Here is a 225301-nt window from a genome sequence, read left to right as displayed (position 1 = left end):
TCCTTGATGCTGCAGTCTTGGCTCGACCCGTCCGACCCGGATCACCATTCACTGGTCATGCATCGCATGGCGGTCGGCTGGCCGGAGGGGGCCGTCAATCTGGTCAACAGTTTCGGCCCCGTCGTGTGGAGCCACTCGCTCTATGCGCCCGATTACCGGCAGGACGGGGAGGCGAGCTCCTATCTGCTGTCTCCGGAGCGCCATGCCGGTTGCCGTCACTTCACGCAGCCGAGCGCCCATGTGCTGGGCGCGCCCTCCGGCGCGCCGTTCTGGGACGTGGTGCATGCTGAATTTCCCGAGGCCATCGGCCATGCGCTTGCCGAGCTGCGCCGTGCCATCGAAACGCCGGGCAGCGTGCGCTGGCAGTCGGACGCCTATCTCGCCGATCTCGGCAAGGCCTGGCTGGCCGTGCTGCGCCAGGCCGGCCCCCCGCATGAACGCGCCATGCCGGTGCCGCCGCCGCCCTATCCCGATCCTGTAGAATTCGCAAGGACATTCACCGATGCCGACTGAACCGTTCGCAGAACGAACCCGCAGCGCATATGCAGCCCTCGATGAGGCATTTGTGAAAGCCGGACTCGACGGGCACGCGCATTTCCTCAACTGGGGCTACGAGCCCGTTCCCGGCCTTGCCGACAATGCCTTACCCGGCCTCGTGCGGCCCGGTTCCAACGAGACCAGCGAGCGGTTGGTCGCCGAGCTCGTGGGCCCCGTCTCGCTCGACAATCTGAGGATGGCGGACATCGGCTGTGGTCGCGGCGGCGCGCTGGACGTCGTCCTGCGCCGGTTTCACCCGCTATCGGCAACGGGTCTGGATCTCAGTGCCGACAACATCGCCGGGGCTCGCCGTCTGCTTGCCGGGCGGCGGGTGCGCCTGCAGGTGGCCGATGCCTGCGCCGTGCCGCTTGCCGATGCGAGCCAGGACATTGTCCTCAACCTGGAATCCTCCGGTGCCTATCCGGACATGGGCGCCTTCCTGCGACATGTCCGCCGCGTTCTGGTGCCCGGAGGACTTTTTCTGCATGGCGATCTCTGGCCTGCGGAGCTCGTCGATCCGCTCCTCGAGACGATGGCGGAGATGGGCTTCGCCCTGGAGAGCCTGCGCGACGTGACGCGGCAGGTCTGCCGCGCACGCGACCGGATGCCCGCCGGGTTGATGGCGCGCCTTGCCGGCAGCAGGGGAGCAGCAGAGGTCCAGGATTATTTCGCAGCTCCCGGATCGGCCATGTACGACTGCCTCGATCGCGGCTCCATCTCCTATCTGCTCTGCCGCTGGCGGCGCGGCGAGGATCGGGTCGGAAGCGCGGATACCGCTGTGCTCCAGGAACGCGCGGCTCGGATCGAGGAACTGCTGGATGAGGCGCGCATATCGCTCGCCGAGCGCTCCGAGTGGTTTCCCTTCGGCGGGCCGAGACGTGGCGCCGACGTCAACATCCTGGCCTTTCCGCATGCGGTGGCCGGTGCCTCGGCCTTCAAGGACTGGCAGGCCCAGTTTCCGCGCGACTGGCAGGTGTCGCCGGTTCAGCTTCCCGGCCGCGAGGGACGGATTGCCGAGCCGCCCTTCACCACGCTGTCGGCGGCCGTCGAGGCGCTGATGCCGAAGGTGAGGCCCTATCGCGATACGCCGCTTGTCCTCGTGGGCTGGAGCCTTGGCAGCAAGATCGCCTTCGAGCTGGCGCGCAGGCTGGAACACGACGACATCTGCCAGCCGTTGCTGGTGGTGGCGGGTGTATGTCCCGGCCCGCACCAGCCCTTGCCGGATCTCCGCAGCTTCTTCGGGGAGGACGGCATGGAAACGCGGCTGCGGCTGCTTGGTGGCACACCGGAAAACATCCTGTCGAGCGGCGAGATGCTGTCGGCGCTGCAGACGACGATGGAAGGCGATACGGCCATGGCCGCCAGCTATCGCAGCGAGGCGACGATCCGCGCGCCGATGCTGGCGCTTTCCGCCACCCGCGACGATCTGGTTTCGCAGGAGGCAGTGGAAAGCTGGCGGCCGCGCACCGCTGGAGGCTTCATCCATCGTCGGCTTGAGGGCGGCCACTTCATGGCGCGAGACGATGCGGCCGCCGTCGCGGATGCGGTGCGTGAGGCGGTAGCCGCGCGTCTCAACCAAGACCTTCGGCCGGTGGAGGTCGCATGATGAACGCTCCCCATCGTATAGCTCCGGCGTGGTTTCCCTTCGGCCTGCCGGACGGGCGAGGAAGAGCGGTGCTCTTTGCCTTCCACCATGCCGGTGGAGCCGCGGCCTTCTTTCATGGCTGGCGGGATCATCCGCTGCTTGCCGATGTCGACGTCTGCCCGGTCGAGTTGCCCGGTCGCGGCCGCCGTTTCGCGGAAGCCGCGATCATTGGCGTCGACGGGTTGCTGGCAGGTCTCGTACCCGCCTTGTGCAGTGCCGTTCCGGCCGGGCGCCCCGTGATCCTTTTCGGGCACAGCCTCGGCGCCCTCATCGCCTTCGAGGCGGGGCTGGCGCTGCAGGCGCGGGGCCTGCCTCCATCGGCTCTCATTGCCTCGGCCCGCCGGGCGCCGCAGTTGCCGACGCCGCGTCCGTGGCGCCACTCGATGTCCGACATGATGCTGGTCAGCGAGTTGCACCGGCTGGGTGGCACCAGCGACGAAGTGCTGGAAAGCGAGGAACTTCTGGAGCTTTTCCTGCCGGCGATCCGGGCGGACTTCGCACTGACCGAAACCTATGCACTGCGGGCGGGCTCGCGGATCGGCTGCCCCGTTCTGGCCCTGCGCGGTGAGGGTGATCCGGAAGTGTCGGCGGCCGATGTCGATGCCTGGGAAGAGGTCTGCGGATCTCGGTTTGCACGAGCGGATCTGCCGGGCGATCACTTCTATCTCTCCGAACCATCGGTGCTTGCAGACGTCCTAACGCGGCTGCGCCGCCATGCGGGATTGGCGTGACATGCGGGCAACGGTTCGCAGGAGGGGACATGAAAGGCCCCGATCAGGGCTGAAGTGGGCACGATCCGGGTGGCAGACCTTTCGAGGGGTGATTAAGGCCGGAATGTGATCGGGGTAAGCATTTCATGACATCGCATTCGGGCGCGTCACGCGCTTTCACCTTCAGGGTCCTCAGCCTGTTCATTGGGCTCTACGCGGCGCAGGCCATCACCGGCAGCCTCGTGCAGACAGGTCTCCCGACCGTGCTGCGGGAGGAGGGGATGGGGCTCGACAGCATCGGCCTGCTATCGCTTTTGTTCCTGCCCTGGGCTTTGAAGTTCCTGTGGGCGCCGCTGGTCGACGGTGTCTGTGTCGTCCGCTTCGGCCGCCGCCGCTCCTGGCTGTTGCTGTGCCAGTCTCTGATCGTCGGAAGTTTCCTCGTCCTGTCGCAGGTATCCCCGGCCGATCATTTCGAACTGATGCTCTGCATGTTGCTGGCGGTCGCCGTCTTCGCCGCGACCCAGGACATCGCCACCGACGCGCTGGCCGTGGAGGTGGTCGAGGAAAACCGCCGGGCCACCGTCAGCAGCGCAGGTGTCTTCGGCGGATATGTCGGGTTCCTGCTTGGCGTCGGGGCGTGGTTGCCCGTCTATGCCGCCTTCGGCTGGCAAGCTTCGATGCTGTTCATGGCAGGCGTCGTCGCAGTGCTGACGATCCCGGCCGTCGCCGCGCGCGGGATTGAGCATAGTGCGCCCGCGCCCGTTGCGGCGGGGCTGTTGCGCCCGAGCCTTTCGACGTCGTTCCGCAGATCCGAGTATCGCCGCGGCCTCGGCTTCATGCTGGTCTACCAGTCGGGCCTGCGTCTCGGCATTGCGCTGATCGGACCGTTTCTCGTCGATACCGGGCTGACGCTCGCCGACATCGGCTGGCTCAAGGGGGCGGGCGGAGCAACCGCTGGGCTTGCCGCTGCGCTGGCGATGATGGCCGTCCTGCGGCGTCCCTCTGGGCGTGCCCTGATGCTCGCCGCCCTCGCCAACGCGATCCTGTTCCTTGTGCTTGCCGCCGTCTGGGCCGACCTGCTCTCCCGCGATCTCGTGGTGCCGCTGATCCTGGCCCAGTCCGCGGCTGCGGCCACGTCGATGATCGCACTCTACGCGGTGATGATCGGCTGGTGCTCGCCGCGTCAGGCCGGCACCGACTTCGCCCTTTTGCAGAGCGCCGATGCGGTGTTGGCCATCGCCTTCGGCATTGCCGCCGGCTTCATCGGGCAGGCGTTCGGACATGCCGCCGTCTTTGCCCTTGCCGCTCTTCTGCTCGTCGCCGGCGCCGCTCTCGCCCGCCGCCTCTCGATTGCTTCGGAACTGCCTCTGTCTGTCGATGGGGCGTTGGAAATACAAGGAAATAGACAATGAGAAGCCATGCTCTGCTGGGTGTTTCCCTCGTCGCGATGACCGCCGTGCTGCGACCTTTCCCTTCGCATGCGCAGGACGTGGAAGCGTCCGAGGAGCCGATCGTGCTTCCGCGCATTGTCGTCTCGGCCACAAAACGCCTGCAGGATGCGTTCGAGGCGATCGGCGAGGTCGCGACCGTTGAGGCGGACGAGCTGGAAGAGCGCGGCTTTTCCACAATCGACAGCATCGACCGGGTGTTCCCGGACGTGCTGATCCGCCAGCGCTCAAGCCGCGCCTATTCCGGCATCACCGTGCGCGGCCAGTCGTCGGTCGACTTCTACAACCCGACCACACAGCTCTATGTTGACGGTCTGCCCCAGGATCAGGCGCTGTTCAGCCAGCTTCTGCCGCAGACGCTGGAGCGGGTCGAACTGCTGTACGGTCCGCAAGGAACACTCTACGGCCGCAACGCCATCGGCGGCGTGATCAACGTCGTCACCCGCAAGCCGGAGAACGAGTATTTCCTCAGTCCCGTCCTCGACGTGAACAGCCTCGGCGTTCTCGGCGGCGTGGCCTTTGGCGGTGCGCTGGTCGAGGATGTCCTTTACGGCGATGCGTGGTTCAGCGCCGAGCGTGAGGACGGCGAGATGCGCGACATGGTCACCAATGAGCGCACTGGCGACAGCGAGACGCTGGCTGGCCAGGCCCGCCTGCGCTACGCGCCTGTCGGCAGCCCTCTCGACGTCATGTTCTCCTATGGTCGGAACCAGCGCGAGTCCGATGAGGAGCGCTTCGTCATGCAGTCGATGCTGGACAGCCGCATCTCCCTGCCCGTGCCCTCGCACTACGACCTGACGATCGACAGCTATGGTCTGACCGCCTCCTACGATCTCGGCCCGGCGACGATCACATCGCTGACCGGGTACCAGGACCGCTCGCTGCTGCGCACCATCTTCGGCTCCTACACGCCCGAATGGCAGAAGACGTTTAACCAGGAACTGCGCATCGCCTCCAATCCGCAGGAGGGGGCGATGTTCGACTATGTTGGTGGTCTCTATTTCCAGGATCTGGATTTCCGGCGCGAAGTTCCGGCCGCAACCCTGACCTCGCATCAGGAAATCCGCTCCTACGCAGCCTTTGGCGAAGTCACCTGGCATGCGACGGAGCGGATCGATCTGACCGGTGGTCTGCGGTTCGACTACGAGGAGGTCGACGCCGCGACGGCCCTTGCCGGCGTGCGCCAGACGAACAGTGCCGATTTCTCCGCGCTCTCACCCAAGGTGGGCGCCAGCTACAAGGTCACCGACGATGTGCTCGTCTATGCGCTGTTCAGCACCGGCTTCAAGGCCGGTGGCTTCACACGCGCGGTTACCCCGACCAATATCGGCTTCTCCTACCAGCCTCAGCACAGCTACAACTATGAGGCTGGCATCAAGGCGAGCCTGTTCGACAACACGCTGGAAATCGGCTCTTCCGTTTATTTCACGAAGACGGATGACTACCAACTTTCGGTCGGACCGGTGACCGGCCAGTACCTGCAGAACGTCGGCGAGGTTGAGAGCAAGGGTATCAGCCTGATAGCCCGCTGGCAGCCGGTCGACCCCCTCATGCTTTCCGGCGGCATCGCTTTCAACGACAGCTATTTCAGCAGCTATAACAATCCCGCCAATCCCGGCGTCGACCTGACCGGAAACAAGGTTCCCTACGCTCCGGATGTCACGGCCAACCTGACCGCGGCCTATACATTCGGCTTGCCGGGCGAATTCGGCGATCTGATCGCGCGCGCCGGCGTCACCTATGTCGGCAAGACCTGGTTCGACGAGGCCAACACGGTGGGGCAGGGCGCCTATGCGCTGTTCGACGCGGGCCTGTCGTGGAAGCATGGCGAGCATGTCGTTGCGGACCTCTACGTCGACAACATCACCGACGAGACCTACGCGGTCTACGGCTTCGACTCCGCCGGCGCCGGCTTCGGCAATGTCTACCAGCTCGGCCAGGGGCGCAAGATCGGCGGCCGCCTCAAGATCACGTTCTGAGGCGGACGGCATGCGGATTCTGATCTCAGGAGCCGGCCCGGCCGGCCTGGCGCTGGCCAACTGTCTGCTCGATGTGGGTCTGACGCCGGTGATGGTGGAGAGGGCGCCGGCCCTGCGCGCCGCTGGCTACGCGGTCGGTCTGCATCTCGGCGGCTGGGAGGTCGCCGAGCGGCTCGGCCTGATCGGCGCATTGAAGGCGCGGGCGATCTCGATCCAGCGGGCCGATTATCGCGACGCGCAGGGTCGCAGGTTGTTCTCCTACAACTATCGGCACCTGGCGGCGGCCTGCGGCGACCGCATGCTGGTGATCATGCGCGATGCGTTACAGGAGGTTCTGGTCGAGCGGTTGGCTGGACGGGCGCCGATCCGGTACGGGACGACCATCACCGCCCTTGCCGATGAGGGCGAGGCGGTGGAGGTCGAACTCTCGGATGGGGCACGCGAGCGCTTCGATCTGGTGGTCGCGGCCGATGGTTATCGCAGCGGCGTGCGGGAGCTGCATTTCGGCCCGCATTCGGCGTTTCTGAAACCACTCGGCTATCGCAGCGCCGCCTGGCGCATGCCATCCTCGCGGGAGATGGACTGCGACTATGCAGCCTTCATGGATATCGACCTGCAGGCGGGCCTTTACCGGGTCGGCGACGGCACGATCTCGACCCTGTTCTGCTGGCGGGACGACGATACGTCCCGAGTGCCGCCGGAAATGCGTCTGGCGCAGATCGCAGGCCGTTTTTCGGACTGGCCGACGCTGATAGCGGACACGTTCCGCCACGGTGTCGACTGGACGAACGGCTTTTTCGACACGATCTGCCAGGTGAACGCACCGGAATGGTCGCGCGGCCGGGTGGTGCTTGTCGGCGACGCCGCGCATTGCATGACGTTCCTGTCGGGGCAGGGCACGTCCACTGCCGTCGTGGGCGCCCATGTGTTGGCGAGTGAGTTGGCTTCGCGCCCGTTGAAGGACGCTCTTGCAGCCTATGAGGCGCGGTTGCGGCCGAAAGTAAGCCGGTTGATGAAGCAGTCGGAACAGATCGGCGGGCACTATGTTCCGCGCAGCCGCCTGGGCCTTGCCGTCCAGTCCTGGATCATCCCGGCCCTCATGCGCCCTCCATTGGTGCGTCTGATGGCCCGCAAGATGGAGGCATCCTCGCTCTCGATTGCGTGAGGACCTGCCCGAACGTGTTCGGCTGCCAGCAACGCCTTGCGACCTTCGGCAAGAGTGGAATCGATCCACTACATGCTGGTAGCGCGACCTGCGCGCTGCCAGCGTAGCTATCTCTCCCCTGATGCCTTGGTGGAGCATGTCCGCCTTGACCTCCTTGAAGGTGCTTGGTTTGACCAGTCCGCCTGGCTGGCGATGACGCGTCAGCACCCAACGCAAGGACTTGAGGTCGTGATGCGAGAAGGGGTTGAGCTATCCGGCCGCCAGGTTCGCGGTTTGCGGGCTGGTGGGCGCCACATGCATGCCGAGCCGTTCAAGCAGGTCGCGGTCCCTCCATGCAGCCGGATTGCCGGTGGTCAGCAGCTGGTCTCCGACGAAGATGGAATTTGCCCCGGCAAGGAAGCAGAGCGCCTGCAATTCATCACTCATTTCCGTGCGACCGGCTGACAGGCGCACAACCGAGGCAGGCATCAGGATTCGAGCCAGAGCCACGAGGCGGACGAGCGCGAAAGGGTCGACCGGCCTCGCGGTTTTCTGCACAGGCACGCCGTCGATTTCGTTCCACAGGTTGACCGGTACGCTGTCCGGATGCGCAGGCAGGGTGGCGAGCGTCACCAGCATCGCGATCCGGTCCTCTTCCGTCTCGCCCATGCCGACGATACCGCCACAACAGACCCTGATGCCGCCCTTGCGGACATGATCGACGGTCTCCAGCCGGTCTTCCATCGTCCGCGTGGAGGCGATCTTCCGGTAGTGATCCGGTGAGGTATCGATATTGTGGTTGTAGAAATCGAGCCCGGCTTCCTTCAGTCGCGCCACCTGGGCGGGCTTCAGCATGCCGAGCGTCATGCAGGTTTCGAGTCCGAGCTCCGAAACGCCCTGAACCATGTCGCAGAGCTTGTCCATGTCGCGGTCCTTGGGGCTGCGCCACGCCGCCCCCATGCAAAAGCGCTGCGCGCCCGCGTTCCTGGCCCGCCGGGCGACCGCCAGAACCGCGTCGGTTTCCATCAGCTTCGTCGCTTTCACCCCGGTTTCGTGGTGGGCCGATTGCGAGCAGTAGCCGCAATCCTCGGGGCAACCGCCGGTCTTGATGCTGAGCAGGCTCGCCGTCTCGATCGCGGCCGGATCGAAATGGGCCCGGTGCAGGGTTTGAGCGCGGTGGATCAGGTCCGGAAAGGGCAGTGCATGGATCGCCCGTGCCTCTTCCATGGTCCAGTCGGTTCTGATCTTCGCGCCAGTCATGCCGCGTGGCCCTTCATGCGGCCGAGGCCGGTGATCAGAGCGACTGCCAGCGCGATCTTGATCAGGTCGCCGAGGATGAACGGGGCGAAGCCGGCGGCAATCAGGCCGGAGGCCGGCACGAACAGCGTAAGCCATGCCAGACCGAAGGCATAGACCACGGCAAGGCCGGTCAGCATCGCCAGCACCAGCCCCGCAGGGCCGCGACCGTGGGCCAGCCGTCCGATCACGAGGGTCGATAGCAGGTAGCCCAGCAGATAGCCGCCGGTCGGTCCAACCATGTAGGCGAGCCCGATCCCGCGCTCCGGCGAGCCGGAAAACACCGGCAGGCCCATTGCTCCGGCGCCGAGATAGGTGGCCATGGCCGCAAAGCCGAGCCGGGGGCCAAGTACTGCCGCCAGGAAAACCACGGCAAGCGTATGCAGCGTCATCGGTACGGGCCAGAACGGGATCTGCACCTTGGCGCCGATCGCGATCAGAGCCGCGCCGCAAAGTGTGATGAGAACGCCGCGCCAGAGTGATGGCGAGCGAGTCAAAGAGGGGGCGAACATTGCCATGAGGCCATTCTCCGATGATAGATTTCAATTCTATCTATCATTCAGGAGCTGGCTTTGAGCGATCAATATGGATTATAGATAATCATCCAGAAATTTCGTAAGTCTCTCTAAGGTCGACATTTTTTGATGCCGGTTTGCGTTTGCCGATCCAGCCGACGTGGCGTGCCAGCGTCGCGCAGGCAAACTCCGTCTGGCCTTTCCGGAGGGCGTCCAGAATGGCGCGGTGATCGTGGTCGGTGCGTGTTTCCCAATCGCTGCGCCATGCCGCGAACAGGAAGCGTGCGCTGGCTGCCTGAAGGTCATCGATCGTGCGCAGCAGCCGCGGCATGTGGCAGGGTGCGAGGATCAGATTGTGAAATTTGCGGTTCGCGGCTTCCCAGTCACGGACGTTGCCGGCGCGATCTCCATGCCGGGTAACTTCTTCTGCTTTTGCTAGAATTTCCCGCGTCAGGTTCGGTGCGGCGTGGCGCAGGGCAAGTGATTCGAGGCTTGCCCGCATCTCCGCAACTTCGTGCAGTTCGGCGACGTCGAACTCGGTCACGCGGAACCCGCGCCAGGGTTCGTTCTCCGCCAGCCCCTGCTTTTGCAGGGTACGGAAAGCCTCGCGCACCGGTACGTGACTGGTTCCGAACTCCGTCGCGATATGGTCCTGCCGCAACCGCACGCCGGGCTGTATCTCTCCCGATATGATCCGGTCCGCCAGAATGCGCGCGATCCGGTCGGAGATGGGGGAATCTGCTGCTTTCACCATGAATTATAGATAATCGATGTGGCGCATGACGTCGACTTCAATAGCGCTCCTGCGCTCCGCGGAAGGGTAGTACTCGCTGGAGGCGCTCGAAATTTCCGGTGGCAGGTGCTGGCGCGGAACACTGGCCCGGACGAACCGAGGTCCGTGGAAAGGGGGGCACCTCAATGGTTGAGTGGCCGGCGTTTCCATCAGGCGCGGCAAGATGCCGTTGGCGAGGCAGTCTCGGCCCGCGTCCGGGGGAGCGTTGCCTGTATTTCGGTGACCTGCCGGATGTGCAGGCGAAAGAAGCCTGTCACCCCGTCTCCCGGATCCGGTAGGTGCAGCGACGCCCGCCCTTCACGATATGCTCCATGCGCTCGACACGGGTGCCCGCGCCAAGAATATTCTCGAAAATCGCCTTCTCCGCACGGCAAAAGCCCTGACAGAAGGTCGCGGCGGCACAGATCGGGCAATGGTTCTCGATCAGCAGCATACCGCCTTCCTGGTCTTCTTCCGCCGCTGCCATGTAGCCTTCCGCGGAGCGCAGCTCCGCGAGCTTGATCACGCGTTCCCGCAGGCTTCCGCATCCTGCCATGGCCACTTCGTACTGGGCTTGCGTACTCGCTTCGCGCGCTCCGATCACGGTGTCGAGCGCTTCCTGCCCCAGCACGTCGCGGACGCTCCTCAGAAGGTCCACGGTGAGTGCGGCGTGGCTGTCGGGAAAGCGCGCCTGCCCCTTCTCGGTCAGGTGCCAGTAGGTCGCGGGCCGCCCGCGTCCGGCCGATCGCCGCTCCTCGTCAACAAGGCCATCCTCGGACAGCTTCACGAGCTGTTGCCTCGCGGCTTCACCCGTTATGCCGAGTTTCTGGCCGGTCTGGGCCGAGGTCAGGGCGCCCTGCATCTTCAATGTCATGAGGATGCGGTCGGCGGGAGCGCGCGGGGACCATCCATAAATTTCCAAGTTGTCGCTTGACATATTTTCACAAGTGTTTTTCAAAGGTCTGACTTGATTTAATAGCCGATCGCGCTCTCGCGCGCAAGCTTCGGCCCTGACAAGGAGACAGATCATGGCCTTTGAACTGCCCGCCCTGAACTATTCCCATGATGCCCTGGCGGCTCTTGGCATGAGCCAGGAGACGCTGGAACTGCATCATGACAAGCACCATCAGGCCTATGTCACCGCGCTGAACGGTTTCGTGGAGAAGACGCCGGACCTGCAGGGCAAGACCCTGGAGGAGATCGTGACCGGAACGTATGGCGATGCCGACCGCGCGGGGATCTTCAATCAGGCCGGCCAGCACTGGAACCACATCCATTTCTGGAATGCCCTGTCGCCTGAGGGCGGTCGCATTCCCGGAGCGCTCGAAGCCCGCCTGATCGCTGACTTCGGTTCGGTCGAGGCGTTCAAGACGGCGTTCAAGACGGCGGCGACCAGTCAGTTCGGTTCGGGATGGGCCTGGCTGATCCAGACCGCTGACGGCAAGCTTGCCGTGACCAAGACACCGAACGGGGTGAACCCGCTGGCGACCGGCGAGGGCACGGCGCTGCTCGGCCTCGACGTCTGGGAGCACAGCTACTACGTCGATTTCCGCAACCGGCGCCCGGACTATGTGACCAATTTTCTCGACCGGCTGGCGAACTACGAATTCGCCGAGGCGAATCTCGTCTGATTGAGGCTTTCGGATCCCGCCACGTCGCAGCCTTCTGCCGTGGCGGGACCGTTTTTCTACATCCCGCCAGGCCCCCTTCATGACCTATGTCGTTACCGAGAACTGCATCGCCTGCAAATACATGGACTGTGTCGAGGTCTGCCCCGTGGAGTGCTTCTACGAGGGCGAGAACACGCTGGTAATTCATCCGGACGAGTGTATCGACTGCGGCGTCTGCGAACCCGAATGTCCTGCCGACGCGATCCGTCCGGACACGGAGCCGGACATGGAGCGCTGGGTCGAGTTCAACCGGAAATATGCCGATCTCTGGCCCGTTGCCACGGAGCGCGGTGAGCCGCCCGCCAATGCGGACGAGATGGACGGCGTCCCGAACAAGTTGCAGACGCTGTTCTCACCCAGACCCGGGGGCGGCTCATGACGGTCGATGATCGGCATTCGGCCATGGCGGGCATCCTGACGCTCGCCGAGACCTCGGACGGCAAGCCTCTGCAGCAGAACTTTCGGGATGCCATGGCGTCGCTCGCCGCGACAGCCTGTCTTGTGGCGGCCGGACGTGGCACCGATCGCCTCGGTCGCACGGTGACAGCCGCCTTTTCCTTGAGCGTGGATCCGCCCGCGCTCCTTGTTTCCATTGCTGCCGGTTCGGCACTCGCGCACCGAATCCAGGAAACGGGCGGTTTCTCCTTCGCGATGCTGTCAGAAACACAGCGCGACATCTGCGACGCCTTTGCCGGCAAGGAGGTTGCCGCCCGCCGGTTCGACCATGGCTCATGGTGCGAATGGCCTTCGGGGCAGCCCCGCCTTTCAGGCGCCGTTGCGGTCATGGATTGCGTGGTGCTTGGAGAAATGGAAGTGGCTGGACACATCCTTTTCGCCGGCGGTCCGCGGGAGATCGATCTTGGCGAGGGGCTCCAGCCGCTCGTCTGGCATTCCCGCCGATATCATGCGGTCTGCCCGCTGTGAGATCGGGCGCGCGCTTTGATCAGGCGGAGCCCGGGCGGAGCAAGTCGGGGCAATCAAGACAGCACATCGGAAGATCGCCCGGCCCCTGCCGGAATGGTGCCAAACCGTAAGGACAAGACATGAAGAAACTCCCCTGGCGCGACATCTATGCCTGGCTTCTGGCCGCCTTCTTCGTTCTGGGGGGAGGCATGAACTTGCTGGCATCCCCGGAAATCCTCGCCGACTACCGGCGTTGGGGCTACCCGGACTGGTTTCACTATGTGACCGGCGTCATGGAATGGACGGCGGCGGTGCTGATCGCGATACCGGCGACCCGCCTCGCGGGCAGCGTATTCGCCTGCGCGATCATGGCCGCCGCAGCCGGAACCGTCGCGTTGAATGGAGAATTCTCCCACGCCATCCCGCCGCTGACCGTTCTGGCTCTGCTTGGCGTGAACGTATGGCTGACCTGGAGCAAGGGCGCAGCTCCGGGTGGGGAGCGGAATTCCTTGTAATTTTCCGATGCGGTCATTCCGGCGGGCGTTCGGGCGCGCGGCTTTTTCAAAGCATTTTCTTGACATATTCTCCAAAATATTTTTCAAAGCGATAACTTTGAAAAATGCCGGGCCGTCAAACCCTCCCATGCGGCCCGGCAAGGAGACCCATCATGTCGTTCATTCGCGCGCTGCTTGACAGTGCCACGCAGTACGCCCGTCACCGGGCGGTGTTCCATCCGTTTGAGAGGCCTGCGAGGGTGGCTTTTGCCGCCCTGGTCGTGGTCTCCTCCCTCCTCCCCGTTGCCGCCATCGCTCAGGGATATCCGCCGAGTTCTGTCGGTGTGGTCGTCGTCGAGCCGCAGGCCGTCGCCATTACCTCTGAACTTCCGGGCCGGATCAGCGCCACGCGGGTCGCCGAAGTCCGGCCTCGCGTCGGCGGCATCATCGAAACCCGTGTTTTCGAGCAGGGCAGTCTCGTGTCCGAGGGAGACGTCCTGTTTCGCCTCGACCGTGCCACCTATGAGGTCGCGCTCGAGGCGGCCCGGGCCGCGGTGGCTCGCGCCGAAGCGGTTCTGACGGACTCGCGCCAGATAGAACAGCGGACCGTTTCCCTGAGCCAGCGAAAGGTCGCCAGTCAGGCTGCGCTTGACTCGGCGGTTGCCGCCCGGCTCCAGGCCGAGGCAAGCCTTGCCGAGGCACGCGCCCGGTTGCGCGCGGCCGAGGTCAATCTCGGCTACACCGAAATCAAGGCGCCGATCTCCGGCCGCACGGGGCGGGCCCTGACCACCGAGGGCGCGCTTGTGTCCGCGCAAGGGGAGATCCTGACCACCATCCAGCAGCTCGACACCGTTTATGCGGATATGCAGCAACCGGTCTCGGAACTTCTTCGGTTGCGCCGTGCACTCGCGGCCGGCGACTTGAAGGAGATCGAGCCGGGGACCGCCGAGGTTGAGCTCTATGTCGATGACGGCACGCTCTATCCCCACCCGGGGCGGCTTCTGTTCGCCGAAGTCACGGTCGAGAGATCGAGCGGCCAGGTCACGCTTCGGGCCGAGTTCCCGAACCCTGACGGCACCCTGCTGCCCGGCATGTATGTGCGCGTTTCCGTCGAGCAGGCCCGGCGCGAGGATGCGATCCTCGTTCCGGCGCAGTCGGTTCGTCGCGATGCGTCCGGCACGGCGCAGGTCTTCGTCGTCGGAGACGGTTCGGCGGTTGAAGTGCGTACGGTGACGCTTGGAAGGTCCGTCGGCAATCATGTAATCGTCGAAAGCGGTCTGCAGGCGGACGACCTGGTCATCGTCGACGGTTTTCAGAAAATCGGGCCCGGTGCCCCCGTCGCACCGGTCTGCTGGACAGACCCCGCCGCCGGGGAGAATGCCACCTCGCCCGACGCCTGTACCCGGCGTCTTGGCCGGTTGGCCTCCATCGCTGCAAAGTGAGGCCCGGTCATGGCAAGGTTCTTTATCGACAACCCGGTTCTCGCCTGGGTCATCGCCATTTTCATCACCATCGCCGGGGTGTTGTCGCTGCCGTCTCTGCCGGTCGCGCAATACCCGGACGTCGCGCCGCCTCAGGTGACGATCTCGACCCGCTTTGCCGGGTCATCGCCTGAAGATCTCTACTTGCAGGTCACGCAGCCGATCGAAGAAGAGCTGAACGGCATCCCCGGGCTGCTCTATTTCGAATCCACGTCGGACACGACCGGGTCGGTTACCATCACCGTGACCTTCGCCTCGGGCACCGCGATCGCGCAGGCCGTCGTGGAGACCCAGAACCGCTTGCGCCGTGTCGAGGCATCGTTGCCGCCGCAGGTGCGGCAGGAAGGGCTGCTCGTCGAGGAAGCCGGCACGAGCTATCTTCTGTTTGTTTCGCTGAACGCCGACCCCGAAGTCGGCATGGACACGATCGCGCTCGCCGATTTCGCCACGCGAAGCGTGCTGAATGAGATCCGCCGGGTTCCCGGAGTCGGCAAGGCACAGCTTTTCTCGGCTGAGCGGGCCATGCGGATCTGGATAGATCCGGCCAAGCTGGTGGGTCTCGATCTTTCGGTGACGGACATCACGGCCGCCATCTCCGAGCAGAACGCCCAGGTCGCGGCCGGCTCGGTGGGTGTCGATCCCGCGCCGGAGGGGCAGCAGGTACAGGCCACGCTGCTCGTAACCGGACAGTTGCGCACGCCCGAGGAGTTCGGGCAGATCGTGCTTCGTGCCCGGGACGACGGCGCGCTCGTACGGTTGTCCGACGTTGCGCGGATCGAGGTGGACGCGGAGTTCTATTCGTTCAAGTCCTACCTCAACGGACAGGATGCCGCGCAGATCGGCATCCAGCTTTCGCCGACCGGCAACGCCCTCGACACCGCACAGGGCATCCGCGATCTCCTGGAAGAGCTCCAGCCATCCTTCCCGAAGGGCGTGCACTACGCCATTCCGTACGACACCACGCCATTTGTTTCGGCGTCGATCGAAAAGGTTCTGCACACCCTGCTCGAGGCGGTGGCGCTGGTCTTCGTCGTGATGCTGATCTTCCTGCAGAGCTTCCGCTACACCGTGATTCCGATGCTGGTGGTGCCCATCGCGCTGGCTGGAACGCTTGCGGTGATGCTCGCGGCGGGCTTCTCGATCAACGTGCTGACCATGTTCGCGATGATCCTTGCGATCGGCATCCTGGTGGATGACGCCATTGTCGTCGTCGAGAATGTCGAACGGATCATGTCGGAAGAGGGGGTGTCGCCGCGCGAGGCCTCGAAAAAGGCCATGGGCCAGATTTCGGGCGCCATCGTCGGCATCACGCTGGCGCTGATGGCGGTCTTCGTGCCGCTGGCCTTCTTTCCCGGGTCGGTCGGGATCATCTACCAGCAGTTTTCGCTGACCATGGTGGTCTCGATCTTCTTTTCGGCGTTTCTGGCGCTTTCGCTCACGCCGGCCCTGTGCGCGACCTTCCTGAAGCCGATTCCAAAGGGGCACGCACATGCCAAGAAGGGTCCCGCCGGCTGGTTCAACCGCAACTTCGATCGTGCTTCGAAGGGATACTCGGGTCTGGTCGGTGGGCTGACACGCCGCGCCGGGCGGATGATGGTGATCTATCTGGCGCTGGTGGCCGGTCTTGGCTGGTTCTATGTCCGGATCCCCTCGGCCTTCCTCCCGCAGGAGGACCAGGGCTATCTGATTGCCAGCCTGCAATCGCCGCCCGAAGCGACCTCGTTCCGGATGCGGGAAGTCACCAAGGCGGCGGAAGGATTCGCCCTCGCGAGCGAGGGCGTCCAGGACGTGGTCACGGTGCAGGGCTTCTCTTTCTCTGGTCAGGGGCCGAACTCGGCGATCAGCTTCGTGACCCTGAAGGACTGGGCGGAGCGCGAGCGTCCCGATCTCAGTGCCGGCGCATTGGCCGGAAAGCTGTCGGGCATGCTGTTCTCCATTCGTGACAGCTTCGCCTTCGCGATATCACCGCCGCCCATTCCAGGGCTGGGAAACGGCTCCGGCTTTTCCTTCCGGCTTCAGGACCGCGCCAATCAGGGCAACGCGGCGCTTCAGGCGGCGGCCGGGCAGATCATGGCCGGCGGCGCGGAAAGCCCGATCCTCGGCCAAATGTATATCGAGGGCCTGCAGCCCGGTCCGCAGCTCAACCTTCGGGTGGACCGGGAAAAGGCCAATGCGTTTGGTGTGACGTTCGGGGAGATCAACCGCACGATCTCCGTCGCACTCGGGTCGGGTTACATGAATGACTTCCCGAATGCGGGCCGGATGCAGAGTGCCATTGTCCAGGCCGAAGGCTATGCCCGGGCGAACATCGATGAGGTGATGAAACTGAACGTGCGCAACGTTCAGGGAGGCATGGTGCCGCTTTCTTCCTTCGCCACGGCGGAGTGGGGGTTCGGTCCCGCACAGATCGTCGGCTACAACGGGTATCCGTCGATCCGTATCAACGGCGAGGCCGCCGCGGGGTATTCCTCGGGCGAGGCCCTGGCCGAGATGGAGCGTCTTGCCGCGGGCTTGCCGCAGGGCTTTGCCTTCGAGTGGACCGGACAGTCGCTGCAGGAAGTCGAGAGCGGCAGTCAGGCACCGATCCTGATCGGCCTGTCGGTTCTCTTCGTCTTCCTGTGCCTGGCCGGGCTCTACGGCAGCTGGTCGATACCCTTGTCGGTCATGCTGATCGTCCCTATGGGCGCCATCGGCACGGTTGCCGCCGTGACCCTGACCGGGTTGCAGAACGATGTGTTCTTCACCGTCGGTCTCATCACGATCGTCGGCCTCTCGGCAAAGAACGCCATCCTGATCGTCGAGGTGGCGAAGGAGCTGATAGCCGAGGGCAGGGATCTCATCGAGGCGACGTCCGAGGCCTGCCGCCTGCGGTTCCGGCCGATCCTGATGACCTCGCTGGCCTTCACCATGGGCGTGTTGCCGATGGCCGTTGCCAAGGGACCGTCGGCTGCCAGTCAGAATGCCATCGGCATCAACGTGGTGGGCGGGATGATCTCCGCGACGGTGCTCGGCCTGCTGTTCGCGCCTGTGTTCTTCGTGTTCGTGATGAAGCTGACGGGGACGCACAGGCGGTTGCAGGGACACGCGACCGGTGACGAGGGGACGGCCTCGGCCACGCAGCCCGCCGAATAGGTCCCGCCGCTCAAACCGAGCAGGATGCCCGCCCGGACGCCACTCGACCTGTCGGCGCCCGGGCCAGGGCCATCGGTCGCGACCGGTCTTCCGGCCGGAAGACGATCCGGGAGTGTTCGGGGCAGATGAAACACGTCAGGCGCTTCCGGTCCCGGAAGCGCCTGACGTCATGTTCGAGGTCCTGTTTTGGCGTCGCCGCTAGTTCATGAAGCGCGGCAGCCAGAGAACGATCTCGGGCCAGACCGTGATCAGGGCGAGCATTCCCATCAGCAGCAGGAAGAACGGGAAGGTCGCTTTCGCCACCGTCAGGATGTTCGCGCCTGTCACGCTTTGCATCACGAACAGGTTGAACCCAACGGGAGGCGTTATCTGTGCCGCTTCGATGAGGACCGTGATGAAGATGCCGAACCACACCAGGTCGACGCCCGCCGACTGCACCATCGGCAGCATCACCGAGGAGGTGAGAACGATGATCGAGATGCCTTCCAGGAAGCAGCCGAGCACGAGAATCAGCACGGCCAGGACGGCGAGCAGCGCGTAGGGCGACAGGTTCAGCGTGTCGACCCAGGTCGCGAGCTGTCTCGGCAGGTCGACGAAGGCGACGGCGATCGACAGGCAGGCCGCGCAGGCGATGATGAAGGAGATCATGCAGGAGGTGCGAACCGCCGCCATGACGCCGTCCATGAAGCTCTCGAAGGTTAGCGATCTGCTCATCGCAGAGAGACCGAGCGCGCCGAGAACGCCGACGACGGCTGCTTCCGTCGGAGTGGCGTAGCCGCCGTAGATCGAACCGATCACCAGCGCGATCAGGGCGACGGTCGGGCCAAGGCTGCGAATGGCGGCGATGCGCTCCCGCCAGGAGATCCGCCCTTCCCGATTTGGCATGGAGCCCTTGTTGAGCAGGCTCCAGATCGCCGTGTAGCCCATGAACAGCGTCACGAGAAGAAGGCCCGGCACCACGCCCGCGATGAACAGCCGTCCGATGGATTGCTCGGCCGTCACCCCGTAGACGATCATGATGATCGAGGGGGGGATCAGCAGTCCGAGCGTTCCCGAGCCCGCGAGCGTGCCGATGGTCATCTTGACCGGATAGTCGCGCTTGCCGAGTTCGGGCACCGTCATCCGGCCGATGGTGGCGCAGGTGACCGCCGACGACCCGGTGATGGCCGCCAGAACGCCACACCCCAGGATGTTGACATGGAGCAGTCCTCCGGGAAGGCGCCCGACCAGGGGCGACAGTCCGCGGAACATGTCGGACGAGAGGTTCGAGCGGAACAGGATTTCACCCATCCACACGAACAGGGGCAGTGATGTCAGGGCCCAGCCCCAGCTGTTGTCCCAGAGCGTCGAGGCGATCAGGGAGCCGGTCGGTGCCGAGGTGAAGATGCCCATCATCAGCATGCCGACGGCGAGCAGTGTGACGGAGACCCACACGCCGACGGCGAGAAATCCGAAGATCAGGACGATCAGGACGATCGCGGAGATGAATGTCATGTCCATGGTGCGTCCTCAGTCCGCGTGGGTGTCTTCGGGATGCTCGTCGGCGGCGTAGCTGGGGACGCCGCCGAGGAGGATCGTGACGAGATCGTCGAGAATGGCGACGGCGAAGAGGGTCACGCCGATCGAGACGCCAAGCTGGGGAATCCAGAAGGGCATGGCGAGAAGGCCGGGGCTGACGTCGTGATACTCGTAGGACTGCAGCGTCAGCTCGATGACGTGCCATGCCAGAAAGCTGATCGTCGCGCCGCCGATGAGGCAGTTGAGGATCTCGAAGACCCGCTTCGGGCCCCTGGGGAGCAGCCGGACCAGCAGTGTGATCCTGACGTGGCTGCCTTTTCGGAACGTGTGGGCCAGGCCGAAAAAGGTGGAGGCGGCCAGGCAAAGCCCGGCCGCCTCCGTGGAATCGACCGTGACCGACATCCACCGGGCGACGACCTGAACGATGATCGTGACGCCGATGCCGACCAGGAACAGGGCCGCGGCATAGCCGGATGCCGAATAAAGACCGTCCAACACGCGTCGGATCATGGTCGGTTCCTCCGGGTTTGGTGGTTGCGGCTTACTTCAGCGATGCCTGGTAGGCCTCGTAGACGGCCTTTTCCTCGTCGCTGGCGCGGGTCATCCAGTCCGCGACCATCGCCTTGCCGATCTCGTCGATCCGGTCGAGGATGTCCTGCGGCGCCTGGTTGATGGTCATGCCGTGCTCCTTGAGCACCTGCTCGCGCTCGTCGCTGGCTGCCTTGGCCATTTCCCAGCCACGGGCCGTCGCCTTTTCGCCTTCCTCGATCACGATCTGGCGAACGTTCTCGGGAAGCGCGCGCAGGGCGCGCTGGTTGACGATGATGGCGTTCTTGTTGTGCATCGTGCCGGTGTAGGTGAAGACGTCGAGATAGTCCCAGACCTGCACGTCGGTGCCCGACTGCGCGCTGGTCCAAAGCGCATCGATCATGCCCGTGGCGAAGGCCTGCGGCACTTCGGCGAACGGCAGGATGATCGCGATCGCGCCCAGTTCCTTGCCCATGATCTGGGTCTGCTGGGAGTAGATGCGCAGGCGCACGTCCTTGATGTCGTCGAGCGAGGTGATCGGCTCCTTGGTGAAGAAGCCCTGGCCGGGCCACGCCACATAGGTGAGCACCTGCATGCCGTACCGGCCGAACCACTTGTCGTAGAAGGGTTTCTGGGCCTCCATCAGCTTCCAGGATTTTTCGAAGGTCGGCACCACGCCCGGGATGTTGTCGAGGTTGAACATCTCCTGCTCGTTGCCGTAGACGCCCATGCGGATCTCACCGATCGGCACCTGTCCGGACTGCACCGCCCGCTTGATGTTGTCGAGCTTGATCAGGCTGTCGTTGGAACGCAGATCGATCTTCAGTTCGCCATTGGTCCGCTCTTCCACGGCCTCGATGAACTTGCGGATGTTCTGGGTGAAGAAGCTGCTCTCCGGATAGCCCGAGGCCATCGTCCACTCGGTGGCGGCGAACGCTGAACCGGCAGACGCGACCGTGGCCGTCGCCAGGGCGCACACGCGAAGTAGAGACTTCAGGGACATTCTCGTTCTCCATCTGTTGGGGTGACTGGCGCCATGGAGCAGGTCGTGCCCAGCGCACGGGCAATTGGCTTGCCTCTCGCTTTACGTCTGTAGACTGTCATATGTTGTCATATGTGTCAAAACCGTAAAGCCCGGTTTCTCGAAAACTTGCATTTTTTATCGAGGGTGGCCGGAGAAAGGGCCTGCGCCGGCGGGAGCGCTGAGGAAAGAGAAAAGAGAAGTCAAATCATTGAAATAATAAACGACTGCCTCGCCAGGCATGCTGGCGAGGCAGTTGCATGCTGCCGACGCGCCTCATCCGGCGGCGCGGGGGGCTTGCGGTCAGGCCGCCGACTGGCGGTAGCGCATGAGACTGCCGGACAGGTGCCTGCGCATGGCATCGCGCGCGGCGGCCGCATCCTGCTTTTCAATGGCCTCGAGAATGGCGCCGTGCTCTTCCTGCAGCTTGTCGTTATAGGCGCCGGACTGAACCTTGGCGCCGATGGCGTTGATGCGCAGGCGGGGGATGATCTGCGGCCCGAGGAAGGTCAGGAACTTCTCGAAATAGGGATTGTTCGTCGCCCGCGCGATGGCGAGGTGGAAGTCGAAATCCATCGGCCCGCTCTGGCCGTTGCCCTCCGCCCGGATCCGTTCCAGCGCTTCCCTGATCTGGTCGAGCTGCGCGTCGCTGCGCCGTTCCGCGGCCATGGCGGCCGCCTCGAGTTCAACGCTCAGACGCAGCTCCAGGATCTGCAGGATGTCCTGAACGGCATCGTCGGGAATGGGCGAGATCTCGAAGGGGAGCAGTCGCGGTGCGTCATCGACGAAGACGCCGATGCCCTGCCGCGACTTCAGGACACCGTCGGCCCGCAGGGACGCGACCGCCTCTCGGACCACGGTCCGGCTCACGCCGAACTCCGCGCACAGGTCGCTTTCGGAGGGAATGCGCTGGCCCGGAAGATAGACCTTGTCGTCGATCTTCTGCAGCAATTGCTTCTTGAGCTGCGATGAAAGGCTTTCCCGTCTCCCGAGCATTCTTGTTCCTTCTGGCGTCTCTGACCACATGTTGGGCATCATATAACAGACCACATGGTCATACCAGCGATTGCAGGCTGTTCGCGGGCGTTTGCTCAGGTTTTGACGAGCAGGATCGCCTCGACCTCGACCGTCATGTCGTGGGGAAGGGATCCGACGCCGACAGCGCTGCGCGCGTGTCGACCGGCCTCTCCAAGCACATGCAGGAACAGCTCCGAACAGCCGTCGATCACCTTGGGATGCTCGCGGTAGCCCGGCACCGCATTCACCATGCCGAGCAGTTTCACCACGGCCTGCACGCGACCGAGATCGCCGAGTTCGGCATGGGCGGCGGCGAGAAGCTGCAGGCCGGCGGAGCGGGCGTGGACATGCGCCTTCTCGCTCGTGACCGTTTCGCCCACGCGACCCGAGGCGACCGTGCCGTCCGCATGGGCACCACCGCGCCCGGACAGGAAGAGAAGGTTGCCGGCAAGGCGCCCGGGAACATAAGCCCCCGCGGCCTTGCGGACGGGCGGGAGCTCGAGCCCGAGCTCCCGGAGTCTGTCGTAAGGGGTCATCGGCCGTCCTCCAGGGTGGTGACCGCGTCCGCGATGCGGCTGCAGGCCGAGGCAAGCAGCAGTCGGGCTGCCGCGAAGGACAGGCGGAAGCAGGGGGACAGCCCGAAGGCGGCTCCGGGAACGGTCGCGACGCCCGCTGCCTCCAGCAGGTATTCGGCCACCTCCGCGTCGTTTGACAGGACCGTGCCCTTGCCGGTGCGCTTGCCGATGAGGCCCTTGCATTCGACGAAGGCGTAGAACGCGCCCTCGGGCTTGCGCAGCCGCAGCCCCTCGACCCCCGAGAGCCCCTCGAGCACCAGGTCGCGGCGCGCGGTGTACTCCTTGCCGGCGGTCGCAATGAAGTCCTGCGGGCCGGTCAGTGCGGCAACGGCGGCCGCCTGGGAGATCGAGCAGGGGTTCGATGTGCTCTGCGACTGGATCTTGGCCATGACCTTGATGAGGTCCGCCGGCCCGGCCGCGTAGCCGATCCGCCAACCGGTCATCGCATATGCCTTCGACACCCCGTTGACGATCACGGTGCGCTCGCGCAGATGCGGGCACGCCGTAAGGAACGACGGAGCCTCGGCGCCGTCGTGCCGGATGTGTTCGTAGATCTCGTCGGAGAGGATCAGGACCCTGGGATACCTGACCAGCACCTCGCCCAGAGCCTCCAGTTCGGCCCGTGTATAGGCCGCGCCGGAGGGGTTGCCGGGCGAGTTGAGGAACAGCCAGCGGGTTGCCGGGCTGAGCGACGTCTCGAGTTTCTCGGGCGTCAGCTTGAACCCGTCCTCGATCGGGCATTCCACCACGCTGGGCATGGCGCCCAGGAGAAGTGCCATGTCCGTGTAGGATACCCAGTAGGGGGCGGGAACGAGGATCTCGTCGCCGGGTTCGAGCGTTGCCATCAGGGCGTTGAAGATGACCTGCTTGGCGCCGTTGCCGGCCGAGATTTCCTGACGGGTGAATGTCAGGCCGTTCTCGCGCTCGAACTTCCCGATGATCGCGTCCTTGAGCTCCGGGGTGCCGTCGGCTGCGGTGTAGTGGGTCTGGCCCGCCCGCATCGCCGCTGCCGCCGCATCCAGAACATGTGGCGGCGTGTCGAAGTCCGGCTCACCGACGCTGAGGTCGATGATGTCGGCGCCTCCGGCACGCAGCTCGCGTGCGCGGACCGAAACGGCCATGGCCGGGGAGAGCTTGATGCGCCTTGCGCGTTCGGCTTCATAGTTCATGGCATGACCTTTCCAGAGCCTGTCCGTGCCGTCCGGGTCATTTGTCCGCCACGTATTCGAAGGCGACGTCGCGCCTGGCCGCGTCCGGGGCACGCCTTTCCGGTGCGCCGAAGCCGCCACCGCCGGGCAGGCTCAGGACAAGGCGACGCTCGGCCGGGACATGCTGGCGTCCCTTCGAGGCCAGCCGTGTTCCGTCATCCAGCGTGACCGAGCCCGGCGCGCCGTCATGACCGCCGTCGCGGCCGCGTGCGGGGTGGTCGATGCGGTCGAACATGGCGTTGAAGTGGAACTCGTGTCCCTCGGCCGCGCTGATCTCGACGACCTGTCCCAGGCCGCCGCGATACTGGCCCGCGCCGCCGGAACCGTCGCGCAGTTCCTTGCGCCAGAAGATGACCGGACCGACGTGTTCCGTCGCCTCGATCGACATGGAGTGCACACCGCTGGGGAACGCGGTCGCGCTGAGGCCGTCGAGGCTTGCCCGCGCGCCGGCGCCGCCGCTGTTGAAGAGCAGGACCTCGGCCCGCCGGCCGCCGTCGGCCGGCGCCTTGTCGCCCTGCAGGGGGCGAACGCTGACATGCAGGTTCCACAGCGCTCCCGATCCTTCCGCCGGCACGCGGCCCGGCAGCATCTTGTGCACCGCGCCGAGCACCGCGTCGGGGATGAAGTGGCCGAGCACATGGCGCACGGCCACCGGAGCCGGGCGCTGGGCATTGAGGATGCAGCCCTTTGGCGCCTCGAAGAGGAACGGGGCAAGCGAGCCGTGGTTGTTGGGGATGTCGGGGGCCAGAGCGCACTTCAGCCCGTAGCAGGCATAGGCCTTGGAATAGATCATCGGGACGTTGATCCCCAGCGGGCTGGGGCCGGACGTGCCGTCGAAGTCGGCGAGGATGTGATCGTCGCGGACGTCGATGCGAACCGCGATGTCGACCGGGCTGCCGTATCCGTCGACACGCATCACGTTGTCGTAGGATCCCTTGGGCAAGGCCGCGATGCGTTCCAGCGTCGCCTTGTAGCTGCGGTCGAACACGAACTCGCCGAGCGCTTCCAGATCGCTCAGGTCGAACTCGTCCATCATGTCCATGAGGCGGCGATGGCCTGTTTCGTTGCAGGCGGCGAGGGAGAAGATGTCGCCGACGACCTGGTCCGCCTCGCGCACGTTGTTGCGCAGGATGTTGACCAGGTCGCGGTTGACGTGGCCGCGCTCCACGAACTTCATGATCGGGATGAAGATGCCTTCCTCGTAGACCTCGTTGGCGTCGGGCCCGAAGCCCCGGCCGCCCACGTCCACCACATGGGCCGTGCAGGCGAAGAAGCCGACAAGCGAGCCGTTGCGGAACGAGGGGGTCACCATCGTGATGTCGAGAAGGTGGCCGGTGCCCTTCCACGGGTCGTTGGTGATGTAGACGTCGCCTTCGAAGATGTTCTCGCGGCCGATGTCATTGACGAAATGGCCGACCGCCTCGGCCATCGCGTTCACGTGGCCGGGGGTGCCGGTGACCGCCTGGGCGATCATCTTGCCGCCCCGGTTGAAGACGCCGGCGGAAAGGTCGCCCGATTCACGGACACTGGTGCTGAAGGCCGTCCGGATGAGGGTGACGGCCTGTTCCTCGACCACCGAGATGAGGCGGTTCCACATGACCTGCATGCGGACGTCGGAGAGCGAATTCGCGGTCATTGCTCTTGTTCCCTTCACGCTTTCGACCGGACGAGCAGACATCCGTCCGCCTGGAAGATCGCTTCCTGTCCATCGGTGATGATCGTCGTGGTTTCGTTTTCGGTGATGACGGCCGGGCCGGGGACGCAGTCGCCCGCCTTGAGGTCGGCGCGTGCCACCACGTTCGAGGTGACGAAGCCCGCGGCCTTTGCCTCGAACATCTGCCGGGTGACGGCGGGCTCGAGCCTGCGCTCGGCCTCGACCCGCTCGACGCGCGGCGCCGGATAGGCCTCGGAGCTTGCACGCAGCGACCAGCTCACGATCTCGATGTCCAGCTTGTCGATCAGGCGGCCGAAGAGCTGCTCGTAAACCTCCTCGAAGCCCTTGCGGAAGACGTCGACCTCGCTGCCGGCGTAGTCGCGGACCTCCACGGTGACCGGAACCTCCCAGCCCTGGCCGGAGTAGCGCATGTAGGCGGTGCACTCGAGGGTGGGGACCGCGTCGGGCGCGCCGGAGCGCACGAAGGAGGTCGCCTCGTCGGCGAGTTCCTTCAGGACCGAATTCACCTTGCCGGCGTCGAAGGCGCTCAGGCGCAGGAAGGCGCTGCGCACGGACTCGAAGCCGAAGGGTGCGCGCAGGAAGCCGATGGCCGAGCCGACACCGGCTCCGGGGGGGACGAGCAGCTCGTCGATGCCGAGTTTTTCGCAGAGCCGGCCGGCGTGCAGCGGCGCGGCGCCGCCGAAGGCGATCATCGTGTAGTCGGCGAGCTCCATGCCGTTCTCGACCGCGTGCATGCGGGCGGCGTTGCTCATGTTCTCGTCGACCACTTCGCAAAGCCCGAAGGCCGCCGTGGCGCCGTCGAGGTCGAGGGGGCGCGCGAGGTCGTTCTCGATCGCGCCCGTCGCCGCCTCGACGTCGAGGGTCATCGAACCGCCGGCAAACCCGTCCGCCGCGAGCTTTCCAAGCAGCAGGTCGGCGTCGGTGACCGTCGGGTTGCTGCCGCCGCGTCCGTAACATGCGGGGCCGGGCTCGGAGCCGGCGCTGTGCGGGCCGACGCGGATCTGGCGCATGGCGTCCACGGTGGCGATGGAGCCACCGCCCGCGCCGATCTCGACCATCTCGATGACCGGGATGGAGATCGGCATCCCGCTTCCCTTCTTGAAGCGGTAGGTGCGCGCCACCTCGAAGGTCTTGGCGGTCTTGGGCACCTGGTTGTCGATCAGGCAGATCTTCGCGGTAGTGCCGCCCATGTCGTAGGACAGAACCCGCTCGATCCCGTGCTGCTTGGCGATGTGGGCGGCGAAGATGGCGCCGCCGGCCGGGCCGGACTCGAGCAGGCGAACGGGAAACTCGATGGCGCTCTCGACGCTGATGATGCCGCCGCCCGAGTGGATCATGAAGACCGGGCAGGTGGTTCCCGCCTCCTTGAGACTGTCCGTGAGGCGACGCAGGTAGGACGCCATGAGCGGCTTCACATAGGCGTTGGCGCAGACCGTGTTGAAGCGCTGGAACTCGCGCATCTGCGGCGAGACCTCACAGGAGATGGAGACGAAAAGGTCGGGCTTGCGGGCCAGCAGCGCATCGCGGACGCGCCGCTCGTGCGCACCGTTGACGTAGGAGTGGATCAGGCCGATCGCGATGCTCTCGAAGCCGGCCCCGATGATCCGGTCGACCAGGGCGTCGAGCTCCTTGTCGTCGATCTCCTTGAGGATCTCGCCATGAGCGTCGATGCGCTCGTCGAGGACGAAACGCTCGTCGCGCGGAACCAGCGGGGCCGGGAGCACGATGTCGAGGTCGTACTGCTCGAACCGGTTCTCGGTCCGCATCTCGATGACGTCCCTGAAGCCCTTCGTCGTGATGAGGGCCGTGCGGGCGCCGCGCCGCTCGATCAGCGCGTTGGTGGCAAGCGTGGTGCCGTGAATGAGCGTGTCGATTTCGGAGAGCGCCACGCCGGCGCGGTCGGCGACGAGCCGGACACCGTCCACGATACCCTGTTCGGGCGCCGTGTAGTTGGTGAGCACCTTCGCGGAATGCATGGTCTCGCCAACTTCCATAGCAACGTCGGTGAAGGTTCCGCCGATGTCGGCCCCCACCCTGATCTGCTTGCCGTCCTTCGTCATGTTCGCCGGATCTCCCGCTTGCCTACGCCATCGCCGGTCCCGTTCGGGACCGGCCACTATGTCAGTTGTATGACAACATACTAGAGAGGAATGTCAAGAAGTATGATGTCCGATTCCTTCCCGGATCAGTTCGCCGCCCGCGCGTCCTGCGGAAGCAGGTCCTCGGGCATGTTCTGATAGCAGACGGGCCGCAGGAAACGCCTGATGGCCAGTGAGCCGACGCTGGTCGCGCCGAAGTTCGTGGAGGCCGGATAGGGGCCGCCATGGACCATCGCGTCGCAGACTTCCACCCCGGTCGGATAGCCGTTGACCAGCAGGCGCCCGGCCTTGCGCTCCAGGACCGGGACCAGGTCCTTCGCCTGCTCATGATCGCCCGCGTCGAGTTGCAGCGTGCAGGTCAGCTGGCCGCGCAGCCCTTCCGCCACAGCTTTCATCTCGTCCCGGGACGAGACCGTGACGACCAGTCCGAGCGGGCCGAACACCTCTTCCGCGAGATGCGGGTCGGCCAGGAACCGTCCGGCTTCCGTCCTGAGCAGGGCCGGGGCGGCCTCGCGGGCCTCGTTTGCGTCGGCGCGGCAGACAACCTTGCCGCCGGCGGCGGAGAGGTCGTCCACGCCCTTCCTGAAGGACGCGGCAATGTCCGCCGTCAGCATGGCCTGCGGTGCCACCTGCGACAGGGCTTCGGCGGCTTCGGCGATGAATGTCTCCGCGGCCGCGCCTTCCTGAAGCACGAGGACGCCGGGATTGGTGCAGAACTGCCCGACACCCATCACGAGCGATGCCGCCCAGTCATGGGCGATGGCGCTTCCGCGTGCGTGTTGCGCATTCTCGAGCACGAAAACGGGATTGACCGAACCGAGCTCGCCGAAGAAGGGGATGGGGGTCTCGCGCGCGGCGCAAAGGTCGAACAGCGCGCGCCCGCCGCGCAGACTTCCGGTGAAGCCGATCGCCTGCACGAGCGGGTGGGTGACGAGCGCCTCGCCGGCGGCGCGGTCCGAGCTCTGGATGAAGCTGAAGACACCGTCCGGCAGGCCGCATGCGGCGCGGGCCTCGTTGATGGCCTCGGCCACCAGTTCTCCGGTCGCGGGATGGGCCGGGTGTCCTTTCACGACAACCGGGCAACCGGCGGCCAGGGCCGAGGCGGTGTCGCCGCCGGCCACGGAAAAGGCGAGCGGGAAGTTCGACGCGCCGAAGACACCGACGGGGCCGAGCGGACGCATGCAAAGTCTGAGTTCGGGGCGCGGCGGCGTCCGCTCCGGAAGGGCCTCGTCCCGGCGCAGGTCGAGATAGGCACCGTCCCTGATGTGGGCCGCGAACATGCGCAGCTGTCCGGTCGTGCGGCCGCGCTCGCCCTCGACCCGGGCCTGCGGCAGGCCGGTCTCGCTCATGACAGTGGGCGTCAGATCGCCGGCGCGTGCCTCGATCGCGTCCGCGATGGCTTCCAGAAAGGCGGCGCGCTGCTCGCGGCTGGACTGCCCGTAGCTTGCAAAGGCGGCTTCGGCGGCGCGCACGGCACTGTCGACCTCGTCCGCGCCCCCGTTGCAGAAGGAGTGGGCCGGTCCGGTCACGGGCCTGCTGTCGAATTGCTGGCTGCTGGCGGTTCGGCGGCCTGCGACAAGATGCTGGCCATGCGGACGATACGTCATTTCAGGCGCTCCCTCGGAGTGGGTTGGATCGCGATATGGGCAAACCCAACATAAAATAAGACATCATACAACTGTTGACTTTCATGTGACGGCGAGTAGAACCTGATTGAACAGACAATTCAATGAGGAGCGCATCCATGGACCCGATCGAACTCAAGGAAAGGCTCGCATCGAGCCTTCTGTCATTCCCTGTCACGCATTTTGGGGCCGAGGGCGGTTTCAACGCCGAGAGCTACCGCAGGCATGTCGAATGGCTGTCGGGTTTCGACGCGGCCGGCCTCTTCGCGGCGGGCGGAACGGGCGAGTTCTTCTCGCTCGCGCCGAGTGAGATCCCGGCCGTTGTTCGCGCTGCCAAGGAAGCCGCCGGCAACACGCCGATCGTCGCCGGTTGCGGTTATGGCACCGCCCTTGCCGTCTCGATCGCGAAGGAGGCCGAGGCCGCCGGCGCGGACGGGCTTCTGCTGTTGCCGCAGTATCTGGTCGACGCCTCCCAGGAGGGGCTTTATGCGCATGCCAAGGCCGTCTGCGACGCCGTTTCGATCGGCGTCATGATCTACAACCGCGACAATGCGGTCTACAAGGCGGACACGGTCGCACGCCTGTGCGAGGCCTGTCCGAACCTGATCGGCTTCAAGGACGGAAGCGGCGAGATGGGACTGGTGCGCGAGGTGACCGCGACCATGGGCGATCGCCTCACCTATCTCGGCGGCATGCCGACGGCGGAGCTCTTCGCCGAGGCCTATCTCGCGGCCGGTTTCACGACCTATTCCTCCGCCGTCTTCAACTTCGTTCCCGGCATGGCCGTCGAGTTCTACAAGGCCCTGCGCGCCGGCGACACGGCCACCTGCGAAACGCTCCTGAAGGGCTTCTTCTTTCCCTTCATGAAGCTGCGTGAGCGCGCTCCGGGCTATGCCGTGTCGCTGATCAAGGCCGGTGTGCGCCTCAAGGGCTTCGATGCCGGTGGCGTCCGCACGCCGCTGACCGATCCCACGGCCGAGGAAGAGCGCATGCTGGGGGAACTGATCTCCTTTGCCGAGGCACGTGCAAGCTGATCCTCCCCCTCAGATCGGCATGCCGAAGGCTCGCGGGATACCGAACGCCCGCGAGCCTTTTTTCTTGCCCGTCGGCCGTCCCGCCGCCACGGGCGCCTTCGGCAAGCCGCATCACGGAATGAGCGTGGCGGCCTGCCTGCTTTCCCTCATCATCAGCAGTGCGCCGGCGAGAAAGCCCACCGCCCCGAGGCAGAGCAGCACGTTCGCGGATGTCGCGATCCAGGCGGGCTCCGGTCCGCGCGGTATGTAGGCCAGAATGCCGGCGCCCATGAAGAAGATGCAGCCGAGCAGGTTCGCCGTCACGATCTGCCAGTCGAGGTCGGCCGGCTTCCAGGACCACCAGCCGTGGCCCGCTTCCATGAAGGCCAGATAGCCTGACACGAGAAAAAGCACCGAGCCGACGAGGCCGGGAAGCCAGATCGTCAGATCGGCGAGATACCATTGTGCCGGCGGATCGATCGCGTCGAACGTGTTGAAGTTGAACATCACCGTTCCGGCGAACTGGGTGATCGTGCTGAGCCAGCCGACGTCGGACGGTTTCCAGCCGATGAGGCGAAGGCGCGTTCGTGTTTCGGGAGGCCCGCCGGTCATCTCGCCGGCATTGGCCGCCTGCAGGTTCTGCATGAAGCCGGCCGTGGTGAAGAAGATCGAGCCGGCGAAGAAGACGAGGGCGATTTCCCGGGTCGTCAGGGGGCTGTCCACGATGGACAGCAGGCTTGCGACAATGAAGTGCAGCGAGCCCACGGCGAACAGAAGGCCGTTCCACCAGTTGTAGGCGGGCCGGTGCCAGAAGGGGATGCCCTTCTGGCGCGCGGAGCGCTGCAGGCCCTTGCGATGCTGTCGCGCCCGCAGCACGATCCTGTGCCCGTCGCGCAGGAGGCAGCGCATCGTGATGAAGGGCCTTGGGCCTCTGGTGTGCATTCTCGTATCCGTGTTCCCGCCGAAGGCGGATGTCGCCCGCCTTCGGGGTCGTTTGTCACCGTGGACGGCGTGGTCAGTGGTGGAAACCCGAGGCGTCGTCCTCGCCGAGCGGTGTCTTGCGCGGGTGGGCATCCACATGGGCCAGCGCGGAGCGGATATCCTCCAGCAGCATTGCGCAAAGGTCCCGGCTGACGCCGTTGCGCACGAGAATGCGCTGGACCGCCTGGTCCTCGCAATGCGTCGGCAGGGTGTAGGCGGGCACCTGCCAGCCGCGCACACGCAGCCGATCGGCGAGGTCGAACAGGGTGAACCCGGTCTCGAGCCCCTCCTTCAGCTTCCATGATACGGCCGGAATGCCCCGGCTCCGGTCTCCGTCGAAGACGATCTCGAAGGGGCCCATGGCTGCGAGTTCACGCGCAAGATACGCGGCGCTGTCGTAGCAGGCTCCGTGGACCTTGGCGTAGCCCTCCCGGCCGAGACGCAGGAAGTTGTAGTACTGGCAGACGATCTGCCCGCCCGGGCGGGAGAAGTTGAGGGCGATGTCCTTCATGTCGCCGCCCAGATAGTTCACCCAGAAAACCATCTCCTCGGGCAGGTCGCTCTCCTCGCGCCACATGACCCAGCCCACGCCGAGCGGGGCGAGGCCGAACTTGTGTCCCGACGCATTGATCGAGCGCACGCGCGGCAGCCGGAAGTCCCATTCCAGTTCGGGCGCGCAGAAGGGGGCGAGAAATCCGCCGCTGGCGCCATCCACGTGGATGGGAATGTCGAGGCCGGTCTCGCGTTCCAGCGCGTCGAGTGCGTCGCTGACCGCCTTCACCGGCTCGAACTCGCCGGTAAAGGTCACGCCGAGTGTCGGCACCACGCCGATCGTGTTCTCGTCGCACAGCTTCAGCACCTCCTCGGGCGTCATCAGCAGGCGGCCGTTCTCCATGGGGATCTCGCGGTGCTCCACGTCCCAGTACCGGGTGAACTTGTGCCAGCACACCTGCACGGGGCCGGTGACGAGGTTGGGCTTGTCGGTCGGCTTGCCCTGCGCCTTGCGCCGTGCCTCCCAGCGCCGCTTCATGGCCAGGCCGCCAAGCATGGCCGCTTCGCTCGAGCCGGTGGTCGAACAGCCGGTCGCCGGGCCCTCCGGCGCGTTCCAGAGATCGGCGAGCATCCGTACGCAGCGTGCCTCGATCTCGGCGGTCTGCGGATATTCGTCCTTGTCGATCATGTTCTTGTCGATGCAGGCATCCATCAGGTCGTGGATTTCCGGCTCTTCCCAGGTCTGGCAGAAGGTGGCCAGGTTCTGGCGGGAATTTCCGTCCAGCATCAGTTCGTCGCGCACCGCCATGTAGATCCGGCGCGGGTTCTCCTCGCGGCCTGGGAAATGCGACTTCGGCAGCGCGCTCGCCAATTCCCTCGCACCGTAGATCTCGTCATCGGGCTTGTCGGTCTTGCGGCTCATCGGAAGGCTCCGTTTTAAGTGCGGAAAGAGGATTTGCTCTGTGGTGCCTCAGGCCGGGCGGGCCTGCCTGAGAGCATCTGTCGCGTCGCCCGAAAGGGTGTCGAGGCGCTCCAGCGGCAGGACCAGCGGCGTGGTCGTGTCCGCGAGGTCGCGGAGATCGAAGCTGGTGTAGTTGAGGCTTCGGTAGGTGCGCAGGTGAAAGCGCCTGCGATCGAGATCCGAAAGGTTGGTCCAGCAGGTGTATTCAGTCGCCGGGCCGTCGCCCGCTCTGTCGGAAAGTCCCGCGACCTCCAGATGACCGGCGCCGGCACCGGCGGGTGTCACCGAGGCCCCGCGTGGTCGGTCGAAGGTGTTCATCACGTGGGAAAGCGTGAGCACCGCCATGTCCGGCGTCGCCGCCTTCTCGGTGAACTGGGCGTAGTAGGCCGCGCGCACGAAGCGGCCGACCGAAGTGCTTGAGGACGGCAGGCCGGCCGTGGCGATACCGGAGTCCGGCTGAACGGCCTTGTAGCCGCCGAAGGTCGCGCTGGAGGCGTCCACATTGGTGAGGAAGGTGTAGTTGTTCAGGTTGGTGAGATGCCAGGGGAAGTCGGGGCCATTGGTCATCACCCCGACCGGGTTGTCATGGAGCGACATCCTGCCGTTGTTGAACTCGATCACGAGCGAGGCGCCGCCCGCGTCGTGCGCCACATAGTGGAAGGGGGACTCGACCCCGCCGAGCAGGGCGAGCGCCTCGAGCAGCACGGGCTGCTCCTGGAGCGCGGCCTTCACCTCCGCAACGCTTGCGAACAGGCCGAGCGTCCAGGATCCGAGATCGGAGGCGGAGAGCACGGCCTGCGTCGCCGCGATCGCCTGCCGGGGGCCTCCGGCTGCCGGATAGGACAGCAGGCTGAAGGTCAGGCCCTGGTCGTTCAGTCCCTCGACGACCTTGAAGTCCGACAGCCCGAGCGGTGCGTCGGGTGTCGGCATGCGTCCCGGCATGGTCACGGCCAGGAAGGCGTGCCGGCTGGTGTAGTCCAGCGTCGCGTGGCCCTCGGCTCTCGAGGAGAAGGTCTGGCCCGCCGGACAATAGGCGAGCTGGTACGGCAGGTCGGACGTCAGCTCCAGTGTCCGGCCGAAGTAGGCCCTGTCCGCGGCATCGCGGTAGACGAGTGAAGTGCACATGCGCTCGGGGTCCCTTGCAGGCTGCGTTCGTTGGATGACGGATCGTCGCTGGTGGCGTCTCTCGTCAGGGGTTGAGGCCGAAGTACTCCGTCGCGATTTCCCGGACGGTCCCGTCCTCGCGCGCGCCGACGATCTCGATGGTCATGGGCTTGCGGATCGGGCTTCCCGGCGGCAGGCCGAACCCGTATTTGTCGGGGTTGAAGATCGCCCCGACCACCTGCAGCGGCATGTCGGGGTTCACGTGTGCGTGGTATTCGAGCACGGGCTTGTCGCCGATGACGGCCTGGACATCTCCCTCCACCAGGGCCCGGGCGGATTGGTTGATGTTCGGATAGGCGATGACGGTGAGACCGGCTGCTTGCGCGTAGTCTTCCGCCGTGCTGCCCTCCGTGACGCCGATCGTGAGGCCGGGCAGGTCGGCGACGCTGCGGATTTGCCCCTTGAAGGCCAGTGTCGTCATCACGCTCGTGACCGAGGAGGTGACGAAGGCCACGACCACGACGCCGAAGACCAGCCACAGGCCCTGCCAGACGCGGCCCATCCAGCCGAACAGGTTCTTCCTGCTGGGCGGTTTGCCGGACATCGCGATGGTCATCACCAGGTAGAAGCTCTCGGCGAGGCCGTCGCGCCAGCGTTTCGGGAAGTTCTTGTCGAAACGCCGGTCGAAGATCGTGAAGCCGATGGATGCCACGATGATGATGAGCGCGAGCCAGCCGTAGGCCGCTATGAAACCGGAATCATAGAGCCCCTCGATCAGGTTCCAGAAGCTGGTGCCGCCGTTCTCGTTGACCATGATCCGAAGTCCGGAGTCGAACCAGGGCTGGGTGAATTCGATCCGGGTCGCGCGGGCCTCGGTGATCGTCAGGTTGGTCACGGCGACATCGATCTGCGACGCGGCGGCGGCATCGATCATCTGGCGGACCGTGTCGAACTCCTTGTAGGAATAGGTGAGATTGAGTTCGCCGGCGATGAACTCCCACAGCCGGATCGCCATGCCCGTATACCCTTCCTCCTGCTTGATCACGAAGGGAGGGCTTTCATGGACACCGATGACCAGCCCTGTGGCCTCGGTCTGCTCCCGCGCCTCCTGGGCGAGGAGCGGCGTTCCGGCGATTGAGAGGAAAAGGGCGAGGACGAGTGTCGCGAGGGTGCGCGACCGGTTTGAGATCTGATCCATCTGAGGGTCCCTTCCGGCTCGGGTCAGAAGCGATAGGTCAGGCCGAGCACGGGGCCGCCCAGTTCAGTGTCGAACACGTGGCCGCCCTTCCTGTAGTCGGTCTTGAGATACTTGTAGCCGGCGGACACCGAGAGGCTGTCGCTCAGCGTGTAATTGGCGGTGGCAAGGGCGGAGAACGTCGAGCGCGCTCCCGCGCCGAACCCGCCCGCGTCGGCCTGTGCCTGCAGTGACAGCTTGTCGCCGAGGCGCAGGAACGCGCGGGCGCCGATCACGGGATCCACCCAGCCGAAGTTCTCGCCATAGGATCCGCTGGCCGGACCGGCCTGGATGTCGAATGTGTTGGAGATCCACCAGATGCGCGCGCCGCCGAGAACGTCGAGGGTAAAGCGATCCTGGCTGACGACACGGTAACCGGCCTGCAGGGTCGAGGTGAACTGGCGGGTGTCGGTGGAGGCATCGACGAAGCCGACGAAGGGCACGCCGCTCACCCGCTTGCTGTCCGTCGTCGACACATACATCAGGTCGCCGGAAAACACGTAGCGGCCGCGTCTCGCCCAGATATTGACGAACCCGCCGAAATCGAGATCGCCGAGAACGTCGCCGAAACTCTTCTCGACATGGATGGGCGGCAGGCGCCGCACCGGGGCGACCTCGCCCGAAAGCCCGGTTGCCCAGAGATAGGGAGTGACCTGGATGGCCCAGTCGCGTGTCTGTCCGGCCTGCGCGGTACCGGTCTCCCCGGCCAGCGCCGCCGGTGCCCATGCCAGCGCGGATGCAAGCGCCAGGGCGGCCATGAAACGCGCCACGGTCAGCCCTCCAGCGTGTTCTTGTGGATCCGTCCGTCCTTGACGATAAGCTTCATGTGCGTTTCCGGATCCGCGATCAGGTCGATGGTTTCAAGCGGGTTTCCGTCGAGGACGACGATGTCCGCCAGTGCGCCGGCCTCGATGACGCCAAGCGGCCCCTCATAGGGGCTGCGCGGGCCGGACAGGCCAAGAAGCTCCGCGTTGCCGCCGGTCAGAAGTCGCAGGACCCTGGCATTGTCGTACCAGCGCGCGAACTTGGCGAGCTGCCGTCCCTGGGTGGCGGTCGCCCTGGGATTGAACAGGATGTCCGTTCCAAGCGCCAGATTGACCTTGTGCTTTTCGGCCAGTTCGAGAGCCCTGACCGTGCCTTGCGCGATCAGCTTCTGCTGCTCGATCTGCGTCGGGTTCGTGTAGACGTTGGCGTCCTCATCGGCGAGGAACGGCTGGATCGACCACCATGCGCCCGCATCCGCCATCATGCGCACGGTCTCCTCGTCGGCGAGCTGTCCGTGTTCGATGGACCGCACGCCGCATTTCAGGGCGCGCTGTATGCCCTGCGATGTGTAGACGTGGGCGCAGACATAGGTATGCCAGTCCCGGGCAGCCTCCACCGCCGCACGCGTTTCCTCTTCCGAAAACTGGAGGCTGTCGACAGGGTCATGACTGGAGGCGACGCCGCCGCCCGACATGATCTTGATCTGGCTCGCGCCCAGCATGAGCTGCTCCCGCACCCGGCGGCGCACTTCCGGCACGCCGTCCGCGATTGCCGAGATGCCTGCCTCCTCCGCGTGGCTCAGGTTGGTCTGCGGCGAGCGGGGCACTTCGTAGCGCTGGCGGAAGTCGCCATGCCCGGAGGTCTGCGACACCATGGCGCCGGAGGGGTAGATACGGGGGCCGGGAGTGCGTGCCTCGTCGATGGCGCGCTTGAGCGAGAAGGCGGGGCCACCCACGTCACGCACGGTCGTGAACCCGCGCAGCACGGTACGCTCGGCTTCCTGTGCCGCCACGAGGTGCACATAGGGAACGTCGGCGGTCAGCGCCGCGACTTGCGAAATGCCGGCAAGAAGCGCGTGCCAGTGCGCGTCGATCAGGCCCGGCATCAAAGTGCCGCCCTTGCAATCGATGATAGCGGCATCGCTGACGGCCTCCCCGGCGCGGGGCAGCGCGACGATCCGGTTGGCCTCCAGCAGCACGTCCCGGCCTTCGATCAGCTTCGGCGAATGCCCGTCGAAGATCCTGACGTTGCGCAGCAGAAGCCTGTCAGCGGCCGGCTGCGCGAAAAGCGGCGAGGTGCCGGCGAGAACGGGAGCGGCGAGGGTGGCCGCGATCCCGCGCAACACCGAGCGCCGCGACATGCCCGCCTCGACGCGTGCGAGGGCCTGCATGGCCTGGGGTGTGTGACAGGCGCAGCCGAACCCGTGCGCCAGACCCTGATATTTCTTTCCAAGGCGAAAGACCATGATGCGCGCACTCCGCTCGGTGATCGACCGGATGGTCCTGCCAGGACAATCCGCTCCGACGAATCCCTTTGCGCACAGGGTATTGGCCCAATCCTTGAGTGACCAGACCTAACTCGCTTTCTGGTTGATGCGCGTGCGGGACAGGTGGGCGGGGTCAGTCGGCCCTTCCGCGAAGCCCGCCGGTTGCCGGTGTGTTGCGGGAGGCGAACTGCATCAGCCGGCGGAACTTGGGGCACTCCAGGTGATCGTCCTTGGGACAGTCGGCGACGTGACGCAGGGCGTCGCGCAGGCGGGTCAGGCCCCGGATCTGTTCGTCGAGCGCATCGGCGCGCAGATGCAGTTCGGCGCGCGGAACCCTGGGTGACCCGTCTCCGGCGAACATCGCCTTGATGTCGGCAAGCGAGAAGCCGGCGAGCTTGCCGAGAGAGATCAGGGCGAGCTGGGTCACGGCAGGCGCGTCGAACTGGCGTCGCAGGCCGTGCCGCGCCACCGAGCGGATGAGACCGATTTCCTCGTAGTAGCGCAGCGTCGAGGCGGGCAGGCCGCTGAGTTGTGACAGTGCGCCGATGTCGATGAGTTTCATGCTTGACCTCAAGTCGACTTGAAGTGGCAGATGTAGCGCCACTTCACTTCGATCACAAGGGTGGCACTCATGAGCGACACGACATCGGACCGGCCTTCCGTCCCCGTTCTTGCGGCACTTGCCGCGGCGACGCTCACCGCGTCGATGGGCATCAGCATCGCATCGGTTCTTCTTCCCGCGCTCACGCGCGGCTTCTCGGCCACGATCACCGGCGTTCAGTGGGTCGTGCTGGCCTATCTGCTGGCGGTGACGGTCACCATCGTGAGCGCGGGGCGGCTGGGGGACCTCTTCGGCCATCGCCGGGTCCTGATCGCCGGTCTTCTGGCGTTCATCGCGGCATCGGGCGTGTGCGCCATGGCTCCGAGCCTCGAGGTGCTCGTCGCGGGCCGTGCCGTGCAGGGTGCTGGCGGCGCCATCCTCATCGCCCTTCCCATGTCGATCGCGCGCGACCGGGTCGCGACGGAGCGGCTCGGCATGGCGATGGGCGTGCTCGGTACGATGTCGGCGACAGGAACGGCGCTGGGCCCCTCGCTCGGCGGAGCGATGCTCGCCTGGGCAGACTGGCGGGCGGCCTTCTGGCTTCTTGCCGGTTTCGCGCTTTTTACCCTTGTGTTGGCCGTTGCCTTCCTTGGGCGCGGCGCATCGCGCCGGCGCGCCTCGGCGCGCGATCTGGATGCTCCGGGAACCGTGCTGCTCGTCATTGCGCTGGCCGCCTATGCGCTTGCGGCCGAAGGCGGGGCGCCGGAGGTGCCGTTCGGCACGGGCACGCTCGTCGTGGGGGCCATGGTCGCCTTCGTCCTGTTCGTGCTGGTCGAGAGCCGCTCCGCCGCGCCGCTGGTGCCGATGCGGCTTCTGCGTGACCGCCGCACCGGCGCGGGTTTCGCGATGAACCTCCTGGTGGGAACGGTGATGATGTCCACGCTGGTCGTCGCGCCCTTCTATCTGGCGTTCTCGCTCGGACTGGACGAGGCGATGATCGGCCTTGTCATGTCCGTGGGGCCGGTCGTCGCCGCGCTTTCCGGCATTCCGGCGGGGCGTCTGACCGACCGGCTGGGCAGTGCGCGCGTCATGGTTCTCGGGCTGGTGCAGGCCATGGCCGGCCTGCTCTGCCTGGCGTTCCTGCCGAGGGTCTTCGGCGTACCGGGCTACATCGTCGCGCTGATCGTGCTGACCCCGGCCTTTCAGCTTTTCCTTGCGGCCAACAACACCGCCGTGCTCCTGGACGCCCCTGTCGAGCAGCGCGGACGTCTTTCCGGCCTGCTGGGCGTGTCGCGGAACCTCGGGTTGATGACCGGCGCCTCGGCCATGCCGGGCGTGTTCGTCGCGGTGCTGGGAACGGGAAACGCGGCCGAAGCCTCCACGGCGGAGGTGGCCCACGCCTTTTCCATGACCTTCGCCCTGGCCGCCGGACTGGCGCTGGTCACGCTTGCACTGGCTCTCTTCAGCCATGCGGGGCGGCTCTCCCGTGCCTCTTGAGAGCGTGCGGGGCGGTCCCGCTCCGGTCGGGCGACATGCGGGAGGCTGTTGAGAAGTCCACTACATGTTGACACCAGGGCGGTGCGGGTGCCTACATCGTGTTGTCTTGGTGTCCGCGATTCGTCGCGGCTGAAAAGGGAAGCCGGTGGGAAACCGGCACTGCCCCCGCAACTGTGAGCGGCAAGCCAAGGTCCGATGAGCCACTGGCGCGCAAGCGCCGGGAAGGTGGACCGAGGTGCTCGAGCCGCAAGTCAGGAGACCTGCCAGGACCTTGAGAGCGAACCCGGTCGGTGGGCCCGGAGGCGTCGTACGGTCGCGGTGTGTCCGCGCGCGTTCGCGTCCCCTTGTGCATCGGCCACGTCTTGGCAGAGATCCGGGGACACCTGATGAGCATCACCGTCTATTCCAAACCCGCCTGTGTTCAGTGCACCGCCACGACCCGCGCGCTTGCCGCGAAGGGGCTTTCCTACGAACTCGTCGACCTGACGCTCGACGAGGCGGCCATGGAGCGCGTGACCGGGCTCGGCTACCGCCAGGTGCCGGTCGTGATGGCCGGTGACGACCACTGGGCGGGCTTTCGTCCCGACAAGATCGCCGCGCTGCGCTGAGGCGGGACATGGGCGGGCTGGTCTTCTTTTCCTCGCGCTCCGGCAACACGGCGCGTTTCGTGGAAAGGCTCGGGATCGACGCGGAGCGGATCCCGATTGCCTCGTCCGCCCCCGTGCCCGCGCCGGCGCGGCCCTTCGTGCTGGTCACGCCCACCTTTGCCGATGGCACGGGGCGCGGTGCAGTGCCCAGGCAGGTGATCCGCTTCCTCAACAACCCCGACACGCGCGGCAGGCTTCGTGGCGTCATCGCCTCGGGCAACCGCAACTTCGGAGCGCTCTTCGCCCTGGCCGGTGACGTGATCGCGGAGAAATGCGGCGTGCCGCTGCTCTACCGCTTCGAGCTTGCCGGAACGACGAGCGATATCGCACGTGTCAGTGAAGGACTGGACAGGTTTTGGAAAACGCAACTCTCGAGCGCGACGTGAGCGAAGCGCCTCCGGCGCAGGCCGTTCCCACGGAATGGCAGGGGCTGGACTATCACGCCCTCAACGCCATGCTGAACCTCTATGACGATGCCGGGCGGATCCGTTTCGATGCCGACCGCATGGCCGCGCGCCAGTATTTTCTCCAGCACGTGAACCAGAACACGGTCTTCTTCCATTCGCTGGAGGAAAAGCTGCGGTACCTGGTGGAGGAGGGCTACTACGAGGCCGCCGTGCTTGATCTGTACGACCGGGCCTTCATCCTGGGGCTGTGGGAGGCGGCCTACAAGGTGAAATTCCGTTTCCCCACCTTCCTCGGCGCCTTCAAGTACTACACCAGCTACACCCTCAAGACGCGTGACGGGAAGCGCTACCTGGAGCGCTTCGAGGACCGGGTCGTCATGGTGGCGCTCACCCTCGCGCGCGGCGACGAGGCATTCGCGTCGCGGCTGATGCACGAGATCCTCGCCGGGCGCTTCCAGCCCGCGACGCCCACCTTCCTCAACGCGGGCAAGGCACAGCGCGGCGAGTTGATCTCCTGTTTCCTGCTGCGCATCGAGGACAACATGGAGTCCATCGGGCGCGCCATCAATTCCGCGCTCCAGCTCAGCAAGCGCGGCGGCGGCGTGGCCCTGATGCTCACCAACATTCGCGAGCACGGCGCGGCGATCAAGGGCATCGAGAACCAGTCCTCCGGCGTCATCCCGGTGATGAAGCTTCTGGAGGACAGCTTCTCCTACGCCAACCAGCTCGGCGCGCGTCAGGGCGCGGGCGCGGTCTACCTGCACGCCCATCATCCCGACATCCTGCGCTTTCTCGACACCAAGCGGGAGAACGCGGACGAGAAGATCCGCATCAAGACGCTCTCGCTCGGCGTCGTCATCCCCGACATTACCTTCGAGCTGGCGAAGAAGAACGAGGACATGTACCTGTTTTCGCCGCACGACGTGGAGCGTGTCTACGGGGTGCCGTTCTCGGAAATTTCCGTCTCCGAGAAGTATCACGAGATGGTCGACAACCCGAGGATCCGCAAGAAGAAGATCAACGCGCGGCAGTTCTTCCAGACACTGGCCGAGATCCAGTTCGAGAGCGGCTATCCCTACATCATGTTCGAGGACACGGTGAACCGCGCCAACCCGGTCGCGGGCCGTATCACCATGTCGAACCTGTGCTCGGAGATCCTGCAGGTGAACGAGGCGTCGAGGTTCAACGACGACCTCTCCTACGCTCACCTGGGCACCGACATCTCGTGCAATCTCGGCTCGCTGAACATCGCCAGGGCCATGGACGGCGGCGATCTCGGCGCCACGGTCGACACGGCGGTACGGGCGCTTAACGCCGTGTCGGAGATGTCGGCGATCGACTCCGTTCCCTCGATCCGGCGCGGCAACGACGAGAGCCATGCCATCGGTCTCGGGCAGATGAACCTGCACGGGTTCCTGGCCCGCGAGCACATCCACTACGGATCGCGCGAGGGGATCGACTTCACCAGCGTCTATTTCGCTGCCGTGCTCTACCACTGCCTGCGGGCCTCGAACGTGCTGGCCCGCGAGCGCGGGCGCAGTTTCGTCGGCTTCGAGCGGTCGAAATACGCCGACGGAACCTTCTTCGACACATATCTGGAGCGGGACTGGCTGCCCGAAACCGACACGGTGAAGGAGCTTTTCGGGCGTTTCGGCATCGAGGTGCCGGTCCGCGAGGACTGGGCGGCCCTGAAGCAGGCGGTGATGGCCGACGGGCTCTACAACCGCAATCTCCAGGCGGTGCCGCCGACCGGGTCGATCAGCTACATCAACAATGCCACGTCCTCGATCCATCCGATCACCTCGAAGATCGAGATCCGCAAGGAAGGCAAGATCGGCCGCGTCTACTATCCCGCGCCCTACATGACGAACGACAATCTCGAGTACTACCGGGATGCCTACGAGATCGGCGCCGAGGCGATCATCGACACCTACGCCGCCGCCACCCGGCATGTGGACCAGGGCCTGTCCCTGACGCTGTTCTTCAAGGACACGGCCACGACGCGAGACATCAACCGGGCCCAGATCCACGCCTGGAAGGCCGGCATCAAGACCATCTACTACATTCGCCTGCGCCAGATGGCCCTCGAGGGGACCGAGGTGCAGGGGTGCGTTTCCTGCTCGCTGTGAGGCTTTGATGAACGACATGTCCGTGTTGCGCCAATCTCCCGTGCGTGATGTGCCGCGCGCCATCAACTGGAACCGGCTGCAGGACGAGAAGGATCTGGAGATCTGGAACCGTCTGACCGTGAATTTCTGGCTGCCGGAAAAGGTGCCGCTGTCGAACGACATCCAGTCGTGGTCGCAGCTCACCGACGAGGAACGCCAGCTCACCATCCGCGTCTTCACCGGCCTGACCCTTCTGGACACGATTCAGAACGCGGTCGGTGCGCCGGCGCTGATGGGCGACGCGGTGACGCCGCACGAGGAGGCGGTGCTCAGCAATGTCGCCTTCATGGAGGCGGTGCACGCGCGCAGCTACTCCTCGATCTTCTCCACCCTGTGTTCCACCCGGGAGGTGGACGAGGCGTTCCGCTGGTCGGAGGAGAATGCCCATCTGCAGCAGAAGTCGCGGCTGATCCTCGACGAGTACGATGCGGGCGCGTCGCCGCTGCGCAGGAAGGTCGCCAGCGTGTTCCTGGAATCCTTCCTCTTCTATTCCGGCTTCTATCTGCCCATGCACTGGTCGAGCCGGGCGCGGCTCACCAATACGGCGGACCTTATCCGGCTCATCATCCGCGACGAGGCCGTGCACGGCTACTACATCGGCTACAAGTTCCAGCGCGCGATGGAGCGCGCGGGCGAGGCGGAACGGCAGGAGATCAAGGACTTCGCCTTCGCGCTTCTGTTCGACCTGTACGGGATCGAGAGCCGTTACACCGAAAGTCTCTACGATCCGCTGGGGTTGAGCGAGGACGTGAAGCAGTTCCTGCACTACAACGCCAACAAGGCGCTTCAGAACCTCGGCTTCGAGCAGCTTTTTCCCGACGAGGTCTGCCGGGTGAATCCCGCGATCATGGCGGCGCTTTCGCCCAACGCGGACGAGAACCACGACTTCTTTTCCGGTTCGGGCTCGTCCTATGTGATCGGCAAGGCCGTGGCGACGCGGGACGAGGACTGGGACTTCTGAGGCGTGCCCGTCCGCAGTCCCGCGCCGACCCGGTTCAGGCTTCCACCTCGACCTGTCCGATGGGGTGGGAGCAGCAGGCGAGCACGTAGCCCGCTTCCACGTCCTCGTCGGTGATGCCGCCGTTGTGGACCATGTGCACCTGGCCGGAAATTTTGCGGATCTTGCAGGTTCCGCAGACGCCGAAGGTGCAGCCCGAGGGAATGTTGAGCCCGGCGTTGCGGGCGGTGGCGAGAATGGTGTCGGTCTCGGCACAGGGCTGCGTCACCCCCGACAGCGCGAAGGCGACCTCCGCCATCGCGGCCGCGTCCGGAACGACGTCGCCCTCGACCGGGTCCTCCGCCGCCTCCGGCACCGGCGCATGGAAGCTCTCCTGATGGTAGCGGGACATGTCGAAGCCGAGGCCCGTCAATGCCTCGCGCACCGCCTGCATGAAGGGTTCGGGGCCGCAGCAGAACACCTCGCGCTCCAGGTAGTCCTGTGCCATCAGGCCCAGCATGAGCTGGTTGAACGTGCCCTGGTACCCTGTCCAGGGCAGGAAGCGGTCGGTCTCCTCGACGACGAATTTCAGGTCGATCTCGGGGAAGCGGCTCGCCATGTGCTCCAGGCGCTGGCGGAAGATGATCTCCGAGGGACGCCTGGCGCAGTTGACGAAGACGACGTCGGCGGGGCGCCCGAGGTCGAACATCCACGTGGTCATCGACATCATCGGCGTGATGCCGGAGCCCGCGGAGATGAACAGGTACTTGTCCGCCGGATGGAGCTGGCTGGAGAAGGAGCCGGCCGGCGCGCTTGCCCGGATCCTGACGCCCGGACGCAGATTGTCCAGCATCCATCGGGTGCCGAGGCTTCCCTCCTGCGCCTTGACCGTGACCGAGATCGACATCGGTCGCGAGGGCGAGGAGGAGATGGTGTAGGTGCGGTAGAGCGGACCGCCCGGCACCGGCAGCTCCAGTGTCAGGAACTGGCCCGGCACATAGGAGAACACCGCCCCCGAGGGGGACTGGAAGCAGAAGCTTGCAACGTTCGGCGCCTCGGGAATGACCGAGACGCACTCGAGCTCCTCGCTTCCGTCCCACACGACGACCGGATGCGAGATCTGCGGGTGGGGCATTCTCATTCGGCGGCCTCCCGGAGCGGGGCGAGACGGCTTGCAAGGGTGGCGCAGTACCAGTCCACGAACTGGTCGACACCGCTTTCCTGGACCGGCGAATAGGGGCCGGGAGCGTAGGCGGGCGAATTGATGCCGACCTGGTTGTCCTCGACCACGCGACGGTCCTCGTCGTTGGTCGCCTCCCAGACCTCGGTGAGCGTCTTCAGGTCGTAGTCCACTCCCTCGACGGCGTCCTTGTTGACGAGCCAGGTCGTCTGGACCTCGGTCTGCTGCGGGCCGATCGGCGTCACGCGGAAGGTGATCGAGTGATCGGGCAGGAAGTGGTTCCAGGTCGTGGGATAATGGAACTTCAGCAGCGCCCCCGCATCGGGCAGCGGCACCCGGCCGAGCGGCCGCCCGACGGCCGCGTTGCCGGTCATCGTGTAGCTTCTCGCGCCGGTCTTAAGCGGCATGCGGGCGAGGCGGTACTGGCCGCTGTCGGCGAGATGGAAGCGCGAGGGAAGTCCGGCCGCCTCGCAGCGCGAGACATGCGCCTGCAGGTGAGGCGGCGTCTCGCCGTTCTCCATGCCCGTCACGGCCGGGTCGTCGGGAAAGCTGCGGCAAAGGGCGGGGTGGTTTCCCCCGCAATGGTAGCACTCGCGGTTGTTCTCCCACACGAGCTTCCAGTTGCCGTTCTCGATGATCGTGGACTGGTGCGCGATGCGCGCGTTGCCCAGGTCATGCGGAGCCAGATAGGGGCCGGCCTGCGTGGCGAAAGTGTCGAAGTCCGGCGCCTCGTCGGCCAGGCAGATGTAGACGAGGCCCGCCAGTTCCCGACAGTGCACCGGCTTCAGCCCGTGGGCCGAGGCATCGAAGTCCGGACCCATGTCTCGGGCCCAGAGAAGCCGACCGTCGAGCTCGTAGGTCCACTGGTGGTAGGGACAGACCAGCTTGGGCACATGCCCGGAGGCAGCCTTGCAGATGACCGAGCCGCGATGTCGGCAGGTGTTGTGGAACGCACGGATCGCGCCGTCGGATCCGCGCACGATCACCAGCGGAAACGCCCCGACGCGGTGGGTGACATAGCTGCCGGGCTTGGGCAGCGCGCAGGCCGGCGTGGCGTAGAGCCAGTCGCGGTAGAAGATGTGCTCGAGGTCCAGCGCGAGGATGGCGGGATCCGCGTAGAAGGCCTGTTCAAGCGAGTGATGCGGCACCCGCCGGGCCAGAAGGTCGTATGCCTTGGCGTCTGCGTTCATCATGCAGGTCTCACCTTGCCGGAATGCGCCGGCGATAACATGAAGCGGATGCGCGGGAGGGGATCGGCGCGGTGCCCGGGAGCGGCACGGCACGAGATCGCCCCCACCGCCACCCGCGGCTTGACGTCATGTCGGGCTGGTTTCCGGACTTGGAACATCTGGCTTTCGCCGCTTCCCCGACGCCTTCCCGGAGGCTCCTCCCCGGTGGCCTGTGTCGCGGTCTTGTCCGTTCCTTACCGTTGCGGGGGCAGTGCCGGTTTCTCACCGGCTTCCCAATTCTCGACCGCCTGCATGTGCCCGCGGCCGCACCTGACATGTCGCGACAGAATAGCTTCGCCATGGCCCTTCGATGCCTTGGATGCGACAATCGCTTGTTCGAAACGGACCTCCCGGCGGCGCGTGCGACATTCTCGCGCGGCTCCGGCATGCCGGTGGCGAAGGCGCTTGACCTTCCCGGAAGGGGAAGCCCCACCCTGGGCGCGATGAACTGGCGTGGGGCCGCTCCGTCGCGGACCGGATCACGGGATGGCGCAATGACGATGAAGGCTGTCGGATGGAGTGTCGCGGTCGTGGCGGTGATCGTCGCCGGCTGGCTGATGCTCCGCCCCGGGGCGCCGGGGGCGACCGCGCCAAAGGCCGGGTTGCACGTTCCCCGGCTTTCGGGCGCCGCCCTTGAGGGGAAACGGCTTTTCGCCGCGAACTGTGCATCGTGTCACGGGGAAAACGCTGGCGGAACGGACATCGGACCCTCGCTCGTTCAGCGGATTTACGCGCCCGCCCATCATGCCGATCTCGCCTTCCGGCTTGCGGTTCGCAACGGGGTGCGCGCCCATCACTGGACGTTCGGGAACATGCCCCCGGTCGAGGGCGTCGGCACGCGGGACGTCGACAGGATCACGGCCTATGTGCGCAGCATCCAGCGCGCCAACGGCATCGAGTGACACGATCGGCGGATCTGCCCGCCGTGTCGCGATCCCCGGCCCCTTCCGGGGCAGGCAGAAGGAGAAAACGCCATGATGCAAGACATGTACGGTTCGCACGGCTGGGGCTTCGGCGGCTGGCCCATGCTCCTAGGCCTTGTCCTGGTCGTCCTGATCGTGCTCGCGCTCATAAAATACCTGAGGAGCTGACCGGGCCGGATCTCAGGTGGCGGATGGCGTCGCGATCCTGGCCGGTCGGGGAGCGCCGCTGCGCAGGGCGCGGGCGAAGGCGCAGATATCCGGTGCCGCGAGAGGGGGCGACACGCCCGGCCCCTCCGCAAGGGCGCAAGCTGCGTCGCGGGCCATGTCCAGGTCGGCATCGGTTGCCACACCTTCGATCAGCGTTCTGGCGCCCAGTGTCTCGGCCATGTTCGCAAGTGCCGCCACGTCGGCGCGACAGTCGCTTGGCACGCTCTCGCACAGGAGCGTCTTGTTGATCGTGAGCACTTGCGGGCGCAGCCGTGCGAGCAGCGTCAGCACCGCGTTCCCCTTGCCGAAGGTGCTGAGTGCGAGGCGCACGCCATGTTCCGAAAGGCGCGAGAGCGTCGCGATGACGTCCTCGCTCTGGGACAGGGCGGCTTCGTCCGCGACCTCGATTTCCAGCGCTTCCGGCGGGAGGCCGGAGCGGGTCAGCAGGCGGTCGATCTCCTCCACCAGCGTTGCATCCCGCAGCGAACAGGCTGACAGGCCGACCACCACATACGTCTGCTCGGGGATCGACGCACGCCAGCGGGCCACCGTTTCGCAGGCCGTCGCCAGAAGGAAGCTGTCGAACGCGCGCGCCTGACCGTGTTCACGCGCGCCGGCCATGAAGTCCTCGGCCGCAAGTGTCGCGGACAGGCCCGGATGTGCCCAGCGAAGGTGTGCCCGCGCACCGACCAGTGCCCTTCGGTTGATGCAGATGCGCGGTTCATAGGTGACGAAGAGTTCCTGGCGCGGCAGGGCGGCGGGCAGTCCCGAGGTGATTTCCTGAAGGAGCCGCTGCCGGTCCAGCATCTCCTCGCGAAAGAAGACATGCGCGCCGCGCTGGCGTGCCTTGGCTTCATACAGGGCGGCATCGGCGCAGGTCAGGGCCTCGTCGATGGTGGCGCCGTCGTCGGGCCAGACCGCGACGCCGCAACTCATCGCGATGGGCAACCGTGCGTCCGAGGGGCCGTTGACCTGCGAGGGTGTGTTTGCGCGCGTGGAAAGCCGTTCGTCGATTTCGCGGAGCGACAGGTCGCTCAGCGGCACGGCGACCACGAACTCGTCGCCGCCCCAGCGGGCGATCAGTCCCGCGTCGGGAAAGTCGGCAAGCAGGCTCCGCGCCGCCGCCTTGAGCATCGCATCGCCCGTCGCGTGGCCGAACTGGTCGTTGACCGCCTTGAAATGGTCGATGTCGAAGACCAGGAGCGCGTGGCGTCGTCGGGCGTTCTCGTCCCGTGCCTCGCGTTCCGTCGCCCAGTCGGTGAAGCCGCGTCGGTTCGTGAGGCCGGTCAGACTGTCGCGGGCACTGGCCGCGCGCAGGTCGTCCATCATCCGGCGGTTGCGGAAGAACAGCGACAGGGACAGGATGCTGAGAATGAGCATCAGCGTGATGCTCGTGATGATCTCGGTCCAGGCGCCGGTCGCGCGCCGGGCATGCTCCCTCAGAACCGAGTCGATGCGCGCCTCCACCTCCCGGGTGTAGTCGCCGGTCAGGCGCAGCACCTTGCTGCTGATGTCGTTCAGTTCGGAAAGCGAGCGGTCGTTGAGCGGGGGGCCGGCGCGCGCGAGGGCGTCGAGGCCTGCCATCAGTTCGACCGAGAGGCGTTTGAGCTCGGTGCTGTCATCGGCGAAGGGGCCCTGGCTCAGGCCCGAGAGCATCTGCAGCCGGACATAGAAATGATCCGCCGCGTCGGCCAGCATCGTGTGGGCCGCCGGTGTGAACGGATTGATCTGCAGTGTGGCCAGCAGCGTGTCGAGCGAGGCAAGCTCGGCGTAGGTGTAGCGCATGTGGCGGATCACGTGCTGGCCCGCGTCCGGCTCGGGCTCGCGCAGCGTCGAGATGCCGCGCGCCGCGATCAGGCACGCGAGCACGCCCGCGGCCAGCAACAGAAGGCTCAGCGTACGGGGCGTACGCGGAAGAAGAGGCCGGAGAAGGAGCAGGGCACGCCTCATGGCCTTACCATTCGATCTCCGCGATCATCCAGACGCTGCGATCCACATAGGTGCGATTGGCAAGCTCGGGGTAGAGGGTGGCGGGATAGAGAATGCGCGCCGGCCCCCGCTGGCGCACGGTGAGCCTGTGCCCGCTGCAGCGCGTGGCAACGAGAATGGGCCAGGTTTTCCAGTCCTTGCGCGGAATGTCCGCCGCATAGCCGTCGGATGCGCGAACCGTGATCCGGTCGGTCTTCGTCGCGCCGATGGCGTCGACGACGTCGCTCAGAAGCGCGCCCTGACAGGTCGCGACCGGCTCGTCGGGAGACACGCGGCCGGTCAGTTCGGATTGCGGCAGGGTTTCGATGGCGGCGATGGAAATCGTGCGGACCCGTCCGGCATTGCGCAACTGGATGGCGTGATTGCCGCTGCCGTTTGCGAGCGAGGATTGCGCGAGGGTCGGTCCAGTCGATCCGGAGACAATGCCAGCGGCGATCAGGCATATCGAAAGAGAAAGCCTCAGGAGACCGGTTCGCGGCATGGTTGTTCTCCCGTCAAGGAAACGACCTTTGGGGTGGTTTCTTGTTGATGTCTTGTGGCGACGTGACCGCGTGCCAATACCACCTTCATCAATCGGCGCTCCGGATGAAGATCCCATTAATTCAGTGAAAGATGCAAGAAGCGGGACATCACGGATGCCGCAGCGTCAGGGCTATGTGGCACGCCCGGGCGCGCCCGCGGCCGATCTGAAGGCCCGTGCAGGCGTTTCGCCCGGGCCGGCAAACTGGCTATGGTGTGGCGAAACGGGAGGATGATTCATGTTGCCTGAAGGAATGGATGGCGCCCGGCTGGTCGGCCGCGTCTGGCGCCCGGATCTTGGTGCGCCCTCGGTGGTGATCCTGCGCGGCGAGACCGTCATCGACGTGACCGGGTCGCTTGTCAGCGTCTCGGATTTTCTCGAGGACGAAAATCCGGCCGCGCGCTTCGACGCGCTTCAGGGCGAGGAGATCGGCAGCGTTCACGACCTGGTGCTCGACCCCGAGCGGATGGGGTATGACACGGACCGTCCCTGCCTGCTGGCTCCGATCGATTTCCAGGCGGTGAAGGCCTGCGGGGTCACCTTCGCGCGCAGCATGGTGGAGCGGGTGATCGACGAGCGCACGGCCGGTGACCCGGAGCGCGCCGACGCGATCCGGACCCGCATCGGCGACCTCATCGGCGGCAGCCTTGCGAATATCGAGGCGGGGTCCGCGCATGCGGCGGAGGTCAAGGCCGCGCTGCAGGCGGAAGGGCTGTGGTCGCAGTATCTCGAGGTGGGCATCGGCCCGGACGCGGAAGTCTTCACCAAGGCGCCGGTGCTCTCGTCCGTGGGGCACGGCGCCGAGGTCGGGCTGAACCCGATCTCGGCCTGGAACAATCCCGAGCCGGAAGTGGTGCTCGCCGTCGACAGTCGCGGCAACATCCGGGGCGCGACGCTCGGCAACGACGTCAATCTTCGCGATGTGGAGGGGCGCTCGGCGCTGCTGCTCGGCAAGGCCAAGGACAACAACGCCTCGTGTTCCATCGGTCCCTTCATCCGCCTTTTCGACGAGCGGTTCACCCTTGCGGACATCGAGACGGCGACCATCACGCTGAAGGTGCGCGGGCGGGACGGCTTCGTTCTGGAAGGGCATTCCGACATGTCCGAGATCAGCCGCGCGCCGGCGGAACTCGTACGCCAGACCCTGAACGCCAATCACCAGTATCCGGACGGCTTCGTGCTGTTCCTCGGCACCATGTTCGCCCCGCGCGAGGACCGTGCCGACCCCGGCTCCGGCTTCACCCACAAGCCGGGGGACGTGGTGGAGATCGCCACGCCTTTGCTGGGCTCGCTGGCGAACACGGTCACCACGTCGGACAAGGCGCGTCCGTGGACCTACGGCTTGCGCCGCGCCATGCGGGATCTGGCAGCGCGCGGATTGCTGTAAGGGGATCGCGGACTATCGCTTCCGTCCGTAGGCGGCCATGAACACGTCCACCGCGGACGCGATGTTCGCCTCGATCTCCTCTTGCGGAACGGTGGTGCCGGGCATGAAGAGTGCCCGGCGCAGAATGCCCGATCCGCACAGGTCGATGAAGTGGGACGCCGCCGCCAGCGGATCCTTGCAGGCCAGGTCGCCCTGGGCGACGCGCTGCTCGAACACCCTGGCAAGGCGCTCGCGCCCGCGCCGCGGGCCCGCCTCGTAGAGCAGGGCGCCGAATTCGGGAAAGGTCTCCGTCGCGCCGATCACCATGCGCAGGGTCGAAAGGCGCTCGGGGCGCAGCATCTTCTTCAGGAACCGGCGCCCGATGGCGGAAAGCTGCTCGCGCACGTCGCCTTCGGTGTTCTCGCACTCCAGCAGCGTCTCGGCCTGATCGAGACGCTCTTCCAGGATCAGCGCGCGAAAGAGCGCGGCCTTGTTCTCGAAATAGACATAGAGCGTGCCCTTGGAGACCCCGGCGGTTTTCGCGACCTGGTCCATGGAGGCACCGTCGTAGCCGCGCGCGCGAAACACCGAGCGAGCGCCTTCCAGGATCTGGCGCCGCTTGGCCGTGTCTTGCGTGGGGCGGGAATCGCCTGCCGTATCCGGCAGCTCCCCGACCTTCGCTTCGCTCATTCTCGTCCACTCCGCTTGCCTGTTCGAGGGAGGCGCCCGAAGCCGGTGCCCGGACGCCCTTCGTGCGATCTTCGCGGTCTTAATGCGGGCATCTTGCGGGCAAAGGCAATGCCCGCGCCGGCCTGCTGTTATGTTCCGCCGCGTTTTCCGGCCGCCATGGCTCTTGCGTGACGCCCCTGTCCTCCCCTATATAGGGATTGACTGAACGGTTCGGTCAATATGGAAAGATGCGGATGCCTCCCCTTCCCGGAGCGTCGTGTCGGATCGCCGTTCGGCCAGCATGGATTTCACACCGCGTTTCCCCGCGAGCGGCTCCGGTGGCGGACTTTCCGCCCCGGAGCAGGCACCGGCGGCGACGTGACGGGTTCGGGCGCATTGCGGTCCGGGCTGTCCGCCCGCGCATGGCACGGGTGGCAGGACGAGGTACCTTGAACGTGACGACAACAAAGATGAAGGCCGGTGCCACGCCGGCACGGGCGGATGCCGCTTCCCTCGGGGGCGATCGTGACACCGACGGCGTCGTGACCGCGCTGCATCCCTCCGCGCGCAGTGAAAGCCCGCTGACGGAGAGCGACCGCAAGCCGTCCCAGGCACCGCGCGCTCCGGCGCCCGAGGGCACCGAAGACGTTTCGGGCAAGACCGGAGGGGGCGACGGCGGCAATGGTGGTGGCGCCCCGGCAGGGCCTGTAAAGAAAAACGGCAAGGCGAAGCGGGTGCTTCTCGCGGTCGTCCTGCTCGGGCTCGTGGCGGGCGGCTATGAGGGCTATCACTGGTGGACCCATGGCCGGTTCGTCGAGAGCACGGACGATGCCTATGTGGACGCCGACATCACGGTGATCCTGTCCAAGGTGTCCGGCTATGTCGCCTCGCTCGAGACGGGCGACAACGTCGAGGTGAAGGCCGGCGACGTGCTTTTCACCATCGATGACGGCGACTATCGTCTCGCCGTGCAGTCGGCACGCGACAGTGTCGCCTCCGCGAAGGCGGCGGTGGAGCGCATCGGCGAGCAGATCGTGGCCGGGCAGGCGTCCGTTCGCGAGGCGGAGGCGGGAGTCGCGGCCGCGAAGGCGCAGCGCGAGGACGCGACCCTCAGCCGTGACCGTCTGGCGAAGCTGACCACCAACAAGGTGGTGAGCCAGTCGCAGCTCGACACCGCCCGCACCGAGCTTCTCGCCGCCCAGGCGAACGTGGACAAGGCCGCCGCCTCCGTCGATCTCGCGAAGGCCAATGTCGCGGTTCTGCAGGCGCAGAAGAAGGAGGCGGAACAGAGCGTGCGCGCCGCCGAAACCGCACTGCAGAAGGCGGAGCGCGATCTCGCCTTCACCAAGGTCCGCGCCCCGGTTTCGGGCATGGTCGGCAACCGTGCCGCGCAGGTCGGGTCCTTCGTGCAGGCGGGCAGCCGCATGGCCGCCGTCGTGCCGCTGACCTCCGCCTATCTGGAGGCCAACTTCAAGGAAACCCAGCTCGGGCGTATCTCGACCGGTGCGCGGGTGAGTTTCACCGTCGACGCCTATCCGGACGTGACCATGCACGGCCGCGTGGAAAGCATTTCGCCCGCCACCGGCGCGGTCTTCTCCCTGCTTCCGCCGGAAAACGCCACCGGCAACTTCACCAAGGTCGTGCAGCGCGTGCCGGTGAAGATCGCCGTGGACAAGGATGATGCCGCCGCGCACCCGCTTCGCGCGGGCATGTCCGTGGTGGTCGAGGTCGACACCCGCACGGGCGGGACCGGCACGGACGCCGCACACAACTGAGGACGCCTCCCATGGCGAGCGCAGACAGCACCGCGGGCCCGGCCGCCGAGCCGGGCCTTGACGGTCGCAAGCTGTTCACCTTCCTGTGCATGGTGTTCGGCATGTTCATGGCGATCCTGGACATCCAGATCGTCTCCGCCTCCCTGCCCGAGATCCAGGCGGGGCTTGGCGCCTCGCGCGATGACGTGGCCTGGGTCCAGACGGCCTATCTGATCGCCGAGGTGATCATGATTCCGCTGTCGGGCTATCTCTCGCGCATGTTGTCGACGCGCTGGATGTTCGCCATGTCGGCGGCCGGCTTCACCCTGATGAGCCTGATGTGCGCCACGGCCACGACCATCAACGAGATGATCGTCTGGCGCGCGCTGCAGGGGTTCATCGGCGGCGGCATGATCCCCACCGTCTTCGCCTCAGCCTACATCATCTTCCCGCGCGAGAAGTTTTCCATCGTTTCGCCGATGATCGGCCTCGTGGCGACGCTCGCCCCCACCATCGGGCCGACGCTGGGCGGCTACCTGACCGAGTTCGGCTCCTGGCACTGGCTGTTCCTGATCAACGTGGTGCCGGGCATTCTGGTCACCATCGCGGCCGTTACCCTGATCGACTTCGACGAGCCGGACTGGTCGCTGTTCGATCATTTCGACTGGGTCGGCTTCGCCGCCATGGCCATCTTCCTGGGGTCGCTGGAGTTCGTCCTGGAGGAGGGACAGAAGGACGACTGGTTCCAGAGCGAGGAGATCGTGCTCTTCACCGCGCTGACCCTTGGCGGAGCGGCGGTGTTCTTCTGGCGGGCCTTCACCGCGCGCGAACCGGTGGTGGACCTGCGCGCCTTCTCCGACAAGAACTTCACTATGGGCTGCATCTTCAGCTTCACCATGGGCATCGGCCTCTACGGGCTGACCTATCTCTATCCGATCTACCTGAGTTCGGTGCGCGGCTACAATTCGCTGCAGATCGGCGAGACCATGTTCGTCACGGGCGCGGCCATGTTCCTGACGGCGCCGGTCGCCGGCCGGCTGATGAGCCTGCTCGATCCGCGCGTGATGATGGGCATCGGCTTCGGCGGCTTCGCGCTGGGCACCTGGATGGTGACCGGCCTGACGCACGACTGGGATTTCTGGGAGCTGTTCGTGCCGCAGATCCTGCGCGGCTGTTCCCTGATGATCTGCATGGTGCCGATCAACAACATCGCGCTGGGCATGTTGCCGCCCTCGATGATCAAGAACGCCTCGGGCCTGTTTAACCTGACGCGGAACCTGGGCGGTGCCGTCGGCCTGGCCATCATCGGCACGCTGCTGACCAACCGGCAGGATTTCCACTATGCCCGGCTCGGCGAAAGCCTCAATTGGTCGCGCCCCATCGTCAACGAGACGCTCGAGATGATGACCCGCGCCTATTCCGAGCTTGGCGACGCGGCAAGCCTGGCCGGACTGAAGGCCCTGTCGAACATGACCACCCGCGAGGCCTTCGTGATGGCCTTCGCCGACGTGTTCTTCCTGCTGACGTTCCTTTTCGTCGCGCTTCTGGCCGCGCTTTTCCTGGTGGACAAGCCAAAGCCCGGCGGCGGTGGCGGTGGCGGGCACTGAGCCCGCCCCGTAACCGCCCCTGACGTCAGTCGCCGCCGACGTTTTCCGCGATGCGCCGCGCGCAGTCGCATGACGCCTCCGCCGCGCGGTCGATGTCGAGATCCTGCAGGGCCACGACGCCGACACAGGCCTCCAGATGCAGGTCCGCGCCCTGTGGCGCGCGGATCGGCGCGGCGACACCCACCGCGCCCGCCTGAAGTTCGCCGCGGGTGACCGCGTAGCCGTCCCGCCGCACGGTCTTCAGCGCGTCCGTGTCCTCGTCCTGTTCCTGTCTCAGCGCGGCGATCGCCAGCCCGGCGGCCCCGCGTGACAGCGGATGGCGGCTGCCGACCCGGTAGGACACGCCGAGCAGCATCCCTTCGGGCTCCGCGACCTGAACGGCCACGCATTCGGACCCGTGTCCGACACAGAAGAAGGCGGTCGCCCCGGTGCGTTCGGCAAGGTCCTGCAGGTGCGGGCGGACCCTGGCGCGCAATTGCGGCTCGACGCGCGAGGCAAGCGCGACGATGCCGCCCCCGAGCGATATCCTGCCGGCACGGGAGCGCGACACGAGCAGGTGCTCCTCCAGCGTCGACACCAGGCGATAGGCGATTGCCCGATGGACGCCGAGCGCCTCGGAGATTTCGGCAATCGTCAGCCCTTCTTCCTTCTCGGCGACGATTTCCAGAACGCGCAACCCGCGCGAGAGGGTCTGCAGGCTCATGCGCGCAGGTCCCCCGTGCCGCCGGTCGCGTCCGTTTCGTGCCTTCCGGTCATTTGGTGCCTGTCCTCCCGCGTGTTCCCGTCAGACCCTGGCGCACCGTCGGCTCGTCAGAGTTGACAGGGCATCTCCGTCTCGGTAGTTTTTCATATATAGAACACACTGTGCGATATTAGTAAATTACCAAAAGGAGGCCGGAGCGCGCCGGTCGATTTCCGCAAGGGCTGCGGACGTGGCGCGACAATTGGGCCATCGGGTGGAAACAGCGCGCCGCCGTCGTTTTGCGACAGGGCGCGGAGGGAGATGGGAGGACGCTCATGACGTCCAGCATGGCGGCGCCGGATGCGGCGACGGCCCGAGTCCGTATGGACGAGGCGCTGATGGAAGAGGCCCTGGCACAGGGCTGTCCGGTGGCGCGCGCGGCGCGTGCGGGCGGATGCCCGATGGGCGATCTTGCCGCCCGGACCTCCGGGTTCGACCCCTTCGGCGAGGACTACCAGCTCGATCCGGCCGAGGCGCTGCGCTTTTCCCGCGAGCAGGCGCCGGTTTTCTACGCGCCGAAGCTCGGCTACTGGGTCGTCAGCCGCTACGAGGACATCAAGGCGGTCTTCCGCGACAACATCACCTTCTCGCCGTCGGTTGCGCTTGAGAAGATCACGCCGGTCTCCGACGAGGCGATCGCGGTTCTCAAGCGCTACGACTATGCCATGAACCGCACGCTGGTGAACGAGGACGAGCCGCAGCACACGGAGCGCCGTCGCGCGCTCATGTCCCACTTCGAGCCGGAGGCGCTCGCCCATCACGAGGCGATGGTGCGCCGGCTGACGCGCGAGTATGTCGACCGGTTCATCGCGCGGGGCGAGGCGGATTTGGTCGAGGAGATGCTCTGGGAGCTGCCGCTCACGGTGGCGCTGCACTTCCTCGGCGTTCCGGAAGAGGACATGGACCGGCTGCGCGACTTCTCCGTCGCCCATACGGTCAATACCTGGGGACGACCGACCCGCGAGGAGCAGGTGGCGGTCGCCGAGGGTGTCGGCCAGTTCTGGGCCTACGCGGGCAAGGTGCTGGAGCGCATGCGCGCCAACCCGGACGCCGACGGCTGGATGCCCTATGCGATCCGCCGGCAGAAGGACCTGCCGGACGTCGTCACCGACAGCTATCTCCACTCCATGATGATGGCGATCATCGTCGCCGCCCACGAGACGACGGCCCATGCCTCGGCGAACATGTTCCGTCGCCTGCTGGAAAACCGCCATCTGTGGGAGGAGATCTGCGCCGACCCGTCGCTGATCCCCAACGCGGTCGAGGAGTGCCTGCGCCATTCCGGTTCCGTCGTGGCATGGCGGCGCATCACCACCGCGCCGACGGAGATCGGCGGTGTCGAGGTGCCGGAGGGCGCGCGCCTGCTGGTGGTCACGGCCTCGGCCAACCACGACCCGGCCCATTTCGAGAACCCGGACGACATCGATCTCTACCGCCACAACACCGCCGACCACCTGACCTTCGGCTATGGCAGCCACCAGTGCATGGGCAAGAACCTCGCGCGCATGGAGATGCGCATCTTCCTCGAGGAGTTCACCCGCCGCCTGCCGCACATGAAGCTGGCGAAGCAGGAGTTCACCTTCCTGGCGAACACCTCCTTCCGCGGTCCCGAGCATCTTCTGGTCACCTGGGATCCGGCGCTCAACCCGGAGGCGCGGGACGAGGCGGCGCTGGAGCCGCGCGCGGAGTTCCCCGTCGGGGCGCCCAACGTCAAGGATCTCGCCCGCACCCTGCGGCTTGCGGACAGGCGCGAGATCGCCAGGGGCATCGTCGCCCTGCGGCTCGAGGATCCTCATGGCCGGCCGCTGCCCGAGTGGAGCGCCGGCGCCCATGTCGATCTCCTGTTCGAGGATTTCGAGAACAGCTATTCCCTGTGCGGCGACCCGTCGGACAGGAGCTGTCTCGAGGTCGCGGTGCTGCGCGAGGACGAGGGGCGCGGCGGTTCGGTCGCGATCCATGAGCGGCTTTCCGCCGGCGACACGGTTCGCGTTCGGGGCCCCAAGACCCATTTCCGTCTCGACGAGGGCGCGCCGCGCTACGTTCTGATCGCCGGCGGCATCGGCATCACGCCGATCCTGGCCATGGCCGACCGGCTGAAGCGGCTCGGCAAGCCCTACGAACTGCACTACGCCGGGCGCTCGCGCGCGACCATGGCCTTCCTGGACCGCATCGGGGCGGACCACGGCGAGGCCCTGCGGCTCTATCCCGGCGACGAGGGCGGGAGGCTGGACCTCGCGGCGCTGCGCGAGGTGGTTGCCGTTTCGCCCGCCGGGGTCTATGCCTGCGGTCCGGAGCGGCTGCTCGCCGCGCTGGACGTGATTGCCGAAGGCTGGCCCGAGGGCACGCTCAAGGTCGAGCACTTCCATGCCGGTTCCGCCGCGCCCGATCCGGAGCGCGACCGGCCTTTCGAGGTCGATCTCGCCGATTCCGGCTTCTCGGTCACGGTTCCGTCCGACCGCACGCTTCTGCAGGCGCTGCGCGAGGCCGGCATCGATGTCCCCAGCGACTGCGAGGAGGGGCTTTGCGGCACCTGCGAGGTCGCGGTCATGTCGGGAGAGGTCGATCATCGCGACAAGGTTCTGAGCAAGGCCGAGCGCGAGGAAGGAAAACGCATGATGGCATGCTGCTCGCGTGCCACGGGGAGGATCGGGCTGGCGCTTTGAGCCGGTTCGCAAGTCGCGCCGCCGTGCTGACCGGTGGCGCCAAGGAGGGAGTGAAACGCACATGACGACGAAATCCGTTCTCGCCGGGGTGGCGCTGGCCGCGCTCACGGCCACCGCGGCGCTGCCGGCCTCGGCGCAGGAAATCACGCTGAAGCTCAGCCATTTCCTGCCGCCGGTCCATGGCATCCACACAGACTTCATCGAGCCCTGGGCGAAGGACGTCGAGGCCTGCACCGATGGCCAGGTCAAGATCCAGGTCTTCCCGGGCGGCACGCAGCTTGGCAACGTCGCCAAGCAGCAGGAGCAGGTGCTCGCCGGCGTGGTCGACATCGCCCACGGCCTCACGGGCCTGCCGCGCGGCCGGTTTCCGCGCACCTCGATCATCGACATCCCGTTCCTGACCGGTGATGCGGGCGTGGCCAGCCAGACGCTCTGGGCCATGTTCCCCGACCACCTGTCGCAGGAGTACAAGGGCCTCAAGGTGCTTGCGCTTCATGCCCACAACGGCGGCCTGATCCACACGTCGGAGAAGAAGGTCACCTCCATGGAGGACATGCAGGGCCTGCGCATCCGCACGCCGAGCCCGGCCGTGTCCGCCATGCTCGAGGAGCTTGGCGCCATTCCGCAGGGCATGCCTCCCGGGCAGGTCTACGAGGGCCTGCAGAAGGGCGTGATCGACGGCACCGTGTTCCCGTGGGATCCGGTCAACTCGTTCAAGCTCTCCGAGGTGCTGAACTACGATCTCGACGCCGGCGTCTACACGGTCTCGTTCTTCTTCGTGATGAACCAGAACAAGTACGACAGCCTGCCCGAGAACGTGCGCGCCTGCATCGACAAGTATTCCGGCGACGGCCTCGTGGCCAAGTTCGGCGACTGGTGGGATGCCTGGGACGCGCCGGGCAAGGCGGCCGCCGAGGCCAAGGGCAACGAGATCACGGTTCTCTCCGACGAGGAGCGCGCGCGCTGGCGCGAGGCGCTGCAGCCCATGATCGCCTCCTATCTCGAGACGCTGAAGAGCGAGGGCGTCGAGGATCCGGAAGGCCTCTACAAGACGGCACAGGACTATGTCGCCCAGTTCTCCAAGTAAGAACGGGCCGGAAACGGACGAGCGGGCCGGGGGCGCGAAAGCGGCCCCGGCTCGCGGCCGTCTCGGGCTTGCCGCCGAGTGGCTCTTCCGCGCCTGCGCCATGTTCGGCATGGCCTGCCTGTTCGGCGCCGGGGGCGTCACCGTCGTCGATATCGTGCTGCGTGCCTTCGGCAGCGCCATCTTCGGTGCCGTCGACATCGTCCAGCTCCTGATCATGGCGACCGCCTTCTCGGCGATCCCCTACGCCTTCTTCCGTGACGGTCACGTGAGCGTCGACATCCTCACCCAGTCCTTCCCGCCCGCCGTCCAGGCGGTCATGCGGGCGGTGACCGCGCTCGCCTCGGCCGTGGTGATGGTGCTGATCCTCTACTACGGCTGGGAAGCGGCCAAGCTGCAGATGATGTTCGGCGACAAGTCGCAGAACATCGGCATTCCCATGGTCTGGTACTGGCTCGCGCTGGTGATCGGCTCCGGCCTGTCCGTGCTCGCCTGCCTCGTCACCGCCCTGACCGCCCTTCTTTCCCTTCGCGCAAGTCCGGGGGCAAATTCCTGATGTCCGCACCGATCGTGGGCCTTCTCGGCTTTGCCGCGACGCTCGTCCTCATCCTGCTGCGCGTTCCCGTCGCGATCGCCATGGCGATCACCGGCATCGCCGGTTTCTGGGTGCTCAACGGCTGGATGGGCGTCGGCTTCATCTTGGGGTCCGGCCCCTTCGAGGCCGTGTTCCCCTATTCGCTGTCGGTCGTACCGCTGTTCATCCTCATGGGTGTCTTCGCGGCGCAGGCGGGGCTGTCGCGCTCGCTCTACGACGCGGTGAACGCTTTCACCGGTCATTTCCGTGGCGGCCTCGCCATGGCCACCGTCGGTGCCTGTGCGCTCTTCGGCGCCGTGTGCGGCTCGTCGCTGGCCACCAGCGCCACCATGTGCCAGGTCGCGCTGCCCGAAATGCGCCGCCACGGCTACGACGACCGGCTCGCCACCGCCTCCATCGCCGCAGGCGGCACGCTGGGCGTGCTCATTCCCCCCTCGGTGATCCTGGTGCTCTATGGTCTGCTGACCGAAACCTCGATCGGCCAGCTCTTCGTCGCGGCGCTGCTGCCCGGCCTGCTGGCGACCTTGCTCTACATGGGCGCGGTCTGGGTGCAGGTCCGCCGCCGTCCGGAGCTCGGACCGGCAAGCGAGCGTCACACCTGGGGCGAGCGCATCGTGGTTCTCGGCCGCGTGTGGAAGGTGCTGCTGCTGTTCCTCGTGGTGATCGGCGGCATGTACCAGGGGTGGTTCTCGCCCACGGAAGCGGCGGCCGTCGGCGCGCTGGGCGCGTTCTTCATCGCGCTCCTGTCCGGCCGTCTCACCCGGTCCGTCTTCATGGACAGCATCAGCCAGACTGCGCAGACCAGCGGCATGATCTTCATGATCCTGATCGGCGCGAGCCTGTTCAACTACTTCATCGAGACGTCGAACCTGCCGACCTTCCTGGTCTCGACCATCAACGATGCCGGGCTCGCACCCTACACGGTGCTGTTCCTCGTCATCCTGTTCTACATCGGGCTGGGGTGCGTCATGGACGCGCTCTCCATGGTGCTGCTGACCATTCCCTTCATCTTTCCGATGGTCGCGGCGCTCGATTTCAATCCGGTGTGGTTCGGCATCATCGTCGTGACTGTGGCCGAGATCGGCCTCATCACGCCGCCGGTGGGGATGAACCTCTTCGTCATCCAGGCGGCGGCGAGCGACGTGCGCCAGGCCACGATCTTCAAGGGCATAGGTCCCTTCCTCGTCGCCGATGTGGTGCGCGTGTCGATCCTCGTCGCGATTCCCGCGATCTCGCTCTGGCTTCCGAGCCTGATGTACTGATCGGGGCGGAGGGCGCGGCGACAGGGCCGCACCCTCCGCAATCCTGACGGGAATTGGATTGAAATTACGCAACGTATAGTATCCCCCGCGAGGGGGGCCCGATCCCCCGTCCCGAGCGGGGGAGGCGGACGTGAGCGGGATTGTCGGCTGGATCGATTTCGACCGTGAACTCGCCGCGCGTGGCGGTCTCCTGCGTGCCATGACCGAGTGTCTTGCCGCGCGCGGTCCGGACGGTGGCGGTATCTGGCTGTCCGCCCATGCCGCGTTCGGCCTGCGCCGGCTCGACCATGGCGGGCCGGGTGCCACGGGCCTGCGCCCCCTCGTGCTCCAGGTTCCCGCCGGCGAGGTCGCCTGTCTCATGGCCGGCGGTTTCGACAATCGCGACGAGCTCGCCGCCGACCTCGAAAGCCGGGGCGCCGCGCTTCCCGGTCACCCATGGCCGCCTCACGACGACACGGCGCTCGCCCTTGCCGCGTTTCTCGCCTTCGGCGCCGAGGCGGCGGAACGTCTCGACGGCGCCTTCGCGCTTGCGGTCTGGGACGGGCCGTCGCGCACGCTGCATCTGGCGCGGGACCGCTTTGGCGTGCGCCCGCTGTACTATCACGCCCATGAGGGCGGGCTTGTCTTCGCCTCCAAGCCGGCTGCCATCCTGGCCAACCCGCTGTTTCGGCCGCGCCTCGATCCTGACCGGTTGCCGGTGGCGCTGCAGCCGCGTCTGGCGTTGCCCGGCGAGACGCCGCTCACCGGCCTTTTCGAGGTGCCGCCGGCCCATGTGGTGTCGCTGTCGCCCCGGGGGCTGACGCGGCGGCGCTACTGGCGGCTTGAAAGCCGGCCGCACCGGCATGGTTTTGCCGACACCGCCGCCCATGTCCGCCACCTGCTCGAGCGTGCCGTTGCATGCCAGGCGCCGGGTGACCAGCCGCTTGCCGCGATGCTCTCGGGCGGAATCGATTCGACCTCCGTCGCCGCGCTTGCGGCGGCGCGCCGTGACGAGGGCATGTCGCCGCTCGCCACCTTCTGCCTGCGTTTCGCCGACGACGACCGGCATTTCGCGGGCTCCGAACTGCGGCCCGACATCGACGCGCCCTTCGCCGAACTGGCCGCCCGGCACATGGGCAGCGACCATGCGACCCTCACGCTTGGACCGGACGATCTCGCAGCCGCGCTGCCGCTCACCCGCGCCGCCCGCGACCTTCCCGCCTGGGGCCAGTTCGACGCATCCATGGCGTGTCTTTTCGCGCGGATGCGCCGTCATGCGCGGATCGGGCTTTCGGGGGAGGCGGCCGACGAGATCTTCGGCGGCTATCCGCATTTCTTCAAGGACGAGGTGCTGGCGCGGCCGGGCTTTCCCTGGGCCGGGGACGGGGTGCGGCTCGCCGACTATCTGGCGCCGGACCTGCTGGCGCGTTGCGATCCGCGCGGGCAGGAGGCGGAGCGCTGCGCGGTGCTCCTGCGAGAGGTTCCCCGGCTGGAGAGCGACACGCCGCGCGAGGCGCGCCTGCGCGAGGTGCTCTGGCTCGGCATGGCCGGCCCGCTGTCCGTGATCATCGACCGCAAGGACCGCATGTCCACGGCGCAGGGGATCGAACTGCGGATGCCGTTCCTCGACCACCATCTGGTCGAGTACGTGTGGAACGTTCCCTGGGAGATGAAGACGCAAGGTGGCGTCAAGGGGCTGCTCAAGGCGGCGATGGCGGATGTCCTGCCGCCGGAAACCTTGTCGCGGCGCAAGAGCGCCTACCCGCACGTACAGCATCCCGACTACGATGCGGCCCTCATCGCCGCCGCCCGCCGGCTTGCCGCCGACGAGACCTCTCCCGTCGCGGCGCTGTTCGACCGGCCCCGCCTTGGGGCGCTGGTGGAGGAGATCGCGGCCGGCAGCGACGCACGGCTTGCCGGCACCATGCTGCCCGGCGGCGCGAGCTTGCCGCACATGCTGATTCAACTTGTGGAACTCGACGAATGGGTGAAAACCTGCGGCGTGGAAGTTGGGACCGCGTGAGGCGCCCGCCACCGCGTCGGGAGGATCAGGCATGACAGGTTCGCGGCTCCCCGCGGTGTCCCCCGGTGGCGACATGGCGCTCCCGCCGGGGCTTGTCCTGCGTGCTGCCGGTGCCGGTGACGCCGAAGTGCTTGCCGCGCTCGTGCGTGACGCCTTTTCCGATCACGTCGGCCTCGTTGAGCCGCCGCCCTCGGCGGTCGGGGAAACCGGTGCGCGCATCGAGGCGCATCTGGCCTCCGGCGGACAGGCGCTGATGATCGTTGCTCGCGACGACCCGGCGACGCCGCTTGCCGCCTGTCTCTTTCATGGCATCGAAAACGGATTGCATATCGCCCGGCTGGCCGTGTCGCGCACGGCAAGGCGCCGGGGGCTGGCGCTTGCCCTGCTCGGCGCCGTCGAGGCGCGCGCGCGAAAAGAGGGGCTTGGCCGGCTCGTGCTGCAGACGCGTCTCGCCCTTGTCTCCAACCGGGCGCTGTTTGCCCGCGCGGGCTACCGCGAGGCGTCGTTCCACGCCCATCCGGGGTTTGACGCGCCGACCTTCGTCGAGCTGGAAAAGTCACTTGGGGCGCCTCGCTGAGGCGAGTGGCCAGGGCCAGGGGCAGGGCGCGCGGGCCGGTCAGGAAGGGGACTTCGGCTTGCGCCGGGCGATGATCTCGGCGATGCGCTGCGTGTCCTCCGCCTGCAGGTGCCGCCCTGAGTCCAGAAGCTCGCTTGTGTATTCCTCGTAGGTGAGCCCGAGACGCTCCGCTTTCCTGATGCGGAACAGCGCGACGTCGCGCGAGACCGGGGCGAAGGCCTTCTTGCGAGCCGTGCGCCAGGCCACATAGGTGCGGATCGGTCCGGTGCCCCAGGCGGGCACATGCGGCTCCTCGTCCAGCGGCGGTCCGCCGTTGTGCCCGATCTCGGCCACCGCCGGCGGCGGGACGGCCCGCCTGGCGCGGGGGCGAATGACACGTCGGCGCGGGGGCGGTTCGCTCAAGGCTGTCTGATCCCGTCAGATCGGCGGTTGCTTGGGTAGAGGCGCGACTGTCTTCTTCCAGGAGAACGCGCATTGCAAGGAATGCGAGGGATTATATTTGCCAGCTGACTCCGAAACAACCATTCCGTGTGGTTTTCCGTCCGTCCGTGACCGTCGGGACTTGAAACGGGGGAGCTGGCGGCCGAGCCTCCAACCACCTTGGAGGTGTGTATATTAGTAATATATATCAATTAGATAGAATATATTATGGGCGCGCGGGCCTTGCGGCGATCTCGGGCGCACCCTGAGAATGACGTAGGGTAAGTATTTTCTTGACTCTCTATATTTTGCGTTGCAGTGTTGAGTTATACACGCATTGAGGGTTGCTGAGGTCTGGAGGCCGGGCATCGTGCGGACGCAGGTCCGCGCGGGCCGTCGACGACGGCTGGTCATGTGAGGGGCGTGGGCCGGGGAGGGACGGATGGTCGAGCTTGTTCCGCTTGCCGAGCGCATCGGCACGGAGGTCCGGGGCATCGATGTGACCCGCCCCATCCCCGACGCGGTTTTCGAGCGCATCTACAAGGCGTGGCTCGACAGCACGATCCTGCTGATCCGGGAGCAGGAAATGACCCCGGACCAGCATGTGGACTTCACGCGCCGCTTCGGCGAGGTGGTGAGCTACACCCGTCGGGAATTTGCCGAGGGCGGCCGGCCCGAGATTCTGGTCCTGTCCAACCGGACGGAGGAAGGGCGCCCGGTCGGTTCCCCGGTCAGCGGCCGGGTCTGGCACACCGACGGGCACTACCTTCCCGCTCCCCCGGCCGGCTCCATGCTTCATGCCATCGAGGTGCCGCCGGAGGGCGGCGACACGCTGTTCGCCAACATGTTCGCCGCCTGGGAGGCTCTCCCCGCTCGGGTGAAGGAGCGGATCGAGGGGCGCGAGGTGGTGATCTCACGCGTTCGCTCGCGGCCCTACAACTATCCCGACCGCCCGCCGCCCACCGAGGCGCAGCGCGCCGAATGGCGGGACCAGCCCCAGCCCATGGTGCTTGCCCATCCGGAAACCGGGCGCAAGGCGCTCTACGTGGGCGGCAGCGTGCCCTGGCACGTGGTGGGCATGGATGAGGCGGAAAGCGCGCCGCTGGTCACCTTCCTGCAGGAGTTTTCGGTGCTGCCGCGCTTCACCTACCGCCATCGCTGGCGGGCCGGCGACATCATCCTGTGGGACAACCGCAGCGCCATGCACCGCGCGACCCCCTATGACATGGACCGGTATCACCGGCACATGCATCGCACCACGCTCGCCGCGCGCCACTAGCGCCCGCCCGCGTGACACGGTCAGGAGATGCCATGACCCGTGACGGCAGCAGCATCGCACCGGAGACCGAGGGGCCGGCGGGCTCTGTGGATGTGCTCGTGGTCGGTGGCGGCGCGGCGGGGCTTCTGCTCGCCCTCCGGTTGAGCGAGGACGCGGACCGCCGGGTCGTGGTGCTCGAGGCCGGGCGCCGACGCCGCTCTCCGCTGCTCACGATTCCGGCCGGCGAGACGCTGCTGCTCGGCAACCCCGACTACGACTGGCGGTTCGCGACCGAACCCGACGCGACCCTTGACGGTCGCTCGCTGTCGATCCCGCGCGGACGCCTCGTGGGCGGCTCGGCGGCGATCAACGGCATGATCTTCGTGCGCGGCCAGCGCGACGACTTCGACCGCTGGGCGGCCATGGGCTGCGAGGGCTGGTCCTGGGAGGATGTGCTGCCGTATTTCCGGGCGCTGGAGGACTGGCAGGGCGCGGCGGATGGCGATGGCGCGCAGGCAACGCGCGGCGCTGGCGGGCCGATCCGCGTCGAGCTTCCCCGTGATCACGAGCCGCTGGCCGGACTGTTCCTGGAGGCCGCGCGCCAGGCCGGCTATCCGCTCGATCCCGACTACAACTCCGGCACGCCGGACGGCTTCGCCCTCTCGCAGGTCTCGGCGCGCGCGGGCCGGCGGTCGAGCGTCGCCGGCGAAACCCTGAGGCGGCTGCGTGCCCGCGAGAATGTCGAGATCGTCGAGAGGGCCACGGCCACGGGTCTGGTGCTTCGGGGACGCCGATGCCTGGGCGTCTCCTGGCGGCGCGACGGGGCGGAGACGACGACGCTCGCCCGCGAGACCGTGCTGGCCGCCGGCACCATCGGCTCGCCGCATCTCCTGCAGCTCTCGGGCATCGGCGAGCCGGAGGCCCTGGCGCGGGCCGGGATCGTCTGCCGGCACGCGCTATCAGGTGTCGGCGCGGGGTTTCGCGATCATCTGGCCGCGCGGTTGCGCTGGCGTGTCAGGCTGCCGGCCGGCGTGCGTGCGCTGACTTTCAACGAGCGCACGCGCGGTGTCTCCTTCCTGAGCGAGATCGCCCGCTACATGCTGGTCCGCCGGGGCGTTCTCGCCTCCCCGATCGCCACATGCGTCGGTTTCGCGCGCTCCGACCCGCGCGAGCCCGTCCCGGACCTCCAGTTCCATTTCGCGCCGGCGAGCTATCCCGTTTCCGCCGCGCCGACACGCCGGCTCGATCCCCTGCCCGGCATGACCATCGGCGTCTACCCGATGCGCCCGGAGGCGGAAGGCCGCGTGCACGCGGTCTCATCCGATCCACTCGCGCCGCCTGCCATCGAGACCGCATTCCTCGCCCCCGAAGCGGACCGGCGGAGGCTCATTGCCGGCATGCGCATCGCGCGGCGCATCGTCGCCCAGCCGGCTTTCGATCCCGTGCGCGGCGAGGAACTGGTTCCCGGTTCCGTGCATGAGGACGACGCGGCCCTGCTCGATCACCTGCGCGCGGGAGCGGACACCTCCTATCATCCGGTCGGCACCTGCCGGATGGGCACGGGCGCGGATGCCGTCGTCGATCCCGCGCTGCGGGTCCACGGGCTCGAGGGCCTGCGGGTTGCGGATGCCTCGATCATGCCGACCCATGTCTCCGGCAACACCCAGGCGGCGACGATGATGATCGCGGAAAAGGCTGCCGCCCTCCTGCGGGCGGGGGAGTGCGGGGCGGACGAACGGGAGACCGTCCAGGAGCTGCGTGTCTGCCCGGGCGACCCTCGGGCGCGGGACGTCGCCGCGCTGCTGTCCGCCTCGGAGGAGCATGCCCACGCGCTTTATCCGGCGGATGGCGTCCACCTTCTCGATCGGGCGGAGCTGACGCGCTCCGGCGTTGCCTTTCTCGTGGTCCGGCGTGGCGCGGGGAAGGCGCTCGGCTGCGCCGCCCTGGTGGAGGAGGGCGATGGCCACGGCGAGATCAAGCGCATGTTCGTGGCACCTTCCGCCCGGCGGACGGGGGTGGCACGCGCGCTTCTCGCTGCGCTCGAAAGCGAGGCCCGTCGCAGGGAACTTCACGTCCTGCGCCTTGAAACCGGGCCGGCCCAGCCGGAAGCGCTGGCGCTCTATAGGGCTGCCGGCTTCCGCGATCGCGGGCCCTTCGGCAGCTACCGCGCCCACCCGGCGAGCCTGTTTCTGGAAAAACGGCTCGCGCATCCGGACACCACTCATCCCCTTGTCCCTCATCACGGAGCCCGGATCATGTCCGACCGTTTCGATCATGACGCCAATCTCGCGCGCGCCGGATCCTGGCGCGCCCACCGAAGCCCTTTCTGGCCTCCGGCGGAGGGCTACCGGCTCGCCTGCCTGGACATCGGCGCGGCCGGGCCGGATCTCGGCGGGGAGGCGGCGGCCCTGTTCGAACGCCTGCGCGCCTTGATCGAGGCGGAATGGCAGGCGGAAAAGGCGGTCCGCCCGGACACACGCACGGCCTTCCACGCGCCCGGCCCCATCGCCGACACGCTTGCTGCCCTTGCCGATCTTCTGCCGCGTGAGGAGGACCGGCTCGCCGCCCGCCTGCGCGCCGCCGCCATTCGCGATGGCTACACGGACGAGACGCTGGAAAAGCTCGCGGCCACCGACGAGGAGGTGACGCTGGTCGCGGGGCGCATCTCCACCTGGTACGGCAAGGAAACCGGTGGCCTCGCCACGGCCTTCGCCTGCCGGCGCGACGCGGGGCTTCTCGCCACGGTGGAGGCGGCGTGCGACCGGCTCGGCGATGTCGCGGCACGCCTGCGGGACCTGCATGCCCACCTGCGTCTCGGCGCGCTGCCGGCCTTCGTTCCCGCCGATCTCTTCTTCATGGCCGGGGAGGGCAATCGCCACCCCAAGCATGTCGCCTACTTCCTGCCCGAGGACGAGGGCGTCAAGCATTCGCCCTTCAAGAAGACCTGCTACTTCGCCAACACCCATCGCGGGCTCGTGGGTGCGCTCGGACTGCCGCTCGCCCGCGAGATCCTGGATCTCGGCCGCCCCCTGCCCGTGGATGTTGCCGGCTTCGGCGTGTTGCCGGTGCTCGGCGTCCATGCCCATGAGGCGGGGCATTTCGTCCATCGCGAAGGGGCCGGCTTCAAGGCGCTGAACGCCGCCGACCGCTGGGCTTCCGTCACGCTGCAGGAGGTTGCCGCCGACACCTTCGCCCTCGTCGCGCTTGCCGATGTCCTGGCGCCGGCCGCCGGTCATCCGGCGGAGGAGGCCGTCGCCTACCATCTCGTCGAATGCCTGCGCTACGTGGATCGCGGCCTCGGCCTCTTCCCCGACGGCGACGGCATGTATCTGCAGCTTTCCTATCTCGTCTCGCTCGGAGCGCTGGAACTCGTTCCAGGTGGCGAGGGGACGCCGCCGCGCCTTTGCGGCGATCCCGAGGTGGTTCTTGCCGGCTTCCGCTCGCTTGCGCGTGTGCTGGCCGACACGTTGCTCGCCGGCGACGTGGAGCGCTCCCTCGCCCTGTACCGCGATTTCGGTCCGGCCGGCCAGGCACGGCATCTCGCCCCGCTCGTCGCCCATCTGTCCACGCGACCCGGCGCGTCGCTCGAGTACCTGCAGGAGCCCGCCGGCGCGGTGTCGTCCGCCGTTGCGCTTGCAAGCTAGCCGATCCCTGGAACCCAAGGAGAGTGATGATGGCCCAGATTCTCGGAAAACCGCATCCGGCCGCCGGTCCCGCCGGAGGCCTGTCGGGCCTCGCCGGGCTCGACCGGGTCCATGCCTACTACTGCGATCCGCGCCAGACCGGCGGCAAGGACACCCGCACCATCTACGAGATCTGGGAGGCGGGCGAGGCGTTCGACGATTCCGTCACCCCTTCCACCTACTGCCCGGACTACCGGGCCCATGTGGTGCTCAAGATCCTTTCGCTCACCGCGAAGGGCGCGCGGATCTTCTCCATCGGCTGCGGCAATGCCTTCGTCGAGGCGGATCTCGTGCGCGAAGGGCGCTACGTGCAGGCGATCGACTGCAATCCCGAAGCGGTGGACCTTGCGGCGCGCAAGGACGTGGAGGCCTTCGTCTCCGATTTCCATTCGCTTCCCGATGGCTATCTCGCCGCCTTCGACGTGATCTATGCCGACGGGCTGCTCGGCCATCTCTACCGGGAAGGGACGGGTCTTTCCGCCTTCTACGACACGCTGGCCCGCCTCGCCCCGAAGCCCGGTGCCTTCCTGGTCTTCTCCAATGACGCCCCGCTGGCGCGCGGACTGCGGGTCGAGCCGCACAAGCGGGTGGAGGACTTCTGGATGCTGTCGCGGGAGGAACTGCGCGAGGGCGTTGCCGCCGACGGCTACCTTCCGGTGGAGGACTATCACTTTCCCTATGTCCGTCCGGTGAGCGGCCTGCGCAACCGCACGCTCTGCATCGCCTGCGTGCCCGGAGGCGGTGTGCGGCGGGCGGCGGGCTGATGCCCGCCTCGCCAGCCTTCCTGGAGCGCCTGGCACGTGTCGTGCCGGACCTTGCGCGCGGTTACGGCACGCCGTTCCATGTCTATGACGCCGCCGGCATCCTCGCCTCGCACCGGGCCATCGTCTCCGCCTTCGGGGACTGGCCCGCGCGGCAGCATTTCGCGGTCAAGGCGCTGCCCAATCCGGCGGTGCTGAAGCTGCTTGCGGAGGCGGGCAGCGGGCTCGACTGCTCCTCGCCCGCGGAGCTGCTGCTGGCCGACGCGGCAGGCGTTACGGGGCGGGACATCGTCTTCACCTCCAACAACACGACACGGGCCGAATACGAGATGGCGCTGGCGCGCGGTTGTCTCGTCACCTTCGACGATGTCGCCCACATGGACCGCGCGCAAAGGCTGCCCGGGACGGTGGCCTTCCGGGTCGCGCCGCACACGGGCGGTGCTTCCTCGGCGCTCATGGGAGCGGCCGGCGCGTCGAAGTTCGGCGTTCCGCGCGAGCGTCTGGCGGAGGCCTATGCGCGGGCCCGGGCGCGCGGCGCCCGCTCTTTCGGCATCCACGGCATGACCTGCGCCAATGAACTCGACCTCGCCCGCGCGCTTCAGGCGGCCCGCGACCTCGTCGCGACCGCGCTTGAGGTGGAACGGGAGGCGGGTATCACCTTCGACTACGTCAACGTCGGCGGCGGGCTTGGCATTCCCTACAGGCCCGGCGAGGTGCCCTTCGACCTTGCCGGCTGGGCGGCCGGACTGGTCGGCCTGCTGCGTGAGGCGTTCGGGGGGCGCCAGGTGCGGCTGGTGACGGAACTCGGCCGCATCGTGACGGGCCCGCACGGCGTTCTGGTGACCACGGTCGTCAACCGGCTCGACAAGGGGCGGGCCATCGTCGGGCTGGATGCCTCCATGTCGGCGCTCATGCGCCCGGGCTTTTATGAAAGCGCCTGGCATCACGTGACGCTGCCGTTTGCCGGGAAGGAGCGGCCGCGCGTCCTCGCCGACGTCGTGGGCTCGCTGTGCGAGAATGTCGACCGTTTCGCCGTGGCGCGCGAGATGCCGGACCCGCGCGAGGGCGAGATCGTCTATATCCACGATACCGGAGCCCACGGGGCCGCCATGGGCTTCACCTACAACGGTCGCCTGCGCCCGGCCGAACTCCTGCTCATGCCCGACGACGGCGTGCTGGAAATCCGTCGCGCGGAGACCTTTTCCGACTATGTGGCGACCGTGGTCGAAGGGGGCCGCCCGCTCGAGTTCACGCGCCACGCGGCCGAGTGACAAGGGAACATATGGCAGAACTTCAGAATCCGAAGTCTCTTTACGTCATATGCTTGGGAATCTTGAAAATCCGGGCGTGATTTGCTATATAAAATCCATAAGGATACCGGATCGACTGAAAGGGTCCTGCCGCTGCTGTCAGCAGTCCAACCGGGATGGTGGATAAGGCGAAAGCCGAAGAGATGTCGAGATTGCCAAGGGACCGCTCGAAAGGGCTGTCCCTTTGGTTTTTCTGCGGCCTGCTTTTCGCGGTCCGCGCCGGAAAACTCTAGCGGAATTTCAGTCTGGTGCCTTTGAGCGCGGCGTCGATTGCCGCGGCTGCCTTGACTCTCATGCCCTTGCTCGGTTGCGGAGCGTGATACGCACTTTCGACCCGCATGACGAGGCTGTGCCGCGCTCCGTCGATCTTTCCACGGTCTTTCCGAAGGGTGAAAAAGGCGGTGTAGGCTCGTCCCTCCACGATGGTTGTGGCGTTGTAGAGACCATAGTTCCGGTCGGATGGCGTCCAGTAGAGGTGATGACTTGCAAGCCCGGAAAGAAAGTCCGGAAGATGCCGTGAGTTGGCGAACCGCCCGATGTCGAACACGCGAGGGGCATTGCCATCCATGATCAGCATGACGTCACCAGGGTCGCTGGTCGGATCGTGCCGTCTGCTCCAGCAATGGGACGAGTAGATAATCTTGATGCCGATCGTATCACCACGAGGCAGTTTGAGCCTGATCACGTGCGGAACGAGATGAGGAACAGAGACTTTCTGGTCATCGATGCGGTCAATGGCAATGGAGAAACCGTCCGGCGTCTTTAGCGAGCCGTCGGCCTCAAGTATGAAACGTTGCACTTTCAAAACCGATTTGGCTGCCGGGCCGCTGCTGCCAACGGGCCGCAGGTTGTACAATCCAGCCATCTAACCACAGGTCGCCGGCGACTGGGAACCATCCGGCGCCCCCGGTCCCTTGCCGTCCTTCACGCGACCGCTTGACGGGGAATCCCTTCGCTCCTATCGTTCCGCCCATTCGTTGGGGTGCCCTACCGGCTGAGAGGCGCGTTCGCGCCAACCCACTGAACCTGATCCGGGTCGTGCCGGCGTAGGGAACGAATGACCGCACCGGAGCGCAAGTCCGGTGCAGGCCCCGCGAGAGGCGGCCAGGCCATCCGCTTTCCCTCACATCGCCCCATGCGCCCGGATCCCTGACCACAGGGGCGGATCTTCGTGATCGCCCGACAGAACCGGGATCCGACATGCGCGCGAAGCCGCATCACGGCGAAACCTCCCTCCGCTCCGGCGCCGCCGCGCCGGCGATCGCCCTGACGATCGCCGGCTCCGACAGCTCCGGCGGAGCCGGCACACAGGCCGATCTCAAGACGTTTTCCGCGCTCGGCGTCTATGGCGCCAGCGTGATCGTGGCCCTCACGGCGCAGAACACGCGCGCCGTCACCGCCATTCACGACGTGCCGCTGGATGTCGTGGAGGCGCAGACCGCAGCCGTTCTCGACGATCTGGACGTGGGCGCGATCAAGATCGGCATGTTGTCCTCGCCGGACATCGTGCACACCGTCGCAAAGGCGCTTGAGGGATACGACGGGCCGGTCGTGCTCGATCCGGTGATCGTGTCGAAGTCCGGCGCCAAGCTCCTGCGGGACGAGGCCATCGACGCGCTCGTCTCGACGCTTCTCCCCCGTGCGACGCTGATCACGCCGAACCTTCCCGAGGCCGGTGCGCTGCTTGGCGAACCGGCGGCCCGCGACGACGAGGAAGCCCGCGCGCAGGGCGAGCGCCTCGCCCGTCTCGGTCCGGCAGTTCTCATGAAGGGCGGTCACGCGGAGGGGGCGCTCTGCACGGATCTCCTCGTCCTGCCCGGCGGCGGTCTGTCACGCTTTACCGCCCCGCGCATCGACACGCCCAACACGCATGGCACCGGCTGCTCGCTGTCCTCCGCCATTGCCGCCGGCCTTGCGAAGGGGCTGGAGATGGAGGACGCCGTTCGCGCCGCACATGACTGGCTGCAGGGCGCGATCAGGGCGTCCGACCGGCTCAAGGTCGGCTCGGGTCACGGTCCCGTGCACCATTTCCATCAGCTCTGGTCGGACCAGGAACCCCGGAACGAGGTGACGTCATGACCCGGCAAACTATTGAAACCGTTTCGGTGGTGGGCGGCGGCGTCGTCGGGCTTTGCGTCGCCGTCGCGGCGGTTGAACGCGGACTGAAGGTGACGCTTTTCGAGCGTGCGGAGGAGCCTGGCCCGGCGTCCTGTTCCTGGTGGGCCGGGGGGATGCTCGCCCCCTGGTGCGAGGGCGAAAGCGCGGAAGAACCGGTGGTTCGCCTCGGCGCGCAGGCGCTTTCCTGGTGGGGGGAGCGTGTCGAGGGCGTCGAGTTCAACGGCTCGCTCGTCGTGGCGCAGGCCCGCGACACCGGCGAGCTGCGGCGCTTCGCGCGCCTGACCAGTGATTTCGAGACGATCCAGGCCGAACGGATCGACGAACTGGAGCCCGATCTTGCGGGGCGTTTCCGCGAAGCTCTCTATTTTGCCGGCGAAGGACATCTGTCTCCCCGCCGCGCGCTTGTGTCCCTGGTTGCGCGCCTGAAGGCGCTTGGCGCCGATCTGCGCTTCGGCCAGGAGATGCGCCCCGAGGATGCGCCGGGCGATGCGGTTGTCGACTGTCGCGGGCTCGGCGCCAGGGACGCGCTTCAGGGGCTGCGCGGGGTCAAGGGCGAGATGCTGATGCTCCGTTGCGCGGACGTATCCCTTTCGCGCCCCGTGCGCCTGCTTCATCCCCGCATTCCGCTTTACGTGGTGCCGCGCGGCGAGGGGGTCTTCATGGTCGGGGCGACCATGATCGAGAGCGATGAACGCAACCGTATCTCCGCGCGGGCGATGATGGAGCTTCTCGGCTCCGCCTATCAGCTTCACCCGGCCTTCGCGGAGGCGGAAATCCTCGAGATCGGCGTCGATGTGCGCCCGGCCTTTGCCGACAACCTGCCCCGTCTCGTTCCCGATGGCCGCGTGTTGCGCGCCAACGGCACCTATCGCCACGGCTTCCTGCTGGCGCCCGCGCTGGGCGAGCAGGCGGCCGGCCTGCTTCTCGACCCTGCGTCAAACCCGGAGTTTCTTCATGGCCATTCACGTCAACGGCGCGCCGGCTGACGTCGCGCCCGGTCCGCTCACCGCGCTTCTCCAGGCGCTCGACTATGGCGACATGATCGTCGCCACGGCCGTGAACGGCGAGTTCGTGCCGACCGAGGAGCGCGACACCACCGAGGTTCGCGACGGTGACCGCGTCGAGATCCTCGCCCCCATGCAGGGAGGCTGACCCCATGCTCGATCTGTACGGAACCGGTGTCGAGAGCAGGCTTCTGCTCGGCACCGCGCTCTATCCCTCGCCCGCGATCATGGCCGACGCCATCCGCGCCGCGCGCTGCGACATCGTCACCGTATCGCTGCGCCGGGAAAGCGGTTCGGCGCGCGCGGGCCAGGATTTCTGGTCCTTCATCCGCGATCTCGGATTGAAGGTGCTGCCCAACACCGCCGGCTGCCACACCGTCAAGGAGGCGGTGACGACGGCCCACATGGCCCGCGAAATCTTCGGCACACCCTGGGTGAAGCTCGAGGTCGTGACCGATGCCGAGACCCTGTCGCCGGACGGCGTGGCGCTCATCGAGGCGACCCGCATCCTCACCGGCGAGGGGTTCGAGGTCTTCCCCTATTGCACGGAGGATCTTTCGCTGGCCAGACGCCTGCTCGAGGCCGGCTGCCGGGTGCTTATGCCCTGGGGCGCGCCCATCGGCTCGGCGCGCGGGCTCAACAACACCTACGGCCTGCGCACCCTTCGCGCGCATTTCCCCGATGTGCCGCTCATCGTGGATGCCGGTCTGGGTGTCCCCTCTCACGCGGCCGCGGCCATGGAACTCGGCTTCGACGCCGTGCTGCTCAACACGGCGGTCGCCAAGGCCGGTGATCCGGCCTCGATGGCGCAGGCCTTTGCCGGTGCCATCGAGGCCGGCCGTCTCGCCTTCGACGCGATTCCGATGGAGCCGCGCGACATGGCCGCACCGTCCACCCCGGTTCTTGGAAAGGCGGTGTTTGAATGAGCGCGTTCCCGCTTGATCCCTTCTACCCGATCGTCGACAGCGCCGACTGGGTCGAGCGGCTGGTGCCGCTCGGTGTGCGTCTCATCCAGCTCCGCGTCAAGGAGATGGACGGGGCCGGCCTTCGTGACGAGATCGCCCGCGCCGAGCGCTTCTCGAAGGCACATGACTGCCTGCTGGTGGTCAACGATCACTGGCGGCAGGCCATCGATCTCGGCTGCCGCTTCGTGCATCTCGGCCAGGAGGACCTTGCCGAGGCCGATGTCGGAGCGATCCGCGAGGCCGGCCTCGGGCTCGGCCTGTCGAGCCACGACCACGAGGAACTCGACACGGCCATCGCCGCGCGCCCCGACTACATCGCGCTCGGCCCGGTTTATCCCACCATCCTGAAGAAGATGAAGTGGGCACCGCAGGGGCTGGAGCGCATCGGCGAGTGGAAACGCCTGATCGGGGATATCCCGCTCGTCGCCATCGGCGGCATGAGCGTCGAGCGCGCGCCCGGTGCCTTCGATCACGGCGCCGACATCGTCTCCGTGGTGACCGACATCACGCTCAACACGGACCCCGAGACGCGCACCCGGGACTGGATCGCGGTGACCCGCGGGCGCGGGGCCGATCGAGGCAATTCCGCGCAATCCTGACTCAATTTTTCGAACTTTCCTGCCGGAAATTGCCTGGAATTGACAGGCTCCGGCAATCCGCTTCACAGGGAGGGAACACCCATGCGTCGCCTTGCAGGACTGGCCGGAACGGCCCTGGCCTTCGCACTTCTCACGAGCCTGTCGGCCTCCGCCGCCGACAGGATGAGCCTGCTGCTCGACTGGTACGTCAACCCGGATCACGGCCCGATCATCGTTGCCAAGGAACTCGGCTATTTCGATGAGGCCGGCCTCGATGTCGAGATCGTCGCGCCCGCCGATCCGTCCGCGCCGCCCAAGCTGGTCGCCGCCGGAAAGGCCGATCTTGCCATCTCCTATCAGCCGCAGATCCATCTCCAGATCGCCGAAGGACTGCCGCTGAAGCGGGTCGGAACGCTTATCGCGTCGCCGCTTAACTGCCTGATGGTAAAGGACGATGGTCCGATCAGGGCGCTCTCCGACCTCAAGGGCCGCAAGATCGGCTACTCGGTCTCCGGTGTCGAGACCGCGCAGGTGCGCGCGCTTCTTGCCCGTGCCGGTCTCTCCGCCGACGAGGTCGAGATGGTCAACGTCAACTGGTCGCTCGCGCCCTCCGTCATGTCCGGACAGGTCGACGCGGTCATCGGCGCCTATCGCAATGTCGAGCTGATCCAGATGGAACTGGAGGGTGTGAAGGGACGCTGCTTCTTCATCGAGGAGCAGGGTGTCCCCCCCTATGACGAACTGATCTACGTGGCCAATCCGGACACCATGGACGCGGACAAGGTCCGCCGGTTCCTCGATGCGACCGAGCGCGCGACCCAGTACATCATGAACCATCCCGACAAGAGCTTCGAGATCTATGCGGGCTACGCGCCGGAGCTCGACGACGAACTCAACAAACGCTCCTTCGCGGAGACGATCCGCCGGTTCGCGCTGCGCCCCGCCGCGCTCGACGAGGGCCGTTATGCCCGGTTCGAGACCTTTCTGAAGGAGAACGACCTGATCGAGACCGAGCGTCCGGTCTCCGATATCGCCATCGACATCACCGCGCGCTGACGCCGTCGAGCGAACCGACGAGAGGAGGGAAAACGATGACGATGACGGATCGCCAGAGCGTTGAAACCGCGACGGGTTTCGGCTCACCCCTGTTTGACAGGCTCAAGGCGGAGGCCGGCCCGGCCTGGGAGGCATACACACGCCATGCCTTCGTGTCGGGTCTGTCCGACGGAAGCCTGCCCCGGGAGAATTTCCTGCACTATCTCGTGCAGGATTATGTCTTCCTGCATCACTACGCCCGTGCCTGGGCGCTCGCGGTGGTGAAATCGGAAACTCCGGCCGAGGCGCGTTTTGCCGCCGGCACGGTCGATGCGCTTCTGAACACCGAACTGCAGCTTCACGTCGGTGTCTGCGCCGAGGCCGGCATCAGCGAGCGGGCGCTCGAACAGGCCGCCGAGGAGCGGGAGAATCTCGCCTACACCCGCTATGTGATCGAGTCGGGGCTGACCGGAGATTTCCTCGACCTGGTGGCGGCGCTTGCGCCATGCGCGCTTGGTTACGGCGAGATCGGGCTGCGCCTGGCTCGCGAAGCGTCGCCCGACACGCCCTACCGGGCCTGGATCGACACCTACTCGAGCCCGGACTACATCGATGTCTGCCACCGGGTGGCGAGCCTTCTCGAGCAGGCCGCCGCCGACCGGCTCGGCGCGGAGCCTGCGTCCGTGCCGCGCTGGCGACATCTCTCGCGCCGGTTCAGGACCGCGACCGAGCTGGAAATCGGCTTTTGGGACATGGGCTTGCGCGGCGGAGCGGTGCCGGAGCCCGACGCGTGACCCATCCGCCACAGATCCGGCTTGCCGGCGATTTCGATCATGCCGGCCGGCCGCTCTTTTCCGGCTTGGATCTGACGCTCGGCGCCGGCCGCTGGACCTGCCTCCTAGGGCCGTCCGGCGTCGGCAAGTCGACCGTCCTGCGCCTGCTGGCCGGGCTCGACACCGGTGGCCGCTTCTCCGGAACCATCGTGGCGGATGACGGCGAGCGGGTCGAAACCCGCGTCGCCTTCATGGCGCAGACGGACCTGCTGGCCCCCTGGCTCGACGTTACCGGAAACGTCACGCTCGGCGCCAGGCTCAGGGGGGAGCGGGCCGACATGGCACGCGCCCGCGCGCTGATCGAACGGGTCGGGTTGAGCGAGCACGCCCACAAGCGCCCGGCAAGCCTCTCGGGGGGGATGCGTCAGCGCGTGGCTCTGGCCCGGGTGCTGATGGAGGACCGTCCGGTGGTGCTGCTGGATGAACCTTTCGCGGCACTCGATGCCCGCACGCGCGCCGAGATGCAGGAGCTTGCCTTCGAGACGCTGAAAGGGCGCACGGTGTTGCTCGTGACCCATGATCCGGCCGAGGCCGTGCGTCTCGGTCATGCGATTTTCATCCTTTCGGAACAGGGGCTTGATGAGGTCGCGGCACCCGGCCTGCCGCCCATCCGCGCGGTCGACGCGCCCGAGACCATCGACATGCAGGTCCGTCTGTTCCGTGCGTTGAAAGGGGAGCCCGCATGAGCGCCCGCGACGATTTTTCCCCGCGCGGCGTCCGCGCTCGCGTGGGCGATGCCGTGATTGCCGCCATCGTGGTGCTGGCCCTGTGGCAGGGGATTGTCTGGGTGACGCAGGTGCCTGCCTTCATCCTGCCCGGTCCCTTGCGTGTGGCAGAAACCCTTGTCGCGAATGCCGGTCTCATTGCCGATCACGCGACCGTCACCATCGCCGAAGTGCTGATCGGCCTGGTGGTGGGGGCCGGGCTGGGAGCCGCGACCGCGCTGCACCTCATGGTGTCGCCGACGGCCCGGCGCATCGCGCTGCCGATCATGGTCTTCAGCCAGGCGGTGCCGGTTTTCGCCCTCGCGCCGATCCTGACGCTGTGGCTCGGCTATGGCATGGCGTCCAAGATCGCCATGGCGCTCCTGATTATCTACTTCCCCGTGGTCTCGACCTTCTACGACGGGCTGCGACGCACCGATGCGGGCCTGCTGGACCTGGCCCGCACCATGGGGGCGACGCCTTCCAGAACATTGATCCACTTACGGTTTCCGGCAGCGCTTCCGGCTTTCGGCTCGGGCCTCCGGCTGGCGGCGGTCTATGCGCCCATCGGTGCCGTGATCGGCGAATGGGTCGGCGCGTCGAAGGGGCTCGGCTACCTGATGCTTCTCGCCAACGGCCGCGCCAAGACGGATCTGATGTTCGCCAGTCTCTTCGTGCTGGCGCTTTTCGCCGTGGTTCTCTACGCGGCGGTTTCGGCCGTGACACGGCGCATGACGTCCTGGTCGCGGGAAAGCACCGACACCATGTGAGTGGCCGCGATGCGAGCGGTCGCGCTCAGCCGGCGAGGTCGAAGGGCCGGGCGAGCAGGACGCCCGTGCCCGCGCCAAGGGTCACGCCGATGCCATCGCCGCGGGGGCCGACCCGGTTCGAGAGCGTCAGCGAATGGCCCATCGGCACGAAATGGCGGGTGAGCGGCCATTGCACGCCCTCAAGCGTGAGCTCCTCGAGATCGCTCAGCGCCAGCACGGAAAACAGCGATCCTTCGGGAAGGTCGAGCGTCTGGCCGCCCGGCAGGACCGGCCAGGCCTCCTCGTGTCCGCTGGTCATGAGCACGGGCACCGCGTGACGCCGCGCGGCGGCGACGCCGAGCAGCAGGTTCTGGAGCGCGTGGTCGGAACGTTCGCCGCCAAGCGCGCCGGCGAAGACGAGCCGGTCGGCGCCGCGTTCCAGCGCGGCCTCGATGGCCAGTTCGCCGTCCGTCATGTCCTTGGCAACCGGATGCTCCACCCGTTCGACCCCGGAAAACCGCGCTTTCAGCGCCGTGTCAGAGGAATCGAAGTCGCCGACCCAGAGTTCGGGAACGAGACCGAGCGTGGCCGCGTGGCGCATTCCCCCATCGGCGGCGATGACGCGCGCGCCCTCGATCTGGGCAGCAAGGCGCGGCCCTGGCGAAAGCTCGCCTCCGAGCAGGATCAGGAAGGGTGTCGCCGCCGGCATGGAAGCCTCCCGGTTCGTTGCCTCTTGTGAGGAATGCCTGCAATCGGGGTCGCACGTCGGCCCTTGTCACGCAAGCCGGTTTGCCGCCACTCTGACGCGAAAGGGAGGACGACAAACATGAATCTGTCTCGAATGCTCGCGGCTCGTGCCGCCGAGGGGCGTCCCGTGCGGGTCGCGCTGATCGGCGCCGGCAAGTTCGGTTCCATGTATCTGACCCAGGCCCGGCTCACGACCGGCGTGCAGGTGGCGGCCATCGTCGATCTCGATCCGGCCCGTGCCCGGCGCACCCTGGCCACCTGTGGCTGGCCGGAAGAGCAGTCGGCGGCGGAAAGCCTTGACGATGCAATGGCGTCGGGTGCGACCCATGTGACGGATGATCTCGCCCGCGTGCTTTCCGATGCCCGCATCGAGGTGGTGATCGAGGCGACCGGCGATCCGGCGGTCGGCATTCGCCATGCGCTTGCCGCGATCGAGGCCGGAAAGCATCTGGTGATGGTCAATGTGGAGGCGGACGTGCTGGCCGGTCCGCTGCTTGCCCGCCGTGCCGAAAGTGCCGGTCTCGTCTATTCGCTCGCCTGGGGCGACCAGCCGGCGCTGATCTGCGAGCACGTCGATTGGGCGCGCGCCTGCGGCTTCCACGTCGTGTGCGCCGGCAAGGGGACGCGCTACCTGCCGGCCTACCACCAGCTCACGCCGGACACCGTCTGGGACGTGCTGGTTCAGTATCTGCACATCACCGACTGCAGCCTCATCAACCCGAAGATGTTCAACTCCTTCCTGGATGGTACCAAGTCGGGAATCGAGATGGCGGCCGTGTGCAATGCCACCGGGCTGGTGTCCCAGCCGGACGGTCTCACCTTCCCGCCCGCGAGCCGCTTCGAGCTGTCCAGCGTGTTGCGTCCGAAGGCGTTCGGCGGGTCGCTGGAAACGACCGGCACCACGGAAGTCGTCTCCTCGCTGACCCGCGCGGGCGAGGATATCCCCCATCACCTTGCCATGGGCACCTATGTGGTGATCGAGGGCGAGACGGACTATGCCCGCCGCTGCTTCCAGGAATACCACATGCTGGAGGATGACAGCGGGCGCTTCGCCGCCCTGTACCGTCCCACGCATATGATCGGGATGGAACTGGGCGTTTCGGTTGCTTCCGTGGCGCTCAGGCGCGAGCCGACCGGGTCGCCGGCCGGCTTTGTCGCCGACGTGGTGGCGACCGCCAAGCGCGACCTGAAGGCCGGAGAGATGCTCGACGGCGAGGGCGGTGCGACGGTCTGGGGCAAGCAGCAGCCGGCGGCCAGCTCGCTTGCCGGCAACCGGCTGCCGCTCGGCCTCGCCGCGCATGTGAAGCTGGTGCGCGACGTCGCCGAGGGCGCGATGCTGACCTGGGACGACGTGGCGATCGACACGACCGATACCGCGGTCCGCTTCCGCCGCGAGATGGAGGAAACCTTCGCGCCCGCCTGACACGGCCCCGGCTTCCCGCCCGCGGGATCACCGCGTTCCGGCACGCCGGGATTCCGCAGGCGGGAGCGCTTCCGGGCAACTTGCGCTTTTGCATACCTTGTGGCGCATGATGCCGCTCGACGAAAAGCGATGCAAAAAAAGCGAAAACCTGTGTTGCGCTTGGGGAAAAATGCGGACACTATACCTTAATGGATACATTAAGGAGGGAGGACCTTAATGGCCCCTGTTATGTTTCGCGATGTCCGCAAGGCGTTTGGTCAGGTCGAAGTCCTGCATGGCGTAACGGTGGACATCGAGGAGGGGCAGTTCGTCGTTCTTGTCGGGCCTTCGGGCTGCGGAAAGTCGACGTTATTGCGAATGTTGGCCGGACTCGAACACATCACCTCGGGCGAGATCCTGATTGGTGACAAGACCGTCAATCACCTGCCGCCCAAGGACCGGGACATCGCCATGGTGTTCCAGAACTACGCGCTCTACCCGCATTTGTCGGTCGCCGAGAACATGGGCTTCTCGCTCATGCTCAAGGGGGCGTCGAAATCCGAGATCGCGGCAAAGGTCAGTCCCGCCGCGGAGATTCTCGGGCTGACGCACCTGCTCGAGCGGTATCCGCGACAACTGTCGGGCGGACAGCGCCAGCGTGTGGCCATGGGCCGCGCCATCGTGCGCGATCCGCAGGTGTTCCTGTTCGATGAGCCCCTGTCCAATCTTGACGCGAAGCTGCGCGTGTCGATGCGCACGGAAATCAAGAACCTGCACCAGCGGCTTCAGACCACGACCGTCTACGTAACCCACGACCAGATCGAGGCCATGACCATGGCCGATAAGATCGTGGTGATGCACGACGGGATCGTGGAGCAGGTGGGCGCCCCGCTCGATCTGTACGACAAGCCCGAAAACCTGTTCGTCGCAGGCTTCATCGGGTCGCCGGCCATGAACATGGTCCACGGCGAACTCGATGCGGATGCGCCGGGAACCTTCGTCACCAGCGGGGGGACGCGCATTTCGGTCGCCAACCCCGGCAGTGCGACGCCGGGACAGAAGCTCGTCTGTGGCATTCGCCCCGAGGCGATCCATCTTGGCGGCGACGTGGCGCTGAAGGTCGAGGTCGTCGAGCCCACCGGCTCGGAGACCCATGTGGTTTCGCTTCTCGACGGCAAGGAGATGACCTGCGTCTTTCGCGAGCGCATCTCCGCCACGCCCGGTGAGGAGATCCACGTCTCGATCGACCCGCAGGCCGTGCACCTGTTTGATGCCGAGGGCGGCAAGCGCTTGTCGGTCTAAGGGTTTCCCGCGCGTTTGGGAGGACGCGCGGGCAAGGCGGGCCCCGAATTTGCGGGGACCCGTCACCCAGGCGGCGAAAGACCGCCGGCGCGGCCATGCCGACCGCGCCCCAGTTCAGGAGGAGACAATTGCAATGACCAATGATCCCAAGATCTTCGACCCGAGGCGGGGCTTCTCGCTCGACCGCCGCACGTTCCTGTCCGGATCGGCGGCCGTGGCGCTGGGCGGTGCCCTTGCCGGTCCGTTCGCCAGCCGCAAGGCCATGGCGCAGGCGGCGGCCGCCACCTTCCAGCCCGAGGAGGGCGCATCGCTGCGCCTGCTGCGCTGGGTGCCGTTCGTGAAGGGCGAGGAGGACGCCTGGAACGCCAACACCGCCGCCTTCACAGAGGCGACCGGCGTCGATGTGCGCATCGATCAGGAGAGCTGGGAGGACGTGCGTCCCAAGGCGGCCGTGGCGGCGAACGTGGGTTCGGGCCCCGACATCGTCATGACCTGGTTCGACGATCCGTTCCAGTATCCCGACAAGCTTGTGGACGTGACCGACCTCGCCACCGCACTGGGCAACCAGTATGGCGGCTGGTACGAGGGCCTGGAAGGCTATGCCCGCCAGGGCGACACCTTCATCGCGCTGCCGCTTTGCGCCATCGCCAATGCGATCTGCTACCGCGACAGCCACATGAAGGCGGCCGGCTTCGACGAGTTCCCCAAGGACACGGCCGGTTTCCTGGAGCTCTGCAAGGCGCTCAAGGCGAAGGGAACGCCCGCGGGCTTCCCGCACGGCAAGGCGGTCGGCGACGGCAACAACTATGCCCACTGGCTGCTGTGGAGCCATGGCGGCATGACCGTCGACGAGAACGGCAAGGTGGCGATCAACTCGCCCGAGACGAAGGCCGCGATCGAATACGCCATCGAGCTCTACAAGACCTTCATTCCTGGAACGGAGAGCTGGCTCGACATCAACAACAACCGCGCGTTCCTGGCAGGTCAGGTCTCGCTGACGGCGAACGGCGTCTCGCTCTACTACGCTGCGGCCAATGACCCGGCGCTCAAGGAGATCGCCGAGGATATCCGCACCACGAACCTTCCGATCGGTCCGGTCGGCAAGTCCGTGGAGCTGCACCAGACGACGACGCTGTCGATCTTCAAGCATTCGCAGTATCCGAATGCCGCCAAGGCCTACCTGAACTTCATGTATCAGGCGGAGCAGATGAACAAGTGGCTGGAAGGCGCCAGCGCCTACTGCTGCCAGCCGCTCAAGGCCTTCGCGGACAATCCCGTGTGGACCTCGAATCCGGCTCATGCCGCCTATGCCAACGCGTCCGCGACCCTGCGGCCGAACGGTTATGCCGGCCCGCTCGGCCCGGCATCGGCCGGCGTCATGGCCGACTACGTGGTGGTCGACATGTTCGCCGAGGCCGTCACCGGGCAGCGCACGCCGGAAGAGGCCATCGCCAACGCGGAGCGGCGCATCGCCCGCTACTACCGCTAAGGCCGGATCCAGACAACGCCGTGCCGGGCGCGCAGCCCGGCACGGCGTATCGCCCGGACGCCATGCCGCGCGGCCACGTGCCGGCGGTTTCGCGCGGGCAGGCTCTCCATCGTTTCGCGTGAGGAAAGGGCGTTCCCCTCATGGCCACCACGCCGCTTGCAGATACGTCGCCGTCCGGCCCCCGTTCGCCGATCAGGCGGTTCTTCGAAAGCCGCAACGGCCTCGGCCTGTTGTTCATGCTGCCGGCAGCGATCGTCCTGCTGTGCTTCCTGACCTACCCGCTGGGCCTTGGTGTTTGGCTCGGCTTCACCGATACGCGCATCGGGCGCGAGGGTGTCTTCATCGGCCTCGAGAACTACGAGTGGCTGTTCGATGACCCGATCTTCTGGCTGTCGGTGTTCAACACCATGCTCTACACGGTCGTGGCCTCGATCCTGAAGTTCGCGCTCGGCCTCTGGCTGGCGCTGATCCTCAACAACCACCTGCCGTTCAAGACCTTCTTCCGCGCCGTTCTGCTGTTGCCCTGGGTGGTGCCGACGGTGCTTTCGGCGATGGCGTTCTGGTGGATCTACGACAGCCAGTTCTCGATCATTTCCTATGTGCTGATGGAGCTTGGCTGGATCTCGCAGCCGATCAACTTCCTCGGCGATCCGACCAACGCGCGCGCCTCGGTGATCGCGGCCAACGTCTGGCGTGGCATCCCCTTCGTGGCGATCTCGCTGCTGGCCGGACTGCAGACGATCCCGCAGTCGCTGAACGAGGCTGCGGCCCTGGACGGGGCGACGTCCTGGCAGCGGTTCAGAAAGATCACGCTGCCGCTGCTCTCCCCGATCATCGCGGTGGTGATGACCTTCTCGGTGTTGTTCACCTTCACCGACTTCCAGCTCATCTACGTGCTGACGCGCGGCGGGCCGGTCAACGCGACCCATCTCATGGCGACGCTCTCGTTCCAGCGCGCGATTCCCGGTGGTCAGCTCGGCGAGGGTGCGGCCATCGCGGTTGCCATGATCCCCTTCCTGCTGGCGGCCATCATGTTCAGCTATCTCGGGCTGCAGCGGCGCAAGTGGCAGCAGGGCAGCGGCGACTGACGCGCGACAGGAGGAGCCTTCAATCATGACCGATCAGACCGCCGCCCCGCAGCGAAGCGTTGCCGCCGACAATGTCGAGGGCATGGACCAGTTCAACACGCTGCCGCGCCGCATCATCGTCATCTATCTGCCGCTGGCGTGCTTTGTTTTCGTGATGCTTTTCCCGTTCTACTGGATGGCGATCACGGCGGTGAAGCCGAACTTCCAGCTCACCGACTACGAGAACTACAGCCCCTTCTGGGTGGTGGAGCCGACGCTGAGGCACATCAAGTACCTGCTCTTCGAGACGTCCTATCCCGGCTGGCTGTGGAACACGATGCTGGTTTCGGTTGCCTCGACCGTCATCTCGCTCTTCGCATCGGTCCTGGCGGCCTATGCCATCGAACGGGTGCGCTTCACGGGCGCGCGCGTCACCGGACTGATGATCTTCCTGGCCTATCTCGTGCCGCCGTCGATCCTGTTCATTCCTCTGGCGTTCATCGTCTTCAACGTCGGCATCTTCGACAGCAAGCTGGCGCTGATCCTGACCTATCCGACGTTCCTCATTCCCTTCTGCACCTGGCTGCTGATGGGCTACTTCCGCACCATCCCCTTCGAGCTGGAGGAAAGCGCGCTGGTCGACGGGGCGAACCGCTGGCAGATCCTGACGAAGGTGGTGCTGCCGCTCGCGGTGCCGGGCCTGATCTCGGCCGGCATCTTTGCCTTCACCCTGTCGTGGAACGAGTTCATCTACGCGCTCACGTTCATTTCCTCCTCGGAGAACAAGACGGTGCCCGTGGGCGTCCTGACGGAACTGGTGCGTGGCGACATCTACGAGTGGGGCGCACTCATGTCGGGCGCCCTGCTCGGGTCGCTGCCGGTGGTGATCCTCTATTCCTTCTTCGTCGACTACTACGTCTCGTCCATGACCGGCGCGGTGAAGGAGTAACCCGGCTGGTCGCCCCTTTCACGAAAGGGCGGCGAGGACCGGAACGAACGCCTTTGGGAAGGGCGGCGGGGTGACCCGCCGCCCTTTTCGTACGCGTGCCCCGTGAGCGCGGGTGCCGGCCTCTCACGAAGACGAAGCGAGGGCCGGGCTCTGGCGTGAGGCTGCCGGCAAACAGAGTGAAGAGGCATGACGGGCACATCCGGGCGGGACACCAGTGCGCCACCGGTGCGGGCGGCTCCGGCCCCGCATCATCGTGCTTCGGTTCCACCGGCACGCAACGGCGTGCAAAAAAACGGCCCGCGGGACACGCCGGCGGGCCGCAAGTCAGGGGCAGGTCGAACCGGAAAGCCCCGAAAGAACCACAGATCAGGTCACGCGCCCTGTGTCCCGGCGCGCGCCTTGCGTCTTGCGATCAGCCCCATGACGAGGGGTAGGCACCACACGGCGATGGTGAAGAGCCCGAGGCCGCAGGCGATGGGGCGTTCGAAGAAGGCCAGCAGGTTGCCGTCGGACTTGATCATCGAGGTGATGAAGTTCTGCTCCAGCATCGGACCGAGAACGAGGCCCAGGATCGCCGGGGCGATGGGAATGTCGTTCTCTTCCATGATGAAGCCGAGCACGCCGAAGATGAGCATCAGCAGCACGCCGAAGATGGAGTTGTTGATCGCGAAGGAGCCGACGATGCAGAAGATCAGGATGATCGGCATCAGCACCCTGTTGGGGATGGAGAGCAGGGTGCTGGCGCCCTTGATGGCGATGCATCCGAGCGGGATCATGATCAGGTTCGCCAGGAAGAACACGACGAACACGGCGTAGATCATCTGCGGGTCGTTGATGAAGACCATCGGCCCCGGGTTGATGCCCTTGATGTAGAGCACGCCGATCACGATGGCGGTGATGCTGTCGCCGGGAATGCCGAAGACGAGCGCCGGGATCCAGGCGCCGCTCACCGCGCCATTGTTGGAGGCGCCGGCCTCCACCAGCCCCTCGACATGACCCTTGCCGTATTTCTCGGGCGTCCTGGAGAACTTCTTCGAGACGGCATAGGAGATCCATGCGGCGATGTCGGCCCCGGCGCCCGGCAGCGCGCCGATGGCCGTGCCCGTCAGACTGCCGCGCAGGGCCTGCACCGGATAACGCACGAGATTGCGGAACTGGCTGACGAGAATGCCGTCGCTCATGCGGTTTTCCAGGCGCGGACGGTCCGTGCGGTTCACAACCGCACGGAAGATCTCGGACACGGCAAAAAGCCCGATCATGGCCGGAATGAACTGGATGCCGGCCAGAAGCTCGATGTTGCCGAAGGTGTAGCGGGGCTGACCGGCCGGGTTGTCGATGCCGATCGTTGCCGCGAAAAGCCCGATGACGAGCGAGATCAGCCCCTTGGGGACGGAGCCGGGCGAGATGAAGATGGCGCAGGAAAGCCCCAGCACGACGAGCCAGAAATACTCGTAGGAGGAGAATTTCAGCGCGATCTCGGCAAGGGCTGGCGACGCGGTCACGAGCACGATGGTGCCGACGATGCCGCCAAGGGCGGAGAAGAACAGTCCGGCGCCGAGTCCGTCCTGGGCGCGGCCCATTTGGGTGAGCCTGTAGGATTCCTCCACATAGGCCGCACTCGCCGGCGTGCCGGGCATCCTGAGCAGGGCGCCCGGAATGTCGCCGGCGAAGATCGCCATGGCCGTTGCCGTGACGATGGAGGCGATGGCGGGCACCGGATCCATGAAGAAGGTGACGGGAACCAGAAGGGCCGTCGCCATGGTGGCGGAAAGCCCCGGAATCGCGCCGACGAACATTCCGAAACAGGCCGAGCCGAGAATGACGGCGAGCACGTGCGGCTGGAAGACAAGCTCGAGAGCCTGGGCGAAGACCATCATCGCGGGAACCTCACCACTGGAAACCGAGGATGCTTGCGGGCGGAAGCGGAACGAGCAAAAGCCCGCCGAAGGCCTCCTGGATGACCACGGCCGCGATGATGGCCGCCGGCACGGAGACGATCAGCCTGGCGCCGAGGGTCAGCATGAGCGTCACCATGACGATGAGGGCCATGGGCACGAAGCCGATATTGTCCGAAAACACGATGTAGGCGACGACGAGGGCCACGGTCAGCGCGAGGCTTGCAAGCGAGCGGGGCGAGTGCGCCCAGTCGGCAAGGGACAGGCGCGGCACGCGCTCGGCGCGCATCACCGCGCGTGCGGAGAGAAACAGGCCGACGCCGATGGCCAGAAAGGCGATTGCTCTCGGCATGGTCTCGGCGCCATAGGCCTGGCCGGGGATCGGGGTGAAGTCGAGCGCGGAGACGTAGATCCCCACGCCCCCGGCAATGACAAGAAGCCCGAGAAGCAGGTCGTTGAATTTCATGGGGCGGATCCATCGGTTGCGAGGCACGGCGAGCCGCCGGACATCCGGCGGCCCTGCTCCTTGCGCGCCGGCGGTCGCCGGCCGCGTGTCCGCAGGGCGCGGAACCTCCCCGCCCTGCGGATGGCCTCGCGGGCCTACTGCTTGGCGAGACCCGCCTCTTTCATCACCATGCCGAGGTTCTCGTCGTCCTGGGCGATGACCTTGGTGGCCTCCTCGGACCCGGCCCACCGCATGCCGAAGCCGCGGCCGGTCATGAAGTCGCGATATTCCTCGCTGTTGTAGGCCTTCTCGACCGCCGCCTCGAGCTTGGAGTGGACGTCCTCCGGCAGGCCCTTGGGCGCGACGATGGCGCGCCACACGGCCAGCGTCCAGTCGGAGCCGGTTGCCTCCTTCAGCGTGGGGACGTCGGGGAACATGGCCTGGCGCTCGGCCGACATGGACGCGAGCGGACGCACCTTGCCCGCCTCGATCATCGAACGTCCCTCGGCAAGGGAGGAGGGAACCATGTCGACACCGCCGGCGACCATGTCGGTGATGCCCGCGGCCGCACCCTGGCTCGGCACGAAGGTCACCTGGTCGGCTGCGAGGTCTTCCGACAGCATCCAGCCGGCAAGGCCAAGGTGCCAGATGCCGCCCTGGCCGGTTCCCGATGCCTTGAACTGGCCCTTGGGAGCTTCCTTGATCGCGGCGAGCAGGCTGGCCGCGTCCTTGTACTCGGAATCGGCGGAGACCATGAGGCCCGCCGGGTCGGCGTTCACCATGGCGAGGATGTCGAAGTCCTTGTAGGTGAGGTCGGTCAGGCCCTGCCAGTGCATCATGTCGATCTCGATCGTCATGACGCCGAGCGTGTAGCCGTCCGGCTTGGCGGTCGCGATGGCGCTGTGGCCGACAACGCCCGACCCGCCGGTGCGGTTGACCACGTTGACCGGAACGCCGAGCTCCTCCTGCAGGATCGAGGCGAAGACGCGGCCGACCGCGTCGGTGCCGCCGCCCGCGCCCCACGGCACGATCATCTGGATCGGGCGGGCCGGGTAGTCGGACTGCGCCATGGCCGGAACGGAGGCGGCGAATGTCGCGCCGACGGCAAGTGCCGCCACGGCGCCCAGGAATTTGCGTTTGTTCATGGTTTCCTCCCAATGGATTGTGTCGCGGTCCTCGCGGATCGCCATGTCGGGAAGGGCGGGGCGCCCGGATGCAGATCCCCGGCCTCGCCGTCCCCGCGCATCCGTCCTGTCCTCCCAGGCAGGACGGGCGCGTTCCTCTCGCATGTCGTTTCCAGACATGCTCCCCGGGCCGCCGTCGGGCCGTCCGGGGTGGTGTTCCTGCAGGCGCCGCAACAGCCGCGCCCGAGCCTTTCGTGCCTCTGAGCCCTTTGCGCCAATGTATACCTAGGTGCCGGAAACACGACGGCCCGGCCGGGGTGCCGACCGGGCCGCGAGGCGTGTTGTCAGGGCTTCGCCGCGACGACCGTCTGGCGCTGGCTGCCGAGTCCTTCGATGGCGAGCTCCATCACGTCGCCCTCCTTCAGGTACTGCGGCGGCTTCATGCCCATGCCGACGCCCGGAGGCGTGCCGGTGGAGATGACGTCCCCCGGCATCAGCGTCATGAACTGCGACAGATAGGAGATCACGTGCGGCACGTTGAAGATCAGCGTGTTGGTATTGCCGGTCTGGCGCCGCTCGCCGTTGACGTCGAGCGTCATGTCGAGGTTGTGCGGGTCGGACAGCTCGTCACGGGTCACGAGCCAGGGGCCGAGCGGGCCGAACGTGTCGTGGCTCTTGCCCTTGGTCCACTGGCCGGAACGCTTGGTCTGGAAATCGCGCTCCGACACGTCGTTCATGATCGAGAAGCCGGCCACGTGATCGAGGGCGTCAGCCTCGCTCACGTATTTGGCGCGCTTTCCGATCACGATCGCCAGTTCGACCTCCCAGTCGAGCGCCTTGGACCCGCGCGGCATCTCCACATCGTCGTTCGGGCCGCACAGGGCGTTGATCGCCTTGGCGAAGATGATCGGCTCCTCCGGCGGCTCCGCGCCGGTCTCGGCCGCGTGGTCGGAATAGTTGAGGCCGATGCAGATGATCTTCTGCGTTCCGCCGACGCACGGGCCGAGGCGCGGGTTGCCCTCGACCGCCGGCAGGCTCGCGGGATCGAGCGCGGCGATCCGCGCCAGCCCCTCGGCCGAAAGCACGTCGCCGGAAAGGTCGGCGACGGTGCCCGAGAGATCGCGGATCGACCCGTCGGCGGCGAGCAAGCCCGGCTTTTCCTGCCCTGCCGGGCCGTAACGCAACAATTTCATGTCTCTTGTCCTGTGTGGTGAGAGAAGATCAGTAGACGGCGCGTCCGCCGGAAAGGTCGAACACGGCGCCGGTCGAGAAGGAGCAGTCCTGCGACGAGAGCCAGGCGATCATCGCGGCCGCCTCGTCCGGTTCCAGGAACCGCTCCATGGGGATCTTCGACAGCATGTAGTCGATATGCGCCTGTGTCATCTGGTCGAAGATCGGCGTGCGCGCGGCCGCCGGGGTCACGCAGTTGACCAGAATGCCCGCCTTGGCAAGCTCCTTGCCGAGAGACTTGGTCAGAGCGATCAGCCCGGCCTTGCTCGCCGAATAGTGGGAGGCATTGGGATTGCCCTCCTTGCCGGCGATCGAGGCGACATTGACGATCCGCCCGTAGCCGCGCTTCATCATGCCCGGAACGACCGCACGGCAGGTGATGTAGGGGGCGACCAGGTTGACGTCGATCGTCCGGCGCCAGACGTCGGGCTCGAGTTCCCAGGTCACGGCATTGCCGCCGGTGATGCCGGCGTTATTGACCAGAATGTCGAGGGCGCCGGCCGCCTCGGTTGCCTCGGCCACGGCCGTCTCGTCGGTCAGTTCCACGATCCGGCCGCTTGCCTTGCCGGGCGCGATTCCCTCCAGCTCGGCCACCGCCTTGTCCATGGCGGCCTGGTTCACGTCCCAGACGACCACCTCGGCCCCGCTTTCGAGAAAGCGGCGCGCGACCGCGAGCCCGATGCCCTGGGCCGCTCCGGTGACGACGGCCCTGCGGCCCTCGAGATCGATCCTGTTCATTGAAACGCCTTCCTCCCTCGGCGTGAGATTTGACTGCTCCGACACTACGCTCAAGGTATACATTGTGAAAGGGGGCAATTGGCGTTTTTGCACTCACACGGGTCGTCCGACCCGTTCCTCAGACGCCGGACGGCAGTCCGCCGGGGCCGCTGAGCAGCGATACCAGCAGCGCGTCGGCCCGGTCGCGGTGGCGCTGGTGCAGCCGGGTTGCCTCCGTCACGTCGCCGGCGCGGATCGCGGCCAGGATCTCCCGGTGCTCGGCATCCGACTGGACGGGAAGCGGGCGCAGTTTCTCGATCGCCTTGCGTGCCCTGTACTGCATGTCCCAGAGCTGGCGGAGCATTCCCGTCAGGCGCGGATTTCCGCAAAGCGCGACCAGTTCGGAGTGGAACAGGTCGTCCAGTTCCGACCACTGGGCGATGTCGACGCGCTTCGTCGCCCGTTCCATCTGGGTCAGGATCGCGTCGAGGCGCTCGTGGTCCTCGTCGGAGATGCCCCGGCGTGCGGTGAGCTGGGCGGCCTTGACCTCAAGGGTCGAGAAAACCTGATAGATCTGCTCGATCTCTTCCAGCGACAGTGCCTTGACGGTGATGCCGTGGCGCGGCCGGACCTCGACCAGCCCCTCCTCCTCGAGCCGGATCAACGCCTCGCGCACCGGCGTCCGGCTGAGCGACAGCAGGCTGGCGACCTCGGTCTCGAGAAGCGTGGTGCCGGGCGGCAGCCGGCCCTCGAGAATACGGAAGCGGAGCTCGTGATAGGCGCGTTCGCGCGCCGGCATCTTCGCGATTCCCTGCAGCGTCGGGCGGGCACGCACGCCGCCGGTGAGATCGAGCGTGCGCACGAGGTCCCGACGCGGAGCCCTCCTGCGCGAGGGGGCAGAGGGACCCCCTGCCTCGTCCTTGTCCGTGCCGCTCTTGCCCTTCGTCACCCGAGCCCCCGATCTGCCGCGTGACGTGCGCGCGTGCCGCGTCCGTCACTCCACTCCGTTGAGCCTGCCGATGATCGCCGCGATCTCCGGCAGGTAGTCGTCGCCATGTCCCAGCGCTTCGGCGGTGGCGTACCCGTTCTTGACCGCCGAGGAAAGGTAGGAGGCGATACCGCTTTCGTTGGCAAGGCTTGCGACATAGCGCATGTCCTTGTGCGCGTTGCGCAAGGCGAAGCGGTGAGCGTTCTTGTCGCCGTCGGCCACATACCGCATGAAAGTCTGGAAGAAACCGCAGTCCATGCGGCCCCCGCTGATGACGTCGCGAACGGTGGCCGCGTCGATGCCGTTGCGGGCGCCGATCGCCAGCGTCTCCGCGTAGAGCGCGCCGTATCCGAGCGACAGGAAGTTGTTGAGAAGCTTCATGGTGTGCCCGGCGCCGAGTTCTCCGACCCGAAGGACCTTCGTCGCGAAGCAGGAGAGCAGCGGCTCGATACGTGAAAACAGCGCCTCGTCCGCGCCGGCCATCACGTCGAGAGCCCCTTCCCAGGCCTCCTTCGGCGTGCGCGACAAGGGCGCGTCCGCCATCTCGCCGCCGGCCTCGGCGACCCGGGCGGCCAGCGCGCGGGTCGAGACCGGATTGGAGGTGCTGCAGTCGACGATGATCTTGCCGGAAACGCCCGCCTGAAGAATCTCGCCGACGATACGCTCGACTTCCGGACTGCCCGGCAAGCAGAGAAAGATGACCTCGCTGCGCCGGGTCAGGTCGGCGACGTCGGCCGCCTCCACCGCGCCGCGCCCGACGAGATCCTCCACCGGGGCCCGGTTGCGATTGCCGATGATGGTGAGGGGATGCCCCTTTTCCACCAGGTTCTTCGCCATGCCGTGTCCCATCAGTCCGACGCCGATGAAGCCGACCGCCGCCTTGTTCCCCTGTTCGCTCATCTGTCGAAGGCCCTCCCAAGCCGTCTTGTCCGGTAAAGGCGCGCCGCCCGGTGCGGCGCGCCTTTTTCCTGGTTATCCGCTCTGCTCAGCCGCCCGCCTTCTCGCCGGCGATATGGGCGCGGATGATGCTGTCGAAGTCCGCGTCGGCCTTGAAGCCCACCGACACCGCGCGCTCCGCGTTGAAGTCGCGCGGCCAGCCTTCGACGATCTTCTCGATCTGCGGATCGCGCTCGCGGCGGATCAGCTTGACGACCTCGGGTCCGGCCACCCGCTCGAGCGCCTCGATCATTCCGGCGACGGTGACGGAGAGCCCCGGCATGGTGAGCGCGCGGCGCGCGCCGAGAACCGACGTGTCCATCGACCCCGCGTGCAGCAGGAAGCCGACCGCGGCGGCGGGACTTGCCACCCAGTGCTGGACGTCGTCCTCGACCGGCAGCACCGCCTCGATGCCGGCCAGCGGCTCACGGATGATGCCGGAGAAGAAGCCCGACGCGGCCTTGTTCGGCTTGCCCGGCCGCACCACGATGGTTGGCAGACGGATCGAGATGCCGTCGATGAAGCCCTTGCGGCTGTAGTCGGAGACCATCAGCTCGCCCATGGCCTTCTGGGCGCCGTAGCTGGTGAGTGGCGCGGAAAGGAACTCGTCGCCGATCTTCTCCGGGAAGGGGGCCCCGAACACGGCGATCGACGAGGTGAAGACGACGCGCGGCGCGTAGTCCGGCCCATGGGCGCGGATCGCTTCGAGAAGGTAGCGTGTGCCATCCAGGTTGATGGCGTAGCCCTTCTCGAACTCGACTTCCGCTTCGCCCGAGACGATCGCCGCGAGATGGAAGATCACGTCCGGTTTGCTCGCCACCAGCGCCTTGACGTCGGCCTCGCTGGCCACGTTTGCCGTGCCGAGTTCCAACGACGGGCCGCCGTCGCGGGCCGTGAGCCCCGGACTGACGACGTCGACGGCGTGCAGGGTCGAGATGGTCTTGCCGCCGAGCGAGCCCTCGGCGATGAGATGTTCCGCAAGCTTGCGGCCGACCATTCCGGCCGCTCCGATAATCAGGATGCGCATGGGCGCTCCGGTCCTCCCGTTGAAAGCCCGCCGGGGCGGGCCGCGTGTCCGGCGGACCAGGGTCCGCCGGGGTTCATGCAGATATCAGTGGTTGTCACGCGGGACGGGAGGAATCGACCCGTCCGCGCTGCCTTGTGCAAGTCTCTGGTACTTCACCGCGGGCTCGAGGACCATGCCGGTTTCCATCTGCCCGACGACGGCGCGCTGGATCTCCTGCCACGGGGTCTGGTGCGGCGGATAGGCATAGCCGCCCGCGGCCTCGAGCGCCTCGCGCCGCGTGGCGAGTTCCTCGTCCGGGATCAGGATGTTCGCGGTGCCCTTGTTGAGGTCGATCCTGACCCGGTCGCCGGTCCGCAGCAGGGCGAGCCCGCCGCCGGCCGCGGCTTCCGGCGATGCGTTGAGGATCGAGGGCGAACCGGACGTGCCGGACTGGCGTCCGTCGCCGATGCAGGGCAGCGCCGTGATGCCGCGCTTGATGAGGTAGTCGGGCGCGCGCATGTTCACCACCTCGGCGGCGCCCGGATAGCCGATCGGGCCGGCGCCGCGCATGAACAGCATGGTGGTCTCGTCGATCTCCAGCGCGGGATCGTCGATGCGCGCGTGATAGTCCTCCGGCCCGTCGAAGACGACCGCCTTGCCCTCGAAGGCCATCGGGTCGTCCGGGTTTTCCAGGTAGCGATTGCGGAACTCGTCGGTGACGACCGAGAGCTTCATGATCGCGGATGAGAACAGGTTGCCTTTCAGCACGCGGAATCCGGCGGCCTTCTTCAGCGGCTTGTCGTAGGTCCGGATGACGTTGGCGTCGAGAATCTCCGCGTCGCGGCAGTTGTCTCCGATGGTTTGCCCGTTCGCCGTCATGGCGTTCTCGTTGATGAGTCCCTGCTCCATGAGCTGGCGCACAACGGCGGGAACGCCGCCGGCGCGGTAGAAGTCCTCGCCGAGATACTCGCCCGCCGGCTGCATGTTGAGCAGAAGCGGGATTTCCTCGCCATAGGCCTGCCAGTCGTCGATCGAGAGGTCCACGCCGAGATGGCGGGCAAGACCGTTGAGGTGGATCGGGGCATTGGTCGAGCCGCCGATGGCGGAGTTGACCCGGATCGCGTTGATGAACGAGTCCCGCGTCATGATGTCGGAGGGCTTGAGATCCTCGTGCACCATCTCGACGATCCGGCGTCCGGTGCGCCACGCCATTTCCTGGCGGTCGCGGTACGGGGCGGGGATGGCCGCCCCGCCGGGCAGCTCCATGCCGAGAACCTCGGTCAGGGAGTTCATGGTCGAGGCCGTGCCCATGGTGTTGCAGAAGCCGGTCGAAGGCGCGGAGGACGCGACGAGCGCGACGAAACCCTCGTAGTCGATCTCGCCGGCGGCCATCATCTCGCGGGCCTTCCACACGATGGTGCCCGAACCGGTGCGCTGGCCGCGGAACCATCCGTTCAGCATCGGGCCGACGGACAGTGCGATGGCCGGCATGTTGACCGTCGCGGCCGCCATGAGACAGGCCGGCGCGGTCTTGTCGCAGCCCACCGTCAGCACGACACCGTCCAGCGGATAGCCGTAAAGCACCTCGACAAGGCTCAGATAGGCCAGGTTGCGGTCGAGGGCGGCCGTCGGGCGCTTGCCCGTCTCCTGGATCGGATGGACCGGAAACTCGATCGCGATGCCGCCCGCCTCGCGGATGCCGTCACGCAAGCGCTTGGCAAGCTCCAGATGATGACGGTTGCAGGGTGACAGGTCGGAACCGGTCTGGGCGATGCCGATGATCGGCTTGCCCGATTGCAGCTCTTCCTGGCTGAGACCGTAGTTCAGGTAGCGCTCCAGATAGAGCGCGGTCATGTCGGGATTGTCGGGATTGTCGAACCATGCGCGTGAACGCAGGCCCGGCTTGCTCGGCTTGGTGCTCATGGGATCTCCGCCAGTTCGGCTGCGGATGGGGTCCATCCGTCGCTGAGCATCAATGTATACAAAAGAATTCGGTCTGAAAACGCCTGTTGCACGGAAAAAGGGCAAGGGGGCCGGCTGGTGAAGGCCGGGCGCGGTTGGTGCAAACCCGGCTTTCGAGTGGGGTCGCCGGCGCGAATTGCATCTTGCGCAGCGGAAGGTTGCTCCGGTCCGGGCAGCGTCATGCGCTGTCTGTGGATACGTTGTTAAGGTAGCTCCGGGTGTGGAGAGGACTTTGCGTTGGCGGCCATGCAGCCGCCGGGGCGTGACCAAGTCGGGAGCGCCGAATGTGCATCCTGTCTAGCGGCTCTTGGTGAAAATGGCGAGGGTGCTTGCATCGATCCGCGCGATGTCCTCGTACAACGCGCGGAATGTGCCGGCTACCAGCCGCCGGTTTCGATCCAGGCTTCCATCATCGCCATGCGGTCGGCGCCCCAGAACGGCTCGCCGTCGACGATGAAGAAGGGCGAGCCGAAGATGCCCCGGGCGACGGCTCCTTCTGAGATTGCCTTCACCCGCGCCTTCAGGGCGGGCTCATCGAGGGCGGCGCGCAACCGCTTCTGGTCGATCCCGAAGCCCGCGCCGAGCCCCGCCGCCTGGTCGGCGTCGGACGTGTCGAGGTCGCCGCTCTGGTAGACGCGCCGAAACACCTCGCGCGCAAAGGCGCGCGCCTGGTCGGGATCCGCATCTTCCAGCGTGTAGTAGGCGCGGGTCGCGGCAAGCGCGATGGCGGGGTGTCCGGGAGGTGGCGAGAAGGCGATGCCACGGGCGCGGGCGAGCCGGGCCCAGTCGCGGGCGGCGTAGTCCTTCTTAAGGGGCGTGGAGGAAAGGCCCTGTGCGCCGGTCTGGCGAAACGCGGTGCCAAGCAGAAAGGGGCGCCAAAGAACCGACCGGTCGCACCGTGCCGCGAGCGCGTCGATCTCCATCGCCGCGAAATAGGCATAGGACGAACCGAAGTCGAACCAGAACTCGATTGCGCCGCCGGCGTGCTCTTCCGCATTCCCATTTTCATTTCCCTGCGGCAAGATTGTCCTCCATGGGGCGTAAATGCGATCCCGTCGAGTTTCGCCGAACCAGCCTGGGGTGCAAGGGAGACGACGCGCAACGGAGCTTGTCTCACGAAGGCCTGAGCGAAATGGCTTCATGTGACGTGATGTTTTGTATTTAAGTATTGATATTTCAGATATCATCATGTACGATTTTCATATCTTAATTAATGCTTGAAAGTTGACTTGAGCAAGCTCGTCCGCTAGCCGATTGAGAGTTGGCCGGGAGTTCGCGCAGGCCCGGTTCGAGGAACAGGACACATGATTACCGCTGCCCAGATGAGGGCTGCCAGGGCTCTGCTCGGCATTGATCAAAAGACGCTTGCCGAGCGGGCGGGCGTTTCGGTGCCGACGATCCAGCGCATGGAATCGAGCCAGGGCCAGGTGCGCGGCGTGGTCGATACGCTCGCCCGCGTCGTCGAGGCCTTGAACCGCTCGGGCGTGGAACTGATCGGCGACAATGCCGCGAGCCTGTCGGGTGGCCGCGGGGTGCGCCTGATCGAGGCGGCGCCCGCAAGGCCCTCGCCTCCGAACCCCTTCGCGCCGCGCATGGTTGGTGGCGATCCGGAACCCGGAGCCGCCAACGACTGACATGCGGACGGGTTTCGTGTCCCTGTCCGGGCGCCTGTGGCCAGCCTCCGCACGCGGGTCTTCATCCGGGACCGGCGCCCTTGCGTGCGGACCGGAATGACGTTCGGCACGGTCCTGGACATATCGCGACCCGGGGAAGCCGAGAGGCTTCCGGAAAAAGGGACCCCATGAGCCTTCCTTCCTCCTCCGCCCGGACAGCCTCTGGCGATGATGCAAGCTTCGCCGCGCTGTTTACTCCCAAGTTCATCACCGTCCTTCGCGAGGGCTACAGCGGAGCGCATCTGCGGGCCGACGCGCTCGCCGGACTGACGGTCGCGATCGTCGCACTGCCGCTGTCCATGGCGATTGCCATCGCGTCCGGCGCGACTCCCGCGCAGGGTCTCTATACGGCGATCGTTGGAGGCTTCTTCGTCTCGCTGCTCGGTGGCAGCCGGTTCCAGATCGGCGGCCCGGCCGGGGCCTTCATCGTTCTGGTCGCGGCAACCGTCCAGCAGCACGGCATGGACGGCCTGATCCTCGCGACCTTCCTCTCGGGTCTTATGCTCGTCGCGGTCGGATTCCTGAGGCTTGGAACCTATGTGAAGTTCATTCCCTATCCGGTCACGGTCGGCTTCACCGCGGGCATTGCCGTGATCATTTTCGCAAGCCAGCTTAAGGAACTCCTCGGCCTGACGCTCGATGGACCCGAGCCCGGCCCGCTTCTGGAAAAGCTCCCTGTCCTGCTGGACGCCCTGCCGGGCGCAAGCCCGGCCAGCATGGGGCTCGCGGCGGCGACGGTCCTGGTCATCCTGGTGCTCAAGCGCTGGCGGCCGCACTGGCCGGGCCTTCTCCTGGCCGTGGTCGGCGCGGGTGTCGTCGCCTATGGCCTCGACCTTCCCGTGGCGACGATCGGCACGCGGTTCGGCGGTATCCCGTCCGGCATCCCTCTGCCGGCGCTTCCGGACTTCTCCTGGTCGAAGGTGGTGGACGTTTTGCCCAGTGCCGCGAGCTTTGCGCTCCTCGGTTCGATCGAGTCGCTTCTCTCGGCCGTCGTGGCCGATGGCATGACGGGGCGCCGCCACCGCTCCAACTGCGAACTCGTCGGCCAGGGCGTGGCCAATGCGGCGTCGGCGTTGTTCGGCGGCTTTTGCGTCACCGGCACCATCGCGCGTACCGCGACAAACGTGCGCTCCGGGGCGCATGGGCCGGTCGCGGGCATCCTGCATTCCCTGTTCCTGCTGGCTTTTATCGCGGTGGCCGCGCCACTGGCCAGCTACGTGCCGCTCGCCTGTCTCGCCGGCGTGCTTGCGGTGGTCGCCTGGAACATGATCGAACGCCATGCCATCCGCACGCTTGTCGCGAGTTCGCGTGGCGAGACGCTGGTGCTTCTCGTCACCTTCGGCCTGACGGTTTTCCGTGATCTGACCGAGGCCATCGTGGTCGGCTTTGCGCTGGGCTCCGTGCTCTTCATCCACCGCATGTCGCAGGCGGTCGCGGTGGAGCGCCACGCGCCCTTCGTGGCAGAGGACAGGGCGGATGACGCGGGCGACGCCCGTGCGCCCTACGACGAGGCGGAAACAGCGGATCCGGACATCGTGGTCTACCGCATCACCGGAGCCTTCTTCTTCGGGGCGGCGGCGTCCATCGGGGCGGTGCTTGAGCGTATCGCCGACACCCACCGTGTTCTGGTCCTGGACCTGTCCGCCGTTCCCTTTCTCGACGCGACGGGCGCGAACACCATCCGGGGGCTTGCCGACAAGGCGGTGCGTCGCGGTGTGGTCGTCGTGCTGTGCGGGGCCGGGGCAACCGTGCGCCGCGACCTTGCGGCCCACGGCGTCGCACCGCCGCGCGTGAGCTTTTCCGACAATGTCGCGGATGGCATCGCGGCGGCCCGCGAGAGTCTCGCCTAGGAAGTCATCTCCGGTTCGGCGAGCCAGACATCGCCTGGTGCCACGGCAACGGATTTCAGGATCGCGTGGCACGAAAGGCCGGGGGCAAGGGCCAGTGCATCGGCCGAGCGGCGGGTGACGCGCGCCATCAGGTGATCCTGCGCGCAGGCCAGACGAACGACGACGCCCGGGCCCTCGCCCCGCTTCAGGTCGGTGATCGTCACGGGCAGGATGTTGAGCGCCGAAAGCCCGCTGGGCGCCTCGCGCGCCAGGATCACGTCGTGGGCCTGGATGCGCACGCGCACACCCGTTCCCACCGGCGCCTCGATCCTGGGCAGCAGCAGTCGGCCGCCGGTGAGACGCACTTCACTCAACCCGTCGGAGTGCTGGGCGACGATCGTCCCGGCGACCACGGCACCCGCGTCGCGAACACCGAGCGAGGGAACGGCCCGGGGATCCGTGAGGACATCGCCGGGTGACCCGCTGCGCACGACATGGCCGCCGTCGACAACCACCACGGTTGTCGCGAGGCGGGCGACCTCCGCCACCGAATGGCTGACATAGAGGATCGGAACCCGTGCCTCGCGCGTCGTGCGGTCGAGAAACGGCAGGATTTCCTCCTTGCGCGCCTCGTCGAGCGCGGCAAGCGGCTCGTCCATCAACAGCATGTCGGGAGCGCTGAGCAGCGCCCGGCCAATCGCGACACGCTGCTTTTCCCCGCCCGACAACGTCATCGGGCGCCGGTCCAGCAGGTGGGAAATGCCGAGCATTTCCACGACGCGGGAAAAGCCGCCGGCGGCATCCTGTGGCCGGCGCCCCGCGCGCGCCGCGAACCAGCGCCCGTAGGTGAGATTCTGGCGCACGTCGAGATGGGGGAACAGGCGCCCATCCTGGAACACGTAGCCGATGCGGCGGCGGTGCGGGGCCAGCATCACCCGGCTCCGGCTGTCGAACAGCGTTTTCCCCGAAACCCGGACGTGGCCCTCTTCCGGCTTCAAGAGGCCGGCGAGGGCGTTGACCAGCGTGGTCTTGCCCGAGCCGGAACGCCCGAACAGCGCCGTCACGCCATCCGGCGCGGTGAAGCTCATGTCGAGGGCGAAGCCCGGAAACCGGTGGCGCACGGCGATGTCGAGCGCTGGCGGGGTCTGCGAAACGCTCATGAGCCGCGGATCCGGCGCGCCACGGCCCGTGCCATCCACTCGGAGGCGAGCAGGGCGGTCATCGCGATGAGGATGGAGACGATCACGAGGCGCGCGGCGGGACCCTCGCCGCCGGGAACCTGCAGGAAGGCATAGATCGCCGAAGGCAGCGTCTGGGTTTCGCCGGGAATGTTCGACACGAAAGTGATCGTTGCACCGAACTCGCCCATCGCCTTTGCAAAGGCGACAATGGCACCGGCGATCACGCCGGGCAGGATCAGCGGCAGCGTGACGGAAAGAAACACGAGGATGCGCGAGGCACCGAGCGTCGAGGCGGCTTCCTCCAGCTTCGGATCGACCGCCTCCACGGCAAGGCGGATGGCGCGCACCATGAGCGGAAAGGCCATGATGCCGGCGGCAAGGGCCGCGCCGGTCCAGCGGAACGCGAAGACGATGCCGAAGGTCTCAGCCAGAAAGGCTCCGACGGGACCACGGCGCCCGAAGGTGAGCAGAAGGAGATACCCGGTGACGACCGGGGGAAGGATCAGCGGCAGGTGCACCAGTCCGTTGAGGATCTGCAGCCCCGGCATGCGCGAGCGGGCGAGCACGACGGCAACGCCGATGGCAAGCGGCAGGCTCACCAGCGTGGCCCAGAACGACACGCGCAGCGACAGCAGCACCGCGTTCCACTCGTCCGGGCCAAGCCATGTCATTGGTCTTTCGTCGCCTCGCCTTCAGCGCGATCAGTCCAGAATGACGAAACCCTGCCGCTCGAAGGCGGCGCGGGCCGTATCGCCGCTCAGAAAATCGAGCGCACGCTCCGCCGCAACCGAGGTTGCGGAGCCCGTCAGGGCCGCAGGATAGACGATCGGGGGGTGGCTGTCGGCGGGAAATGTTCCAACCACGGAGACGTCGTCTTCTGCCGAGGCATCCGTGGCATAGACAATGCCGTAGGGCGCTTCGCCGGTCGCGACCAGGGCAAGTGCCGCGCGAACGTTGTCCGCCTGGGCGACCTTCGCGGAAACGCTGTCCCAAAGACCCAGCGAAACGAGAGAGGCCTTGCCGTAGATCCCGGCGGGCACGGCCTCGACAAGCGCCATGGCGAGCCGTCCGGACCCGGAGGGATCTTCCGCGAGGAGACCGGCGAGGTCGAGATCCGGACCGATGGTGACCTTCTCCGCGTCCTTGCCATGGGCAACGAGAACGATCGAGTTGGCGAGAAGATCGCGCCGGGTGTCGGAGCGGATCAGGCCATCCCGCTCGAGCGTGTCCATCCATGAGGTGTTGGCGGAGATGAAGAGGTCGGCGGGGGCCCCCGCCTGGATTTGCCTTGCGAGCGCGGAACTGCCGGCCAGCGACACGACAAGCCTGTCTCCCGTCTCGGCGGCGAAGGCCGGCGCGATCTCGTCCATCGCCGTCTTGAGGCTCGCGGCGGCGAAGACGGTCACCTCCTCCGCATGCGCCACATTCGCGCCGGCCGGAACGACAACGGCAAGCGAGAGGGCTACGGCAAGACGGCGCAAACGGGTGAGGGCAAGTCTGGGAAACATGGCGGGACCTTCCGGATCGGCGATGGCCGCGGGGCGGACACCTGAGGGATTCGATATGTCTGCGTGGAAATATCGCCTCCGCACGCCCTGCGTGCAACCGTTATTTCCATTTGGATATATCGAGGGATGTCGATCCGGTCTCAGGTATCGTGGTCGGCTGACGGTCCGGCGAGTGCGCGCAGGCTTGCGATCTCCTCCGCTCCGGCGGCGCATGCCTTCGCCTCCAGACTGCGATAGAGCTCGCGAACCCGTTCTCCGGTCTCGGTCAGCCGGGCGCCGCCGCCTGCCGCTCCCCCGCGCGAACTGCTCACGAGAGGACTGGAGAACTGGGTGTTGAGAGCGTCCACCAGCGTCCAGGCGCGCTTGTAGCTCATGCCCATGCGGCGTCCCGCGGCGGCGATCGATCCGGTTTCGGCGATGCCGTCGAGCAGGTCCGCCTTGCCGGGACCGAAGGCGGCGTCCGGCTCGAAGACGAGCCTCAGGCGCACGCCGATCATCGTGTTCGCGCTTGTCATGAAGGTTTGGTAGCGCCGGTCGCCTCTCCTGTCACCTTTTCCCTCAGGGGGTGGCAGGGTCACGGAAAGAGGCCGGCAGCCCGGGGGGAGAGGCTGCCGGCCTGGCGCGTGTGCGCGGTCGCTGGGAGAGGGGAGCTTGCAGGCCCGGCGAGGGCGCGCCGCGCGGGAGGATCAGGGAAGCGCCTTCAGCGTGAGCGACGTGACGCCGAGCGTCAGGTTGGTGCCCGTCTGCGATTCCACGCTCAGCGGGTTCAGCGCGATGGACTTGTCGAGGCCACCCAGAAGCGCGTTGGCCTTGAGGCCGGCCCCGAGGCTGGCGCCGGCCGTAACTCCGGCATAGGTGCCTTCAAGGGCTCCCGGGGCGGTGTCGGCGGCCGGAGCGAGAACGCCCCAGACGAGCGTTCCGCTGCCCAGCGTTCCGATGTCGAGGCCATACTCGCTGCTCTTGCCGCGATAGACCGTCGGCGGGCCGCCCCGCGCCGGCTGGAAGGTGCAGCTCAGGGAATTCGTGGAACCGACGATGAAGCTCGACTCGTCCTGCACGGCACAGGTCAGCTTGCCGATCTCGACGCCCGGCGTCGAGTTCTGGGCGACGGCGAACGGTGCCGACGCGACAAGGGCGAGAAGGGCTGTTCCTGCGATGGAAACGGTGCGGCGCATGAAATCCTCCGCTACTGGCGGCCGCAGGAAGCAGCGGCCGCGTCATGGGTTCGCACAGTCAACGCGCCTGCCCGGATTTGGTTGCAACGAAGAAGTCGGCAGGCGGATTCTTTTTTCGGACGTCGCGCGTCAGGGATAGAAGCGGTCTGTCGCCCAGGAGCCCTCCGGCTGTGCACGACGGAAGATGTGCCGGTCGTGCAGGCGGAACGGGCGGTCCATCCAGAACTCGATGTAGACCGGCCTGATGCGATAGCCGGTCCAGTGCGGCGGGCGCGGCACTTCGCCGAACCCGAAGCGCGCGGCCTCGCGGGCCACCGCCTTTTCCAGCGCGAAGCGGCTCTCGAGCGGGCGGGACTGCTGGCTTGCCCAGGCCCCGATGCGGCTGTCACGCGGACGCGATGCGAAATAGGCATCCGCTTCCGCCTCGCTGACGAACTCGACCGGCCCCCGGAACCGGACCTGACGACGCAGGGACTTCCAGTGCAGAACGCCCGCGGCCTGCATGTTCTCGGACAGTTCGCCGCCCTTCTGCGACTGGGTGTTGGTGTAGAAGACGAAGCCGCGCTCGTCGTATTCCTTCATCAGCACCATGCGCACGTCGGGAAGGCCGTCGCTTCCCGACGTGGCGATCGCCATGGCGTTTGGGTCGTTCGGCTCCTTCTTCTGCGCGAGCGCGAGCCATTCACCGAAAATCGCGAAGGGGTCGCCGGCGGCGACCCGTGCCTCGAGGTCCTCGGGGCTGTCGGTGGCGGAAGGTCCTGTGTCGACGGTCATCTCTGCCTCGTGGAATCGTGAGACGTCCGGCGGGTGCCGGAGTGGAAGGGGTGCCGCAGGTTATACCGCGACCGCCCGCCGTTTCCATCCGTCGATGCGCCTTGCCGCGCGCGCTCAGCGCAGCAGCAGCACCGGGACCTTGCAGGAGCGCACCATTTCCGTCGTGGTCGAGCCGATGATCAGCGAGCGGATACGCGAGTGCCCGTAGGCGCCCATGACCAGAAGGTCGATACCCTCGTCCTCGACGACACGGGCAATCGCGGTTTCCGGCTGACCTGCCACCACATCGACGCGCGGTGTGTGACCGCCCGCGGCCAGCGTCTCCGCCGCGCGCTGCAGGCGCGCGCGCGTCTCGCCGGTGTCGGCGCCAACCGTGAGGAGGTGGATCTCGAGGCCGGCAAAGACCTTGCTGCGGGCCGCGTGGTCCACCGCCTTGAGGCTGCTGGGGCCACCGTCGAAGGCGATCAGCACGCGCTTGATCGGGCGGAACGCCCGCGCCGCCACATACACGGGCTTGCGCGCCGCGCGCACCACGCGTTCCAGGTTCGATCCCAGATGCATACGGGCGAAGTCGGCCGCCTCGCCGCGTTTGCCCAGAACGACCGCTTCCGCGTCCGCCTCGCTCTCCTCGAGCGTGTCGACGATATCCCCGGTGCGCAGCTTGGTGGACACGTCGCGCGCGCCCGCCTCCGCGAGCCGGGCTCCGGCGTCTTCCAGGATTGCGCGGCCGCGTGTGGTGGCAACCTTGGCCATCTGCTCGTCGAGCTCGGAAAGCTCCTTCAGCAGCGTCGTGCGCGCTCCAAGGGCGATGCTGCCGGAGAGATTGGCGGCCCCGCCCTCGGCCTGTCTGCGGCCAATGACGTGCAGCAGCTCGATGGCCGCCTCCTCGCGTTCCGCGATCCAGGCGGCGAGGTCGCACACGCTGTGCGAATAGAGCGATCCGTCCACGAGGGCGACGAGTTTGCGCATGATCTGTCCTTTCCCGGCCGCAGTCGGATCAGTGGCCCATCAGGCGCTCAAGCGCGCCCGGCTTGTCGTGGATGGCGAGCTTGTCGACGATGGTCTCGCTGGCACTGTTGAAACCGACGATCTCCACATTCGCGCCCTCGCGGCGGAATTTGAGCACCACGGTGTCCAGGGCCGCAACCGCCGAAATATCCCACACGTGGGCGCGGCTGACGTCGATAGTCACATTGTCCAGCACTTCCTTGAAATCGAAGGAGGAGAGGAACGCTTCCGCCGAGGCGAAGAACACCTGGCCCTCCACCCGGTAGATCCGCAGCCGCCCGTCGGCGGACAGCTCGGAGGTCACGCGGAAGATCTGGGCGATCTTGGCGGCGAAGAAGATGCCCGACAGCAGCACGCCGATCAGCACGCCGATGGCCAGGTTGTGCGTGGCAAGCACGCCGGCGACGGTGGCGAGCATCACAACGGAGGAAGAGCGCGGGTGATCCCTCAGGGACTTGATCGAGGACCAGCTGAACGTGCCGATGGACACCATGATCATGATCGCGACCAGGGCGGGCATGGGAATGCGGGCGACCCAGTCGCCGAGCGCGACGATCAGGACGAGCAGGATCGCGCCGGCGGCAAAGGTCGAAAGCCGCCCGCGTCCGCCGGATTTCACGTTGATCATCGACTGGCCGATCATCGCGCAGCCGGCCATGCCGCCGATGAAGCCGGAGGCGATGTTCGCGACGCCCTGGCCGACGCACTCCTGGTTCTTGTCGCTGGGGGTGTCGGTGAGGTCGTCGACGATCGCCGCCGTCATCAGCGATTCCAGCAGGCCGACCGTCGCCACCGCCGCCGAATAGGGAAAGATGATCGTCAGCGTCTCGAGGTTCAGCGGAATGTCGGGGATCAGGAATACCGGCAGCGTGTCCGGCAGTTCGCCCATGTCGCCCACGGTGCGCACGTCGATGCCGAGCGCGAGCGTGACGGCCGTCAGCACCAGGATGCAGATAAGCGGCGAGGGCACCGCGGTGGTGAGCCGCGGGAAGAGGTAGATGATGGCGAGGCCGGCGGCGACCATGACGTAGGTCACCGGCGGAACGTCGATGAGTTCGGGCAACTGCGCCATGAAGATCAGAATGGCGAGAGCGTTGACGAAGCCGGTCATCACCGAGCGGGACACGAAGCGCATGAGCGCGCCCAGCCGCGCGTAGCCGGCACCGATCTGCAGGATACCCGCGAGCACGCTGGCGGCCAGAAGGTACTGGAGGCCGTGATCGCGCACCAGCGTGACCATCAGAACGGCGGTCGCGGCGGTCGCGGCGGAGATCATGCCCGGCCGGCCGCCGACGAAAGCCGTCACGACGGCGATGCAGAACGACGCGTAGAGCCCGACCTTCGGGTCGACCCCGGCGATGATCGAAAAGGCGATGGCCTCGGGAATGAGGGCGAGGGCGACGACGAGGCCGGCGAGCACGTCGCGGCGGACGTTGCCGGTCCACTCGGCGCGATAGGCGGACATTCTGAACATGGGGATCGTGCGGGCTCTTTGTGGTCTTGGGGTCTGGCCGCTCTGGGCTCGTGCGGTCGGGGCCGGAACCGCCGCGCCGGAAGGCGCGACCTGACCGGCCTCGGGCGGGCGCAGGCGATGGCCAGGGACCGCGCGACCGCAGGGAATTGCGGGCTTCGATAGCCCTATTCCTGCTGCAATGCAATATCGCGGGGGCGTTCGACCGGGACATGCCGTCGCCTGCCAGCCTTGCGGCGCGCGACGGCCCCACTTATATACCGATCACGTCAAGTCGCCGGGTCGTCTCGCGATGCGGCCGTGCCAGCCGCGGCGGACCCCGACACTCTCAGGACGTTTCGAGAATAGGAGCCGGTCCGATGCCTCAACGGGTCCGACCGGTTTGCTGGAAAGGAAGGACAAAATGGCAAAGGTCATCGGTATCGACCTCGGCACGACGAATTCGTGCATCGCCGTCATGGACGGCAAGAACCCCAAGGTTGTCGAGAATTCAGAGGGCGCGCGCACCACGCCCTCGATGGTCGCCTTCAACGACGACGGCGAGCGGCTCGTCGGCCAGCCGGCCAAGCGCCAGGCGGTGACGAACCCGACCGGAACCCTCTTCGCGGTGAAGCGCCTCATCGGCCGCCGCTACGAGGACCCGACGGTCGCCAAGGACAAGGATCTGGTGCCCTACTCGATCGTCAAGGCCGACAATGGCGACGCCTGGGTCGAGGCGGAAGGCGAGAAGTACTCGCCCTCGCAGGTCTCCGCGTTCATCCTGCAGAAGATGAAGGAGACGGCGGAGAGCTATCTCGGCGAGAAGGTTGAGCAGGCCGTCATCACGGTTCCCGCCTACTTCAACGACGCCCAGCGTCAGGCCACCAAGGATGCCGGCAAGATCGCCGGTCTCGAGGTGCTGCGTATCATCAACGAGCCGACCGCGGCTGCGCTCGCCTACGGCCTCGACAAGAACGACGGCAAGACCATCGCCGTTTACGACCTTGGCGGCGGCACCTTCGACGTGTCGATCCTGGAGATCGGCGACGGCGTCTTCGAGGTGAAGTCGACCAATGGCGACACGTTCCTCGGCGGCGAGGACTTCGACATGCGCCTGGTGGATTACCTGGCGGCCGAGTTCAAGAAGGATCAGGGCATCGACCTGAAGGGTGACAAGCTTGCCCTGCAGCGCCTCAAGGAAGCGGCCGAGAAGGCGAAGATCGAGCTGTCGTCCTCGTCGCAGACCGAGATCAACCTGCCCTTCATCACCGCCGACGCCTCCGGGCCGAAGCACATGACGATGAAGCTGACCCGCGCCAAGTTCGAGAGCCTGGTCGAGGATCTCGTCAACCGCACCATCGAGCCGTGCAAGGCGGCCCTCAAGGATGCGGGCATCGCGGCCGGCCAGGTGGACGAGGTTGTTCTCGTCGGCGGCATGACCCGTATGCCGAAGATCCAGGAGGTGGTCTCCACCTTCTTCGGCAAGGAGCCGCACAAGGGCGTGAACCCGGACGAGGTCGTGGCCATGGGCGCGGCGATCCAGGCCGGCGTGCTGCAGGGTGACGTGAAGGACGTCCTGCTGCTCGACGTCACGCCGCTGTCGCTGGGCATCGAGACGCTGGGTGGCGTGTTCACCCGTCTGATCGACCGCAACACGACGATCCCGACGAAGAAGAGCCAGACCTTCTCCACCGCCGAGGATAACCAGACCGCGGTGACGATCCGCGTGTTCCAGGGCGAGCGCGAGATGGCGGCCGACAACAAGATGCTTGGCCAGTTCGATCTCGTCGGCATCCCGCCGGCACCGCGCGGCGTGCCGCAGGTCGAGGTGACCTTCGACATCGACGCCAACGGCATCGTCAACGTGTCGGCCAAGGACAAGGGCACGGGCAAGGAGCAGCAGATCCGCATCCAGGCCTCTGGCGGTCTGTCCGACGCCGACATCGAGAAGATGGTCAAGGACGCTGAAGCCCACGCGGACGACGACAAGAAGCGCAAGGAGCTTGTCGAGGCCCGCAACCAGGGTGAGGCGCTTGTCCATTCGACCGAGAAGTCGCTGAGCGACTACGGCGACAAGGTCTCGGCCGAGGACAAGGGAGCCATCGAGCAGGCGCTCGAGGCGCTCAAGTCCGCGCTCGGAACCGAGGACCTCGAGGACATCAAGGCCAAGACGCAGGCTCTGGCCGAGATCTCCATGAAGCTCGGCGAGGCCATGTACAAGGCCGCCCAGTCCGAGGAGGAAGGCGCGGCGTCGGAGGAGGGCGAGCAGCCCAAGGCCGATGACGATGTGGTCGATGCCGACTTCGAGGAAGTCCGCGACGACGACGACAACGACAAGAAGTCGGCCTGACGCGAATGAACGAAGGGCCGCGGTCTGACCCGGAAACGGGCAGGGCCGCGGCCCTTCTCGCGTCTGCCGGAGGGGCGGGCACGTCCGGGCGCGGCCATCGCGCCTGCGGGGTGCCGCCGCGACGCGTCGCCAGGAAACGGTGGCGCGCCTTTGGCGGGGCGGCGGAGACGTCCGGGAAGGCATGACGGCACGCACGATACGACGACGCCGGGCGCTCGGCGCCGTATCGGGGCCGGGCATGTCGCGCATCATGCGATATGCCGCATGAGGGTGCGCTTCTGGCCGGACACGGGACAAGACGCCGGGGGCAGGACGGTGAGCACGCCGCCCGCAGGCGAAAGGTGATGGGCGGTTCCATGGAAAAGCGCGACTTTTACGAAGTGCTCGGCGTCTCGCGGGACGCGGACGAAAAGGAACTCAAGAGCGCCTACCGCAAGCTCGCGATGAAGTACCACCCGGATCGCAATCCGGGCGACGGGGACGCGGAGACCCGCTTCAAGGAAGTCAGCGAAGCCTATGACACGCTGAAGGACGGGCAGAAGCGCGCGGCCTACGACCGCTTCGGTCATGCGGCCTTCGAGAACGGCGGCATGGGCGCGCGCGGCGGCGGTCATCCGGGGGATTTCGCCTCCGCCATGTCCGACATCTTCGACGAGTTCTTCGGCATGGGCGGCGGGCGCAGGTCGGGCGGCCGCGACCGGGGCGCCGATCTTCGCTACAATCTCGAAATCTCGCTTGAGGAAGCCTACACGGGCAAGACCGTCGAGATCGTGGTTCCGACCTCGGTGTCCTGCGAGGCCTGCTCGGGCTCGGGAGCCAAGCCCGGCACATCGCCCACCACCTGTCGCACCTGCGGTGGCTCGGGACGTGTGCGTGCCGCACAGGGGTTCTTCACGCTCGAGCGCACCTGCGCGGCCTGTCAGGGGCGTGGCGAGGTCATCAGCGATCCTTGCGAGAGCTGTTCGGGAACCGGCCGCAAGACCATCAATCGCACCCTGTCGGTGAACATTCCCGCAGGCATCGAGGACGGCACCCGCATCCGCCTCGGCGGTGAGGGGGAGGCGGGACTGCGCGGCGGTCCCTCCGGCGACCTTTACATCTTCCTGTCGATCCGGCCTCACGCCTTCTTCCAGCGCGATGGCGCCGATCTCTACTGTCGCGTGCCGATCTCGATGACCACGGCGGCGCTTGGTGGGCAGTTCGAGGTGCCGTCTCTCGGGGGCGAGATGACGCGGGTCAAGGTTCCCGAGGGTACGCAGGCCGGAAAGCAGTTCCGTCTGCGCGGCAAGGGCATGCCGGTGATGCGCTCGCAGCATCACGGAGACATCTACATCCAGGTGACCGTCGAGACCCCCACGAACCTGACCAAGCGCCAGCGTGAGCTTCTGGCCGAGTTCGAGGGCGAATCCTCCAAGGAAACCCACCCGGAGTCACACGGGTTCTTTTCCAAGGTGAAGGATTTTATCGATAATCTGGGACAGGGCTGAGGCTGTCGCCTTGAATTCGCCATGCCGGGCATCAAGTCTGGACGAAACCGGAAAAGGGGCATGTGCCCATGCTTGATATGTCGGCGCGCAAGGTGAAGGGTTTCAAGGAGAAGCTCGCGGACGAGGTGCGCTTCATCCGAAACTGGGCGGAAAATCCGCTGACCACCGGTGCCGTAAGCCCCTCCGGACCCGATCTCACCCGACGTATGGCGAGTTATCTCGAGCCCGAGCGTCCGGGGAAGATTCTGGAGATCGGCCCCGGCACGGGTGTCGTCACCCGCGCCATCCTCGAACGAGACATCGCGCCGGCTCGTGTCGTGGCGCTGGAGTACAACGACAGCTTCTGTCAGCTCCTGCGACGTCGCTATCCCGACATGCAGATCGTGTGCGGCGATGCCTACAAGCTGCGTGACACCCTGGCCGACATGCCCGACGCGTCCCTGTCGGGCATCGTGTCCTCGATGCCGCTGTTTTCGCGACCGAAGGAGGAACGTCGCGCACTGCTGATGCAGGCGTTCGAACTGTTGCCTGCGGGCGCCCCCTTCATCCAGTTTTCCTACGCGCTGGTTCCCCCGATCCCGCCGGAGCCCGACCTGTTCACCGTGCAGCGTTCGGGATGGATCCTGAAGAACCTGCCGCCCGCGCGGGTCTGGGTGTACCGCCGGTGCGGCTGAGCCGGCATCTCACGCACCTCACCCGGGCAGAACCGTCGAGCGCTTGATTTCGCCGAAGGCGAAGCTTGAATCGAGCGAGGCGATGCCCGGCAGCTTGTGCACCCGCCTGCGCATGAATGTCTCGTAGTCGGCCAGCGATGCGACCACCACCTTGAGCAGGTAGTCCCGGTCGCCGGCCAGCAGATAGCATTCCATGATCTCGTCGATACGTGCCACCGCCTGTTCGAAGGCGGCGACGATCTCCTCCGTGTGCGGACTGAGCTTCACCTGCAGGAAGACCGTCACGGGCAGCCCGTAGGCCTCGTGGTCCACGATCGCCGCGTAGCCGGAAATCACGCCCGTGCTTTCCAGGTTTCGCACGCGTCTCAGGCAGGGCGAGGGGGAAAGCCCCACCTTCTCGGACAGCTCCTGGATTGTCTGGCGCCCGTCGGCTTGCAGTGCGCGCAGGATTTTGCGGTCGAGATCGTCCATCGTTCGGCCTGCTTCTGGCAGTATCTGCCAATATTGAGGTTATACGAGCCGATTTTTGCCGAAAACCTGCGTTTGGACAATCCTATCCTGCGCGTGAAGAGGGCGTATTCGCCCCGGACCGCATCTGGAGGACATCATGATTCGCAATCGTGCCGCAGGCTTCGCCACCCGCGCCATTCATCATGGCTATGACCCGCTTGCCAACGAGGGCGCGCTGACGCCGCCCGTGCACATGACCTCCACCTTCGTCTTCGAGACTGCCGGGGCGGGTGGGGAGATGTTCGCCGGCGATCGCGCCGGGCACGTCTACAGCCGTATCTCGAATCCGACGGTGGAACTTCTCGAGGCGCGCATGGCCGCGCTCGAGGAAGGGGAGGCGGCCCTGGGGTTCGCCTCGGGCATGGGGGCGATCACGGCGGTGCTGTGGACGTTTCTCTCGCCCGGCGACGAGATCCTCGTCGACGAGACGCTGTACGGCTGCACCTTCGCCTTCTTCCATCACGGGCTGGCACGTTTCGGCGTGACGGTAACCCACGTGGACATGCGCGATCCGGCAAATGTGAAAGCCGGGATCACGGAGAAGACCCGGGTCGTCTATTTCGAGACGCCGGCAAATCCCAACATGCGTCTCGTCGACATCGAGGCGGTTGCCGCAATCGCCCGCAAGGCCGGTGTACGCACGGTGGTCGACAACACCTACGCGACACCGGTTCTGACGCGGCCCCTCGCGCTCGGCGCGGATATCGTCGTCCACTCGGCGACGAAGTACCTCGGCGGCCATGGCGATCTGGTCGCCGGCATTGCCGTGGGTTCTGGCGCGGACATGCAGGCGGTGCGACTTGTCGGGCTGAAGGACATGACGGGCGCCGTCATGGCCCCGCTGACCGCTCACCTCGTGCTGCGCGGGCTGAAGACGCTGGAACTGCGCATGGAGCGGCATTGCGCCAGCGCGGGGGCCATCGCGGAACAGCTTGAGGCCCATCCCGCCGTCGCGACCGTTCACTATCCCGGCCTCGCGTCCTTTCCCCAGCATGACCTGGCAGCGCGTCAGATGCCGGGCTTCGGCGGGATGATCGCCTTCGAGCTCGCGGGGGGGAGAAAAGCCGGAATTGCGTTCCTCGACGGTCTCGATCTCGTCGCGCGTGCCGTCAGCCTTGGCGATGCCGAGACGCTGGCACAGCATCCGGCGAGCATGACCCATTCCACCTACACGGCGGAGGAAAGGGCACGTCACGGCATTTCCAACGGGCTGGTGCGTCTGTCCGTCGGTCTCGAGAGCCTTCAGGACATTTCGGACGATATCGCGGGCGCCCTGGATCGTCTTGCGCGTCGCGCTGCCTGACGTTTGCGTCGGGTGGTATTTTTCGCGAGAGTTGCGCGAACGGGGAGAAAAATTCCGGGATCTGTATTCCCGCCCTCCTGAAATCGACCAAATATTGCCCGGATGCGCCCGTTAGGGTCGGGCGCATCCGCAACTATCGGGAGGAAATGGCAGTGTCCATGGACGCAGCGCGCAAGGCCCAGCTCAAGGCCGTCGAGAAGAAGTTGCTCTGGCTTGCCTGCTGGACGGTCCACAATGCCAATCATCTGCGTGAAAAGGCGGATGCGTTGAAGGTCGGCGGCCATCAGGCCTCCTGTGCCTCGATGGTCTCGATCATGACCGCGCTCTACTATGCCACGCTGCGTCCGCAGGACCGCGTGGCGGTCAAGCCGCATGCCTCGCCGCTGTTTCATGCCATGCAGTATCTCGCGGGCCTCCAGACCCGGGAGAAGCTTGAGGCGTTCCGCGCCTATGGCGGTGCGCAGTCCTATCCCAGCCGTACCAAGGACATCGACGACGTGGACTTCTCCACCGGTTCGGTGGGGCTCGGGGTCGCGATCACGGCCTTCTCGTCCATGGTGCAGGATTATATTTCCGCGCACAGCTTCAATCCCGATCTCGCCGAGGGACGCATGGTGGCGCTGGTCGGTGATGCCGAGCTCGACGAGGGCAATGTCTACGAGGCGCTTCAGGAAGGCTGGAAGCACGATCTGCGCAACACCTGGTGGGTGATCGACTACAACCGCCAAAGCCTCGACGGCGTCGTCCGCGAGGGGCTGGCCGGGCGTATCGAGGCGATCTTCGGCGCCTTCGGCTGGGATGTGGTGCGCATCAAGCACGGCGCGCTGCAGCGCGAGGCCTTTGCCGAGCCGGGTGGCGAACGGCTGCGCGAGTGGATCGACACCTGCCCCAATGCGCTCTATTCCGCCCTGACATTCCAGGGCGGTGCCGCGTGGCGCAAGCGCCTGCAGGACGACATCGGCGACCAGGGGGACGTCAGCGCATTGATCGGGCGCCGGTCCGATGAGCAGTTGCAGGAGCTCATGACCAATCTCGGCGGCCATTGCGTCGAGACGCTGAGCGAGGTTTTCGCCGAACAGGCCCTGCATGATCGTCCGGTGGCCTTCGTGGCCTACACGATCAAGGGCTGGAACACGCCGCTCGCGGGCCACAAGGACAACCACGCGGGCCTGATGACCCCGACGCAGATGGATGGCTTCCGCAAGGCCATGGGCGTGCGTGAGGGGCATGAGTGGGACCCGGCGGAAGGTCTCGACATCGGTGAGGCGGAGTTCTCGCGCTTCATATCGCAGACGCCCTTCTTCGCCGCGGGCGCGCGCCGGCACAGCGCGGCCCGGATCCCGGCGCCGGGAGCGATTTTCCTCGACGACAAGGTGCTGTCCACCCAGGCCGGTTTCGGCAAGATTCTCGACCACCTGGCGAAGTCCGACGATCCCCTGGCCGAGCGCATCGTCACCACCTCGCCGGACGTGACGGTGTCCACCAATCTCGGCCCCTGGGTTAACCGGCGCGGCCTGTTCGCCCGCGACGCGGTCGCCGACACCTTCCGAGACGAGCGCATTCCCTCGACGCAGAAGTGGGGTTTCTCTCCGGAAGGCCAGCACATCGAACTCGGCATCGCGGAGATGAACCTGTTCCTGCTGCTGGGAGCGGCGGGCCTGTCGCATTCGCTGTTCGGCGAGCGGCTGATCCCGATCGGCACGCTTTACGACCCCTTCATTTCGCGCGGCCTCGATGCACTGAACTATGCCTGCTACCAGGACGCCCGTTTCATGGTGGTGGGGACGCCGTCCGGTGTGACGCTCGCTCCCGAAGGCGGGGCCCACCAGTCGGTCGGCACGCCGCTCATCGGCATGAGCCAGGACGGTCTCGCCTCCTTCGAGCCGTGCTGGCTGGACGAGCTTTCGGTCATCATGGATTGGAGCTTCGACTACCTTCAGCGTGACGGGGATGCCGTTCATGACGAGCGCACCTGGCTGCGCGACGAGACCGGCGGTTCGGTCTATCTGCGCCTGTCGACACGGGCGATCGAGCAGCCGATGCGCCGCGAGGACGAGGCGTTTCGCCGGGGGGTCATCGACGGCGCCTATTGGCTGCGCGAACCGGGTCCGAACTGCGAGGTCGTGATCGCCTACCAGGGCGTGGTCGGACCGGAGGCCATCGAGGCGGCGGGCCGTATCGGCGGGGACCGGCGCGACATCGGCGTTCTCGCCGTGACGTCCGCCGATCGCCTGAACGCCGGATGGCACGCGGCCATGCGGATGCGCAAGCGCGGCGCGCGCGGTGCCATGAGCCATATCGAGCGGCTGCTGTCCGGGCTTCCCGCCCACTGCACGCTCATCACCGTGCTGGACGGCCACCCGGCGACGCTTGGCTGGCTCGGTTCCGTGTGCGGCCATCGCACGGCGGCGCTTGGCGTCGAGCATTTCGGACAGACCGGCACGATTGCCGACCTGCACCATCATTTCGGGATCGATTCCGATGCCATCGTCGCGGCGGCGTCGGAGCTGGCGCCGGGCCGCCCGGTCCGTCTGGTGAATCCGATCTGACGCGGGCACGCGAGCGCGTCCGGGCAGGGGCCGTTCAGGCGAGCCCCAGTTCGGCGCGCCTGGCCCGCGTGAGCCGGCTCGCCACAAGCCGGTGCGCCTCGGCGATATGGACGGCGAGATCCTCCTCGTCGAGCGTCGAGGCGTCTCGGACCTGCACCCAGGATGCCCGCGCCAGATAGGGGGCGGGCACCACTCCGGGCAGGTCGGTCAGGATGCGGAAGCTGAGTTCGGAGCACTTGAACGATACGGCATCGCGCTGACCCTCGCCCCAGTTCGAGCAGATCGCGAAGATCTTGCCGCCAACCTTCCATACCGATGCCCCGCCCCATTGCACCACATGGGTGGTGGAGGTGAGTTCCGCGCAAATCTTGTCGAACTTCTCTCTGGTCATTGCGTTCCGTACGTGCTGGGCTTTCTGCCGGGCCGCACCCTCCTCGCGTCCGGCAGTTTCCGGCGCAGGTGCAACGTCAAGAAAGGAACGCCATGAAAGACGTTCGGATTCTCGTTCTCTCCGGTTCGATTCGCGCCGGGTCCTACAACACCCAGCTTGCCGGCCTGGTGGCCAAGCATGCGGCGCTTGCCGATGCCAGGGTGACCCAGATTTCCCTCGCCGATTATCCCATGCCGATTTTCGACCAGGATCTGGAAAAGGAAAAGGGCCTTCCCGAGGCCGCCCGCAAGCTCAAGGCCCAGTTCCAGCGCCACAACGGCGTCTTCATCGCCTCGCCGGAATACAACACCGCCGTGACGCCGCTGCTGAAGAACACGCTCGACTGGGTGTCGCGTCAGTCGGAGCAGGGCGAGGCGCCGGCCTCCGCCTTCAAGGACAGGGTTTTCGCGCTTGGCGCGGCATCTCCTGGCGCGCTTGGCGGGATGCGGGGGCTGATGGGCTTGCGCACGATCATGGAAATCGGCCTTGGCGCGCTCGTCATCCCCGACATGATCACCGTGCCCGCGGCCGGGTCGGCCTTTGACGAGCACGGCGAACTCACCAACGAGCGTGCCTCGAAGATGCTGCAGACGATGGTGCGCCGGCTGATCGACGAAATTCGCCTGCGGGACTGAAGGCGCGACATCCCGGCTGTTTGCATTCGCCGCCATGCCCCTTACATAGGCCCTCTGGAGATGCCGGCGCGTTCCCCGCGCCGGTCGCTACGAGAAACGAGGCGAGGATGCACGCGCAGGACGACCCCACCGGCTGGCACGGAACCACCATCCTGAGCGTCCGCAAGGGCGGCAAGGTGGTGATCGCCGGCGACGGGCAGGTTTCGCTCGGCCAGACGGTTATCAAGAGCACGGCACGCAAGGTGCGCCCGCTGGCGAAAGGCGACGTCATCGCCGGCTTCGCGGGCGCGACCGCCGATGCCTTTACCCTGTTCGAGCGCCTTGAAGCCAAGCTCGAGCAGTATCCGGGCCAGCTCATGCGTGCCTGCGTGGAACTGGCCAAGGACTGGCGCACGGACCGTTACCTGCGCCGGCTCGAGGCGATGATGCTGGTCGCCGACAAGTCCGTTTCCCTGGTGCTGACGGGAACCGGTGACGTTCTGGAGCCGGAAGGCGGTGTCATGGGCATCGGCTCGGGTGGCAACTACGCGCTGTCGGCCGCGCGCGCGCTCGCCGACACGGAGCTTTCCGCCGAGGAGATTGCCCGCAAGGCGATGGCGATCGCCGCCGACATTTGCGTCTATACGAACGGGAACCTGACGGTCGAGACGCTTGATGCCGACTGAGGCCATCCTTTCACGCGATGTTGCGCCGCTTGACCGGACGCGGCTCGCGCGGGCCGTGGATGCGGGTATCCTGTCCGCTGGTCAGGCCGAGGAACTGGCAGTCTTCTGGGAGGCGCCCGACAACGCGGGCGCTGCGGCGGCGGAACACCACGCCGTTGACACCTTGCGCCATGTGGACGCCGAGGAAGTGCGGTTCGCGCGTGGCTTCCACGACATTTTCATCACCATCGGCATCCTGGTGCTCCTGTTCGGACTTGGCGCGGCATTGCGGGGGGCGGATCCCTTCTGGTTCGCCGCCGGAACGATCGCGGCCGCGATCTGGGTGCTGTCGGAGGTGTTCGCGCGGCGGATGCGGTTGGCGCTGCCGTCCTTCGTCCTTTCCGTGACATTCGCCCCGACGTTTCTCTTTGCAGCCATCGGGCTTGCAAGCGGGGCGCCCGGGCTTGGAGGAGCGCTTTCACAGGAGCCGGCATCGCCGCTCATGCTGGTGCCTGCGTTCGTGGGCTTTGCCGGCGGTGCCCTGCACTACTGGCGTTTCCGCGTTCCAGTGGGGACGGCCGTCGTGGCCGGAACGCTGGTGTTTCTGGCTGCCGTCTTCGTCGAGGCGGCCCTGCCGGGAGTTTTTCACAGCAACCCGGTCTGGTTCTGGCTTGGCGGTGGCTTGGCCTGCTTTGCGCTGGCCATGTACTACGACGCGCGCGACAGGGAGCGCGTGACGGTTGCCAGCGACAAGGCGTTCTGGCTGCATCTTCTGGCTGCGCCGATGATCGTCCATTCGCTGATGAGCCTGATGCCGGCGAACACCACCGTGTTGTCGGCGGGCCTGATGATCGCCGGTTTTCTCGTGCTGGCGCTGGTGGCGCTCGTCGTCGACCGGCGCGCGCTGCTCGTCTCCGGACTGGGCTATTTCGGATATGCGGTCGGCCGTCTTCTGGCGGAGACAGCGGCGTCCGAAGAGACCGTTCTGGCTCTTACCATGGTGCTGCTCGGCGGCTTCATTCTCGTTCTCGGATCCGCTTGGTCGCATGTGCGCCGGCGGATCGCACGACCGTTCGCGATCGGGCCGGTGGCCCGCTGCGTTCCGGCATTCGATTAGCTTCATCGAGGGAAAGACACGCTCATGACCACACTCTCTCCCCGCGAGATCGTCTCTGAACTGGACCGGCACATCATCGGCCAGAAGGACGCCAAGCGCGCCGTCGCCATCGCGCTGCGCAACCGCTGGCGCCGCCAGCAGCTCGATGAAGGGCTGCGCGAGGAGGTGATGCCGAAGAACATCCTCATGATCGGACCGACCGGCGTGGGCAAGACCGAGATTTCACGCCGTCTGGCGAAACTGGCCAATGCGCCCTTCGTCAAGGTCGAGGCGACCAAGTTCACGGAAGTCGGCTATGTCGGCCGCGATGTGGACCAGATCGTCCGCGATCTCGTCGAGGCCGGCATTGCACTGGTGCGCACGGCCAAGCGCAAGTCGGTGGAGGCCAAGGCGCACCTTCAGGCCGAGGAGCGGGTTCTCGACGCACTCGTGGGCAAGAATGCCAGCCCTTCGACCCGCGACAGTTTCCGCACGAAGCTGCGTGCGGGCGAACTGGACGACCGCGAGATCGAGATCCAGGTGAAGGCGCAGCCGCAGATGCCGGGCTTCGAGATCCCGGGCATGCCGGGCGGCAGCGTCGGTGTGATGAATCTCTCCGACATGCTGGGCAAGGCGCTGGGCGGACAGACCAAGCCGCGCCGCATCAGCGTGAGCGAAAGCTATCAGGTCCTCATCGAGCAGGAGGCGGATGCCCTTCTCGACGAGGACAAGGTGATCGAGGAAGCCATCCATCTGGTGGAGAACTCCGGCATCGTCTTCCTGGACGAGGTCGACAAGATCTGCGCGCGGGGCGAACGCTCCGGCGGGGACGTCTCGCGCGAGGGCGTGCAGCGTGACCTGCTGCCGCTGATCGAGGGGACGGTCGTTTCGACCAAGCACGGACCGGTCAAAACCGACCACGTGCTCTTCATCGCCTCGGGCGCCTTCCACGTCGCCAAGCCCTCCGATCTCCTGCCGGAGCTCCAGGGGCGCCTTCCGATCCGTGTCGAACTGAAGGCGCTTACCAGGGACGATTTCCGCGCCATCCTCACCGATACGGAAGCGAGCCTCATCAAGCAGTATGTGGCGCTGATGAAGACGGAAGGGGTGGAACTTACGTTCACCGAGGACGCGATCGAGGAACTCGCCACCATCGCCGTCGATCTTAATTCGACGGTGGAGAACATCGGTGCCCGCCGCCTGCAGACGGTGATGGAACGCGTTCTCGACGAGATTTCCTACACCGCTCCGGATCTCGGCGAGAAAGCGGTGGTGATCGATGGCGCCTATGTGCGCGAGAACATCGGCGAACTCGCGAAGAATATCGATCTGTCGCGTTTCATTCTCTAGGGAGGCGGTGCCTCCCGCCCCGTGCGATGCCGCTTGCAGCACTGCCGGGGCGGTGGCAGCATTGATCCATGGTAGCTATCCGAAAGAGCTTCGAGGACGGTCACAAGCGAAAGTTCCTCGTCGTCGTCGACGACACGAGCGAATGCGACCGCGCCATTTTCTACGCAGCCAAACGTGCCGAGCGCACGGGTGGAACGGTGGTCTTGCTCTATGTCGTCGCGCCCGGCGACTTCCAGCACTGGATAGGCGTCGAGGACATCATGCGCGCCGAGGCGCATGAGGAAGCCTCGACGCATCTCTCGCGCGCAGCGGACAGGGTGCGCGCGGTCGCGCGTACCGAGCCCGAGCAGACCGTGCGGGAGGGAAATCGCTCGGAGGAAATCCTCGCCCTCATCGAGGAAGACGCCGACATCGCCATCCTCGTGCTGGCCGCCGGCAGCGACACGGAGGGGCCGGGGCCCCTCGTGACCGCGATCGCCGGCAAGGGCGCCGGCAGTTTCCCGATCCCCGTGACCATCGTGCCCGGCACGCTCGACGACGAATCGATCGCCGCCCTGGCCTGACCCCTCCATCGTTCCCGCGGGCGGCGCCTTCCCTGCGGAAATCTTCAGTCTGGAATAATTCCAATCTGGTCTCGGAGGCCCGAGAGCCCTATAATGGGGCCAACAAGCGACCGCAACGCGGGGCATCCGCGTTCGCTTCCCTTAGGCGCTCGGCTCAAACCTGGGCCGAGCCTGCCGCGAACGACGACGGCGGATGCCGTCAACGAGGATGACGATCATGTTCATTCAGACAGAAGCCACGCCGAATCCGGCGACGCTGAAGTTCCTTCCCGGGCGCATCGTGCTGTCCGAGGGGACGATGGATTTCCGCAAGGCGGAGGATGCCAGCACATCGCCGCTTGCCGAGAAGCTCTTCTCCGTCGAGGGGATCGAGGGCATCTTCTTCGGCCACGACTTCATTTCCGTCACCAAGGGCGACGTGGACTGGCAGCATATCAAGCCGGCCGTGCTCGGCGCGATCATGGAACACTTCATGTCCGGCCAGCCGGTCATGGCAACGGCGGGCGGCGAGACCGGTGACGAGGAGTTCTTCGAGGATGCCGACGGCGAGACCGTCGAGACCATCAAGGAGCTGATCGAGACGCGCGTGCGCCCGGCGGTTGCCCAGGATGGCGGCGACATCACCTTCCGCGGGTTCCGCGACGGGGTCGTCTATCTGTCCATGCGCGGGGCCTGCTCGGGGTGCCCCTCGTCCACGGCGACGCTGAAGCACGGTATCCAGAACCTCCTGCGCCATTTCGTGCCCGAGGTGGAGGAAGTCCGCGCGATGTAAGCGTGACGAGGTTGCTCATCGCGACAAGGCCCGGCCCGTGAGCCGGGCCTTTTTCGTTCCGCCGCCCGGTGGACGCGAACGGTTTCGCCTTGCCGTGCGGTGCCGGCTCGATTAAGGGCAGGTTTCTCCCGTTGGGCCCGCGTGGCCGCCACCTCTGGTCATTTGGTCTCATCGACGGCCGTGCCGCGAACTGGTTTTCTTCTCTCATGCGCCTGCTAGCCATAGATACCGCCTTGGAGGCCTGTTCCGTTGCCGTTCTGGATGGCGAGGGAGAGGCCGCGCGCCTTACGTGCGCGAGCGAGCTGCTCGGGCGTGGTCATGCCGAGCGGCTGATGGGGATGATCGGCGAGGTGATGGCCGAGGCCGGAACCGTGTTCTCCTCCCTCGACCGGATCGTCGTCACTACCGGTCCGGGCAGCTTCACCGGGCTTCGCGTCGGGCTCTCCGCCGCGCGCGGGATTGCGCTTGTAGTCCGCGCGCCGGCTGTCGGTGTCACCACGCTCGCGGCCATGGCCGAACAGGCCCGCACCCTTGAGACGCTGTCCGCGAACCAGTCTCTGCATGTCGTCCTGGCCGCGAAGGGCGGCGAGGTCTATGCGCAGTCGTTCTCGGGCGACGGCCAGCCCCTGGCGGCTCCCGGCGTGGAAACGGCGGCGGGGCTTGCCGCGCGGCTTGCGCCTGGAGACCGGATCTTCGGCAGCGGCGCGACCGCGGTTCTTGCCTGCGCCGATCCGGCGAATCCGCCTATCGTGCTCGGAGAGACGGGGTATCCCGATATAGCTGCGGTTGCCCGCCTCGGCGCGCGCGCGGACAGCGACACGGCCCGGCCCGAGCCGGTCTACCTGCGTCCGCCCGATGCCCGTCCCGCCGTTCGCGACGAGAGGCTGCTGGCATGATCCCGTGGTGGTTTTCCACGCCCGAGCCGGTGATCGAGGAAGCCGTTTCGGACGACTTCGACGCGCTTGCCGACCTGCATGAGCGCGCCTTTCCCATCGGCTGGTCGGCGGACGAGATTTCGCGGCTGGCGGCACAGCCGGGCGTAACCGTTCTCAAGGCACGACGTGCGAGCTACTTCGGGACACGTGCGCCGCTCGGCTTCGTCATCGTGCGGGTGGCGGCCGACGAGGGGGAGATCCTCACCATTGCCGTGGAGCCGCGCCAGCGCGGCCGGGGGATCGGCGGCCGGCTCATGCGGGCCGTGCTGCATCGCCTGTATGGCGAGCGGGTCGCCTCGCTCTTTCTCGAGGTGGACGCAGCGAACGACGCGGCCCTTGCTCTCTATCGCCGTCTCGGATTTCGCAAGGTCGGCGAACGCAAGGCCTATTACCAGGCAAGCGAAGGGGATGGCGGCGCGCTTGTCATGCGTGTCGATCTGGCGTATCGGCTTGGCTGACAACCGCCCGAACCGCCGCGTGGCGCGGGCCGTCCGGTGTCCTTGCGGCGTGCCGGGCCGCCTCGTCGAGGTGTCAAGAGGAGGACAGGCGCGATGACCGACACCGGCTCTCCCCGGCAGCGCGAGCGCGCGACGGGCGGAACGTCGTCGCTCGAGGAACAGTGCATTGCCAAGGGCATGCGCATGACCGAGCAGCGCCGCATCATCGCCGGCGTGATCGAGGGTGCGAGCGACCATCCGGACGTCGAGGAACTCTACCGCCGGGCGGTCGAGCAGGATCCGCGCATCTCCATTTCCACCGTCTATCGCACCGTGAAGCTCTTCGAGGATGCCGGCATCATCGAGCGTCACGATTTTCGCGATGGCCGGGCCCGCTACGAGACCGTTCCGGACGAGCATCACGACCATCTCATCGACCTGAAGAGCGGGCGTGTGATCGAGTTCCGAAACGAGGAGATCGAGCGGCTTCAGGAGGCGATCGCGCGCAAGCTCGGCTTCCGCCTCGTCGACCACCGGCTCGAGCTTTACGGCGTGCCCCTGTCTCCCCCGGACAGGGAGTAGGCAATGCCCGGCGCGGTGTCCCGGGTCCGCGCGACCCTGGTTCTGGGTGCTCTGACGGTGGTGACCCTGCCCCTTATTCCCGTTCAGTGGCTTGCCATGAAGACGGGCGGGCCTGTGCGCCGCTACCTGCCGGTCGTATGGCATCGCATTGCCTGCGCGCTGGTCGGCATTCGCGTGCGCGAGGTTGGCCGGCAGGCCGCCGGGCGGCCCTTGCTCATCACCGCCAACCATGTCTCGTGGATGGACATCACGGTGCTCGGCAGTCGTGCCCCGCTGTCTTTCGTCGCCAAGTCCGAGGTGGCGAACTGGCCGGTTTTCGGTCTTTTCGCCAAGCTGCAGCGCTCCGTCTTCGTCGATCGGCAGCGCCGCAGCGCAACCGCGCGCACCGCCGAGGAACTGGGCGGGCGCCTTGCCGGCGGCGATGCCATGGTGCTCTTCGCGGAAGGAACCTCGAACAGCGGCAACGAGGTGCTTCCCTTCCGCTCCGCCCTCATCGGCGCCGCCCGTCATGCGGTTGCCGGAGAGACGGGCGAGATGTGGATCCAGCCGCTTGCAATCGCCTACACCCACTTGCACGGCCTGCCCATGGGCCGGCAGTTCCGTCCGCATGTGGCCTGGTACGGCGACATGGAAATGGTCCCGCATTTCATGAATGTGGTACGTCAGGGTGGTGTCGATGTGACCGTGGTCTGGGGCGAACCCGTCCGGGTTAAGGCAAGTGCCGACCGCAAGGCGCTTACGCGTCTTCTCGAGGAAAGCGTCCGCTCCATGGCGGCCGAGGCGGTGACGGGGCGTGACCGGATGCCACCCGTCGAGGCGCTTGCGCCGTCCGGAGCCGAGTCTGAAGATACGGCTGGCGTGTCCGATGGCGAAGAGGACGCGGCAGATCCGCAACGCACTGAGCGGGAATCGCCTGACGGCGGTGCGCCTGCTATTCTCAAGAGCGCCGAAATCCGCTAAGGCGGGCGCTGATTTTCAGGACAGGCCGGGCGACAGTGACAGGTTGCCGCCGTCCGTGGACGCGCCGTGATCGGCGCGAGGCTCACCGAACAGGCCGCGGGCAGGATGCCCGCCCGGAGACACGATGACCGAGAACTCCCGCAGTGCCGATCACGCCGGCGACAGCCAGGCCGGCAGCGCTTCCGCCAGTGTTCCGGAAGGGACGAACGCCCGTCGGGTGTTCGTCAAGACCTACGGCTGCCAGATGAACGTCTACGACAGCGAGCGCATGGCCGATGCGCTGGCGCCGGAAGGCTATGAGACGACCCAGGCGGTCGAGGACGCCGACCTGATCATCCTCAACACCTGCCACATTCGCGAGAAGGCGGCGGAGAAGATCTATTCCGAACTCGGGCGGCTGCGGAAGCTCAAGGACGCCCGGGCCGAGGCCGGCAAGGCGACCATGATCGGTGTCGCGGGCTGTGTCGCCCAAGCGGAGGGACAGGAAATCTCGCGCCGCGCGCCCGTGGTCGATCTCGTGTTCGGCCCGCAGACCTATCACCGGCTGCCGGAACTTCTGGCGCGTGCCGGCACGGGCGAGGCGGTGGTCGAGACCGAGTTCGAGATCGAGGAGAAGTTCCGCCATCTGGCGAAGCCGGCCGCCGCGCGCGACGGCAAGCGCGCCCTGACCGCCTTTCTCACGGTTCAGGAAGGGTGCGACAAGTTCTGTACCTTCTGCGTCGTGCCCTACACCCGTGGCGCGGAAGTGTCGCGCTCCGTGGAGCAGATCGTCGGCGAGGCGGAGCGACTGGCGTCGCGGGGCGTGCGCGAGGTGACGCTGCTCGGCCAGAACGTGAACGCCTGGCACGGCGAAGGCGCCGACGGACGAACCTGGGGGCTCGGTGAGCTTCTGCGCCGACTCGCGGAGATCGAGGGGCTGGACCGGCTGCGCTACACCACCAGCCATCCGCGTGACATGGATGCGGAGCTGATCGAGGCGCACCGGGACCTGCCGCAGCTCATGCCCTATCTGCACCTGCCCGTGCAGTCCGGGTCCGACAGGATCCTCAAGGCCATGAACCGCAAGCACACGCGCGAGGCCTACTTCCGCCTCATCGACCGCATTCGCGAGGCCCGTCCCGACATGGCCCTTTCAGGGGATTTCATTGTCGGCTTTCCGGGTGAGACGGACGCCGATTTCCGTGACACCATGGATCTGGTGGAGCGGGTCGGTTACGCCTCGGCGTTCAGTTTCAAATACAGCCCGCGCCCGGGCACGCCCGGTGCGAAGCTTCCCGACCAGGTGCCGGACGACGTGATGACCGCGCGTCTGCACGAGCTTCAGGACCTGATCACGCGCCAGCAAAAGGCGTTCAACGCGTCGCTGGTCGGAAGTGTCTGCGAAGTGCTGTTCGAGAAACCCGGCCGCAATCCGGGCCAGATCGCGGGCCGTTCGCCCTTCCTGCAGCCTGTGCAGGTGGAGGCGCCGGAAAGCCTGATCGGAGAGATTGCGACGGTGGAAATCACCGGTACGGGCTCGAATTCCCTGTTCGCGCGCCTTGCGACAGGGCACAATGTGAAAGTCGCAACCTCGGCCTCGGCGTAAGGTGGATCGACGCGGCGGGGCGTCAGGAGACAGGATGTCAGGAGAAGCCGCTTGACCGGCGACAGCCGGACCCCACGGGGCGGCAACCGCGATGCGGTTCCCGCTTCCGACATGACCCACGTGGTTCTGGCCTTTGACGACAATCGCCTCGTGGGCGATCTTTTCGGCCAGTTCGACCAGAACCTTGCCCTCATCGAGCAGCGCCTTGGTGTCGACGCGGTCGCGCGCGGCAACCAGGTCATCATCAAGGGCCGGCATTCAGGGTGCGATCAGGCACGCCGCGCGCTGGAAGCCCTTTACGCACGCCTTCAGCAGGGACACGAATTGCATCCAGGCGATATCGACGGGGCATTGCGCATGGCTGCGGCCGAGGACGCGCAGCTGGACCTTCCCAGTCTCGAGCGCAAGTCGCACCTTGCCTTCGCGCAGGTCTCCACGCGCCGCAAGACGGTTCTTGCCCGCACGCCGGCGCAGGACGCCTACATCCGTGCCATGGACCGCTGCGACCTGACCTTCGGTGTCGGTCCGGCGGGAACCGGCAAGACGTTCCTGGCGGTGGCCTATGCGGCGGCGCTGCTGGAGCGTGGCGATGTGGCACGGCTCATCCTTTCGCGACCCGCGGTGGAAGCGGGCGAGCGGCTCGGCTTCCTGCCCGGCGACCTGAAGGAGAAGGTCGACCCCTATCTGCGTCCGCTCTACGACGCGCTTTACGAGATGATGCCGGCGGAGAAGGTCGAGCGTGGCCTGCAGTCGGGAATGATCGAGGTGGCCCCGCTCGCCTTCATGCGCGGGCGCACACTGTCCAACGCGGTTGTGATCCTCGATGAGGCGCAGAACACGACCTCCATGCAGATGAAGATGTTCCTGACGCGTCTGGGCGAGGACTCGCGCATGATCGTCACCGGCGATCCGAGCCAGATCGACCTCCCGCCCGGCCAGGTGTCCGGCCTGCGCGAGGCGCTTGATCTGCTTGAGGAGGTCGAGGGGGTCGCGACGGTGCGGTTCACCGAGGTCGACGTGGTGCGCCACGAACTCGTCGCGCGTATCGTGCGGGCCTATGACGAGGCTGGCCGCGAGGCGAGCGCCCGGGCGGAAGAAGCCGCGGCACGGGCCGAACAGTCCGCCCGCAACGCCCGACGGTCGCGCGAGACCGCGTCGTGAGCACGCAGTCCGACGAGGCGTTGATCCTGCCCGAGATCGACCTCTCGATCGAGGCGGACGGATGGGGCGACGAGGACGCACTCGAGGCGCTTGTCGCCCGCGCCGTCGAGGCCGCCTGCCGGTTCGCCCGGCCGCGTATCCTGGAAGGTTCCGAGCTTTCGGTGGTCCTGGCCGACGATACCCGTGTGCGTGAGCTCAATCGCGACTGGCGCGGCAAGGATGCGCCGACGAACGTCCTCTCGTTTCCCGGTGGCGACGAGGATGAGCCGCCGTATGGGCCCCTGCTCGGAGACCTGATCCTGGCGCGCGAGACGGTTGAGCGGGAGGCCGGGGAACTGGATATTCCCCTTTTCGACCATCTCATGCATCTTGTCGTGCACGGGTTCCTTCACCTTTTCGGCTACGATCACCATATGGACGCGGAAGCCGAGGAGATGGAAGATCTGGAACGGCGGATCCTTGCAAGCCTTGGCATTGCGGATCCGTACCTCGATCCGCCCGGCAGCGACGACGACATGGAGAGCAATGTCTCCGGCCCGGCCGGGTGACGACGAACCGAGATGATGAATTCCGAGGCCCGAAGTCCCGAGCAGCCCGCCGCACGCAACGCCGGCGGCGAGGCCAGAGCGTCCCAGGACGGAGCGTCAGACCCGTCCAGTCCCGCCCCGTCCGCGCCGGAGGCGCAACGTATGGTCACCGCGCCCCCGCAGCCCGGGCCGGCGCATGGTGCGGCACTTCGGCTTGCCGGAACCGGCGCCCGTGCCCTGGATTTCCTGCGCGGGGTCATGTCGCTCCGGCGGAACGGCCCCGGGTCGCTGAGGCAGAACCTCCAGGAGGAGCTGGCCCGCGAGACAGGGTCCAACGCAAGCTTCACGCCCGAGGAACGGGTTCTCCTGTCCAACATCCTGCGGCTGCGGGAATTGCGCGTCGACGACGTGATGGTGCCGCGCGCCGACATCGACGCGGTCGAGGACACGGTGTCGCTCGGCCGGCTGATGGAAGTGTTCCGCGAATCCGGCCACTCGCGGATGCCCGTCTACCGCGACGGGCTCGACGACCCGCGGGGCATGGTGCACATCAAGGATCTGATGGCGCATATCTGTGCCCGCTCGACGCCGGGGTGCGAACCGGCGACGTCCAATGCGGAGCAGGATCTCGATCTTTCACAGGTCGACCTTTCCGTGCCGCTGAGCGAAACCGGTCTCATCCGCGCGGTGCTGTTCGTCCCTCCGTCGATGCCAGCCACGGATCTCATGACCCGGATGCAGGCCGACCGTGTCCAGATGGCGCTTGTGATCGACGAATACGGTGGCACCGAAGGTCTCGTGTCGCTGGAGGACATCGTCGAGACGGTCTTCGGCGACATCGAGGACGAGCATGACGAGGACGAGGAGGCGATGATCGCCCACACCGGCGACGGTGTGTGGACAGCCGATCCGCGCGTTCCCATCGAAGAGGTGGAAGAAGCCATCGGCACGGATTTTCAACTCGGGGACCTTGCCGAGGAAGTGGATACGCTGGGCGGTCTGGTGTTCTCGCTGGTGGGACGTGTGCCCGTGCGCGGCGAGCTCATCACCGTGCGCGAGCTCCCCGGTTACGAGTTCGAGATCCTCGACGCCGATCCCCGGCGGATCAAGCGCTTGCGCATCCGTGCCAAGCGCGCCGCAGAGGCGCGTGCGGCCGATGCCCGGCGTCGTATCCGCCGTCCCGATCCCGCGGTCTGACGGCGCGGTTTTTCGTCGCCTTGCCCGGCAAGTTCGCCGCTGCGCTTGACCGCGCGGCGACGGCGGGGGAATCGTCACGGCAAGAGACTGATTCGCCGGAGCCGCTCCGGCGGGCCGGTCTTCGAACCTCTTGCGATCGGGAGTGTCCGCCGTGCTGCGTCTGGCGCAGGTCTTTCTTCTCGCGGACGGCTGGCGCCGTCTCGCGCTTGCCGCCCTTCTGGGGGCCATTGCCGCACTGTCACTGCCGCCGGTCGGCGCCTTTCCCGTGCTGGCGCTCTCGTTCCCCGGGCTTGTATGGCTGCTCGATGGCGCGATCCCGGATCGCTCGCGCCTGCGTGCCCGGCTCGCGCCCTCCTTCGGCATCGGGTGGGCCTTCGGCTTCGGCTTTCATCTGGCGGGACTTTGGTGGATCGGCCGCGCCTTCCTCGTTGAAGCGGATCAATTCGCCGCGCTGATGCCGCTTGCCGTGCTGGTGCTGCCCGCCGGCCTTGCACTCTTCACCGGCCTCGCGGTTGCCGTCGCCGGCATGTTCTGGCGGGACGGATGGGACCGGTTGCTTGCCCTGGCCCTTGCCCTGACGCTCGGTGACTGGCTGCGCGGCAATGTCCTGACCGGCTTTCCCTGGAACGTGTGGGCCCATGCTTTCGCGGACAGTGCCCTCTTGTCCCAGCCGGTTGCCTTTCTCGGCCTGTACGGACTGACCTTCCTCGTTGCCTTTGCCTTCTGTGCCCTTGCCGGATTTGCCGACGGCACGCGTGGCGGACGGCGGGTCGCGGTCGTGGCGATCGGGCTACTGCTCGTGGCGGAAGGCGCCGGAGCGGCACGCATGGGCCTTGCGCCCGACATCGCCCCGCAGGATGTCGCGTTGCGTCTCGTCCAGCCCTCGATCCCACAGGAGGAGAAGTGGCTGCCGGAAAACCGCAGCAAGGTCTTTTCCACCTATCTGGAGATGAGCAAGGCCCCCTGGCGGGACGAAGCCGGGTCCGGCGACAGCGGCGGATTGCCGCGGATCGTCGTCTGGCCGGAGTCGGCCATCCCCTTTCTCCTCACCGAGACGCCGGACGCGCTTGCCGCCATCGCGGCATTGCTTGGTCCGCGCGATACGCTTGTGACCGGAGCGGTGCGTGCCGACACGGAAGAGGGTGGTCGGGTTTTCTACAACAGCGTGTATGCCATCGGAGGCGACGGCGAGATCCGCGACGCCTACGACAAGGTCCGCCTTGTACCCTTCGGCGAGTACCTGCCGCTCGAGAGCTGGCTGGAGCGCTTGGGGCTGACCAAGATCGTTCCCCTGCCGGGCGTGTTCCGCGCGGGTTTTCGCGCTCGCCTGCTGGACCCGGTCGAGGGGCCGGCCTTTCTGCCAATGATCTGCTACGAGGCCATCTTTCCCGGCGCTGCGGAGGTGGAAGGCGCACGGCCGGGCTTCCTGCTCAACGTGACGAATGACGCCTGGTTCGGGGCGACCTCCGGCCCCTATCAGCATTTTGCCCTCGCGAGGCTGCGTGCAATCGAGCAGGGCCTTCCACTCGTCAGAGTCGCAAACACCGGCATCTCGGCGGTCTTCGATCCCTTTGGCCGTGTGGTTGCCGAACGCGGACTTGGTGTGGTCGATCACATGGATTTGCGCCTTCCCGGCACGATACAGCAGGGAATATCCCGCGACCTGCGGGAGTGGGCATTGTTAATTATCCTGATTCTTTCGCTTGGCGTCATGGTCGTGACGCGTTACGTAGGGGATGCGCGTAATGATTGACGAGTCGCAACGCGGCACGGCATCATAACAACCGAAACTGTCGGGATCGTAGATTGGGTTGTAGTCCTGTGATGCGATCTGATGTGACTGCGTAGTTGAACCGTTGTTTGGGGTGAGCGACGAGTAAACGCCACTTGGGCGCAGTTTCTTCAAAACAATAAGAATGTTGGTCACAGCAATAGAACGAACCGGAAAGAAGACAATAATGAGCAGTAAGAAAGCACCGAACCCCATCGACGTGCATGTTGGCAGCCGTGTCCGTCTTCGTCGCATGATGCTTGGAATGAGTCAGGAAAAGCTTGGTGAAGCGCTTGGTATCACATTCCAGCAGATTCAGAAGTACGAAAAAGGTACGAACCGCATCGGCGCCAGCCGTCTGCAGCACATCGCAACGGTTCTGAAGGTTCCGGTTGCGTTCTTTTTCGAGGATGCGCCCGGCACTCCCGACGAGGCCGCGGGCTTCGGCGAGGCAAAGCCTGCCTCCTATGTGGTTGACTTCCTTTCCTCTTCGGAAGGCCTGTCCCTGAACAAGGCTTTTGTGCGGATCGAGGACCCCAAGGTCCGCCGTCGTGTCGTGGATCTCGTTCGTGCACTCGCGGGCGAGGAGGTCTGAGACATCCCTGACGTTTGATGATGACGGCGCTTGCGACGGGGGCTGCCGGTCGCTTCGCCAGGTTGCCGGGCCGCCAGTCGGCCCGGCAACACGCCCGATACGCCAAATCGGCCGACCTCGCCCTCTGGCTCTCGTGACCCATCCGTGAAACTGGTGAACGAACGCGCATCCCGTGGTTTGTGCGGGGTCTTGCGGTTCGCCGCACTAGGTCGCCCGGCCCGAGTGCGATACAGCTTGTTCGACTGAGAGGCCCCTTCGCCTTGACGAAAGCGCGCCTTCGCTGGCATGTGTCGAGCCGGATGCCCGGATGATCCTGGTATCCCGCTCGAATGCTTCCCAGAAGGACGGTTGAACGTGGCTCGTCAAAATTATCTCTTCACTTCCGAATCCGTATCGGAAGGCCATCCCGACAAGGTTTGCGACCGGATCTCCGACACGGTCGTCGACGCGTTTCTTTCCGAGATGCCCGAGGCCCGCGTGGCCTGTGAAACGCTCGCGACGACGAACCGGGTCGTGATTGCCGGCGAAACCCGCGGGCCGGCCGAGATCACCCATGAGTACATCGCGCATCTGGCGCGCATGGCGATCAAGGATATCGGATACGAGCAGGAAGGCTTCCACTGGGAGCACTGCGACGTGAAGGTGCACCTTCATGCCCAGTCGGCGCATATCGCCCAGGGCGTGGATGCCGCCGACAACAAGGACGAGGGTGCTGGCGACCAGGGCATCATGTTCGGCTACGCCTGCCGCGAGACGCCGGAGTTGATGCCGGCCCCGATCTACTACTCGCACAAGATTCTTCAGCTTCTGGCCGAGGCGCGCAAGTCCGGCAAGGAGCCGGTGCTCGGCCCGGACGCCAAGAGCCAGGTTACCGTGCGCTACGAGAACGGAATGCCGGTCGGCATCACCTCGATCGTTCTCTCCACCCAGCATCTCGATGGCACGCTGTCTTCGGACGACGTGCGCAAGATCGTCGAGCCCTACATCCGCACGGCCATTCCCGGCGGCTGGATCAGTGACGAGACCGTCTGGCACGTCAATCCGACGGGTGCCTTCGTCATCGGCGGCCCCGATGGCGATGCGGGCCTCACGGGGCGCAAGATCATCGTCGATACCTATGGTGGTGCCGCCCCGCATGGCGGCGGAGCCTTCTCGGGCAAGGACCCGACGAAGGTCGACCGTTCGGCTGCCTACGCGGCGCGCTACCTCGCCAAGAACGTCGTCGCCGCCAACCTGGCCGACCGTTGCACCATCCAGCTCTCCTACGCCATCGGTGTTGCCGAGCCGCTGTCGGTCTACGTCGACCTGCATGGCACCGGGAATGTGGCCGAGGAAAAGGTGGAGAAGGCAGCGCGGGAGGTCATGAGCCTGACGCCGCGCGGCATCCGCCAGCACCTGGGCCTCAACCGCCCGATCTATGCCCGTACGGCTGCCTACGGCCACTTCGGTCGCGAGCCGGAGGCGGACGGCGGCTTCTCCTGGGAGAAGATCGACCTGGTGCACGCGCTGCGCGACGCCATTTCCTGATCCCTGCCGGACAGGACCGGGACGTTCCTCGCCCGGCGCATCCTCACGATGCGCCGGGCGTTGCCATTGTGACGCATCAGCAACGGAACGATGCACATGAGTGACCACCCGCGCGGCTCGTTTTTCGGCCGCCGTGTCGGCAAACCCCTGCGGGAGCAGCGAAGGGCACGCTTCGAGGCGGCGATCGGCCGGCTCAAGGTCGATCTCTCGCGCCCCGCGCCTTCTGATCTGCGCGAGCTCTTCGATGCACCGGTGACCTCTGTCTGGCTCGAGATCGGCTTTGGCGGCGGCGAGCATCTGATGCATGAGGCCCGGAGACTGGACGACACAGGCTTCATCGGCGTCGAGCCGTTCGTGAATTCGCTCGCCAAGACGGTCGTGGACGTGGACGAGGCCGGACTCGGCAACGTGCGTCTCTACGATGACGATGCCGTGCCGCTTCTCGACTGGCTGCCCGAGGCCTCGCTCGACGGTATCTATCAGCTTTATCCCGATCCCTGGCCCAAGCGCCGCCACTGGAAGCGGCGTTTCGTCAGCCAGTCGAACATCGATCGTTTCGCAAGGGTGCTGAAGCCTGGTGCCTGCTACCGCTTTGCCAGCGACATCGACACCTATGTCGAATGGACGCTCGCGCATTTCGCCCGCCGCCCGGATTTCGGCTGGACGGCGGAGCGGGCGGCGGACTGGCGCGAGCCCTGGCAACCGTGGTCGGGAACCCGCTACGAGGACAAGGCGTTTCGTGAGGGCCGGTGCGGTCACTACCTGGAGTTCCGACGCCGCTGAGGCATGCGGAAGCCGAATCTTCTTGCTTTGCGCGGGCTGATCGCTATATTTCCGACTATTCAATCTCTATGGCTCGCGTGAGCAGCATGAGAGTGGGCCCCACGGGACCCGCTCTTTTTGTTTTGGCCCCGCGAGCAGGCACAAAGAGGACACGGTGCAGGAACGCGACACGCGCATCGTTCGCGAAAACGGTCTTGAGGCGCGCATCGCCGACATGCTCGAGCCGGCGATCGTCGATCTCGGCTTCCGTCTTGTGCGCGTGAAGCTGTCCGGCATGGACGGCATGACGCTGCAGATCATGGCGGAGCGACCGGACGGCACGATGACCGTCGACGACTGCGAGGCGGTCAGCCGCGCGGTGACCCCGATCCTCGATGTGGAGGATCCGATCAACCAGGAATACAATCTGGAGATCTCTTCGCCGGGCGTGGATCGTCCTCTGGTGCGGCCCGAAGACTTCGCGCGCTGGCGCGGTCACATGGTCAAGCTGGAGCTGGCCGTTCCGCGCGATGGCCGGAAGCGGTTTCGCGGCGAGATCCGCGGCGTGAAGGACGGCGATCTGGTGCTGCGTCTCGAGGATCTGCCCGATGATGGCGATCCGGACATCCATCTTGCCTTCGCCGACATGGCGGAGGCGCGTCTGGTCATGACCGACGCGCTGGTGGAGGCCGCTCTCAAGGCCGAGAAGGCAGCCCGTCGCAAGGCGAAGAAGGCGAATGGCGCCCGCGCCACGACATCCGCAGAGGATGCGGGCGGCGAGGAATAATCGCCCGTCGGGCGTGACAATGACATCATGGCGCCGGCGTGAGCCGGCCGCAGCCAGGAGGACGCGCCGCACGGACGGCGCCCAAGGAGTGGACCGAGATGGCAATCAGTGCGAACCGGCTCGAGCTTCTGCAGATCGCGGACGCTGTCGCGCGTGAGAAGACGATCGACAGGGGCATCGTCATCGCGGCGATGGAGGATGCGATCCAGAAGGCGGCGCGCTCGCGCTACGGATCGGAGACCGAGGTGCGCGCCGAGATCAATCCGCGCACCGGCGAGATCAAGCTCCAGCGCCTGCTGCTCGTGGTCGAGCACATGGAGAACCCCGCGACCGAGATCGAGAAGCAGGATGCGCTTGCCCGCAATCCGGCTGCGCAGATCGGCGATTTCATAGCCGAGCCGCTGCCGCCGCTCGACTTTGGCCGCATTGCCGCGCAGTCCGCCAAGCAGGTCATCGTGCAGAAGGTGCGTGAGGCCGAGCGCGACCGCCAGTACGACGAGTTCAAGGACCGCATCGGCGAGGTCGTCAACGGCGTCGTCAAGCGTGTCGAATATGGCAACGTCATCGTCGACCTCGGTCGTGGCGAGGCGATCGTGCGCCGCGACGAACTGATCCCGCGCGAGCAGTTCCGGACCGGTGACCGCATTCGCGCCTACATTTACGACGTGCGCCGCGAACAGCGCGGTCCGCAGATCTTCCTGTCGCGCACCCATCCGCAGTTCATGGCGAAGCTCTTCGCCCAGGAAGTGCCGGAGATCTACGACAACGTCATCGAGATCCGTGCGGTTGCCCGCGATCCGGGCTCGCGCGCCAAGATCGCGGTCATCTCCAAGGACAGCTCGATCGATCCCGTCGGCGCCTGCGTCGGTATGCGCGGCAGCCGCGTCCAGGCGGTCGTTGGCGAGCTTCAGGGCGAGAAGATCGACATCATTCCCTGGAGCCCGGACGAGGCGACCTTCATCGTTAACGCGCTGCAGCCGGCGGAAGTCGCCAAGGTCGTGGTCGACGAGGATGCGGAGCGCATCGAGGTGGTCGTCCCCGACGAGCAGCTCTCGCTCGCGATCGGTCGTCGCGGCCAGAACGTGCGTCTCGCGTCCCAGCTCACGGGCTGGGCCATCGACATCATGACCGAGCATGACGAGTCCGAGCGCCGGCAGAAGGAATTCGCCGAGCGGACCCAGCTTTTCATGGATGCGCTCAATGTCGACGAGGTCGTCGGACAGCTTCTGGCGTCCGAAGGATTTGCCTCCGTCGAGGAAGTGGCGTATGTCGAACGCGACGAGGTGGCTTCCATCGAGGGCTTCGACGAGGAAACCGCCGACGAGATCCAGGCGCGCGCCCGCGAGTACCTCGAGGAAGTCGAGGCGAAGCTCGACGAGGAGCGCCGTGAACTGGGCGTTTCCGACGACCTGCGCGCGATCCCCGGCATCACCACCGCCATGCTCGTGGCGTTGGGCAAGGACGAGGTGTTCTCCGTCGAGGATCTTGCCGGTTGCGCGACCGACGACCTGACCGGCTGGACCGAGCGTGCCAATGGCGAGGTCGTGCGTCATCCCGGTGCGCTGAGCGACTTTGATTTCTCCCGTGCCGATGCGGAGGCCGCCATCATGGCCGCGCGCGTCGCGGCGGGCTGGATCAGCGCCGAGGAGCTCGAGGCTGACGAGGCCGGGGAAGCCGAGGAGGACGGCGAAGAGGCCGGTGAGGAAGAAACCGGCGTCGTCACGACCGGCGTCGTCCACGAGGTCTGACGGTTTCCGCCGCTGCGGCGGGTCCGTGCGGCCAGGGGTAACAATCTGGCGGGATCGTTTCGGGCGGGTGTCCGGGCGGTTCCGTCGCAAGGTGGCGCTGTGCCGAGACGAAACGACCCGTTGGAACGTAGCTGTGCCCTGACGCGGACCGTGCGGCCGGTGGCCGACCTGATCCGCTTCGTGGCCGGGCCGGACAACGTGATCGTTCCCGATCTGCGCCGGAGGCTTCCGGGCCGTGGCGTCTGGGTGACGGCGGATCGTGAAAGCGTTGCCGCCGCCCAGAAGAAGAAGGTTTTCGCTCGCGCCCTCAAGGATGGCGGTGTGCGGGTGGAGGGGGATCTGGCCGAGCAGGTCGAGGCCCTCCTGGAGCGTGCCGCGCTCGATGCGATGTCATTCGCGCGCAAGGCCGGCGAGATCGTCAGCGGTTTCGCCAAGGTCGAGGCGGCGGTACGCAGTGACGATGTTGTGGCGCTTGTCCATGCCAGCGATGGCGGCGAGGACGGTGCGGGAAAGCTCGCCGCGATCGCGCGGGCACGATTTGCCGACACCGGCGGATGCCGGATGATCGGTTGTTTTGAATCGACTCAATTGGATTTGGCATTGGGTCGGTCAAATGTGATACATGCTGCACTGCTTGCAGGCCGAGCGAGCGAAAACGCGCTTGCCCGGATCGCGGATCTGGAGCGGTTCCGGGCCGGTTTTCCGGCCAGCTTCCTTGAGGCGTCAGATAGCGGTGTAAGCGATGCGGTGATCCAGGACTGAAGGCGATATGAGCGAAACGAAAAATCCCGGCGACAAGACGATCAGCATGGAGCGCAAGACACTGGGCCTGAAACGCTCCGGCGTTGAACAGGGCACGGTCCGTCAGAGCTTCTCCCATGGGCGCTCCAAGGCGGTCGTGGTCGAGAAGAAGAAGCGCCGTGTCGTCCTGCCGGGCGAAGGCGGGAAGACCGAGGCCGAAGCGCCGCAGCCCCAGCCGCAGCAGCCCTCCGCCGCGTCCCGCGAACGCCGTCAGGCCGACGCGGCTCCGGCGCGCCAGGCCGCGTCCGGCCAGCGTCCGCGCGGCAACATCCTGCGCACCTTGACCGAGGACGAGGCGGCGGCCCGCCAGGCGGCCCTGCGCGAGGCGCAGGTTCGTGAGGTCGAGGACCAGAAGCGCCGCGCCGAGGAAGAGGCCCGTCGCCGCGAGGAAGAGGCACGTCGCAAGGCCGAGGAGGCCGAGCGCGCCCGCATCGAGGCGGAAGAGGCCGAGCGTCGCGCTGCCGAGGAAGCTGCCCGCAAGGCGGCCGAGCCGGAAGAGGTGCGCGAAAAGGTTTCCACTTCCGATGCCGCCGCCGCGATGGCGGCCGCCGTCGGCGAGGAGGCGCCCGCCGCCTCCGCGGCACCCGCCCAGGCTCCGGCCGCGGCGGCCCCGGCTGCCCGTCCCGCCGCCGCGCGCCCCGCTGCTTCTGCGCCGGCGTCCCGTGGCGCCGAGGACCGCAAGCCCGCGGCTGCCAAGCCGGCCAAGCGCGGTGGTGGCAAGGCAACGCCCGAGCGCACCCCGTCGCGTGGTGCCGGTGACGATCGCCGTCGTTCGAAGCTGACGATTTCCTCCGCCACCGGTGACCAGGAGGGGCGCAGCCGTTCGCTCGCCTCGCTTCGCCGCCGTCGCGAGAAGGAGCGCCGTGCCGGCCAGCAGGTCGTTCGCGAGAAGATTTCCCGCGAGGTCGTTCTGCCCGAGGCGATCACGATCCAGGAGCTCGCCAACCGCATGGCCGAGCGCGCGGTCGACGTGATCAAGCTTCTGATGAAGCAGGGGCAGATGCTCAAGATCAACGACGTGATCGACGCCGATACGGCGGAGCTGATCGCCGAGGAGATGGGCCACACGGTCAAGCGCGTCTCGGAAGCGGACGTCGAGGACGGTCTGTTCTCGCAGGCCGATCCCGATGACAAGCTGGAGCCGCGCGCGCCGGTCGTGACCATCATGGGGCACGTCGATCACGGCAAGACCTCGCTCCTCGACGCTCTGCGCCGGTCGAACGTGGTGCAGGGCGAGGCCGGTGGCATCACCCAGCACATCGGCGCCTACCAGGTCGAGCGCAACGGTCACAAGATCACCTTCATCGACACGCCCGGTCACGCGGCCTTCACCCAGATGCGCGCCCGTGGCGCCAAGGCGACGGACGTCGTCATCCTGGTGGTGGCGGCCGACGATGGCGTCATGCCGCAGACCAAGGAGGCGATCAGCCACGCCAAGGCTGCCGGTGTTCCGATCATCGTGGCGATCAACAAGATCGACAAGGAAGGCGCGGACCCCACCCGGGTGCGCACGGAACTCCTGAGCGACGAGATCGTGGTCGAGTCCATGGGCGGCGACACCCTCGAGGTCGAGGTTTCGGCCCTCAAGGGCACCAATCTCGACAAGCTGCTCGAGGCGATCCTCCTGCAGTCCGAAGTTCTGGAGCTCAAGGCCAATCCCGACCGCACGGCGGAAGGCATCGTCATCGAGGCGCAGCTCGACAAGGGACGTGGTCCGGTTGCGACCGTGCTCGTTCAGAAGGGCACCCTCAAGGTCGGCGACATTCTCGTCGCCGGGTCCGAGTGGGGCCGCGTGCGCGCCATGCTTGACGAGAACAACCGTCAGGAAAAGGAAGCCGGCCCGTCCAAGCCGGTCGAGGTTCTCGGCTTCAACGGCACGCCGGAAGCCGGCGACATGGTCGCCGTGGTCGAGAACGAGGCCCGCGCCCGCGAGATCGTCGAGTACCGCCAGCGCGTGAAGCGCGAGAAGACCAGCGTGCGCGAGCTTGGTGCCCGCGGCTCTCTCGAGCAGATGATGAACCGTCTGCAGGAGGCCGGTCACAAGGAGTTCCCGCTCCTGATCAAGGCCGACGTGCAGGGCTCGTCGGAGGCCATCGTCGGCGCGCTCGACGCGCTCGGCACGGACGAGGTCAAGGCGCGTGTCATCCATTCGGGTGTCGGTGGCATCACCGAGAGCGACGTGACGCTCGCCACCGCCTCGGACGCGCAGATCATCGGTTTCAATGTCCGCGCCAACAAGCAGGCGCGCGAGGCCGCGGATCGCGAGGGTCTGGAGATCCGCTACTACAACGTCATCTACGATCTGGTCGATGACGTGAAGGCGGCCATGTCCGGCATGCTTTCGCCCGAGCGTCGCGAGACCTTCCTCGGCAACGCGGAAGTGCGCGAGATCTTCAACATCACCAAGGTCGGCAAGGTCGCCGGCTGCCTCGTCACCGAGGGCATTGTCGAGCGTGGCGCGGAAGTCCGCCTCATTCGCGACAATGTGGTGATTCACGAAGGCAAGCTCGGCACGCTCAAGCGCTTCAAGGACGAGGTCAAGGAAGTGCAGTCGGGCCAGGAGTGCGGCATGAACTTCGTTGGCTACCAGGACATGCGTCCCGGCGACGTCATCGAGTGCTTCCGGGTCGAGGAAGTGGCCCGCACGCTGTAATCCGCGCGGCCGGATACCGCATCGGCGCCGGCGGGAGGTTCCCGCCGGCTTTGCCGTTTCCGCCTCGGCCTGCAAGGCCCGGCGCGCGGCGACCGGCCCTCGTGTTTGGAATTGACCCATGGCTCCATCGAACCGGACTCCCGCCGGAATGCCCTCGCAGCGGCAGCTGCGTGTGGGCGAACTCGTGCGCAAGGACGTCTCCGACATTCTCTCGCGCGGCACCCTGGCCGACCCGTCGCTCGATGGCGTGATCATCTCCGTGCCGGAAGTGCGCATGACGCCTGACCTGCGCGTGGCCACCTGCCTCGTCATGCCGCTTGGCGGTCGCGACGGCGACAAGGTCGTAGAGGGACTCAACCGCTCGGCCCGCGTCATTCGCCGGGAACTTGCCCGCCGGCTGACCATGAAGTTCATGCCGGATCTGCGCTTCGTGCTCGACACAAGGTTCGACGACGACGACCGGATCACGACGCTGCTCAACAGCGACGACGTGCGGCGCGACCTCGATGACGAGGATGGCGACGACGATGCGCACACGGACGGCGGACGCGACTGACATGGCGCGGCGCAAGAAGGCGAACCGCAACCGCATCGACGGTTGGCTGGTGCTCGACAAGCCTGTCGGGCTGACCTCGAACGAGGCCTTGACCCGGCTCAAGAAGATCTTTCACCCCGAGAAGGTCGGCCATGCCGGCACTCTGGATCCGCTCGCGTCCGGCTGCCTGCCGATCGCTTTCGGGGAGGCGACCAAGACGGTCTCTTTCGCCATGGACGGTCGAAAGGTCTACCGCTTCACCGTGCGATGGGGTGAGGCGACGGCGAGCGATGACACAGAGGGCGAGGTGACGGCCACCTCCGACGTGAGGCCCTCGCGGGACAGCATTCTCGCCATTCTGCCCGAATTCACCGGAACGATCCTCCAGGTTCCGCCGAAGTTCTCGGCGATCAAGGTCGAGGGCGCGCGCGCCTACGACCTTGCCCGCGAGGGCGAGGAGGTGGAGCTGGACGCCCGCGAGATCGACGTGCACCGGCTCGATCTCGTCGAGTGTCCCGACGCCGACCATGCCGTGTTCGAGGCCGAATGCGGCAAGGGCACCTATGTGCGTGCGCTTGCCCGCGACCTGGGGCTGCGGCTCGGGACGCTCGGACATGTCACGCACCTGCGTCGGCTGCTGGTCGGTCCCTTCGCGGAAGAGGACATGATTCCGCTGGAAACTCTGGAGGACTTGGGGCAATGTGCGCCCGGCGCGGGCCTCGGCGAGGTCCACGCACCCTTCATCATGCCTGTTCAGACCGCGCTGGACGACATCCCGGCGCTGGCCGTGAGCAGGCAGGATGCGGCCCGACTCCGACAGGGGCAGGGCGTTTTGCTGCGCGGGCGCGATGCGCCCGCCTTCACCGGACCGGTATGTGTCACGGCTCAGGGAGAGCTCGTGGCACTCGGCGAGGTGGAGCGCGGGGAGTTGCTGCCGCGGCGCGTTTTTCATCTCGCGGACCGGTGACGGGCGCGAAACCACGGAAAGGACTTACCGATGTCGATCACTGCCGAGCGCAAGGCGGAACTGATCAAGGAATACGCGACCAAGGAAGGTGACACGGGGTCTGCCGACGTGCAGGTCGCGATCCTGACCGAGCGTATCACCAACCTCACCGAGCACTTCAAGACCCACGGCAAGGACAACCACTCCCGCCGCGGCCTTCTGAAGCTCGTGAGCCAGCGCCGTTCGCTTCTCGACTACCTCAAGAAGACCGACCAGGGCCGTTACCAGGACCTGATCAAGCGTCTGGGTCTGCGCCGCTAAGCGGTCAGGAAAACGCGGTGCCCACGGGTGCCGCGTTTTTGACATGGATTGCCCGCGTATCAGCCCGCCGAACCGGCGGTATGGCACGTGGAAGGGGCGACGACAGGCTGCCGGCCGGTCGGCCCGCCCCGAGAGGTCGCGCGGGATGCGCGGCCCGACCGACGGTCATGGGGCAGGATAGCAGGAGGCTTGCCGGAACCGCGCGCCGGTTTCCCCGAGCCTCCCGGTGTCTTGCCCGTGGCGCGTCACTCGCATGGCGACGGATCGGCCTTCCGGGCCGCCGTCGTCCCATGGGATCGGTCCGGGATGCCGCCAGTGCGGCGCCCGGGCAATCGAAGTTAGGAAATGACATGTTCGACATTCATCGCGTGGAAGTGGACTGGGGCGGACGCCCGCTGACCCTGGAGACGGGCAAGATCGCCCGCCAGGCCGATGGCGCCGTGCTGGCCACCTACGGCGAGACCAAGGTTCTCGCCACCGTGGTCGCGGCCAAGGAGCCCAAGCCCGGCCAGGACTTCTTCCCGCTCACGGTCAACTACCAGGAAAAGGCCTTCGCGGCCGGCAAGATTCCTGGCGGCTTCTTCAAGCGCGAGGGCCGTCCCTCGGAGCACGAGACGCTGACCTCGCGTCTCATCGACCGCCCGATCCGTCCGCTCTTCGTCGATGGGTTCAAGTGCGACACCCAGGTCATCATCACGGTGCTCTCCCATGACCTGGAGAACGCGCCGGATATTCTGGCCATGGTCGCGGCCTCCGCGGCGCTCACGATCTCCGGCATTCCGTTCATGGGGCCGATCGGTGGTGCCCGTGTCGGCTACATCAACGGCGAATACGTCCTGAACCCGCTTCTCGACGACATGCCGGAGTCCGCGCTCGACCTGATCGTCGCCGGCACGGGTGAGGCCGTTCTCATGGTGGAGTCGGAGGCCAAGGAGCTTCCCGAGGACATCATGCTTGGCGCCGTCATGTTCGGCTTCAAGGGCTTCCAGCCGGTCATCGACGCCATCGTGAAGCTGGCCGAGACGGCCGCCCGCGAGCCGCGCGAGCTGAACCTGCCGGATCATTCGGCTCTTGCCGCCCGCGTGAAGGAGCTGGCCGCCGACGAGCTGACCGCCGCCTACGCGATCCGCGAGAAGACCGAGCGCCGCAACGCCATCGATGCGGTCAAGGCGAAGGTCGCCGAGACGCTGACCGCCGAGGCCGGCGACGCGGGGCTCGACAAGGTCGTCTTCGGCGATCTCTTCAAGAAGGCCGAGGCGTCCATCGTCCGTGGCGCGATCCTGGACAAGGGTGAGCGCATCGACGGCCGCGACCTGCAGACCGTGCGTCCGATCGTCTCCGAGGCCGGCATCCTGCCGCGTGCCCATGGCTCCGCCCTGTTCACCCGCGGCGAAACCCAGGCGCTCGTGGTTGCCACGCTCGGCACCAACGACGACGAGCAGTTCGTGGATGCCCTGGAGGGGACCTACAAGTCCACCTTCATGCTGCACTACAACTTCCCGCCCTACTCCGTCGGCGAGACCGGCCGCATGGGTTCGCCCGGCCGCCGCGAGATCGGCCACGGCAAGCTCGCATGGCGCGCCGTGCACCCGCTGCTGCCGGTGCATCACGAGTTCCCCTACACCCTGCGTGTCGTCTCGGAAGTCACCGAGTCGAACGGCTCCTCGTCGATGGCCACCGTCTGCGGCACCTCGCTTGCCCTGATGGACGCCGGCGTTCCGCTGAAGGCTCCGGTTGCCGGCATCGCCATGGGTCTCATCAAGGAAGGCGACAAGTTCGCCGTCCTGTCCGACATTCTCGGCGACGAGGACCACCTCGGCGACATGGACTTCAAGGTGGCCGGCACGGGCGAGGGCGTGACCTCGCTGCAGATGGACATCAAGATCGACGGCATCACCGAGGAGATCATGAAGGTCGCGCTCGCCCAGGCGCGTGACGGCCGCATTCATATCCTCGGCGAGATGTCGAGCGCCCTGTCCGAGGCGCGTGCCGAGCTCGGCGAGTACGCCCCGCGCATCGAGGTTCTCAAGATTCCGGTCGACAAGATCCGCGAAGTGATCGGTTCGGGCGGCAAGGTGATCCGCGAGATCGTCGAGAAGACCGGCGCCAAGGTCAACATCGAGGACGACGGTACGGTGAAGGTTGCCTCCTCGGACGGCAAGGCCATCCAGGCAGCGATCAACTGGATCAACTCGATCGCGGCCGAGCCCGAGGTCGGCGTGATCTACGAGGGCCGCGTCGTGAAGACCGTGGACTTCGGTGCCTTCGTCAACTTCTTCGGCGCCAAGGACGGTCTGGTCCACATTTCCCAGCTCGCCCCGCAGAAGGTTGCCAAGACCACGGACGTGGTCAAGGAAGGCGACAAGGTCTGGGTCAAGCTCATGGGCTTTGACGAGCGCGGCAAGGTCCGCCTGTCGATGAAGGTCGTCGATCAGGAGACCGGCAAGGAGATCCAGGCCGACGCCTGATCCCTGCTTCCGCGGAACGAATTCCCGCCGGCCCGAGGGTCGCGGGAGGAAAGGGCCGGCGCAGCGCGCCGGCCCTTTTGCATTTCCGTATTGCGGGTTCGGGGCGGGGTCAGGCCGAGCGCGTGTGCGTGGAGCTTCCCGTCGCGCGGTTCCGGAGGAAGCCGCGGAAGGCGTCGGCTGTCATCGGCCGACCGAGATGGAAACCCTGGATCAGGTGGCAGCCGAGGTTCAGGAGCACGTCGCACTGTCCTGATGTCTCCGCCCCTTCGGCGATGACCTCAAGGCCGAGGCTGTCGGCCATGCCCACGATCGCCTGGGCGAGCGAGCGGGCCTCGGCGTCTTCTTCCAGGTCCCGCACGAAGGACCTGTCGATCTTCAGAATGTCGATCGGAAAGCGGCGCAGGTTACTCAGCGAGGAGTATCCGGTACCGAAATCGTCCAGCGAGAGCTTCACGCCAAGGGCGCGGATCGCCTGCAGCAAGGCGACCGGGTCGCTGGTCGTCTCGTCGAACATCACGCTTTCGGTGATTTCCAGATGCAGGCGCGCAGGGTCGAGACCGGTGGTGGAGAGCGTGTCGCGCACGAGTTCGATGAAGCGCTCGTCCCGGCATTGCCGCGCGGAAACGTTGACGGAGATCATCGGCAGGTCGATGCCCTCTCCAAGGCAGTCCTGAACGAAGCGGCAGGCCTCCTCCAGGACAAACGCACCGAGCGGGACGATCAGCCCGGTCGCCTCCGCAACCGGTATGAAATCGCGCGGTGCGATGGGGCCTCGGACCGGGTCCGTCCAGCGCACGAGGGCTTCGCAGCCCGCCACCACATTGCCCTTCCGGTCGATGATCGGCTGGAAGTTCAGGTGCAGTTCGCGACGTTCCAGGGCACGGCGAAGCGCATGCTCCGTCTCCATCGCCTGGGCTGCCTGCTCGTTCATGTGGGCGGAGAAGAAGCGGGCCGCGTTCCCGCCGTCCGCCTTCGCATGATACATGGCGGTATCGGCCTGGCGCAGCAGCATTTCCACTTCGAGCCCGTCGGCGGGAAACACCGTGATGCCGATGCTGGCAGTGGAAAAGACCTCCGTTCCGTCGCCGACCACCAGCGGCCGGGCCAGCTCTTCCAGAACACGTGTCGCCGCTTCTTCTATTTCCAGCAGCGAGCCCGCTTCGGGCAGGATCATGGCAAACTCGTCACCGCCCAGGCGCGCGACCGTGCCACGATCGCCGAGCGCCTGGGAAATCCGCTTTGCGGCCGCGACGATAAGCTCGTCACCGGTGCTGTGACCAAGCGTGTCGTTGATGTTCTTGAAACGGTCGAGGTCGAGGAACAGCAGCGCGACCTGGTGGTGGTCCCATTCGGCGCGCGCGAGGTCCTGGATCAGCCGGTCACGGAAAAGGTGCCGGTTGGGCAGGCCCGTCAGGGCATCGTAGTTGGCCTGACGCACGATCAGCTCTTCCTGGCGTTTGCGTTCCGAGATGTCGGCGATGGTGATGTAGAAAGCGTCGCTGCCGTTCCAGCGCGTCTCGCGCACATAGATTTCGACCCAGTACCGCTGGCCGTCCTTGCCGATGGCGCGCGCCTCGTAGACGTTCTGGGCACTTGTGCCGGCACTGCGGGCGCGCGTGTAGAAATTGAGGCGTTCGTGTTCCTCCGGCGCAAAGAGGTCGACGACCCGCATTCCGATCACGGTGGCATGATCGGTCCTGTCGTATCCCAGGATCTTCAGGAGGGCATCGTTCACGTAGAGGATGCGGTCGTTGGCGTGAATGGAGACCCCGTGCAGGGAGCCGTCGATCAGCGCACGAAACTGGGCGTCGGTATCACGCAACTCGGTAAAGGCGTCCTGCAGGGCCGTGCCGAGCGCGTTGAATTCCTTTATGCGTCCGGGGTCATAGGCCACGTCCGTGGTGTCGTTGCGGATCTTCTGGGCATAGGAGACCAGGCGGCTGAGGGCGGGCATGGTGACCCGGTGAAGTGTAAAGGCCGCGACCAGCGAGCCCGCCACGACATACAGGAGAAACGGCGCGAAGAGGTCGCGGTAGGTCGCCTGCACGTTCTTGAGCGTTTCGCTCGGGCGCACGGAAATGACGTATGTCGCGGACATGGCATCGCCGGCGGCAAGCCTGCTGCGGACATAGAGCCTGTCACCCTGAATCAGGTGATTGGAGCGGGCGAGGTCGCGCCGGACGGTTTCTGGAAGGTTTTCGGCCTCGTCATCCCCGCCGATGCGGGCGATCACAGTGCCGTTTTGAATCAGCATGACATCGGATGAATCGAGTGCGCGTGCCAGTGCGGCCATGAACGGAAGACTGTCGTTGAACACGTAGCCGCCGACGATGCGGCCCAATGCGCGCCCGTCCTCGGGACGCACCACCGGCAGGGCGACCGCCGCCAGGAGGATCGGCTGACCGTCGCGTTGGACGATGCGGAACTGCCAGATCCCGTCCGCCAGACGCTGGCGGAAGTCGGCGGGCAACAGCTCGTCCGTCCTGAAGATCGAGTAGCTTGCGTTCGCCCAGTCCGGGGCGCCATGGCGGTCGACGACCAGGATCTCGAACTGGGAGCCCATGCGTCGCAGGGTCGCGCGTTCCAGCACGTCGGTTGCGGCGGCCAGGTCATCGACCTCAAGCGCATCGCGCAGCTGGTTTTCGACGGCAAGCGTGCGCAGGAAGGCGTCGAGCTGGCTCAGGCGCTGCTCGAAGACCAGCCGCACAAGGGCTTCCTCGCTGCGCGCGAACCGCTCCACCTCCCGGTCGGCGATGGACAGGCTGCCGACGTAGCTGATCCAGAACAGAAGCGCCGAGGTGATGAGGAGCGCGGCGGCGAACAGGCCGAGCACAAATCGCGTATAGCTGAAGGCGCGCACCTGGGGCTTGGTCATCGCGAGTAGCGGAACGCCCTCCGCTTCAAGGCCGCGATCTGCTTGCGGGTGGCGGTCCGGTCAAGCAGCACGGAATGCGCCGCGAAGACCTGCGGCACATCCTCGGCACGGCCGGCCAGATCCAGCGCTATCGCCTCGGCAATGGCGATCCCCGTTTCGTCCGACATGGGCATCAGTGTCGCGTCGAGCCGCCCCTTCCGCAGGCGTTCCAGTTCCTCCGGCGTTGCTCCCCATCCATTGGTCGAGACCCTCTCTGTGAGCCCGAGTTCCGCTATCGCGTCGTCGACACCGAGCGCGATTTCGCTCGAGGTCGAGAAGATGAAGGTGATCTCGCTGTCGCGCGAGAGCAGATCGATGGCCGCGCGACGGGCGCGGTTCCTGTCCGAGCCCACATAGTATCGTGCTGCCAGGACCTTTTCGCTCTCGCCTGCCAGTGCAAGCCGGATGAGTTCGCCCTGGGTCCGGTGCATCGCGTTCTGTCCCGCGTAGAAGATCGCGTAGCGCTCGGGGCCGGGCCTGTTGCTGAGGAAGTTCCGGACGAGCAGCCGGCTGGACCGGGCGTCGTTGAACCCGACATAGAAGAAGGGCTGTGTTTCCCCCCAGGTTCTGACCGGTGTCGTGAGACCGTCGAGGATGACCTTCGGGCGCTTCCGGGAAATGAGGCGCTCGATGACCTGGCGGTGGCGGAAGGATTCCACCGTGAAGACGAGATAGTCGGGATCGGTTTCGACCGCGGCCGCGATCTGTTCGGCCTGGGTGCGAAGTTCCGTGCCTGGATGGGAAAGATAGGCCTTGATCTCGACGTCGACGCCAAGGCGTTCCAGGCGCTGCCGGATCGTCGATCGGGTCCGACGCCAGGAACTCGATGTCTGCAGGACGGGGTACACGAGAGCGATGCGCACGCTTCCGCCGGCCGGGCCCGGCGGTGCGGGCGGTGTTGCCACGCGGGCCGCGAAGCGCTCGCTGCGGTCCTGTTCGCCGGGGTGACGGGCGACATATTCGGAAAGGGACCAGAATTCGTCGAGAGAAACCGAGGCCGACACGGGGGCGGATGACCCGTCTTCCGCCCGAGCCCGTTCCGGCCCGCCGCCTGGCCCCGGACCAAGGGCAAGCATCGCAACCAGAAGCACTCCAGCCGTGCTGCGGGCCAGTTGGCGCAAGCTGCTCCCCCGTCATGATCGCCACCTGGCGATTGTGACCGAGCGAATCGGTTGTTACAAGCCGCTTGCGGTCACCCGGCCGTTGCCTGTGGCGGCGTTGCGCCTGCCGGTCAACCTGCTATACCGCGCAATGAGATGGACAGGCTGGACAGGAAAGCGGAGAGAGCAATGTCGGCAATGCGTCTTGCCGTAGTGGGGGCCGCGGGCCGCATGGGCGGTGCGCTTGTGCGTGCGATCGCCGACATGGACGGCGTCGAGCTTGCGGGCGCCGTCGAGCGTGAGGGCGCGCCGGCGCTGGGTCAGGATGCGGGCGTGCTTGCGGGACTGCAGCCGCTCGGCGTGCAGGTCACGGATGATCCCCTGCCGGTCTTTTCGGCCTGTGACGGCGTGCTCGACTTCACTGCGCCGGCCGCGACCCGTGCCTTTGCCGAACTCGCCGCCCAGGCGCGCATCGTGCATGTGATCGGAACCACGGGCATGAGCGACGAGGATGTCGAGGCGATCCGTCCGGCTGCCCGCCATGCCCGGCTGGTCAAGTCCGGCAACATGAGCCTTGGCGTCAACCTGCTCGCCGCTCTCGTGCGCCGTGCGGCGGCGGCCCTCGACGAGGATTTCGATATCGAGGTGCTTGAGATGCACCACCGGAACAAGGTCGATGCGCCGTCCGGTACCGCGCTGCTGCTCGGCGAGGCGGCGGCGGAAGGGCGCGAGATCGATCTTGCCTCCCGTTCGGTGCGCCAGCGTGACGGCATAACGGGCCCGCGCCCGCGTGGCGATATCGGCTTCGCGACCCTGCGTGGCGGCACGGTGATCGGTGATCACAGCGTGCTGTTCTCTGGGCCGCTCGAGACGATCACTCTCTCCCATCACGCCCAGGACCGGCAGATCTTCGCGCGTGGCGCGGTAAAGGCCGCGCTTTGGGCGCGCGACCGCAAGCCCGGCCTGTACTCGATGGACGACGTTCTCGGGCTGGCCGACTGAGCCCGACCGATCACACAGCTCCGGCGCCGCCTCGGCGCCCCTCAACTGGAGACCTCGCGTCATGGAACATCTCTTGGTGCTCGTTCGCCACGGGCAGAGCGACTGGAACCTGAAGAACCTGTTCACCGGCTGGAAGGACCCGGATCTGACGGAGAAGGGCATCGAGGAGGCGAAGACCGCCGGTGCCAAGCTGCGGGATCTCAAGCTTGCCTTCGACCTTGCCTATACGTCCGACCTGACCCGTGCCCAGCACACGCTGAAGCTCATTCTCGACGAGCTTGGCCAGCAGGGTCTGGAAACCGTGCGGGACCAGGCCCTGAACGAGCGCGACTACGGCGATCTCACGGGCATGAACAAGGACGAGGCGCGCGAGAAGTTCGGCGAGGAGCAGGTGCACGTCTGGCGCCGGTCCTTCGACGTGCCGCCTCCCGGAGGCGAGAGCCTGAAGATGACGGCTGAGCGGGTGCTGCCCTACTACCGCGAGCAGATCCTGCCGCAGGTCCTGTCCGGCAAGCGCGTCATCGTCGCGGCGCACGGCAATTCCCTGCGCTCGCTGGTGATGGAACTCGAGGGCCTGACGCCCGACGAGATCCTCAAGCGCGAGCTGGCGACGGGCGTTCCGATCGTCTATCGCCTCAACGAGGACGGCACCGTGTCCTCGGTGCAGGATCTGGCGGACTGATTCGCGCTTCACCCGATCCGACAAACGAAAAGGCGCCGGCGGAAACCCGCCGGCGCCTTTCTTGAATGCCCTGTCTTGAATGCCCTGTAGCCGCAGGTACTCAGAGGCTGAAGCCTTCCTCCGCGGCCACCTGCGCCAGCGGACGCTCTGGGCGGGCACCGACGTGGCGGATCACGTTGGAGGCGCACAGGCAGCCGAGTTCGGCGGACATGGCCAGGTCGTAGTCGCGCGCCTGGGCAAACAGGAAACCGGCCGCGAACAGGTCGCCCGCGCCGGTCAGGTCGACGACATCGGTGATCTCCTGGGCCGGCACATGCACGGTCTCCTCGCGCGAGACGGCCATGGCCCCCTCTGCACCGAGCGTCAGCGCGGTGAGCGCGCAGTCCTCGCGCACGGCGGAGATCGCGCTGTCCAGGTCGGAGGTTTCGTAGAGGGCCTTCAACTCGTGCTCGTTGGCGAAGAGGAGGTCCACCGTGCCGTTGCGCAACAGCTCCAGGAACTCGTCGCGATAGCGGTCGACACAGAAGCTGTCGGAGAGTGTCAGGCTGACCTTGCGCTTTGCGGCGTGTGCGATCTCGGCCGCCTTGAGGAAGGCGCGCTTGGCCGCGGGCGGATCCCACAGGTAGCCTTCCATGTAGGTGATTGCCGAGGCACCGACGACCTGCGGATCGATATCCGCCTCGCTCAGCTCGACGCAGGCGCCCAGGTAGGTGTTCATGGTCCGCTCGCCGTCCGGCGTGATGAGGATCATCGAGCGGGCGGTCGGCAGTCCGTCCACAAGGTCCGGCGTTTCGAAATGAACGCCCGTGCCGCGCATGTCATGGCGGTAGGACGTGCCGATCTCGTCGCGCGCGACCTTGCCGAAATAGGCGGCCTTGCCGCCGAGCGAGGCAAGGCCCGCAGCGGTGTTGCCGGCGCTGCCACCGGAAATGCGGGTCGTCTGGCCCATCTGTTCGTAGAGGCGCACCGCCTCTTCCGTGTCGATCAGGCGCATCGAGGCCTTCACGAGGTTCTGCTGGACGAGAAAGTCTTCCTCCACGTGGGCGAAGACGTCGCAGATGGCGTTGCCGATGCAGAGCGCGTCGAAGGTCGTTTCGGTCATCGGAAGGCGGAGTCCTTTCTGGTGTGATGCGCGTGGCCGTGCTTGCGGGTCAGATGCCAGGGGTCGGGCGCAGGGCGCGGTTGGCCTCGGGCTCGCGGATCTTGTCGCGGAACGGGGCGGCGGGATAGACGCCCAGAAGTTTCAGTTCGGCGCAGAAGAACTCCAGTTCCTCGAGCGCCAGGGCGACCGACCGGTCGTCCGGATGGCCCTCCACGTCGGCGTAGAACATGGAGGCGAAGAACTGCCCCTCGAGCTGGTAGGATTCCAGCTTCGTCATGTTGACGCCGTTGGTGGCGAAGCCGCCGAGTGCCTTGAAAAGCGCGGCGGGCACGTTGCGGACCCGGAAGATGAACGTGGTGATGATCGGCTGGCCGTTGTTGCGCGCGCGCACCGGCTCCCGGGAGAGGATGAGGAAGCGCGTGGTGTTGTGGGCCGCGTCCTCCACGTCCCGGCGCAGTATCTCCAGGCCATAGGCCTCGGCCGCCATCTCCGGCGCCAGCGCGGCGGCGGTGATGTCGCCGCGTTCCGCGATCTGGCGCGCGGAGCCCGCCGTGTCGGCCCCGATGATCGCGGCCAGGCCCAGGTCCCGGATGATCTTTCGGCACTGGCCGAGGGCCATGATGTGGCTCTGCACGCTCTTGAGGTCCTCGACCCGCGCGCCCGGCAGCCCCATGAGCTGGAAGCGGATCGGCAGGAAGTATTCGCCGATGATGTTGAGCGTGGAACGCGGAAGCAGGTGATGGATGTCCGCGACCCGGCCCGCGACCGAGTTCTCCACAGGGATCATGCCGAGATCCGCCTCGCCGTTTTCCAGGGCGGTGAAGCAGTCCTCGAATGTCGCGCAGGGGACGGCCTCGTAGTCGGGAAAGGCATCGCGGCAGGCCATGTGCGAGTTGGCGCCGTGTTCGCCCTGGAAGACGATCTTCTTGTGTGTCGACATGAGAGAAAACCAGCCTGCTTGTCAGGAGTTGGGAGCGGTTGCGGGATGGCCGAGCATGGCGCGCACGGCCTCGAGGTCGGCCTGCGTGTTGACGTCCATCGGACGTGAGCCGACCAGGCTTACGTCGATGCGCATTCCCGCCTCGAGCGCGCGCAACTGTTCCAGGTTCTCGCGCATTTCAAGCGGCGAGGGCGGCAGGGCCACGAACCGGGCGAGCGCCGCGCGGCGATAGGCATAGAGTCCGATGTGCTGGTAGAGCGCGCCGGGGCCGTGCGGAGCGGTCGCACGCGTGAAATAGAGGGCCCGCAGCCGGTTTTTCGCGACCGGCGTGCCGATGGTCTTGACCATGCCCGGATCGGTTCGCCCTTCCTCGGTGACGATTTCCGTCGCGATGGTTCCGATGTCCACCGCCGGGTCATCGAGCGGAGCGAAAGCGGCTCGGATCGCGGCCGGATCGATCAGCGGCACGTCGCCCTGCAGGTTCAGGACCACGTCGAACGCGCCGTCGGGGTCCACTTCGCGCGCGGCCGCCTCGACGCGGTCGGAACCCGAGGGCAGGTCCGGATCTGTCAGCACCGCGCGCCCGCCGGCAGCCGTTACGGCATCGCGGATGAGCGGGTCGTCGCAAGCCACCACCACCGGGCCGATGTCGGCCGCCAGCCCCTGGTCGACCACATGGGCGATCATGGGACGTCCGGCAATGTCGGCGAGCGGCTTGTCGGGAAGGCGTGTCGATGCGCGGCGGGCGGGAATGATGACGAGTGCGCGGGTCACGAACGGGCCTTTTCTGGCGCGCGTGCCGGTCTGCATCCGTCCCTGCGCGGTGCGGGCAGGACCGGCTGAAAGGCGGGCAACATGCCCGTCTTTGCGCGTGCGATCATTTGTAACATCGAGAGCCCTTTTAAACCTATGGACACGAGCGTCAAAAACTTTGTAGGTTCCGGCGACTTTTCACCACGCGCTGCGATGCACGGGGGCATGTTGCCATGGCCACCGCGCGGGAGACGACACGCGAGAGACTCTTAAGGTGGAGCCAGCGGGAATGAATTCTGCCAAGCTAAACACGATCGCCGGCGCGGTCCTCTTTGTCCTCGTCCTGACGATGGGCCTGGGCTTCCTGTCCGACATCATCTTCTCCAGCCACGCGCCGGAGAAGCCGGGCTACGAGATCGTCGTGGCAGAGAATGACGGTGGCGAAGCCACCGAGGCGCCCGAGGAGCCGCAGGTCGAGCCGATCGCCGTTCGTCTCGCCAGCGCGTCCGCCGAGGACGGCGAGAAGCTGACGCGTGCCTGCGCCAGCTGCCATGACTTCTCTTCCGCCAGCACCAACAAGGTCGGCCCCGGCCTTTGGGAAGTCGTCGGCCGCAAGCCGGGTTCGCATGCCGACTTCCGCTATTCCGGCGACATGGTTGCCTACGGCGACGAGGTTGGCGAGTGGACCTACGAGGAGCTCGATCATTTCCTCGAGAAGCCGAAGAACGTCGTCTCCGGCACGATCATGAGCTATGCGGGCATGCGCAAGCCTGGCGACCGCGCCAATCTGATTGCCTACCTGCGCACGCTTTCCGACAATCCGAAGCCGCTGCCCGAGCCCGAGGCTCCCGCTGCTGAGGAGGCACCCGCCGCCGAAGAGGCTCCCGCCACCGAGGAAGCCCCGGCGGCTGAAGAGGCCCCGGCTGCTGAAGAGGCCCCGGCTGCTGAGGAGGCGCCCGCCGCTGTTGAAGAGACGCCGGCAGAGACCGAGACCGCTCCGGCCCAGTAAGCCGGAAGCGTCTCGCGATTTTCGACAGGTTGAAAAAGGCCGGGCAATTTGCCCGGCCTTTTTCATGTTTGCGGGCGCGTTCCCCGGTTTTGCCTCGCAAGGCAGGCGCAACGCACCCCGGAATGCTCGTTTGGACCGCATCCGATGAATTGCGTAAACGTAGCGGAAAGCAAAGGCTGCTAGCTTCCTTCCGCAACGTCTCCGGGGAGGAGGTCGGTTCCGTGTTTTCAGGCGGTTCCGGCATCGTGCTCCGGGGTGTTTTGACCGGGCGTCGGGGGACGCTTGTCGCTGAGATTCTGAAATCGGGGGGACGTTTGAAACCTGGGATCTGGATCAGGAGGGCGGGACGCAGGATCCGGCCGCTCCTGGCCATGCTGAGCGTGGGCATCCTGATGGCCACCCTGGGAGTCTCGCTCACCGGCTATGTGGGCGGGCTTATTGCCGACTCCCATCGCGAGCGGATGCAGCACGACACGATGTCGCGTCTGTCCGAACTGCGTGCCCGTCTGGAGTCCGAACTGCGCCAGGCGGTCTCGCTCGCCCAGGGTGTTGCGAGTTTCGCGGCACTGAGCGAAAGCCTCACGCCGCGCGAATTCCGGGGCTTCGCGGAACAGATGGCGGCGCTGGATCCGCATGTCGTCCGGGTGACGCTGGCTCCGGACCGCACCGTGCGCTTCGTCTATCCTTTGTACGGAAACCTCTCCCAACTCGGACACGACCACCACGCCGACGAACGCGAGCGCGAGGCGGTGATGCGCGCGCGCCGAACACGTTCCGCCGTGGTTTTCGGACCGGAACACGACGCGGCCGGAAACCGGACCATGATTGCGCTTGCACCTGTCATGCGACCCGTTTCCGACGGAAGCGCCCATGAAACCCTCGTGGTGCGCGGTGTCGCGGCCGTGACGATCGATCTCGATGCACTGCTTTTGTCCGCGGGCCTGACGGAGACCGATCCCGCCTATCGTTTCGCCTTGCAGGAGCAGGGACGGACAGGCGGGGCCGGACAGGTGCTCTTCGGTGACCCCGTCCTTTTCGCCTCGGACGCCGTACGCCTGCCCGTGATGCTGACGGCCGGACGCTGGAACCTTGCCGGGGCTTCCCGGGCAGAGGCGTGTTGTGCCGATACCGAGGGCACGGTGGCACGCGTCATCGGCTACGGCGTGACCCTTCTCCTGGTAACGCTGGCGGTTTTGGCGATCCATTTCCAGATGCGTGCCCGGGACATGGCCGTGCATGACCCCCTGACGGGCCTGCCCAACAGGCGTCTTCTTGAAAGCCGGCTGCGCCGGCTCGCGGCCCGTCCGGGCCCGCGCCGGCGAGGGTTCGAGGTCTTCTTCATCGACCTGAACGGCTTCAAGCCGGTCAACGACACCCATGGTCATGCCGCCGGCGACATGATCCTCTGCGCGATCGGCGAGCGGTTGCGCGATCACACCAGACATTCGGACACGGTCGCGCGGGTTGGCGGGGACGAGTTCGTCGTGGTCGTGCCCTGCCGTGGCGAGGGGGACACCAGGCCCATGATCACCGCGCGCCTGCATGCCGCGCTCGCGGAACCGTTCGAGGTCGAGGGCTCTCTCGTTCACGTGAGAGCGAGTGTGGGCTCGGCGCGCTTCCCGGACGACACGGTCTCCGTGGGCGAGCTCCTGGAACTGGCCGACCGGCGCATGTATGCCGAAAAGCTCGCGGCCGCCTGATCCGTGGACGTGGTCGGAAGCGGTTCTCGACCCAGCGTCGTTTCGATTAAACTTTGGTCATGAATTGTTTCTGCGCTGTTGAAGCGGCCATGAAATCCCTACACTCGTGGGTGAAAGAAAGTGCGCGCGGCCTTTCGCCCGTGACGTGCCGGGCAGCCTCGATGAGGCGGCTCTCCGGGCCGGAATGCGCGCACCCATCATGACCAGACGGGGAACCGACATCGCCATGACCAGTGCCATGACATCTGTCACGCCGCCGCCTGCAGGGCGCGTTCGCGCCGGCCGACTCCGGCGCGCGGCACTTGCGCCTTTCGCTCTTGCCGCCGTCGTGCTGGCCTCGAGCCTCCTTGCAGGGCCCGTCGCTGCCCAGCAGAGCGAGCCGGCCTGGCGTTCTGGCACCGCCCTGACGGGCGAGCCGAAGTATGCCGAGGGCTTCTCCAATTTCGACTACGTGAACCCCGATGCGCCCAAGGGCGGAACGGTGCGGCTCGCGGAGTCCACCGGCTTCGATACGCTCAACCCCATCCTGTCGAAGGGCAATCCCGCTCCGGGCCTGGGGCTCATGTATGATTCGCTTTTCGAGCCCGCGCTGGACGAGATGGACATCAGCGCCGAATACGGCCTTGTCGCTAATGCGATGCGCTATCCCGACGACTATGCGTGGGTCGAGTACCGGCTGGATCCGCGCGGGCGCTGGCACGATGGCGAGCCGATCACCACGGAGGACGTGGTCTGGAGCTTCCGCAAGCTCATAGACCTCAATCCGAGCCAGGGCTTCTACTATCGCCACGTGGAGAACGTGGAGGCGGTGGGTGACGACGTCGTGCGGTTCACCTTCGATGCGCCGGGAAACCGGGAGCTTCCGAAGATCGTCGGACAGATCCCCATCCTGCCGAAGCACTGGTGGGAGGGGAAGGCACCCGACGGCACCCAGCGCGACATCTCGCGCGGCACCCTGGAGCCGCCCCTGGGCTCCGGCCCCTATCGCGTTTCCTCAATCGAGCCCGGACGCTACATCGTGTACGAGCGGGTGAAGGACTACTGGGCCAAGGATCACCCGGTGCGCAAGGGCACCTACAACTTCGACCAGGTGCGCTACGACGTCTTCCTCGACTCCGCCGTGGAAATGGAGGCCTTCAAGGGCGACCAGTACGACTTCCGCGAGGAGCTGGCCGCCAGCGTCTGGGCCAAGGCCTACGACTTCCCGGCGGTGCGTGACGGGCGCGTGGTTCTGGAGGAGTTCGTCAATCGCGCCAGCGGACGGATGCAGGCCTATGTGCCCAACCTGCGCCGCGAGAAATTCCAGGATCCGAGGGTCCGCGAGGCCCTGAACTACGCGTTTGATTTCGAGACCACCAACGAAGTGGTCTCCGCCGGACTTCACAAGCGCATCGACTCCTACTTTGCCGGCACGGAACTCGCCTCCAGCGGGTTGCCGCGGGGCAAGGAGCTGGAGATCCTGGAGACCGTGCGTGACGAGGTGCCGCCGGAGGTCTTCACGAGGCCGTACGAGAATCCCGTGGGCGGAAATCCGAAGAACGTGCGCGCCAATCTGCGCGAGGCGGTGAAGCTGTTCCGCGAGGCGGGCTACGGGCTCAGGAACGGCACCATGGTCAACGAGAAGACCGGGGAGCCCTTCACCATCGAGTTCCTCTATTTCGACCGGTCCTCCGAGCGCGGCCTGCTGCCCTATACCCGGAACCTGGAGAACATCGGCATCAAGTCGGTTCTCAGGCTGGTGGACGTGCCGCAGTACATCAACCGGATCAACAGCCGTGATTTCGACATGGCGACCCTTGTCTGGGGGCAGTCGCTCTCGCCGGGCAACGAGCAGCGTGATTTCTGGGGCTCGGAAGCCGCCGACCGGCCGCAGTCCCGCAATTACGCCGGCATCAAGAACCCGGCCGTGGACAAGCTGATCGAGCGCGTCATCTACGCCAAGGATCGCGAGGAACTGGTCGCCGCCACGCATGCCCTTGACCGGGTGCTCCTGTGGAACCACTACGTGGTGCCGCAATTCTATTCCGACGTCGACCGCACCGCGCGCTGGGATCGTTTCGGGCATCCGGAGAACCTGCCGGAGTTCAGTCACGGGTTTCCCTCCATCTGGTGGTGGGACAAGGAGCGGGCGGCCCGCGTCGCCGCGAAGGGATGAGCATGACGTTCGACAAGACCGCACCCGATCGCCGCTCGGTTCTGCTCGGATCGGCGGCGCTCGCCGCAGGCCTTTTCGCGCCACGTCATGTCGGCGCGGCGCCCGGTGAGGTGCAGGCCGCCGTCCCTGTCGCCGATGCGCAGGACCTGCACGGGCTTTCCGTCTTCGGTGACCTGAAGTACGCGAAGGGCTTTCAGGCGTTCTCCTATGTGGAGCGCACCGCACTCAAGGGCGGACGGTTCGCCTTTTCCGCTCCCTCCTGGGCGTTCAATCAGAACCCGCAGACCTTCAACAGCTTCAACACATTCATCCTCAAGGGGGATGCGCCGCCGCGCATGGAGCTGTGCTTTGCATCGCTCATGGTGCGCGCGCTCGACGAGCCCGACGCCATGTACGGACTCGTCGCCGAGAGCGTTTCGGTCTCGGACGGGGGCAACACCTATTCCTTCCGGCTTCGGCCCGAGGCGCGCTTTCATGACGAGAGCCGGCTGACCTCGGAGGATGTCGCCTTCTCGCTGACCACGCTGAAGGACAAGGGACATCCGGCGCTTCGCCAGGCCCTGCGCGAGGTGGAGAGCGTGGAGGCTCCGGACCCGCTGACGGTTGTCGTGCGGTTCACCGGCCGCCAGTCGCGCAAGGCGCCGCTGACCGTCGCCGGCGTGCCCATCCTGTCGAAGGCCTATTACACACGTTACGACTTCGGCCAAACGACGCTCACGCCGCCGCTCGGGTCCGGCCCCTACAAGGTCGGCCGTCACGAGGTGGGACGCTATGTGGAGTATGAGCGCGTCAAGACGTGGTGGGCGGCGGATCTGCCCGTGTCACGCGGACAGTTCAACTTCGACGTGATCCGGCTGGAATTCTTCCGCGACCGCCAGGTCGATTTCGAGGCCTTCAAGAAGGGCGTCACGACCTACCGCGAGGAGTTCACCTCGCGCACCTGGGCGACCGAGTACAACTTTCCGGCTGTCGAGGATGGCCGCGTCAAGCGCGAGGAGATCCCCGACGGGCGGCCCTCCGGCGCACAGGGATGGTTCTTCAACACGCGGCGTGAGAAGTTCTCCAACCCGCTGATCCGGCAGGCGCTGGGCTACTGTTTCGATTTCGAATGGTCGAACCAGGCGTTGTTCTACGGTGCCTATTCGCGCACCCAGTCCATCTTCCAGAACTCGCCGATGATGGCGGAAGGGATGCCCTCGGACGCTCAGCTCGCCTTGCTGGAGCCGTTCCGCGCGCGCCTGTCGCCGGCCGTCTTCGGTCCCGCGATCACGGCTCCCGTGTCGGACGGTTCGGGGCAGGACCGCCGGATGCTGCGCGAGGCGGACCGCCTGCTGCGCGAGGCCGGTTGCACCCGCAAGGACGGGGTGATGCTGCTGCCCTCCGGGGAGCCGCTTGTGTTCGAGATCCTCTCCAACACGACGAGTTTCGAGCGTGTGGTGCTGCCGATGGTCACCAACCTCGAGCGGCTCGGCATCAAGGCGACATACCGCGTCGTCGATCCCGCCCAGTACCAGCTCCGCATCAACACCTTCGATTTCGACATCGTCGGGCGCCGCTTCGCGCTGTCTCCGACGCTGGGAGAGGAAATGCGGGACCTGCTGGGCTCCGTGGCCGCAAGGACGGAAGGCTCGGGCAATCTGGCCGGCATCACGGATCCCGTGGTCGATGCCCTGGTGGAAAAGGCTCTCAACGCCACCACGCGCGAGGACATGACCGTTGCCGCGAAGGCTCTCGACCGGGTGCTACGGGCCGGGCACTACTGGATCCCGCAGTGGTACAAGGCGGTGCACACCGTCGCCGTGTGGGACCGCTTCGGCCGGCCGGCGAGCCCGCCGACCTACGACTTCGTTCCCGAGACCCACTGGTGGTCGGATCCGGCCCGCGCGGCCGCGGCGGGACTCGAGTGATCCGGCGCAGGGACGCAACCCGGGGGCTTCCGCGCCCGAACGACAACAACGGGGACAACTGACGCGATGGGTGCCTATATCCTCAGGCGGCTGCTGCTGATCGTGCCGACGCTGATCGGCATCATGGCGATCAATTTCGTCATCATCCAGTTCGCGCCGGGCGGACCGGTGGAGCGGGTGATCGCCCAGCTTCAGGGGACCGATGTTTCCGCCACCTCGCGCATTTCCGGTGGCGGCGGTGATTTCGGCGGCTCGGGCGGCGGCGCGCAGGCCGGCGGCGACACGTCCGTCACCTCCAAGTATCGCGGCGCGCAGGGGCTCGACCCGGAGTTCGTGAAGGATCTGGAGAAGCAGTTCGGCTTCGACAAGCCGCCGCTCGAGCGCTTTCTCGGCATGTTGTGGGACTATGCGCGCTTCGACTTCGGCGACAGCTACTTTCGCGACATCGGCGTGCTCGACCTGATCCTGGAGAAGATGCCGGTCTCCATTTCGCTCGGCCTCTGGATGACGCTGATCTCCTACGCGATCTCGATTCCGCTCGGCATTCGCAAGGCGGTGAGCGATGGCAGCCGTTTCGACGTGTGGACCTCGGCGGTCATCGTCGTTGGCTATGCGATCCCGGGGTTCCTCTTCGCCGTGCTGCTGATCGTCCTGTTCGCGGGCGGATCGTTCCTCGACTGGTTTCCCCTGCGCGGCCTCGTGTCGGACAACTGGGAAGAGCTGTCCTGGCCGGCGCTGATCCTCGACTACTTCTGGCACCTTGCCCTGCCGCTGACCGCCATGGTGCTGTCGGCCTTCGCGACGGTGACGCTGCTGACCAAGAACTCGTTCCTGGACGAGATCCGCAAGCAGTATGTCCAGACGGCGCGAGCCAAGGGGCTGGGCGAGCGGCAGGTGCTTTACGGGCACGTGTTCCGCAATGCCATGCTGATCGTCATCGCGGGCTTTCCCGGGGCGTTCATCTCCTCCTTCTTCGCCGGCTCGCTCCTCATCGAGACGATCTTCTCCCTCGACGGGCTCGGGCTTCTGGGCTTCGAGGCGGTCATCAACCGTGACTACGCGGTCGTTTTCGCCACTCTCTACATCTTCTCGCTCATGGGACTGCTCGTGAACCTGATCTCCGACCTCACCTACACCTGGATCGATCCCCGGATCGACTTCGAGAGCCGGGAGGTGTGAGCATGGACCACCGCAGCAGCGAGACGGGAGAGACGACCGCAAGCGGTGCCGCCGGTCCCGCGGTGTCCCCGCGTCCGTCCGGATGGCTGTCGCCCATCAACCGGCGCCGGCTCGACAACTTCCGCGCCAACAGGCGCGGCAACTGGTCGCTCTGGATCTTTCTGGTTCTTTTCGGCCTGTCGCTCTTTTCCGAGTTCCTGGTCAACGACCGCCCGATCCTCGTGTCCTACAAGGGCGAGATCCTGGCGCCGGTCTTCGTCGACTATCCGGAGGAGAAATTCGGCGGCTTCCTGGCCGTGACCGACTACCGCGACCCCTTCATCCAGGAAGAGATCGCGGACAACGGCTGGATGCTCTGGCCGCCGATCCGCTATTCCTATCGCACGGTCAACAACGAGATCCCGGTTCCGGCGCCCGCCCCGCCCTCATGGATGCTCGACAAGGAGCAGCGCTGCGTGCGCTATCCGGAAGGGACGGCCGATCCCAACTGCGTCATGGGCAACTGGAACTGGCTCGGCACCGACGACCAGGGCCGCGACGTGGTCGCCCGTCTCGTCTACGGGTTCCGCATCTCGGTCCTCTTCGGCCTGGCCCTGACCATCGCCTCGTCCTTCATCGGCGTCGCGGCGGGAGCGGTGCAGGGCTATTACGGCGGCTGGACGGACCTTCTCTTCCAGCGCTTCATCGAGATATGGACGGCGATTCCCACGCTCTACCTGATCCTGATCGTGTCCTCGGTGCTGATCCCCGGTTTCTGGACGCTGTTCACGATCCTGCTGGCCTTTTCCTGGGTCGCGCTGGTCGGCGTGGTCCGGGCGGAATTCCTGCGCGCGCGCAATTTCGAGTATGTCACCGCGGCGCGTGCGCTGGGCGTGGGCAACGGCACCATCATGCGCCGGCACCTGCTGCCAAACGCCATGGTCGCCACGCTGACCTTCCTGCCCTTCATCCTCAACGGCTCGATCTCGACGCTGACCGCGCTCGATTTCCTTGGCTTCGGCCTGCCGCCGGGCTCGCCGTCGCTGGGTGAGCTTCTCGCCCAGGGCAAGAACAACCTGCAGGCGCCCTGGCTCGGCATCACCGGCTTCCTGGTAATCTCGATCATGCTGAGCCTTCTCATCTTCATCGGCGAGGCGGTGCGCGACGCCTTCGACCCGCGCAAGAGCTTCACGTGAGGCAGATCATGAGCGAGACCAGCCCCCTTCTGTCCGTGCGCGATCTCTCCGTCGCCTTCACCCAGAACGGCGCCACGACCACGGCCGTCGACCGCATCTCCTTCGACATCGCGCCCGGCGAGACGGTGGCGATCGTGGGCGAGAGCGGCTCGGGCAAGTCCGTGTCCGCGCTGTCGGCGGTGCGCCTGCTGCCCTATCCGGCGGCCTCCCATCCCTCCGGCGAGATCCTGTTCAAGGGTGTCGACGTGATGCGCATGGACGACGCGGCGCTTCGCAAGATCCGCGGCAACGAGATCTCGATGATCTTCCAGGAGCCGATGACCTCGCTCAATCCGCTGCACACGGTGGAAAAGCAGATCGCCGAGATCCTGAAGATCCATCGCGGCATGGGTGAGCAGGCCGCGCGCGCAAGGGTGCTCGACCTGCTTGGCAAGGTCGGCATCCGCGATCCCGAGACCCGGCTGCAGAGCTACCCGCACCAGCTTTCCGGCGGGCAGCGCCAGCGCGTGATGATCGCCATGGCGCTGGCCAACGAGCCGGACCTGCTGATCGCCGACGAGCCGACCACCGCGCTCGACGTGACCGTGCAGGCGCAGATCCTCAAGTTGCTGAAGGATCTCCAGCGCGACACGGGCATGGCGATGCTGTTCATCACCCATGACCTGGGCATCGTGCGCAAGATCGCCGACCGGGTCTGCGTGATGACGAAAGGCAGGATCGTCGAGGAAGGGCCGGTCGAGCGCATCTTCACCGCGCCGGAACATCCCTACACGCAGCATCTCCTCGCCGCCGAGCCCAAGGGCCGCCCGCCGGTGACCGACGAGGAGAGCCCCGTCGTCGTCGCGGCCGAGGACGTGAAGGTGTGGTTCCCGGTCAAGCGCGGCTTCCTGCGCCGTACGGTGGACCACATCAAGGCGGTGGACGGCATCGACGTCACGGTGCGCGAGGGCCAGACGCTCGGCATCGTCGGCGAGAGCGGATCCGGCAAGACGACCCTGGGCCTCGCCCTGCTGCGCATGATCCAGTCGACCGGACGCATCCGCTTCGGCACGCACGAGATCGACACGCTGTCCTGGAAGGACATGCGCGCGCTGAGGCGTGACATGCAGGTCGTTTTCCAGGATCCCTTCGGCTCGCTCAGTCCGCGCATGTCGGTCGCCGACATCGTCGGCGAGGGGCTTGAGGTGCACTACCGCGATCTCACCCCGTCACAGCGCGATGAGCGCGTCGCCGCCGCCCTGCAGGAGGTGGGACTCGATGCGGACACCCGCTTCCGCTATCCGCACGAGTTCTCCGGCGGGCAGCGCCAGCGCATTTCCATCGCGCGTGCCATGGTCCTGCAGCCGAAGTTCGTCATGCTGGACGAGCCGACCTCGGCGCTGGACATGAGCGTCCAGGCGCAGGTGGTCGATCTCCTGCGCGACCTGCAGAAGCGGCACGGGCTGGCGTATCTGTTCATCTCGCACGACCTCAAGGTGGTGCGTGCGCTGGCCAACGAGGTGGTGGTCATGCGTGCGGGCAAGGTGGTCGAGGCCGGCCCGGCGGCGGAAATCTTCGATGCGCCGAGGACCGACTACACAAGGGCACTCATGGCGGCGGCCTTCCGCCTCGAGACCGTCGGCGCGGGCATCGTCAGCGAGTAGGGGGGGCATTCCCTGCAGTCATTCCCTGGTGCGGGCTCAGTCTGTTCCACCGGCTGGCCGAATGGCGGCAATGCCTCGATTTGGTGTTGAAAGCTGGATATCCAGCGGCTTTAATCCCGCCGGTTGCAATTTGCATCTTTGGGGGGAATTCGATGCTTTTTCCGGGTCGTATGCTGGCCGCCGCCTTTCTGCTGGCGTCCGTGGTGTCGGGGTCGGCCTTGGCCGCCGATCAGATGCTCGACGGCAAACAGGCAAAAGCCTATCTCACAGGCAAGCGGTTTACCTCGGAGATCTGGCGCCGTTCCGGCGTCGTGTTTCTCAAGAACGGGAAATTCCGTTTCGGTACGCGCCCGGCTTGCGGCAAGAGCGATCCGCACAGCTACACGATCGATCGCCATGGCCTGGTGACGATCGAGTACCGGTCCTGTGAGGGCCGGAAGAAGCACACCGACTGGTTCTACGTCATCAAGAGCGGCCGTTCCTACATGTTGAGGGCGGCAAGTGCCGGTTTCACTCTTCACCTTCGTCAGCGCTGAGCAAAGCCGACGATTCCAGGGCGCTGATGGCGGCAGCCTGCATGACGGGCAAAAGAAAAGGTCCGCAGTGTGCTGCGGACCTTTGTGCGTTCCGGAAGGCTCCTGGAAGCGCTCAGCTCACTTGGTGTCGATCACCTTGCACTTGCCGCCGCCATGCTTCTTGACCTGCGCGGCACAGTAGCCAAGCGCCTGCTTGCGGGAAATGTCCTTCGACAGTTGACCCCAGGCGGCTCCGCAGCGCTGGCCGTCGGCGCTGACGGCGAAGGACTTGGGCGAGCGCTCGCGCGCATATCGGCCGTCGAAGAAATTGCGGCATTAGTCGCGCTTGACGCTTGCAGGGGCAGCCTCGGCCGGAGCGATTGCAAGCGGAGAGAGGGATGCGACGGCGAGCGCGCCGCAAAGCAGGAGATCAAAAGCTTTCACTGTGAACCTCTTCACGAATATGAAATTGCACGATCCAGCCTAGCGCGCCTGCGGCGGTGCGCAAGCTTGCCGTGCAAGGGCGGCGGCTTCCACCTCATGCCCCGCTATCCACCTACTCCAGCCAGCAGGTTGCTTTCCGGCCCGCCTTCTCCTGCTCGAGCCCGAGGGTGCGGCGGGTCTTGAAGCCGATGAGCCCGTCGGCGCCGCCGACGTCGTGCCCCTTCTTTTCCAGTTTCAGCTGAAGGTCGCGCACGGCCGCGCGCGTGCGCGTCGGGGCCTTCTTCCAGCCCTGGATGAAGCCGGTGTCCATGCCGTAGCGATCCGCCAGATGGCCGACGAACAGCGCGTAGGCGTCGGACTCATTGTAGGCCTTCAGCACGTAGAAATTGTCCGTGGCGATGAAGGCCGGGCCCAGCCGTCCGGCCGGCATCAGCAGGAAGCCCGGCTGAGGTAGTTCGTGTTTCGGGAAGGGGCGCGAGCGGGCGCGGCGGACACCTTCCGCGACCCAGGCCGACACCGGCTGTCCCTGGTCTGGCCCTTCACGGGTGCAGGAAACCGAGTCCGGGATCACGGCCTCATAGCCCCAGTCGCGTCCCTTCACCCAGCCATGCCATGCAAGGTAGTTGGCGATGGAGGCGAGTGTGTCGGGCACCGAACGCCATATGTCGCGTCTGCCGTCGCCGTCGAAGTCCACCGCCAGCCGGAGGTAGCTTGAGGGCATGAACTGCGGCTGGCCGAGCGCACCGCCCCAGGAGCTTCTCAGCCGCTGTCGCGAGATGTGGCCTTCCGCCAGGATCTGCAGCGCGGCGACTGTTTCGCCGGCAAAGTAGTCACGCTGGTCGCCCATGAAGGCCCGTGTAGCCAGGGTCCTCAGCGCGTCGTGCGGGATCCGTGCCGCGCCATATCCCGATTCCCTTGCCCAGATCGCAAGCACGATGCGGCCCGGCACGCCGTAGCGGCGCTCGATCCGCAACAGGAGCGAGGCGTGGGTCTTGGCGAGCTTGCGGCCGCGCGCCACATGGGCCTTGAACGCGCTTGCCTTGAAGTAGCCCGCGGGCGCGCGGAACTCCGCCTGGTAGTTCACGGCGGCGGGGCGCTCGGGGCCGTCCGGGTCGCCAAGGCCGGGCAGCCGGGTGTCCGGTGTCAGCCGGTGGAGTTCACGGGTGAGAACGGCCTCGGGCACGCCAGCCTTGCGTGCCGCCGGCTTGATGGTCGTTTCCAGAAACGCGCCGAACTTCGCATTGAGGTCCTGTTGCGCCGCGAGCGGAGCGGCACCTGCCGCGACAAGCAGCATTGCGAGAGCGAGACGGGTCAGGGCGCGGCGCATGGCATCTCCTGGCGGTTCGGCACCGGTGTGTCACACCCTAGCATCCCGGGAGGCCGCCGCATAAGGGCCGCAAGGGAGGGGCGGTGCCTCAGAAGGAGGTGCGGGCCTTGAGCGCCTGGGCGAGCGTGCCCTCGTCGAGATAGTCGAGCTCGCCGCCGACCGGCACGCCGTGGGCCAGCCGGGTCACCTTGACGTCCATCCCGCGCAGGCGGTCGGTGATGAAATGGGCGGTCGTCTGGCCTTCCACGGTGGCGTTGACCGCCAGAACCACTTCTGTCACGCCGCCCTGCGACACACGTTCCACGAGCTTGTCGATGGTGAGGTCGTCCGGCCCCACGCCATCGAGCGGCGACAGCGTTCCGCCAAGCACGTGATAGCGGCAGTTGAGGGCTCCGGCCCGCTCCAGCGCCCAGAGATCCGCCACGTCCTCCACCACGACCACGGTGTGGTCGTCACGGCGCGGGTCGGCGCAGATCGTGCAGGGATCGCAGGTGTCCACCGTGCCGCATGTCGAACAGACGGTCACGCGCTCCACCGCGACGCCCATGGCCTGGGCGAGCGGAATCAGGAGCTGGTCCTTCTTCTTGATGAGATGAAGGGCGGCCCTCCGCGCCGAGCGGGGGCCGAGCCCCGGCAGCCTGGCGAGAAGCTGGATCAGCTTCTCGACCTCGGCGCCGGCAACCGCGCGATTGGCCATGAAATCCTCAGAACGGCATCTTGAAGCCGGGGGGCAGGCCGAGGCCGCCCATCATCTCCTGCGTCTTTTCCTGCAGCAGCGCCTCGGCCTTGGTCTTGGCGTCCTGATGCGCCGCGAGGATCAGGTCCTCGAGGATCTCCACCTCGTCCGCCTTGGCGAGCGAGGGATCGATCCGCAGCCCCTTCATCTCGCCCTTGCCGGAGAGCGTGACGCTGACCATGCCGCCGCCGGCGCTGCCTTCCACTGTGAGGTCGGCGATCTCTTCCTGCAGCGAGCCCATGCGCTCCTGCATCTGCTTCGCCTGCTTCATCATCTTCATGATGTCCATCGGACGTCTCCATGCTGGCCGTCTGGCCGTGTCGGACCGTTAGGCGCGCCGTCGGCGAACCATGCGGCGCGGCCGTTTTCAGAAATCGGGGTCGATGTCGTCCTCGCCGGGGTCCGTGTCAAGACCGGGAGCGTCCAGACCGGCGGCCTCGTCCTCAAGGGCGGCAACGCGCACGTCGACCACCTTGGCACCGGGAAAGGCCGACAGAAGCGCGGCGACGGCAGGCTCGGCCTTGGCATCGGACACCATCTGGTGGCGGTTCGCCTCGCGCTCCTCGTGAAGCGTCGGGCGTCCCTGCGTGCGCGATACGCTGACGATCCAGCGCATTCCCGTCCACTCGCCGAGCTTGCGTCCCAGCCGTCCGGCGAGATCCTGATCCGCGCCGTTGGCGGGCTGGAACTCGATGCGCCCCGGCTCGAAGTTAACGAGACGCATGTGCCGCTCGATATCGACCTTGAGGCGGATATCGCGCTTTTCCGCAGCCAGGGCCGCGCAGTCGGCAAGGGATGCGAGGCGCACCGCCGGCTCGGGCACATTGTCCGCCACCTGCGGCCGTTCTTCCTCATCGGGCCGTGCGGCGCGCGCAACGGCGGCGTCGCGTCCGCCCACGACCTGCAGGCGCGCGCCGGACCCCGGCTGCTCCTGGTAGGAGACCGGCGATGCCGACGAGACGGAAGACGGAGGGGAGGCGGCATTGCCGATGCGCGACGCACCGGCCTGCATGGTCTCGCCGCCGCCGGGATGGGAGGTGTGGGAAACGCCCGTGTCCCTTTGCGGCGCGTGGCCCTGAGCTTGCGCCCCGGCGGGTGCGGTGCTCCCGGCGGGAGCGGGGCTGCCTGCGGGCAGTTGTGCGGCAAGCGTGGAGGCTCCGCCGCCCCGCAGGAGCTTCAGCGCTTCCTCCGGGTCCGGCAGGTCGGCGGCATAGGCGATGCGCACCAGAACCATGTCGGCCGCAAGCTGTGGCTTGGGGGCGGCCTGCACCTCGGCAATGCCCTTCAGCAGCATCTGCCAGGTGCGTGACAGCAGCCGCATGGAAAGCCTGTCGGCCAGCTCCCGCCCGCGCCGACGCTCGCTCTCGCTCACCGAGGCTTCGTCGCCGGCTGCCGGCAGGATCTTGAGCCGGGTTACCAGATGGGTGAATTCGGCAAGGTCCGAGAGCACCACGACGGGATCCGCGCCCACGTCATACTGGTCGCGGAACTCGGACATGGCTCCGGCGGCGTCGCCCGCCATGAGCTTCTCGAACAGGTCGATGATCCGTGCCCGGTCGGCGAGACCGAGCATGTTGCGCACGGTGTCCGCGTCGATCCGGGTGTGGCCGGCACCGGTGCCATGGGCAATCGCCTGATCGAGCAGCGACAGGGAATCGCGCGCCGAGCCGTCGCCCGCGCGGGCGACCAGTGCCAGGGCCTCGTCGGAGATGTCGATCCCTTCCGCCTCCGAGATGCGGCGCAGCAACCCGACCAGCTTTTCCGCGTCGATGCGGCGCAGGTCGAAGCGTTGGCAGCGCGACAGCACCGTTACCGGCACCTTGCGGATCTCGGTGGTGGCGAAGATGAACTTCACATGCTCCGGCGGCTCCTCGAGCGTCTTCAGAAGTCCGTTGAAGGCGGACTTCGAGAGCATGTGCACCTCGTCGATGATGTAGACCTTGTAGCGCGCGGAAGCCGGCCGGTAGCGCGCCGCGTCGGTGATCTCGCGAATGTCGTCGATGCCGGTGTGGGAGGCGGCATCCATCTCGATCACGTCGACGTGGCGTCCGTCCATGATCGCGGAACAATGCACGCCGAGCCTGTCGAGATTGACCGTCGGACGGTCGATCTCGCCGGGGATCTCGTAGTTGAGCCCGCGCGCCAGGATACGCGCCGTCGTGGTCTTGCCCACGCCCCGCACGCCGGTCAGCATCCACGCCTGCGCGATGCGTCCGGTCTCGAAGGCGTTGCGCAGCGTCTGGACCATCGGTTCCTGACCGACGAGGTCCTCGAAGCTGCTCGGCCGGTACTTGCGCGCAAGCACCCGGTAGCCGGCGTCGCGCGTCGCGTCGGGTTCCGTGGCGGGCGTGTCGGATGTGGTGAGGCCGTCCATGACGCGACATTACCCGCCCGCGCGGCCGATGTAGAGGGGGCATTTCCCGGGTCGCGGAGATTTCCCCGCGCGCCTGTGCATGGCCGCGCAAGGGAACGCCCCGGTGCGTGGAGCACCGGCGATCCCTGTTGTGAAGGCAGGGAGAAGACGTGAAACGGAGATATGAGGGTGGGAGGCTGGCACGGTGACCCGTGCCGCGACTCGTTGGGGCTGCTTCCTTCCGGACCTGACCCGGTTGGCGAGTGGCTCGTCCACCACCAACCTCCCGACGCCCTATATCGGGATTCGGACGGCCCGATGCAAGGAAAAACTTGGGGGCGGCATCCGCCGCCCCGTCGGTTTTCAGCCCGCGTCCGTCTCCCCGGCCGCCCTTGCGCGCAGGTCGCGGCGGATGATCTTGCCGGTCGTCGTCATCGGCAGGGCGTCCACGAAGGCGATCTCGCGCGGGTATTCGTGGGCGGCGAGTCGCGTCTTCACATGCTCCTGCAGCGCGCGGGCAAGGTCGTCCGAGGGCTCGTGGCCCGCGGCGAGCACGACATAGGCCTTCACGATCTCGGTTCGCACCGGGTCGGGCTTGCCCACGACGCCGGCCATCGCGACTGCGCTGTGACCGATCAGGCAGTCCTCGATTTCGCCCGGTCCGATGCGATAGCCGGCGGAGGTGATGATGTCGTCGTCACGTCCGACGAACCGCAGGAAGCCGTCGGGCTCGCGCACGCCCATGTCGCCGGTAAGCAGGAAGTCGCCCGCGAATTTCGCTTCCGTCGCCGCCGGGTTGTTCCAGTAGCGCAGGAACATGACCGGATCGCCCCGGCGCACGCCGACAAGGCCGGGCGTTCCGTCGGGCAGGGGTTGGCCGGCGGTATCTACGATCCGCACGTCGTGGCCTGGCACGGCGCGACCCATCAGCCCCGGCCTCGGCTCCATGATCGCCGCGCAGGAGGAGACGATCATGTTGCACTCGGTCTGGCCGTAGAACTCGTTGATGGTGACGCCGAGCACCTCCCGACCCCAGTCCAGCAGTTCCGCGCCGAGTGTCTCGCCGCCGCTGGCGACCGTGCGCAGGCAGAGGCGTGCATCCTCCGGCGGGCACCCGGAGGCGCGAAGCAGTTTCAGCGCGGTGGGGGGCAGGAAGGCGTTGCGGATCTTCTCCCGCGCCATCAGGCGAAAGGCCTCTTCGGCCGTGAACTTGGAAAAGCGGCGCGCGACGACGGTGATCCCGTGATGAAGCGCCGGTAGAAGAACGTCGATCAGTCCGCCGATCCAGGCCCAGTCCGCCGGCGTCCAGATCCGGTCGCCTGGCTGCGGGAACAGGTCGTGGCTCATCTCCACGCCCGGCAGGTGACCGGGAAGCACCCTGTGGGCGTGCAGGGCGCCCTTGGGCTGGCCGGTGGTGCCGGAGGTGTAGATCAGGATGGCCGGATCGTCGCGCGAGGTGTCCGCGACGGTGAAGTCCTCGCTTTCCCCGGCAATCGCCGCGTGCAGGTCCGATGCGCCTGAGCCCGAATGCGGACCCTCGATCGAGTACAGCACGGAAAGATCCGGCAGGTCGGCTCGGATCCGCGCGATCTTTTCCGCGCCCTGCGTGTTGGTGACGACGGCCCTCGCGCCGCTGTCGCCGAGCCGGAAGGACAGGGCCTCGTCGCCGAAGAGCGTGAAGAGCGGAATTGTGATCGCGCCAAGCTTCAGGGCGGCGATATGGGTGGCGGCCGTTTCCACCGCCTGCGGCAGCAGAACGCCGACCCTGTCGCCGGGACGCACGCCGTCGCGCGCCAGCCGGTTGGCGATGCGGTTGGACAGGGCGCGCAGGGCGGCGAAGCTGATCTCCTCGCGCACGCCGTCCTCGGAGATGGAAACGATGGCGACACGATCGGGATCGATCCCGGCCCACTTGTCGCAGACGTCGTGACCGATGTTGTAGCGCTCCGGCACGTGCCAGGAAAACGCGGCGCTGAGCGCCTCGTAGCTGTCTGCCTCTGGCAGCATTCGTCAGGCTCCTCCCGTGAAGTCGCGCGTGTGAACCGCCCCCCTGCGGCGCGCGCAGCGCACTTTGGCCGTCCCTTGAAGGCTTTGCAATCGCATCGTCGCGCGGGGCTGGCGTCGGCAGACCTGAGGGCTATAGTGCCGGCGCGGTTCGGCGGATGCCGGCCGGCCAGTCAGGGAGGATCGCATGGCCACATCCGTGTTCAAGCTCGACGAGCGCCTCGAAGGCGACAGTCTTCCGGTCTGCGAGTTGCCTCTCTGCACCGTGCGCCTGATGCGCGACGCACGGTTTCCCTGGCTGCTTCTGGTGCCCCGGTGCGCCGACGCCTCCGAGATCATCGACCTCGAGGAGGCGGACCGGGAGACGCTGATGCGCGAGATCGCGCTCGCCAGCCATGCGTTGCGCGACAGCCTCGAGGTCTGCGACAAGATCAATGTCGGCAGCCTTGGAAACATGGTGCCCCAGCTTCATGTGCATGTGATCGCCCGTGTCGTCGGTGATGCCGCCTGGCCGGGCCCCGTGTGGGGCTCGGGTGTTGCCGAGCCCTGGGCGCGCGGCAAGGGAGAGGCCCTTGCTCGCACGCTCGCCGCCCGCCTGAAATCGCCCGCCTGAAATCGCCCCTCCGGGACGCCCTTCCTGATCCGCCCTCCATTGCCCGCCTCCAGCCTTCGCCAGACCATTCCGGGACCTTCCGCATGACCTCCTCCGCCAGCCTCCACCACGGTTTCTCCTATTGCGGCAATCCGCTCGAGCGTCGCTCGGAACATCGCGGCGATGCGGAGTGGGTGCGTTTGCGGCGCGAGGCGGCGTCGGCCCGTTTCGTCCTGTTCTGTGCCGGGCGGGTGGTCGTGCGCGCCGGGGGAACGCCGCCGGAGATTCTCAATCCGCGCGCGGTTGCCGATGCCTTCGGCGCCGATCCCGAGGACATGGTGCTGCTGGGCTTCGGCGATGCGTCGAGCGTCGGCATGGCCGGGGCAGATGTGCCGGAGGAAGGCGTGCCGGTCTTCGCCGCGCGGGTCGGCCTTGCCGGCGATCCCGTCGAAACGGAGGCGTTCGAGGTCGCGCATCCCGGGTTCACGCTCGTCGAGATGCGTGCGCTCGCGCTTGGCGGCGAGATCCCGACCGGCCATCTGGGGCTTCTCGCGCAGGCGAGCAGCCTTTTGCACTGGCACGCCACCCATCGTTTCTGTTCGCGCTGCGGCGAAAAGTCGGAAATGACCCAGGGCGGCTATCGCCGCGATTGTCCTTCCTGCGGCGGGCTGCATTTCCCGCGCACGGATCCGGTCGCGATCATGCTCGTCACCCATGGCGAGGATTGCCTCATGGGCCGGCCACCGCGCCTGCCGGAGGGCGTCTTCTCCACGCTTGCCGGCTTCATCGAGCCGGGCGAGACGGTGGAGGAGGCGGTGCGCCGCGAGGTGCACGAGGAAGCCGGCGTGGTCGTCGGCGCCGTGACCTACCGTTACAGCCAGCCCTGGCCCTTTCCCGCCTCTCTGATGATGGGGTGCCACGGCATTGCCGAAACGCGCGAGATCGTCATGGACGCGACCGAACTCGACGCCTGCCGCTGGTTCTCCCGGGACGAGGTGCTGAGCATGATCGCGGGCACCCATCCCGACGGGCTCAAGGTGCCGCCCGAACTTTCGATCGCCCACTGGCTGATCCGCGACTGGGCGGAAGGGCGGAGCTGACGCCTCCCGCTCGCGGGCGGGCGCTTGCGTTTGCCGCGCGGCGGTCCTACGTGAGGCCGGCGGGCCGAGGCCCGTGAAGGACCCGACCCGAAACCGGAACCCGCCCGCCATGCTGTCTTCCGCGCTGCGCGCGCTTTCCCAGATCTTCGAGCCGCCCCTGCGGGCCATCTTCTGGAAAACGCTCGGCTACACGCTGCTGCTGCTCTTCGTCGTGTGGCTCGGCCTCAACGGCGCGGTCTCGACGCTGGTGCAGCTTCCCTATCCCTGGCTGGAAACGGCGTTGAGCCTGCTCACGGGCATCGGCGCGATCTTCCTGCTCGGATTCCTCGTCGCCCCCGTTACCGCGATCATCGCCGGCCTGCTGCAGGACGATATCGCCGAGGTGGTGGAACGCGACGACTATCCCGCCGATCCGCCCGGTCGCGCCCTGCCGCTTGCCCAGGCCGTGCCGCAGGCGATCAAGTTCACCGGCATCGTCATCCTCGGCAATATCCTGGCGCTGCTGCTGCTTCTGGTTCCCGGCATCAATCTCGTCGCCTTCTTTCTGGTGAACGGCTACCTGCTCGGGCGCGAGTTCTTCGAGTTCACGGCCATGCGGTTCCGCACGCCGGACGAGGCGCGCGCCATGCGCAAGGCCCATGGAACGACCGTGTTTCTGGGCGGCCTGGCGATCGCCGGCTTTCTCGCCGTGCCGATCCTGAACCTGCTCACGCCCATCTTCGCGACGGTGATGATGGTGCACCTTCACAAGCGGTTAACCTATACGTCAGCACGACGCGTGGAACCTTGACCTCGTCTTCCTTTCTTCCATCCTTCAGGCATGTCAGCCGATAGGATGCTTTGACGAGCCGCCGCGATGGCGCTAGAAGGCATCCAGACAAGGTCCTGATGTGCCTAACGTTTACGTAAACGTTATGGCGAGGGAGACAGGAGACACGCCATGTCGGATGTCGGTATCAAGAACAACCGGCCGCTTTCGCCGCACCTGCAGATCTACAAGCCTATCATGACCATGGTCATGTCGATCGTGCACCGCATCACCGGCGGCGCGCTTTACTTCGGCACGATTCTGGTCGCCTGGTGGCTGGTGGCCGCCGCAGCAGGGCCGGATTATTTCGCCCTGGTCAACGACATCTACGGCTCGATCCTCGGCCGGCTCGTCCTGTTCGGATTCACCTGGGCACTGGTGCATCACATGCTGGGCGGCCTGCGCCATTTCGTCTGGGACATGGGCTACGGTTTCGGGCGCGAGGCGCGCGAGTGGATGGCCAAGGCGACGATCGTCGCTTCCGTGGTCGTGACGGTCCTTCTGTGGGTCGTCGGCTACGCCGTTCGTTGAGGGAGAAGACAATGACCGACATGCGCACGCCGCTCGGCAAGGTTCGCGGTCTGGGCTCGGCCCGGGACGGCACCACCCACTTCTGGCGCCAGCGGGTTACCGCGGTGGCCAACGTCTTCCTGATGAGCTTCTTCATCGTTCTCGTGATCGCGCTTCAGGGCGGCGACCACGCCACCGTGGTATCGGCGCTGTCGAACCCGCTCGTGGCGATCGTCATGCTGCTCGTGGTGACCAGCGCCATCTATCACATGAAGCTCGGCATGCAGGTCATCATCGAGGACTATGTCCACGGCGAGGGCGCGAAGTTCCTGGCGCTGATGGCCAACACCTTCTTCTCGGCTTTCATCGGCCTCGCGTCGGTCTTCGCCGTTCTCAAGATCAGCTTCGGAGGCTGAACACATGGCTGAACGAGCCTATTCCTTTGTCGACCACCACTACGACGTGGTCGTGGTCGGTGCCGGTGGCGCCGGACTTCGCGCGACGCTGGGCATGGCCGAGCAGGGCCTGAGGACAGCCTGCGTCACCAAGGTCTTCCCGACCCGCTCGCACACGGTCGCCGCTCAGGGCGGCATTGCCGCCAGCCTCCAGAACATGACGCCCGATAGCTGGCAGTGGCACATGTACGACACGGTGAAGGGCTCCGACTGGCTCGGAGACACCGACGCCATGGAGTACCTTGCCCGCGAGGCGCCCAAGGCCGTCTACGAGCTGGAGCACTACGGCGTGCCCTTCTCGCGCACCGAGGACGGCCGCATCTACCAGCGGCCCTTCGGCGGCCACATGCAGAATTTCGGCGACGGCCCTCCCGTGCAGCGCACCTGTGCGGCGGCCGACCGGACCGGTCACGCCATCCTGCACACGCTCTATGGCCAGTCGCTGCGCCACAACGCCGAGTTCTACATCGAGTATTTCGCCCTCGACCTGATCATGTCCGAGGACGGTGTCTGCCAGGGCGTGATCGCCTGGAACCTCGATGACGGCACGATCCACCGCTTCCTGGCGAAGATGGTCGTTCTGGCGACCGGCGGCTACGGCCGCGCCTATTTCTCCGCCACCTCGGCCCACACCTGCACCGGCGACGGCGGCGGAATGGTGGCGCGTGCGGGCCTGCCGCTCCAGGACATGGAGTTCGTCCAGTTCCATCCGACCGGCATTTACGGCGCGGGCTGCCTCATCACCGAGGGCGCGCGCGGCGAGGGCGGCTATCTGGTCAACTCCGAGGGCGAACGCTTCATGGAGCGCTACGCCCCCTCGGCCAAGGATCTCGCCTCGCGCGACGTGGTCTCGCGTTGCATGACCATGGAGATCCGTGAAGGCCGCGGCGTCGGCAAGAACAAGGATCACATCTTCCTGCACCTCGACCACCTGGATCCCGACATCCTGGGCGAGCGCCTGCCGGGCATCTCGGAATCGGCGCGCATCTTCGCCGGTGTCGACGTGACCAAGGAGCCGATCCCGGTGCTGCCGACGGTGCACTACAACATGGGCGGCATCCCGACCAACTACTGGGGCGAGGTGCTGAACCCGACCAAGGACGATCCCAACGCGATCCAGCCGGGCCTGATGGCCGTCGGCGAGGCGGGCTGCGCCTCGGTCCACGGCGCCAACCGCCTGGGCTCCAACTCGCTGATCGACCTTGTGGTGTTCGGTCGTGCCGCCGCGATCCGCGCCGGCGAGACCATCGACCGGAAGGCCCCCGTGCCGACCCCGAACGAGGCGTCCTGCGACAAGATCATGGCCCGCTTCGACAAGCTGCGTCATGCCGACGGGAAGATCCCCACGGCGGACCTGCGCGAGAAGATGCAGCGTGCCATGCAGGAGGACGCCGCCGTCTTCCGCACCCAGGAGAGCCTGGAGCAGGGGTGCCAGCGCATCTCGGCGATCTGGTCGGAACTGCCGGATCTCAAGGTGACTGACCGCTCGATGATCTGGAATTCGGATCTGGTCGAGACGCTCGAGCTGGAAAACCTCATGGCGAATGCCATCACCACGGTCTACGGCGCCGAGGCGCGCAAGGAGAGCCGCGGGGCGCATGCGCGAGAGGACTACAAGGACGGTCCGCTGGGCGGACGCGACGACGAGAACTGGCGCAAGCACACGCTTGCCTGGGTCGACGAGGCCGGCAAGGTCAGGCTCGACTACCGCGCCGTCGTCACCGAGCCGCTGACGACCATCGACGAAGGCGGCATCGACCCGAAGAAGATCGCGCCCAAGGCGCGCGTCTACTGAGGATCGTGGCGGGAAGGGCGATGCGGGTCAGGTCGGCCTGCCCCGGAATTTCCCTCCCGCCCCGGCCCTTGCGACAGGAGCCCCGGTCATGACGGCCACGCTCGTTCCGGACCTGACGTCCCCCTTCGGCACCTATCGTGCCGGCGGGTGGGAACGTTTCGTCTGGAAGCTCGCCGACCGTCACGACCTTGCCGCGAGCCTTCGCAAGAGGGTGCGCGCGCTGGTCTCCCGCCTGTGGGCGGGACCTTTCGATGCCGAGGCCGACGGCCTGCGGTTCAGGCTCTATCCGGGCTCGAACTACGACGACCGGAAGATCCTGGCGAAGGGGCGGCTGCCGGAGCGCGGCGAACACGCGCTTCTGGCCCGGCATCTGCGCGAGGGCTGTGTCTTCGTGGATGTCGGCGCCAACGTCGGCAGTCACACGCTGGCCGCGGCGCGCGCGGGGGCAAGGGTTCTCGCTGTCGAGGCGAACCCGGCGACCGCCGACAGGCTGGCCTTCAACGTGGCGGCCAACGGTTTTGCCGGCGTCGAGATCGTGCGCAAGGCGGTGGGCGAACGGCATGGCGAGATGGCATTGTGGTCGGAGCCGTCGAATTGCGGCTTCGCCACGCTCGTGCCGGAGCTGACCACCGGCGAATGGGCCGGCGACTGGCGGGCGAGGCCCGTGACGACCGTGCCGCTCGCCGACATCCTCGCCGAGGCGGGGATCGCGAGGGTCGACGTCCTGAAGATCGACGTCGAGGGCTTCGAGGACAGGGTGCTGGCGCCCTATCTCGCCGGGCTGGAGGCCACGCGCCTGCCGCGCGTGGTGATGATCGAGACGAATTGCCGGGCGCATTGGGAGCACGACTGCCTCGCGCTCCTTGCCCGGCTTGGCTATCGCGCCACGGGCGCGACCGATGACAACACGGTCCTGGAGCTTGAGGCTTCACGACCCGAGGGAGGGCGGGCCTGAGGGCCGGACCCGGAACACGCGGAGCGACGAGATATGGTGCAGTTGACGCTTCCCAAGAATTCGCAGGTTGCCAAGGGCAAGGTCTGGGACAAGCCGGCGGGCGCGACGAACCTTCGCGAATACAGGATCTACCGCTGGAACCCGGATGACGGGCGCAACCCGCGCATCGATACCTATTTCGTCGATGCCGACGACTGCGGCCCGATGGTTCTGGACGGTCTCATCTACATCAAGAACAAGATCGACCCGACGCTGACGTTCCGCCGCTCCTGCCGCGAGGGCATTTGCGGTTCCTGCGCCATGAACATCGACGGCACCAACACGCTGGCCTGTACCAAGGGCACGGACGAGGTTGCCGGCGACGTGGTCAAGATCTACCCGCTGCCGCACATGCCGGTGGTCAAGGATCTGGTGCCCGACCTGACGCGCTTCTACGCCCAGCACCGGTCGATCGAGCCCTGGCTGCAGACGACGACGCCGGCCCCGGAGAAGGAGTGGCGCCAGTCGCATGAGGATCGCGTCAAGCTGGACGGGCTCTACGAGTGCATCCTGTGTGCCTGCTGTTCCACCTCCTGCCCGAGCTACTGGTGGAACGGCGACCGTTATCTCGGCCCGGCCGTGCTGCTGCAGGCCTACCGCTGGCTGATCGACTCGCGCGACGAGGCCACCGGCGAGCGTCTCGACAACCTCGAGGATCCGTTCCGCCTCTATCGCTGCCATACGATCATGAACTGCTCGCAGGCCTGTCCGAAGGGCCTGAACCCGGCCAAGGCGATCGCCGAGATCAAGAAGATGATGGTCGAACGCCGCGTCTGATCACGCGATCCGTTGTTTGTACCAGCAGACGAAAGAGGCCGCCCCGAAGGGCGGCCTCTTTGCGTTGGAAGGCTGAGTCGTCAGGGCATGTGCTTCCGGTGGCCGGAACTCCACTCAGAAATGGGCGGAAACGCCGACCGCCTCCTCAGCTCCACACGGGACTTGTGAAGATCGCGATGGTCGAGAAGAGGCCGACGGCCCAGGCCAGGGAACGCGGCGTCGCCCGGTCGCTCCAGTAGCAGAAGACATAGATCACGCGCGCGCCGATGAAGAGCCCGGCGAGGCTGTCGATCCACTGCGCGTTTCCGCCCTGCCACAGGCCGGTGATGACCGCCACGGCGAAGAACGGGAAGGCCTCGAAGCCGTTCTGGTGTGCGCCGTTGGCCCGTGCCCTGAAGCCGTCCTTCCAGAACTCGGGATCGCGCGGACGGGCATTGTCGAACTCGCGGGTGAACTTGGCCGGCAGCAGCGAGAGGAATGGCAGAAGGGCGGCAATCAGAACGCACCAGAGGGCAAGAGGCATCGTGTCGGCTCCGTGTGGGCAGGTGTGCTGACGTTGTCGCGCCTTGTCGGCACGGGTCAAGGGGTGGACGTCGCCGTCTCGCGCATGAGGGCGAGGAGTGCGTCGGCGGCGGGTGTGGGGTGGCGCTGACGGTGGGATAGGGCGGTGAAGCGCCTGTCCCCGTCGTGCAAGGCGACGAGCGCGATGCGCCCGGCGGCATGGGCGGGCTCGGCGGCGAGCCGCGAGACCACGCAGGCGGCCTCGCCGGTCGCCACGGCGGCGATCATCGCCTCGTTCGAGGGCAGCTCCAGCAGGACGTCGAGACGGTTGGCCGACAGGTCGAAACGCGTCAGGATCCGCTCGAAGGCGGCGCGGGTGCCGGAGCCTTCCTCGCGCATGACCCATGACGTGGAGGCAAGGTCGCCAGCGCTCACCGACGTGGCGGACGCCAGCGGATGGCCGGGCGCGAGCGCCAGCACCAGCGCGTCCTCGCCGACCTGCGTGGCGGTGAGGTCCTCGTCTTCCGTCTCACCCTCGACGATGCCGATGTCCGCCTGCCCCCGTCGCACGGCCTCGGCGACGTCGGACGTGTTGCCGGCCCGCAGCACGATGGCGAGTCGCGGATGCGCGGCCCGCAGGCGGGCGAGGAACGGCGGCAGCCAGTAGCTGGCAACCGTCTGGCTCGCGTGAACGTGGAGCGTCCCGGACACGTCGCCGCCGAGACCGTCGAGCAGCCGTTCGGCCTGGGCCGCGCGGGCGAGCAGGCCGCGCGCCTCGCCGAGAAAGCGCCGCCCGGTTTCGGTCAGTTCGATGCGCCGCCCGACGCGGTCGAAGAGGATCACGCCGTGACGGGATTCGAGCGCCGCGATGGAGGCGCTGACCGCCGACTGGGTGCGCCCGAGCGCTTCCGCCGCGCGCGTCATGTGCTGCACCTCCGCCACGGCGATGAAGATGCGCAATTGTTCAAGGGTCATGATGCTGGCCGGATCCGCCCGCGCGATGCGTCAAGCAAAGGCATTCTGATATCAATCGATATGTTGGATGATTATGACAAGAATAACGCGTTTTGTCGATTGAAGATGTCGTCCTAGGGTGAGGTGCCCGGCCGACATCCCACGGCCGCTTCAATGCCCCGGACCGCTTCAACGACGATGAGTTCCCGCATGACCGCGCTTGCCCGTTTCCCTCTCTCTTCCCGCCACCTGCGACAGGTCGGGGCGGTTCTTCCCGGGCTGGCCCTGACGCTGGCGATTGCGCTCGGCGCGCTTTTCCTGCACGAGCGGCTTGGCGTCGGCGCGCTCAGTCCGCTGCTGTTGTCCATCGTCACCGGCATCGTCATCGGCAACCTTGTTCCGCTCCCCGGGATCCTGCTGCCGGGCATCGCCTTTTCCATGAAGCGGCTGTTGCGGCTCGGGGTCATTCTGCTCGGCCTGCAGCTCACGCTCGCTCAGGTCGCGGAGCTGGGTGTTGGTGGCATCGCCATCGTGGTGGTGACCCTCGTCGCGACCTTTGTCGTCACCCGGCGTGTCGGCGCCTGGCTGGGGGTGTCGCGGCCGCTTTCCGAACTGATCGCCGCCGGAACCGCCGTTTGCGGCGCATCCGCCGTTCTCGCGACCGATCTCGTCTCCCGCGCCCGTGACGAGGAAGTCGCCTATGCGATTGCCTGCGTGACCATTTTCGGCACCCTGTCGATGTTGCTCTATCCGCTGCTGGCGGTGCCCCTGGACCTTGGTCAGGTCGCCTACGGGCTCTGGAGCGGCGCGACGATCCACGAGGTGGCCCAGGTGGTGGCGGCGGCCTTCCAGGTTGGCGACGAGGCGGGTCACACGGGGACCATCGCCAAGCTGGCGCGCGTGGTGCTGCTGGCCCCGCTCGTGTTCTCCCTCGCCTTCATGCGCAGGGGCGATGGCGCAGGCGCGTCGGCGGGGCGACCGCCGCTGCCCTGGTTCGTGCTCGGGTTTCTCGCCATGGTTGGGCTGAACAGCGCCGTGGCGCTCCCGCAGGGGCTTCTCGAGGATGTCCGCCTTGCCACGACCCTCCTGCTGTCGCTGGCGCTCGCCGCCATGGGGCTGGAGACCCGGCTCGCACGGCTGCGGGCGGAAGGCCTGCGGCCTCTGGCGCTCGGCGGCTTCGCGTGGCTTTTCGTCTCCGGCCTCGGGCTGGCGCTGGTTCTGGCCCTGACCACACCCTAGGCGGAAGCCCGGCGGCATTCCGCTGCGTTTTCCCGAGAAACCTTGATCCATCGCAAGGCGCGCGGACAGCGCGAAGCGATAGAGGTGCGGCACACAGGTCGTGCCGCGCATGCGGCGACAAGGGGAGAGGTCACATGGCTGTCAGCGACTGGCAATCCTTCATCACCCAGACGGACGCGCGCATGGGCGAGGTGCGTGCCGGCATTCCGGGCGTCGCCAAGGGGTTTCACGAGATCGCCCGCGCGGCGATCGGCGAGGGCGCGCTCGACAGCAAGACCAAGGAACTCATCGCGCTTGCCATCGGCATCACCGCACGCTGTGACGGCTGCCTTGCCTATCATGCCAAGGCGGCGGCGAAATACGGCGCCACCCGTCAGGAGGTGATGGAGACCATCGGCGTCGCCGTCTACATGGGCGGCGGCCCGTCGATGATCTATGGCGCGGAAGCGCTGGCCGCCTACGACGCCTTTTCGTCCGACTGAATTCCGGGACATCTCGTAAATCGCGGATTTGCGGGAACTTTTCCAGGTGTCGCGCATTTTCTGGCGCGCGGTGCCGGACCGTCGGGGGCGACACCGTCTGCCACAAGACTGTCCGGTTGCCGTCACAGTGCCGTCTCCGAGCGCCCCTAGAACCGGTGGCGCTGGGCGGGGGCGATTCGGCGTGAGATGCGGCGAGGAGTGAAAATGCCGACGACGGTTCTGTTCCTGTGCGATGACAATGCCCGCCTTGGCCCCATGGCGGAGGCCTATCTGAACCGGACCGGGCAGGGCCGCGTGCGCGCCTTTTCCGCCGGTCTCGCACCTGCTCCCGCGCTTGCGGAGGGTGTGTCGCGCGTTCTTGGCGAGGCTGGTGTCGACGATGCGGCGCTGGAGCCCAAGAGCTTCGAGTTGTTCTCGCTGCCCGCGGCTCCGGTGCCCGATGTGGTGGTGGGCCTCACGCCCGCCGCCCTCGATGCGACCCGCCCGATCTGGCCCGAAGACGCGCGCCTTCTCGACTGGCGCATGGAAAAGCTCGCCACCGGCAGTCTCGTCGGGCGCGAGGCCCTGCGCCTGGCCTTCCGCCGCCTGAGCGCGGCCATCGACGAGGCCATGGCGACGGGGCAGTTTCTGCCCCGTGTCCTGCCGCTCCTCAAGGTGTCCCCCTCGGCTGCCTGAGCCGGGGGGAGGGGCTCAGGCGCGGCCCGTGGGCTTCAGTCCTTCCGTAAGCGACACCATGAAACCGTAGAGGTCGGAGATCTGCTCGCGGATCTGGCTGAAGGCGGAGGGCCGGCTCGAGGAAATCTGGCACACGACGTCGCCCATCTCGAAGGTGAGATCGTCGGTGAAGCGGCGGGCCAGCTTCTGCATGGCGCGATTGGTGGCCAGACAGTTCATGAGGATGTGGTGGCAGCCGCGATTGCGCGCCGCCATCAGGGTCAGCTCCATGAGCCGGGTTCCGATGCCGGTCTGTTGCAGCTCCGGTTCGACCGAAAAGGCGGCCTCCGCGCTCATGCCGTCCCCCAGCGGTCGCAGTTCCGCCACGGCCCTGAGGATCCCGCCGGCGAAATAGCCGTGGATCACCGTGCCCAGCGAGAAACTGGTCTCGGCGTAGCAACGCAGGAACGCATCGCTTGCCAGCATGGCGAAGCGGGCGCGGCGGGCGTCCTGGTCGAGGCGCAGAAGGTGATCGCGGAACAGATGCTGGTCGGCGGAGGAGAGTTTTCTGTAGTACCCGGTTTCTGCCGGACGCTCCGGCGTGATGGCGATGGTGTCGGACATGCGGCGCTCCTGGCGTTGAAGGCACCGCTCCTCGGGTCTCCCCAGACCTGATTGGTTACATGCACAGTGTCGCCCGCCGCTGTGGCGGAACCGTGGCGATGAACGTGTGCGCGCCAATGCCCCGAAGGGTATGCGCGCGGGCCGCTCGTGGCAGGTTCCGTTTGCGTCAGGTCATGATTTGGTCCCAATCTGCTGAACCTCATGCGCCTCGTCAACGTTTTGGTCACCAAGACGGTTAACACTTGTGGGCAGATCGCCCGGCGGACGCGACGCCCGGGCGAAACCGCAAGGGGTGGAGCCGCGAGGGCCGATGCGCCCGGCGCCACGACCGAGACACGACACGACCGAGACACGACAGACCGACAAGGGTATCCGATGATGATCCGATCCGTTCGCGCCACCGCCCCCCTGGCGACCGCGCTGTGCCTGACCGTCGCCCTGGCCGGTTGCCAGCGCCTCGGCTATGGCGACCGGCCGGCGCCGCTGCCGGCCACGCCGACGGCGCCGGTGTCGAGCCAGTCGCTGGAGCCTCTCGGCCCCGACTACAACACGCCGGGCGGTGCCCAGCAGTACGACCAGTACGGCCAGCCGATCGCGCCCGGCGCGCAAGGCGCCCCGATCGACGGTGCGGGAACCGGCACCGATGTCGCCTCCGCGAACCCGCAGTCGAGCGCGCCTCCGGCCTCGGCCCGCGAAATCGGCCGCTCGGACATGCTCGGCGGCTGGTCCGTCACCTCCGGTTCGGACAACTGCAAGCTCTTCATGACGCTGACCAAGTGGAGCGGCGGTTACCGCGCGAATTCGCGCGGCTGCGCGACGCCGCAGATGCAGACGGTTTCGGCCTGGGACTTGCAGGGCAAGCAGGTGATCCTGAAGGATGCGAGCGGCGCCAATGTCGCCGAGCTCTATTCGACCGGAGCGGAGACCTTCTCCGGACGCACCGTCACCGGCGCGCCGATCCAGGTCTATCGCTGACCAAATGCCCGGTCCTCCGGGGCCGGGCATGAGGGGCCGGACATGACATGGGGCCGGGAAGGGGCCGGCCACCCGAAAAAGGGGAGGGAGGCCATGTCCATCTGGCCAGTGCTCGCGGACGAGGAGATGGCGCCATCGGCGCAGGCCGTCCTTGATGACATCCGCGCCGCGCGCAAGACCGATTTCATCAACAATTTCTGGCGGGTGCTCGCCAATGATCCCGCACTTCTCAAGCGGACCTGGGAGAGCCTCGGCGAGGTGATGGGACCGGGCGCCCTGGATCCCAAAGTGAAGGAGATGCTCTATGTGGCGGTCTCCATCGCCAATTCCTGCGAGTACTGCATTCGCTCCCACACCGCCGCCGCCCGCGCCAGGGGCATGAGCGAGGCGGAGCTCGGCGAGCTCCTGGCCATCGTCGGCATGGCCTCGCAGACCAACCGACTGGCGACCGCGCTTCAGGTTCCGGTGGACGAGGTCTTCGCCGCACCGCTTGCCGGCCGCCCGGAGCCCGCGGACGACTGAGGCCGTGCCGGTCGGGCACCGGCCTTGCCGGTCGCGCGGATGCGCGCTATCCAGCGGCAGGATCAAGCCAAATCGCGAGGGGGTTCCCTTGACCGTCCCGAACGTCGACATGAGCCGGCGGGCTTTCGCCCCGGCGCCGGGTGCGAGTGCGCGCCCGTGAGTACCTCCACCAACAGGACACCGCCGCTGGCGCATACGGTTGCCGGCCGCTACGAGGCGCTGGTTGCCGAGGGCGAGATCGAGCGCGACGCCGCGCAGACCGAGGTCGTCGCCGCTCTCGACCGGCTGAACGAGCGTCTCGCCGAGACCGGTCCCGCCTCGAAGAAGAGCGCGCTGGGCTGGCTGTTCGGCAAGCGCAAGGGCGCGGGTGAGCCCCTGCGCGGACTTTACGTTTGGGGAAAGGTTGGGCGTGGCAAGACCATGCTGATGGACCTGTTCTTCGACATCGCGGTGACGAGGAAGAAGCGCCGCGTGCACTTCCACGAGTTCATGGCCGACGTGCACGAGCGGGTTCACGCGGCGCGCGCCGCGATCCGCGACGGCAAGATCGCCGGCGACGACCCGATTCCTCCCGTCGCCGCCGACCTCGCCGAGGCGACGCGGCTTCTGTGCTTCGACGAGTTCGCCGTCACCGACATTGCCGATGCGATGATTCTCGGGCGGCTCTTCACGCGCTTGTTCGAGCTTGGCGTCGTCGTCGTGGCGACTTCCAACGTCGATCCGGACGATCTCTACAAGGATGGGTTGAACCGGGGGCATTTCCTCGGCTTCGTGGAGCTTTTGAAGACCCGTGTCGACGTGATTTGCCTCGACGCGCGCACCGACTACCGCATGGAGAAACTGGCCGGCGCGCCGCTCTACCTCACCCCGCTGGGCGAGGAGGCCGACAAGGCGGTGGACGCGCTGTGGCGCAAGCTGACCCACGGGCTTCCCGCCCACCGGGAGGAGCTGGAAGCCAAGGGGCGCGTGATCCCGGTGGAACGCACGGCCGCCGGCGTCGCGCGGTTTTCCTTCAAGGAACTGTGCGAGCAGCCCCTGGGCGCGGCCGACTACCAGCGGCTCGCCCATTCCTACCATACGTTCGTGATCGAGAACGTGCCGGTCATGGACCTGCCGCAGCGCAACGCCGCCAAGCGGTTCATCAACCTGATCGACACGCTCTACAACACGCGAAACAAGCTCGTGATTTCGGCGGAAACCGAGCCGGACGGCCTCTATGTGGCGACGACCGGCACCGAGTCCTTCGAATTCGCGCGCACGGTCTCGCGGCTGACCGAGATGCGCTCCGAGGCGTGGCTGGGCGACGCCGAGTAAGCCCGCGCCGGGCCGGTTGCGCCCTTCGATTAGCTTGCACCGGGGGCGCAAAGGGTTTAGTGCCATGCGCGACCGTTCAGAACGGTCGATGCTCCATTTTACGTAAAGGGAAGCAATAGGATATGGCTCGGAACAAGATCGCTTTGATCGGCGCGGGACAGATCGGCGGCACGCTCGCCCACCTCGCCGGCCTGAAGGAACTCGGCGACATCGTCCTCTTCGACATTGCCGAAGGCACGCCCCAGGGCAAGGCGCTCGACCTTGCCGAATCCTCTCCTGTCGACGGCTTCGACGCCAAGCTCTCCGGCGCCAACTCCTATGAGGCGATCGCGGGCTCGGACGTGGTGATCGTCACCGCCGGCGTGCCGCGCAAGCCCGGCATGAGCCGCGACGACCTGCTCGAGATCAACCTCAAGGTGATGGAGCAGGTGGGCGCGGGCATCAAGGAGCACGCTCCTGACGCATTCGTCATCTGCATCACCAACCCGCTCGACGCGATGGTCTGGGCGCTGCAGAAGTTCTCCGGCCTTCCGGCCAACAAGGTCGTCGGCATGGCCGGCGTTCTCGACTCCTCGCGCTTCCGCTACTTCCTCGCCGAGGAGTTCGGCGTGTCGGTGGAAGACGTCACGGCCTTCGTGCTCGGCGGTCACGGCGACACCATGGTGCCGCTGACCCGCTATTCGACGGTTGCCGGCATCCCGCTGACCGATCTGGTCAAGATGGGCTGGTGCACGGCCGAGCGCCTGGAAGAGATCGTCCAGCGCACCCGCGACGGCGGCGCCGAGATCGTCGGCCTGCTCAAGACCGGCTCGGCCTTCTACGCCCCGGCCGCCTCGGCGATCGCCATGGCCGAGAGCTACCTGAAGGACAAGAAGCGCGTGGTGCCCTGCGCCGCGCATCTGGATGGCCAGTACGGCCTCAAGGACACCTACGTCGGCGTGCCGGTCGTGATCGGCTCGAACGGCGTCGAGCGCGTCATCGAGATTTCGCTCGAGGGCGAGGAAAAGGCCAACTTCGACAAGTCGGTCAGCTCCGTGGACGGCCTGATCGAGGCCTGCAAGAAGATCCAGCCGGCGCTGGCGTGATGATTGAGCGGGAGGCCTCGGGCCTCCCGCTTTGCATGACGCGCCGTCCAAACGGGAGATCACACCCATGAACATCCACGAATACCAGGCCAAGCAGGTCCTCAAGGGCTATGGCGCCCCGGTGGCCGAGGGCGTTGCCATCTTCTCCGCCGACGAGGCCGAGGCTGCCGCGAAGCAGCTCCCCGGTCCGCTCTGGGTGGTGAAGTCGCAGATCCACGCCGGCGGTCGCGGCAAGGGCAAGTTCAAGGAACTCGGCCCCGACGCGAAGGGCGGCGTTCGCCTCGCCTTCTCGCTCGACGAGGTGAAGTCGCACGCCGCCGAGATGATCGGCAACACGCTGGTGACCAAGCAGACCGGCGACGCCGGCAAGCAGGTCAACCGTCTCTACATCGAGGACGGCGCCGACATCGAGCGCGAGCTGTACCTCTCCATCCTCGTCGACCGCACGGTCGGCCGTCCGGCCTTCGTCGTCTCGACCGAGGGCGGCATGGACATCGAGGCGGTCGCCGAGGAGACGCCGGAGAAGATCGTCACCGTGGCCATCGACCCGGACACGGGCGTGACCGAGGCCGACGCCGGCAAGCTGTGCGACGCTCTCGAGCTCTCCGGCGAGGCGCGGGCCGACGGCATGAAGCTGTTCCCGATCCTCTACACGGCCTTCATCGAGAAGGACATGAGCCTTCTCGAGGTCAACCCGCTGATCGTCATGAAGAACGGCCGCCTGCGCGTCCTCGACGCCAAGGTGTCCTTCGACGGCAACGCGCTGTTCCGTCACCCGGACATCGTCGAGCTGCGTGACATCACCGAGGAGGACGCCAAGGAGATCGAGGCGTCCAAGTATGATCTCGCCTATGTGGCGCTCGACGGCGACATCGGCTGCATGGTGAACGGCGCCGGCCTTGCCATGGCGACCATGGACATCATCAAGCTCTACGGCGCGGAGCCGGCGAACTTCCTCGACGTGGGCGGTGGCGCCTCCAAGGAGAAGGTCACGGCGGCGTTCAAGATCATCACGTCCGATCCGAACGTGAAGGGCATCCTGGTCAACATCTTCGGCGGCATCATGCGCTGCGACGTGATCGCGGAAGGCGTGATCGCGGCCGTGCAGGAAGTCGGCCTGAAGGTGCCGCTGGTCGTGCGCCTCGAGGGCACGAACGTCGAGCTCGGCAAGAAGATCATCAACGAGAGCGGCCTGAACGTCATCGCCGCCGATGATCTCGACGATGCCGCCCAGAAGATCGTCAAGGCCGTGAAGGGCTGATGCTTCGCCCGGCCCCCCTCGGAACCGTGGTTCTGGGCTGCGTGCTCGTCTCGGGGTGCGGCGATTTCAAGCCGACCCCGGAGGAACTCTCCGCTTGCGAGCGGATGATCCTCAAGTACGGGCAGGTCGAGGTGTCGGGCGACCATCATGGCTACAACCTGCGGACGACCAACTGGATCCGTACGTTGGAGGTGATCTACCCGGAGACAGCGAAGAGGCCAGGCTTTGCCTGCACCGTCGTCGACGGGACTGTGGTTGCGGTGGTGAGGAACGAGCAGATCTTTCCGTCAGGGGACAAGGCGCTCTAGGGCGGCCCCGGGGTGGATACGGATCCGTGAAGCTTCGGATTCGGGCTTAGTTCGCCGTTGCAGGCGCGTGGTTTTGAAATCGTGCTGCCAAAACGAAGGAAACATGACAGATGTCCATTCTCGTCAACAAGGACACCAAGGTCATCGTCCAGGGCCTGACCGGCAAGACCGGCACGTTCCACACGGAACAGGCCCTGGCCTATTACGGCACCCAGATGGTTGCCGGCGTGCATCCCAAGAAGGGCGGTGAGAGCTGGACCTCCGGCCTCGATTCCGCCGCATCGCTTCCCATCTTCGCCACCGTCGGCGAAGCGAAGGAGGCGACCGGCGCGGATGCTTCGGTGATCTACGTGCCGCCGGCAGGCGCGGCGGCCGCGATCATCGAGGCCATCGACGCCGAGGTGCCGTTCATCGTCTGCATCACGGAAGGCATTCCGGTTGCCGACATGGTGAAGGTCAAGGCGAAGCTGGAGAAGTCCAAGTCGCGCCTGCTCGGCCCGAACTGCCCGGGCATCCTGACCCCGGAAGAGTGCAAGATCGGCATCATGCCGGGCTCCATCTTCAAGAAGGGCTCGGTCGGCGTCGTCTCGCGCTCGGGCACGCTCACCTATGAGGCCGTGTTCCAGACCTCCAACGCCGGCCTCGGCCAGACGACGGCGGTGGGCATCGGCGGCGATCCGGTCAAGGGCACCGAGTTCATCGACGTGCTGGAGATGTTCCTCGCCGACGACGAGACCAAGTCGATCATCATGATCGGCGAGATCGGCGGTTCGGCCGAGGAAGAGGCCGCGCAGTTCCTCAAGGATGAGGCGAAGAAGGGCCGCAGCAAGCCGATGGCCGGCTTCATCGCGGGCCGCACGGCGCCTCCGGGCCGCACCATGGGCCATGCCGGCGCCGTGATTTCCGGCGGCAAGGGCGGCGCCGAGGACAAGATCGCGGCGATGGAAGAGGCGGGCATCCGCGTTTCCCCGTCTCCGGCCAAGCTCGGCGAGACCCTTCTCGAGGTCCTCAAGGGCTGATTTTCCCTGCGGGCACGGTTTTTTTACCGTGCTCGCAGACACATATGCGGGGCGTGGGACCTTCCCTTGGGGAGTTTTCCCGTGTACCGATGAATGAGGAGCCGCGCGGGGCACGCATCGCGCGGTTCTGTCCCACATCCGTTTGACAGGGGCGCTGCGTGAAAGGGCTCCCCACAGCAAGGCGGGCGGGGGCGACCCCGCTATGGTGATGGCTCGGCAGGACGCGAACAACGTTTTCGCGATGACGTCGTTTTTGTACGGCGGCAACGCGGCCTATATCGAAGATCTCTATGCGCGCTACAAGGAGGATCCGGGCTCCCTGGATGAATCCTGGCGTGACTTCTTCTCCAATCTGGCGGACGAGACCGCGGATGTGCTGAAGGAGGCGCGCGGCGCATCCTGGAAGCGTCCGGACTGGCCGATCGCCGCCAACGGCGATCTCGTCAACGCGCTCGACGGCAACTGGGCGCCGGCGGAAAAGGCGCTCGGCGACAAGATCAAGGCCCGGGCGGAGACCCGCGGCGAACCGCTGACGGACGCGGCCGTCCAGCAGCAGACGCGCGATTCCGTGCGGGCGCTGATGATGATCCGCGCCTACCGCATGCGCGGCCACCTGCATGCGGACCTCGATCCTCTCAAGCTCAAGGTGCAGGAGGATCACGAGGAGCTGCATCCCTCGTCCTACGGCTTCACGGAAGCCGACTGGGACCGCAAGATCTTCATCGATCACGTTCTGGGCCTCGAGTTCGCGACCATTCGCGAGATGCTCGACATCCTCAAGCGGACCTATTGCTCGACGCTGGGCGTCGAGTTCATGCACATCTCCAATCCGGCCGAGAAGTCCTGGATCCAGGAGCGCATCGAGGGACCGGACAAGGAGATCGAGTTCACGCCCAAGGGCAAGAAGGCGATCCTGAACAAGCTGCTCGAGGCCGAGGGCTTCGAGAAGTTCCTTGACGTCAAGTACACCGGCACCAAGCGCTTCGGTCTCGACGGCGGCGAGGCGCTGCTGCCCGCGCTCGAGCAGATCATCAAGCGCGGTGGCGCGCTCGGCGTGAAGGAAATCGTGTTCGGCATGGCCCATCGCGGCCGCCTCAACGTGCTCGCCCAGGTGCTGGGCAAGCCGCTGCGCGCGATCTTCCACGAGTTCAAGGGCGGCTCCTTCGCCCCTGACGACGTGGAGGGCTCCGGCGACGTGAAATACCACCTCGGCGCCTCCTCGGACCGCGAGTTCGACGGCAACAGGGTGCATCTGTCGCTGACCGCCAACCCGTCGCACCTCGAGATCGTCGATCCGGTGGTGCTCGGCAAGGCACGCGCCAAGCAGGACCAGCTCTCGGCTGTCGACGGACGCTTCGTGGAGACCACGGAGGTCGACCGTTCGACCGTGCTGCCGCTGCTTCTGCACGGCGATGCGGCCTTCGCGGGCCAGGGCGTCGTTGCCGAGTGTCTCGGCCTGTCGTCCCTGCGCGGCCATCGTACCGGCGGTTCGGTCCACTTCATCATCAACAACCAGATCGGCTTCACGACGAACCCGCGCTTCTCGCGGTCCTCGCCGTATCCCTCCGATGTGGCGAAGATGATCGAGGCGCCGATCTTCCACGTGAACGGCGACGATCCGGAAGCGGTGGTCTATGCCGCCAAGGTGGCGACCGAGTTCCGTCAGCTCTTCGGCAAGCCGGTCGTGATCGACATGATCTGCTACCGCCGTTTCGGCCACAACGAGTCCGACGAGCCGGCGTTCACCCAGCCGATCATGTACCGCAAGATCCGCCAGCATTCGACGACGCTGCAGATCTACGCCGACAAGCTGATCGCCGAGAACGTCATCACGGCGGAGGAACTCGAGGCCATGCGCGCCGAACGGCGCGCCGACCTCGACCGTGAGTTCGAGGCCGGCCAGGCCTACAAGCCGAACAAGGCCGACTGGCTCGACGGCAAGTGGGCGGGCATGAAGCAGGCGAAGGATCTCGAGGATCCCCGTCGCGGTCAGACCGGCGTTCCCGTCGACACGCTGAAGGATATCGGCGCGAAGCTGACGAGCGTTCCGGAGGGCTTCAACGCCCACCGCACGATCCGCCGCTTCCTCGACAACCGCAAGAAGATGTTCGACACCGGCGAGGGCTTCGACTGGGCCACCGCCGAGGCCATGGCCTTCGGGTCGCTGATGGTCGACGGTCATCCGGTCCGCCTGTCGGGCCAGGACTGCGAGCGCGGCACCTTCTCGCAGCGCCACTCCGTTCTCTACGACCAGGAGGACGAGAACCGCTACATCCCGCTCAATCACCTGAGCGAGACCCAGGGGCGCTACGAGGTCATCAACTCGATGCTCTCCGAGGAAGCGGTGCTTGGCTTCGAGTACGGCTACACGCTGACCGAGCCCAACGCGCTGACGCTCTGGGAAGCCCAGTTCGGCGACTTCGCCAACGGCGCGCAGGTGGTCTTCGACCAGTTCCTGTCGTCGGGCGAGCGCAAGTGGCTGCGCATGTCGGGCCTCGTCTGCCTGCTTCCGCACGGCTACGAGGGGCAAGGGCCGGAGCACTCCTCCGCCCGTCTCGAGCGGTTCCTGCAGATGTGCGCCGAAGACAACATGCAGGTCGCGAACTGCACCACGCCGGCGAACTACTTCCACATCCTGCGTCGTCAGTTGAAGCGCGACTTCCGCAAGCCGCTGATCCTGATGACGCCGAAGTCGCTGCTGCGCCACAAGCGCGCCGTCAGCCGGCTGGACGAGTTCGGCGAGGACACGAGCTTCCACCGCATCCTGTGGGACGATGCCCAGCTTCCGGGCATGAGCGAGATCGAGCTGGCCGCGGACGACAAGATCCGCCGCGTCGTGCTGTGCTCGGGCAAGGTCTACTACGACCTGTTCGAGGAGCGCGAGAAGCGGGGCATCAACGATGTCTACCTGCTTCGCGTCGAGCAGCTCTATCCGTTCCCGACCAAGGCGCTGGTGAACGAGCTGGCCCGCTTCAAGGGCGCGGACTTCGTGTGGTGCCAGGAAGAGCCCAAGAACATGGGCTCCTGGTTCTTCGTCCAGACCTATCTCGAGTGGGTGCTGCAGCAGATCGAGGCCACCAACCAGCGGCCGCGCTACGTGGGCCGCGCCGCTTCGGCGGCGACCGCCACGGGTCTGATGTCCAAGCACCAGGCCCAGCTCCAGGCGTTCCTGGACGAGGCCTTCGCCGACTAGTCGCATGGCGCGCGCCGGAGACCCCGGCGTGCGCCGTCACGTGTCTGACCCCTTTTCGCCCGTGGCCGCTTCATGGACCACGGGATCCGACGGGCGCCGGCAGGCCCGTCGCTTGGCGCAAGGACCGGTTCCTTCCGCGCGCCGCCACCGGATGAAAGAGATTGAGATCATGGCGACCGAAATTCGAGTTCCCACGCTGGGCGAATCCGTGACCGAGGCCACCATCGCGCAGTGGTTCAAGAAGCCCGGCGATGCGATCAACGCCGACGAGCCCATCGTCGAGCTGGAGACGGACAAGGTGACGGTGGAAGTGCCGGCGCCCGCGTCCGGCACGCTTGGCGAGATCCTCGTCAAGGAAGGCGACACCGTCGAGGTCGGCGCGCTTCTCGGGCAGATCGAGGAAGGCGCCGGCGCGGCCAAGCCCGCCGCGGCCGCAAAGCCTGCCGAGAAGTCCTCCGCGAAGACCGAAGAGAAGGCCGAGGCCAAGGGCGGCGGCAAGACCGAGACCGTTGACGTTGTCGTTCCCTCGGCTGGCGAAAGCGTCACCGAGGCGGATGTCGGCGAATGGTTCGTCAAGGTCGGCGACACCGTGAAGGCCGACGACATTCTCGTCGAGCTGGAGACAGACAAGGCCGCGCAGGAGGTTCCCTCCCCGACCGCAGGCAAGATCGTCGAGGTCGCGGTCGAGACCGGCACCACCGTGACGCCGGGCCAGCTTCTGGCGCGCATCGCCGTTGGCGCGGGGGCTGCCTCCGCTCCGGTCGCCTCGGCGCCGAAGGCCGAGGACGGGAAGGCTCCGGCCGCTTCCGGGTCGGACATGCCGCCGGCGCCTTCCGCCTCCAAGATGCTGGCCGAGAAGGGCATGGATGCCGGATCGGTTGAGGGATCGGGCAAGCGCGGCCAGGTGCTCAAGGGCGACGTGATCGCCGCTGCCGCTGCGTCCATCGCCCAGACCTCCTCCACGGCACCCGCGCCGGCAGCCGCCCGCGCCCCGTCGGTGGCCGAGGATGCCGCGCGCGAGGAGCGCGTGCGCATGACCAAGCTGCGCCAGACCATCGCACGCCGTCTCAAGGACGCCCAGAACACCGCCGCCATGCTGACCACCTACAACGAGGTGGACATGGGCCCGGTCATGGAGCTCAGGAAGTCCTACAAGGATCTCTTCGAGAAGAAGCACGGCGTGAAGCTTGGCTTCATGGGCTTCTTCACCAAGGCGGTCTGCCATGCGCTGAAGGAGATCCCGGCGGTCAACGCGGAGATCGACGGCACGGACGTCATCTACAAGAACTTCTGCCACATCGGCGTCGCGGTCGGCACCGACCGTGGCCTCGTCGTGCCGGTGGTGCGCGATGCCGACCAGATGTCGATCGCCGAGATCGAGAAGGAAATCGCCAACCTGGGCCGCAAGGCGCGTGACGGCAAGCTCGGCATGAACGACATGCAGGGCGGCACCTTCACCATCTCCAACGGTGGCGTCTACGGGTCGCTGATGTCCTCGCCGATCCTGAACGCACCGCAGTCCGGCATCCTGGGCATGCACAAGATCCAGGAACGCCCGATGGTGGTGAACGGCCAGATCGTTGCCCGCCCGATGATGTATCTGGCGCTCAGCTACGATCACCGCATCGTCGACGGCAAGGAGGCCGTGACCTTCCTTGTCCGCGTCAAGGAGAGCCTCGAGGACGTGCAGCGTCTCGTTCTCGATCTCTGAAGACGGCTAACGAATGTGCGCTCCGGGCGGCGGTCCCGCCCGGAGCCTGTCCCGCGGACACGATCCTGTCCACACCCTGGGGGAGGCGGGTATGAAGGCGACCGTCAGTCGCTTGCAGGCGAACTGGGTTTACGGCGGTGCGCTTGTCGGCGTCTGCCTTCTGGTGCTTTCCCCGCTTCTGACAGCCGGATGGCCGCTTGGAGAGCGTCTGGTCTGGCTCGTCCTGCCCGTCTACATGCTGCATCAGCTCGAGGAACACGACGGCGACCGGTTCCGTCTCTTCGTCAATGCCACCATCGGCGGCGGGCGCGAGGCCCTGAGCGTGCGCGATGTTTTCGTGATCAACGTTTTCGGCGTCTGGGGCGTCATGGTCGTGACGCTCTGGCTGATGCGGGCCGTCGCGCCGGACTGGGGGCTGGTCGGGATCTATCTGGTTCTCGTCAACGCGGTCCTGCATCTCGTGCAGGCGCTCGTCATGCGGCGCGTCAATCCGGGTCTCTGGACGGCGCTGGTCCTGTTCCTGCCGCTCGGCGTCTGGGGGCTCGCCGAGATCGGGCCCGGGGCGACGCCTGCCGCCCACACCGTTTCGCTTGCCGCCGTCGTCGTGCTGCACGTGGCGATCGTGGTCAACGTGCGCCGCAGGCTGGCGCGCGCCTGAGGAGAGGAAATGCAGATGGGTCCGGAATTTCTTCTGACCGCCCTTGTGGTGGTGCTCGCGCCTGGAACCGGCGTGGTCTACACGGTGGCGACCGCCCTCGCGCGCGGACGGGTTCCGGGCATCGCGGCGGCCGTGGGCTGTACCTTCGGCATCGTGCCCGCGCTGCTTGCCGCGATATTCGGTCTGGCGGCCCTGCTTCATGCGAGCGCGCTTGCCTTCCAGATCCTGAAATACGCGGGCGCCGCCTATCTTTTCTATCTTGCCTGGCAGGCGCTGCGTCAGGGCGGCCCGCTTGACTTCGACCGGAAGTCCGCCGGCCCGGCCAACCTCCTCGCGGTCGCGCGCAACGGGTTCCTCATCAACGTGCTGAACCCGAAGCTTTCGCTGTTCTTCCTGGCCTTCCTGCCGCAGTTCGTCAGTCCGCAGGCCGGTTCTGTCACGCTGCAGGTGCTTGGCCTGGGCGGCGTCTTCATGGGGCTGACGCTGGTGGTTTTCATCGTCTACGGTCTGTTCGCGGCGGCGGTCGGGGCCCGGCTCCTGTCGAGCCGCCGCGCGATGGCCTGGTTAGGACGTACGGTTGCCGTCGCCTTTGCCGGCTTCGGTCTGCGTCTGGCGCTCGCGGAGCGCTAGGAGGGGCTTGAGCGCGGCGGCCGTCCAGACAAACGAACAGGGGATCCGATGAGCGAGAGTGTTGTGATCGTGACGGGGGGAAGCCGGGGCATCGGCGCCGCGGCGGCTCTGCGCCTGGCCGCGCCCGGCACCACCGTGCTGCTGACCTATGTGTCCAGCCCGGTACGCGCCGACGAGGTCGTCGCCGGGATCGAGGCGCGTGGCGGTCGGGCGGTTGCCCTGCAGGCCGATGTGGCAAGCGAGGCGGACTGCCTGAAGACCTTCGCCGAGGCCGACAGGCTCGGCCGGCTGACGGGTCTCGTCAACAACGCCGGCGTGGTGGATGTCGCCGCACCGCTCACCGACATGTCCTTCGAGCGCTTCCGGCGCATCTTCGACGTCAACGTGCTTGGCACGATGGTCTGCGCCCGCGAGGCGGTGAAGCGCATGTCCACCGCGCGGGGCGGCAAGGGAGGCGCGATCGTCAACCTGTCGTCCGCCTCCGCCAAGCTCGGGTCACCGTCGCAATACATCGACTATGCCGCCGCCAAGGGGGCGGTCGATACCTTCACCGTGGGGCTCGCCAAGGAGGTCGCGCGCGAGGGCATCCGCGTGAATGCCGTGCGCCCGGGCATCATCGAGACGGAAATCCACGCCTCGGGTGGCGACCCCGACCGCGCGGCGCGCATGGCGTCCGACCTGCCCATGGGGCGGGCGGGAACGGCGGAGGAATGCGCCGAGGCCATCGCGTGGCTTCTGTCCGACGCGGCGAGCTACACCTCCGGCGCCATCCTCGACGTGTCGGGTGCAAGGGCCATCGTGCCCTGAGGCGCCGACACCGCGAACCACATGAACACGGCGGCCCTGTCCGCCCTTGCCAGCAGGAAAAAGGCGAAAGCAATGTCCCAGTTTGATCTCGTCGTCATCGGCACCGGCCCTGGCGGATACGTCTGTGCCATCAAGGCGGCCCAGCTCGGGCTGAAGGTCGCCGTCGTCGAGAAACGTGGCGCCCATGGCGGCACCTGCCTGAACGTCGGCTGCATTCCCTCCAAGGCGCTGCTGCACGCGTCTGAGCAGTTCGAGGAAGCGGGACACTCCTTCGAGGGCATGGGCATCAAGGTCGGCAAGCCGAAGCTCGATCTCAAGGCGATGATGGCCTTCAAGGACAAGGTCGTCGAAGGCAACGTCTCCGGCATCGAGTTCCTGTTCAAGAAGAACAAGGTCACCGCCTTCGACGGCGTCGGGCGCATCGTCTCGGCCGGCAAGGTCGAGGTCACCGCCGCCGACGGGTCGAAGCAGGAGGTCGAGGCGAAGTCGATCGTCATCGCCACCGGGTCCGACGTGGTCCGCCTGCCGGGCATCGAGATCGACGAGAAGCGCGTGGTCTCCTCCACCGGCGCGCTGGCGCTGGACAAGGTTCCGGGCAAGGTCGTCGTCATCGGCGCCGGCGTCATCGGCCTCGAGCTCGGTTCCGTCTGGCGCCGTCTCGGCGCGGAGGTGACGGTGGTCGAGTTCATGGACAAGATCCTCGGCCCCATGGACGGCGAGGTTTCCAAGTCCTTCCAGCGGATGCTGAAGAAGCAGGGCATGACCTTCCACCTGTCGACCAAGGTCACCGGCGTCGACACCTCGGGCAAGCAGGTCGCGGTCACCTTGGAGCCGGCCGCCGGCGGCGAGGCGGCTGCCGAGACCATCGAGGCCGACGTTGTGCTGGTCGCCATCGGCCGCCGGCCGGTCACCGAGGGTCTGGGCCTCGACGAGATCGGTGTCGAACTCGACGAGCGCGGCCGGGTGAAGACCGACGGTCACTACCAGACCAATGTCGCCGGCATCTACGCCATCGGCGACGTGATCGCCGGGCCGATGCTCGCGCACAAGGCCGAGGACGAGGGCGTCGCGGTCGCCGAGATCCTCGCCGGCCAGGCGGGCCACGTGAACTACGGCGTCATTCCGGGCGTGGTCTACACCTCGCCGGAAGTGGCGGAGGTCGGCAAGACCGAGGAGGCGCTGAAGGCCGAGGGCGTCGACTACAAGGTCGGCAAGTTCTCGTTCATGGCCAACGGCCGCGCCAAGGCGATGGGCCACACCGACGGTTTCGTGAAGGTGCTGGCCGACGCGCAGACCGACCGGGTGCTCGGCGTTCATATCCTCGGTCACGGTGCCGGCGAGATGATTCACGAGGCAGCGGTGCTGATGGAGTTCGGCGGCGCGTCGGAGGATCTGGCGCGCACCTGCCATGCGCATCCGACCATGAGCGAGGCCGTCAAGGAAGCAGCCATGGCGGCCTTCGCCAAGCCGATCCACTCGTAGGACCGGCGCGACGCGGGCGCGATCGCGAGATGACAGAACGCCCGCTCCGGTTCCCCGGGGCGGGCGTTCTGCTTCCGGCCTCTTTTCGTTATCCGGTCAATCGACCGCCCGGCTTCGTGCCGGCCGTGGCGGCCTATTCGGCGTCGGGCTTCACCTTGCGCGCGTCTTCCGCCGCGCGGATCGTTTCCAGGGAGAGGTCGTTGGTCGCAACGGCAGTGGAGCGCGTTTCCTCGCTGCTGGCCACGCTGGTCCGCGCCTTGGACTGGGCCACCTTGCCCCAGCTACAGTCGGCGATCGCCGGCACCCCGGAAAGCGCGACAAAGGCCGCCGCTGCCGTCAGTCCTGCAAGAATACGCATGATCCTCTCCTCTCTGGCTGTCGGTCCGTCCCGTATCTCCGTCATGTGCGTCATCGCGAGCTTCCGGCATGTGTCCACGATGCCGGAACGCCTTCCGCAGGGGAAAGAATAGCGCGACTTCACCGTTTCGGCCAGAGGGTGTGGCGCATTTTTATGCGCGCCTGTTTCCTGTGCAGATCGTCGGTCAGTCGCGCACCATGATGGCGGCGTGGAACTCGGCGGCATTGGAGCGGTCGTGCGGCCGGTAGGTCACCAGCGCCTCGATGCGCTTTTCCATGGTGATCACCTGGATTTCGCGGGCGCCGAAGAGGCCGGGAAAGCTTGCCTCGACCCGGCCGCTGGCGTTGCGCCAGGCATCGGTCCAGCCCCATTTGCAGTCGCGCGGCGAACACCGGGTAAACGCCCGCATCCGCATGACGATCTGCTTGCCGCGACAGTGGCTCTCGATTTCGAGGATGCGGATTTCCTGATAGTCCGCGTTGCGGTTGATCCAGCGGCCCGCCTCGGGCACCTGGCAACGCTCATCCGCAGCCGCCGCCGGAAACGAAGCCGAGGCGAGAAGGGCGAGGGCGAGAACCGCCGAAAGCGGAATCAGCTTGCGCATGGGGACGAGTCTCCTGCAACGCCGTGTTGCCGGCAAGGAAAATCGCCACACCCTAGCCACTGTGGTCGCGTCCGCGCGGGTGCGCCCGGTCGAAAGTGTCGAGCAGCCGCGCGGCATCCACCTGTGTGTAGACCTGTGTGGTGGAAAGGCTCGCGTGTCCAAGCAGCTCCTGGATCGTGCGCAGGTCGCCGCCTCCCGCCAGAAGGTGGGTGGCGAAGGAATGGCGAAGGGCATGGGGCGTGGCGCTGTCGGGAAGTCCGAGCGCGGAGCGGAAGGTCGCCATCGCCTTTTGCACCAGACGCGGGTTCAGCGGTCCTCCGCGTGCACCGAGAAACAGCGGCCCCTCCGGTTCCGGCACATAGGGGCAGAGCTTCAGGTAGGCCTCCACCGCCTCGCAGACCACGGGCAGCACGGGCACGATGCGCGTGCGCCCGCCCTTGCCGGTGACCCTGAGCGTTTTCGTGCCGGCGCGGGGGGCGTTGCGCCCGGTCAGCGCCAGCGCCTCCGACAGGCGGAGTCCGCAGCCGTAAAGGAGAGTCAGCACGGCGGCGTTGCGCGCCGCGATCCAGGGCTCGCCGTCCAGTCCGTTGCCGGCATCGGTGACGGCAAGCGCATCGCCCGCCGAGACCGGTTTGGGCAGCGAGCGCCCCTGCCGGGGCGGACGCACACTGGTGCTTGCCGCGGCATTGATCTCGCCGCGCCGCTCCAGAAACCGCAGGAAGGAACGGATGCCGGCAAGCCCGCGCCCGAGCGAGCGGCTGCCCACGCCCTGCTGTCGGCGGCTGGCCAGAAAGCCGCGAAAGTCGGCCGGCTTCAGGTCACCCAGGTCGGCGATGCCGGGCGGGCCGCCCTGGTGCATGGTGAGAAAGCGCAGGAACTGGCGCAGGTCGCGTTCATAGGCGACGAGCGTCTTGTCGGCGAGCCGGCGTTCCGAGCCCAGATGGTCGAGCCAGTCGCCGATCGCCGCGTTGAGGTCGGGCTTCGCCGACACGAGAAGCGAATCGCCTTGCGTCATGGCGGACAGTCTAGCACCGGGCGCGGGAACGGAGGAGAAGCGCTCGGGCGATCCCGTCCGCGCGCGCCATAGTCTCGCTCTCCGGCGTCACCCCGGGCAAGGGCGGCACGCCCGCGACCCGGGGCCCATTGGCACCCCCGGCCGGTGTGGGAAGAGCGTGGCGATTGCCGCGACGGCGGGGCGCCAACGCGCCGGCCGCGTATGTGGATGCGTGGATTGGGCCCCGGATCTCCGCTGCGCTGCGTCCGGGGTGACGCCGAAGGAGGCCGCATCGTCTCGGCTCGCCACACCGCCAGCCCAGCCCTCCTTGTCATCCCTGCGAAGGCAGGGATCCAGTAAGCCGGCAAGGTCGTGTGGCTCGCCGGAGATGCTTCTCGCACCTGGCGGAGTCTACTGGATCCCGGTCTCCGGCTGTGCCGGAACCGGGATGACAGCCGAGGAAGCGATGGACGCTTGCACCTCTCTCCGGCGTCACCCCGGGCAAGGGCGGCACGCCCGCGACCCGGGGCCCATTGGCACCCCCGGCCGGCGTGGGAAGGACGCGGCGATTGCCGTGACGGCGGGACGCCACCGCGCCGGCCTTGCATGAGGACGCGTGGATTGGGCCCCGGATCTTCGCCCCTGCGGGCCTCGTCCGGGGTGACGTTTGTGGGGAGGCGAGACATTGCCCCTGACTGGCGCTTGCGGAAAGGGGGATGGCAGAGGAAGGTCGCACCACCTTGGCACGTCCTTCTGCCAGCTTTCTCTCCAGCGTCGCCTCGTTCCCTCCGGCGTCACCCCGGGCAAGGGCGGTACGCCCGCGACCCGGGGCCCATTGGCAACCCCGGCCGGCGTGGGAAGGACGCGGCGATTGCGGCGACGGCGGGACGCCACCGCGCCGGCCGCATATGTGGATGCGTGGATTGGGCCCCGGATCTCCGCTGCGTTGCGTCCGGGGTGACGCCGAAGGAGGCCCGCATCGTCTCGGCTCGCCACACCGCCAGCCCCGCCCTCCTTGTCATCCCTGCAAAGGCAGGGATCCAGTAAACTGGCAAGGTCGTGTGGCTCGCCGGAGATGCTTCTCGCACCCGGCGGAGGCTACTGGATCCCGGTCTCCGGCTGTGCCGGAACCGGGATGACAGCCGAGGAAGCGGTAGACGCTTGCACCTCTCTCCGCCGTCATCCCGGCCTCATGAAAAAGGGCCGGAGGTTTCCCGCCGGCCCGTTCGATGTCGTGCGAGGCCGTGCCGCCCGGGCGGCGGCCGTCCTTACAGGATGCTTTGGCCGGTCTTCTGCCAGTCGGCGAGGAACTGCTCCAGCCCCTTGTCGGTGAGCGGATGCTTGACGAGACCCTTGAGCACCGCCGGCGGCACCGTGGCGACGTCGGCGCCGATCAGGGCGCAATCCTTGACGTGATTGGCGCTGCGGATCGAGGCGGCCAGGATCTCGGTCTCGAAACCGTAGTTGTCGTAGATCACGCGGATCTCGCGGATCAGGTCGAGCCCGTCGATGTTGATGTCGTCGAGACGGCCGATGAATGGCGAGATGAAGCTTGCGCCGGCCTTGGCGGCCAGTAGCGCCTGATTGGCCGAGAAACACAGCGTGACGTTGACCATGTGGCCCTCGTCGCTGAGCACGCGGCAGGCCTTGAGGCCGTCGAGCGTCAGCGGAAGCTTGATGGCGATGTTGTCGGCGATGGCGGCAAGCTTCGTGCCCTCGGCGATCATGGCGTCGGCCTCGGTGGCGGTCACCTCGGCGGAGACCGGGCCGTCCACCATCTCGCAGATCTCGGCGATCACCTCGGCCATGGGCCGGCCGGCCTTGAGGATCAGCGACGGGTTGGTGGTCACGCCGTCGAGCAGGCCGGTCTCGGCGAGTTCGCGGATCTCGTTGGTGTCGGCGGTGTCGACGAAAAATTTCATGGCGCGGCAAGGCTCCCTGTGGCGAAAGGGGACGGATGCGGTATGCACGCCCCGTGGCGGGCGGGATCGCCCGCGCCCGTCTCCTTATCGTAGGATGGCGGCCCGCGACACCCCCGATTCGCACACACGCCGGGGCAATCGGCTCTCGCCACCCGTGCGGGAGCGCCTTTTGACCCGAGCTTAAGGACCGCAAGCAAGCAGCCATGACCTCGCGCCGCGTTCCAAGCCTTCCAGACGACCTTTTCGGCGCGCCGGACACCGCGGGCGGCGCCGTTCTCGCGCGCGTGCTGCTGCCGGTGGCGATCGGCACCGCCTACACCTACCGGGTTCCCGTCGGCATGAGCGTCGTGCCGGGATCGATCGTGCGGGTCCCGCTCGGCTCGCGCGAGGTGATCGGCGCGGTCTGGGCCCTCGAAGGGGGCCCGGGCGGCCTCGCGCCCTCGCGGATCAAGGACGTTCTCGCCGTCTATGACGACGTACCGCCGCTCGCGGCCGACCTGCGCGCGCTTGTCGAGTGGGTTGCGTCCTGGACGCTCGCCGCCCACGGCATGGTGTTGCGCATGATCCTGCGCTCGGAAGCCGCGCTGGAGCCAGAGGCGCCGGTGCCGGGTGTGCGCCGGGTCGAGGCGGCGTCGGTTCCCGAACGCCTGACCCCGGCCCGCAAGCGCGTTCTCGAAACGCTGGAGGACGGCATGGCCTGGTCGAAGAGCGGCCTGGCCCATGCGGCCGGCGTCAGTCCCTCGGTCGTTGACGGGCTGATTTCCCATGGCACGCTCGAGGTCGTGGAGATGCGCCGCTCGAGCGCGCCGCCGGAACCCGATCCCGACTACGCGCCGACGGCGCTGACCCCAGCCCAGACGGCGGCGGCCGAAACGCTCGTCGCGGGCATCGGCAAGGGCTTTGCCACGTTTCTCATCGACGGTGTCACCGGCTCCGGCAAGACGGAGGTCTATTTCGAGGCCGTCGCCGAGGCGATCCGCCAGGGACGCCAGGCGCTGGTGCTGATTCCCGAGATCGCGCTGACCGACGCCTTTCTCGCGCGGTTCGAGCGCCGTTTCGCCGTACGCCCCGCCGAATGGCATTCCCAGATCACGCCGAAGCAGCGCGCCGACGTCTGGCGCGGTGTCGCCCACGGTCGGGTGCGCGTCGTCGTCGGGGCACGCTCCGCGCTGTTTCTGCCCTTCTCCGATCTTGGGCTGGTCGTCGTCGACGAGGAGCACGACACGGCCTACAAGCAGGACGACCGGGTGCCCTACAACGCCCGCGACATGGCCGTGGTTCGGGCCCATCTCTCGGGCTTTCCCGTCGTGCTCGCCTCGGCCACGCCCTCGGTCGAGAGCCGGGTCAACGCCGAGGCGGGGCGCTACCGGCTGATCGAACTACCGGAGCGGGCCACCGGCGCGCCCATGCCGGAGATCTCCGTCATCGATCTGCGTCAGGACGGGCCGGAACGCGGTCGCTGGATCGCGCCCCTGCTGCGCCGGGCGATCGCCGACACCTTCGCCGGCGGCGGCCAGTCGCTCCTGTTCCTCAACCGTCGCGGCTACGCGCCGCTGACCCTGTGCCGCTCCTGCGGTCATCGCTTCCAGTGCCCCAATTGTTCCGCGTGGCTGGTCGAGCACCGCTTCCGTGGCCGGCTCGCCTGTCATCACTGCGGCCACAGCGAGCCGGCGCCGGATCATTGCCCGTCCTGCGGCGACACGCAGTCGCTGGTCGCCTGCGGCCCCGGCGTCGAACGCATCGCGGAGGAGGTGATCGACCTCTTTCCGCAGGCCCGGGTCTTGGTGCTCTCCTCCGACGTTCAGGGCGGGCCGGAGCGGCTGAAGCGGGAAATGAAGGTGATCGAGGAGGGCGGCGCCGACATCGTGGTCGGCACCCAGCTCGTCGCCAAGGGCCACAATTTCCCGATGATGCGCCTCGTCGGCGTGGTCGATGCCGACCTGGGGCTTGCCAATGGCGACCCGCGCGCGGCCGAGCGCACCTACCAGCTTCTGGCGCAGGTGACGGGGCGGGCGGGCCGCATCGGCGGCGGCGGACGCGGCTTCCTCCAGACCCATGCGCCGGAGCATCCCGTGATCCGGGCGCTGGCGTCGGGCGATTCCCGCGCCTTCTACGCGGCCGAGATCGAGGTGCGCCGCGCCGCCGGGCTGCCGCCCTTCGGACGTCTGGCGGCGATCATCGTTTCCGCCGTCGAGCGCGCGGCCGCGGAAGCCCATGCGCGCGGCCTGGCCCGCATGGCGCCCGACGAGCCCGGCGTCACCGTGCTTGGCCCCGCCGAGGCGGCCATGGCGGTCGTGCGCGGACGCCACCGGTTCCGCCTGCTGGCCATGGCGCCGCGCGGGGTCGACCTGCAGGCGGTCCTGCGGGCGTGGCTGGCGAAGGCGCCGAAACCGACCGGGTCGGTGCGCGTCCAGGTCGATGTCGATCCGCAAAGCTTCATGTAGCCGGGCCGACCGGTGCAGGCAGGGGCGAGTCGCCGGGGCGGGAGACAGGCGAGTCGGTGTCTTGTCCGCGTCGGCGGGGACAACTGTGCCGCCGGTCCTTTGCCGCCTCATCGCGAAAAGGGCGTGGGACACGGGGACAAGCGGTTCCGGGGCGGGAAAGGGTCAAGTTTTTGCGTTGCAGCGGCGTGACTCGAAATTGGCGCAAAATTTCGAAGTGAATTGCCGGAAATTGCCCGAAATTGACGAATTTTGGCCGGATTTCCGGTACTTGCGCCGTCCTTGATGCAGCGCGGAAACGCCCTCGGCCTTCGGACTATCCCCGTTATGACGCCATTTTCCGCCTGTTTGGCGCAATTGAGTCGCCCCGCAATGTTGCTCCCACATGAAGCCTGTGCTAATCGAAGCGCGGCTTTGCGGGGCACGAGCGGGCACGCGTCTTCCCCGGGCAAGAAACTGTCGATTTAACAAGACCTTGTGAACGGCACTGCCGGGCGCATGGTCGTAAACCCGCCTCAGAGAGCACGGACCCTGTGACCGACAACGTAACTCTCATTTCAGGTGTGGCTTCCCGTTACGCGACGGCACTGCTCGACTTGTCAGAGGAGCAGGGCTCCGTGGCGGAGGTCGAGACGGCGCTCACGGCGTTCGAGAAGCTGCTCCAGGACAGCGAGGACCTGCGCCGTCTCGTGACGAGCCCGGTCTTCTCCGCCGACGAGCAGGTGAAGGCGCTTGGCGCCATTCTGGACAAGGCCGGCATCGCCGGGCTCGCCGGAAACTTCATCAAGCTCGCCGCCCGCAACCGCCGCCTCTTCGCGGTACCGTCGATGATCGCCGCCTTCCGCGCCGCGCTCGCAGAGCGCCGCGGCGAGCTGCCGGCCGACGTGATCTCGGCGACGGAGCTTTCAAAGGATCAGCTCGACACGCTGACGACCTCGCTCAACGAGGCGACCGGCAAGTCGGTTGTGGTTTCGGCGAAGGTCGATCCTTCCCTGATCGGCGGCCTGGTCGTCAAGGTCGGGAGCCGCATGATCGATACTTCGCTCAAGACAAAACTCAATTCCCTCAAGATCGCTATGAAAGAGGTCGGCTGATGGATATTCGGGCCGCGGAAATCTCCGCCATCCTCAAGGACCAGATCAAGAACTTCGGTCAGGAAGCCGAAGTTTCGGAAGTCGGTCATGTGCTTTCGGTCGGTGACGGCATCGCCCGCGTCTATGGTCTCGACAAGGTCCAGGCCGGCGAAATGGTCGAGTTCCCGGGTGGTATCCGGGGCATGGCGCTGAACCTCGAGGCCGACAACGTCGGCGTCGTGATCTTCGGCTCCGACCGCGACATCAAGGAAGGCGATACGGTCAAGCGGACCGGCGCCATCGTCGAGATCCCGGTCGGCAAAGGCCTTCTCGGCCGCGTCGTCGACCCGCTCGGCAACCCGCTTGACGGCAAGGGCCCGATCGACGGTGCCGAGATGCGCCGCGTCGACGTCAAGGCCCCCGGCATTCTGCCGCGCAAGGGCGTTCACGAGCCGATGTCGACGGGCCTCAAGGCCATCGACGCGCTCATCCCGATCGGCCGCGGTCAGCGCGAGCTCGTCATCGGTGACCGCCAGACCGGCAAGACCGCGATCATTCTGGACACGTTCCTGAACCAGAAGCCGATGCACGCGACGGACAATGAGAGCGAGAAGCTCTATTGCATCTACGTCGCCGTCGGCCAGAAGCGTTCGACCGTTGCCCAGTTCGTGAAGCAGCTCGAGGAGTCGGGCGCGCTCGAGTACTCCGTGGTCGTCGCCGCGACCGCCTCGGATCCGGCGCCGCTGCAGTTCCTGGCGCCGTTCTCCGGCACCGCGATCGGCGAGTTCTTCCGCGACAACTCCATGCACGCGGTGATCGGCTATGACGATCTGACCAAGCAGGCCGTGGCCTACCGTCAGATGTCGCTGCTGCTCCGTCGTCCGCCGGGGCGTGAGGCTTTCCCGGGCGACGTGTTCTATCTCCATTCGCGTCTGCTGGAGCGTTCCGCCAAGCTGAACGAAGACAACGGTCTCGGCTCGCTCACCGCCCTTCCGGTCATCGAGACCCAGGGTAACGACGTGTCGGCCTTCATTCCGACCAACGTGATCTCGATCACCGACGGCCAGATCTTCCTTGAGACGGATCTGTTCTTCCAGGGCGTCCGCCCGGCGGTGAACGTCGGTCTGTCGGTGTCGCGCGTCGGCTCCTCGGCCCAGATCAAGGCGATGAAGCAGGTCGCCGGCAAGATCAAGGGCGAGCTGGCCCAGTATCGCGAGATGGCGGCCTTCGCCCAGTTCGGTTCCGACCTCGATGCCACGACCCAGCGTCTGCTGAACCGCGGTGCGCGTCTGACCGAGCTGCTGAAGCAGGCCCAGTTCTCGCCGCTGAAGACCCAGGAGCAGGTCGCCGTCATCTACGCCGGCGTCAATGGCTACCTGGACAAGCTTCCGGTCGACAAGGTGAAGGACTTCGAGGAAGGCCTTCTGCTGAACCTGCGCGGCGAGCATGCCGATCTCCTGGACGCGATCTGGGAGAAGAAGGCGCTTGATGCCGATCTCGAGGGACGCCTGAAGGCGGCCATCGAGGCGTTCGCCAAGAACTTCGCCTGACGCGACCGAGGCTCTAGGGACAAGGGGCGGCCATGCCGAGCCTGAAGGACTTACGAAACCGGATCGCCTCCGTTAAGGCGACGCAGAAGATCACCAAGGCCATGCAGATGGTGGCCGCGGCGAAGCTGCGTCGCGCGCAGGAGGCGGCCGAGGCCGCGCGGCCCTATGCCGAGCGCATGGAAGCCGTGCTTGCCAATATCGCCAGCGGCTTCGAGGGGCGTGACGACGCACCGGTGCTGTTCGCCGGAACCGGCAAGGACGACGTGCATCTGCTCGTCGTCGCCACGGCGGATCGCGGCCTGTGCGGCGGCTTCAACTCCTCCATCGTCAAGCTGGCGCGGGAGCGGGCACGCTCGCTCATCGCGCAGGGCAAGACGGTGAAGATCCTGTGCGTCGGCAAGAAGGGCTTCGACCTGCTGAAGCGCGACATGGGCAGCCTGATCGTCCAGACGGTCGAGCTGCGTCACGTCAAGCGGGTGGCGTTCGAGAATGCCGACGAGATCGGAGACATCGTGCGCACGATGTTCGGGGCGGGCGAGTTCGACGTCTGCACCCTGTTCTTCGCGCGCTTCAACTCCGTGATCAGCCAGGTGCCGACGGCCCAGCAGCTCATCCCGGTCGTCTTCGACGAGGCGGCTGCCTCCGACGAGGGATCTCCCGCGCTCTACGAGTACGAGCCGGGCGAGGCCGAAATCCTTGAGGACCTGCTGCCGCGCAACATCTCCGTCCAGATCTTCAAGGGTCTTCTGGAGAACGCGGCGTCCGAGCAGGGCGCACGGATGAGCGCGATGGACAACGCGACGCGCAACGCCGGCGAAATGATCGACAAGCTGACACTGAGCTACAACCGCCAGCGTCAGGCCCAGATCACCAAGGAGCTGATCGAAATCATTTCGGGCGCCGAAGCGCTCTGACCGGATCGAGACGAGGAAAGCAAAATGGCTGACAAAGCAGTCGGGCGCATCACGCAGGTCATTGGCGCCGTCGTCGACGTCAAGTTCGACGACCACCTGCCGCCGATTCTCAATTCCCTTGAGACCGACAACAACGGCAACCGCCTCGTTCTCGAGGTGGCGCAGCATCTGGGCGAGAACACGGTTCGCACCATTGCCATGGACGCGACCGAGGGTCTCGTCCGCGGCCAGGACGTGACCGATACGGGCATCGCCATCTCGGTGCCGGTCGGCGCCGGCACCCTGGGCCGCATCATGAACGTCATCGGCGAGCCGGTCGACGAGGCGGGCCCGATCGCGCACGACACGAAGCGCGCGATCCACCAGGAGGCTCCCTCCTTCACCGACCAGTCCACCGAGGCCGAGATCCTCGTGACGGGCATCAAGGTCGTCGACCTTCTGGCGCCTTACGCCAAGGGCGGCAAGATCGGCCTGTTCGGCGGCGCCGGCGTCGGCAAGACCGTGCTGATCATGGAGCTCATCAACAACATCGCCAAGGCGCACGGCGGCTACTCCGTCTTCGCCGGCGTGGGCGAGCGCACCCGTGAAGGCAACGACCTTTACTGGGAGATGATCGAGTCCAACGTGAACAAGGATCCCAAGGAGCATGACGGCTCCACGGAAGGGTCCAAGTGCGCGCTGGTCTACGGCCAGATGAACGAGCCTCCCGGAGCCCGTGCCCGCGTGGCGCTCACCGGCCTGACGGTCGCCGAGCACTTCCGCGACGAGGGCCAGGACGTGCTCTTCTTCGTGGACAACATCTTCCGCTTCACGCAGGCGGGCTCCGAGGTGTCGGCGCTTCTGGGCCGCATTCCCTCGGCGGTGGGCTACCAGCCGACGCTTGGCACCGACATGGGCGCCATGCAGGAGCGCATCACCACCACGACCAAGGGGTCGATCACCTCGGTGCAGGCCGTTTACGTCCCGGCCGACGATCTGACCGATCCGGCGCCGGCCTCGACCTTCGCCCACCTCGACGCGACGACGGTGCTTAACCGTTCCATCGCCGAGAAGGGCATCTACCCGGCCGTGGATCCGCTCGACTCGACCTCGCGTATCCTCGATCCGCGTGTCATCGGCGAGGAGCACTACGAGACCGCGCGTGCCGTGCAGGCGACCCTGCAGCGCTATAAGGCGCTCCAGGACATCATCGCTATTCTCGGCATGGACGAGCTGTCGGAAGAGGACAAGCTCACCGTGGCGCGCGCCCGCAAGATCGAGCGCTTCCTGTCGCAGCCGTTCTTCGTGGCCGAGGTCTTCACCGGTTCGCCGGGCAAGCTCGTCGCTCTCGAGGACACCATCAAGGGCTTCAAGGGCCTGGTGAACGGCGAGTACGATCACCTTCCCGAGGCGGCCTTCTACATGGTCGGTTCCATCGACGAGGCGATCGAGAAGGCACAGCGCCTGGCGGCCGAAGCGGCCTAACCCAACCAGGAGCAGAGGACCGTTATGGCGGCAGCAATCAAGTTCGAGCTCGTGTCCCCCGAGCGTCTTCTGGTCTCCGAGGAGGTCCAGGTGGTGGTCGTGCCGGGAAGCGAGGGCGAGTTCGGCGTCATGGCCGGCCATGCGCCGTTCGTGTCGACGCTGCGCCCGGGGTTCCTCAAGGTGTCCCGGACGTCTGGCGAAGAGCTCGACTTCTTCGTTCGCGGCGGTTTTGCCGAGGTCAACGCGGGTGGTCTCACCGTTCTCGCCGAGCGGGCGATCGCGCGCAGTGACCTGAAGGCCGACGAGATCGCGCAGCAGATCACCGACGCCGAAGAGGACGTCGCGGATGCGAAGGACGAGGCGACCCGTGACCGGGCGTCTGAAACCCTTCAGCAGTTGCGTGACGTGCAGTCGGCGCTCCAGTCGCTCTGATTTCGGGGCCGGCGCGAGTCGCCGGTCGTGATCAGGACGAGACAAACATGAAAACGCCCGGGCGGATCTCCGTCCGGGCGTTTTCCGTTTGACGGCCTTGAACTCGCGCCGGCCTGCTGCACATGCTCGAGCGCAGCGGGTGCAGGTGTGGGCGAGGCAGAAGCCGGAGCGGGGAGACATGACCAGCGACAGCGAAAGACATCAGGCGGAAGGCCGGTCCGAAAAGCCGCGCCGGGCGTTCGTGATGCCGGAGGGATTTCGACTGCTTGCCGGGCATTTCGACCGTGGGGCGCAGGAGGCGCTGCTGGAGGATATCCGCGAGGTGGTCCGCGCAGCGCCCCTGTTTACCCCCGTGATGCCGCGAACCGGAAAGCCGTTTTCCGTCCGCATGACAAGCTGCGGGCCACTTGGCTGGGTGTCGGATCTCTCGGGCTATCGCTATCAGGCGGCCCATCCGGAAACCGGGCACGCGTGGCCGGCCATGCCGGAAAGCCTGCTGGCGCTCTGGGAGGAGGTCGCGCCCGGCGCGTCGCCGCCGGAGGCGTGTCTCGTCAATTTCTACGGACCCGGCACGCGCATGGGGCTCCACCAGGACCGGGACGAGGCGGATTTTTCAGTGCCCGTCGTGTCCGTGTCGCTTGGAGCAACCGCGCTCTTCCGGCTGGGTGGGCAGGCGCGCAAGGATCCGACACGGTCCATGCGGCTCGCCTCGGGAGACGTGGTGGTGCTCGCGGGCGCGTCGCGGCTCGCCTATCACGGTATCGACCGGCTCGTGCCGGGCTCGTCGAGCCTCGTGCGCGATGACGCGCGCATCAACCTGACCCTGCGACGGGTGACCTGAGCAGCCAGGGCCGGCGGTTCGTTCAGCCGAGCACGGCGATCGCCAGAAGGGCGGCGATGACCCAGAGCGCGATGCGACCCGAGCGCGAATGGCGGGCTTCGGCCCGGCCGATGGCCTCGGCGGTTTCCGCGTCGAAACGGAACCCCTTCTCGCCCATGCGCTCGACCTCTGCGGAAAGCCGTTGCGCGCGGTCGGCAAGAAGCGGCAGGTCGGCGGCCAGACGTCCGAGCGCGCCAAGTCCCGAGGCCGCATCCTGGAGTCGGGCGACGGGGCCGAGGTTCTGCTCGATCCAGCTCCGCACGACCGGCTCGGCGGTGCGCCACATGTCGAGATGCGGGTTCAGCGTGCGCGCCACGCCCTCGACCACGACCATGGTCTTCTGCAGCATGATGAGCTGGGTCTGCGTCCGCATGTTGAACAGCTCCGTCACCTCGAGGAGCTGGGTCAGCAGGCGGGCCATGGAGATCTCGGAGGCGTCATGGCCGTGGATCGGTTCTCCGATGGCGCGGATCGCCTGGGCGAAGACGTCGACATCCTGATCGGACGGCACGTATCCGGCCTCGAAGTGGACCTCGGCCACCCGGTGGTAGTCCCGGGTGATGAAACCGAACAGGATCTCCGCCAGGAAGCGGCGCTCCGCCCGGCCCAACCGGCCGGTGATGCCGAAGTCGACCGCCACGAGCGTGCCATCGGTCTCCAGGAACAGGTTGCCCTGGTGCATGTCCGCGTGAAAAAAGCCGTCGCGCACCGCATGGCGCAGGAACGACTGGATCACGTTGGCCCCGATGGCGGGAAGGTCGTGACCGTCGGCCTCGATTCCTGCGACGTCGGAAAGCTTGCGGCCCGTGATCCACTCCATGGTGAGCACGGATTTCGCCGTGCGTGGCCAGTCCACCGACGGCACCCGGAAGCCTGGATCGTCGGCGGTATTCTCGCCCATTTCCGAAAGTGCTGCCGCCTCGAGGCGGAAGTCCATCTCCAGCTCCACCGAACGGGCGAGCGTGTCCACCACCGCGACCGGGCGGAGGCGGCGGGACGGCGGATGCAGCCGCTCGATGATGCGCGCGATCAGGTAGTAGCTCTTGAGGTCGCGGCGGAAGCGCTCGGCGACGCCCGGACGCAGGATCTTGACCGCGACCTTGCGCAAGGTGCCATCCGCGTCGCGCACCGTTGCCGGATGCACCTGGGCGATGGAGGCGGCGGCCACCGGCTCGCCGAAGGTCTCGAAGATGTCCTCGACCGGCCGGCCGAGCTGCTCGGTCACGACGCGTCTGGCTTCCTCGGTCGGAAACGGCGGGATCTGGTCCTGCAGCGCCGTGAGGTCCTGCGCCATGTCGCGGCCGACCACGTCGGGCCGTGTCGCCATGAACTGGCCGAGCTTCACATAGGACGGACCGAGGTGCGAGAGCGCGTCGGACAGCCGCTTGTCGGCCGACTTGTCCTTTGCCGCGCGGCGCTCGAGCAGACGCACAACCCGCAACGCGACGCGTTGCGCCGGCGGGAGATCGGGCAATTCGATGATGCCGAACACGCCCTCGCGCGCCATGACATAGCCCGCACGTGCGAGACGGAAGAGAGACGCCAGTGCCATTGCGCCCTCAGATCGCCCAGCCGGAATGCAGGGCCGCGATTCCGCCGGTGAAGTTGCGGTAGCTGACCCGCGAGAAGCCGGCCTCGCGGATCATGTCCGCGAAGCGTTCCTGATTGGGGAACTTGCGGATCGATTCGACCAGATAGCGATACGGCTCGCTGTCACCGGTCACGAGCTTGCCCATGGGCGGGATCACCTTGAAGGAAAAGAGGTCGTAGACCCTGTCGAGGCCGGCCATGTCCACCTGGCTGAACTCCAGGCACATGAAGCGCCCGCCGCGCTTGAGCACCCGGCGCGCCTCGGAAAGTGCCTTGTCGATGCGCGGTACGTTGCGGATGCCGAAGGCGATCGTGTAGGCGTCGAACGAGCGGTCCGGGAAGGGAAGATCCTCCGCGTTGCCCTCGACGAAGGAAAGCACGCCGTCGAGCCCCACCTTTTCCGCCCGCTCCCGGCCGACGGCCAGCATCGAGCCGTTGATGTCGCATACGGTCGCCTGGGTCCGCGCGCCGCCGGCCCGCACGATGCGGGTCGCCACGTCGCCGGTGCCGCCGGCCACGTCCAGCACGCGAAACGCGCGCGCATCGGAGCGCGGCGGGGCGAGGGAGGCGACCATCGCGTCCTTCCAGGCCCGGTGCAGGCCGCCCGACATCAGGTCGTTCATGAGGTCGTAACGGCTTGCCACCTGGTGGAAGACGTCGTTGACCAGCGGCTGCTTGGATCCCTCGCGGACCGTGCGGAAGCCGAAGCTGGTCGCCATTTCCGGCCCCTGAGTGCGAGCCTTGTCGCTGCCCGTTGCCTCGCTCATGCGCGTGTCCCCGTCATCGCGCCGGCTCTCGTCACGTCTGGACCGGCGGCGTGGTTCTGTCATTCGGCGTTGGCTTACAGCATTTTCCGGCCAAGGTCACGGGCGCGGGAGGTCCGTATCGCCTGCCTGCGGCAATCGGTCGGGCCGGATCCTCCGGGCCATTGACGCCCGCGCTCGCTCCGCTAAGACCAGAGGGTCGGTTTCACGGCCGGCCCCGCAGTGAAAACGGATCCCGCCCATGCCCGAATTGCCCGAAGTCGAGACCGTGCGCCGGGGCCTCGCGCCCGTGTTCGAGGGCGCGCGAGTCGAGCGTCTGCACCTTGCTCGTCCCGACCTGCGCTTCCCCTTTCCCGACGGTTTCGCCAAGGCCGTGGAGGGGCGTGAGGTGACGGCGCTTGGCCGGCGGGCGAAGTACCTGCTCGCAGACCTGGACGACGGCGCCGTCATTGTCATGCATCTGGGCATGTCCGGCGCGTTCCGCATCGAGGCGGGCGGAGACGGCGCTCCGGGCGAGGTCGTGGGCGGGGCGGCATTCGTGCATCCCCGCTCGGAGGCGCGCAAGCACGACCATGTCGTCTTCGATCTTGCGACGGCGGCCGGCATGCCGATGCGCATCGTCTACAATGACCCGCGCCGTTTCGGCTTCATGACGATGACGACCCGCGCCGGGCTGGAAAGCCACCCGCTGTTTTCCCATCTGGGGCTGGAGCCGACCGGAAACGCGTTGTCCGGCGAACGGCTGGCGGAGCTGTTCGCGGGCAGGCGGACGCCGTTGAAGGCGGCACTGCTCGACCAGCGGATGATTGCCGGGCTCGGCAACATCTATGTCTGCGAGGCGCTCCACCGGGCGGGCTTGTCTCCCGTGGCGCCGGCCGGTTCCCTCGCGACGGCGAAGGGAAAGGCGGAGGCAGGCGCGCGGCGCCTTGCCGAGGCTGTCCGCACGGTCCTCGAGGAGGCGATCGCGGCCGGCGGCTCCACCCTGCGCGACCACCGCCAGGCCAACGGCGAGCTCGGGTATTTCCAGCATTCCTTCGCGGTCTACGGACGCGAGGGCGAGCCCTGCCGGCGCGCCGGATGCGGGGGAACGATCGCACGTCTCGTCCAGTCCGGCCGCTCCACCTTTCACTGTCCCGTCTGCCAGAAGTAGGCGGTCGCCCCCGTCAGGCCTGTCAGGTTGCGGGGCGGGCCGCCTTCGGCTACCCCTTGACCCCGGTAGGCGGCACGCGTCCGGTGTGCCGCCGGACTCTCCGGGGAGGTCTCATGGCATACGAGAATATTCAGGTCGAGAAGCGCGGTCGCGTCGCCCTCGTCACCCTGCATCGGCCCAAGGCGCTCAACGCGCTCAACTCGCAGCTCATCGCCGAGCTGAACGAGGCGCTGGCCGGTTTCGAGAAGGACGACAAGATCGGCTGTGTCGTCCTGACCGGCTCGGAAAAGGCCTTTGCCGCCGGCGCCGACATCAAGGAAATGAGTTCGCTTTCCTTCATCGAGGCCTACACGAAGGACTTCATCACCTCCTGGGACCAGGTCTCGCGTTTCCGCAAGCCGGTCATCGCCGCGGTCGCGGGCTATGCGCTCGGCGGCGGCTGCGAACTGGCCATGATGTGCGATTTCATCCTGGCCGGCGACAACGCCAAGTTCGGCCAGCCGGAGATCACGCTGGGCGTCATGCCGGGGGCCGGCGGCACCCAGCGCCTGACCCGCTTCGTGGGCAAGTCGAAGGCCATGGAGATGTGCCTGACCGGCCGCATGATGGATGCCGAGGAGGCGGAGCGCTCCGGTCTCGTCAGCCGTATCGTACCGGTGGCCGAGCTTGTCGACGAGGCGATGCGCGTGGCTGAGAAGATCGCCGACTTCTCCATGCCGATCACGATGATGACCAAGGAAAGCGTCAACCGCGCCTACGAGACGACGCTTGCCGAGGGGGTGCGTTTCGAGCGCCGGGTGTTCCATTCCATGTTCGCCTCCGAGGATCAGAGCGAGGGCATGGCCGCCTTCGTCGAGAAGCGTGCGCCCCAGTTCCGCAACCGCTGAGGTGGCGTGTCCCGCAAATGTCGCGCAGCCGGGCAACTCCGGCTGCGAAATCCCGCCTTTTCACGTTGACGGGACGCGGGCCTGCGACTATAAGCCTTCCGACCGGTGGCGGCCCGTTCCGCCACCGCTTTCGTTTGACCCGGGTGACGGAGGCGTTTGACGCAACCGCCTCTGGCTCGGCGAGCACAGTGTTCAAGTAACCGATCAGGATACACTATGGCCAACACCCCTTCGGCCAAGAAGGCGGCGCGGAAGATCGAGCGTCGCACGGCCACCAACAAGGCCCGCCGCAGCCGGGTGCGCTCGTACCTGCGCAAGGTCGAGGAGGCACTTGCCTCCGGCGATCAGACTGCGGCGAGCGAAGCTCTCAAGGCTGCCCAGCCGGAGTTGATGCGCGCTGTAACCAAGGGCGTCTTCCATCGCAACACCGCGTCCCGGAAGATCTCCCGCCTCAGCTCGCGCGTGAAGGCTCTCAGCGCCTGATACGGCCCCTTCGGGCATCTGCGAGACGACGACGAACCCGGCCATCTGGTCGGGTTTTTCTTTTGCCACGACACTGGTTCGGATGGCTCATACGTCTAAATACCCGTGACGATTCGACATGTCTCGGCCCTTTTGGCGATGGCAGGGAAAAGCATTTAAAAACAAGTGATTACATCAATGTTACCGTCTCCTGTTGCTGGGTCTGGGTGAATGCGACCTGTCAAGATTGAACCCCAAAAATTTTTTTTCATGCACAGCAAATTGGGTGTTTCGCGTGAGGCGGGTGTCAAAACGCGTTGAGTCCGAACGCGTTCCAAAGGCGCAAGCCAAATGCCTTGCCGGAGTCGATCCGGCTCCCCGCCGGGTGCGTCAACGAATTGGTGATCACCCGTGTTGCGGGCCTGTGAGGCCCTGTGTATTCTCACTTCATCGGGCGCTCGCCCGACCAAATCGGAAAAGAAAAACGACAGGGCCTCTTGGTAGAGCAATGATTTACTTTTGCCAAAATACGAATATAGGCAGATTTGGATCCGTTCTCCGGGATGTCTTCGGGTTCCCCGCTGCATGGGGTCGCTCGCGACTTGATGCAGGTGAGTAAAGAGTAGAATTCTTCCGAAAATTTGATCGGATCGTCTTGCCGGCGCGTTTCGGCGAGCAGGGTTCGTCTTGTCTTCGGAATGAGTGAAGCGGCCTGCCGGACCGGGGAGGCGGGATGCGTCATCGCGGCGCATGTCTCCGGGCCAGCCGGGAACCCGCAAGCCTGAAGGGCCTGTCGCCCGCCGACAATCGGTGTCACGTCGTTTCGGGGCCGTCGGTCCCGCATCGGCGGAGCTGGAAACGGCGGAAAGCGGCGGGCCGATACCGGCACGGGTCCTTGGGCCACGCGGGGGAACAGGTATCGGGCGGCCCGCCTGGGCAAGGTGGATCGACAAGACGCGAAAGTGCTGCCGATCGGCAACGCATGAGCGAAAGGGGAAAGAGGGGCTTGACGATGGGACCACAATGGACTTTTTGTGCCGCTCCGGCGCGGCAAGGCGGCAGACGGCCAGAGGCCTGACCCCAGCAACGCCTGCCTCCCGCGATCTGCGTCGCGGGAGGGATCTCAACGACCATCCGAGCGAACGGCCTTGCGTGGCCGCCACCGCCTGACAGGGGCAAGCCCTTCGTTACGCGAGCGGTTTTCAGTGAGCCGGGACCAGAACGGCACGGCGCGGACCCTTCCGCGCCGACGGGATTTCTTGTGTCGCCGCGCCCGGCAGGTGCGCCAGGCGACGCCAACGAGCGGCCGGAAAAGGCCGCACCATAAACCGGCCGCCGGATCCCCTAACGGGGCGGACGGCCGAAACGACAACAGGCGAGACCCTCGGGGGCTGCGGCGGCGGACACCCTGACGGATTTGGAGGCGATCACGATGAGTTTGCAGGGACTGCCGGCAGCCGAGACCGCAGGCATCGACCACTGGACGCGGGTGAAGAAACGGCTCCGCGCCGAGCTTGGCGAGGATGTCTTCACGAGCTGGTTCGCCCGTGTCGATCTGGAGGAGCATGCCGACGGCATGGTGCGCCTGTCCGTGCCGACGCGCTTCCTCAAGCAGTGGATCCAGTCCCACTACCACGAGCGGCTGATGTCCATGTGGCAGCGTGAGTGCGAGGACGTCATGCGCATCGAGCTGACGGTTCGCGGCGCCGTGCGTGCCCGTCCGGCGCCGTCGCAGGCGGCCCGTCCCGCCTCGCTGCGTCCGGCGACGCCGCTGAAGGTGGTCGACAACACCCTTGAGGCCTCGCGCGGCGATGCCCGCCCTGCGCGCGTCTCGGAGCCCGCCGCACCGGCAGCGTCCCGCGCCCGGAGCGAAGTCTCGGGCACGGACGGGCTGGAAGGCGCGGCGCTCGATCCCAAATACACCTTCTCCTCCTTCGTGGAGGGCGAGTCCAACCAGCTTGCCCTGGCGGCCGCGCGTCAGGTGGCGACGGCTCCGTCCGTCACCTTCAACCCCTTCTACATCCATGCCTCCGTCGGCCTCGGCAAGACCCACCTCATGCAGGCGCTCGCCAGCGCCGCCGCGGCCGCCGGACGCAAGGTCCTCTATCTGACGGCCGAACACTTCATGTACCGCTTCGTGGCGGCGCTGAAGGCCCAGTCGGCGCTCGCGTTCAAGGACAAGCTGCGCAACATCGACCTGCTTCTGATCGACGACATGCAGTTCCTGCACGGCAAGCAGGTTCAGCAGGAATTCTGCCACACGCTCAACGCCCTGATCGATGGCGCCCGCCAGGTGGTCGTGGCCGCCGACCGTCCGCCCTCCGATCTCGAGACTCTCGACGAGCGGATGCGCTCGCGCCTTGCCGGCGGTCTGGTCGTGGCGATCTCCGAGCCTGATTTCGGCCTGCGCCGGGCGATCCTGACCAATCGCGTCGATGCCGTTCGCCGCTCCCATTCCGCATTCGCGGTGCCGGAGAGCGTTCTCGACTATGTCGCCCGCAATGTCGGCAACTCCGGGCGCGATCTCGAAGGCGCGCTGAACCGGCTCGTCGCGCACAACCAGCTCACCAATCAGCCGATCACCCAGGAGATGGCGGAAGCCACCCTGCGCGATCTGGTGCGCAACACCGAGCCGCGCCGCGTCAAGATCGAGGAGATCCAGCGTGTGGTCTCCAAGCACTACAACGTGTCCAAGGCGGACCTTCTGTCCGCGCGCCGCACCCGCACCATCGTGCGCCCGCGGCAGATCGCCATGTTCCTGGCCAAGACCCTGACGCCGCGCTCGTTGCCGGAAATCGGCCGCCGCTTCGGCAACAGGGATCACACCACAGTGCTTCACGCGGTGCGAAAGATCGAGGATCTGGCGCGCAACGACCAGATCCTTGCCCAGGAGCTGGATCTGCTGAAACGCATGCTCGACGGCTGACGCGGTCCCGGCGGAACCTCCGCCGCTCCACCAGTTTGACGGGCCGGATCAGGGCCGGACGCCGGCCCGCGTCCGGCCCTCTTTCTCTTGCAATTTTGCCGCCGGCGGGGCAGTGTCAACGGCCATTTCGCCGTCGCGGGATCCACCGCATCTTCCGGCAATCTTGCTCAATTTCTCGACAATGGACGACGCAATGAAAGTGACTCTTGAGCGGACCGACCTCCTGAAGTCCCTGACCCATGTTCACCGTGTCGTCGAACGCCGCAACACCATCCCGATCCTGTCGAACGTGTTGCTGCGTTGCGAGGCCGGCGAGCTTCTGCTGAAGGCCACCGATCTCGATCTGGAGATTTCCGAGCGGGTCGCCGCCCATGTGGAGCAGCCCGGCGCAACCACCGTTCCCGCGCACATGATCTACGACATCGTGCGCAAGCTGCCCGAGGGCGCCCAGGTCGCGCTCGAGACCTCCTCCGACAACGCCACGCTGGAAATCCGGGCAGGACGCTCGCGTTTCGCGCTGCAGATGCTGCCCGAGGCGGACTTCCCGGACATCACCGCCGGTGACTTCACCCATGGCTTCAGCTTGAGCGCGCGCGAGCTGCGCGGCATCATCGACGCCACCCAGTTCGCCATCTCCACCGAGGAGACGCGCTACTACCTGAACGGCATCTATCTGCATTCGGTGACCAGCGAGGAGGGCGATCGCCTGCGCGGCGTGGCAACCGACGGTCATCGCCTGGCGCGTGCCGAGGTGCCGGCGCCCTCCGGCGCCATGGGGATGCCCGGCGTCATCGTGCCACGCAAGACCGTGGGCGAGATCCAGAAGCTCCTCGAGGACCCCGATGCCGACACGCGCGTCGAGATCTCGGAGACCAAGATCCGCATCACGACCGGCGACGTCGTTCTGACCTCGAAACTGATCGACGGCACCTTCCCCGATTACGGGCGGGTGATTCCGCAGCACAACGACAAGGAAATGCTCGTCGACCGCGACGAGTTCAAGGCGGCTGTCGACCGCGTGTCGACCATTTCCTCCGAGCGTGGCCGGGCCGTGAAGCTCGCCATGTCCGAGGGCCGCATGATCCTCACCGTGGTCAATCCGGATTCCGGGTCGGCGACCGAGGAACTGGCGATCGACTATGATGCCGATCCGCTGGAGATCGGCTTCAACTCGCGCTACCTGCTGGAGATCACCGGCCAGCTTCGCGGCGATACGGCGTCCTTCCGGTTCGCCGACTCAGGGGCGCCGACGCTGGTGCAGGACAAGGGCACGACGGACACGCTCTACGTGCTCATGCCCATGCGCGTGTAGCGCGCGACGTTCGCACGTCCGCCAGGCGGCAACAGGATGAGACTGTCCGGACCGTCCCTCGCGGGGCGGTTCGCCGCGCCGGGGGCGCGCGGGACGGAACGACCCGGGACGAGATACCCATGAACGAGCCGGTCCGGGTCGCGCTCTCCCGGCTGACCCTCTCCAACTTCCGGAACCATGAGACCCTCGCGCTCGGCTTCGAGGCGCGGCTGGTTGCGCTCGTCGGCGCGAATGGCGTCGGCAAGACCAACCTTCTCGAGGCGGTGTCGCTGCTGTCGCCGGGGCGGGGCCTGCGCCGGGCGCAGCTCGACGACATGGTGCGCAAGGGCGCGACGGGCGGTTTTGCCGTATCCGCCGTGCTGGAAGGCGGATGCGGCGAGGCGCGCATCGGTGTTGGCCATGCACCCGGCGAGGCCGGTCGCCGCATCAGGATTGATGGCGAGGACGTGCGCTCGGCCGACATGCTTCTGGAGCATCTGCGGGTCCTGTGGCTGCTGCCGGCCATGGACGGGCTCTTCACCGGCGCCGCCGGTGACCGGCGGCGTTTTCTCGATCGCCTGGTGCTTGCCGTCGATCCCGGCCACGGACGTCGGGTCGCCGACCTGGAAAAGACGCTGCGGGCCCGCAACAGACTGCTGGACGATGGCGGCTCGTCCGCCTTTCTCGATGCCGTCGAGGCCCAGCTCGCGCCGCTTGCCGTTGCGGTGAGCTACGCAAGGCGCGAGGCGGTGGTCCTGCTTGGCGAGCGTATCGCGTCCCAGGCACAACTCGGCCTGCCGTTTCCCCAGGCCGGGATCCGGCTGACCGGCCCCTTCGAGGACATGGCCGGGGACCTGGACGCCACCGACCTTGAGGACGCCTATCGCGAGCGGCTCGTGGAAGGACGCTTTCGCGACCGCGCTGCCGGTCGGACGCTGGAAGGCCCCCATCGCTCCGACCTTGCCGTCACGCATCTCGCCAAGGACATGCCGGCCGCGCTTGCCTCCACGGGAGAGCAGAAGGCGCTGCTGATCGGTCTTATCCTGGCGCATGCGGATCTCACCACGGCGGTGTCGGGAATGACCCCTGTGCTGCTGATGGACGAGGTGGCCGCCCATCTCGACCCCGGGCGTCGCGAGGCTCTCTTCGCGCGCCTGTCGGCGCTCGCGTGCCAGGTCTTCATGACCGGTACGGATGCCGCCCTTTTCGAAAGCCTGCCCGAAGGCGGAACCATCATCGCATTGTCCGAAGCCGGAGGCGCGGAGCCCCGGCCGTTTTCCGGCTAGTGTGTGGCCGGCTGTTCAAGGAAGCCTCTTCATGGATCTTGCCCCGCTTCTCGTCTTTGCCGGTGCGCTCTTTGTCGCCGCGGTCATTCCAGGTCCGGGCATCGCGGCCGTTGTCGGACGCGTTCTGGCACGCGGACGGGAGGGGGCGATTGCCTTTTGCCTCGGCATGGCCATTGGCGATGTGGTGTGGCTGAGCGTCGTCGTGGCCGGGCTGGCGGTCGTTGCTCAGACATTCGCGACCGCTTTCCTTGTCGTGAAATATGCCGGAGCGGTCTATCTGCTGTGGCTTGCCTGGAAGATGTGGAACGCGCCGGCCGTGGGGATCGCGACGCCTCTGCCCCAGGGAGAGCGAAAGCGGTCCGGCGACCTGCGCCTGATGCTGGCGGGGCTGGCGCTGACACTCGGCAACCCCAAGACCATGATCTTCTACCTGGCGCTCCTGCCCAACCTGATCCCGCTCGAAACGGTGACGATGTTCGGGTTTTTCGAACTCGCGTTGATCGCCTTCGTCGTGGTGGGGTCGGTGATGGCGGTCTATTGTCTTGCAGCCGACCGGGCCCGCAGGATCTTTGCCAGCCCGCGCGCCGTGCGCCTGCTCAACAGATCGGCGGGAACCATGATCGCGGGTGCCGCCGTTGCCGTCGCGACGCGCTGAATTTCGCCCGATTCGCATGTCAGACCGGTCCGTGAACGCGATGCGTCGATGCGGTGGTCGCGACCTGCCCGCGTCGAGCGGACCCGGACGCGCGAGGGCCTTTGCCGGCGTCGGTTGAACACGGCCGCCAAGCCCGTATAACTGAAGATTACACCCGAGCGAGCGAGCATCTGATTCGAATGAGTGACACACCGATGGCCGGCGATCCGGCACCGCTTCCCGCCGAAGGCGCCAACGACGAGTACGGCGCGGGTTCGATCAAGGTTCTCAAGGGCCTGGACGCGGTGCGCAAGCGGCCAGGCATGTACATCGGCGACACCGATGACGGCTCGGGCCTGCACCACATGGTCTATGAGGTGGTGGACAACGCCATCGACGAGGCCCTTGCCGGCCACGCGGACCGGGTGACCGTGATGCTCAATGCGGACGGGTCCGTCACCGTGACGGACAACGGCCGCGGCATTCCCACCGACCTTCATCCGGAAGAGGGCGTTTCCGCCGCCGAGGTCATCATGACCCAGCTGCATGCCGGCGGAAAGTTCGACCAGAATTCCTACAAGGTGTCCGGCGGCCTGCATGGCGTGGGCGTCTCGGTGGTCAACGCGCTGTCGACCTGGCTTGATCTCAGGATCTGGCGCAACGGCAACGAGCATCACATGCGGTTCCGCCATGGCGACGCCGAAATGCCGCTGTCCGTGGTCGGCCCGGCCAATGGCCAGAAGGGCACCGAGGTGACCTTCCTGCCCTCGCCGGAGACCTTCACCCGTGTGGAGTTCGACTTCGCGACGTTGGAGCACCGCTTGCGCGAACTCGCGTTCCTGAATTCGGGCGTGCGCATCCTGCTGACGGACAAGCGCGGGGTTGAGGATCAGGAGGTCGAGCTGTTCTACGAGGGCGGGCTCGAGGCCTTCGTGCGCTATCTGGACCGTGCCAAGCACCCGCTCATCGAGGCGCCCGTGACCATGAGCGTCGAGCGCGACGGGATCACCGTCGAGGCGGCGATGTGGTGGAACGACAGCTACCACGAGCAGGTGCTGTGCTTCACGAACAACATTCCCCAGCGCGACGGCGGTACCCATCTGGCCGGTTTCCGCGCCGCTCTGACGCGCCAGGTCACGGCCTATGCGGAAAGCTCCGGCCTCTTGAAGCGCGAGAAGGTTTCGCTGACCGGCGACGACTGTCGCGAGGGCCTGACCTGCGTGCTGTCGGTGAAGGTGCCGGATCCGAAGTTCTCCTCCCAGACCAAGGACAAGCTGGTGTCCTCCGAGGTCCGCCCCGTGGTGGAGAGCGCCATCAACCATGCGCTTTCCGAGTGGCTGGAGGAAAATCCGGCCCCGGCGCGCACCCTGGTCTCCAAGGTGGTCGAGGCGGCAAGCGCCCGTGAGGCCGCCCGCAAGGCCCGCGAACTGACCCGGCGCAAGGGTGCGCTCGACGTTGCCTCGCTGCCCGGCAAGCTCGCCGACTGCCAGGAGCGCGACCCGTCCAAGGCCGAACTCTTCCTCGTCGAGGGCGATTCGGCCGGCGGATCCGCCAAGCAGGGGCGCAGCCGCGAGAACCAGGCGATCCTGCCCCTGCGTGGCAAGATCCTGAACGTGGAGCGCGCGCGCTTCGACAAGATGCTTTCCTCCAACGAGATCGGCACGCTGATCACGGCGCTCGGCACGGGCATTGGCAAGGAGGAGTTCAATCTCGAGAAGCTGCGCTATCACAAGATCATCATCATGACGGACGCCGACGTGGACGGCGCCCACATCCGCACGCTGCTGCTGACGTTCTTCTTCCGTCAGATGCCGGACCTCATCGAGCAGGGGCACGTCTATATCGCGCAGCCGCCGCTCTACAAGGTCAAGCGCGGCAATTCCGAGCAGTACCTCAAGGATCACGAGGCGCTGGAAAACTACCTGATCGACACCGGGCTCGAGGACTGCTCGCTGACGCTGGCGAGCGGCGAGGTGCGTGCTGGCGCCGACCTGCGCGACGCGGTGGAGAAGGCACGCCAGGTGACCTACATCCTGGACGGACTGCATTCGCGCTACGACCGCGACGTGGTGGAGCAGGCGGCGATCGCCGGCGCCCTCAACGTGGACAAGCTGCATGACCGAGCGGCGGCCGAGGAGGCGGCGGCCTATATCGCCCGCCGTCTGGATATCCTCGCCGAGGAGTTCGAGCGCGGATGGAGCGGCCAGGTGCTGGAAAACGGCGACCTGCAGTTCGAGCGGGTCGTGCGTGGCGTGCGTGAGGTTGCGACCATCGACGCGGCGCTTCTAGGCTCCGCCGACGCGCGCAAGCTCGATGCCCGCACCGAGCATCTCCAGGAGGTCTACGGCAAGGCGGCGAGCCTGTCGCGCAAGGGGAACGAAACCGCGATCCGCGGCCCCCGCGCGCTTCTGGAGGCGGTGTTCGCGCAGGGACGCAAGGGCATCTCCATGCAGCGCTACAAGGGCCTTGGCGAGATGAACGCCGAGCAGCTCTGGGAAACGACGCTCGACCCCAACGCCCGTTCGCTGCTGCAGGTGAAGATCCGGGAGGCGGATGCCGCCGACGACATTTTCACCAAGCTGATGGGCGACGATGTCGATCCGCGCCGTTCCTTCATCCAGGAAAACGCGCTCTCGGTTGCGAATCTCGACGTGTAATCCCCGCCGGTCGGCGCAAAACCGCCGCGAGAGGGGATTCTCCCTTTGACAAGAACGGTGGTTCCCCCTATAGGGAGCCACCACGACATTCCTCGAAAACAAGCTGCAAGACTCTATGCCGACAATCAATCAGTTGGTTCGTCAGAACCGCAAGCCGTCCATCAACAAGTCCAAGACGCCGTCGCTGGGTGGAAACCCGCAGAAGCGCGCCGTCTGCACCCGCGTGTACACCACGACCCCGCGTAAGCCGAACTCGGCTCTGCGTAAGGTTGCCCGTGTCCGCATGACGAACGGCAACGAAGTGACCGCCTACATCCCGGGCGAGGGCCACAACCTGCAGGAGCACTCCGTGGTGCTCGTGCGCGGCGGCGGCCCGAACGATCTTCCGGGCGTGCGCTACCGCGTCATCCGCGGCGTCCTCGACACCCAGGGTGTCAAGGATCGTAAGAAGCGCCGCTCGCTCTACGGCTCCAAGCGCCCGAAGTAAGCAGCGCGAGGCCGGGCGCCATTTCGAGCGACCGGCCATTGCATCGCGACTTCGCATTGCTTGCGTTTCGGATGTCGTGCTTTGCACGCGAAAGGCTCCCGGTGTCCTGCCGGGGGCCTTTCGCTCGTTTGCGTCGGGTGTGAGACCCGCCGAGCCGAACACACGGCTCGGCTCAGAGCGTTTCCTCGTCAAGCCGCGCCAGAACGCGGCGCGCCGCTGAAAGCGTGTCCCGTCGCCGGTCGTCGCTCATGCGCTCCCAGGTCCGATAGGGCTGCGCGAGGCGCGGATTGTCCTTAAGCCTGTCCCTGTTGCGCATCAGGAAGTCCCAGTAGAGCGGGTTGAACGGACAGGCTGTCTCCCCGGTCTTTTCCTTCACGTCGTAGGCGCAGTTTCCGCAGTAGTCCGACATCCTGCTGATGTAGTTCCCGCTCGCCGCATAGGGCTTGGAGCCAAGCAGGCCACCGTCGGCGAACTGGCTCATCCCGAGGGTGTTGGGAAGCTCCACCCACTCGAAGGCATCCGCATAGACCGCGAGATACCACTCGTGCAGTTTTGACGGAGAGATGCCGGCAAGCAGCGCGAAATTGCCGGTCACCATCAGGCGCTGGATATGATGGGCGTAGGCCTCGGCCTTCGTCTGACGCACGCAGGCGCTGACACAGGCCATGCGGGTCTCTCCGCTCCAGTAGAACCAGGGCAGCGGCCGGTCCGCCTGCAGGGCGTTCTCCCGCGCGTAGTCGGGCATCCTGAGCCAGTAGATGCCGCGCACGTACTCCCGCCATCCGATGATCTGGCGAATGAAGCCCTCGGCCGCGTTGAGCGGCACGTTGCCGGCCAGATAGGTGTCCTCGACCGCGCTGCAGACTTCCAGAGGGTTCAGAAGCCCGGCATTGAGACAGGGCGAAAGCAGAGAATGATAGAGAAACGGCTCGCCCGACAGCATGGCGTCCTGATAGTCGCCGAAGCGGGCCAGCGCTGTCTCCGTGAAGTGATCGAGTGCGCGCAGGGCGTCTGTCCGGGTCACCGGAAAGGAGAACGGCTCCAGATCGCCGAAGCGGTCGGGGAAGCGCCTTGCGACCATGTCGAGCACCTCGCGGGTGATCCGGTCCGGTTCGATCCGCAGCGGGCGGGGCATGAACAGGTCGGCGTCCGCGGGCTTGCGATTCTCGGCATCGAGGTTCCATCGTCCTCCCGCAGGCTCGTCACCTTCCATGAGAAAGCCGGTCTTACGCCGCATCTCGCGGTAGAAGTGCTCCATGCGAAAGACCTTGCGACCCTTCGCCCAGGTACGGAAATCCCGGGTCGGACAGATGAAACGGGTGTCTTCCGGAATCTCGACCGAGATGCCGAACCGCTCCTCCCAGCCGCGCGCCATTTCGAGCACGCGCCACTCGCCCGGATGCGTGAACCGGATGCGTTTCGGTGCATGGCGGTCGATCGCCCGCTCCATTTCGCCACCGAAGGATCCCGTGTTGCCGGGCGCGTCGAGCCGTACGTAGTCGACGCTCCAGCCCGCGCGTTCGAGGTCCTCGGCATGATGACGCATGGCGGAAAGGAGAAACGCCATCTTCTTTCGGTGGTGGGGGACGTAGTCGGTTTCCTCCGCGACCTCGACCATGAGCACCACCGTCGATGCGCGTTCGAGCCCGTCAAGTGCAGACAGATCGTGCGAGAGCTGGTCGGCGGTGACAAGGACAAGCGCATCGACGGGCATGGCGGATCTCGTGTGAGGGCGCGAAGCGGACAGACGCCCTTTCTACGATCCGTCGCGCGCGGCGGATCGCGCACGAAAAAGGCCGCCGGCAAGATGCCGGCGGCCTCAAATCCTTTGAACGCCCATCGACGATGGGCGAACGTGCCTTGTCAGGCGGCTTTCTTCTGCGCGCGGAACAGCATCGGCGAGGAAGCGCGGCTG

General features: G+C 66.6%; 200 protein-coding genes, 1 other RNA gene, 1 pseudogene and 3 riboswitches (2 of these 205 cut by a window edge). Of the genes and pseudogenes, 129 read left to right on the top strand and 73 right to left on the bottom strand.

Translation table 11 applies throughout. From position 1 onward, the window contains the following. From ACYX4S_RS17025 to ACYX4S_RS17000, 6 genes are all read left to right on the top strand, one after another. Window positions 1-513: the final stretch of a Gfo/Idh/MocA family oxidoreductase gene (locus ACYX4S_RS17025; RefSeq protein WP_476361060.1), read on the top strand. The gene continues 612 nt to the left of window position 1, outside the view; 513 of the gene's 1125 nt are visible here — the last part of the coding sequence; its start codon lies beyond the left edge, outside the window; its stop codon occupies window positions 511-513. 52 nt (window positions 514-565) lie between these two features. Next, complete coding sequence (locus tag ACYX4S_RS17020; protein ID WP_476361059.1) at window positions 566-2143, top strand: alpha/beta fold hydrolase; 1578 nt, start codon at window positions 566-568, stop codon at window positions 2141-2143. Beyond that, complete coding sequence (locus tag ACYX4S_RS17015) at window positions 2143-2913, top strand: thioesterase II family protein (protein WP_476361058.1); 771 nt, start codon at window positions 2143-2145, stop codon at window positions 2911-2913. The genes ACYX4S_RS17020 and ACYX4S_RS17015 overlap by 1 nt, the downstream gene beginning before the upstream one ends. Before the next feature lie 125 nt (window positions 2914-3038). Further along, entirely contained in the window at window positions 3039-4304 is a 1266-nt protein-coding gene (locus ACYX4S_RS17010) for an MFS transporter (RefSeq protein ID WP_476361057.1), read from the top strand. Further along, window positions 4301-6319, top strand: coding sequence for a TonB-dependent receptor (locus ACYX4S_RS17005; RefSeq protein ID WP_476361056.1), 2019 nt, complete (start codon window positions 4301-4303; stop codon window positions 6317-6319). Before ACYX4S_RS17010 ends, ACYX4S_RS17005 begins: the two co-directional genes overlap by 4 nt. A gap of 10 nt (window positions 6320-6329) precedes the next feature. Beyond that, window positions 6330-7484, top strand: coding sequence for an FAD-dependent monooxygenase (locus ACYX4S_RS17000; RefSeq protein ID WP_476361055.1), 1155 nt, complete (start codon window positions 6330-6332; stop codon window positions 7482-7484). 249 nt (window positions 7485-7733) lie between these two features. On the opposite strand, the gene bioB is transcribed toward ACYX4S_RS17000, so the two are convergent. From bioB to ACYX4S_RS16980, 4 genes are all read right to left on the bottom strand, one after another. Beyond that, window positions 7734-8723, bottom strand: a complete 990-nt coding sequence (bioB, locus tag ACYX4S_RS16995) for a biotin synthase BioB (RefSeq protein WP_476361054.1) — start codon at window positions 8721-8723, stop codon at window positions 7734-7736. Continuing rightward, entirely contained in the window at window positions 8720-9277 is a 558-nt protein-coding gene (locus ACYX4S_RS16990; RefSeq protein WP_476361053.1) for a biotin transporter BioY, read from the bottom strand. The genes bioB and ACYX4S_RS16990 overlap by 4 nt, the downstream gene beginning before the upstream one ends. Window positions 9278-9359: 82 nt before the next feature. After that, on the bottom strand, window positions 9360-10028 hold the full coding sequence (locus ACYX4S_RS16985; RefSeq protein WP_476361052.1) for a GntR family transcriptional regulator: 669 nt from the start codon (window positions 10026-10028) through the stop codon (window positions 9360-9362). 292 nt (window positions 10029-10320) lie between these two features. Then, the gene (locus tag ACYX4S_RS16980; RefSeq protein WP_422067529.1) at window positions 10321-10920 is read right to left on the bottom strand and encodes a helix-turn-helix transcriptional regulator; all 600 of its coding nucleotides are present in this window, start codon (window positions 10918-10920) and stop codon (window positions 10321-10323) included. A gap of 154 nt (window positions 10921-11074) precedes the next feature. On the opposite strand from ACYX4S_RS16980, the gene ACYX4S_RS16975 reads away from it, so the two are divergent. From ACYX4S_RS16975 to ACYX4S_RS16950, 6 genes are all read left to right on the top strand, one after another. Next, window positions 11075-11677 carry a superoxide dismutase gene (locus tag ACYX4S_RS16975; RefSeq protein WP_476361051.1) on the top strand — a complete coding sequence of 201 codons (603 nt, stop codon included), beginning with the start codon at window positions 11075-11077 and terminating at the stop codon, window positions 11675-11677. A gap of 79 nt (window positions 11678-11756) precedes the next feature. Continuing rightward, entirely contained in the window at window positions 11757-12095 is a 339-nt protein-coding gene (fdxA, locus tag ACYX4S_RS16970) for a ferredoxin FdxA (protein WP_293720058.1), read from the top strand. Then, the gene (locus ACYX4S_RS16965) at window positions 12092-12640 is read left to right on the top strand and encodes a flavin reductase family protein (RefSeq protein WP_476361050.1); all 549 of its coding nucleotides are present in this window, start codon (window positions 12092-12094) and stop codon (window positions 12638-12640) included. Before fdxA ends, ACYX4S_RS16965 begins: the two co-directional genes overlap by 4 nt. 119 nt (window positions 12641-12759) lie before the next feature. Next, window positions 12760-13134, top strand: coding sequence for a DoxX family protein (locus tag ACYX4S_RS16960; RefSeq protein ID WP_476361049.1), 375 nt, complete (start codon window positions 12760-12762; stop codon window positions 13132-13134). A gap of 152 nt (window positions 13135-13286) precedes the next feature. Next, window positions 13287-14555 carry an efflux RND transporter periplasmic adaptor subunit gene (locus ACYX4S_RS16955; RefSeq protein WP_476361048.1) on the top strand — a complete coding sequence of 423 codons (1269 nt, stop codon included), beginning with the start codon at window positions 13287-13289 and terminating at the stop codon, window positions 14553-14555. Between the two features lie 9 nt (window positions 14556-14564). Continuing rightward, window positions 14565-17726: a multidrug efflux RND transporter permease subunit gene (locus ACYX4S_RS16950; protein WP_476361047.1), complete on the top strand. Its 3162-nt coding sequence runs from the start codon at window positions 14565-14567 to the stop codon at window positions 17724-17726. 198 nt (window positions 17727-17924) lie between these two features. Here ACYX4S_RS16950 and ACYX4S_RS16945 read toward each other — a convergent pair whose 3' ends face one another. From ACYX4S_RS16945 to ACYX4S_RS16905, 9 genes are all read right to left on the bottom strand, one after another. Beyond that, entirely contained in the window at window positions 17925-19226 is a 1302-nt protein-coding gene (locus ACYX4S_RS16945) for a TRAP transporter large permease (RefSeq protein ID WP_293720067.1), read from the bottom strand. A 9-nt stretch (window positions 19227-19235) separates the two neighbouring features. Then, window positions 19236-19754 carry a TRAP transporter small permease gene (locus ACYX4S_RS16940; RefSeq protein WP_476361046.1) on the bottom strand — a complete coding sequence of 173 codons (519 nt, stop codon included), beginning with the start codon at window positions 19752-19754 and terminating at the stop codon, window positions 19236-19238. 31 nt (window positions 19755-19785) lie between these two features. Then, entirely contained in the window at window positions 19786-20775 is a 990-nt protein-coding gene (locus tag ACYX4S_RS16935) for a TRAP transporter substrate-binding protein (RefSeq protein WP_476361045.1), read from the bottom strand. A 321-nt stretch (window positions 20776-21096) separates the two neighbouring features. Continuing rightward, window positions 21097-21789: a FadR/GntR family transcriptional regulator gene (locus ACYX4S_RS16930; RefSeq protein ID WP_293720073.1), complete on the bottom strand. Its 693-nt coding sequence runs from the start codon at window positions 21787-21789 to the stop codon at window positions 21097-21099. 95 nt (window positions 21790-21884) lie between these two features. After that, window positions 21885-22346 (bottom strand): RidA family protein, encoded by a 462-nt coding sequence (locus tag ACYX4S_RS16925; RefSeq protein ID WP_476361044.1) that lies wholly within the window; start codon window positions 22344-22346, stop codon window positions 21885-21887. Beyond that, window positions 22343-23554, bottom strand: coding sequence for an aminotransferase class I/II-fold pyridoxal phosphate-dependent enzyme (locus ACYX4S_RS16920; RefSeq protein ID WP_476361043.1), 1212 nt, complete (start codon window positions 23552-23554; stop codon window positions 22343-22345). Before ACYX4S_RS16920 ends, ACYX4S_RS16925 begins: the two co-directional genes overlap by 4 nt. 37 nt (window positions 23555-23591) lie before the next feature. Beyond that, window positions 23592-25229 (bottom strand): hydantoinase B/oxoprolinase family protein, encoded by a 1638-nt coding sequence (locus ACYX4S_RS16915; RefSeq protein WP_476361042.1) that lies wholly within the window; start codon window positions 25227-25229, stop codon window positions 23592-23594. Window positions 25230-25243: 14 nt separating this feature from the next. After that, window positions 25244-27328: a hydantoinase/oxoprolinase family protein gene (locus ACYX4S_RS16910; RefSeq protein WP_476361041.1), complete on the bottom strand. Its 2085-nt coding sequence runs from the start codon at window positions 27326-27328 to the stop codon at window positions 25244-25246. A 125-nt stretch (window positions 27329-27453) separates the two neighbouring features. Beyond that, window positions 27454-28974, bottom strand: a complete 1521-nt coding sequence (locus tag ACYX4S_RS16905; RefSeq protein WP_476361040.1) for an aldehyde dehydrogenase (NADP(+)) — start codon at window positions 28972-28974, stop codon at window positions 27454-27456. A gap of 137 nt (window positions 28975-29111) precedes the next feature. Here ACYX4S_RS16905 and kdgD point away from each other — a divergent pair, with 137 nt between their 5' ends. Continuing rightward, window positions 29112-30026: a 5-dehydro-4-deoxyglucarate dehydratase gene (kdgD, locus tag ACYX4S_RS16900; RefSeq protein ID WP_293720085.1), complete on the top strand. Its 915-nt coding sequence runs from the start codon at window positions 29112-29114 to the stop codon at window positions 30024-30026. 111 nt (window positions 30027-30137) lie between these two features. On the opposite strand, the gene ACYX4S_RS16895 is transcribed toward kdgD, so the two are convergent. From ACYX4S_RS16895 to ACYX4S_RS16865, 7 genes are all read right to left on the bottom strand, one after another. After that, on the bottom strand, window positions 30138-30947 hold the full coding sequence (locus ACYX4S_RS16895; RefSeq protein ID WP_476361039.1) for a hypothetical protein: 810 nt from the start codon (window positions 30945-30947) through the stop codon (window positions 30138-30140). 73 nt (window positions 30948-31020) lie between these two features. Further along, window positions 31021-32400, bottom strand: a complete 1380-nt coding sequence (gene gad / locus ACYX4S_RS16890; RefSeq protein WP_476361038.1) for a glutamate decarboxylase — start codon at window positions 32398-32400, stop codon at window positions 31021-31023. Between the two features lie 48 nt (window positions 32401-32448). Beyond that, on the bottom strand, window positions 32449-33564 hold the full coding sequence (locus ACYX4S_RS16885; protein ID WP_476361037.1) for a linear amide C-N hydrolase: 1116 nt from the start codon (window positions 33562-33564) through the stop codon (window positions 32449-32451). A gap of 64 nt (window positions 33565-33628) precedes the next feature. Next, window positions 33629-34741, bottom strand: coding sequence for a transporter substrate-binding domain-containing protein (locus tag ACYX4S_RS16880; RefSeq protein WP_476361036.1), 1113 nt, complete (start codon window positions 34739-34741; stop codon window positions 33629-33631). A 23-nt stretch (window positions 34742-34764) separates the two neighbouring features. Further along, window positions 34765-35547, bottom strand: a complete 783-nt coding sequence (locus ACYX4S_RS16875) for a hypothetical protein (protein WP_476361035.1) — start codon at window positions 35545-35547, stop codon at window positions 34765-34767. A gap of 2 nt (window positions 35548-35549) precedes the next feature. Next, on the bottom strand, window positions 35550-37007 hold the full coding sequence (locus ACYX4S_RS16870; RefSeq protein ID WP_476361034.1) for a metal-dependent hydrolase family protein: 1458 nt from the start codon (window positions 37005-37007) through the stop codon (window positions 35550-35552). Window positions 37008-37161: 154 nt separating this feature from the next. Next, window positions 37162-37590, bottom strand: a complete 429-nt coding sequence (locus tag ACYX4S_RS16865; RefSeq protein ID WP_476361033.1) for a helix-turn-helix domain-containing protein — start codon at window positions 37588-37590, stop codon at window positions 37162-37164. A gap of 69 nt (window positions 37591-37659) precedes the next feature. Between ACYX4S_RS16865 and ACYX4S_RS16860 the strand changes: the two genes are divergently transcribed. The 5 genes from ACYX4S_RS16860 (at window position 37660) to nrdF (ending at window position 43249) form a co-directional block, all read left to right on the top strand. After that, window positions 37660-39066, top strand: a complete 1407-nt coding sequence (locus ACYX4S_RS16860; protein ID WP_476361032.1) for an MFS transporter — start codon at window positions 37660-37662, stop codon at window positions 39064-39066. 90 nt (window positions 39067-39156) lie between these two features. Further along, a riboswitch (cobalamin riboswitch) is annotated at window positions 39157-39348 on the top strand. Between the two features lie 104 nt (window positions 39349-39452). Then, on the top strand, window positions 39453-39674 hold the full coding sequence (gene nrdH / locus ACYX4S_RS16855; RefSeq protein WP_476361031.1) for a glutaredoxin-like protein NrdH: 222 nt from the start codon (window positions 39453-39455) through the stop codon (window positions 39672-39674). A gap of 8 nt (window positions 39675-39682) precedes the next feature. Further along, a complete protein-coding gene (nrdI, locus tag ACYX4S_RS16850) occupies window positions 39683-40099 on the top strand; it encodes a class Ib ribonucleoside-diphosphate reductase assembly flavoprotein NrdI (protein ID WP_293720104.1) in 417 nt (138 codons plus the stop codon). After that, complete coding sequence (nrdE, locus tag ACYX4S_RS16845; RefSeq protein ID WP_476361030.1) at window positions 40096-42249, top strand: class 1b ribonucleoside-diphosphate reductase subunit alpha; 2154 nt, start codon at window positions 40096-40098, stop codon at window positions 42247-42249. Before nrdI ends, nrdE begins: the two co-directional genes overlap by 4 nt. Window positions 42250-42265: 16 nt before the next feature. After that, a complete protein-coding gene (nrdF, locus tag ACYX4S_RS16840; RefSeq protein ID WP_476362886.1) occupies window positions 42266-43249 on the top strand; it encodes a class 1b ribonucleoside-diphosphate reductase subunit beta in 984 nt (327 codons plus the stop codon). Between the two features lie 34 nt (window positions 43250-43283). Here nrdF and ACYX4S_RS16835 read toward each other — a convergent pair whose 3' ends face one another. Beyond that, the gene (locus ACYX4S_RS16835; RefSeq protein WP_422067550.1) at window positions 43284-44366 is read right to left on the bottom strand and encodes an FAD-binding oxidoreductase; all 1083 of its coding nucleotides are present in this window, start codon (window positions 44364-44366) and stop codon (window positions 43284-43286) included. Continuing rightward, on the bottom strand, window positions 44363-45595 hold the full coding sequence (locus tag ACYX4S_RS16830) for an aromatic ring-hydroxylating oxygenase subunit alpha (protein WP_476362885.1): 1233 nt from the start codon (window positions 45593-45595) through the stop codon (window positions 44363-44365). Before ACYX4S_RS16830 ends, ACYX4S_RS16835 begins: the two co-directional genes overlap by 4 nt. Window positions 45596-45712: 117 nt before the next feature. Continuing rightward, window positions 45713-45923, bottom strand: a riboswitch (cobalamin riboswitch). A 205-nt stretch (window positions 45924-46128) separates the two neighbouring features. On the opposite strand from ACYX4S_RS16830, the gene ACYX4S_RS16825 reads away from it, so the two are divergent. Then, on the top strand, window positions 46129-46536 hold the full coding sequence (locus ACYX4S_RS16825) for a c-type cytochrome (RefSeq protein WP_476361029.1): 408 nt from the start codon (window positions 46129-46131) through the stop codon (window positions 46534-46536). 201 nt (window positions 46537-46737) lie between these two features. Here ACYX4S_RS16825 and ACYX4S_RS16820 read toward each other — a convergent pair whose 3' ends face one another. After that, entirely contained in the window at window positions 46738-48714 is a 1977-nt protein-coding gene (locus ACYX4S_RS16820; RefSeq protein ID WP_476361028.1) for an EAL domain-containing protein, read from the bottom strand. 4 nt (window positions 48715-48718) lie between these two features. Continuing rightward, on the bottom strand, window positions 48719-49234 hold the full coding sequence (locus tag ACYX4S_RS16815; RefSeq protein WP_476361027.1) for a putative pterin-binding protein: 516 nt from the start codon (window positions 49232-49234) through the stop codon (window positions 48719-48721). A gap of 277 nt (window positions 49235-49511) precedes the next feature. On the opposite strand from ACYX4S_RS16815, the gene ACYX4S_RS16810 reads away from it, so the two are divergent. Further along, on the top strand, window positions 49512-50660 hold the full coding sequence (locus ACYX4S_RS16810) for a fumarylacetoacetate hydrolase family protein (protein ID WP_476361026.1): 1149 nt from the start codon (window positions 49512-49514) through the stop codon (window positions 50658-50660). Between the two features lie 12 nt (window positions 50661-50672). On the opposite strand, the gene ACYX4S_RS16805 is transcribed toward ACYX4S_RS16810, so the two are convergent. Then, a complete protein-coding gene (locus ACYX4S_RS16805; protein ID WP_476361025.1) occupies window positions 50673-51329 on the bottom strand; it encodes a TetR/AcrR family transcriptional regulator in 657 nt (218 codons plus the stop codon). A 434-nt stretch (window positions 51330-51763) separates the two neighbouring features. On the opposite strand from ACYX4S_RS16805, the gene ACYX4S_RS16800 reads away from it, so the two are divergent. Both ACYX4S_RS16800 and ACYX4S_RS16795 read left to right on the top strand, forming a co-directional pair. Beyond that, complete coding sequence (locus ACYX4S_RS16800) at window positions 51764-53083, top strand: HlyD family secretion protein (RefSeq protein ID WP_476361024.1); 1320 nt, start codon at window positions 51764-51766, stop codon at window positions 53081-53083. An 11-nt stretch (window positions 53084-53094) separates the two neighbouring features. Next, window positions 53095-54669 carry a DHA2 family efflux MFS transporter permease subunit gene (locus ACYX4S_RS16795; RefSeq protein WP_422067555.1) on the top strand — a complete coding sequence of 525 codons (1575 nt, stop codon included), beginning with the start codon at window positions 53095-53097 and terminating at the stop codon, window positions 54667-54669. 25 nt (window positions 54670-54694) lie between these two features. On the opposite strand, the gene ACYX4S_RS16790 is transcribed toward ACYX4S_RS16795, so the two are convergent. After that, complete coding sequence (locus ACYX4S_RS16790; protein WP_476361023.1) at window positions 54695-55372, bottom strand: IclR family transcriptional regulator; 678 nt, start codon at window positions 55370-55372, stop codon at window positions 54695-54697. A 314-nt stretch (window positions 55373-55686) separates the two neighbouring features. On the opposite strand from ACYX4S_RS16790, the gene ACYX4S_RS16785 reads away from it, so the two are divergent. From ACYX4S_RS16785 to ACYX4S_RS16760, 6 genes are all read left to right on the top strand, one after another. Beyond that, window positions 55687-58074 carry a cytochrome P450 gene (locus tag ACYX4S_RS16785; RefSeq protein WP_476361022.1) on the top strand — a complete coding sequence of 796 codons (2388 nt, stop codon included), beginning with the start codon at window positions 55687-55689 and terminating at the stop codon, window positions 58072-58074. Window positions 58075-58135: 61 nt separating this feature from the next. After that, window positions 58136-59161, top strand: a complete 1026-nt coding sequence (locus ACYX4S_RS16780) for a TRAP transporter substrate-binding protein (RefSeq protein WP_293720129.1) — start codon at window positions 58136-58138, stop codon at window positions 59159-59161. After that, the gene (locus ACYX4S_RS16775; RefSeq protein ID WP_293720131.1) at window positions 59139-59714 is read left to right on the top strand and encodes a TRAP transporter small permease; all 576 of its coding nucleotides are present in this window, start codon (window positions 59139-59141) and stop codon (window positions 59712-59714) included. The genes ACYX4S_RS16780 and ACYX4S_RS16775 overlap by 23 nt, the downstream gene beginning before the upstream one ends. Further along, window positions 59714-61015 carry a TRAP transporter large permease gene (locus ACYX4S_RS16770; RefSeq protein ID WP_293720133.1) on the top strand — a complete coding sequence of 434 codons (1302 nt, stop codon included), beginning with the start codon at window positions 59714-59716 and terminating at the stop codon, window positions 61013-61015. The genes ACYX4S_RS16775 and ACYX4S_RS16770 overlap by 1 nt, the downstream gene beginning before the upstream one ends. 130 nt (window positions 61016-61145) lie before the next feature. After that, the gene (asnB, locus tag ACYX4S_RS16765) at window positions 61146-63017 is read left to right on the top strand and encodes an asparagine synthase (glutamine-hydrolyzing) (protein ID WP_476361021.1); all 1872 of its coding nucleotides are present in this window, start codon (window positions 61146-61148) and stop codon (window positions 63015-63017) included. Window positions 63018-63048: 31 nt separating this feature from the next. Further along, a complete protein-coding gene (locus tag ACYX4S_RS16760) occupies window positions 63049-63594 on the top strand; it encodes a GNAT family N-acetyltransferase (protein ID WP_476361020.1) in 546 nt (181 codons plus the stop codon). A 39-nt stretch (window positions 63595-63633) separates the two neighbouring features. Here ACYX4S_RS16760 and ACYX4S_RS16755 read toward each other — a convergent pair whose 3' ends face one another. Further along, window positions 63634-63996: a hypothetical protein gene (locus ACYX4S_RS16755; protein WP_476361019.1), complete on the bottom strand. Its 363-nt coding sequence runs from the start codon at window positions 63994-63996 to the stop codon at window positions 63634-63636. A gap of 460 nt (window positions 63997-64456) precedes the next feature. Between ACYX4S_RS16755 and ACYX4S_RS16750 the strand changes: the two genes are divergently transcribed. From ACYX4S_RS16750 to ACYX4S_RS16735, 4 genes are read left to right on the top strand one after another with little or no spacing between them, the layout of a single operon-like run. Then, window positions 64457-65293 carry a TauD/TfdA dioxygenase family protein gene (locus ACYX4S_RS16750; RefSeq protein WP_422067560.1) on the top strand — a complete coding sequence of 279 codons (837 nt, stop codon included), beginning with the start codon at window positions 64457-64459 and terminating at the stop codon, window positions 65291-65293. Window positions 65294-65325: 32 nt separating this feature from the next. Next, window positions 65326-68916: a GNAT family N-acetyltransferase gene (locus ACYX4S_RS16745; RefSeq protein ID WP_476361018.1), complete on the top strand. Its 3591-nt coding sequence runs from the start codon at window positions 65326-65328 to the stop codon at window positions 68914-68916. Between the two features lie 29 nt (window positions 68917-68945). Further along, on the top strand, window positions 68946-69719 hold the full coding sequence (locus tag ACYX4S_RS16740) for a class I SAM-dependent methyltransferase (RefSeq protein ID WP_293720145.1): 774 nt from the start codon (window positions 68946-68948) through the stop codon (window positions 69717-69719). Beyond that, a complete protein-coding gene (locus tag ACYX4S_RS16735; protein WP_476361017.1) occupies window positions 69719-70987 on the top strand; it encodes a diaminopimelate decarboxylase in 1269 nt (422 codons plus the stop codon). Before ACYX4S_RS16740 ends, ACYX4S_RS16735 begins: the two co-directional genes overlap by 1 nt. A gap of 268 nt (window positions 70988-71255) precedes the next feature. Here ACYX4S_RS16735 and ACYX4S_RS16730 read toward each other — a convergent pair whose 3' ends face one another. Then, on the bottom strand, window positions 71256-71891 hold the full coding sequence (locus ACYX4S_RS16730) for a hypothetical protein (RefSeq protein ID WP_476361016.1): 636 nt from the start codon (window positions 71889-71891) through the stop codon (window positions 71256-71258). A gap of 103 nt (window positions 71892-71994) precedes the next feature. Next, window positions 71995-72096: riboswitch (TPP riboswitch) on the top strand. A 130-nt stretch (window positions 72097-72226) separates the two neighbouring features. On the opposite strand from ACYX4S_RS16730, the gene thiD reads away from it, so the two are divergent. The 9 genes from thiD (at window position 72227) to ACYX4S_RS16685 (ending at window position 79033) form a co-directional block, all read left to right on the top strand. Continuing rightward, complete coding sequence (gene thiD, locus ACYX4S_RS16725) at window positions 72227-73105, top strand: bifunctional hydroxymethylpyrimidine kinase/phosphomethylpyrimidine kinase (protein WP_476361015.1); 879 nt, start codon at window positions 72227-72229, stop codon at window positions 73103-73105. Further along, on the top strand, window positions 73102-74130 hold the full coding sequence (gene thiO / locus ACYX4S_RS16720; protein ID WP_476361014.1) for a glycine oxidase ThiO: 1029 nt from the start codon (window positions 73102-73104) through the stop codon (window positions 74128-74130). Before thiD ends, thiO begins: the two co-directional genes overlap by 4 nt. Further along, complete coding sequence (thiS, locus tag ACYX4S_RS16715) at window positions 74099-74296, top strand: sulfur carrier protein ThiS (RefSeq protein WP_476361013.1); 198 nt, start codon at window positions 74099-74101, stop codon at window positions 74294-74296. The genes thiO and thiS overlap by 32 nt, the downstream gene beginning before the upstream one ends. 4 nt (window positions 74297-74300) lie before the next feature. Continuing rightward, window positions 74301-75074, top strand: coding sequence for a thiazole synthase (locus tag ACYX4S_RS16710; protein WP_476361012.1), 774 nt, complete (start codon window positions 74301-74303; stop codon window positions 75072-75074). Beyond that, window positions 75071-75712, top strand: coding sequence for a thiamine phosphate synthase (locus tag ACYX4S_RS16705; RefSeq protein ID WP_293720158.1), 642 nt, complete (start codon window positions 75071-75073; stop codon window positions 75710-75712). Before ACYX4S_RS16710 ends, ACYX4S_RS16705 begins: the two co-directional genes overlap by 4 nt. Before the next feature lie 81 nt (window positions 75713-75793). Next, on the top strand, window positions 75794-76747 hold the full coding sequence (locus ACYX4S_RS16700) for an ABC transporter substrate-binding protein (RefSeq protein WP_476361011.1): 954 nt from the start codon (window positions 75794-75796) through the stop codon (window positions 76745-76747). A gap of 35 nt (window positions 76748-76782) precedes the next feature. Then, on the top strand, window positions 76783-77520 hold the full coding sequence (locus ACYX4S_RS16695) for a TenA family protein (protein WP_476361010.1): 738 nt from the start codon (window positions 76783-76785) through the stop codon (window positions 77518-77520). Continuing rightward, window positions 77517-78245 carry an ABC transporter ATP-binding protein gene (locus ACYX4S_RS16690; RefSeq protein ID WP_476361009.1) on the top strand — a complete coding sequence of 243 codons (729 nt, stop codon included), beginning with the start codon at window positions 77517-77519 and terminating at the stop codon, window positions 78243-78245. Before ACYX4S_RS16695 ends, ACYX4S_RS16690 begins: the two co-directional genes overlap by 4 nt. After that, window positions 78242-79033, top strand: coding sequence for an ABC transporter permease (locus ACYX4S_RS16685; RefSeq protein WP_476361008.1), 792 nt, complete (start codon window positions 78242-78244; stop codon window positions 79031-79033). The genes ACYX4S_RS16690 and ACYX4S_RS16685 overlap by 4 nt, the downstream gene beginning before the upstream one ends. Window positions 79034-79058: 25 nt before the next feature. Here the strand turns inward: ACYX4S_RS16685 and ACYX4S_RS16680 are convergent, their stop codons facing one another. Then, complete coding sequence (locus tag ACYX4S_RS16680; RefSeq protein WP_476361007.1) at window positions 79059-79721, bottom strand: thiamine diphosphokinase; 663 nt, start codon at window positions 79719-79721, stop codon at window positions 79059-79061. A 117-nt stretch (window positions 79722-79838) separates the two neighbouring features. On the opposite strand from ACYX4S_RS16680, the gene ACYX4S_RS16675 reads away from it, so the two are divergent. The 5 genes from ACYX4S_RS16675 (at window position 79839) to ACYX4S_RS16655 (ending at window position 85968) form a co-directional block, all read left to right on the top strand. Next, complete coding sequence (locus tag ACYX4S_RS16675) at window positions 79839-81182, top strand: NAD(P)H-dependent oxidoreductase (RefSeq protein ID WP_476361006.1); 1344 nt, start codon at window positions 79839-79841, stop codon at window positions 81180-81182. 216 nt (window positions 81183-81398) lie between these two features. Then, window positions 81399-82463 (top strand): ABC transporter ATP-binding protein, encoded by a 1065-nt coding sequence (locus tag ACYX4S_RS16670; protein WP_476361005.1) that lies wholly within the window; start codon window positions 81399-81401, stop codon window positions 82461-82463. 133 nt (window positions 82464-82596) lie between these two features. Then, window positions 82597-83952 (top strand): ABC transporter substrate-binding protein, encoded by a 1356-nt coding sequence (locus tag ACYX4S_RS16665; protein WP_476361004.1) that lies wholly within the window; start codon window positions 82597-82599, stop codon window positions 83950-83952. 236 nt (window positions 83953-84188) lie between these two features. Next, on the top strand, window positions 84189-85040 hold the full coding sequence (locus tag ACYX4S_RS16660; RefSeq protein ID WP_293720329.1) for a carbohydrate ABC transporter permease: 852 nt from the start codon (window positions 84189-84191) through the stop codon (window positions 85038-85040). Window positions 85041-85065: 25 nt separating this feature from the next. Next, window positions 85066-85968, top strand: coding sequence for a carbohydrate ABC transporter permease (locus tag ACYX4S_RS16655; protein ID WP_422067575.1), 903 nt, complete (start codon window positions 85066-85068; stop codon window positions 85966-85968). A gap of 371 nt (window positions 85969-86339) precedes the next feature. Here ACYX4S_RS16655 and ACYX4S_RS16650 read toward each other — a convergent pair whose 3' ends face one another. From ACYX4S_RS16650 to ACYX4S_RS16600, 11 genes and pseudogenes are all read right to left on the bottom strand, one after another. Beyond that, window positions 86340-87845, bottom strand: coding sequence for a tripartite tricarboxylate transporter permease (locus tag ACYX4S_RS16650; RefSeq protein WP_293720177.1), 1506 nt, complete (start codon window positions 87843-87845; stop codon window positions 86340-86342). A 10-nt stretch (window positions 87846-87855) separates the two neighbouring features. Continuing rightward, entirely contained in the window at window positions 87856-88329 is a 474-nt protein-coding gene (locus ACYX4S_RS16645) for a tripartite tricarboxylate transporter TctB family protein (protein WP_476361003.1), read from the bottom strand. A 134-nt stretch (window positions 88330-88463) separates the two neighbouring features. Beyond that, window positions 88464-89453 carry a tripartite tricarboxylate transporter substrate binding protein gene (locus tag ACYX4S_RS16640; RefSeq protein WP_293720183.1) on the bottom strand — a complete coding sequence of 330 codons (990 nt, stop codon included), beginning with the start codon at window positions 89451-89453 and terminating at the stop codon, window positions 88464-88466. A gap of 323 nt (window positions 89454-89776) precedes the next feature. After that, window positions 89777-90625: a fumarylacetoacetate hydrolase family protein gene (locus tag ACYX4S_RS16635; RefSeq protein ID WP_293720185.1), complete on the bottom strand. Its 849-nt coding sequence runs from the start codon at window positions 90623-90625 to the stop codon at window positions 89777-89779. A 28-nt stretch (window positions 90626-90653) separates the two neighbouring features. Beyond that, window positions 90654-91400, bottom strand: a complete 747-nt coding sequence (locus ACYX4S_RS16630; protein ID WP_422067577.1) for an SDR family NAD(P)-dependent oxidoreductase — start codon at window positions 91398-91400, stop codon at window positions 90654-90656. 118 nt (window positions 91401-91518) lie between these two features. After that, on the bottom strand, window positions 91519-92328 hold the full coding sequence (locus ACYX4S_RS16625) for a GntR family transcriptional regulator (RefSeq protein ID WP_476361002.1): 810 nt from the start codon (window positions 92326-92328) through the stop codon (window positions 91519-91521). A 45-nt stretch (window positions 92329-92373) separates the two neighbouring features. Next, the gene (locus tag ACYX4S_RS16620) at window positions 92374-92808 is read right to left on the bottom strand and encodes an NAD-binding protein (RefSeq protein ID WP_476362884.1); all 435 of its coding nucleotides are present in this window, start codon (window positions 92806-92808) and stop codon (window positions 92374-92376) included. After that, window positions 92782-93276: pseudogene (locus tag ACYX4S_RS16615) on the bottom strand (NAD(P)-dependent oxidoreductase); the annotation flags it as partial. The pseudogene ACYX4S_RS16615 and the gene ACYX4S_RS16620, both read right to left, overlap by 27 nt. A gap of 76 nt (window positions 93277-93352) precedes the next feature. Continuing rightward, on the bottom strand, window positions 93353-94330 hold the full coding sequence (gene denD, locus ACYX4S_RS16610; protein WP_476361001.1) for a D-erythronate dehydrogenase: 978 nt from the start codon (window positions 94328-94330) through the stop codon (window positions 93353-93355). A gap of 84 nt (window positions 94331-94414) precedes the next feature. Next, on the bottom strand, window positions 94415-96232 hold the full coding sequence (locus ACYX4S_RS16605; protein ID WP_476361000.1) for an IlvD/Edd family dehydratase: 1818 nt from the start codon (window positions 96230-96232) through the stop codon (window positions 94415-94417). Window positions 96233-96648: 416 nt separating this feature from the next. Beyond that, window positions 96649-97293, bottom strand: a complete 645-nt coding sequence (locus tag ACYX4S_RS16600) for a DsbA family protein (RefSeq protein ID WP_476360999.1) — start codon at window positions 97291-97293, stop codon at window positions 96649-96651. 282 nt (window positions 97294-97575) lie between these two features. On the opposite strand from ACYX4S_RS16600, the gene ACYX4S_RS16595 reads away from it, so the two are divergent. Next, window positions 97576-97905, top strand: coding sequence for a helix-turn-helix domain-containing protein (locus ACYX4S_RS16595; protein ID WP_476360998.1), 330 nt, complete (start codon window positions 97576-97578; stop codon window positions 97903-97905). A 167-nt stretch (window positions 97906-98072) separates the two neighbouring features. Further along, a complete protein-coding gene (locus ACYX4S_RS16590; protein ID WP_476360997.1) occupies window positions 98073-99794 on the top strand; it encodes a SulP family inorganic anion transporter in 1722 nt (573 codons plus the stop codon). On the opposite strand, the gene modC is transcribed toward ACYX4S_RS16590, so the two are convergent. The 8 genes from modC to ACYX4S_RS16550 all read right to left on the bottom strand — a co-directional run bounded on the left by modC (window position 99791) and on the right by ACYX4S_RS16550 (window position 106893). Further along, window positions 99791-100933: a molybdenum ABC transporter ATP-binding protein gene (gene modC, locus ACYX4S_RS16585; protein ID WP_476360996.1), complete on the bottom strand. Its 1143-nt coding sequence runs from the start codon at window positions 100931-100933 to the stop codon at window positions 99791-99793. The two genes, ACYX4S_RS16590 and modC, sit on opposite strands and share 4 nt — an antisense overlap. Then, on the bottom strand, window positions 100930-101625 hold the full coding sequence (gene modB / locus ACYX4S_RS16580; protein WP_293719313.1) for a molybdate ABC transporter permease subunit: 696 nt from the start codon (window positions 101623-101625) through the stop codon (window positions 100930-100932). The genes modC and modB overlap by 4 nt, the downstream gene beginning before the upstream one ends. 30 nt (window positions 101626-101655) lie before the next feature. Next, window positions 101656-102462, bottom strand: coding sequence for a molybdate ABC transporter substrate-binding protein (gene modA, locus ACYX4S_RS16575; protein WP_476360995.1), 807 nt, complete (start codon window positions 102460-102462; stop codon window positions 101656-101658). 140 nt (window positions 102463-102602) lie between these two features. Further along, window positions 102603-102977: a winged helix-turn-helix domain-containing protein gene (locus ACYX4S_RS16570; protein ID WP_293719309.1), complete on the bottom strand. Its 375-nt coding sequence runs from the start codon at window positions 102975-102977 to the stop codon at window positions 102603-102605. Between the two features lie 171 nt (window positions 102978-103148). Beyond that, the gene (locus ACYX4S_RS16565) at window positions 103149-103637 is read right to left on the bottom strand and encodes a DUF992 domain-containing protein (RefSeq protein ID WP_422067587.1); all 489 of its coding nucleotides are present in this window, start codon (window positions 103635-103637) and stop codon (window positions 103149-103151) included. Between the two features lie 129 nt (window positions 103638-103766). After that, entirely contained in the window at window positions 103767-104411 is a 645-nt protein-coding gene (gene pdxH, locus ACYX4S_RS16560; protein ID WP_476360994.1) for a pyridoxamine 5'-phosphate oxidase, read from the bottom strand. A 114-nt stretch (window positions 104412-104525) separates the two neighbouring features. Continuing rightward, on the bottom strand, window positions 104526-105380 hold the full coding sequence (locus tag ACYX4S_RS16555) for a universal stress protein (RefSeq protein ID WP_476360993.1): 855 nt from the start codon (window positions 105378-105380) through the stop codon (window positions 104526-104528). A 28-nt stretch (window positions 105381-105408) separates the two neighbouring features. Continuing rightward, a complete protein-coding gene (locus tag ACYX4S_RS16550; protein WP_476360992.1) occupies window positions 105409-106893 on the bottom strand; it encodes a SulP family inorganic anion transporter in 1485 nt (494 codons plus the stop codon). Window positions 106894-107293: 400 nt separating this feature from the next. Between ACYX4S_RS16550 and dnaK the strand changes: the two genes are divergently transcribed. From dnaK to ACYX4S_RS16535, 3 genes are all read left to right on the top strand, one after another. Then, a complete protein-coding gene (dnaK, locus tag ACYX4S_RS16545) occupies window positions 107294-109219 on the top strand; it encodes a molecular chaperone DnaK (RefSeq protein WP_476360991.1) in 1926 nt (641 codons plus the stop codon). A 356-nt stretch (window positions 109220-109575) separates the two neighbouring features. Then, complete coding sequence (dnaJ, locus tag ACYX4S_RS16540) at window positions 109576-110706, top strand: molecular chaperone DnaJ (RefSeq protein ID WP_293719342.1); 1131 nt, start codon at window positions 109576-109578, stop codon at window positions 110704-110706. A gap of 68 nt (window positions 110707-110774) precedes the next feature. Further along, window positions 110775-111380, top strand: coding sequence for a class I SAM-dependent methyltransferase (locus ACYX4S_RS16535; RefSeq protein ID WP_476360990.1), 606 nt, complete (start codon window positions 110775-110777; stop codon window positions 111378-111380). An 18-nt stretch (window positions 111381-111398) separates the two neighbouring features. Here the strand turns inward: ACYX4S_RS16535 and ACYX4S_RS16530 are convergent, their stop codons facing one another. Then, window positions 111399-111851 (bottom strand): Lrp/AsnC family transcriptional regulator, encoded by a 453-nt coding sequence (locus ACYX4S_RS16530; protein ID WP_476360989.1) that lies wholly within the window; start codon window positions 111849-111851, stop codon window positions 111399-111401. Window positions 111852-111987: 136 nt separating this feature from the next. Between ACYX4S_RS16530 and ACYX4S_RS16525 the strand changes: the two genes are divergently transcribed. Next, window positions 111988-113193 (top strand): methionine gamma-lyase, encoded by a 1206-nt coding sequence (locus ACYX4S_RS16525; protein WP_476360988.1) that lies wholly within the window; start codon window positions 111988-111990, stop codon window positions 113191-113193. Window positions 113194-113339: 146 nt separating this feature from the next. Continuing rightward, complete coding sequence (locus ACYX4S_RS16520; protein ID WP_422067594.1) at window positions 113340-115742, top strand: 1-deoxy-D-xylulose-5-phosphate synthase N-terminal domain-containing protein; 2403 nt, start codon at window positions 113340-113342, stop codon at window positions 115740-115742. A 34-nt stretch (window positions 115743-115776) separates the two neighbouring features. Here the strand turns inward: ACYX4S_RS16520 and ACYX4S_RS16515 are convergent, their stop codons facing one another. Further along, the gene (locus tag ACYX4S_RS16515) at window positions 115777-116133 is read right to left on the bottom strand and encodes an MmcQ/YjbR family DNA-binding protein (RefSeq protein ID WP_476360987.1); all 357 of its coding nucleotides are present in this window, start codon (window positions 116131-116133) and stop codon (window positions 115777-115779) included. A gap of 92 nt (window positions 116134-116225) precedes the next feature. Here ACYX4S_RS16515 and ACYX4S_RS16510 point away from each other — a divergent pair, with 92 nt between their 5' ends. The 26 genes from ACYX4S_RS16510 to pnp all read left to right on the top strand — a co-directional run bounded on the left by ACYX4S_RS16510 (window position 116226) and on the right by pnp (window position 143530). Next, the gene (locus ACYX4S_RS16510) at window positions 116226-116807 is read left to right on the top strand and encodes an NADPH-dependent FMN reductase (protein ID WP_293719290.1); all 582 of its coding nucleotides are present in this window, start codon (window positions 116226-116228) and stop codon (window positions 116805-116807) included. A gap of 107 nt (window positions 116808-116914) precedes the next feature. Beyond that, on the top strand, window positions 116915-117472 hold the full coding sequence (hslV, locus tag ACYX4S_RS16505) for an ATP-dependent protease subunit HslV (RefSeq protein ID WP_293719288.1): 558 nt from the start codon (window positions 116915-116917) through the stop codon (window positions 117470-117472). Beyond that, the gene (locus ACYX4S_RS16500) at window positions 117462-118568 is read left to right on the top strand and encodes a hypothetical protein (protein ID WP_476360986.1); all 1107 of its coding nucleotides are present in this window, start codon (window positions 117462-117464) and stop codon (window positions 118566-118568) included. The genes hslV and ACYX4S_RS16500 overlap by 11 nt, the downstream gene beginning before the upstream one ends. 24 nt (window positions 118569-118592) lie before the next feature. Beyond that, entirely contained in the window at window positions 118593-119897 is a 1305-nt protein-coding gene (hslU, locus tag ACYX4S_RS16495) for an ATP-dependent protease ATPase subunit HslU (RefSeq protein ID WP_422067597.1), read from the top strand. A 68-nt stretch (window positions 119898-119965) separates the two neighbouring features. Further along, window positions 119966-120460, top strand: coding sequence for a universal stress protein (locus ACYX4S_RS16490; RefSeq protein WP_422067598.1), 495 nt, complete (start codon window positions 119966-119968; stop codon window positions 120458-120460). A gap of 217 nt (window positions 120461-120677) precedes the next feature. After that, window positions 120678-121232 (top strand): NifU family protein, encoded by a 555-nt coding sequence (locus ACYX4S_RS16485; RefSeq protein ID WP_293719280.1) that lies wholly within the window; start codon window positions 120678-120680, stop codon window positions 121230-121232. Between the two features lie 206 nt (window positions 121233-121438). Beyond that, on the top strand, window positions 121439-122128 hold the full coding sequence (gene tsaB / locus ACYX4S_RS16480; RefSeq protein ID WP_476360985.1) for a tRNA (adenosine(37)-N6)-threonylcarbamoyltransferase complex dimerization subunit type 1 TsaB: 690 nt from the start codon (window positions 121439-121441) through the stop codon (window positions 122126-122128). Next, complete coding sequence (gene rimI, locus ACYX4S_RS16475; RefSeq protein ID WP_476360984.1) at window positions 122125-122625, top strand: ribosomal protein S18-alanine N-acetyltransferase; 501 nt, start codon at window positions 122125-122127, stop codon at window positions 122623-122625. Before tsaB ends, rimI begins: the two co-directional genes overlap by 4 nt. Before the next feature lie 93 nt (window positions 122626-122718). After that, window positions 122719-123186, top strand: coding sequence for a Fur family transcriptional regulator (locus tag ACYX4S_RS16470; protein ID WP_293719274.1), 468 nt, complete (start codon window positions 122719-122721; stop codon window positions 123184-123186). A gap of 3 nt (window positions 123187-123189) precedes the next feature. After that, window positions 123190-124146 carry a lyso-ornithine lipid O-acyltransferase gene (olsA, locus tag ACYX4S_RS16465; RefSeq protein WP_476360983.1) on the top strand — a complete coding sequence of 319 codons (957 nt, stop codon included), beginning with the start codon at window positions 123190-123192 and terminating at the stop codon, window positions 124144-124146. 124 nt (window positions 124147-124270) lie between these two features. Continuing rightward, window positions 124271-125731, top strand: coding sequence for a tRNA (N6-isopentenyl adenosine(37)-C2)-methylthiotransferase MiaB (gene miaB / locus ACYX4S_RS16460; protein WP_476360982.1), 1461 nt, complete (start codon window positions 124271-124273; stop codon window positions 125729-125731). Window positions 125732-125842: 111 nt separating this feature from the next. Beyond that, the gene (locus ACYX4S_RS16455; RefSeq protein ID WP_476362883.1) at window positions 125843-126892 is read left to right on the top strand and encodes a PhoH family protein; all 1050 of its coding nucleotides are present in this window, start codon (window positions 125843-125845) and stop codon (window positions 126890-126892) included. Further along, on the top strand, window positions 126889-127440 hold the full coding sequence (gene ybeY / locus ACYX4S_RS16450; RefSeq protein ID WP_476360981.1) for an rRNA maturation RNase YbeY: 552 nt from the start codon (window positions 126889-126891) through the stop codon (window positions 127438-127440). Before ACYX4S_RS16455 ends, ybeY begins: the two co-directional genes overlap by 4 nt. A 141-nt stretch (window positions 127441-127581) precedes the next feature. Next, entirely contained in the window at window positions 127582-128616 is a 1035-nt protein-coding gene (locus ACYX4S_RS16445; RefSeq protein WP_476360980.1) for a hemolysin family protein, read from the top strand. A gap of 151 nt (window positions 128617-128767) precedes the next feature. Further along, window positions 128768-130369 (top strand): apolipoprotein N-acyltransferase, encoded by a 1602-nt coding sequence (gene lnt / locus ACYX4S_RS16440; RefSeq protein WP_476360979.1) that lies wholly within the window; start codon window positions 128768-128770, stop codon window positions 130367-130369. Between the two features lie 205 nt (window positions 130370-130574). Then, window positions 130575-130982: a helix-turn-helix domain-containing protein gene (locus ACYX4S_RS16435; RefSeq protein WP_422067606.1), complete on the top strand. Its 408-nt coding sequence runs from the start codon at window positions 130575-130577 to the stop codon at window positions 130980-130982. Window positions 130983-131336: 354 nt separating this feature from the next. After that, window positions 131337-132509 (top strand): methionine adenosyltransferase, encoded by a 1173-nt coding sequence (metK, locus tag ACYX4S_RS16430; RefSeq protein WP_476360978.1) that lies wholly within the window; start codon window positions 131337-131339, stop codon window positions 132507-132509. A gap of 96 nt (window positions 132510-132605) precedes the next feature. Further along, complete coding sequence (trmB, locus tag ACYX4S_RS16425; protein ID WP_476360977.1) at window positions 132606-133292, top strand: tRNA (guanine(46)-N(7))-methyltransferase TrmB; 687 nt, start codon at window positions 132606-132608, stop codon at window positions 133290-133292. A 154-nt stretch (window positions 133293-133446) separates the two neighbouring features. Further along, window positions 133447-134058, top strand: a complete 612-nt coding sequence (gene rimP / locus ACYX4S_RS16420; protein ID WP_476360976.1) for a ribosome maturation factor RimP — start codon at window positions 133447-133449, stop codon at window positions 134056-134058. 98 nt (window positions 134059-134156) lie between these two features. Next, window positions 134157-135806, top strand: coding sequence for a transcription termination factor NusA (nusA, locus tag ACYX4S_RS16415; RefSeq protein ID WP_293719259.1), 1650 nt, complete (start codon window positions 134157-134159; stop codon window positions 135804-135806). A gap of 99 nt (window positions 135807-135905) precedes the next feature. Next, on the top strand, window positions 135906-136568 hold the full coding sequence (locus ACYX4S_RS16410; protein WP_476360975.1) for an RNA-binding protein: 663 nt from the start codon (window positions 135906-135908) through the stop codon (window positions 136566-136568). Window positions 136569-136575: 7 nt separating this feature from the next. Then, window positions 136576-139260, top strand: a complete 2685-nt coding sequence (gene infB / locus ACYX4S_RS16405; RefSeq protein WP_422067611.1) for a translation initiation factor IF-2 — start codon at window positions 136576-136578, stop codon at window positions 139258-139260. Window positions 139261-139378: 118 nt separating this feature from the next. After that, window positions 139379-139816, top strand: coding sequence for a 30S ribosome-binding factor RbfA (gene rbfA, locus ACYX4S_RS16400; RefSeq protein WP_476360974.1), 438 nt, complete (start codon window positions 139379-139381; stop codon window positions 139814-139816). Beyond that, window positions 139788-140762, top strand: coding sequence for a tRNA pseudouridine(55) synthase TruB (truB, locus tag ACYX4S_RS16395; protein ID WP_476360973.1), 975 nt, complete (start codon window positions 139788-139790; stop codon window positions 140760-140762). The genes rbfA and truB overlap by 29 nt, the downstream gene beginning before the upstream one ends. 30 nt (window positions 140763-140792) lie before the next feature. After that, window positions 140793-141062: a 30S ribosomal protein S15 gene (gene rpsO / locus ACYX4S_RS16390; protein ID WP_293719252.1), complete on the top strand. Its 270-nt coding sequence runs from the start codon at window positions 140793-140795 to the stop codon at window positions 141060-141062. 350 nt (window positions 141063-141412) lie between these two features. Continuing rightward, complete coding sequence (gene pnp / locus ACYX4S_RS16385; protein WP_476360972.1) at window positions 141413-143530, top strand: polyribonucleotide nucleotidyltransferase; 2118 nt, start codon at window positions 141413-141415, stop codon at window positions 143528-143530. A 109-nt stretch (window positions 143531-143639) separates the two neighbouring features. Here the strand turns inward: pnp and ACYX4S_RS16380 are convergent, their stop codons facing one another. Together ACYX4S_RS16380 and ACYX4S_RS16375 are read right to left on the bottom strand one after the other, a co-directional pair. Further along, entirely contained in the window at window positions 143640-146405 is a 2766-nt protein-coding gene (locus ACYX4S_RS16380) for a putative bifunctional diguanylate cyclase/phosphodiesterase (protein ID WP_476360971.1), read from the bottom strand. Next, a complete protein-coding gene (locus ACYX4S_RS16375) occupies window positions 146402-147565 on the bottom strand; it encodes a substrate-binding domain-containing protein (protein WP_476360970.1) in 1164 nt (387 codons plus the stop codon). The genes ACYX4S_RS16380 and ACYX4S_RS16375 overlap by 4 nt, the downstream gene beginning before the upstream one ends. Before the next feature lie 177 nt (window positions 147566-147742). Between ACYX4S_RS16375 and dapB the strand changes: the two genes are divergently transcribed. Together dapB and ACYX4S_RS16365 are read left to right on the top strand one after the other, a co-directional pair. After that, on the top strand, window positions 147743-148546 hold the full coding sequence (gene dapB, locus ACYX4S_RS16370) for a 4-hydroxy-tetrahydrodipicolinate reductase (protein WP_293719332.1): 804 nt from the start codon (window positions 147743-147745) through the stop codon (window positions 148544-148546). A gap of 61 nt (window positions 148547-148607) precedes the next feature. Then, a complete protein-coding gene (locus tag ACYX4S_RS16365) occupies window positions 148608-149228 on the top strand; it encodes a 2,3-bisphosphoglycerate-dependent phosphoglycerate mutase (RefSeq protein WP_422067615.1) in 621 nt (206 codons plus the stop codon). 100 nt (window positions 149229-149328) lie between these two features. Here ACYX4S_RS16365 and ACYX4S_RS16360 read toward each other — a convergent pair whose 3' ends face one another. From ACYX4S_RS16360 to ACYX4S_RS16350, 3 genes are read right to left on the bottom strand one after another with little or no spacing between them, the layout of a single operon-like run. Continuing rightward, the gene (locus ACYX4S_RS16360) at window positions 149329-150330 is read right to left on the bottom strand and encodes an adenosine kinase (RefSeq protein ID WP_422067616.1); all 1002 of its coding nucleotides are present in this window, start codon (window positions 150328-150330) and stop codon (window positions 149329-149331) included. 49 nt (window positions 150331-150379) lie between these two features. Continuing rightward, on the bottom strand, window positions 150380-151270 hold the full coding sequence (locus ACYX4S_RS16355) for a prephenate dehydratase (RefSeq protein WP_293719240.1): 891 nt from the start codon (window positions 151268-151270) through the stop codon (window positions 150380-150382). A gap of 21 nt (window positions 151271-151291) precedes the next feature. Beyond that, window positions 151292-152080 carry a 3-deoxy-manno-octulosonate cytidylyltransferase gene (locus ACYX4S_RS16350; RefSeq protein ID WP_476360969.1) on the bottom strand — a complete coding sequence of 263 codons (789 nt, stop codon included), beginning with the start codon at window positions 152078-152080 and terminating at the stop codon, window positions 151292-151294. Window positions 152081-152312: 232 nt separating this feature from the next. Here ACYX4S_RS16350 and ACYX4S_RS16345 point away from each other — a divergent pair, with 232 nt between their 5' ends. The 8 genes from ACYX4S_RS16345 (at window position 152313) to ACYX4S_RS16310 (ending at window position 163327) form a co-directional block, all read left to right on the top strand. Further along, a complete protein-coding gene (locus ACYX4S_RS16345; protein WP_476360968.1) occupies window positions 152313-153032 on the top strand; it encodes a c-type cytochrome in 720 nt (239 codons plus the stop codon). Window positions 153033-153424: 392 nt separating this feature from the next. Next, window positions 153425-154732: a diguanylate cyclase domain-containing protein gene (locus tag ACYX4S_RS16340; protein WP_476360967.1), complete on the top strand. Its 1308-nt coding sequence runs from the start codon at window positions 153425-153427 to the stop codon at window positions 154730-154732. A 199-nt stretch (window positions 154733-154931) separates the two neighbouring features. Beyond that, window positions 154932-156887: an extracellular solute-binding protein gene (locus ACYX4S_RS16335; protein ID WP_476360966.1), complete on the top strand. Its 1956-nt coding sequence runs from the start codon at window positions 154932-154934 to the stop codon at window positions 156885-156887. A gap of 2 nt (window positions 156888-156889) precedes the next feature. Beyond that, entirely contained in the window at window positions 156890-158794 is a 1905-nt protein-coding gene (locus ACYX4S_RS16330; RefSeq protein WP_476360965.1) for an extracellular solute-binding protein, read from the top strand. Window positions 158795-158860: 66 nt separating this feature from the next. Further along, window positions 158861-159973 carry a microcin C ABC transporter permease YejB gene (locus tag ACYX4S_RS16325; protein WP_422067622.1) on the top strand — a complete coding sequence of 371 codons (1113 nt, stop codon included), beginning with the start codon at window positions 158861-158863 and terminating at the stop codon, window positions 159971-159973. 2 nt (window positions 159974-159975) lie between these two features. Then, a complete protein-coding gene (locus tag ACYX4S_RS16320; RefSeq protein WP_476360964.1) occupies window positions 159976-161148 on the top strand; it encodes an ABC transporter permease in 1173 nt (390 codons plus the stop codon). Window positions 161149-161156: 8 nt separating this feature from the next. Continuing rightward, entirely contained in the window at window positions 161157-162791 is a 1635-nt protein-coding gene (locus tag ACYX4S_RS16315; protein WP_476360963.1) for an ABC transporter ATP-binding protein, read from the top strand. A 152-nt stretch (window positions 162792-162943) separates the two neighbouring features. Further along, window positions 162944-163327, top strand: coding sequence for a hypothetical protein (locus ACYX4S_RS16310; RefSeq protein WP_476360962.1), 384 nt, complete (start codon window positions 162944-162946; stop codon window positions 163325-163327). Between the two features lie 535 nt (window positions 163328-163862). Here the strand turns inward: ACYX4S_RS16310 and ACYX4S_RS16305 are convergent. From ACYX4S_RS16305 to ACYX4S_RS16280, 6 genes are all read right to left on the bottom strand, one after another. Continuing rightward, complete coding sequence (locus ACYX4S_RS16305; protein ID WP_476360961.1) at window positions 163863-165077, bottom strand: lytic murein transglycosylase; 1215 nt, start codon at window positions 165075-165077, stop codon at window positions 163863-163865. Between the two features lie 88 nt (window positions 165078-165165). Next, the gene (gene recR, locus ACYX4S_RS16300) at window positions 165166-165774 is read right to left on the bottom strand and encodes a recombination mediator RecR (RefSeq protein ID WP_293719219.1); all 609 of its coding nucleotides are present in this window, start codon (window positions 165772-165774) and stop codon (window positions 165166-165168) included. Window positions 165775-165781: 7 nt separating this feature from the next. After that, window positions 165782-166102 (bottom strand): YbaB/EbfC family nucleoid-associated protein, encoded by a 321-nt coding sequence (locus ACYX4S_RS16295; protein WP_293719217.1) that lies wholly within the window; start codon window positions 166100-166102, stop codon window positions 165782-165784. 78 nt (window positions 166103-166180) lie between these two features. Continuing rightward, window positions 166181-168187 carry a DNA polymerase III subunit gamma/tau gene (locus tag ACYX4S_RS16290; protein ID WP_476360960.1) on the bottom strand — a complete coding sequence of 669 codons (2007 nt, stop codon included), beginning with the start codon at window positions 168185-168187 and terminating at the stop codon, window positions 166181-166183. Between the two features lie 168 nt (window positions 168188-168355). Further along, an RNA gene (gene ffs, locus ACYX4S_RS16285) (signal recognition particle sRNA small type) lies at window positions 168356-168453 on the bottom strand. Window positions 168454-168529: 76 nt separating this feature from the next. Further along, entirely contained in the window at window positions 168530-170173 is a 1644-nt protein-coding gene (locus ACYX4S_RS16280; RefSeq protein ID WP_476360959.1) for an acyl-CoA synthetase, read from the bottom strand. Between the two features lie 184 nt (window positions 170174-170357). Here ACYX4S_RS16280 and ACYX4S_RS16275 point away from each other — a divergent pair, with 184 nt between their 5' ends. The 8 genes from ACYX4S_RS16275 to ACYX4S_RS16240 all read left to right on the top strand — a co-directional run bounded on the left by ACYX4S_RS16275 (window position 170358) and on the right by ACYX4S_RS16240 (window position 177201). Next, window positions 170358-170783 carry an HIT domain-containing protein gene (locus ACYX4S_RS16275; protein WP_476360958.1) on the top strand — a complete coding sequence of 142 codons (426 nt, stop codon included), beginning with the start codon at window positions 170358-170360 and terminating at the stop codon, window positions 170781-170783. Window positions 170784-170866: 83 nt separating this feature from the next. Then, window positions 170867-171862: an NAD(+) diphosphatase gene (nudC, locus tag ACYX4S_RS16270; RefSeq protein WP_476360957.1), complete on the top strand. Its 996-nt coding sequence runs from the start codon at window positions 170867-170869 to the stop codon at window positions 171860-171862. Between the two features lie 109 nt (window positions 171863-171971). Further along, a complete protein-coding gene (locus ACYX4S_RS16265; RefSeq protein WP_476360956.1) occupies window positions 171972-172652 on the top strand; it encodes a sulfate transporter family protein in 681 nt (226 codons plus the stop codon). Between the two features lie 150 nt (window positions 172653-172802). Then, entirely contained in the window at window positions 172803-173201 is a 399-nt protein-coding gene (gene sdhC, locus ACYX4S_RS16260) for a succinate dehydrogenase, cytochrome b556 subunit (RefSeq protein ID WP_293719206.1), read from the top strand. A gap of 11 nt (window positions 173202-173212) precedes the next feature. After that, complete coding sequence (gene sdhD / locus ACYX4S_RS16255; protein ID WP_293719204.1) at window positions 173213-173596, top strand: succinate dehydrogenase, hydrophobic membrane anchor protein; 384 nt, start codon at window positions 173213-173215, stop codon at window positions 173594-173596. A 4-nt stretch (window positions 173597-173600) separates the two neighbouring features. Continuing rightward, on the top strand, window positions 173601-175430 hold the full coding sequence (gene sdhA / locus ACYX4S_RS16250; protein WP_293719203.1) for a succinate dehydrogenase flavoprotein subunit: 1830 nt from the start codon (window positions 173601-173603) through the stop codon (window positions 175428-175430). Between the two features lie 88 nt (window positions 175431-175518). Continuing rightward, window positions 175519-176385 carry an FkbM family methyltransferase gene (locus tag ACYX4S_RS16245; RefSeq protein WP_476360955.1) on the top strand — a complete coding sequence of 289 codons (867 nt, stop codon included), beginning with the start codon at window positions 175519-175521 and terminating at the stop codon, window positions 176383-176385. A gap of 33 nt (window positions 176386-176418) precedes the next feature. After that, window positions 176419-177201, top strand: a complete 783-nt coding sequence (locus ACYX4S_RS16240) for a succinate dehydrogenase iron-sulfur subunit (RefSeq protein ID WP_293719200.1) — start codon at window positions 176419-176421, stop codon at window positions 177199-177201. A gap of 145 nt (window positions 177202-177346) precedes the next feature. On the opposite strand, the gene ACYX4S_RS16235 is transcribed toward ACYX4S_RS16240, so the two are convergent. Both ACYX4S_RS16235 and ACYX4S_RS16230 read right to left on the bottom strand, forming a co-directional pair. Then, entirely contained in the window at window positions 177347-177724 is a 378-nt protein-coding gene (locus tag ACYX4S_RS16235; RefSeq protein WP_293719198.1) for an MAPEG family protein, read from the bottom strand. Between the two features lie 56 nt (window positions 177725-177780). Beyond that, window positions 177781-178677 (bottom strand): LysR substrate-binding domain-containing protein, encoded by an 897-nt coding sequence (locus tag ACYX4S_RS16230; protein WP_476360954.1) that lies wholly within the window; start codon window positions 178675-178677, stop codon window positions 177781-177783. A gap of 189 nt (window positions 178678-178866) precedes the next feature. On the opposite strand from ACYX4S_RS16230, the gene ACYX4S_RS16225 reads away from it, so the two are divergent. From ACYX4S_RS16225 to ACYX4S_RS16215, 3 genes are all read left to right on the top strand, one after another. After that, entirely contained in the window at window positions 178867-179895 is a 1029-nt protein-coding gene (locus ACYX4S_RS16225) for a YeiH family protein (RefSeq protein ID WP_476360953.1), read from the top strand. A 134-nt stretch (window positions 179896-180029) separates the two neighbouring features. After that, complete coding sequence (locus ACYX4S_RS16220) at window positions 180030-180377, top strand: carboxymuconolactone decarboxylase family protein (protein WP_476360952.1); 348 nt, start codon at window positions 180030-180032, stop codon at window positions 180375-180377. Window positions 180378-180581: 204 nt separating this feature from the next. Next, a complete protein-coding gene (locus ACYX4S_RS16215; RefSeq protein ID WP_476360951.1) occupies window positions 180582-181052 on the top strand; it encodes an arsenate-mycothiol transferase ArsC in 471 nt (156 codons plus the stop codon). A 15-nt stretch (window positions 181053-181067) separates the two neighbouring features. On the opposite strand, the gene ACYX4S_RS16210 is transcribed toward ACYX4S_RS16215, so the two are convergent. Next, on the bottom strand, window positions 181068-181655 hold the full coding sequence (locus ACYX4S_RS16210) for an N-acetyltransferase family protein (RefSeq protein ID WP_476360950.1): 588 nt from the start codon (window positions 181653-181655) through the stop codon (window positions 181068-181070). 375 nt (window positions 181656-182030) lie between these two features. On the opposite strand from ACYX4S_RS16210, the gene ACYX4S_RS16205 reads away from it, so the two are divergent. From ACYX4S_RS16205 to lpdA, 13 genes are all read left to right on the top strand, one after another. Beyond that, complete coding sequence (locus ACYX4S_RS16205) at window positions 182031-182630, top strand: AprI/Inh family metalloprotease inhibitor (protein WP_476360949.1); 600 nt, start codon at window positions 182031-182033, stop codon at window positions 182628-182630. 93 nt (window positions 182631-182723) lie between these two features. Then, window positions 182724-183152: a carboxymuconolactone decarboxylase family protein gene (locus tag ACYX4S_RS16200; protein WP_476360948.1), complete on the top strand. Its 429-nt coding sequence runs from the start codon at window positions 182724-182726 to the stop codon at window positions 183150-183152. A 156-nt stretch (window positions 183153-183308) separates the two neighbouring features. After that, window positions 183309-184466 (top strand): cell division protein ZapE, encoded by a 1158-nt coding sequence (zapE, locus tag ACYX4S_RS16195; protein WP_422067639.1) that lies wholly within the window; start codon window positions 183309-183311, stop codon window positions 184464-184466. A gap of 122 nt (window positions 184467-184588) precedes the next feature. Beyond that, window positions 184589-185551 carry a malate dehydrogenase gene (gene mdh / locus ACYX4S_RS16190; protein WP_293719181.1) on the top strand — a complete coding sequence of 321 codons (963 nt, stop codon included), beginning with the start codon at window positions 184589-184591 and terminating at the stop codon, window positions 185549-185551. Window positions 185552-185618: 67 nt separating this feature from the next. Further along, window positions 185619-186812, top strand: a complete 1194-nt coding sequence (gene sucC / locus ACYX4S_RS16185) for an ADP-forming succinate--CoA ligase subunit beta (protein WP_476360947.1) — start codon at window positions 185619-185621, stop codon at window positions 186810-186812. Beyond that, on the top strand, window positions 186812-187120 hold the full coding sequence (locus ACYX4S_RS16180) for a hypothetical protein (protein ID WP_476360946.1): 309 nt from the start codon (window positions 186812-186814) through the stop codon (window positions 187118-187120). Before sucC ends, ACYX4S_RS16180 begins: the two co-directional genes overlap by 1 nt. Before the next feature lie 110 nt (window positions 187121-187230). Continuing rightward, a complete protein-coding gene (gene sucD / locus ACYX4S_RS16175) occupies window positions 187231-188139 on the top strand; it encodes a succinate--CoA ligase subunit alpha (protein WP_422067642.1) in 909 nt (302 codons plus the stop codon). 208 nt (window positions 188140-188347) lie between these two features. Beyond that, window positions 188348-191332 (top strand): 2-oxoglutarate dehydrogenase E1 component, encoded by a 2985-nt coding sequence (locus ACYX4S_RS16170; protein WP_476360945.1) that lies wholly within the window; start codon window positions 188348-188350, stop codon window positions 191330-191332. Between the two features lie 169 nt (window positions 191333-191501). Further along, window positions 191502-193043, top strand: a complete 1542-nt coding sequence (gene odhB / locus ACYX4S_RS16165; protein ID WP_476360944.1) for a 2-oxoglutarate dehydrogenase complex dihydrolipoyllysine-residue succinyltransferase — start codon at window positions 191502-191504, stop codon at window positions 193041-193043. Between the two features lie 91 nt (window positions 193044-193134). Further along, window positions 193135-193701 (top strand): HXXEE domain-containing protein, encoded by a 567-nt coding sequence (locus tag ACYX4S_RS16160; protein ID WP_476360943.1) that lies wholly within the window; start codon window positions 193135-193137, stop codon window positions 193699-193701. Between the two features lie 15 nt (window positions 193702-193716). After that, the gene (locus tag ACYX4S_RS16155) at window positions 193717-194331 is read left to right on the top strand and encodes a LysE family translocator (RefSeq protein ID WP_476360942.1); all 615 of its coding nucleotides are present in this window, start codon (window positions 193717-193719) and stop codon (window positions 194329-194331) included. 48 nt (window positions 194332-194379) lie between these two features. After that, window positions 194380-195138, top strand: a complete 759-nt coding sequence (locus tag ACYX4S_RS16150) for an SDR family oxidoreductase (protein ID WP_476360941.1) — start codon at window positions 194380-194382, stop codon at window positions 195136-195138. A 72-nt stretch (window positions 195139-195210) separates the two neighbouring features. Beyond that, the gene (lpdA, locus tag ACYX4S_RS16145) at window positions 195211-196620 is read left to right on the top strand and encodes a dihydrolipoyl dehydrogenase (protein ID WP_476360940.1); all 1410 of its coding nucleotides are present in this window, start codon (window positions 195211-195213) and stop codon (window positions 196618-196620) included. A 133-nt stretch (window positions 196621-196753) separates the two neighbouring features. On the opposite strand, the gene ACYX4S_RS16140 is transcribed toward lpdA, so the two are convergent. The 4 genes from ACYX4S_RS16140 to fsa all read right to left on the bottom strand — a co-directional run bounded on the left by ACYX4S_RS16140 (window position 196754) and on the right by fsa (window position 200498). Further along, the gene (locus ACYX4S_RS16140) at window positions 196754-196978 is read right to left on the bottom strand and encodes a hypothetical protein (RefSeq protein WP_476360939.1); all 225 of its coding nucleotides are present in this window, start codon (window positions 196976-196978) and stop codon (window positions 196754-196756) included. 184 nt (window positions 196979-197162) lie between these two features. After that, a complete protein-coding gene (locus ACYX4S_RS16135; protein ID WP_476360938.1) occupies window positions 197163-197582 on the bottom strand; it encodes a hypothetical protein in 420 nt (139 codons plus the stop codon). A gap of 52 nt (window positions 197583-197634) precedes the next feature. After that, window positions 197635-198597, bottom strand: a complete 963-nt coding sequence (locus tag ACYX4S_RS16130) for a tyrosine recombinase XerC (RefSeq protein WP_476360937.1) — start codon at window positions 198595-198597, stop codon at window positions 197635-197637. Between the two features lie 1247 nt (window positions 198598-199844). Further along, window positions 199845-200498: a fructose-6-phosphate aldolase gene (gene fsa / locus ACYX4S_RS16125; RefSeq protein ID WP_293719157.1), complete on the bottom strand. Its 654-nt coding sequence runs from the start codon at window positions 200496-200498 to the stop codon at window positions 199845-199847. A 203-nt stretch (window positions 200499-200701) separates the two neighbouring features. On the opposite strand from fsa, the gene ACYX4S_RS16120 reads away from it, so the two are divergent. The 7 genes from ACYX4S_RS16120 to ACYX4S_RS16090 all read left to right on the top strand — a co-directional run bounded on the left by ACYX4S_RS16120 (window position 200702) and on the right by ACYX4S_RS16090 (window position 209213). After that, window positions 200702-202942: a primosomal protein N' gene (locus ACYX4S_RS16120; protein ID WP_476360936.1), complete on the top strand. Its 2241-nt coding sequence runs from the start codon at window positions 200702-200704 to the stop codon at window positions 202940-202942. Between the two features lie 530 nt (window positions 202943-203472). Next, window positions 203473-204033 (top strand): F0F1 ATP synthase subunit delta, encoded by a 561-nt coding sequence (locus tag ACYX4S_RS16115; protein ID WP_422067651.1) that lies wholly within the window; start codon window positions 203473-203475, stop codon window positions 204031-204033. Next, window positions 204033-205562, top strand: a complete 1530-nt coding sequence (gene atpA, locus ACYX4S_RS16110) for a F0F1 ATP synthase subunit alpha (protein ID WP_476360935.1) — start codon at window positions 204033-204035, stop codon at window positions 205560-205562. Before ACYX4S_RS16115 ends, atpA begins: the two co-directional genes overlap by 1 nt. A gap of 32 nt (window positions 205563-205594) precedes the next feature. Continuing rightward, on the top strand, window positions 205595-206476 hold the full coding sequence (locus ACYX4S_RS16105; RefSeq protein WP_293719151.1) for a F0F1 ATP synthase subunit gamma: 882 nt from the start codon (window positions 205595-205597) through the stop codon (window positions 206474-206476). A gap of 24 nt (window positions 206477-206500) precedes the next feature. Beyond that, entirely contained in the window at window positions 206501-207940 is a 1440-nt protein-coding gene (gene atpD / locus ACYX4S_RS16100) for a F0F1 ATP synthase subunit beta (RefSeq protein WP_422067654.1), read from the top strand. Between the two features lie 24 nt (window positions 207941-207964). Continuing rightward, window positions 207965-208372: a F0F1 ATP synthase subunit epsilon gene (locus tag ACYX4S_RS16095; RefSeq protein WP_476360934.1), complete on the top strand. Its 408-nt coding sequence runs from the start codon at window positions 207965-207967 to the stop codon at window positions 208370-208372. Window positions 208373-208616: 244 nt separating this feature from the next. Then, window positions 208617-209213: an alpha-ketoglutarate-dependent dioxygenase AlkB family protein gene (locus ACYX4S_RS16090; RefSeq protein ID WP_476362882.1), complete on the top strand. Its 597-nt coding sequence runs from the start codon at window positions 208617-208619 to the stop codon at window positions 209211-209213. A 22-nt stretch (window positions 209214-209235) separates the two neighbouring features. On the opposite strand, the gene ubiB is transcribed toward ACYX4S_RS16090, so the two are convergent. Further along, window positions 209236-210804 (bottom strand): 2-polyprenylphenol 6-hydroxylase, encoded by a 1569-nt coding sequence (gene ubiB / locus ACYX4S_RS16085; RefSeq protein WP_476360933.1) that lies wholly within the window; start codon window positions 210802-210804, stop codon window positions 209236-209238. Window positions 210805-210811: 7 nt separating this feature from the next. After that, a complete protein-coding gene (gene ubiE, locus ACYX4S_RS16080) occupies window positions 210812-211609 on the bottom strand; it encodes a bifunctional demethylmenaquinone methyltransferase/2-methoxy-6-polyprenyl-1,4-benzoquinol methylase UbiE (RefSeq protein WP_476360932.1) in 798 nt (265 codons plus the stop codon). A 238-nt stretch (window positions 211610-211847) separates the two neighbouring features. Between ubiE and mutM the strand changes: the two genes are divergently transcribed. From mutM to rpsT, 3 genes are all read left to right on the top strand, one after another. After that, window positions 211848-212756, top strand: coding sequence for a bifunctional DNA-formamidopyrimidine glycosylase/DNA-(apurinic or apyrimidinic site) lyase (mutM, locus tag ACYX4S_RS16075; RefSeq protein WP_476360931.1), 909 nt, complete (start codon window positions 211848-211850; stop codon window positions 212754-212756). 113 nt (window positions 212757-212869) lie between these two features. After that, window positions 212870-213643, top strand: coding sequence for an enoyl-CoA hydratase (locus ACYX4S_RS16070; protein ID WP_422067657.1), 774 nt, complete (start codon window positions 212870-212872; stop codon window positions 213641-213643). Between the two features lie 216 nt (window positions 213644-213859). Further along, entirely contained in the window at window positions 213860-214126 is a 267-nt protein-coding gene (gene rpsT / locus ACYX4S_RS16065) for a 30S ribosomal protein S20 (RefSeq protein ID WP_293719138.1), read from the top strand. A gap of 421 nt (window positions 214127-214547) precedes the next feature. On the opposite strand, the gene ACYX4S_RS16060 is transcribed toward rpsT, so the two are convergent. After that, complete coding sequence (locus tag ACYX4S_RS16060) at window positions 214548-214847, bottom strand: hypothetical protein (RefSeq protein ID WP_476360930.1); 300 nt, start codon at window positions 214845-214847, stop codon at window positions 214548-214550. A 690-nt stretch (window positions 214848-215537) separates the two neighbouring features. On the opposite strand from ACYX4S_RS16060, the gene dnaA reads away from it, so the two are divergent. From dnaA to rpsL, 6 genes are all read left to right on the top strand, one after another. Then, window positions 215538-217031 carry a chromosomal replication initiator protein DnaA gene (dnaA, locus tag ACYX4S_RS16055; protein WP_476360929.1) on the top strand — a complete coding sequence of 498 codons (1494 nt, stop codon included), beginning with the start codon at window positions 215538-215540 and terminating at the stop codon, window positions 217029-217031. 193 nt (window positions 217032-217224) lie between these two features. Beyond that, a complete protein-coding gene (dnaN, locus tag ACYX4S_RS16050) occupies window positions 217225-218343 on the top strand; it encodes a DNA polymerase III subunit beta (RefSeq protein ID WP_422067659.1) in 1119 nt (372 codons plus the stop codon). 119 nt (window positions 218344-218462) lie between these two features. Next, on the top strand, window positions 218463-219608 hold the full coding sequence (gene recF, locus ACYX4S_RS16045) for a DNA replication/repair protein RecF (protein ID WP_476360928.1): 1146 nt from the start codon (window positions 218463-218465) through the stop codon (window positions 219606-219608). Window positions 219609-219639: 31 nt separating this feature from the next. Next, a complete protein-coding gene (locus ACYX4S_RS16040) occupies window positions 219640-220263 on the top strand; it encodes a LysE family translocator (RefSeq protein ID WP_476360927.1) in 624 nt (207 codons plus the stop codon). A 194-nt stretch (window positions 220264-220457) separates the two neighbouring features. After that, window positions 220458-222899, top strand: a complete 2442-nt coding sequence (gyrB, locus tag ACYX4S_RS16035; RefSeq protein WP_476362881.1) for a DNA topoisomerase (ATP-hydrolyzing) subunit B — start codon at window positions 220458-220460, stop codon at window positions 222897-222899. 115 nt (window positions 222900-223014) lie between these two features. Further along, entirely contained in the window at window positions 223015-223386 is a 372-nt protein-coding gene (gene rpsL, locus ACYX4S_RS16030) for a 30S ribosomal protein S12 (RefSeq protein ID WP_422067662.1), read from the top strand. A gap of 172 nt (window positions 223387-223558) precedes the next feature. Here the strand turns inward: rpsL and ACYX4S_RS16025 are convergent, their stop codons facing one another. Together ACYX4S_RS16025 and ACYX4S_RS16020 are read right to left on the bottom strand one after the other, a co-directional pair. Then, on the bottom strand, window positions 223559-225100 hold the full coding sequence (locus tag ACYX4S_RS16025) for a cryptochrome/photolyase family protein (protein ID WP_476360926.1): 1542 nt from the start codon (window positions 225098-225100) through the stop codon (window positions 223559-223561). A 149-nt stretch (window positions 225101-225249) separates the two neighbouring features. Continuing rightward, window positions 225250-225301, bottom strand: partial view of a hypothetical protein gene (locus tag ACYX4S_RS16020; RefSeq protein ID WP_293719126.1) — the 3' end only. Its footprint extends 158 nt past the window's final position; only the last 52 of its 210 coding nucleotides appear in the window; its start codon lies beyond the right edge, outside the window; the stop codon is at window positions 225250-225252.

This window comes from Stappia sp. ABD4_338 (assembly GCF_056312175.1).
The sequence above is the reverse complement of the archived record's forward strand: the minus strand, read 5'-3'. Positions and strand labels throughout refer to the sequence as shown.

Excerpts from the sequence above, each read along its gene's own strand:
- ACYX4S_RS17015 (WP_476361058.1), top strand. The coding sequence starts at position 2,143 with ATGAACGCTCCCCATCGTATAGCTCCGGCGTGGTTTCCCTTCGGCCTG.
- ACYX4S_RS17010 (WP_476361057.1), top strand. The coding sequence starts at position 3,039 with ATGACATCGCATTCGGGCGCGTCACGCGCTTTCACCTTCAGGGTCCTC.
- ACYX4S_RS17005 (WP_476361056.1), top strand. The coding sequence starts at position 4,301 with ATGAGAAGCCATGCTCTGCTGGGTGTTTCCCTCGTCGCGATGACCGCC.
- ACYX4S_RS17000 (WP_476361055.1), top strand. The coding sequence starts at position 6,330 with ATGCGGATTCTGATCTCAGGAGCCGGCCCGGCCGGCCTGGCGCTGGCC.
- bioB (WP_476361054.1), bottom strand. The coding sequence starts at position 8,723 with ATGACTGGCGCGAAGATCAGAACCGACTGGACCATGGAAGAGGCACGG.
- ACYX4S_RS16990 (WP_476361053.1), bottom strand. The coding sequence starts at position 9,277 with ATGGCAATGTTCGCCCCCTCTTTGACTCGCTCGCCATCACTCTGGCGC.
- ACYX4S_RS16985 (WP_476361052.1), bottom strand. The coding sequence starts at position 10,028 with ATGGTGAAAGCAGCAGATTCCCCCATCTCCGACCGGATCGCGCGCATT.
- ACYX4S_RS16980 (WP_422067529.1), bottom strand. The coding sequence starts at position 10,920 with ATGACATTGAAGATGCAGGGCGCCCTGACCTCGGCCCAGACCGGCCAG.
- ACYX4S_RS16975 (WP_476361051.1), top strand. The coding sequence starts at position 11,075 with ATGGCCTTTGAACTGCCCGCCCTGAACTATTCCCATGATGCCCTGGCG.
- fdxA (WP_293720058.1), top strand. The coding sequence starts at position 11,757 with ATGACCTATGTCGTTACCGAGAACTGCATCGCCTGCAAATACATGGAC.
- ACYX4S_RS16965 (WP_476361050.1), top strand. The coding sequence starts at position 12,092 with ATGACGGTCGATGATCGGCATTCGGCCATGGCGGGCATCCTGACGCTC.
- ACYX4S_RS16960 (WP_476361049.1), top strand. The coding sequence starts at position 12,760 with ATGAAGAAACTCCCCTGGCGCGACATCTATGCCTGGCTTCTGGCCGCC.
- ACYX4S_RS16955 (WP_476361048.1), top strand. The coding sequence starts at position 13,287 with ATGTCGTTCATTCGCGCGCTGCTTGACAGTGCCACGCAGTACGCCCGT.
- ACYX4S_RS16950 (WP_476361047.1), top strand. The coding sequence starts at position 14,565 with ATGGCAAGGTTCTTTATCGACAACCCGGTTCTCGCCTGGGTCATCGCC.
- ACYX4S_RS16945 (WP_293720067.1), bottom strand. The coding sequence starts at position 19,226 with ATGGACATGACATTCATCTCCGCGATCGTCCTGATCGTCCTGATCTTC.
- ACYX4S_RS16940 (WP_476361046.1), bottom strand. The coding sequence starts at position 19,754 with ATGATCCGACGCGTGTTGGACGGTCTTTATTCGGCATCCGGCTATGCC.
- ACYX4S_RS16935 (WP_476361045.1), bottom strand. The coding sequence starts at position 20,775 with ATGTCCCTGAAGTCTCTACTTCGCGTGTGCGCCCTGGCGACGGCCACG.
- ACYX4S_RS16930 (WP_293720073.1), bottom strand. The coding sequence starts at position 21,789 with ATGCTCGGGAGACGGGAAAGCCTTTCATCGCAGCTCAAGAAGCAATTG.
- ACYX4S_RS16925 (WP_476361044.1), bottom strand. The coding sequence starts at position 22,346 with ATGACCCCTTACGACAGACTCCGGGAGCTCGGGCTCGAGCTCCCGCCC.
- ACYX4S_RS16920 (WP_476361043.1), bottom strand. The coding sequence starts at position 23,554 with ATGAACTATGAAGCCGAACGCGCAAGGCGCATCAAGCTCTCCCCGGCC.
- ACYX4S_RS16915 (WP_476361042.1), bottom strand. The coding sequence starts at position 25,229 with ATGACCGCGAATTCGCTCTCCGACGTCCGCATGCAGGTCATGTGGAAC.
- ACYX4S_RS16910 (WP_476361041.1), bottom strand. The coding sequence starts at position 27,328 with ATGACGAAGGACGGCAAGCAGATCAGGGTGGGGGCCGACATCGGCGGA.
- ACYX4S_RS16905 (WP_476361040.1), bottom strand. The coding sequence starts at position 28,974 with ATGACGTATCGTCCGCATGGCCAGCATCTTGTCGCAGGCCGCCGAACC.
- kdgD (WP_293720085.1), top strand. The coding sequence starts at position 29,112 with ATGGACCCGATCGAACTCAAGGAAAGGCTCGCATCGAGCCTTCTGTCA.
- ACYX4S_RS16895 (WP_476361039.1), bottom strand. The coding sequence starts at position 30,947 with ATGCACACCAGAGGCCCAAGGCCCTTCATCACGATGCGCTGCCTCCTG.
- gad (WP_476361038.1), bottom strand. The coding sequence starts at position 32,400 with ATGAGCCGCAAGACCGACAAGCCCGATGACGAGATCTACGGTGCGAGG.
- ACYX4S_RS16885 (WP_476361037.1), bottom strand. The coding sequence starts at position 33,564 with ATGTGCACTTCACTCGTCTACCGCGATGCCGCGGACAGGGCCTACTTC.
- ACYX4S_RS16880 (WP_476361036.1), bottom strand. The coding sequence starts at position 34,741 with ATGGATCAGATCTCAAACCGGTCGCGCACCCTCGCGACACTCGTCCTC.
- ACYX4S_RS16870 (WP_476361034.1), bottom strand. The coding sequence starts at position 37,007 with ATGGTCTTTCGCCTTGGAAAGAAATATCAGGGTCTGGCGCACGGGTTC.
- ACYX4S_RS16865 (WP_476361033.1), bottom strand. The coding sequence starts at position 37,590 with ATGAAACTCATCGACATCGGCGCACTGTCACAACTCAGCGGCCTGCCC.
- ACYX4S_RS16860 (WP_476361032.1), top strand. The coding sequence starts at position 37,660 with ATGAGCGACACGACATCGGACCGGCCTTCCGTCCCCGTTCTTGCGGCA.
- nrdH (WP_476361031.1), top strand. The coding sequence starts at position 39,453 with ATGAGCATCACCGTCTATTCCAAACCCGCCTGTGTTCAGTGCACCGCC.
- nrdI (WP_293720104.1), top strand. The coding sequence starts at position 39,683 with ATGGGCGGGCTGGTCTTCTTTTCCTCGCGCTCCGGCAACACGGCGCGT.
- nrdF (WP_476362886.1), top strand. The coding sequence starts at position 42,266 with ATGTCCGTGTTGCGCCAATCTCCCGTGCGTGATGTGCCGCGCGCCATC.
- ACYX4S_RS16835 (WP_422067550.1), bottom strand. The coding sequence starts at position 44,366 with ATGAGAATGCCCCACCCGCAGATCTCGCATCCGGTCGTCGTGTGGGAC.
- ACYX4S_RS16830 (WP_476362885.1), bottom strand. The coding sequence starts at position 45,595 with ATGAACGCAGACGCCAAGGCATACGACCTTCTGGCCCGGCGGGTGCCG.
- ACYX4S_RS16825 (WP_476361029.1), top strand. The coding sequence starts at position 46,129 with ATGACGATGAAGGCTGTCGGATGGAGTGTCGCGGTCGTGGCGGTGATC.
- ACYX4S_RS16820 (WP_476361028.1), bottom strand. The coding sequence starts at position 48,714 with ATGAGGCGTGCCCTGCTCCTTCTCCGGCCTCTTCTTCCGCGTACGCCC.
- ACYX4S_RS16815 (WP_476361027.1), bottom strand. The coding sequence starts at position 49,234 with ATGCCGCGAACCGGTCTCCTGAGGCTTTCTCTTTCGATATGCCTGATC.
- ACYX4S_RS16810 (WP_476361026.1), top strand. The coding sequence starts at position 49,512 with ATGTTGCCTGAAGGAATGGATGGCGCCCGGCTGGTCGGCCGCGTCTGG.
- ACYX4S_RS16805 (WP_476361025.1), bottom strand. The coding sequence starts at position 51,329 with ATGAGCGAAGCGAAGGTCGGGGAGCTGCCGGATACGGCAGGCGATTCC.
- ACYX4S_RS16795 (WP_422067555.1), top strand. The coding sequence starts at position 53,095 with ATGGCGAGCGCAGACAGCACCGCGGGCCCGGCCGCCGAGCCGGGCCTT.
- ACYX4S_RS16790 (WP_476361023.1), bottom strand. The coding sequence starts at position 55,372 with ATGAGCCTGCAGACCCTCTCGCGCGGGTTGCGCGTTCTGGAAATCGTC.
- ACYX4S_RS16785 (WP_476361022.1), top strand. The coding sequence starts at position 55,687 with ATGACGTCCAGCATGGCGGCGCCGGATGCGGCGACGGCCCGAGTCCGT.
- ACYX4S_RS16780 (WP_293720129.1), top strand. The coding sequence starts at position 58,136 with ATGACGACGAAATCCGTTCTCGCCGGGGTGGCGCTGGCCGCGCTCACG.
- ACYX4S_RS16775 (WP_293720131.1), top strand. The coding sequence starts at position 59,139 with ATGTCGCCCAGTTCTCCAAGTAAGAACGGGCCGGAAACGGACGAGCGG.
- ACYX4S_RS16770 (WP_293720133.1), top strand. The coding sequence starts at position 59,714 with ATGTCCGCACCGATCGTGGGCCTTCTCGGCTTTGCCGCGACGCTCGTC.
- ACYX4S_RS16760 (WP_476361020.1), top strand. The coding sequence starts at position 63,049 with ATGACAGGTTCGCGGCTCCCCGCGGTGTCCCCCGGTGGCGACATGGCG.
- ACYX4S_RS16750 (WP_422067560.1), top strand. The coding sequence starts at position 64,457 with ATGGTCGAGCTTGTTCCGCTTGCCGAGCGCATCGGCACGGAGGTCCGG.
- ACYX4S_RS16745 (WP_476361018.1), top strand. The coding sequence starts at position 65,326 with ATGACCCGTGACGGCAGCAGCATCGCACCGGAGACCGAGGGGCCGGCG.
- ACYX4S_RS16740 (WP_293720145.1), top strand. The coding sequence starts at position 68,946 with ATGGCCCAGATTCTCGGAAAACCGCATCCGGCCGCCGGTCCCGCCGGA.
- ACYX4S_RS16735 (WP_476361017.1), top strand. The coding sequence starts at position 69,719 with ATGCCCGCCTCGCCAGCCTTCCTGGAGCGCCTGGCACGTGTCGTGCCG.
- ACYX4S_RS16730 (WP_476361016.1), bottom strand. The coding sequence starts at position 71,891 with ATGGCTGGATTGTACAACCTGCGGCCCGTTGGCAGCAGCGGCCCGGCA.
- thiD (WP_476361015.1), top strand. The coding sequence starts at position 72,227 with ATGCGCGCGAAGCCGCATCACGGCGAAACCTCCCTCCGCTCCGGCGCC.
- thiO (WP_476361014.1), top strand. The coding sequence starts at position 73,102 with ATGACCCGGCAAACTATTGAAACCGTTTCGGTGGTGGGCGGCGGCGTC.
- thiS (WP_476361013.1), top strand. The coding sequence starts at position 74,099 with ATGGCCATTCACGTCAACGGCGCGCCGGCTGACGTCGCGCCCGGTCCG.
- ACYX4S_RS16710 (WP_476361012.1), top strand. The coding sequence starts at position 74,301 with ATGCTCGATCTGTACGGAACCGGTGTCGAGAGCAGGCTTCTGCTCGGC.
- ACYX4S_RS16705 (WP_293720158.1), top strand. The coding sequence starts at position 75,071 with ATGAGCGCGTTCCCGCTTGATCCCTTCTACCCGATCGTCGACAGCGCC.
- ACYX4S_RS16700 (WP_476361011.1), top strand. The coding sequence starts at position 75,794 with ATGCGTCGCCTTGCAGGACTGGCCGGAACGGCCCTGGCCTTCGCACTT.
- ACYX4S_RS16695 (WP_476361010.1), top strand. The coding sequence starts at position 76,783 with ATGACGATGACGGATCGCCAGAGCGTTGAAACCGCGACGGGTTTCGGC.
- ACYX4S_RS16685 (WP_476361008.1), top strand. The coding sequence starts at position 78,242 with ATGAGCGCCCGCGACGATTTTTCCCCGCGCGGCGTCCGCGCTCGCGTG.
- ACYX4S_RS16680 (WP_476361007.1), bottom strand. The coding sequence starts at position 79,721 with ATGCCGGCGGCGACACCCTTCCTGATCCTGCTCGGAGGCGAGCTTTCG.
- ACYX4S_RS16675 (WP_476361006.1), top strand. The coding sequence starts at position 79,839 with ATGAATCTGTCTCGAATGCTCGCGGCTCGTGCCGCCGAGGGGCGTCCC.
- ACYX4S_RS16670 (WP_476361005.1), top strand. The coding sequence starts at position 81,399 with ATGGCCCCTGTTATGTTTCGCGATGTCCGCAAGGCGTTTGGTCAGGTC.
- ACYX4S_RS16665 (WP_476361004.1), top strand. The coding sequence starts at position 82,597 with ATGACCAATGATCCCAAGATCTTCGACCCGAGGCGGGGCTTCTCGCTC.
- ACYX4S_RS16660 (WP_293720329.1), top strand. The coding sequence starts at position 84,189 with ATGCTGCCGGCAGCGATCGTCCTGCTGTGCTTCCTGACCTACCCGCTG.
- ACYX4S_RS16655 (WP_422067575.1), top strand. The coding sequence starts at position 85,066 with ATGACCGATCAGACCGCCGCCCCGCAGCGAAGCGTTGCCGCCGACAAT.
- ACYX4S_RS16650 (WP_293720177.1), bottom strand. The coding sequence starts at position 87,845 with ATGATGGTCTTCGCCCAGGCTCTCGAGCTTGTCTTCCAGCCGCACGTG.
- ACYX4S_RS16645 (WP_476361003.1), bottom strand. The coding sequence starts at position 88,329 with ATGAAATTCAACGACCTGCTTCTCGGGCTTCTTGTCATTGCCGGGGGC.
- ACYX4S_RS16640 (WP_293720183.1), bottom strand. The coding sequence starts at position 89,453 with ATGAACAAACGCAAATTCCTGGGCGCCGTGGCGGCACTTGCCGTCGGC.
- ACYX4S_RS16635 (WP_293720185.1), bottom strand. The coding sequence starts at position 90,625 with ATGAAATTGTTGCGTTACGGCCCGGCAGGGCAGGAAAAGCCGGGCTTG.
- ACYX4S_RS16630 (WP_422067577.1), bottom strand. The coding sequence starts at position 91,400 with ATGAACAGGATCGATCTCGAGGGCCGCAGGGCCGTCGTCACCGGAGCG.
- denD (WP_476361001.1), bottom strand. The coding sequence starts at position 94,330 with ATGCGCATCCTGATTATCGGAGCGGCCGGAATGGTCGGCCGCAAGCTT.
- ACYX4S_RS16605 (WP_476361000.1), bottom strand. The coding sequence starts at position 96,232 with ATGAGCACCAAGCCGAGCAAGCCGGGCCTGCGTTCACGCGCATGGTTC.
- ACYX4S_RS16595 (WP_476360998.1), top strand. The coding sequence starts at position 97,576 with ATGATTACCGCTGCCCAGATGAGGGCTGCCAGGGCTCTGCTCGGCATT.
- ACYX4S_RS16590 (WP_476360997.1), top strand. The coding sequence starts at position 98,073 with ATGAGCCTTCCTTCCTCCTCCGCCCGGACAGCCTCTGGCGATGATGCA.
- modC (WP_476360996.1), bottom strand. The coding sequence starts at position 100,933 with ATGAGCGTTTCGCAGACCCCGCCAGCGCTCGACATCGCCGTGCGCCAC.
- modB (WP_293719313.1), bottom strand. The coding sequence starts at position 101,625 with ATGACATGGCTTGGCCCGGACGAGTGGAACGCGGTGCTGCTGTCGCTG.
- modA (WP_476360995.1), bottom strand. The coding sequence starts at position 102,462 with ATGTTTCCCAGACTTGCCCTCACCCGTTTGCGCCGTCTTGCCGTAGCC.
- ACYX4S_RS16570 (WP_293719309.1), bottom strand. The coding sequence starts at position 102,977 with ATGACAAGCGCGAACACGATGATCGGCGTGCGCCTGAGGCTCGTCTTC.
- ACYX4S_RS16565 (WP_422067587.1), bottom strand. The coding sequence starts at position 103,637 with ATGCGCCGCACCGTTTCCATCGCAGGAACAGCCCTTCTCGCCCTTGTC.
- pdxH (WP_476360994.1), bottom strand. The coding sequence starts at position 104,411 with ATGACCGTCGACACAGGACCTTCCGCCACCGACAGCCCCGAGGACCTC.
- ACYX4S_RS16555 (WP_476360993.1), bottom strand. The coding sequence starts at position 105,380 with ATGCGCAAACTCGTCGCCCTCGTGGACGGATCGCTCTATTCGCACAGC.
- ACYX4S_RS16550 (WP_476360992.1), bottom strand. The coding sequence starts at position 106,893 with ATGTTCAGAATGTCCGCCTATCGCGCCGAGTGGACCGGCAACGTCCGC.
- dnaK (WP_476360991.1), top strand. The coding sequence starts at position 107,294 with ATGGCAAAGGTCATCGGTATCGACCTCGGCACGACGAATTCGTGCATC.
- dnaJ (WP_293719342.1), top strand. The coding sequence starts at position 109,576 with ATGGAAAAGCGCGACTTTTACGAAGTGCTCGGCGTCTCGCGGGACGCG.
- ACYX4S_RS16535 (WP_476360990.1), top strand. The coding sequence starts at position 110,775 with ATGCTTGATATGTCGGCGCGCAAGGTGAAGGGTTTCAAGGAGAAGCTC.
- ACYX4S_RS16530 (WP_476360989.1), bottom strand. The coding sequence starts at position 111,851 with ATGGACGATCTCGACCGCAAAATCCTGCGCGCACTGCAAGCCGACGGG.
- ACYX4S_RS16525 (WP_476360988.1), top strand. The coding sequence starts at position 111,988 with ATGATTCGCAATCGTGCCGCAGGCTTCGCCACCCGCGCCATTCATCAT.
- ACYX4S_RS16520 (WP_422067594.1), top strand. The coding sequence starts at position 113,340 with ATGGCAGTGTCCATGGACGCAGCGCGCAAGGCCCAGCTCAAGGCCGTC.
- ACYX4S_RS16515 (WP_476360987.1), bottom strand. The coding sequence starts at position 116,133 with ATGACCAGAGAGAAGTTCGACAAGATTTGCGCGGAACTCACCTCCACC.
- ACYX4S_RS16510 (WP_293719290.1), top strand. The coding sequence starts at position 116,226 with ATGAAAGACGTTCGGATTCTCGTTCTCTCCGGTTCGATTCGCGCCGGG.
- hslV (WP_293719288.1), top strand. The coding sequence starts at position 116,915 with ATGCACGCGCAGGACGACCCCACCGGCTGGCACGGAACCACCATCCTG.
- ACYX4S_RS16500 (WP_476360986.1), top strand. The coding sequence starts at position 117,462 with ATGCCGACTGAGGCCATCCTTTCACGCGATGTTGCGCCGCTTGACCGG.
- hslU (WP_422067597.1), top strand. The coding sequence starts at position 118,593 with ATGACCACACTCTCTCCCCGCGAGATCGTCTCTGAACTGGACCGGCAC.
- ACYX4S_RS16490 (WP_422067598.1), top strand. The coding sequence starts at position 119,966 with ATGGTAGCTATCCGAAAGAGCTTCGAGGACGGTCACAAGCGAAAGTTC.
- ACYX4S_RS16485 (WP_293719280.1), top strand. The coding sequence starts at position 120,678 with ATGTTCATTCAGACAGAAGCCACGCCGAATCCGGCGACGCTGAAGTTC.
- tsaB (WP_476360985.1), top strand. The coding sequence starts at position 121,439 with ATGCGCCTGCTAGCCATAGATACCGCCTTGGAGGCCTGTTCCGTTGCC.
- rimI (WP_476360984.1), top strand. The coding sequence starts at position 122,125 with ATGATCCCGTGGTGGTTTTCCACGCCCGAGCCGGTGATCGAGGAAGCC.
- ACYX4S_RS16470 (WP_293719274.1), top strand. The coding sequence starts at position 122,719 with ATGACCGACACCGGCTCTCCCCGGCAGCGCGAGCGCGCGACGGGCGGA.
- olsA (WP_476360983.1), top strand. The coding sequence starts at position 123,190 with ATGCCCGGCGCGGTGTCCCGGGTCCGCGCGACCCTGGTTCTGGGTGCT.
- miaB (WP_476360982.1), top strand. The coding sequence starts at position 124,271 with ATGACCGAGAACTCCCGCAGTGCCGATCACGCCGGCGACAGCCAGGCC.
- ACYX4S_RS16455 (WP_476362883.1), top strand. The coding sequence starts at position 125,843 with ATGACCCACGTGGTTCTGGCCTTTGACGACAATCGCCTCGTGGGCGAT.
- ACYX4S_RS16445 (WP_476360980.1), top strand. The coding sequence starts at position 127,582 with ATGGTCACCGCGCCCCCGCAGCCCGGGCCGGCGCATGGTGCGGCACTT.
- ACYX4S_RS16435 (WP_422067606.1), top strand. The coding sequence starts at position 130,575 with ATGAGCAGTAAGAAAGCACCGAACCCCATCGACGTGCATGTTGGCAGC.
- trmB (WP_476360977.1), top strand. The coding sequence starts at position 132,606 with ATGAGTGACCACCCGCGCGGCTCGTTTTTCGGCCGCCGTGTCGGCAAA.
- nusA (WP_293719259.1), top strand. The coding sequence starts at position 134,157 with ATGGCAATCAGTGCGAACCGGCTCGAGCTTCTGCAGATCGCGGACGCT.
- infB (WP_422067611.1), top strand. The coding sequence starts at position 136,576 with ATGAGCGAAACGAAAAATCCCGGCGACAAGACGATCAGCATGGAGCGC.
- rbfA (WP_476360974.1), top strand. The coding sequence starts at position 139,379 with ATGGCTCCATCGAACCGGACTCCCGCCGGAATGCCCTCGCAGCGGCAG.
- truB (WP_476360973.1), top strand. The coding sequence starts at position 139,788 with ATGCGCACACGGACGGCGGACGCGACTGACATGGCGCGGCGCAAGAAG.
- rpsO (WP_293719252.1), top strand. The coding sequence starts at position 140,793 with ATGTCGATCACTGCCGAGCGCAAGGCGGAACTGATCAAGGAATACGCG.
- pnp (WP_476360972.1), top strand. The coding sequence starts at position 141,413 with ATGTTCGACATTCATCGCGTGGAAGTGGACTGGGGCGGACGCCCGCTG.
- ACYX4S_RS16380 (WP_476360971.1), bottom strand. The coding sequence starts at position 146,405 with ATGACCAAGCCCCAGGTGCGCGCCTTCAGCTATACGCGATTTGTGCTC.
- dapB (WP_293719332.1), top strand. The coding sequence starts at position 147,743 with ATGCGTCTTGCCGTAGTGGGGGCCGCGGGCCGCATGGGCGGTGCGCTT.
- ACYX4S_RS16365 (WP_422067615.1), top strand. The coding sequence starts at position 148,608 with ATGGAACATCTCTTGGTGCTCGTTCGCCACGGGCAGAGCGACTGGAAC.
- ACYX4S_RS16360 (WP_422067616.1), bottom strand. The coding sequence starts at position 150,330 with ATGACCGAAACGACCTTCGACGCGCTCTGCATCGGCAACGCCATCTGC.
- ACYX4S_RS16355 (WP_293719240.1), bottom strand. The coding sequence starts at position 151,270 with ATGTCGACACACAAGAAGATCGTCTTCCAGGGCGAACACGGCGCCAAC.
- ACYX4S_RS16350 (WP_476360969.1), bottom strand. The coding sequence starts at position 152,080 with ATGCAGACCGGCACGCGCGCCAGAAAAGGCCCGTTCGTGACCCGCGCA.
- ACYX4S_RS16345 (WP_476360968.1), top strand. The coding sequence starts at position 152,313 with ATGAATTCTGCCAAGCTAAACACGATCGCCGGCGCGGTCCTCTTTGTC.
- ACYX4S_RS16340 (WP_476360967.1), top strand. The coding sequence starts at position 153,425 with ATGGCCACCCTGGGAGTCTCGCTCACCGGCTATGTGGGCGGGCTTATT.
- ACYX4S_RS16335 (WP_476360966.1), top strand. The coding sequence starts at position 154,932 with ATGACCAGACGGGGAACCGACATCGCCATGACCAGTGCCATGACATCT.
- ACYX4S_RS16330 (WP_476360965.1), top strand. The coding sequence starts at position 156,890 with ATGACGTTCGACAAGACCGCACCCGATCGCCGCTCGGTTCTGCTCGGA.
- ACYX4S_RS16325 (WP_422067622.1), top strand. The coding sequence starts at position 158,861 with ATGGGTGCCTATATCCTCAGGCGGCTGCTGCTGATCGTGCCGACGCTG.
- ACYX4S_RS16320 (WP_476360964.1), top strand. The coding sequence starts at position 159,976 with ATGGACCACCGCAGCAGCGAGACGGGAGAGACGACCGCAAGCGGTGCC.
- ACYX4S_RS16315 (WP_476360963.1), top strand. The coding sequence starts at position 161,157 with ATGAGCGAGACCAGCCCCCTTCTGTCCGTGCGCGATCTCTCCGTCGCC.
- ACYX4S_RS16310 (WP_476360962.1), top strand. The coding sequence starts at position 162,944 with ATGCTTTTTCCGGGTCGTATGCTGGCCGCCGCCTTTCTGCTGGCGTCC.
- ACYX4S_RS16305 (WP_476360961.1), bottom strand. The coding sequence starts at position 165,077 with ATGCGCCGCGCCCTGACCCGTCTCGCTCTCGCAATGCTGCTTGTCGCG.
- recR (WP_293719219.1), bottom strand. The coding sequence starts at position 165,774 with ATGGCCAATCGCGCGGTTGCCGGCGCCGAGGTCGAGAAGCTGATCCAG.
- ACYX4S_RS16295 (WP_293719217.1), bottom strand. The coding sequence starts at position 166,102 with ATGGACATCATGAAGATGATGAAGCAGGCGAAGCAGATGCAGGAGCGC.
- ACYX4S_RS16290 (WP_476360960.1), bottom strand. The coding sequence starts at position 168,187 with ATGGACGGCCTCACCACATCCGACACGCCCGCCACGGAACCCGACGCG.
- ACYX4S_RS16280 (WP_476360959.1), bottom strand. The coding sequence starts at position 170,173 with ATGCTGCCAGAGGCAGACAGCTACGAGGCGCTCAGCGCCGCGTTTTCC.
- ACYX4S_RS16275 (WP_476360958.1), top strand. The coding sequence starts at position 170,358 with ATGGCCACATCCGTGTTCAAGCTCGACGAGCGCCTCGAAGGCGACAGT.
- nudC (WP_476360957.1), top strand. The coding sequence starts at position 170,867 with ATGACCTCCTCCGCCAGCCTCCACCACGGTTTCTCCTATTGCGGCAAT.
- ACYX4S_RS16265 (WP_476360956.1), top strand. The coding sequence starts at position 171,972 with ATGCTGTCTTCCGCGCTGCGCGCGCTTTCCCAGATCTTCGAGCCGCCC.
- sdhC (WP_293719206.1), top strand. The coding sequence starts at position 172,803 with ATGTCGGATGTCGGTATCAAGAACAACCGGCCGCTTTCGCCGCACCTG.
- sdhD (WP_293719204.1), top strand. The coding sequence starts at position 173,213 with ATGACCGACATGCGCACGCCGCTCGGCAAGGTTCGCGGTCTGGGCTCG.
- sdhA (WP_293719203.1), top strand. The coding sequence starts at position 173,601 with ATGGCTGAACGAGCCTATTCCTTTGTCGACCACCACTACGACGTGGTC.
- ACYX4S_RS16245 (WP_476360955.1), top strand. The coding sequence starts at position 175,519 with ATGACGGCCACGCTCGTTCCGGACCTGACGTCCCCCTTCGGCACCTAT.
- ACYX4S_RS16240 (WP_293719200.1), top strand. The coding sequence starts at position 176,419 with ATGGTGCAGTTGACGCTTCCCAAGAATTCGCAGGTTGCCAAGGGCAAG.
- ACYX4S_RS16235 (WP_293719198.1), bottom strand. The coding sequence starts at position 177,724 with ATGCCTCTTGCCCTCTGGTGCGTTCTGATTGCCGCCCTTCTGCCATTC.
- ACYX4S_RS16230 (WP_476360954.1), bottom strand. The coding sequence starts at position 178,677 with ATGACCCTTGAACAATTGCGCATCTTCATCGCCGTGGCGGAGGTGCAG.
- ACYX4S_RS16225 (WP_476360953.1), top strand. The coding sequence starts at position 178,867 with ATGACCGCGCTTGCCCGTTTCCCTCTCTCTTCCCGCCACCTGCGACAG.
- ACYX4S_RS16220 (WP_476360952.1), top strand. The coding sequence starts at position 180,030 with ATGGCTGTCAGCGACTGGCAATCCTTCATCACCCAGACGGACGCGCGC.
- ACYX4S_RS16215 (WP_476360951.1), top strand. The coding sequence starts at position 180,582 with ATGCCGACGACGGTTCTGTTCCTGTGCGATGACAATGCCCGCCTTGGC.
- ACYX4S_RS16210 (WP_476360950.1), bottom strand. The coding sequence starts at position 181,655 with ATGTCCGACACCATCGCCATCACGCCGGAGCGTCCGGCAGAAACCGGG.
- ACYX4S_RS16205 (WP_476360949.1), top strand. The coding sequence starts at position 182,031 with ATGATGATCCGATCCGTTCGCGCCACCGCCCCCCTGGCGACCGCGCTG.
- ACYX4S_RS16200 (WP_476360948.1), top strand. The coding sequence starts at position 182,724 with ATGTCCATCTGGCCAGTGCTCGCGGACGAGGAGATGGCGCCATCGGCG.
- mdh (WP_293719181.1), top strand. The coding sequence starts at position 184,589 with ATGGCTCGGAACAAGATCGCTTTGATCGGCGCGGGACAGATCGGCGGC.
- sucC (WP_476360947.1), top strand. The coding sequence starts at position 185,619 with ATGAACATCCACGAATACCAGGCCAAGCAGGTCCTCAAGGGCTATGGC.
- ACYX4S_RS16180 (WP_476360946.1), top strand. The coding sequence starts at position 186,812 with ATGCTTCGCCCGGCCCCCCTCGGAACCGTGGTTCTGGGCTGCGTGCTC.
- sucD (WP_422067642.1), top strand. The coding sequence starts at position 187,231 with ATGTCCATTCTCGTCAACAAGGACACCAAGGTCATCGTCCAGGGCCTG.
- ACYX4S_RS16170 (WP_476360945.1), top strand. The coding sequence starts at position 188,348 with ATGGCTCGGCAGGACGCGAACAACGTTTTCGCGATGACGTCGTTTTTG.
- odhB (WP_476360944.1), top strand. The coding sequence starts at position 191,502 with ATGGCGACCGAAATTCGAGTTCCCACGCTGGGCGAATCCGTGACCGAG.
- ACYX4S_RS16160 (WP_476360943.1), top strand. The coding sequence starts at position 193,135 with ATGAAGGCGACCGTCAGTCGCTTGCAGGCGAACTGGGTTTACGGCGGT.
- ACYX4S_RS16155 (WP_476360942.1), top strand. The coding sequence starts at position 193,717 with ATGGGTCCGGAATTTCTTCTGACCGCCCTTGTGGTGGTGCTCGCGCCT.
- ACYX4S_RS16150 (WP_476360941.1), top strand. The coding sequence starts at position 194,380 with ATGAGCGAGAGTGTTGTGATCGTGACGGGGGGAAGCCGGGGCATCGGC.
- lpdA (WP_476360940.1), top strand. The coding sequence starts at position 195,211 with ATGTCCCAGTTTGATCTCGTCGTCATCGGCACCGGCCCTGGCGGATAC.
- ACYX4S_RS16140 (WP_476360939.1), bottom strand. The coding sequence starts at position 196,978 with ATGCGTATTCTTGCAGGACTGACGGCAGCGGCGGCCTTTGTCGCGCTT.
- ACYX4S_RS16135 (WP_476360938.1), bottom strand. The coding sequence starts at position 197,582 with ATGCGCAAGCTGATTCCGCTTTCGGCGGTTCTCGCCCTCGCCCTTCTC.
- ACYX4S_RS16130 (WP_476360937.1), bottom strand. The coding sequence starts at position 198,597 with ATGACGCAAGGCGATTCGCTTCTCGTGTCGGCGAAGCCCGACCTCAAC.
- fsa (WP_293719157.1), bottom strand. The coding sequence starts at position 200,498 with ATGAAATTTTTCGTCGACACCGCCGACACCAACGAGATCCGCGAACTC.
- ACYX4S_RS16120 (WP_476360936.1), top strand. The coding sequence starts at position 200,702 with ATGACCTCGCGCCGCGTTCCAAGCCTTCCAGACGACCTTTTCGGCGCG.
- atpA (WP_476360935.1), top strand. The coding sequence starts at position 204,033 with ATGGATATTCGGGCCGCGGAAATCTCCGCCATCCTCAAGGACCAGATC.
- ACYX4S_RS16105 (WP_293719151.1), top strand. The coding sequence starts at position 205,595 with ATGCCGAGCCTGAAGGACTTACGAAACCGGATCGCCTCCGTTAAGGCG.
- atpD (WP_422067654.1), top strand. The coding sequence starts at position 206,501 with ATGGCTGACAAAGCAGTCGGGCGCATCACGCAGGTCATTGGCGCCGTC.
- ACYX4S_RS16095 (WP_476360934.1), top strand. The coding sequence starts at position 207,965 with ATGGCGGCAGCAATCAAGTTCGAGCTCGTGTCCCCCGAGCGTCTTCTG.
- ACYX4S_RS16090 (WP_476362882.1), top strand. The coding sequence starts at position 208,617 with ATGCCGGAGGGATTTCGACTGCTTGCCGGGCATTTCGACCGTGGGGCG.
- ubiB (WP_476360933.1), bottom strand. The coding sequence starts at position 210,804 with ATGGCACTGGCGTCTCTCTTCCGTCTCGCACGTGCGGGCTATGTCATG.
- ubiE (WP_476360932.1), bottom strand. The coding sequence starts at position 211,609 with ATGAGCGAGGCAACGGGCAGCGACAAGGCTCGCACTCAGGGGCCGGAA.
- mutM (WP_476360931.1), top strand. The coding sequence starts at position 211,848 with ATGCCCGAATTGCCCGAAGTCGAGACCGTGCGCCGGGGCCTCGCGCCC.
- ACYX4S_RS16070 (WP_422067657.1), top strand. The coding sequence starts at position 212,870 with ATGGCATACGAGAATATTCAGGTCGAGAAGCGCGGTCGCGTCGCCCTC.
- rpsT (WP_293719138.1), top strand. The coding sequence starts at position 213,860 with ATGGCCAACACCCCTTCGGCCAAGAAGGCGGCGCGGAAGATCGAGCGT.
- ACYX4S_RS16060 (WP_476360930.1), bottom strand. The coding sequence starts at position 214,847 with ATGACGCATCCCGCCTCCCCGGTCCGGCAGGCCGCTTCACTCATTCCG.
- dnaA (WP_476360929.1), top strand. The coding sequence starts at position 215,538 with ATGAGTTTGCAGGGACTGCCGGCAGCCGAGACCGCAGGCATCGACCAC.
- dnaN (WP_422067659.1), top strand. The coding sequence starts at position 217,225 with ATGAAAGTGACTCTTGAGCGGACCGACCTCCTGAAGTCCCTGACCCAT.
- recF (WP_476360928.1), top strand. The coding sequence starts at position 218,463 with ATGAACGAGCCGGTCCGGGTCGCGCTCTCCCGGCTGACCCTCTCCAAC.
- ACYX4S_RS16040 (WP_476360927.1), top strand. The coding sequence starts at position 219,640 with ATGGATCTTGCCCCGCTTCTCGTCTTTGCCGGTGCGCTCTTTGTCGCC.
- gyrB (WP_476362881.1), top strand. The coding sequence starts at position 220,458 with ATGGCCGGCGATCCGGCACCGCTTCCCGCCGAAGGCGCCAACGACGAG.
- rpsL (WP_422067662.1), top strand. The coding sequence starts at position 223,015 with ATGCCGACAATCAATCAGTTGGTTCGTCAGAACCGCAAGCCGTCCATC.
- ACYX4S_RS16025 (WP_476360926.1), bottom strand. The coding sequence starts at position 225,100 with ATGCCCGTCGATGCGCTTGTCCTTGTCACCGCCGACCAGCTCTCGCAC.